The organism is Gordonia westfalica (assembly GCF_900105725.1).
Taxonomy (GTDB): Bacteria; Actinomycetota; Actinomycetes; order Mycobacteriales; family Mycobacteriaceae; genus Gordonia; species Gordonia westfalica.
Genome location: NZ_FNLM01000034.1, coordinates 1,783,995 through 2,014,680, shown reverse-complemented (window position 1 = coordinate 2,014,680; position 230,686 = coordinate 1,783,995). Strand labels below are relative to the sequence as shown.

The following is a 230,686-nucleotide window of genomic DNA, read 5'->3' as shown; positions in this document are numbered from 1 at the left end:
GCCCCAGCTCTCCTGCATCTTCGCGTGGAGGAAGTACTGGTTGATCGCGGTGAGCTCGCTGGTGAGCTGCTCGTTGAGGAGTTCGATGACCTCGTCGTCGCCACGCATATGACAGCCTCCCGTTAGCCGAATATGTCTCGTGACGAAGCTAACACGGCAAAACCCCCGCGCGCGCACTCGCGCGAGGTTGTGACCGGAGTTGTCGGATGTCAGATCATGCGGCGCTCGTCGCGGTGGCCAGCCTTTCGCTCAGGATGCTGTCGAGTTTGTCCAGGCAGGTTCCGCAGCCCTCGCCCGCGCCACACCGATCGCTGATGTCGTCGACGGTGTAAGCGCCGGCATCGCAGTGCTCATGAACTTCGTCGACGGTGACGGCGCGGCAAATGCAAACGAACATCTCTGGACCTAACGTAGAGCCTGGATTAGGTAATGCTTACATACTCTGCGGGGCTCGCGCAAGGGTTGCCTTACCTCTATTTCGTCTCATTCCGAGACGTCGGAAACGCTCTCTGCAGGTGCGCCGCGGGCGCGGCTCTGTCGGACCGCATCCGTAGGATGAGGCCTCGTGCCACTCTCCATTTCCACGGTCAACGTCAACGGAATCCGCGCAGCGGTCAAGCATCGTTCCGAAACCAACCGCGGGTTCCTGCCCTGGTTGGAGGACTCGTCGCTCGACGTCGTGCTGCTGCAGGAAGTGCGTGCGAGCGAGGACCTCGCCCGGGACGCCCTGGCTCCCGCGCTCGACGCCGGCTGGCATCTCACGATGAGCGAATCGGCGGTCAAAGGGCATGCCGGAGTCGGCGTGCTGACCCGCTCGGCCCCGGGCGCCGTCCGATTCGGCTTCGGCAGCGCGGAGTTCGACGATCTCGGCCGCTACCTCGAAGTCGACCTCGACACCGACCTCGGTCCGGTGACCGCGGCCAGCCTCTACCTGCCGAAGGGTGCGGCGCTCACCGACGCCGAGAAGGACATCGCCAAGTACGAGGAGAAGGCGCGGTTCCTCGACGAGTTCGGCGACCACCTCGGTCGGCTGGTGCGTCGTCGTCGGCATGTGGTCGTCGGCGGCGACTGGAACATCGCCCACGCAGAGGCGGACATCAAGAACTGGAAGGGCAATCTCAAGAGCCCGGGCTTCCTCCCGCACGAGCGTGCGTGGGTCGACGGTCTCCTCGATGCCGGCTGGCACGACGTCACCCGTGACCTGTACCCGGGCGAGAGCGGTCCGTACTCGTGGTGGTCGTGGCGCGGCAAGGCCTTCGACAACGACTCCGGGTGGCGGATCGACTACCAGCTGACGAATCGCTCGCTCGCCGAGCGCGCGGTCAAGTCCACGGTCGACCGCGCCGCGGCGTATGACCTGCGCTGGTCGGATCATGCCCCGGTCACCGTCACCTACGAGTGAGGCGGGTACCGCCCGCGTAAAAGGGCTTTCCGTGTCTGCGAAAATGGACCGATGAGCTCTGACGTCTCCGCAAACGGCGCCGCCCGCCCCCGCGTGCTGTCGGGAATCCAGCCCACCAGCGATTCCTTCCACCTCGGCAACTACCTGGGTGCGGTCCGGCAGTGGGTGGCCCTCCAGGACGACTTCGAGGCGTTCTATTTCATCCCGGACATGCACGCGATCACGGCATCGTTCGATCCGAAGACCCTCGCCGATCGCACGCGTCTGTCGGTCGCTCAACTGCTGGCCGTCGGCGTGGATCCCGAGCGCTCCACGATCTACGTCCAGTCACACATCCCGGAGATCGCCGAGCTGACGTGGGTGCTGTCGTGCATCACCGGTTTCGGTGAGGCGAGCCGGATGACGCAGTTCAAGGACAAGTCGGCCAAGCAGGGCGTCGACGCCGCGGGCGTGGGCCTGTTCACGTATCCGATCCTGATGGCCGCGGACATCCTCGCCTTCCAGGTGGATCAGGTGCCGGTGGGCGAGGACCAGCGTCAGCACCTCGAGCTCACCCGCGATCTCGCGCAGCGTTTCAACTCACGGTTCGGCAAGGTCCTCAAGGTCCCGCAGGCGTACATCGTCAAGGAGTTCGCGAAGATCTACGACCTCCAGAACCCGACCGCGAAGATGAGCAAGTCGGCGGAGACCGACAAGGGCCTCATCAACCTGCTCGACGAGCCGAAGAAGTCCGCGAAGAAGATCCGTTCGGCGGTGACCGACACGGAGACAGTGATCCGGTTCGATCCCGAGAACAAGCCGGGTGTGAGCAACCTGCTCACCATCCAGTCGGCCCTGAGCGGTACGCCGGTGGATGTCCTCGTCGACAAATACGAGGGCAAGGGGTACGGCGACCTCAAGGTCGAGACCGCTGACGTCCTGACCGAATTCGTCACGCCGCTGCGCGGTCGCGTCACGGAGTACATGGACGATCCGGCCCAGCTCGACGCGATTCTCGCCCGTGGCGCGGAACGCGCCCGGTCGGTGGCCTCGGCGACACTCGAGTCCGTCTATGACAAGGTGGGGTTCCTGTCACCGAGGCGCTGACACAGTACTGAGTGCGGTGGCCTCGGCGATCCGACGAGGAGGCGTGCGGTGAGTTCGGTGGTCGATTCGGGGAAGTCACTCGTCACCCGGGCGAAATCGATCTACGAGGACCGGCGCGAGCGCTGGACGTGGCTCGACCATCTCCTGCGGACCTTCGATCGCTACAACGATCGACGAGGAAATCTCTACGCCGCGAGCATCAGTTTCAACGGCATCCTCGCGCTCGTCCCGATCATCATGGTCGCCTTCGCGGTCGCCGGTTTCGTGCTGGCCCGGCAGCCGGAACTGTTGCAGGACATCCAGGACGCGGTCGTGGAGAAGATGCCGGGGCAGCTCGGCGATCAGGTGTCCGACATCATCACCTCGGCGATCGACTCCCGCACCACGGTCGGTGTGGTCGGTCTGCTCGGCGCGGCGTTCACCGGCATCGGGTGGATCTCGGGTGTCCGTGCCGGGATGACCGAGATGTGGGGCGGCCGCGTACAGCGCAACGCCGTGATGTCGAAGGTGTGGGACCTCGTGGCGTTCGCCGGTCTCGGCGTCGCCTTCGCGGTGACGATGGCCGTTACGGCCCTGGGTAATTCGGGTCTGACGCGGACCGTGCTCGGGTGGGTCGGTCTCGACGACGCATCGTGGGCGCCGATCCTCGTCCGGTTGGTGTCGATCGCGGTCTCGATCCTCGCCACCTGGGCGCTGTTCACGTTCATCATGGCGCGACTCCCGTTGGTGCAGTTGCCCTTCCGCAACACGATCAAGGCCGGCCTGATCACCGCGGTCGCCTTCGAGATCGTCAAGACGATCGGCGGTATCTATCTCTCGTCGGTGCTGAGCAGTCCGGCGGGGGTGGCGTTCGGCCCGATCCTCGGTGTCATGGTGTTCGCCTACCTGGCGTCGCGCATCGTCCTCTACGCCGCCGCCTGGTGCGCCACCGACCCGGCGAATGCGGAGTTCCAGGTCGTGGAGGACACCGACGCGGAACTGCATCGGCCGGTTGTCATCTCGCCGACGGTCGAGGTGAGTCCGGCACCGCGCGCCGGGGCGCTGGCGGCGGCGGCCGCGGTCGGAGCGCTGGCGATGGCGGTCATCGGCCGGCGAGGACACCGCTGACGCCGCACGAGGATGATCACCCCACCGAGGAGGGGCGGGCTCGATCTTCGGAGTGCTCCAGAATCCGGGCCAGGCTCCCACCGGTGGTGAGTCCGCCGAGGGCCATCGCGAACAAGTCGTCGGCGAGGCGGTTGTCTGCTTCGTCGCCGGCCGGAGTGAACCAGTGCTGCATCCAGTTCAGGATGCCGACGAGCGACAGGGCCGCGATCTTGGGGCTCACCGGTGGGTTGAACTCGCCGCGGGCGACCCCGTCGGCGATGAGGTCCTCGAGGATGCTCATGTACCTGGCGTCCATCTCCCCGAACTTGCCGAACTTGTCGGACAGATCGGTGCGCCCGATGTTGCGTAGGTACACGAATGCCGCGGGGTAGTACTCGCTGAAGACCCGAACCTGGATGCGGAACAGCGTGCGCAAGCGGATGGTCGCCGACTGCCTGCCGTCGTCTCGCAGTTGTTCCAGATCGGCGAGCAGGACATGCGCCGGACGCTCCACGACGGCGAGTAGCAGCTCTTCCTTGTTCTGGACGTAGTTGTAGATGCTGCCTTTGAGGATGCCCACACGCGCGGCGATGTCCTCGAGTGTCGCACTGTCGTAACCGCGGATCCGGAACTCCTCACCGGCCGCTTCGACGACATCTGTCCACCGGCTGGGGCGGGCCATCACACCTCCTGTGTCGAATCGGGCGGTCTCGGGCAGTCATGGATCGTCCTAGTGGCTACCGATCAGGACCCGATGGTAGTTCGTAGGTGGCCGGGAACCGCGACATCCCACGCGTGAGAAGCGTGGGCGCCCACGAGATCGCCGAGTGGGGATCGAGTGTCAGGCCGGGGAGTCGTCCGAGCGCGGCCGGTACCGCGATCGACGTCTCCAGCCGGGCGAGCGGTGCACCGAGGCAGTAGTGCAGGCCCGCACTGAAACCGAGCTGTCGGCCGGGGCGTCGCCCGACGTCGAAGGTGTCGGGATTCTCGAACGCGTCGGGATCGCGGTTCGCGCTGGACAGGAAGAGGAAGACGCGTTCTCCGGCCTTCATCTGCTTCCCACGCCAGATCATGTCCTCGGTCACGAGACGCACCACACTCTTCGCCGGCCCGTCGTAGCGCAGGAGTTCCTCGACCAGTCCGTTCACCCGCGCCGGGTCGGTGGCATCGAGGTCGGTCTGCTGCCCCGGATGTTCGAGCAGCGCCAGGATTCCGTTGCCGATGAGGTTGGTCGTGGTCTCGTGTCCGGCGAAGAGCAGCAGGACGCCGGTCGCGATGACCTCGTCGTGACTGAGCGAGTCATCGTCGTCACGCGCCGCGATCAGCATCGAGATGAGGTCGTCGGCTTCCGACCTCTGGTGGGCGGCGACCAGATCATCGAGGTAACCGGTGAGTTCGGTCATCCCCTCTGCACCCCGGCGATGCCGGTCCTCATCGCCGAGACTCCCGAAGACGAGTCCGCTGATCTGGTCGGACCAGTCCTTGAACCGATCACGGTCTTGCTTCGGGACGCCGAGCATCTCGGCGATGACCGACGCCGTCAGCGGATAGGCGTAGTCGGCGATGAGGTCGACGTGGTTGTCGCCCCTGGCGATCACCCGGTCGAGCAGTTCCTCGGCGATCGCCTCGATCGCCGGGCGCATTCGCGACACGGAACGCGGGGTGAACGCTCGGCTCAGCAGTCGCCGAAGTCGCGTGTGGTCCGGCGGATCCTTGAAGACCATCCAGTCGTCGAGCACGCCGAAGGCCTCACGGAGCAGCGGGTCGGTGCCGGGACGGCTGAGGATCTTCTCGCGGTACGGAGTGATGCGGTTGGAGGTGAATCGTGGCTCTCTGAGCGCCTCGGTGACATCCTCGAACGAGGTGATGAACCAGGAGCGGTACTTGGCGTCCCAGTGGACCGGATCCTGTTCGCGCAGTGACGCGAACACCGGGTACGGATCGGCGAGAGCCGCGGGGCCGAGGAGATCGGCGCTGTCCACGTCGAGGTCGGACGTGCTCATGATGCCTCCAGAATCGTCATGACACAGGAGTTCCCATCGAGGACGGAGACACCTCCGCCCATCGTCTCGATTAGTCCGAGCCGTGCCGACCCGACCTGTCGGTCGCCCGCGCGTCCGCACAGCTGCCAGGTGATCTCGGCGATCTGGGCGAGTCCGGTGGCTCCCAGCGGATGGCCCCGCGACAACAGTCCGCCCGACGGGTTGACCGGCATGTCGCCGCGCAGTGATGTCCTCCCCGCCGCCACCGCGGCGCCGCCCTCACCCGGCGCGACGATGCCCAGTGCCTCGGTTGTCACGATCTCACCGATCGTGAAGGCGTCGTGTACCTCGAAGACGTCGATGTCGTGAACGGAATCGACTGCGGCGGCGGCGAGTACATCGACCGTGGTGTCGCGGACGATGTCGAAGCCCCACACATGGGGCGACGACTGGTCCCAGACGCGTCCGCTGCGCATGGCGGTCGCGCGCACGGTCACCTCGCCGTCGGCGCCGGTAGCGGGCGCCAGGATCGCGGCGGCGGCACCGTCACTGGTCGGGCAGCATTGGAGGAGTGTGAGGGGATCGGCGATCAGCCGCGAGCTCAGCACCTCGTCGATGGTCAGGCGGTTGCGGAACGGGGCCCGGGGATTCCCTGCCGCGTGCTCGCGATTCTTCACCGACACCGCGGCCAGCTGCTCCGGGGTGACCGCTCCCTCGTGGAGGTAACGGGCGGCGCTCATCGCGTACAGGGCGGGCAGCGCGAGGCCGGTACGACCTTCCGGGTCCGTCGACTCGGGCACGATCGGGCCGGTGAACGCGGTGCTCATCTGTTCCACGCCGAGCGCCAGGACCCGTCCGAACCTGCCGGTGCGGACCGCCTCGTAGGCCTCGACGAATGCAGTTGTGCCGCTGGCACAGGCATTCTCCACGGTGATGATGGGGACACCGGTGACGCCCATACTCCGCAGCACGCGTTGCGCAACCCCCGGTGCGCCGAAGACCGTGCCCACCCAGACCGCGTCGACGGCCTCGATGCCGGCGTCGGCACAGGCTTCGTCGACGGCTTCGGCGACCAGCGAGATGATGTCCCGATCGGGTTGGCGGCCGAGGCGGGACATGCCGACCCCGCGCACCGCGACGCGGCTCATGCACCCACCGCCTCGACCTGGAGATCGCCCTCGGCCGACGGGGCGAGCAGACGCACAGCCCGGCCGATCGCCACCGGAGCGCCGGTGACGTGTGCCAGCACGCGAGGACCGTGATCGAGGTCGACGTAGGCGATCTCGTACGGCGGGACGTGTGTTCCGACGGCGATGTTGACGACGGTGCGGCTCCAGACGGTGCCGGTGTCGCCGAAGCGTTCCGGGTTCACGTTTCCGGCGCAGCCGGGGCAGTGCGGCCAGGCGTAGGCGATGGCACGGCGGCACTGTCCGCACCGCGAGCCGGACACGGTCCAGACGCCGTCGGCTTGTTCCATCACGGGGCGAGGGTCGGTGCCGGGGGTGCCGGTAGGGGAGACGCTTGTGTTCACAGTCACACGATAAACATAGGTAAGTCTGGTTATCAAGGAGGAGGAGGCCCGGGGTGCGAGCGAAACATGCTGCCGAGACGGCGATATGCGCGTAGTGCTTGACACCGACTAGTGACTCGCATCACTATGAGTGCGTCAATAAACCAACCAACGTTTGGTCAAGCCGAAGGTTGGTTTCTATAGGGAGGTCGCACATGAGGTTTGGTCTGTTCGCGATGCCGGAACATCCTCCGATCGAGAACTGGTCGCTGTCGTATGACCGCGACATCGACGAGATCGTCCTCGCGGAGAAGCTTGGTTTCAGCGAGTTCTGGATCGGCGAGCACCACACCGGCGGTTACGAGAACGTTCCGATGCCGGAATTGCTGCTGGCGAAGGCCTCCGCGCTCACCAGCAGGATTCGACTGGGTACCGGCGTGATCAACCTTCCGTACCAGGACCCGTTCCAGGTGGCCGAACGGATGGCCTTCCTGGACCACCTCACCCACGGCCGCCTGGAGTACGGATTCGGCGGTGGTGGCCTGCCCACCGATCAGGCGCTCTTCCAGCTCGAACGATCCGAGGCCGCGCCGCGCACCGCCGAGGCGCTCGAGATCATCTGGCAGCTGCTGACGTCCGACGAACCGGTGAGTTACGAAGGCGTGTATTGGAAATACGAGAACCGCCAGCTGCAGGTCGGGCCCTATCAAGAGGTCCCCCCGTTCGCCATCGCCGGCCTGACCGGAACCCACAACTACGCCCGCTGTGGCGCCAAGGGCTGGAAGGCGCTCAGCGTCTATTTCGCGCCGGGCGACAACAACGGCTACCCCAACGCCCCCGATCTCGCGGCCCATGCCGCCGCGCTCACCTCCGCAGCGGCGGAGAACGGCCTGGACCCCGATGTCGCGCGTCAGAATTGGCGGATCACTCGCGAGGTCTACGTGTCCGACAGCAAGGACCAGGCCATGAGGGAGATCAGGGAAGGCGTGCACCGGTCGTACGAGTATCTCCTCGGCCTCGGTCTCGGCGCGCTGATGAAGAAGGACGAGAACATGCCCGACGCCGAACTCACCTTCGAGTGGATGGTCGAGGAGATCCCGTGGATCATCGGAAGTCCCGAGGACTGTATCCGGCAGATCCGCGAACTCGAAGAGGTCACCGGCGGTTTCGGGACCTTCCTGATCAACAGTCGTGACTGGGTGACCACGGACAAGTGGAACCGGTCCCTCGAGCTCTTCGCACGCTACGTCACACCGCAGTTCACCCCGCGCGAGAACATGGCTCGTCGCAACAAGCTCGCGCGCGTCGCCCTGGGGGTCTGACCTGTTGACGTCCCGCGAGCCCGTATCTGCCAGCTAAGGACAGACTTTCGATGACCTCATCACACACGATCGCCTCCGGGCCGGTCGCCGGCACCACGGACCAGAGGCCGGCGACTCGCCGGTACTGGGACGAGGCCCGTGAGACCTGCGATCCCGCCGACCGCGAACGTCGCATCCTCGAACGGATGCAGCACCAGCTCCGCTACGTCTACGAAGAGCTGCCCTTCTACCGTCGTCACTACGATCGGCACGGGTTCCGGCCCGACGCGGTGCAGTCCCTCGCGGACTTCACCGCCAAGGTACCGGTCATCACCAAGAAGATGCTCGTGGAGGACCAGCGGGAGCACCCGCCGTTCGGTTCGTACACAAAGGATTTCGGTGCCGGCGGCATCGCCCGCATCCACGGCTCGTCGGGGACCTCGGGGACCCCGACAATGTACGCGGTGTCCCGGGGTGACTGGGACCGGGCGGCCGACGTGCACGCCATGGCCCAGTGGTGTGCCGGGGTGCGGCCCGACGACCTCGTACAGATCGGCTTCCCGTTCGGTCTGTTCTTCGGTGGTTGGGGCGTCCTGCAGGGTGTGGAACGTATCGGGGCGTCCGTCTTTCCTCTGGGGGTCACCGACTCCGAGAAGCACATCGAGATGATCCGCACTCTCGGCTCCACGGTGTTCAGCGCGACCCCGTCGTACTGCATACACCTGCTGTCCGTCGCGGAGCGGATGGGTGTCGATCTGCGCAACAGTTCGGTACGGCACGTGCTGGTCGGTGGAGAACCCGGTGGCAGCCTGCCCGGAACCCGACGCATCATCGAAGAGGGCTGGGGCGCAACGGTTGCCGATGCGGGGTCGACGTCGGAGATGTATCCGTTCCAGACCAGCGTCGGATGCGAGGCCGGTACCGGTACCCATCTGATCACCGACGAGGTCTACACCGAGGTCGTCGATCGGAACGATCACAACGTGGCGATCTCGGTCGGCGAGCGGGGTGCGGTGATCTACACGCATCTCTGGCGTGAGTCCCAGCCGATGATCCGCTTCGCGCCCGGAGACGAGACGTATCTCGACGACACTCCCTGCGTCTGCGGACGAACGTACCCGCGCATGCCCGAAGGCGTGCTCGGACGACTCGACGACATGCTCGTCATCCGGGGTGCCAACATCTATCCGAGCGCCATCGAGACAGCGTTGCGCGACATCCCTGAACTCGGACCCGAATTCCGGATTCATGTCCACACCGAAGGTGCACTGGACGAGATCGAAGTCCACGCCGAGGTCTCGGCCGGCACCCATGAGGCCTGGCAGGCGGTGGACGACGACCGACGTGCCGAAGCCCAGGCTGCGCTCGTAGGCCGTGCCGAGGCTGTGCTGAGGCAGCGGCTGGGAATCCGTATTGTGTTTGAGCCCCTCACGCCCGGAACTCTGGAGCCGACCACCTTCAAGGCACGCCGCGTCATCGACGCTCGTGGCGTGCGCTGGTGACCGTGGAAGGTCTCCGAACCCGCCACGTCCCAGAGGACCTCCGACGCCTTCGGGGCCGGCCAGGTGATGGCGTATGACACAGACTTCCGTGGTCAAAGGCCCGGTCGCCATCGCGTCGGACGATGCGCAGTGGGTCGGAGTGGTTGTGAGCGACGTGCGCTCCGTGGGCATCGGGGTGGTGAGTCTGTCGTTGGAAGCGGATGACGGGACCGCGCTGCCGGACTTCTCGCCGGGCGCCCACATCGACCTCGACCTCGGCGACGACCTCGTTCGGCAGTACTCGCTGTGCGGCTTGCGCGGCGAGCCGACATGGCGCATCGCAGTCCTGCGGGAACGCGAGAGCCGTGGCGGCTCCGAACGTGCGCACCGACTTTCCTGCGGCGACCGAGTCCGGGTTCGAGGACCGCGCAACCACTTCCCGCTCGACGATGCCGACGAGTACCTGTTCATCGCTGGAGGGATCGGGGTGACGCCGATTCTGCCGATGCTCCGCGACGCCGAGGAGCGGGGTGTCCCATGGTCGCTGCACTATGGCGGACGTACGCGGGATTCGATGGCTTTCGCAGAGGAACTCGCCGGGTACGGCGACAAGGTCGTCCTGTACCCACAGGACGAGGTCGGCCCATTGGACCTGACGCGGGTTCTCGGTGAACCGCGAGAGGGCGTCGGCGTGTACTGCTGCGGACCGGAGGGGCTCCTGACGGCCATCGAATCGGAAACGGCCGATTGGCCGCGCGAGACTCTGCACACTGAGCGCTTCAGCCCGGCCGAGCCGGTGGGGCCGCGCATCGGTGACGCGTCCTTCGTGGTCGAGTGTCAGATGTCCGGGGTGAAAGTGACTGTCGCGGAGGACGAAACGATCCTCGAAGCGGTCGAGCGGACCGGCGGGGTGATCGTCTCCTCCTCCTGCCGGGAGGGAACCTGCGGAACATGCGAGACCACCGTCCTCGACGGCGTACCGGATCACCGGGATTCCGTGCTCACCGACGACGAGCGCGAAGCCGGGGACGTGATCATGACCTGCGTATCCCGGGCCCGTACCGCCCGACTGGTACTCGATCTGTGAGAAGCCTGAAGCGAGAGAAGCCATGCGATGACTGAACCGACCGGTCTCGTCCCGAGCCGCCTCCGAGAAGTGTTCGGTGCCTTCCCGCCTGGCGTCGACTGGGTCGCTCTGGACGACGGGAGCATGTCATGACGTCGGTGGTGCTCAACCGGGCCTCGGTGCTGCACGCGGTGGCGTCGATCCGCGAAGGTCGCGCGGTGGTCGTCATCGACGACATGTCACCGATACACCACAGTGCGCTCGTGCTTGCTGCCGAGCACGCGACCACAGAGTTGATCGCCGGTGTGACGGAGTCCGAAGGCTTCGCCCGACGACATGGTCTGAGTGCGATCCGACTGTCGGCCGGGTAGACGAGGAACGAGTCACCTGCGCCCGAAGAGCCTGAGGCCCAACAGGAGCAGGATCACTGCGGCCAGCGCGGACACCAGACCGATCAGGACGCGCACCGACATCGGGGAAGCGGTGTCGGAACCAGAACTCGCCAGGTGTGAGTCCGACGACGACGCAGCTCGCCGCGCAGGCGGTTCCGCGGCCTCGTCGCCGGTCGGCTCGACGAGACGTCCGACGGTGACGTCCGGGCCGGTACGGAAGCCGTATTCGAACATCTCCCGTGCCTGGTCCGAGTACATGTCGCCCTCCACCGACAAGCCGAACATCTGCACGATCAGGATGCGGCGCCCGTCGCGTTCGGCTGCGCCGACGAAGGTCTTGCGGGCGTCGTCGGTGTAGCCGGTCTTGCCGCCCAGCATCCCCGGATACCCGTCCACGAGAAGACGATTGCTGCTGTACATGTCGTAGGCCGGATGGTCTTTGTCGCCGGGCACATCAGGACGGCGCGGGTAGCCGGGGAACCGGAAGGTCGGTTTCGCGATCAGCTCCCGAAAGGTCTCCTGCGCCATGGCTGCTCGGAAGATCAGTGCGAGATCGTACGGTGAGGAGGACATTCCGGCGGCATCGAGGCCGGACGGGCTCGCCGCGCGGGTGTCGGCGGCGCCCAGTTCGCGGGCGCGCTCGTTCATCTTCTCCAGAGTGGTCTCCACGCCACCCAGTTCGCGGGCGAGTGCGTTGGCGCAGTCGTTCCCCGACACCATGACCAGTCCGGTCAGCAGGTCGCGGACGGTGTAGTGGCCGCCCGGACCCATCCCGCACGAGTCGCCCTCGGTGCTCCAGTCCTCCGCGGTCGGGACGACCGTCGCGTCGAGGTCCAGTTCGTCGAGGACGATGAGCGCGAGCAACACCTTGATCGTCGACGCGGGTCGGTACCGCCCGTGGGGATCCTTGGCCGCCAGGACGTGGCCGGAGTCGAGATCGGCGATCAGCCATCCGGCCGAGGTCAGCCGCGGCGGAACGGGACCCGCGGCGGGATCGGCGACGACGCCGCAGTAGGACAGATCGTCGCCGCCGATCGCGGGTGTGGGGACCGGCAGCGAGGGCGGGGTCGTCGAACCCGGTGCGACGACCTCGGATTCGTCGACTGCCGGCGGCGTGCCGACCTTGTGGGGACAGTGATCGGTGACCGGCGTCGTGAAGACCGGCGACGGGCCGGTCGGGACGGGAACGGCCCCGGCTCGTCCGACACCGGCCGGGCCGAGGGAGATCACGCACAGGAGGGCGCACAACAGAGCGGCGACGAGTGCCGATGCGGTCCGGCGAGTCCACCCCGAGGTCACCGATCGCACGTTACCAGCGGAACCACGCGGTCTCCGGACGTGCGAACCCGACGTGTCCGACGTCCGGCCGCGAGGACTACAACGGCCCGGACTACAGCAGCGAGTACGCCTCGCCCAGGACCGATCGGAGGATCTGCTCGATCTCGTCGAACTCGGCCTGACCCGCGATGAGCGGCGGCGCGAGCTGGACGACGGGGTCGCCGCGATCGTCGGCGCGGCAGTAGAGCCCGGCGTCGAACAGTGCGGTGGAGAGGAATCCGCGCAGGATGCGCTCGGACTCGGCCGCCGTGAAGGTCTCCTTGGTGGCCTTGTCCTTCACGAGTTCGATTCCATAGAAGAAGCCCTCGCCGCGGACGTCACCGACGATCGGCAGGTCGTACAGCTTCTCGAGTGTCGCCCGGAACGCCGGCGCCTGCGTCTTGACGTGGTCGTTGAGGCCTTCGCGCTCGAAGATGTCGAGGTTGGCCAGCGCGACCGCCGCCGACACCGGGTGACCGCCGAAGGTGTAGCCGTGGGCGAAGGTCGTCGTGCCGTCGCGGAACGGTTCGAAGAGCCGGTCGCTGGCGATCATCGCGCCGTTGGGGGAGTAGCCCGACGTCATGCCCTTGGCGCAGGTGATGATGTCGGGGACGTAGCCGAAGTCCTCGCAGGCGAACATCGACCCGATGCGACCGAACGCGCAGATCACCTCGTCGGAGACGAGTAGGACGTCGTACTCGTCGCAGATCTCGCGCACCCGCTCGAAGTAGCCGGGCGGCGGCGGGAAGCAGCCGCCCGCATTCTGGACCGGCTCGAGGAAGACGGCGGCCACGGTGTCGGGGCCTTCGAACTCGATCGCCTCGGCGATGCGGTCGGCGGCCCAGCGCCCGAACTTCTTCGGGTCCTCGGACATACCGTCGCCGGCTCGGTAGATGTTGGTGTTCGGCACCCGGAACGCGCCGGGCGTCAACGGTTCGAAGGCTTCCTTGAGCGCCGGCACGCCGGTGATGGCCAGTGCGCCCTGCGGGGTGCCGTGGTAGGCGACCGCCCGCGAGATGACCTTGTGCTTACCGGGTTTGCCGACGAGCTTGAAGTACTGCTTGGCCAGTTTCCAGGCACTCTCGACGGCCTCGCCGCCGCCGGTGGTGAAGAAGACGCGGTTGAGATCGCCGGGGGCGTAGGCGGCGAGTCGCTCCGCGAGTTCGATGGCAGGTGGCGTCGCATACGACCACAGGGGGAAGAAGGCGAGTTCCTTGGCCTGTTTTGCCGCTGCTTCGGCCAGCTCCTCGCGTCCGTGGCCCGCCTGCACGACGAAGAGGCCGGCGAGGCCGTCGAGATAGCTGCGTCCCTGATCGTCGTAGATCCGGACGCCTTCGCCGCGGGTGATCACCGGCGGGGTGATGGCGTCGCCGTGCCGGGCGAAGTGGCCCCAGAGATGAGCCGCGCTGCGCGCGCCGAGCGACTCGGCGGAGTTCGGGGGTGTCGAGGGTGCGGTCAGTGTCATGGTGACTTCCAGTCGGTCATCGTGTTCCCCAGTTGTATTGCTGTTTGACGAGTTTGAGGTAGACGAGGGTCTCGGTACCGACGACCTCCGGGTGCACGCGCACCTTCTTGTTCAGGATCTCCAGCAGATGGTCGTCGTCCTCGGACACGACCTCGATCATGACGTCGAAGGACCCCGCGGTCAGCAGGACGTAGTCGATCTCGGGATGTTCCGCGAGCCGCTCGGCCAGTGCCTGGGTGTCGCCGACGCATCGGATTCCGATCATCGCCTGCCGGGCGAACCCGAGTTTGAGGGGATCGGTGACCGCGACGATCTGCATGAGGCCGCTCTCGCTGAGCTTCTGCACGCGATTGCGGACGGCGGCCTCGGAAAGTCCCACGATCTTTCCGATGGAGGCATAACTGCTCCGACCATCGGTCTGAAGCAGTTCGATGATCTTCTTCGCGGTTGCGTCCAGCGGTGTGGATGCAGGGTCGGCCACTCCATGATCGTGACGGATTCCGTAGCCATGCGCAACTTTCACGACGGAAACCGTAGTGATACCTGTTTTCGACACGTGAATCCGCAACGCCGGCGGTAGACTCCGGGGGTATGTCCTCACCAACCAGCATTCCGTCCGGCTGGATCGACGGTAAGCCCCATCACTCGACCGGTGCCGATCACATCGTGGTCAATCCTGCCACGGATGATCCGGTCGCGACCGTGAAACTCGCAGGTCGTGGCGATGTCGACGCCGCGGTTGCGAGCGCCCGCGCCGCACAGCCGGCCTGGGGCGGCGCCACCCCGGCCGAACGCTCGGGTGTGCTGCTCGCGATGGCGAGGGCGTTGACCGCGGAGTCGGATGTCCTGATCGCCGAAGAGGTCGCCCACACCGGTAAGCCCGTCCGGCTCGCGACCGAGTTCGACGTCCCGGGTTCGATCGACAACGTGGAGTTCTTCGCCGGGGTCGCGCGCAATCTCGAGGGCAAGGCGAGCGCGGAGTACTCCGGTGACCACACCTCGTCCATCCGCCGTGAACCCGTCGGCGTCGTCGGGACCATCACGCCGTGGAACTACCCGCTGCAGATGGCGGTGTGGAAGGTCATCCCGGCTCTGGCCGCCGGTTGTGCGGTGGTGCTGAAGCCGGCCGAGATCACGCCGCTGACCACGCTCACGATGGCGCGCATCGCCACCGAGGCCGGACTCCCCGACGGGGTCCTCAACATCGTCGTCGGCACCGGTCCGGACGCCGGGGCCCATCTGGCCGGGCATCCGGGTGTCGACATGGTGACCTTCACCGGTTCGAGCGCGGTCGGCCGGCAGGTGATGGCGCAGGCCGCCACCACCGGGGCGCGCATCCAGCTGGAACTCGGCGGCAAGGCGCCGTTCGTCGTCTTCGACGACGCCGACCTGCAGGCCGCGATCCACGGTGCGGTCGCGGGCTCGATCATCAACGGCGGGCAGGACTGCACCGCGGCGACCCGGGCGATCGTCGCCCCCGCCCTCTACGACGACTTCGTCGACGGTGTCGCCGACCTCATGTCGAGCGTCGTCATCGGCGATCCGACCGATCCGGCAACCGATCTGGGTTCGTTGATCTCCCGGCGCCATCGCGAGAAGGTGGCCGGAATGGTCGACCGTGCGCGCGAAGCCGGCGCGCGGGTGGTCACCGGCGGAACGGTGCCCGACGGTCCGGGTGCCTTCTACCCGCCCACGCTCGTGGCCGATGTCGCCGAGGACTCGGAGATCTACCGCGACGAGGTGTTCGGACCGGTGCTCACGGTCAGCCGCTTCACCGACGACGACGACGCGATCCGCCGCGCGAACGACACGCCGTATGGCCTCGCGGCGTCGGCGTGGACACGCGATGTCTATCGCGCACAACGTGCTTCGCGGAAGATCCGGGCCGGATGCGTCTGGATCAACGACCACATCCCGATCATCAGCGAGATGCCGCACGGCGGCTACGGCGCCTCCGGCTTCGGCAAGGACATGTCGACCTACTCCCTCGACGAGTACCTGCAGATCAAACACGTCATGAGCGATCTGCACGGCGTCGCCGAAAAGGAATGGCACCGAACGATCTTCACTTTGGGCGATTCGAAGGGGTGACTGCTCGGATGTGGGCCTCGCAGCCGACCCCACGTGGTGTCGAGATGGTCGCGCGGGCCGCGGCCAGTCCCTACTGGCTCGACCGAGACCTGCGTCCCGAACCCCGGCCCCGGCTTGTCGGGGAGACCACCGCCGACCTGTTGGTGATCGGGGGTGGCTTCACCGGACTGTGGGCGGCGGTGCAAGCGGCACAGCGCAATCCGGGCCGATCGGTCGTGCTCGTCGAACGCGATCGGATCGCCGAACACGCCTCCGGACGCAACGGCGGCTTCTGCGCCGCCAGCCTCACGCATGGACTCGGCAACGGTCTGCAGCGTTTCCGCGACGAGATGCCGACGCTGCTGCGCATGGGCCGCGAGACGCTCGACGCCATCGAGGACACGCTCGACCGTCTGGGCATCGACGCCGACGTCGAGCGCACCGGCGAACTCGACCTCGCGACCACCGACTGGCAGTACGACGACCTCGCCGAGACGGCGGCAGCAGGTCAGGCGCTCGGTGAGGAACTCGTGCTGCTCGACGCGGCGGCGGCACGCGAGCGCGTCGACTCACCGATGGTCCGCGGCGCCCTCTACGACCCCCACGTCATGATCATCGATCCCGCCAAACTCGCGTTCGGTCTCGCCGACGCCGCGGAACGGCTCGGCGTCCGGATCTTCGAGGACAGCGAGGTGCTGGGGCTGTCGTCCGCGGGGTCCTCGGGTGGGTCGGTCCGTGCCCGGACGGGATACGGACAGGTGCGTGCCGGGCGGGTCGTGGTCGCGACGTCGGCGAGCCGGGCCCTGGTCCGCAGGTTGCGTCTCTACACGGTCCCCGTGTGGGACTACGCGCTCATGACCGAGCCGCTGTCCGACGACCGCCTCGCCTCGCTCGGCTGGTCCGGACGCGAGGGGCTCGCCGACAGCGGTCCACGGTTCCACTACTTCCGGCTCACCGCCGACAACCGGATCCTGTTCGGCGGCTGGGATGCGCCGTACCACTTCGGGTCCGACGACGACCCGCGCCGCGCCCACCAGCCCGGCGAGTGGGCACTGCTCGGCGAGCATCTGCTCCAGATGTTCCCGCAACTCGAGGGGATCACCGCGACGCACACATGGGGTGGGGTGATCGACACCTGCTCGCGGTTCTGCGCCTTCTGGGACACCTCGCACGGCGGGCGGGTGGTGACGGCGGTGGGCTTCACCGGGCTCGGCGTCGGTGCCTCGCATTTCGCCGCCGCGACCGCGCTGGACCTCGTCGACGGTCTGCGGACCGAACGCACCGCCCTGGAGATGGTGCGCCGCAAGCCGTTACCGTTCCCGCCTGAACCGGTCCGGTGGGCGGGCATCACCTTGACCCGCCGGCAGATGGCGCGCAGCGAACGCCGCAACGGGCGTCGGGGTGCGTGGCTCACCCTGCTGGACAGGGTCGGGCTGGGCTTCGACAGCTGACCCGGCCCGGGGTTCACCCCCGTGTGAGACCGCTCAGCCACCGGGTCAGCACCGTGCGCGCCAGCGGCACGGTGACCGATTCCGTGTCCGCGGCGTCGGCGGCGAACCGGTCGGTGGCCTCGGCGCCGATCGTCTCGGTGATCAGCGACCGGGACCCCGGCGAGTCGAGCCACTCACCGACGAGTTGTCCGCCGGCCTCGAGGTGGAACTGCACGCCGTACGAATTCCCGTGGCGGTACAGCTGATTGACACACATCGCCGACGACGCCAGCAGTGTCGCACCGGGCGGCAGGGTGAACGTGTCGAAATGCCATTGCACGACGTCGAATTCCGTGGGCACGGTGCCGGCGGCGGGTTCGAGGGCCGTACCGGCCGCGAAGCCCCACACGGGGTCGGTGGCCGCTGCGTCGTTCAGGGTGACGGAGTGGATGCCGACCTCGGGATCCGTGCTCGTGTACACGTCCCCGCCCAGTGCGGCAGCCAGCATCTGCGCGCCCAGGCATACGCCCCAGATCGGGATGCCGAGACCGAGTGCGCGTCGCAGCAGATCGATCTCATCGACGATCCACGGGATGCGCTGTACGTCACCGACTCCCATTGCGCCACCGAGGGTCACGATGGCGTCGAATCCGCTGAGGTCGGTGGGTACGGGTTCGCGCCAGATCCGCAGCGTCGTCACGTCGGCGAGATCGTGGAGCGGTGGGCCGTAGGAACCCGGTGGTTCCGAGTCGGCGTGTCGGATCTCGAGCACGCGCGGGCGGTCGTCGGTCACGTCGGTGTCGGTCCTCGGGATCGGGATGCTGCGGACTCCAGCGTCAGCGGTTCTTGGGGACCACGATAACCGGTGCCGTCGTCCACCGGAGGATACGAGCGGCGGTGCTGCCGAGGAAGACCCGGTTGGGCGATCCGAGGTGGCCGGAACCGATGGCGACGATGTCGTTGGCGTCCCAGGGCAGATTGGCGAGTGCCTCGTCGAGGGTTGCTCCGTCGGCGACGAGCACGTCGACGTCGAGTTCACTGTTCACCTCGGCCCGGGTCTTCTCGAGAAGCTCACGCGCGACGGTGATCTGCGCGGTTCGCGCATCGCGGGACGAGTCGTCGTCGAAGGGGGATTCGAGGGAGACCAGTGACAGCAGCCGGAGGTCGAGTTCGGCGCGTTCGGCGAGCTTCTCGGCGAACGGAAGCGGATTGTCGGTGCCGGGTTTGACCGGGACGGCGACCGTCACCATGTCCAGGACCGCGTCGACCCGGTCGGCATATCCACGCGGCGCCAGTGCGACCGGGACGGGCGAGGAGTGGACGAGTTCGTTGCTGATGGTGCCGAGGGTGTGCCTGCGTAACAGCCCGTCGCCGGTGCCGCCGACGACGATCATCTCGGACTCGGTCGCGACGGCGTGCGACGCGAGGCCGTCGGTGAAGGAGTCGTTGACGGCGACGACGGTGCGGTAGGGGAAACCCTCAGGGATGAGCGCAGCGCCCTCGGCGAGCCACCGGGCGGCCTGCGCCTCGATGCGCTGCTGGTACTGGGCGAGTCCGGGCCGACCGTCGTAGGGGACCGGGCGGACGACGCACACGAGGTCGATCGCGGCGCCGGTGACGCGTGCGAGCGCGACGGCCAGGACGACTCCGTCGGCGCCGGACGGCGTCGCGAGGTATCCGACCGTGAGCCGGGGGGTGGTCGGGTCGGTCGCCGGGGTCTCGGTGGTCTCAGTAGACATCGGGAACCTTCACCTCGGTGGTCGCGGTCAGCGTCTTGCCCCGGAAGAAGTCGCTGTTGTGGGCGAAGCAGGCCAGCATCAGCGGGATGCCGAGGACCAGCATGCCCACGCCGAGCACGAACACACCACCGATACCGCCGACCGAGGTGGCCCCGTAGTCAGGGGAGATCATGTCGATCGCCGAACGGATGAAGGCCGCGGCCATCGCGAGGCCGCCGAGGAGCGGGAAGAGGCCGCGCAGGAAGAAGTGGCGTGCGGAGGAGAACAGCGTCGAGCGGAAGTACCAGACGCAGGCGAAGGCGGTGATGCCGTAGTAGAACGCGACCGCCAGCCCGAGGGAGGCGATGGAGTCGGCGAGCGTGTCCTGACTGAGCAGGGACAGGACCAGGTTGAAGGTCAGTGCCGCGGCGCCCATCACGGCGGTACCGAAGGCGGGCGTCATGTAGCGCGGGTGGATCGAGGCGAACTTCTCGGGCAGTGCCTTGTAGACGGCCATCGACAGGCTGCCGCGTGCGGTGGGCAGGATCGTCGACTGGGTCGACGACAGCGCGGAGACGCAGACGGTCAGCAGCAGGGCTGACGACATGACCGCACCCGCCACCGGGTCTCCGAGAATCGTCAGCACGTCTTCGTTGTTCGCGTCGTTCCCGAGCCCGATCCCGGTGTCGCCGAAGCCGGCGAAGGACTGGATCGCGTAGGCGACGAGCACATAGGTGGCCACCAGGATCACGCACGTGAGCAGAGCCGCGCGGCCCGGGGTCTTGTCGGGGTCTCTGGTCTCCTCGCTGATCGCCAGGCACGCATCCCACCCCCAGTAGATGAAGATGCACAGGATGGTCGCGGCGGCGATCTGCGACTGGTCGAGGCCGCTGGGCCACAACCAGGACCACCGGGGGTCGACCGCCTGCTCGCCGGCGCGTCCCGTCCCCACCTTGATCAGCGCGATCGCGCTCGCGACGATGAGCACCGCGAACTGGATGAACATCAGGACCGCCTGCATGCGTTCGCTGATGACGATGCCGCGGATGCTGATCCAGGTCATGGCGATGATGAAGAAGCTGCCGAGCAGGAGCTTCGCGAGAAGGCTGTCGGCCAGGGCGTCGAGGCCGAGGAACCGGAACAGGTACAGCGCGGCGATCTCGGAGACGTTGGCCAGCACGATGATCGCCGAGACCGCCAGGCCCCACCCGCCGATCCAGCCGATCCACGGCCCGAAAGCCTTTGTGCCCCAGGTGAAGGTGGTGCCGCAGTCCGGGGTGTCGCGGGACAGTTCGCGATAAGCGAAGGCCACCAGCAACATCGGGAAGAACGCGAGGACGAACATCGCCGGCGCCTTGTCGCCGACGCTGTCGACCACAAATCCGAGGGTCGCGGCGAGGCTGTAAGCCGGTGCGACGGCGGACAAGCCGATGATGACGTTGCCCATCAGCCCGATCGAACCGATTCGCAGGCCCTTGTCGCCCGGGTTCTCCACGACGGATCTGCCGTCGCCGGCTCCGATCTCGATGCGCTCCGCCATGCTCGTTCTCCGCTCACATGTTCGTGACGAGTGACAGCGTACGATTCCGTCCGCAATTCCTCCCTCCAGGGACGAAACCCGGCTCAATTGCGTGGTCGGCACGCGCTGGTCGGGTGGTGTCCGCGCACCGTGTCGTCGGCCACGAGAATGGAATCAACCCAGATCTCACACCTGGAAAGGCTTCCGGTGGACTGGAATAGCGCGTCGAGTGGTTCGCTCGGCGAACGGCGCGTGTACACCAGCGATGCCGACCACAGCTTCGTCTGCGCGTTCTGATGTGCGAGCGGGACATCGGTCTGGGTCCGGAGTCGTCCGTCCGCGTCGAACCACACCGCGGCGCCGTTGTGTTGCCGGTCGGAGGTGAAGGTGATCGTGATCCGGTGGGTGCCGGGCTCGTCCGCCGGTGACGCCGTGGCGGGGGAGAAGACCGCGAGGCACAGAACGGTGCTGACCAGGAGGGTGAACAGGAAACGGAAGTACAGGATTCGGACCACGTCGGCGCTCCGTTCGGCGGGCTGGTTGGGTTCTTTCTCGAACCCGGACTCTTCTTGGACGCAGCCGGACGCGGTGTGGTTCCACGGGTCAGCGGACGAGTGTCAGCTCCCCGGACGAGGACTGCCGGAAATGCGTTGTGGCCGAGAGCAACCGGCCGATCGACAACCGGCCCTGCAGCCGCGCCAGTGCGGCACCCACGCACAGGTGGAGTCCTTTGCCGAAGGCGAGATGGGTGCCGTGTCCGGTGCGGGTGGCGGTCGTACTGTCGAGGTCGATGCGCGACGGGTCGTCGAACTGGTCGGGGTCGCGGTTGGCGGCCCTCCACATGAGATAGACGTGGGAGCCCGCCGGGAGGTGGGCGTCGCCGAGCGTGGTGTCGCCGACGACATGTCGGAAGTGTCCGCGGAACGGGGACTCCAGGCGCAGTGTCTCGTCGATGAACGCCGGGATGAGGCCGGGTTCGCCGCGGAGACGCGCGGCGACGTCGGGGTGCCGCGCCAGAATCCGGACCGCGCTCGTCAGGAGACCGACGGTGGAGTCGGAGCCCGCGGCGACGAGTTGCAGGAGCACCATGACCGCAGATGGGCGATCGAGGTCTCCGCGGTCGACGGCCGCCGCGATGTCGGCGAGCACCCCCCGTCCCGGAGTGCTTGCCAGCGCGCCGTCGAGATACGAGGTGAGTTCGCCTACCGCGGTGGTCGCGGTCGTCAGCTGGTCCGGGGTGATGACGCCGTCGATCAACACGTTGGTCCCGCCGGCCCAGCGGGCGAGGTCGTCGACGTCGTCATGGGGAAGCCCGAGCAGCTCGGTGACCACGGTTATCGGAACCCGCTGTGCCACAGCATGAATCCAGTCGATGCGGTCGTCCTGCACGCCCTCGGTCCACGCGGTGTCCACCACCTCGGTGACGTAGGGTTCCAGCGCCCGGATACGTGCCGGTGTCAGCGACGGCATCACCAGCGACCGATGCAGCCGGTGCCGTGGACCGTCCGCGGTCGCCAAGACGTGCATCGCGTCGCCGAGTCCGGCGACCGGGAACTCCGAGACCGAACCGTCGTCGTGGCAGACCATGGTGGCGGTCAGGTTCGACGAGAACTCCTGAGGTCGTCGAACCACGTCGGCGATGAGATCCCAGGTGCCGACGGCGAAGAACGGGGAATCGCCGATCCGCTGGACGGGGTGACCGGCGTGGAAGCGCGACAGGAATGCCGGGTCGTCGAGTGCGAGCATGTCCTCAGCGTCGCCGACGGGCACGGCCGGGGCAACGACTACCGGGAAGTCGATACGAGGCATCCGCGGTGAACGCGGCAGTTGTCTCACGTTGTGGCGCTGAACTGTGTGAAAGGGACTTCAGGGTGCCGCTGATTGTCTCATGATGAGAATCTGGGACAGCAGGGATCTGGACGGAGGGACACCGATGACGGACTGGCTGGTGGGCAGTGATCGTGGCGATGCGGCCCGGCGAAGGCTCGTCTCCGAGGCGGCGGCGCTCATCGCGGCTCGGGGCCTCGAAGCGTTCAGCGTCGACGAACTGGCGGTTCGGGCCCACTGCTCGCGCGCGACGATCTACCGCCACGCGGGCGGGCGCACCGCGCTGATAGAGGCGGTGCTGGCGACGACCGCCGCCCCAGTCCTCGAGTCGATCCGCGAGGAGGCCGCCGGCACGGCAGGGGAGGAGCGGGCACGTATCGCGATCATGGCGGCGGTCCGGGCACTGAGGGCGGACCGGGTGATCCGTCAGTTCCTCCGTCCGCCGACCCTCGTCGCGTCGACCCCCACCGTGCTCGCCTCACCCACCGTGCTGGCCGTGGCCGCCGAGCTCATCGGCCTCGATCCCGACGACACCGCCGCCGCACGGTTCGCGATCCGATCGGTGCTGACCATGCTGCTGTGGCCCGCGGGTCCCGGGGAGGAGGCGGCCTTGGTGGACGCGATCGTCGCGGGGGTGTTCCGCGGCGGGGCGCGGACGGTCGGACCCCCGACTGCCGAACCTCAACTCGACTGGCAGACGTCGATCGAAGTCTGCGGGCCGGGTTGACGTCGACCGGTGGTTGGGTGGGGGGGCTGCGCAATGGGTGGATCCGAGTGGGGCCGAGATGAGCAACGGCCCGCACCGAAAATCGGTGCGGACCGTTGCCGGGCTGCAGAGAAAGCTGAATTGCCTAGCGCGAGAACATGAGTGCGCGCTTGACCTCCGAGATCGCCTGCGTGACCTGGATGCCTCGGGGGCATGCGTCGGTGCAGTTGAAGGTGGTGCGGCAGCGCCACACACCGTCGACGTCGTTGAGGATGTCGAGACGTTCGACGGCGCCCTCGTCACGGCTGTCGAAGATGAAGCGGTGCGCGTTGACGATCGCGGCCGGGCCGAAGTAGGAACCCTCGGTCCAGAACACCGGGCAGCTCGTGGTGCAGCACGCACAGAGGATGCACTTGGTGGTGTCGTCGAAGCGGGCGCGGTCGCTCTGGCTCTGGATGCGCTCGCGGGTCGGCTCGTTGCCCGAGGTCATCAGGAACGGCTTGATGGCGCGATACGCGTCGAAGAACGGCTCCATGTCCACGACGAGATCCTTCTCCACCGGCAAGCCGCGGATCGGCTCGATGGTGATGGTGATCTCCTTGGACTTGTCCTTGGGGAGCATGTCCTTCATGAGGAGCTTGCAGGCGAGGCGGTTGACGCCGTTGATGCGCATGGCGTCCGAGCCGCACACGCCGTGCGCGCAGCTGCGGCGGAACGTCAGGGTGCCGTCGAGGTAGCCCTTCACGTACAGCAGCAGGTTGAGCAGGCGGTCGGTCGGGAGCGCCGGGACGCGGAAGCTCTCCCAGCCCTGGGCATCCGGGTTCTCCGGGTTGAACCGGGCGATCTTGAGCGTCACCATGGTGGCCTCTTCGGGCACCGGGGGCAGCGGCGGCTCGTCGGAGGACGGTGCGGGCTTGTCCAGAACAGATGTCATCAGTACTTACGCTCCATCGGCTCGTAACGGGTTTCGACCACTGGCTTGTAGTCCAACTCGATGTCCGCGAGAAGGTCGGTGCCCCTCTTGTACGCCATGGTGTGACGCTTGTAGTTCACGTCGTCGCGATCCGGGTAGTCCTCGCGGGCGTGTCCGCCGCGCGACTCCTTGCGGTTGAGGGCACCCACCACGGTGACCTCGGCCATCTCGAGGAGGAAGCCGAGCTCGATCGCCTCGAGGAGGTCGCTGTTGAAGCGCTTGCCCTTGTCGTGGACGCGGATGTGCGCGTAGCGCTCCTTGAAGCGGTGGATGTCGGTCAACGCCTGCTTGAGGGTCTCCTCGGTGCGGAACACCGACGCGTTGTTGTCCATCGACGCCTGCAGCTCGGTGCGGATGTCGGCAACGCGCTCGTGGCCGTGATCCGACAGGAGCAGCTCGAGCCAGCTGTCGACCATCTCGGTCGGCTGCTCGGGGAGTTCGGTGAACTCGGCGTTGTTGGCGTACTCGGCGGCGGCGATGCCGGCGCGGCGTCCGAAGACGTTGATGTCGAGCAGCGAGTTGGTGCCGAGACGGTTGGCGCCGTGCACCGACACGCAGGCACACTCACCGGCGGCGTACAGGCCGTGGACGACCTCGTCGTTGTTGCGCAGCACCTGACCGTTGATGTTGGTCGGGATGCCGCCCATCACGTAGTGACAGGTCGGGAACACCGGCACGTACTCGGTGACCGGGTCGACGCCGAGATAGGTGCGGGCGAACTCGGTGATGTCGGGGAGCTTCTCGTTGAGGACGTCCTCGCCGAGGTGTGTCACGTCGATGTAGACGTAGTCCTTGTTCGGTCCGGCACCGCGGCCTTCGAGCACCTCGAGAACCATCGAGCGGGCGACGATGTCGCGGGGCGCGAGGTCCTTGATGGTGGGGGCGTAGCGCTCCATGAAGCGCTCGCCGTCGGCGTTGCGCAGGATGCCGCCCTCACCGCGGACGGCCTCCGAGATGAGGATGCCCAGACCGGCGAGACCTGTCGGATGGAACTGGTGGAATTCCATGTCCTCCAGCGGCAGGCCCTTGCGGAAGATGATGCCCATGCCGTCGCCGGTCAGCGTGTGGGCGTTCGACGTGGTCTTGTACATACGGCCCGAGCCGCCGGTCGCGAAGACGATCGACTTGGCGTGGAAGACGTGGATCTCGCCGGTGGCCAGCTCGTAGGCGACGACGCCGGTCGCGACCTGCTCGCCGTCGGAGTTCTCGGTGAGGCAGATGTCGAGGGCGTAGAACTCGTTGAAGAACTCCACGTCGTGCTTGACGCAGTTCTGGTACAGCGTCTGCAGGATCATGTGACCGGTGCGGTCGGCGGCGTAGCAGGCACGACGCACGGGCGACTTGCCGTGGTCGCGGGTGTGCCCACCGAAACGACGCTGGTCGATCTTGCCCTCGGGGTCCGGTTGAACGGGAGGCCCATCTTCTCCAGATCGAGCACCGCGTCGATGGCCTCCTTGGCCATGATCTCGACGGCGTCCTGATCGGCGAGGTAGTCACCACCCTTGACGGTGTCGAAGGTGTGCCACTCCCAGTTGTCCTCCTCGACGTTGGCCAGCGCGGCGCACATGCCGCCCTGAGCCGCGCCGGTGTGGCTGCGGGTGGGGTAGAGCTTGGTCAGAACCGCGGTGCGGGCACGCGGGGCGGATTCGATCGCCGCACGCATCCCGGCGCCGCCGGCGCCCACGATGACGACGTCGTAGCGGTGTTCCTGCATGTTCTTGGTCTCCTTTAGCCGACGCTGTTGACGTCGAAGGTGAGGATCGCGTAGGTGCCCAGCAACAGGGTCAGGATCATCGACACGGCCAGCAGCACGTTGAGCCAGAAGCGTGTCGAGTCCTTGCGCGAGTAGTCGGCGATGACGGTGCGGACACCGTTGCCGCCGTGCAGCTGGGCGAGCCACAGCATGGTCAGGTCCCAGATCTGCCAGCCGGGCGAGCTCCAGCGAGCGGCGACGAACGAGGCGTCGATGCGGTGCACGCCGCCGTCCCACGCCAGCATGATGAACATGTGGCCGATGGTGAGGAAGACGAGGATCAGGCCGGAGAAGCGCATGAACATCCATGCGTTCTTCTCGAAGTTTCCGCCCTTGGGCTTACGCGGCGAGCGGGGGTTGTCCAGGCTGGCCGGACGGTCGTGTTCTTTGCCGAGGGTCTTGGCGACACCGGTGGCTTCCGAGGTGGTCATCTCTGGTGTCTCCTACAGGTGGCTGAACAGGATCTGCAGCAGGCGGATCGCGCCGGCACCGAACACGACGACGAACAGGGTCACCGCGACCCACAGCATCTGTCGCTGGTACTTGGGACCCTTGGACCAGAAGTCCACCAGGATCAGGCGCACACCGTTGAAGGCGTGGAACAGGACGCACGCGACCAGTGCGATCTCCATGAGACCGATGATCGGGGTCTTGTACGTTTCGATGATCTCGTCGTACTGGTTGGGGTCGACGCGGATGACCGCGGTGTCCAGCACGTGTACGAACAAGAAGAAGAAAATGGTGACGCCGGTGATGCGGTGCAGAACCCAGGACCACATGCCCGGGTCGCCGCGGTACAGAGAACGTCGTCGCACCGGGTCAGGTGCGACTTCGGTCGAGGTGCTCATAGGAAAAGTGGCCTCCAACATCGTCGATGGACGCGTCGAATCGGCATCCTCCGACTCGACCATGGACCCATGACAAGAGACTCTAAACCCATGCCCAATCCGGTGATAAATTGCCCGAACCGATTTGAGGCACAAGACATTACGACTTAGGTTTGCCTTACCCAATCTTTTGCGGCGATGAATTGCGCATGTCCGGTTGGTTACACCATTTGCCAGGAGGTGGGCGTGAGTACCGAAATCCAGTGGAATGTCCTGCGACACAGAGCAACTGAAATGTTGTCTCGTGCCTATGCCCCGTACTCGCATTACCCTGTCGGTGCGGCGGGCGTCACCTCCGAGGGGCGTGTCGTGGCTGGTTGCAATGTGGAAAATGTCTCATACGGGCTCGGGATCTGTGCCGAGGTCGCGCTGGTCGCGGACCTGATCTCACAGGGCGGCGGGGTCCTGCGTGCGGTGACGGTCACCGATGCCTCCGGCAAGGTCCTGATGCCCTGTGGCCGGTGCCGGCAGGTGCTCCTCGAGCACGGCGGCCGCGATCTCCTCGTCGATCACCCCGCCGGGCCACGGACCCTGGGCGACCTCCTGCCGGACGCCTTCGGTCCCGACGACATCGCCGGGGTGGTCTCGTGACGGGCGAGGCGGGTATCGCGGTCGACGAGGTCATTCATGCCGTCTCGGTGATCGCGACCAAACGAGGGGGCGCAGAGCTCAGCGATGCGCAGATCGCGTGGATGGTCGACGGCTACACCCGCGGCGAGGTCGCGCCCGAGCAGATGTCGTCGTTGTTGATGGCCATATATCTCCGCGGCATGAACCGGCGCGAGATCGCGACGTGGACGCGGGCGATGATCGACAGCGGACGACGGATGGATCTGACCGGCCTCCGCCGCGCCGGCCGGCCGCTGACGACCGTCGACAAACACTCCACCGGTGGCGTCGGAGACAAGATCACGCTGCCCCTGACGCCGCTCGTCGCGTCCTTCGGGGTCGCGGTGCCGCAGCTGTCGGGCCGCGGCCTCGGTCATACCGGCGGCACCCTGGACAAACTCGAATCGATCCCGGGCTGGCGGGCCGAGGTGAGCACCGAGGAGATGTTCGCCCAGCTCGAGCGTGTGGGCGCGGTGATCTGCGCCGCGGGCGCCGACCTCGCTCCCGCCGACCGCAAGCTCTACGCGCTGCGCGATGTGACCGGAACGGTGGAATCCATCCCGTTGCTGGCCACGTCGATCATGAGCAAGAAAATCGCGGAGGGTACGGCCGCGCTGGTCCTGGACGTCAAGACCGGGTCGGGAGCATTCCTGCCCGACGAATCCGAGGCGCGTGAACTGGCGTCGACGATGGTCGAGCTCGGACTCGACGCGGGGGTGGACACCCGTGCGTTGATCACCGACATGAGCGTGCCCCTCGGTCTCACCGTCGGCAACGCCGTCGAGGTCGCCGAATCGGTCGAGGTGCTCGCCGGTGGTGGACCCGCCGACGTCGTCGAACTGACCCTCGCCCTCGCCCGCGAGATGCTCGACGCCGCGGGCCTGCCCGAGGCCGATCCCGCCGAGCATCTGGCGAACGGGCGCGCCATGGACTCGTGGCGGTCGATGATCGCCGCACAGGGCGGCGACCCGGATGCGGCGCTGCCGGTCGCCCGGCACCGGGACGTGTTCGTCGCCGACCGGGACGGTGTCCTGACCGGCATGGACGCCCGTGCGGTGGGCGACGCCGCGTGGCGTCTCGGCGGCGGACGATCCAAACCGGGCGAATCGGTCTCGGCCGAGGCGGGCGTGGTGATCCACGCCAAACCCGGCGACGCCGTCCGCGCCGGTCAGCCGCTGTTCACCTTGCACACGCAGGATGAGGATCGGATCGCGGGCGCGCGCTCATGTCTCGACGGTGCGGTGCGGTTCGGCGCCGGAGACACGGATACGAGCGGCGCCGGTGACCGGCCTCTGATCATCGATTCCGTTAGGTTCAGAAAATGACGACGCTGGATCCGGCGCACTTCACCCTCGCGCCCAAGGTGCTTCTCCACGACCATCTCGACGGCGGGCTGCGGCCGGCGACCGTCCTGGAACTCGCGCACGAGGTCGGCTACGACGGGTTGCGGGTCGACGACGAGGCCGGGCTCGCCCGCTGGTTCCGCGAGGCCGCCGACAGTGGTTCCCTGGAGCGCTACCTGGAGACCTTCACCCACACCGTCGCCGTCATGCAGACCGTCGACGCCCTGGAACGGGTCGCGCGCGAGTGCGTCGAGGACCTCGCCGACGACAACGTCGTGTACGCCGAGGTGCGGTACGCGCCCGAACAGCATCTCGAAGCCGGGCTCACCCTCGACGAGGTGGTCGAGGCCGTTCTCCGCGGGTTCGCCGACGGCGAGAGGATCGCCGCCGACCGCGGGAAGAAGATCGCCGTGCGATGTCTGGTCACGGCGATGCGCCACGCGGCACGATCACGGGAGATCGCCGAACTCGCGGTGCGCTACCGCGACCGCGGGGTCGTGGGTTTCGACATCGCCGGCGCCGAGGCAGGGCACCCGCCCACCCGCCACCTCGACGCCTTCGAGTACATGCGTGCCAACTGCGCGCCGTTCACCATCCACGCCGGTGAGGCGTTCGGTCTGCCGTCGATCCACGAGGCCATCGGCTTCTGCGGCACCGACCGTCTCGGTCACGGAGTGCGGGTCTTCGACGACATCGAACTCCCCGACGGTGTCGACCTCGCCGCCCACTCCTTCGCCGGCGCGGAACTCGGTCTGATCGCGAACAGCGTGCGCGACAAGCGGATTCCGCTGGAACTGTGCCCGAGTTCGAATGTGCAGACCGGTGCGGTCGCCTCCCTCGCCGAACATCCGTTCAACGTACTGGCCCGACTCCGCTTCCGGGTCACGGTCAACACCGACAACCGGCTGATGGGCGACACCACGATGAGCAGGGAGTTCGGTCTGCTCGCCGACCAGTTCGGTTACGGCTGGGCAGATTTCGAACGCTTCACGGTCAACGCGATGAAGTCGGCGTTCATCCACTTCGACGAACGGCTGGCGTTCATCGACGACGTGATCAAGCCGGGCTACGCGGTCCTTGTGGGTTCGGGTTAACCCTTCTTGACGAGCCGGTTCTCGAAGTCGTGCTCGAGGGCGCGCCACGCCTCGGCCTCGTTGTCGAACGGTCCGCTCGGGGCCATCCGCTTCGGGTCGGGGTTGACGGTGTAGTCGACGAACCAGCCGAGGGGAGTGGAGGTTCCCAGGGCCTCGTTGACGGTGTCGTCGTCGGCGTAGTCGGCTGCGTCGGTGAACAGTTCGACGGCCAGGTCGAGCTGGTCGCGGTCCATGCGGCGCGGGCCGTCGGCGATGTCCGTTGCCAGGCCCGGCAGGACGTACACGTTGTCGTCGATGACATCGAACTCGAGTGAGCCGTTGGTGGCCTCGGTGCGGACGTCGTCGAAGGTCGACAGCTCGGAGAGGTCGTGGGTGTTGTCGTCGGCGAGGAAGCGGGAGAGCGCTCGCGGCGAGGTGAACACGAAGATCTTGCCCTTCGCACCCAGGAACACCGGGTCGTCGCCGAGGTAGCAGCGCAGCGTCAGGTATTCGTTGCTGCTCGTGACGATCCGGATCGGGTCGATGCCGACCGACGCCCAGAAATCGTCGTCGTCGTAATCCTCGTCCTCGTCGTCTTCGTCTTCGTCTTCGTCTTCGTCGTCATCTTCGGACTCGTCCGCGGTCTCGACGATCTCGATGTCCTCGTCGACCTCCGGCTCGTCCTCGTCCTCGGCGGAGGCCGCCGCCTCGAGTTCGGCCTCGGCGGTCTCGACGGCCTTCGCGTCGACCGCGGGGGTGGTGATGACTTCGTCGATCGCGTCGAGGACGTCGTCCCAGTGCTTCGCGATCAGCCGGCCGATGCGCACCCAGAGGTCGGTGCCCTCGCGGCCCTCGAAGTTGCGGGTACCGGTCGTGACGGCACCGAGGATCGGGTTGCCGTTGAAGAACTTCGTGATCGCGGTCAGCTCGCAGACCTCGCCGAGGATGCGCACGATCTCGAGCGCGTCCTCGAGTTCGGCGATGACCTCGGGGGTGGGGTCCTCGGCGGCCAGCTCGGGAACGCCCACCAGGTCGTAGGTGTGCCGCTCGTCCGGCACCAGTTCATCGGCCTGCACGCCGACGATGGTCGGCCACGCCGGATGCTCGACGAGGTCGTTGTCGTCATTGGTGCGGACGAAGGCCGCGAGCTCGGCGACACCGGGCAGGACGTAGAGATCCTCGTCGAGTCCGAGGAACGCCTCCCACTCGTCGTCACCCTCCCGCCAGCGGGGGGCCCACAGGGTGAAGCTGTTTCCGTCGGTGAGTCCGAGCTCAATCGGGACGATGTCTCCGGCCATGGGGACACAGCCTAGCGATTCATCGCCGTGGATCCAGTAGTGCCCCCACAGACGCCGATGTCTGATTCGTGTGGTGTCGTCACCGGGGCCGGAAGAATCCTTCGAAGGTCTGATCCAGATTCGTCGTCCGGACCGGTGAGACACCCACCGGATCGCCGGCCTCGATCATCTGATCGTTGCCGATGTACATCGCCACGTGCCCGGACCACACGGCGAGATCGCCCGGCTGCAATTGTGCCTGTGACACCCGGAATCCGGCGGTGTCCTGTTCCTGGGCCAGGCGCGGTAGTTCCAGGCCGGCCTGCCGATAGGCCCACCGGGTGAAACCGCTGCAGTCGAATCCGGCCGGCGTCGTCCCGCCCCAGAGATAGGGGACGCCACGCTGGCTCAGTGCCGCCCGCACCGCTTTCGCCGCCCGCTCGTTCGGGGCGTACGAGACAGACCCGTCGGGGAGGGTGATCGGAACGCCTCCGGTCACGGGGGAGGCCGACAGGTGTTCGCCGGGCAGGGCCGCGCCGGTGATCGTCGCGGGCGCGATCCGGCGGCCGAGCTCCGACACCGCGTCGGTGTCGGCGCGGAGGTCGGCACGTGTGCGGGTGACGATCTCGATTCCGCGGCCGAGGTGCTCGGCCGCCACCGGCAGCATCGTCAGCAGGCCGGCCGGCGTGAACAACTCGCCGCCGAATGCGCGGGCGCGACGTTCGAGCGAATCCACCAGGCCGCCGAGCTGACCCGACGCCGACTGCACCTTCCGGCCTGCGCTCTCGACGAGGCGGGCGAAATCATCGGCATCGTCGGCGAACGCGCCCATGTTCTGCTGCAGTCTCCCGGCCGCGTCGGTCGCGCCGACGGCACCAGAGCCCTCCCAGTGCGTGCGCACGGTTTCGGTTGCGGCCACCGAGGCACGACGCGCCGCCTCGACGGCCGTCGAGGCAGAACGGATCGTCTCGGCCGGATTGCCCGGCGCCAGGATGCCGGTGCCGAGTGCGGCGACGAGTTGGCGCAACGGTTCGACGAGGATCTCCACACCGGCCGTCACAGGGTGAACTCCCGGTCCGCTGCCGCACAGTCGCAGGCGGTGTAGGTCGCGTCGGCGTGCCGGGTGGCCGACGCGAGTTGTTCCTGCCGTGCCGCGGTCGTCTCGATGCACCGCTGGTGGATCTGCAGGAATTCGACGACCGCGGCGAGGAACTCCGCGCCGATGATCCCGAACGTGATCGCGAGATCGACCAGTGCCGCCTCGTCGGTGCGGGCGCGGTCGTCGACCAGCATGCTCCCGGCGCGGTGCGCGGATGAAAAGTCCTGCAATGCCGGGGAATCCGCCAACAGTCGCGTTCCGGCGGAGTGATCGGGCGGGATCGGGGCGGCGGATGGGGGCGTGGATCGCGGGCTCATGGGTTTCTGACGCGGCGCGGGCCCGTTCGGTTCCATCGAGCCGCCATGACACCTCGGAGCGGCCTCGCACCGGCCCCGCGCGGTACCGCACTGCGCACGCGGTCCGGGCCCAGGAAATAGTCTGGTCGCCATGGAACGCCTGATCGTCGACCACCCTCTTGCCGCCGCGCGTCTGACGACGATGCGAGACGAGACCACCGACAACGCCGGATTCCGTGCGGCGCTGTCGGATCTCACCCAGATGCTGATCTATGAGGCCCTGGCCGCTGCGCCGCGCGCCGGCGTGCAGATCAAGACGCCGCTGGTCCCGCACACCGGGTCGCGGCTGGCAACGCCACCGCTGCTCGTGCCGGTCCTGCGGGCGGGCCTCGGAATGGTCGAACAGGCGCATGCGATGGTGCCCGAGGCCCGGGTCGGCTTCGTGGGCATCGCCCGCGACGAGGAGACCGCGCAGCCGGTGCCGTACCTCGAGTCGCTGCCCGAAGACCTCTCCGGACTCCCCGTCTTCGTGCTCGACCCGATGCTCGCGACCGGCGGGTCGATGTTGCACACGATCGAACTGCTCGTCGCGCGCAACGCCACCGACATCACCGCGGTGTGCGTCGTGGCGGCACCGCAGGGCGTGACCCTGCTGGAGGAGTCGGGCCACCCGTGCCGACTGGTCGTGGCGGCGATCGACGAGGGACTCGACGACGCCAACTACATCGTTCCGGGACTCGGCGACGCCGGCGACCGTCAGTTCGGGCCGCGCTGACGCGATTCGTGCTGGCGGGGTCCGGGCGCGACCGGCTCAGCCGGGCAGCGACCAGAAGGCGAGCATCGGTTCGTTCGTCAGCACCGAGCCGCCGTCGACGATGGTGAGGCTCGTCGGCGACACCAGGTAGCGGACCGATCCGTTGCGCGCCTCGAAGGTGTTGCCGATGCGGGTCGGGAACTGCAGTTCGATGCCGCCCTCGGGTGCCTGCCCCTTGTAGTACCAGCGACCCGTCTGGTTGCCGACCTGGCAGATGACCACGCGGGACCGCGACGTCTGGCCGATCGCGACCGCCGGGTCGTCGGCCGCGTTGCAGCGCGGACCGGTCACGAACCCCTGCCAGTCGGCTCCTGCCACGGTCGGGGCCGGACGGTTCGGCGCCGGCGTCAGGGTCGTCGTGGCGGTCGTCGGAGGCGGGGTCGGGGATCGGGTGACGGTACTCGTGATCGTCGGGGGCTGCGATGTCGTGCTGCTCGCACTCTTCGCGGCGGACTCCTCGTCCGACGGGATCAGGAGGAAGGCGGCGAGCACGCCCGCCACCACCAGCAGGACGCCCGCGCCGATCGCCACGAGGACGGCGGGCGACGACCACGGTGAGCGCGGTGGTTCCGGCGGCGGACCCTGCGGATGGCCGCCCGGCCCGTATGCGCCCGGGTAGCCGGGTGGGTAGGTCATGGTGCTCCTCGAGATCTGTCGGGTTCGGTTCTACAGCTCGGCGATGGTCTGGGCGAGCAGCTCGCCCATCCGGGTCGCCGACGCGCGCCCGACCTCGAGGACCTCGGTGTGGCTGAGGTGTTCACCGGTCATCCCGGCGGCCAGGTTGGTCACGAGCGAGACCCCGAGGACCTCGAGCCCCGCGGCCCGGGCGGCGATGGTCTCGTGCACCGTCGACATGCCGACCAGATCGGCACCCAGTGTGCGGAGCATCCGGATCTCGGCCGGTGTCTCGTAGTGCGGGCCGGGGAGACCGGCATACACCCCTTCGGCAAAGGACGGGTCGACGCGACGGGCGACCTCGCGGAGTCGAGGTGAGTACGCGTCGACGAGGTCGACGAACTGCGCTCCCGTCAGCGGGGAACGCGCCGTCAGGTTGAGGTGATCGGAGATCAGGATCGGCCGGCCCACCGACATGTCCTCGCGCAGACCGCCGGCCGCGTTGGTCAGCACGACGGTGTGGACGCCGGCCGCCGCCGCGGTACGTACCGGATGCACGACGCGCGCGAGATCGTGACCCTCATAGGCGTGAATGCGGCCGAGCATCAACAGGACTCTACGATCACCGATCCGGACCGAGTGGATCACCCCGCCGTGGCCGGCGGCCCTGGGCGGTGTGAAGCCGGGGATCGAGGCCATCGGCAGGGAGCGGATCGGCGTCCCGAAGGCGTCGGCCGCCGGGGCCCACCCGGAACCGAGGATGACGGCCACATCGTGTGCGGCGGCGTCGGTCTCGGCGGCGATCGTGGCGGCCGCGACGATGGCCGCAGCGTCGGCGTCGGCAGTGGGATCCATGCGCCAACCCTAAACGGTGGTCCCGACGTCGGCGCAGCATCGCCGCGTCGCGGAACGGCCGCGCCCGGAGCGGACTCGTCGCCGAGCGATAAGGTCAGGTCATGCCATATCTCAACGAGGTCGGGGAGGTCGTCGAACTCCATCTCGGAGCCGAGGGCGTCGAACTCGACGAGTCGAACCCCGAGAACCGCTTCCGTCTGGATTGGCTCGACGAGGTCGAACGGCTGCTCGGCGAGGTGGCCGCCGACCCGAAGCGCCCGCTCGTGCTGACCGCCACCGGGAAGTTCTTCACCAACGGACTCGACACCGACCACATCTTCGCCGCGCCGGATCAGCTGCCCGCATACCTCGACCGTGTGCAGTCGCTGTACGCGACGATCCTGACGCTCCCGGTCCCGACCGTCACAGCGATCAACGGCCACGCCTTCGGCGCCGGCGCCATGCTCGCCCTCTGCACCGACCACGTGTTCATGCGCACCGAGCGCGGCTTCTGGTCGCTGCCCGAGGCGGCGCTGAACATGCCGTTCACCCGCGGCATGTCGACGCTCCTGCGCACGCGGCTCACCGATCGCACCGCGACCGAGGCGATGTACACCAGCCGTCGGTACGGCGCCGCCGAGGCCGTCGCCGCCGGGATCGTCGACGAAGCGGTCCCCGCGGACCGGCTGGCCGCCCGCGCGGCGGAGATCGCCGCGGCCCGTGCCGCGACCGCGGGTCCCAACCTCACCCTGATCAAGCGGGGTCTGCGCGGACCGCTGCTCGCCGACCTCGCCCTCCCGACCCCCGCCGGGGTCATCGCATGACCGGCGTGAAGGCGGACAGCCTGCCCGACGCGTCGAACATCATCGACAAGTGGCTGGAGGATCACGGCACCGAGCTGGTCGCGTGGCGGCGCGACATCCACGCACATCCCGAACTCTCCCGGCAGGAGGTGCGCACCACCGAACTGGTGATGGCGGAGCTGTCGGCCGTCGGTCTCCACCCGCGCCGGCTCCCCCTGGGCACCGGTGTCGTCTGCGACCTCGGTCCGGTCGGCGAACCCCGGATCGGTCTGCGAGCCGACATGGACGCCCTGCCGGTCACCGAACACACCGGCCTCCCGTTCACCTCGACGGTGGAGGGTGCCTCCCACTCCTGCGGACATGACGCGCACACGGCGATCCTGATCGGCGTGGCCAAGCTCCTGGCCTCGGTCGGGCCGCTCCCGGTGGGGGTCCGCCTGATCTTCCAGGCGGCCGAGGAGGTCATGCCCGGTGGCGCGCTCGACGCCATCGAAGCCGGCGTGACCAGCGGGCTCGGGCGCATCTTCGCGCTGCACTGCGATCCGCGTCTGCCGGTCGGAACCGTCGGCCTGCGATCGGGTCCGCTGACGTCGGCCGCAGACCACATCGACCTGCAACTCCACTCCGCCGGCGGACACACCTCCCGTCCGCACCTGACCGGTGACCTGATCTACGCGATGGGCACCGTGATCACCGGACTGCCCGGCGTGCTCTCGCGGCGCGTCGACCCCCGCTCGGGAACCGTGATGGTGTGGGGTGCGGCCAACGCCGGCAGCGCCGCCAACGCCATCCCGCAGGAGGGCCGGATGCGCGGCACCGTGCGTACCGGCGACCACGACACCTGGGCCGCACTGGAACCGCTGGTCCGCAGCGTCGTCGGCGAACTCCTCGCGCCCCTCGGCGTGCGCTACGACCTGTCCTACTTCCGGGGCGTCCCGCCGGTGGTCAACGACGAGATCGCCGTCGGCATGCTCGAACGCGCGGTCGCCGCGATCGGACCCGACGCCGTCGCCGCCACCCTCCAGTCACCCGGCGGTGAGGACTTCTCCTGGTACCTCGAACAGGTGCCGGGCGCGATGGCCCGCCTCGGTGTGTGGGACGGATTCGGCCCGCAGGTCGATCTGCACGCCCCCAACTTCGACCTCGACGAACGAGCCCTCGCCATCGGCGTCCGAACCCTCGCAGGCGTCGTCCTCAACGCACGCAGCGCGACGGGCGAACCGCCGGAACTGACGCCGCCGTTCGCGCCCTGAATACTCAGGGTTCGACGGGCCCAGGACCTCAGGGTTCGACGGGCCCAGGCCCGGGCCCGACGTTGCGCGACTCGCGCAACCGCAGGTCCTGCACGTAGTCGGCGGGCGCCCCGGCGATCTCCGCGGCCTCGGCCATGACGCCGAGGTAGCGGGCCGAGGGGAGTCCGCCCTCGAAGGCGTCGAGCACGTACAGCCAGGCCAGTACCGGACCGTCGGGGTGTCGACGCGGGCGCGGATCTTGCGATGGATGCCGAGTTCGGAGCCCTCCCACCGGTCGAGCAGGTCCTCGTCCTCGGTGGTCACGTCGTACAGCACGACGAAGACGCGGGCGTCGGGATCGTCGCGGTCCTCGGTGACGGTCGCGAGCGAGCCCTCCCAGCCGATGTCGCCGCCGCCGAAGGTCAGTCGCCAGCCGCGAAGCCATCCGGTACCCGACATCGGCGAGTGCGGCGCGCGTTCCGCCATCTGCTCGGGATGCATGTTGCTTCCGTAGGCTGCGTAAATCGGCACGGGTGGAGCCTAGTGGGTCGGCGGCGAGTCCGGAAGCCGACAGGCAGGCGTGGAGGAGTGGCGTACGACGCACACGGGGCCACCGCATGGCGTGCCGCCGAATGATCCGGACTAGGTTGGTAGGTGGCGCGACCCCATGTGACGGTCCGCCACACCAGAGCGACGCACCACCCCGCGAGGCTCGACCCAGTCGGATCAGCAGTCGGACACAGCCTGTCGGACGCCCGCCGGTCCGGCCACCAGCCAGTTCGCCCATAGACAACACCGCTCCGGGCGCACGGTGGCCCCACGAAGGCCGCCGCGTCGAAACCCGGTGAAGGACAGGAGTGCACAGTGACCAGGATCGTCATCATCGGCGGTGGACCAGCGGGTTATGAGGCGGCGCTCGCCGCGGCCGCGTACGGCGCGGACATCACGGTGATCGATTCGGACGGGATCGGTGGTGCCTGTGTGTTGTGGGACTGCGTCCCGTCGAAGACCTTCATCGCCTCCACCGGCATCCGCACCGAGGTCCGCCGCGCCGTCGACCTCGGTATCAACATCAAGACCGACGACACCCTGGTGACCCTCCCGCAGATCCATCAGCGGGTGCGCGACCTCGCCTTCGCCCAGTCCGCCGACATCAAGTCGCGACTCGTCAGTGAGGGCGTCAAACTGGTCTCCGGCACCGCGGTTCTCGACGAGACGCAGGTCGGCGTCTCGACCCACAGCGTCCTCGCGACGCTCGCCGACGGCAGCACCCAGCGCTTCGACGGCGACGTGGTGCTGATCGCGACGGGCGCGTCGCCGCGCATCCTGCCCGACGCCCAGCCCGACGGTGAACGCATCCTCACCTGGCGTCAGCTCTACGACCTCGAGGACCTGCCCGAACATCTCGTCGTCATCGGTTCCGGTGTCACCGGCGCCGAGTTCGTCCACGCCTACACCGAACTCGGTGTGAAGGTGACGCTGGTGTCGAGCCGCGACCGCGTGCTCCCGCACGAGGACGAGGACGCCGCGCTGGTCCTCGAGGACGCACTCGCCGAACGCGGCGTCGAACTCGTGAAGCACGCCCGCGCCGACAAGGTCGTGCGCGACGGTGACACCGTCACCGCCCATCTCGCCGACGGGTCCACCGTCACCGGCAGCCACGTGCTGATGACGGTCGGCTCGATCCCCAACACCGCGAACCTCGAACTCGAGCGTGCCGGCGTCGACGTCGACAAGGGCGGCTACATCCGGGTGGACCGGGTGTCGCGGACATCGGTGCCCGGGATCTACGCGGCGGGCGACTGCACCGGATTGTTGCCGCTGGCCTCGGTCGCCGCCATGCAGGGCCGCATCGCCGTGTACCACGCGCTGGGTGAGGGCGTCAGCCCGATCAAGCTGAAAACCGTTGCCTCGGCGATCTTCACGCGTCCCGAGATCGCCACCGTCGGGGTGTCGCAGAAGGCCATCGACGCCGGCGAGTATCCCGCGCGCACCGTGATGCTGCCGCTGGCGACCAACCCGCGGGCCAAGATGAGCGGTCTTCGACGCGGCTTCGTCAAGATCTTCTGCCGCCCGGCGACCGGCGTGGTGATCGGTGGCGTCGCGGTGGCCCCCAACGCCTCCGAGCTCATCCTCCCGCTCGCCCTCGCGGTGCAGAACAAACTGACCGTCGGCGATCTCGCGCAGACGTTCTCGGTGTACCCGTCGCTGTCCGGGTCGATCACCGAGGCCGCACGTCAGCTCGTTCGCCACGACGATCTGGACTGACCGCCGTCGAGTTGCCGCGACCACGGTAGGGTCTGGAGGATTCGTCCGGAACTCCGGCGTACCGCGACGTGGGGGGAAGTTGTCGTGACACCGCGCTCTGTCGACCCGTTTGCCCAGACCAACCGGGGTGTCTCGAGCGCGCCGTCGTTCGGCGGGGGACGCACCGACTGGGCCGGCATGAGCATCGACGAGATCATCGACACCCTCCACACCATGGAACCCGGTCAGGCGGCCGGTGACGTCGAGACGATCCTCAAGGCGATCGACGCGGTGCGCCGCGCGTCGGAGCGGATGGCCGGCATGTTCGGCGACGACATGCGCGGACTCGCGTCCGACGCCGCCCTCGAGGCGGGAAAGTCGTTGTCCGACGCCATGCAGAGGACTCTGGAGACGGCCACCGTGGTCGGCGAGGCGCTGGGCACCGCCGTCGGGATCGTCGGCGCTACACGGGGTCAGGAAGGGCGACTGCGGGAACTGCAGCAGCATCTCCGCGACAACCCCGAGGACGCGCCGACGGTGAGGTTCGAGGCGGACCGCACCATGTCGGGCACGTACTCGTCACCGATGCAGCGGGTCCAGCACTCGCTCCCGGAACCCACCGGGCCCGACGACCTGGTGCGCGGGACGGGCAGCATGTCATCGGCGGCCGGGGTCGGGTCGGGTTCCGAGGCGCCCCGCGGTCAGGCGGCGAACACCGTCGACGCCGGGGACATCGGCCGTTCCGGTACCCCGGCGGTGCCGGTCGCGTCCAACGGGGCCGGTCCGGCACCGTCGGGCGGTGGACCCACCCCGGTCACGCCGGTCTCGTCGTCCTCCTCCTCGTCGGGATCGCCGGGCCGGGCGAACGGTGACGATCCCGATGGCCTGCTCCGAGGCGGTCAGGGCACCCCGGGTGGTGTCGGCACACACGGTGTCTCCGGTGCTGGACGATCGGGGGCGGGAGACGGGAACCGTTCCGGGAGTGCGGGTTCCGGTGTCGGCGCGGGAGGCCCCATCACCCCGGTCGTCGGACCGCTGTCGCCGCTGTCGCCGTCGTCGCCTTCTGTCGCCGCGCCGGCGACATCGACGCCGCCGGCCGCGAGCGCCACCGGACCGCGGTCGGGGATCACACCACCGGTCGGCCCGGCCGGCGCACCGCCGGGCGGCCGCCGGCCCGGAGCCGAGGACGACGACAAGCACAAGGCCGCGCCCTATCTGCACACCCGTGAGCACGGCGCGGAGATCGTCGGCGACCTGCCTCTCGTCGGGCCGCCGGTGATCGGCGACTGGATTCCGCAGATGGTCCCGGCGACGCCGGAGCCCGCACCGCCGCGGCCGACCCCGGAGGAACCGGTGGCGCCGTCGGATCGTTCCCCCCGCACCTCCGACGCGGGCACCGACGGCCGCGACGAGCCGTCCTCGACCACGCCGGGCCGGACATGCTGAACCGCGTCGACCGGCTGCCCGGCGGCGTCGCACGACTCGCCTCCGCCGTGCCCGACGAGGACATCACCCGCTGCCTGCACCTGCTGGTCGCCACGGTGATGGACGTGACGGGAGCGTCGACACCCGAGGTCCGTGACACGATCCGCCAGTGGCGCCAGCAGGGGAGCGCCGACCCGACAGGTGTCGCGACCCTGCGGATGGTTGCCGCACAACATGATTTCGACTCGTTCGCCCATCAGCGTCGCGGCGAGATCGACCGTCAACTCGACAGCTTCCGCCGTGCACGAGCACTTGACTGCGTCCTCGCCGCGATGGCGGTGTCGACGGCCGCGGAGGCCCCGCGCACGGCTCTGCGGGAGGCGGCCTACGAGGCCGCCGCCGCGCTCGGGGCAGTGCCGGCGTCGTCGGGGTCCTTGCCGACTTCGTGGTCTGATTCCCCGGCGCCTGACTCACGCCAGGCCGAAGCTGTGCTCGACGGCCCGATTCCATTCGCCGTACAGGCGTTCCCGCTCCGGCTCCGCCATGGCGGGTTCCCAGCGCTTGTCCTCGGCCCAGTTCGCGCGGATGTCGTCCTCGCCCTCCCAGAACCCCACCGCAAGGCCGGCCGCGTAGGCCGCGCCCAGCGCGGTGGTCTCGTTGACCACGGGCCGGACCACCGGTACGTCGAGGATGTCGGCCTGGAACTGCATGAGCAGTTCGTTGACCACCATGCCGCCGTCGACCTTGAGTGTGGACAGCTCCATGTCGGCGTCGGCCTGCATCGCCTCGATGACCTCGCGGGTCTGGAAGGCGCTGGCCTCCAACGCCGCCCGGGCCAGGTGGCCCTTGTTGACGAAGCGTGTCAGGCCGACGATCACGCCGCGGGCGTCCGCTCGCCAGCGCGGTGCGAACAGCCCGGAGAAGGCAGGCACGAAGTAGGCGCCGCCGTTGTCCTCGACCTCCGCGGCCAGCTTCTCCACATCCGACGACACCGGGAAGAGGCCGAGATTGTCCCGCAGCCACTGGATCAGCGACCCGGTCACGGCGATCGACCCTTCGAGCGCATAGCGTGCCGGTTCGTCGCCGATGCGGTAGCAGACCGTCGTCAGCAGGCCGTGTTCGCTGAACACCGGCTCGGTACCGGTGTTCAGCAGCAGGAAGTTCCCGGTCCCGTAGGTGTTCTTGGCCTCGCCGGGCGACAGGCACGCCTGGCCGAACGTGGCGGCCTGCTGGTCGCCGAGGATGCCGGTCAGCGGGACGCCGGGAAGCGGCCCGTTTCCTCTCAGCGAGCCGAAATCGCCTGATGAGCTGCGGATCTCGGGGAGCATCGCCATCGGGATGCCCATCTCGTCGCAGATCTCCTCATCCCAGTTCAGCGTCCGGAGATCCATGAGCATGGTGCGCGAGGCGTTGGTGACGTCGGTGACGTGCTGCCCGCCGTCGGCGCCGCCCGTCATGTTCCACGCCATCCAGGAATCCATTGTGCCGAAGCACAATTCGCCGGCCTCGGCGCGCTCGCGCAGGCCGTCGACGTGGTCGAGGAGCCAGCGTGCCTTCGGCCCGGCGAAGTAGGTGGACAGCGGCAGGCCGGTACGCTCCCGGTACCGGTCGACGCCGACGTCGCCGGCGAGTTCCCTGCAGACCTCGCTGGTGCGGGTGTCCTGCCAGACGATCGCGTTGTGAACCGGTTTCCCGGACTCCCGGTCCCAGATCACCGTGGTCTCGCGCTGATTGGTGATACCGCAGGCGACGATGTCCTTGGCGGTCAGCTCGGCCGAGGCCAGGGCGGCGGCACCCACGCGGCGGGTGTTGCGCCAGATCTCCGCGGCGTCGTGTTCGACCCAGCCCGCACGGGGAAAGATCTGCTCGTGCTCGAGTTGTTCGACGCCGACGACGCACCCCTTGTGGTCGAAGATCATCGCCCGGGTAGAGGTGGTGCCCTGATCGATCGCCGCCACGTATTTGCCTGAACTGCCCACGCGGTCAGTGTCGCACGCTGTGGTGAGGGCCGAGATCAATTAGGCTCGGCAAACATGAACACCGAGTTCAACCCGGACCGTCCGGCGGACATGGGGCCGCTCTACCGCGCCGAGGCGTGGCGCCGGCTCGGTGAGGAGCAATTCGACGTCGTGGTGATCGGCGGCGGCGTCGTGGGTGTCGGCGCCGCACTCGACGCGGCGACCCGCGGCCTGCGGGTGGCGCTGGTCGAGGCCCGCGACATCGCCTCGGGAACGTCGAGTCGGTCGTCGAAGATGTTCCACGGCGGGCTCCGATACCTGGAACAGCTCGAATTCGGGCTCGTCCGTGAGGCTCTGAAAGAACGTGAGCTCTCCCTGCGGTTGCTGGCCCCGCACCTGGTGAAGCCGCTGCCGTTCCTCTATCCGCTCACGCAGCGGGTCTGGGAACGCCCCTACGTCGCCGCGGGTATCTTCCTCTACGACCGCATGGGCGGCGCCAAATCGGTGCCCGGCCAGCGACATGTGACCCGTTCGGGTGCGCTGCGGGTGGCCCCGGCGCTCAAGCGCAACTCGCTCATCGGCGGGATCTGCTACTACGACACGGTTGTCGACGACGCGCGGCACAGCCTCACGGTGGCCCGCACCGCGGCCAACTACGGCGCGGTCATCCGCACCTCGACCCAGGTGATCGGTTTCCTGCGCGAATCCGATCGCGTCCTCGGAGTCCGGGTGCGGGACACCGAGAACGGCGACGTCACCGAGGTGCGTGCCCACTGCGTCATCAACGCGGCGGGGGTGTGGACCGACGAGGTGCAGGCATTGTCCAAGCAGCGCGGGCACTTCAAGGTGCGTGCGTCGAAGGGTGTGCACATCGTGGTGCCGCGCGACCGGATCGTCAGCGAGACCGCGATCATCCTGCGCACCGCCAATTCGGTGCTGTTCGTGATCCCGTGGGAGACGCACTGGATCATCGGGACCACCGACACCGACTGGAACCTCGACCTCGCGCATCCGGCCGCGACACGCGCCGACATCGACTACATCCTGGAACGCGTCAACGAGGTGCTGGTCACCAAGCTGAACCACGAGGACATCGAAGGTGTGTACGCGGGGCTGCGGCCGCTGCTGGCGGGTGAGGACGACGAGACGTCGAAGCTCTCCCGTGAGCACGCCGTCGCCACGGTGGCCCCGGGTCTGGTGTCGATCGCGGGCGGCAAGTACACCACGTACCGGGTGATGGCCGCCGACGCCGTCGACGCCTGCAATGACTTCATCCCCACCCGCGTGGCGCCGTCGATCACCGAGCGGGTGCCGCTCCTGGGCGCGGACGGGTACTTCGCGCTGATCAACCAGTGCGAGCATCTCGGACAGCGGTACGGGCTGCACCCTTATCGGATTCGACGACTCCTGAACCGCTACGGCTCACTGATCGACGACGTGCTCTACCACGCATCCGAGGACAAGTCGCTGCTCGCGCCGCTGGCTGCCGCGCCGCAGTATCTCCGCGTCGAGGTGGTCTACGCGGCGGTCGACGAGGCCGCGCTGCATCTCGAGGACGTGCTGGCCCGGCGTACTCGCATCGCGATCGAGTACTCGCACCGTGGCGTCGACTGCGCCGACGAGGTCGCCGACCTGCTCGCCCCGCTCCTCGGCTGGACCACCGAACAGCGCGACTTCGAGGTGGCGACCTACATCGCGCGGGTCGAGGCCGAGGTGGCCTCGCAGCAGCAGCCCGACGACGATTCCGCCGATGCGCTGCGTGCGGCCGCACCGGAGGCGCGTTCGGAGATCCTGGAGCCGGTGCCCGTCCCCGAGTGAGGGACGTTGTCCCCTGTCGCCGATCCTTCTCGGAGAGGATGATCGAGTGGGGGAGAAGGGACTGATCATGACGGAATTGCCGGTTCAGATACTCGCTCCGGAAGAGGCCTGGGAGTTGCTCGGTTCCGGGGAACTGGGACGGATAGCGTTGAGCGTCAACAACACTCCCGACATCTTTCCCGTCAACTATCACGCTGCGAACGGGAAGGTCACCTTGCGTACGGGTGAGGGGACCAAACTCTCCGAACTGGTGGTGAACAACCGGGTGGCGTTCGAGTCCGACGCCCACACCGACACCGGTGGCTGGAGTGTGGTGGCCAAGGGCACGGCACGGATCCTGTCCTCGCTGAGCGAGATCGAGGCCGCGGACCAGTTGCCGCTGCGTCCGTGGATCGCGACGGTCAAGTACAACTACGTGGAGATCGTGGTCGACGAGATCACCGCGCGTCGCTTCGAGTTCGGGCCGGAACCCGAGCGTTACCCCGTCTGAGCTCCGTAAACCCACCCTTTTTCGGCAAATCCGGCACCCACGTGGGTGGTGGAAATGCCGAAAAAGGGTGGGTGTGCGGTCAGGTCTGGCAGCGCGGGCACCAGTAGACGGACCGGTCGCCACCCGTCGACGCGAGTTCACCGCGTTTGACGATCGTCGCGCAGCGACGGCACAACTGGCCGTTGCGGCCGTACACCCACATGCGTGCGTTGGGTGAGGTGTTGCCGGTGGTGGTCCGCGCCGAGCGCATCCGGTTGGCCCACAGCAGTCGACGGCTGAGGTCGACCACCGGCCCGAGTTCCACCTCGCCGACCGGGCGGGTCGGGAGAACGGCACGCAGATAACAGATCTCGCTGCGGAAGACGTTGCCGACGCCGGCCATCAGCCGCTGGTCGAGCAGAGCCGCGCCGATGGTCTGCTCGGGGTCCGCGCCGAGTCGGCGGATCGCCTCGTCACGATCGAAGTCGTCGGCGAGCAGGTCCGGGCCCAGGTAGGCGAGCGCGGCATCGGGATCGGCGAGGAGTTCGAGGACGCCGAGATCGAATCCGACGGCTTCGTGGTCGTCGGTGCGCAGGACCGCGCGTGCCTGGTAGGCGGGGCGCCGCCACTTCTGGCCCCGGCGATGCACATGCCACACTCCCTCCATCTTCAGATGGGAATGGATGCTGACCGCGTCGCCGGCGCCGGGTTCGCTCTCGCCGACGTCGATGAGCAGGTGCTTTCCTCTCGATCGAACGCCGACGACGGTCCGGCCGGACAGGTCGGAGGTCGCGAGTGACGGGATGCGGAACTGCGTCGAGATGAGCGTCCGTCCCTCGAGTCCCAGGCGCAACCGGGCGGCCGCGGCGTAGACGGTGTCGCCTTCAGGCATGGGTTCCGTACCGGAGGCGGATGCCGCGGGGCGTGGTGGCGAAACCGGCCTCGACGAGGACCTTCCCGAAGTCGGTGCTGCGCACCGGTTCCGAGTCGATCTGGTCGATGGTCAGCCGGGAGACGCGTCCCGCGCGGACCAGGGCCACGAGTGCGCCGGCGGCCGATTCGAGGGCTGGGATCGAGTCGGTGAACGTCAGCAGTGTCTTGCCGCCGCGCTCGACGAAACACACGAGTTCGCCGTCGACGAGAACCACCAGGGCGCCCGGTTTGCGGCCGGGCCGGTGTCCGGCGTCGGCGTCGCGGGACCTCGGCCACTCCAGCGCCGCGCCGAACGGATTCGCCGGGTCGGTGGCGGCCAGGATGGTGGCCTCGCGCGGGGGTTTGCGGTCGGGTAGGGCATGACGCCGCAACTCGTCGACGGTGGCCGGGGACGCGAACTGCGCGCCCCCGAGTCCGTCGACGTAGTAGCCGCGGCGTACCTGGCCGTTGTCCTCGAAGACGGTGAGCGCCTTGTACACCCGGGCGAACCCGCCGGTGACCTCCTCGGCCATGACACTGCCGCGGGTGATGACGCCGTACCGGGTGAGCAGCTGGTCGCACAGCGCCTGCGTGGCGATCGTCGGGTCGATGTCGGGACGGTCCAGCGCGAACCAGCGTCCACTCGCGGTCGGCGAGACCGGCGGTCCGGCGGCGTGTTCGGTCAGATAGCGTGCGGAGAGGCGGCCGGCGCGAAGCCGCGGTGCCCGGCCCCGGGCCCGGTGCGCAGGCGCCGAGCGCGGCGTCGACGGGCTGCGCCGGGGGTGGAGCAATGCGCGGACCGGGGCGAACGTGTCATTGCTGACCTGCCCTGCCCAGACGAGATCCCACAGGGCGCTCTCGACGTCCGCGGCGGGGGTCGCGGTGCCCGTGCTGATGTCGCCGGCGATCTGCGGGAACCGCAGCGCACCACCCGGTTCGAGGGCGGTGGCGATCGCGTCGTGCACAGCGGTGGTGTCGATCGCGTCGGGGGCGGACATGGTGAAAGCGGCGACGTCGGCGGGATGCAGGGCGATCCAGCCGTCGGCGTTGCCGATGCGGCCGTGCCCAGACCACACCACCTCGCCGCTGCTCAGCAACTCGTCGAGCATCGACGGTGCGTAGTCGGCGACGCGGGCGGGCAGGATCAGCGACTCCCAGGCCGACGCCGGCAGCGGATACCCGGCGAGCTGGTCGATGACCGTCGCCACCCCGTCCAGGCCGCGCAACCGCGTCCCGGGCGACCCGTGTTGCCATTCGACGAGGAAACGGGTGAGCACCTCGGTACCGACCGGCGCGACCTCGGCGCGGCTCGCGGCGAGCGACCCGCGCCGGATCTGGCCGAGCACATCGGTGTGGCACCACTGGGTGGTCGGCGTCGTCCCCTGAGCCGGATCGGCCGGTCCGGTCTCGGGGAGGAAATCGCCTTCGACGACGCGCCGCTCCGCGGCGAGGCGGGCCAGGGTGTCGCGCACGACCGCCGTCGCGATTCCCAGCGACGCCGCCGCGTCGACGACGGTGAACGGGCCGTGGGTGCGGGCGTAGCGTCCGATGAGGTCGCCGACCGGGTCGGGTACCGGCTCGAGGTAGGCGGCCGGAATACCCAGCGGCGCCGGAACTCCCAGTGCGTCGCGCAGCCGGGCGGTGTCGTCGATCGATGCCCACAGCGCGCGCCGGTTGTGGTTGACCGAGATGATCTGTCCGCTGCGGTGCAGGTCGGCCAGAACGTCGCCGACGGGCGCTTCGCCCCGATACCTCGCCTCGACCTCCTCGGTGGTCAGCGGTCCGAGCCAGCGGAGCAGGTCGACGACGTCCTCGGCGTCGCGCGCCTGACGGTCCGGGGAGAGGCGCTGCAGGCGCGCGATGACCTCGGCGATGACCCCGGGATCGAGCAGCTCACGCAGGTCGACGCGGCCCAGCAGCTGCGCCAGCAGGCTGGTGTCGAGTGACAGTGCCGCCGCGCGACGTTCGGCGAGGGGTGCGTCGTCGGCGTACATGAAGGCGCCCACGTACCCGAACAGCAGCGACGCCGCGAACGGGGACGGACTCGGCGTCTCGGTCTCCACGACGCGTATCCGACGCGATCGGATACGAGTGAGCAGATCGAGCAGTGCGGGGAGGTCGTACACGTCCTGCAGGCATTCCCGTACCGCTTCGAGGACGATCGGGAAGTCCGGGAACTTGGATGCGACGGAGAGCAATTGGGCACTGCGCTGCCGCTGCTGCCAGAGCGGTGCGCGCCGACCGGGATCACGGCGGGGCAGAAGCAGTGCGCGGGCGGCGCATTCGCGGAACCGGGAGGCGAACATCGACGAGTCGGCGAGACCGTCGGTGACGAACTGTTCGACCTCGTCCGGATCGAGGAGGAACACGTCGGCGCCCGGAGGTGCGTCGTCGGTGTCGGGGAGGCGGAGGATGATGCCGTCGTCGGATGCGGTGGTCGCGCCCTCGATGCCCAGCGTCGCGAGGAGTTTCTGCGAGATGGCGCTCGCCCACGGCGCGTGGACACGCAATCCGTACGGGGAGTGCAGGATGACACGCCAGTCGCCGAGTTCGTCGCGGAACCGTTCGACGACGAGTGTCCGGTCGGTGGGGACGTGTCCCGTCGCCTCGCGTTGTTCGGCGATGAGGGTGGCGAGGTTGGTGCGCGCGTTCTCGGTCAGACCGAGGCGTTCGGCGTGGGCGTCGAGCTTGCCGGGATCGGCGATGGCGCCGGTGAACGCACCGATCGCGGCACCGAGTTCGGCGGGCCGGCCGATCGCGTCGCCGATCCAGAACGGCAACCGGCCGGGCTGGCCGAAGGCCGGTGAGACGAGGACGCGGTCGTGGGTGATGTCCTCGATCCGCCAGCTGGTCGCGCCGAGTGCGAACACGTCTCCGACCCGGGACTCGTAGACCATCTCCTCGTCGAGTTCGCCCACCCGCGTGGACTTCTCGCCCACCATGAACACACCGAACAAGCCACGATCGGGGATCGATCCACCCGATGTCACGGCAAGCCGTTGTGCGCCGCGGCGTCCCGTGATCACCCCCGCGTCGCGGTCCCAGTTGACCCGGGGACGGAGTTCGGCGAACTCGTCGGAGGGGAACCGGCCGGCGATGAGATCGAGTGTCGCGTCGAAGACGCCGCGTCCGAGATCTCGATACGGAGCCGCGCGGCGGACCACCTCGTACCAGTGGTCGACCTCGAGATCGTCGACGGCGGCAGCGGCGATCGTCTGTTGGGCGAGGATGTCGAGGGGATTCTGGGGAACCTTGATCTCCTCGATCGCGCCGTCGAGCATGCGGCCGACGGTGACCGTGCAGTGCAGCAGGTCGGTGCGGTGTTTGGGGTAGAGGATGCCCTGGCTGATCTCGCCGACCTGGTGGCCCGCACGGCCGATGCGCTGCAGGCCGCTGGCGACCGACGGCGGCGCCTCCACCTGGATGACGAGATCGACCGCGCCCATGTCGATGCCGAGCTCCAGCGAGCTGGTCGCGACCACGCAGGCGAGCCGTCCGGCTTTGAGGTCGTCCTCGATCTGGGCGCGGTGCTCCTTGCTGACCGAACCGTGGTGCGCCCGCGCGAGAAGCGCCTCGGCGCCGGAACTCGCCCCGCTGCCCATCACGAACGCGGGTGCCCCGCCCGCGACCTTCGGATTGGCGGCCGGTTCGGCGGTCACGCCCTGCCGCTCGGCGTGGATCTCGTTGAGCCGGGCGGTGAGCTTCTCGGCGAGGCGTCGTGAGTTGGCGAACACGATCGTCGCCCGGTTGGCCTCGATCTGGTCGACGATCGACGCCTCGACGTACGGCCACAGCGATCCGGCCGTGGGGGAGAAGGCGTCGTCGAGTTCGGACGGGTCGGCGCCGTCGGGACCGGCCGCGGGCGGGATGTTGGCCATGTCCTCGACCGGCACGTCGACGCGGAGGTCGAAGGTCTTGTCGGCCTTGGGTTTGACCACCTGGCACGGCGCCGACCCGGAGAGGAATCCGGCCACCACCTCGGGTGGCCGCACGGTCGCCGACAGGCCGATTCGCTGGGCGGGTTTCTCGAGCAACTCGTCGAGGCGTTCGAGGGTCAGCGCCAGGTGGGTGCCGCGTTTGGTCGAGGCGACCGCGTGGACCTCGTCGACGATGATCGCCTCGACGTTCGTGAGGCTCTCCCGTGCCGCGGAGGTCAGCATGAGGTACAGCGACTCCGGGGTGGTGATCAGGATGTCGGGCGGGGTCTTGACCAGTGCGCGACGATCGGCGGCCGAGGTGTCGCCGGACCGGACGCCGACCGTGATGTTCGGTTCGGGCAGGTCGAGTTCCTGCGCGGCGCGGGTGATGCCGGTCAGCGGCGCCCGCAGGTTGCGCTCCACGTCGACGGCCAGCGCCTTGAGCGGGGAGATGTAGACGACCTTCGTGCCCGGTCGGCGGGTGGCGGCGTCGGCGGCGAGCCGGTCGAGGGCCCACAGGAAGGCCGCGAGCGTCTTGCCGGAACCCGTCGGGGCGATGACCAGTGTGTTCGCCCCGTCGGCGATGGAGGTCCAGGCGCCCTTCTGCGCTGCGGTCGGCTTGGTGAACGCCCCGGTGAACCATCGCCGGGTGGGGGCGGTGAAGCGATCGAGTACCGAGGGGCGGGGCATCTCTCCACTATGTCGCACATGTGTGACAGGCCGGGGTATACAGTCGACACACGCCTGTACGGGGAATCCGGTGAGAATCCGGAACGGTCGCGCCACTGTGAACGACGACGCCGGACGCGGTCGAGGATTTCGACGGTGCCTGGGGAAGACGTGAGTCAGGATGCCGTGCCGGCGAGCAACTGATCCACATACTCACCGACGCGAGATCGGCGAAAGGACAAATCCCATGACGTCTCCCCGTACGACCGAAGCGGTCAAGTCACCCACCCGTGCGATCGCGGTACCGGACCTCTCGGTCGCGAGCGCGGCGCTCTGGCTGAGCCTCACCGTGCTGCTGGCCGGGCTCGCCTACTACTTCCTCGGCTACGACCAGGGCGTCGTCTCCGTCTTCGGCGCGGACACGCACGTGCACGAGTTCGTGCACGACGCCCGCCACTTCCTCGGCTTCCCCTGCCACTGAGTCGGCTGAGCAACCACCAGACACTCACCGATCCAGGGGACAAGTTCACATGGAGAAGAAATTCATCGGCGCAGGTCTGCTCTCGGGCCTGATCGCCGGCATCGTCTCGTTCGTCTTCGCGCGCTTCTACCTCGAACCCGTGGTGGCGAAGGCCGTCGACTACGAGGGCGAACGGTCGGAAGCCGAGGAGACGCTGGCGCACGCCGCCGGCGGCCATTCCCACGGTGACGGCGGCGAGGTCTTCACCCGCGCCATGCAGGAGAACCTCGGCGCCGGCGTCGGCAACGTGGTGTTCGCGCTGTGCATGGGCGCGTTCTTCGCGGTCGCCTTCACCGTGCTGTGGAGCTATCTCGGCAATCGGTATCCGGCCACCGACGCCCGTGCGGTCGCCGCGGTGCTCGGGGCCATCGGATTCGTCGCGGTCTTCGGCGTGCCGTTCTTCGCCTACCCGGCCAATCCGCCGGCGGTGGGGGACGACGACACGATCGGGGATCGGACCGGCGCATTCCTGACCATCACGATCGCCTCGGTTGTCCTGGCGATCGCAGCGGTCGTGCTCGCGCTGTGGCTTCGCCCGCGGATCGGCGGGCTGGTGTCGGCGGTCGTCGGCGGCGCGGCCTACCTCGTCGGGGTCGGGATCACCATCGCGCTGCTGCCGTCCTTCCACGAGGTGCCCGAGCCGGTGCGCAACGACGCCGGCCAGATCGTGTTCCCGGGATTCCCGGCCGATGTGGTCGGCGACTTCCGCGTGTACACGATCGTCAACCAGGTGATTCTCTGGACGGTCCTGACCGTCGTTTTCGCCCTGATCCTCGGCGCGATGGCCCGCTCGAAGAACTCCACGGCTCGCGCGGCCGGCGCCACCCAGGGCTGACCCGACGTCGGACAATGCAGGTCATCACCGCCGGGCGCACCGGTCCCAACCGATCGGTGCGCTTCGGCGGTGATGCGCCTCTGGACGATCGAGGCCGGCGCGACATCGAAGCGCTCGCCGGGTCGGTCGCCGGACCGGTCGCGGTCTGCGGGCCGGAGGCCGCGACAGTCGAGAGCGCCCGGCTCCTGGTCGAGGAGCCCGTCGTCGACGACGCCCTCAGGACATTGGACGTCGGCTCCTGGGCGGGACTGACTCCCGAGGAGATCGACCCCCGCGATCTGGCGGCGTTCTTCACCGATCCGGCGTCCCGGCCCCATGGTGGCGAGAGCGTCGAGGAGTTCGTGCGCCGTGCCCACGACTGGCGCGACTCCACGAACACCGCGGGTGCGTCGATCGTCGTCGCGATGCCCGTCGCGCAGGCGCTTCTGTGTGACCACCCGGCAGGCTACTTCCGGGTCGAGGTCCGGCCGGCCACCTCTTACTCCTGGTCCCGGCACTGAAGAAACAAAAACGAGTGGACGTACCTAGACATCGCCAGTGACTCCTGACACAGTTGAGTCGGCAAAACTGAAACGTGTTCGCCCCCGGGCGGGCACTGGTCTGGGAGAGTGACGATGTTCGAGTGGTCCGAAGAAGATCTGATGGTGCGGGACGCGCTGCGCGCGTTCATCGACAAGGAGATCCGGCCACATCTCGACGAGCTCGAGTCCGGCGTGCTGCCCCCGTACGACATCACCCGCAAGCTGCTGTCGACCTTCGGGGTCGACGCGATGGCCAAGGATGCGCTGGAGAAGGAACTCGCCGCAGAAGCCAACGGGGAGAAGAAGAAATCCTCCGGCGAGGGCGGCGGCATGGGCGGCTCGATGTTCATGATGGTCAACATCGAGCTGGCGGGTGTGTGCCTGGGGCTCGTCGCCTCGCTGGGTGTGAGCATGGGCCTGACCGCCTCGACGATCCGCGGCAAGGGCACCCTCGCCCAGAAGAAGCGCTGGCTGCCGGAGCTCGTCACGATGGAGAAGGTCGGCGCCTGGGCGATCACCGAACCCGATTCGGGCTCCGACGCCCTCGGTGGCATGAAGACGACGGTCCGCCGGGACGGTGACGACTACATCCTCAACGGACAGAAGACGTTCATCACCAACGGTCCGTACGCCGACACCATCGTCGTGTTCGCGAAACTCGACGACGGAAGCGGGACGCCCATGCGTGACCGCAAGGTGCTGTCCTTCGTCCTCGACAAGGGGATGCCGGGACTCGTCCAGGGCAAACCGTTCAAGAAGATGGGCATGATGAGCTCGCCGACCGGTGAGCTGTTCTTCGACAACGTCCGGGTCGGCAAGGACCGCCTGCTCGGCGAGACCGAGGACACCGGTGAGGATTCCCGCGGTTCCGAGGGGGCCAAGGCCGGGTTCACCGCGGAACGCGTGGGCATCGCAGCGCTGTCGCTGGGCATCATCAACGAGGCGCAGCGCCTGTCGATCGATTACGCCAAGACACGCAAGCTGTGGGGCCAGGAGATCGCCCAGTTCCAGCTCATCCAGCTCAAGCTCGCCGAGATGGAGATCGCCCGGATCAACGTGCAGAACATGCTCTTCAGCGCGATCGAACGCAGCAAGGCGGGTAAGCCGCTGAGCCTGTCGGAGGCATCGGCGATGAAGCTCTACTCGTCGAAGGCCGCGACCGACGTCGCGATGGAGGCCGTGCAGTTGTTCGGCGGCAACGGCTACATGGCCGAGTACCGGGTCGAGCAGCTCGCGCGAGACGCCAAGTCGCTCATGATCTACGCGGGCAGCAACGAGATCCAGGTGACCCACGTCGCCAAGGGGCTGCTGCGCGGCTGACCCCACGCGGACTCCGACGACGGCCCGGGCAGAACTCTGCCCGGGCCGTTTCCGTCTGTGAATGGCGGAATCGACACGATCTGAGCCCGGTTCGAGCATTCGGATGTGAGCGTGTTCCCGGCGGTCGACAATACGACAGGACTGGCCCCGGCCCTCGCCGAAAGGGGTGGCGTCGACCGATGATCGCGAGGTGAACGATGGGTGGCAAAAAGCATCGGGGAAAGAAGTCCGGCGGCCACGAGCGTGAGGCCGTCGCCCCCATGTCGGACAAGGCGTACCGGAAGGCACTCAAGCCGCTTCATGCCGAACTGGTGGCGATGCAGCAATGGGTCACGTCGTCGGGGGCCAAGGTCTGTGTGGTCTTCGAGGGGCGGGACACCGCAGGCAAGGGCGGGGTCATCAAGGCGATCACGGCGCGTGTGAGCCCGCGGGTGTTCCGGGTGGTCGCGCTGCCCGCCCCGTCCGACCGGGAGAGATCGCAGATGTATCTCCAGCGGTACGTACCCCATCTGCCGGCGGCCGGGGAGATCGTCATCTTCGACCGGAGCTGGTACAACCGTGCCGGAATAGAACGTGTCCTCGGGTTCTGTACCGAGGAGCAGACCCGCCAGTTCCTGCAGCAGACGCCGACCGTGGAACGGGCGATGGTCGATTCGGGGATCATCCTCCTGAAGTACTGGCTCGAGGTCAGTCAGGAGCAGCAGGCGCTGCGTCTCCAGAGTCGCATCGACGATCCGCGCAAGACCTGGAAACTCTCGAAGACCGATCTCGAATCCTACAGTCGCTGGTACGACTTCTCGCGAGCCCGCGACGAGATGTTCCGATACACCGACACCGGTTGGGCACCTTGGTATGTCGTCTCCAACAACGACAAGAAGCGCGGTCGGCTCAACGTGATCAGCCACCTGCTGAGCCAGGTGCCCTACGAACCGCTCGAACGTCCCGCCGTCACGTTGCCGAAACGACAGAAGCCGCACGGATATCGACAGCCGGACCAGGCGTTGCACTGGATTCCCACGCCCTTCCAGGAGTTGTGAGATGGCCGCCGTCGGCCCCGTGCCTCCGCCTGCGCAGGGCGGCAACGATGCCGACGAGACGGCGTGGCACTGCCTGGACGCCGACGCCGTCATCGCGGCACTGTGTTCCGACCGCCGGCAGGGGCTGGCTCCCGCGGAGGTCGACTCGCGGCGGAAACACCATGGCGACAACGAGATCGCCGCCGAGCCCGCACCGTCGCCGTGGGCGATCGCGCTGGTGCAGCTGAAAGACCCGATGAACCTCATGCTGGTTGCCGTGGTGATCATCAGCCTGGTGATCGCGGAGATCTCCACCGCACTCGTGGTGGCGGTCCTGGTGGTCGTCAACGTCGTGCTCGGGACGCGGCAGGAGCTGAAGGCGCGGGCGAGCGTGGATGCGCTTGCGCGGATACAGGTTCCGAAGGCCCGCGTGGTGCGCGGTGGCGTCCTGCAGGAGGTGCCTGCGGCGCAACTGGTCCCGGGCGACATCGTCGAACTCGAGGCCGGTGACCTGGTCCCGGCGGACGGACGGCTGCTGCAGTCGGCCACCCTCGAGACCCAGGAGGCTGCGCTGACGGGGGAGAGTGCGCCGGTACCCAAGAGTCCCGACGTACTCGCCGACGCGTCCGTCGCGCTCGGCGACCGCACCGACATGGCGTTCCAGAACACCTCGGTCACCCGTGGAACCGCGACGATCGTGGTGACCGAGACCGGTATGCGGACGCAGATGGGCCGGATCGCGTCGTTGCTCTCCGCGATTCCGCCGCGCAGATCCCCGCTCCAGCGCGAACTCGACTCGCTGACCCGCCTGCTCGGTGTGATCGCGTGGGTCGCCGTGGCGATCATCGTCGTCATCGGGCTCCTGCGTGGCCAGGATGCGGCGACCGTGATGCTGCTGGGCATCTCGATGGGCGTCTCGGCGATTCCCACGGGCATGCCCACCTTCGTGCAGGCGATGCTGGCCTTCGGGGCGCGGCAACTCGCCGAGGCCAGGGCGGTCGTCAAGAACCTCACCGACGTCGAGACGCTCGGTGCGACGAGCCTGATCAACTCGGACAAGACCGGCACCCTGACGATGAACCAGATGACGGTGCGGTCGTTGTACTTTCACGGCCGGTGGTTCGCGGTCGAGGGGGAGGGATACCGCAAGACCGGGGCCATCACGCAGGCCGCCGGCGAGGAGGTCCCCGACTTCACGCTGCTGGCGTACGGTATGTGTCTCGACAGCGACGCCGTCGTCTCCGACGACGGTGCGGTGGTCGGGGACCCCACGGAGGCGGCGCTGATCGTGCTCGCCGCCAAGATGGGCGTCGACGCACCACTGACGAGACGGACCTATCCGCGGGTGGCCGAGGTCCCGTTCGACTCGTCGTACAAGTTCATGGCGACCTATCACCACCTCCCGGTGGACGGCGCCACGCATTTCGTCGAGATGGTCAAGGGCGGACCGGATGTGCTTCTCGCACGGTGTCGCTCGGCCTATCGGCCGGGGCGACGGGAGGTCCCGCTCGACGAGGCCCGGGCGCGATCAGCGGTGCGGACCTCGCCGGTATGACCGACGACGAACTCGTCCGGAGACTCCCGCGGCTGCACGTCTTCGGTCGCGTCACCCCGGCCGACAAACTGCGCCTCGCCGACGTCATGCAGCGCGGCGGCGCGATCGTCGCGATGACCGGCGACGCGGTCAACGACGCCGCCGCCCTCAAGAAGGCCGACATCGGCGTCGCGATGGGGTCGGGGAGCGAGGTGACCAAACAGGCGGGAAAGCTCATCCTGACCGACGACAACTTCGGCACGCTGATCACCGCGATCCGCCTGGGCCGCAGCGTGTATGACAGGATCCTCGCCTACATCCGCTATCAGATGTCCAAGCTGTTCTCGCTGGTCCTGCTGTTCCTGGTCGCGAGCATCTTCGACATCAACGACGGTGTCGCGCTGTCGCCGCTGATGGTGGTGTTCCAACACTTCTTCATCACGTTGTTCCCGGTCATCGTGATCATGCAGGACCCGTCGCCTCCGGGGCTCATGGACAAGCCACCGCGTGATCCGACGCAGCCCATCGCCAACCGGAAGGCGTTCGTCCAGTGGTTCGCCTACGGGGTTCTCCAGTTCGCGGTGACGCTGGCGGCGATGCTCCTCGCCCCGGGGTCGATGAGTCCCACCGAACCGAACGTGCCGATGACGACCGCCTTCGTCGTCCTCTCGCTCGGTTCGATCCTGGCCGGTCTGACGATGCGCCGTGATCCGGAATCCGGCTTGTCACCGCCGATCCTGGGTGCGTTGAAGATCTTGTCGATCCCCCTCGTGGTCACCGTTCTGTCCGTCGAACTCGGCTTCATGCAGGAGCTCCTGCAGACCACATCGCTGACCGGTGGGCAGTGGCTGGCGTGCCTCGGGTGGTCGCTGATCATCCCGGTGGTCGTGGAGGGCGAGGAGGCGATCCGCCGACGGAGGCGCGACGCGCGGGCGCCCGGGGTGGCAGCGAGGATCGCCGTCGCACCGCGGCGCGCACGCACATGAGCGGCGGCAGGTCGGGGCTCTGGCGCCTTCCTGGTCTGGCCACGGCACGCGGGTACGAGCGCGACTGGCTCCGCGCCGACATCACCGCGGGCCTGGTGCTCACCGCGCTGCTCATCCCCGCGGGTATGGGTTACGCCGAGGCGGCCGGGCTACCCGCGTATGCGGGTCTGTGGGCGACGATCGTGCCGCTGCTCGCGTACGCCGTCGTCGGCCCCTCGAAGATCCTGGTGCTCGGCCCCGATTCGTCGCTCGCGCCACTGATCGCGGCCGCGGTGCTGCCGCTGGCCGCGGTCGGTGATCCCGAGGATGCTCTCGCGCTCGCCGGGATCCTCGCCGTTCTGGTCGGCGCGATCCTCGTCCTGGGCGGGTACCTCCGGCTCGGGTTCGTCACCGAACTCCTGTCCAAGCCACTGAGGCTCGGTTACCTCAACGCGATCGCGGTGATCGTCGTCATCGGGCAGTTGCCGAAGCTGCTCGGCTTCTCCGTCGACGCCTCGGGACTGTTCGAGGAGATCGGTGAGATCGTCACCTCGATCGCGCACGGTGACGTCGACGGGGTCGCCGCCGCGATGGGGATCGTGTGCCTCCTGGTGATCGTCGCGTTCCGGCGATGGCTCCCGAGGATTCCGGGGGTCCTCGTCGCCGTGGTCGGTTCGATCGTGGTGACGGCGGTGCTCGGGCTCGACGACGACATCGGCATGGTCGGCGCCCTGCCGGAGGGGCTGCCCCTTCCGCAGTACGGCGGGATCGAGTGGGGCGAGGTGCTGTCGCTTCTCGGACCGGCCGCGGGCATCGCGCTCATCGCCTTCGCCGACTCCGGCGTGCTGTCGCGGACCTTCGCCGCCCGGCACGGCGAGGATGTCGACGGCAGCACGGAGATGAAAGCGATCGGCACGGCCAACATCGCCGGCGGACTGTTCGGCGGATTCCCCATCTCCGCAAGCGGTTCACGTACGCCGGTCGCCGAACAGGCCGGCGCCCGCACACAGCTCGCCGGCGTGGTCGGGGCGGTCGCGGTGCTGGTGTTCGTCCTGGTGGCTCCCGGCGTCACCGCCTATCTACCCGACGCCACGCTGGCGGCGGTCGTGATCGTGGCGGCGACGGCGCTGCTCGACATTCCCGGGATGATCCGGATGTGGCGACTGAGCACGCTCGAATTCGGTCTGGCGGTAGCGGCTTTCTTCGGTGTCGCGCTCGTCGGTGTGCTCGAGGGCATCCTGGTCGCGATCGGACTGTCCTTCGTCGCGGTGGTCGCACGCGCCTGGCAGCCGTATCGAACGGAGCTCGTGGAGCTGGCGGGCACCGGCTTTCACGATGTCGCCCGGCATCCGGAGGGTCACCGGATTCCCGGGCTCGTGCTCATCCGCTTCGACGCGCCGCTGTTCTTCGCCAACGGCAAGATCTTCGCCGAACACGTCCGGAAGGTGCTGGCGCGCAGCGAGACCCCGGTCGACTGGGTCGTCGTCGCCGCGGAGCCCATCACCGGTCTCGACACCACCGCCGTCGACGAACTCGTCGACCTCGACCGGTCACTCGAATCATCCTCGGTGCGTTTGGTGTTCGCGGAACTCAAGGGGCCGATCAAGGACAAGATCATCAGGTTCGGTGTCGGCGACCGGTTCGACGAATCCCGGTTCTTCCCCACGGTCGAGTCGGCCGTCGCGGCGTATCGGAGTCTCGGCTCAGCCCCCGACTCGGCGCCCGACCGGTCCGGGCCGGAGTAGATTCCACAGGCGGATCCAGTCCAGCTGTGGTGGTGCGACGCGGATCTCCGGGCGTTCGCGGGGAACGCGCACGCGCAGTGCCGCCGGGGTGATGGTGCAGCGCACCGGCGTCGGGAGTCGCACCGACTCGCCGTCGACGCCGACCGGGATCTCCGCGACATCGGCGTCGACGACGACCTCGGTCGTGGTGCGCTGAACGAGTCCTTGTCCGTGGCCGCTTCGAAGCAGCCCCACCGCCTGCGCGGTGTCGGCGACGGACACGGTGACGACCCCGAGCAGCCCGGAGTCGATACGGGTGCGACGTCCCAGACCGGCCACGTCGTTGGTGGCATAGGGTCCGTTGCTCACGAGGATCGCCTGCGGTCCGGTCACGGTGTCGTCGCCGACGCGGGCGCTCAGACGGGTTCCGGCTCCGCTGCCGAGGAGGTCGGGCAGCATCCGCAGCACGGTCCGGGTCTTGTCGTCCCGATACTGAGGACTCTGCACGACTTCGGCGTAGACACCGAACGAGGCGTTGTTGACGAACGGGCGCCCGTTGATCCAGCCGAGGTCGACGTACACCTCGACCCCGTCGTACAGGGCGTCCAGGCAGCGTGCGGGATCCTTCCGGTCCAGCCCGAGGTCGAGTGCGAAGTGGTTACGTGTGCCGGCGCTGATCACGAGGAACGGCACGTGGTACTCGGCGGCGACCGCCGCGACCAGCGCCTGTGTGCCGTCGCCGCCCGCCACGCCCAACAGGTCGGCTCCCCGGCGGACCGCATCCCTCGCCAACTCGGTGACGTCGAGATGTTCGGGCCCGCTCAGCAGTGCGACCTCGGCGCCGAGTGCCTCGGCCCGGCGTTGCAGGTCGAAGCGGACGACCTTGCCGCCGCCCGAGCGCGGATTCATCACCAGGAAGGGATGGAGCACCGGCGGGGCCGGATGCTCCGGCATGAGCGACTGGGCCGGAGTCGGTCGCAACGCTCGTCGCGCGCAGGCGATCGCGACGACGACCAGCGCGGCGGACACGATCACGACCCAGAGCTGGCCTTCGCGGATCAGGTAGATCGCCACGAACGGGATCGGCAGGACGACGACGACAGCGGCCAGTGCGCGGACCGCGCCGCGGCTGATCAGGAACCAGTAGGCCGCCACGACGATGACGACCGCGCAGATCACGCAGACCAGCAGGAGCGTGAGGAGTGCCCGCAGTCCCGATACCGCGATCGGCAGGATGATCGCGACGATCACGGCCGCGAGCGCGGCGCGGGCCCACCATCGTCGGGACACGGGACGCTCGTCGACGGGCGTCGCCGTTTCCACGTTCATGTCGCCGCCGCCTCGGTCATGTCGTCGCCTCGGTCATGTTGCCGCGTCGTCGGGGCCCGCCCGAGCCGGGCGGATCACGATCTCCACGACGAGCAGGGCGATCAGCCCGCACATGACGATGAGCAGCACCACCAGTCCGGTGGGATAGTCCCAGAACATCAGCAGTAGTACACCGACGCCGATGATCGCGGCCCGTAACGCGATTCGAGCACGATAGGCGGTCGTCTCGAAGGCATTCGGAGGTCGTGATCTCCGTAGGTTCTGGAGTTTGTCGAGTCCGCCGGAGAATCCGTGCCGGACCGCGACCGCCGCTGCGGAGCCACCGATCAGGAAGGCGCCGATCGCCACCACGAGGCCCAGCACGGCCACGGCGCGCAGCGCGAGGCGGAGTGGTCCGGTGACCGTGTCGGCGATGGCGGCGGCGGCGTCGGGGGACAGGATGTCGGGCGGGATGTTGTCGAGATAGAGTGCGCGCGCGACGATGAGCGCGATGGCCAGGGTCAGCATGGCGAGAACCAGCGAGAGGCCGACCACGGACAGCGAGCGCAGGCGCCGACCTCGCGGAGCCACCGCGACGGCCCCGAGTGCGCAGGCGATCGTCAGCCACGGCAGAACGTCGGCGGCGGTGTCGAGCGCGGAGACCGCGCGTTGCGCCCGAACCAGTTCGGGTGACCGGAATAGGACGAATTCCTTGTCGACCGCTGGGATCTTCTCGGCGAAGGTGAATCCGCGGTCCAGGAGACGCTGCTTGACGTTGTCGATCACGGTGCCCAGAGAGATGCTCACCGTTCCCGACTCGTCGACGGAGACCGAGGACGGCCCCACCTCACCGGTCACCACGGACACCAGGGCGGCGTGGCCCCTGCGGTTGGCCTCGACCCACAGGGTCTCGAACTGGTCGCTCGCGACCAGCGACGACACCGTCTGCTGGACGAAGCCGCGCGCCTGGTTCGCGAGAACCGGTGCCAGTCCGTCGATGGCACGATCCACGCGGGGGGCGTTCTCGGTGGCGGGAACCGCATCGGTCAGGGCGTTGAGGGCGGTCGCGGTCAGTGCCTCGACGTCGATCCGGGTGAAGATCTCATCGGTGACCGTGTTGGTGATCTCCTGCTGCAGCGCCGGATCCGAGGCCAGCGGTGCGACTGTCGTCACGTACCGGTCGGTGTCGAGGATCTCGCCGCGGACGAATCGGGACGTCACCGAGAGGATGGCCAGCAGGGCGACCAGGACACACAGGATTCCCACCGCGACCCAGCGCCAGGTTCCGCGACGCTTGGTGGTCTCCGGCGGTGCGGTCCCGCCGGTGTCGGCACTCGCGCGCAGTGTCGCGACCTCGGCGCGCAACTGCTCGAGTTCGGCACGTTCGGATGCGGTGATCGAGCCGGTACTCCCGGGGGGATCTTGATCGGGCCCAGGGTTTTCTGTGTTCATGGGCCGGCGGCGGTCGGCGTCAGTACTCGGCCCGTGGATTCCAGGTCGACACGGCCCAGATGACGACCACGTCTAGCGCGATGATCAGGATCGACCACCACGGGTAGTACGGCAGCCACAGGAAGTTGGCGATGATGGACAGACCGGCGATCACGATTGCCGTGAACCTGGCCCAGCCGGCACCGCTGACGAGTCCGGCGCCGACGATGATCGCGATGGCTCCGAGGACGATGTGAATCCAGCCCCAGGTGGTGAAATCGAATTTGTAGACGTATTCGACGCCTCGGATGAACACCTCGTCCTCGGCGACCGCCGCGATTCCCTGGGCGAGTTGGACGGCTCCGACGACGATCAGGATGATCGCCGCACCGATCGATGTTCCTGCGGCGATGCCCTGCTTGGCGGATACGCCTCCGCCTTCCTCCACGGGTGCAGTATGTGTCATGACGCCCTCCTCTGGACTGTGGATATTGAGGAGTGTGCAACTCGCAGCGGCGAATTCGCAAGATTTAGCCGAAAATGTTCGATCTTTGGACCCAATTTTGTGCTCAAGCGAAATCTGTTGGGCGCCAGACTTGTTAGGAATTCAAAGAACAGTTTACTGTGTATTTGTAATTCGTTTGTCGACTCTTTGAGTCATTGCTTTCTCGGCGGATTCGGGGTGTGTGAGACGCCAGATCCGGTCTCGCGACATCGGCGTCTCGTACGGCCGGGAGCCGATGGCTCGCCGAATGGCGTTCGCCAGCGCGGGGGCGACCGGATTGAAAGGGGACTCCGACATCGATTTCGCGCCGAAAGGCCCTAATTCATCGGTGGTCTCGGCGAAGAAGACCTCGGTGAACGGGATGTCCGCCATCTGGGGGACACGATAGGTGCGGAACACCTTCGTGACCGGTGCTCCGCGGTCGTCGAGCATGATCTCCTCGTACAACGCGGCGCCGATACCCTGCGCCACCCCGCCTTCGACCTGTCCCCGGCACTGCTCGGGATTCATCACGGTACCCGCGTCGGCCGCGTGGACGGACTGCAGGATCGCGACGGCGCCGGTCTCGGTGTCCACCGCGACCCGGAAGGCCTGCACATCGAATGCGATGGAACGCATCTCGCCCCGCTCCTCACCGGTGGCCACGGCCCGCGGACCGTCCGGATAGAGCACGCGGTGACCGTCGTCGACCGCGTCGATCAAGTGCCGGAAACCGACCAGCCGATCGCCGGCGACGGCGCCGTCCGGGCGCAGTTCGATCTGATCGGGATTCACGCCGGTGAGTCGGCTCGCCGCCCCGACGAGGGTCTCGCGGAGCGCGAGACTCGCGCTGTACACAGCCTTTCCGGCGACGGTGGTGCCCGCCGAGGCGAAGGCGCCGGTGTCGTGTGGCACGGCGTCGGTGTCGCCGTGCCACAACGCGACCCGGCCCGGTTCGGTCGACAGTGCGGTGGCGACGATCTGCGTGTGGACCGTCGTGGTGCCGTTGCCGAACTCGCTGGTTCCGACGCCGACGTGATAGGTGCCTGCGGAGTCGACCGCCACCGTGACGTCGGCGAAGTGGCCGCGCGGGGCCATGGTGGCGATCGCGGAGATCGCCATTCCCTCGCCGACGCGCCAGCGCGGCCCGGGTGGGACGACCGCGCCGTTGCCGCGGCGCAGGGCGGACTCGGCGAGGTCGAGGCACTGGTCCAGACCGTAGCTGCCGTAGACGAGATCCACCTCGGGGTCGGGACGTGCGATGAGGAGCGGATCGCCGTCGGCCACGGCGTTGCGGCGCCGGAGTTCGAAGGGGTCGATGCCGAGGCGGACCGCGAGTTCGTCCATCGCGGATTCGACGGCGAAGATCACCTGCCCGAGACCGTAACCGCGGAACGCGCCCGACGGTGGGTTGTTGGTGTACACGGCTTCCGCGTCGATCCTCTTGACCGGGCAGTTGTACACCGAGACCGACTCGGCGCAGGCGTGGAACATCACGCCGATCGCGTGGTTGCCGTACGCGCCGGTGTCGGAGAGCACGTCGATGCGGAGGGCGGTGAGACGGCCGTCGTCGTCGGCCCCGAGGTCCACGGACACCCGCATCGGGTGCCGGTAGGTCGTCCGCGTCATCTCGTCGGTGCGCGTCATCTCGTAGACGCAGGGTCGTCCGGTGCGGAGGGTGGCGACCGCGGCGAGATCTTCGGTCAGCATCTCCTGTTTGCCGCCGAAACCGCCGCCCACCCGGCCGCTGAACACCCGGACCTTCTCGGGCGGCAGATCCAGGATGCGGGCGAGCTCGTCGCGAACCAGGAACGGCACCTGCGTGCTCGTGCGGACGACCAGGCGGCCGGTCGCGTCGGTCCAGGCGATCGAACCGTGAGTCTCGAGCTGTGCGTGCGAGACCCGGCCGGTGCGCCATGTCCCGTGGACGGTCGTCGACGACGCCGCGAGGGCCTCGTCCGCGTCGCCGCCGAAGCCCTCGTGGAAGGCGGCGACGAGGTTGCGTCCGGCCTCCATCACCCGGTCTTCGGCGGTGCGGTCGGGGTGGACGACGGGAGCCCCGGGGGTGCGTGCCTCCTCGGGGTCGAAGACCGCGGGCAGCTCCTCGTAGGTGACCCGGATCAGTGCGGCGGCCTGCTCGGCGATCCCCGGGGTCGCGGCGACGACGGCGGCGACGCGCTGCCCGACGAAACGCACGACCGGATCGAAGACGAGGGTGTCGTCGGGGTCTTCGAGCCGATTCTGGTGGCGCCCCGTGGAAAACCTCGGCGTCGAGACGTTCTCGTGGGTGAGGATCACCTCGACACCGGGGAGGGCCGCGGCGTCACCCGTGTCGATCGAGAGGATGCGGGCGTGGGGGTGCGGCGAGCCGAGCACATGGACGTGCAGTGCGCCGTCGACCGGGACGTCGAAGGTGTATGCCTCGGTACCCGTCACGACGCGCCGCGCCGCGGGCGGATTGACCGAGGAGCCCACGCCGGTGCCCTCCCCGGCGCCTCCCGCCGGACGGGGGCGGGTGGGCGCCACGGCGTTGCCGATCGCCTCTCGGATCGACCGGTATCCGGTGCAGCGGCAGAGGTTTCCCTTCATCCGTCGCGGCAGGTCACCGAGGTCTTCCGGCGTCAGGGTCGAGGCCGTGACGATCATGCCCGCCGTGCAGAATCCGCACTGGAAGCCGAAGCTGTCGACGAAGGACTGCTGCACCGGATGCAGATCGTTGGGCGTCCCGAGACCGGCGACCGTCGTCACCGACTTCCCGGCGACGCGCTGTGCGGGAAAGATGCAGGAGTGCACCGGTTGTCCGTCGACGAGGACCGAACACGCGCCGCAATCGCCTGCGTCGCAACCCTTCTTCACCTCGAAGTGGGCGTGCTGGCGGAGCAGCATCCGGAGGCATTGCCCCGCAGCGGGTTCGGCATCGATCTTCTCGCCGTTGACGTCGAATTCCATCGTCCTACCCCGTCCCGGTGAGCTCGAGGCGGATCTCCTCGGCGAGGACCGCCGACACCCCGCGACGCCAGTCGGCCGACCCGAGTGGATCGGTGTAGTAGCCGGGGGCGGTGGTGATGTCGTGATGCAGCCGATCCGCGGCCGGCGGGCGGGGATACCGCAGCACGGTGGGCCACTCGGTCGCGGCGGTGATCCCGAAGACCGTGGTGCCGTCGGGATCGATGCGTCCCGTCACGACGGCACCGGAGCGGCCGAGATCGACGAGGGCGATCTTGCGGAAGCCGGTGACGGCGGCGAGTGCGTGTGCGGGGAAGTCGATGGCGCGGAGGACCTCGCCGGGTCCCAGGATGTTGATGCCGTTGCCGATGACCAGGTCGGCGACGGGTAGATCCCGGTCGGCGCCGTCGGGATTCCAGATGTGTGCCGTGGCGTCGAGCGCGACGGCCAGCGACACCATCGATGCCGCCGCGAACGACCGGCAGATGTTGCCGCCGACCGTGGCCATGTTCCAGATCTTGAACGACGCGAGAAGGGCGTTCGCGCACTGCGCGAAGAGGGGATGGGCGCGGAAGCCGGGGCGCGGGCGCAGTGCGACAAGCTCCGCGATGGTGCACGTGGCGCCGATGCGGAGGCCGCCGTCGGGCAGGTCTTCGACCGATTGCCAACCCATTTCGCTGAGGTCGACGAGACCGGTGGTGGCCGGTTGTGGCTCGGAGAAGACCCAGGTCCCACCGGCGACGAGCTGCTCGCCGGGTGCCGGGAACACCTCCTCGCGCGAACGCGCGAATCGGTACTGGGTGACGGCGGTGAGATCCATCAGCGTGCCTTGTCGAGAAGGCGGCGGTGCTGCGTCGCGACGGCGGTGGTCATCTGTTCGGTGTCGATGGTGAGGAGGTCACCGTCGGCGACCACCTGGATTCCCTGTACCCACGACGCCTTGATCGGCGGGATCGCTCCCAGGACCAGTGCGGCGACCGGGTCGTCGATGTCGCGGTGGGCTACGGTGGACAGATCCCACAGTACGAGGTCGGCGAGCTTCCCGGGTTCGATCGACCCGATCTCGTCCTCGCGGCCCAGCACCCGTGCGCCACCGCGGGTCGCGAGTTCGAGTGCGGTGCGTGTGGTCAGCGCGGTGGGGCCGCCGCGGGCCCGGGCCATGAGCACGGCCTGATGCGCCTCCTCGAGCATGCGGGCGGATTCGTTGGACGCCGCGCCGTCGACACCGAGCCCGACGGGGACGCCGGCGTCGACGAGATCGCGGGTGCGGCAGATCCCGTTGCCCAGGCGGGCATTCGACGTGGGGCAGTGGGCCACGCCGGTCGAGGTGGCGGCCAGCCGGGCGATCGCGGCGTCGTCGAACTCGACGCCGTGCGCGAACCACACGTCGGGACCGACCCAGCCGACCGACTCCATGTACTCCAGCGGCGTCGAGCCGAAATGCTCCGCACAGTAGGTGTTCTCGTCGACCGACTCGGCGAGGTGGGTGTGCATTCGGACACCCAGCTCGCGCGCGAGCGCCGCGGACTCGCGCAGCAGGTCGGTGGTGACGGAGAACGGCGAACAGGGGGCGAGCGCGATCCGCAGCATCGAATCGCGGGACGGATCGTGCCAGCGCGCAACGGCATCGGCGCTGGCGGCGAGGATCTCGTCGATCGTCTGGACGACCGTGTCCGGCGGCAGTCCGCCGTCCTTCTCCGACAGGTCCATCGATCCGCGCGTCGGGTGGAAACGCAGGCCTATCTCGGCGGCGGCGGCGATCTCGGCGCCGAGCAGATCGCCGCCCTCACGCGGGAACACGTAGTGGTGGTCGGTGGTCGTGGTGCACCCCGACTGGGCGAGTTGGGTCAGCCCACCCAGAGCTGCGGCATGCAGGGCCTCTTCGTCGATGCCGGCCCAGATCGGGTAGAGCGTCGTGAGCCACTGGAACAGCGTGTGATCGGCGGCGAGACCCCGCGTGATCCATTGGTAGAGGTGGTGATGCGTGTTGACCAGGCCCGGTGTCAGGACGCATCCGCGGCCGTCGACGCGAACGGCGTCGCCGGCCTCGATCGGGTCGGTCGACACCGCGACGATCGTCGACCCCTCGATGAGTACGGAGGCGCGGGGCAGCTCCCGACGCTGTGCGTCGACGGTGAGGACGAAGGCGTTCTCGATGAGCGTCGCTGGAGCCACGGCGTCACGCTACGTGGATCGGCCCGCCCGCGCATCTCGATGCGGCGGGCGTCACCGGCGCGTGTCCTCGACCTCGAGGTCCGGTGTCACACCGGGGTTTCGGTGAGTCCGCGCCGGGCCGGGATGGCCAACGCGACCACCGAGGCGATCACGCAGGTGGCCAGTGCGATACCCGCGGCCCACAGATAGCCGTCGCTCGCCGGAACCGCGATCGGTACGCCGTCGGGACCCGAGATGGTGACCACCGACCACGTCAGGAGCATGCCGACGACCGCCGATGCGGTCGAGGTGCCGATGATCCGCATCAGCGCGTTGACGCCGTTCGATTCGCCGGTCTGCTCGACGCTCACCGACTGCATGATGAGTGCGGGCATCGCGGAGTAGGCGATGCCCAGGCCGGCACCGATGCAGCAGGCGATGACCAGCATGTGAATCCAGGTCAGTTCCCAGGGGCCGGTCAGTCCGACGATGAAGACGACGTATCCGAGGCCGATCACCACACCGCCGAGGGCCAGTGAGACCCGCGCGCCGAGCGCGGCGTTGATGCGGCCACTGACGTTGGAGAACACGAACATCACCAGGCCGCTCGGGGCGAGGATCAGGCTCGCGTGGACCATGTCGTAACCGAAGCCGTTGGGGCTGTCGGTCGGCGCCATGAGCAACTGGATCGGGATGAGCTGCATCGCGTAGAAGGCGAAGCCGGTGGCGATCGACGCCAGGTTGGTCAGGAGAAGCGGCCGCTCGGCGAGGATTCGGAGATCGATCAGCGGATTGGCACGGCGGAGTTCGACGAGGGTCCAGATCCCGAGGAGCACGACGAAACCACCGAAGAACCCGAGCGTCAGGGGATCGCCCCAGCCCCACGTGGCGCCTTTGGACAACGGCAGGAGGAGGCAGACCAGGACACCCGCGAGGCCGATGGCGCCCAGCAGATCGAACCGTCCGCCGGCGGTGACGGTGTGGGAGGGGACGGTGAGGACGACGCCGACGGCCGCCAGGGCTGCGGCAACGGCGCACGTCCAGAACAGTGCGTGCCAGCTGACGTGCTGGGCGATGGCGGCGGCGAACGGCAGTCCGAGCGCACCGCCGATCCCGAGCGAGGCACTCATCGTGCCGACCGCGGAACCGAGGTAGCGGGACGGGACGATGTCGCGCATGACGCTGATGCCCAGGGCGATGATGCCGAACCCGAGGCCCTGGAGTCCGCGCCCCACGATGAAGACCGGTAGCGAGGTGGCGAGGGCGCAGGCGACGGAGCCGAGCGCGACGAAGGCGAGGCTGCCGAGGATCGCGAGGCGTTTCCCGTACATGTCGCCGATGCGCCCGCCGATCGGCGTGGCCACGGCGCCGACGAGAAGGGTGATGGTGATCGCCCAGGTGGTGTTGGACGCGTCGGCGTTCAGCAGGGTGGGGAGCTGCGGGATCAGCGGGACGATGATCGTCTGCATGAGGGCGACGACGATGCCGGCCAGGCAGAGCACGGCGACCGCGGCACGGGGATGCGCGTTCTCGTCGGTGAGATGCGGGGAGGTTTCGGGGTTCTCGCCGGTCGGTGATCCGTCGGTATGGGTCCTGCTGGTCACTCGGCCGCCCAGCTTGTCGTACTCATGTGTCGTTCACACCTCCGAACGGCCAGCGTATCCCGGCGCCCTCTGCGGAGAACGTTTGCGTCCCCGCCTGAGACGGCGGAACCGCCCGGTCTCAGCGCCCGAGCAGATCCGCACCCGACACGGGGTCGGGCCAGCGCGGCGTCACGCCGTCGCCGGAGGAGATGCCACGCACCCGCCGCATCACCCAGGGTCCGAGGAAGGTGCGCGCCCATTCGGCGTTCTGTCGACGCTGTTCGCGGCGGGTCAGCTCGGCCGCGGCCTCGAGCTCGACGGGGGTGATGCCGTGCTCCACACCGAGCAGGTCCAGGACCTCCGCGGCCATGCGCGTGTGGCCCAGGGGTGACATGTGCAGGCGGTCGGTGTCCCACATGCGGTAGTCGTCGTAGCCCTCGAGTCGCCAGTAGTCGAAGAGAACGACGTCGTGCCGGTCGGCGATCTCGCGGAGCAGTTCGTTGTAGATGGCGATGCGGCCGCGCAGCTTGCGGAAGACCGGGGCCCAGCCCGTGTCGTAGGCGGTGAAGACGACGACCGTCGCACCGGTGGCGACCAGTTTGCCGATCGCGGCGTCGTAGCGGGCCAGCAGCGCGTCGAGGTCCACCGACGGGCGCATGAGGTCGTTGCCGCCCGCATAGAGGGTGACCAGGTCGGGCTTCATCGCGACGGCCGCGTCGAGCTGTTCGGCGATGACCGCGTCGACCAGGCGGCCGCGGACGGCGAGGTTCGCGTAGCTGAAGTCGTCCTCGTGTGCGGCGAGCTGTTCGGCGACGCGATCGGCCCAGCCGCGCAGACCGTTGGGGCGGGTCGGGTCCGTGTCGCCGACACCCTCGGTGAACGAATCCCCGAGTGCGACGAAGCGTGTGAAGCCCACGATGCTGACCCTCCTGGCCGGTGTGACGAATCGTGGAGACGACGCTAGTTGTGGGCGGCCCGCCGGACCAAAGCCTGCGGCGTAGGTCACTGCCGTCGGCGCGGTCGGGTTGCGCGATTCGGACCGAATTCTTCGTAATCCGGATGTCGCCGGGCAACAATTCTCGACAGAGCGATCGGTCGGTATTCGGTCATATCTCGCTCTGGTGATCTCTCACCTTGCCCACCTGTGCTGAGAGTGTTTGACAACGCCCGCGCAATCTGACCCGATTATCTTGTCCGGCAGTCTTTTTCGGAACGGTTGGGGGAGGTCTCGCGGGATGATCGGGGTGGGTTGCGGCGTGAGTAGTATCACGTGATGTACTGCACTGGTCCGTCGATCGAACGGACCAGAGACAATTCGAGAAAAATGCCGCAGCGGGAGAAAAGGGAACACCCGATGTTCGACAAGGTTCTGGTTGCCAACCGGGGTGAGATCGCCATCCGTGCGTTCCGCGCCGCCTACGAGTTGGGTGCGCGCACGGTCGCCGTGTTCCCGTATGAGGACCGCAACTCGGTCCATCGTCTGAAGGCCGACGAGTCGTATCAGATCGGCCTGCCGGGCCATCCTGTGCGGGCGTATCTGTCGGTCGAGGAAGTGGTGTCCGCGGCGGTGCGGTGTGGCGCCGATGCGATCTATCCCGGCTACGGCTTCCTGTCGGAGAACCAGGGCCTGGCGGCCGCGTGTGCCGAGGCCGGCATCACCTTCGTCGGACCCAGCGCCGACATCCTGGAGATGACCGGCAACAAGGCCACCGCGGTGGCCGCCGCGAAGGCGGCGGGGATCCCCGTGCTGGCGTCGTCGGCGCCGTCGTCGGATCTCGACGAGCTGCTCGCCGCCGCCGAGGACATGCAGTTCCCGGTGTTCGTCAAGGCCGTCGCCGGTGGTGGTGGTCGCGGTATGCGTCGGGTCGACGACCGCGCCGACCTGGCGGAGTCGATCGCCGCGGCGTCGCGTGAGGCGGAGGCCGCGTTCGGCGATGCGACGGTGTTCCTCGAGCAGGCGGTGGTCAACCCGCGCCACATCGAGGTGCAGATCCTCGCCGACACCCACGGCAACGTCATCCACCTCTACGAGCGTGACTGCAGCCTTCAGCGCCGCCACCAGAAGGTCATCGAGCTCGCGCCGGCACCCAACCTGTCGGACGAGCTGCGGGAGAAGATCTGCGCCGACGCCGTGGCGTTCGCGCGCCATATCGGTTACACCTGCGCGGGCACCGTCGAGTTCCTCCTCGACGAGCAGGGACGCCACGTGTTCATCGAGATGAACCCGCGTATCCAGGTCGAGCACACCGTGACCGAGGAGATCACCGACGTCGACCTGGTGAGCTCGCAGCTGCGGATCGCGGCGGGGGAGTCGCTCGACGATCTCGGGTTGTCGCAGGAGGCGATCCGCATCCGTGGTGCCGCGCTGCAGTGCCGCATCACCACCGAGGATCCGTCCAACGGGTTCCGGCCGGACGTGGGTCGGATCACCGCGTACCGCAGCCCGGGTGGCGCGGGTGTGCGCCTGGACGGCGGCGCCAACCTCGGTGCCGAGGTCAGCGGGCACTTCGACTCGATGCTGGTCAAGTTGACTTGTCGCGGAAGGGATTTCCCGACCGCGGTGCGTCGTGCCCGGCGCGCGGTCGCCGAGTTCCGCATTCGCGGTGTCGCGACCAACATCCCGTTCCTGCAGGCGGTGCTCGACGATCCGGACTTCCGCGCCGGCCGCGTCACGACGTCGTTCATCGACGAGCGCCCGGAATTGCTGACCTCGCGGTCGTCGGCCGACCGTGGCACCAAGATCCTGTCGTACCTCGCCGATGTGACGGTCAACAAGCCGCACGGTGAGCGGCCGACCACGGTGTACCCGCGGGACAAGCTGCCCACCGTCGAGCGAGCGGTGCTGGCGTCGCCGAAAGACGGTTCGCGACAGCGTCTTCTGCAGCTCGGGCCGGAGGGATTCGCCCGCGACCTGCGCGAGAACCCGCGCCTGGGCATCACCGATACCACGTTCCGCGACGCGCATCAGTCGCTGCTGGCGACCCGGGTGCGCACCACCGGCCTGGTCAACGTCGCGCCGTATGTCGCGGCGCTGACGCCCGAATTGCTGTCGGTGGAGTGCTGGGGCGGCGCGACCTACGATGTGGCGCTGCGCTTCCTGAAGGAAGATCCGTGGGATCGGCTGGCGCAGTTGCGCGAAGCGATCCCGAACATCTGTCTCCAGATGCTCCTGCGCGGCGCCAACACCGTCGGATACACGCCGTACCCGACCAAGGTCACCACGGCGTTCGTCGAAGAGGCGACCGACGTGGGCATCGACATCTTCCGGATCTTCGACGCACTCAACAACATCGATGCGATGCGCCCGGCGATCGACGCGGTCCGTGAGACGGGGACCGCGGTGGCCGAGGTGGCGATGAGCTACACCGGTGACCTGTTGTCGCCGTCGGAGGATCTGTACACCCTCGACTACTACCTGCGCCTGGCCGAGCAGATCGTCGAAGCCGGTGCGCATGTGCTGGCCATCAAGGACATGGCGGGCCTGTTGCGCGCGCCGGCGGCGACCAAGCTGATCACGGCGTTGCGCGAGAACTTCGATCTGCCGATCCACGTGCACACCCACGACACGCCGGGTGGTCAGCTGGCCACCTACATGGCGGCCTGGCAGGCCGGCGCGGACGCGGTGGACGGTGCCAGTGCGGCGCTGGCCGGTACGACGAGTCAACCGCCGTTGTCGGCCATCGTCGCGGCGACCGCGCACACCGACCGCGACAGCGGCATCGACCTGGCCCGGGTCTGCGACCTCGAGCCGTACTGGGAGGCGCTGCGAAAGGTGTACGCGCCGTTCGAGTCCGGGCTGCCGGCCCCGACCGGTCGGGTGTACTCGCACGAGATCCCCGGCGGGCAGCTGTCGAACCTGCGCCAGCAGGCCATCTCGCTGGGTCTGGGCAACCGCTTCGAGGCCGTCGAGCAGGCCTATGCCGCCGCCGACTCGATGCTGGGCCGACTGGTCAAGGTGACGCCGTCGTCGAAGGTTGTCGGGGACCTGGCGCTGGCGCTGGTGGGTCGCGGGATCACCGCGTCGGACTTCGCCGCCGACCCGAGCTCGTACGACATCCCGGATTCGGTGATCGGGTTCCTGCGTGGCGAACTCGGCGATCCGCCCGGTGGATGGCCGGAGCCGCTGCGCACCCTGGCACTGCAGGGTCGCGCGCCCGCACCGGAGGTGGCCACTCTGACCGCCGACGACGAGGCCATCCTGGACAAGCCCGGCCGCGATCGTCAGGTGCGTCTCAACCACCTGCTGTTCCCCGGTCCCACCAAGGAGTTCGAGGAGCACTACGAGGCCTACGGCGACACCTCGAGGTTGTCGGCGAATCAGTTCTTCTACGGCCTGCGCTACGGCGAGGAGCATCGCGTCTCGCTCGAGACGGGCGTGGAACTGATGATCGGTCTCGAGGCGGTCAGCGAGCCGGACGAGAAAGGCATGCGCACGGTGATGTGCGTGCTCAACGGCCAGCTGCGCCCGATCGCGGTCCGCGACCACAGCATCGACTCCGCCGTCGCCACCGCGGAGAAAGCCGACCGCTCCAACCCGAAGCACATCGGGGCGCCGTTCGCCGGGGTCGTGTCCCTGTCGGTCGACGTGGGTGACGAGGTCGCCGTCGGCGCGACGATCGGCACCATCGAGGCGATGAAGATGGAGGCGGCCATCACCGCCCCGGTCGGCGGCAAGGTCGCCCGCGTCGCGATCGGTTCGGTCACCCAGGTCTCGCCGGGCGATCTGCTCATCGAGATCAGCTGACGCAGCCCCTACCGGGTTTCGCTCACGGGTTCCGTTCCCGCTCACCCAAATCGGGTGAGCGGAAACGGAACCAGTGAGCGGCAGCTCTTCAGAGCCCGTCGACGACCACGTCGGCCAGTGACCGCGTACCCGCGATGAGTCCCGCATTGGGTTCGTCGACGGTCTCGATCCAGGCGCGCGCCTCGGCTGCGGTCTTCCCGGCGGCGATGTGCCGTTTCAGCAGCCGCTCGCGTCGGACCTCCGCGTCGGCGTCGACGTAGACGAGGCGGTGGAGGAGGGGCCGCACGCCGTCCCACCGGGGTACGTCGAGCCCGAGGTAGTTGCCCTCGACGATCACGAGTCGTGCGGTGGTGGGCACGAGGAGCGACGCCGCGATCGGCTCGCCGACGGTGTGGTCGAAGTCGGGTACGTACACGGTCTCGCCGCCGTCGGCGATGCGCGCAAGCACGGCAACGAATCCCGCGGCGTCGAAGGTGTCGGGTGCGCCTTTGCGGTCGCGGTGGCCGAGTCGATCGAGAACGGCGTTCGACAGGTGGAAGCCGTCCATCGGTACGTACCCGACGGCGTCGGCGCCCTGCGTCGACGAGCAGTCGTCGACGAGCGTCCGTGCGAGCGTCGTCTTCCCGGCGCCGGGAGGCCCGGTGATGCCGACGAGCACTCGATCGGTCGTGTCGAGCAGAGCCGAGATGTCCTCTCGAACGGGCATCAGCTACCGCGGTACGTCGAATACGCGAAGGGGCTCAACAGCACCGGGACGTGGTAGTGGCGGTCGGCGTCGTCGACCTCGAAGCAGATGTCGATCTCGGGATAGAACCCCTTGATGTCGTTGTCGGCGAACCAGTTCCCGGTGTCGAAGACCAGGTGGTAGATACCGGGGACGAGGGCCTCGGTGTTCACCTTCCCGATGCGTCCGTCCGAATCGGTGGTCGCCGAGGACAATTCGGTTCCGGAGGCATCCTGCAGCGACACCTCGACGCCGACGGCCGGGGAGCCCGACGTCGCGTCGAGTACATGGGTGGACAGGCCGGTCATGCGGAGGCTCCCTCGTCGGTGTCGTGTGTCGCCAGCATACGGATGAGTCGGCTGCGGTTGATCTTCGCCAGTTCGCCGCGCAGCAGACGTCGTTCGGTCGCGGGGTCGTTGGCGATACGGTCCTCGAGGATTCCGAGCAGTTGCTCCGCCGGACGACCGTTGGCGAAGACCAGGTAGACGTGCCCGAACCGGTCCTCGTAGGCCGCGTTGTACTTCTTCAGCTCGTCGATCACCGCGGCGTCCGCGCCGGAAACCCCGGACTGCTCCCGGGCGGATGACGCGTTGTCGGGCCGATCACCGATCCGGGGGTGCCCGGCGAGGGCTTCGTCGACGTCGGCCTCGGTCAGCTCGGCCAGGATCTGATCCGCCCGGTCCAGCAGCGCGTGCGCGTCGGCGAACGGACGATGGTCTGCGACTCGCCGCGCCCAGGTGGGAGAGCTGCAGCAGGCGAGAAGCCGTTCGACGCACTCCTCGGTACTCAGCTCGTTGAACGGACCGATCTCTCCGTGCTCGTCGGCAACGCGGTTCTCGTCTGGGCGCACCTGTACAGCCTAGGAGGTCGATCGGGGGACCGCCGGTCGCGCACCGTCGGCGCCGGCGCATGGAAGATGGAGCGGTGAACGCATTGCCGCAGGACGGCGCGACCGGGCGGGTTCTCGGCGTGGTGCTCGCCGCCGGCGCCGGTACCCGATACGGGATGCCCAAGATCCTCGCCGACGGCGGAGCGTGGCTGCGGACGGCGACCGACGCGCTGCGGGCCGGCGGGTGCGACGACATCGCGGTCACCATGGGTGCGGCGGTCGTCGAGCCGCCGGCCGGAGCGTGCGCGCTCATCGTCGACGACTGGACGGAGGGGGTCGGCGCGTCGGTGTCGGCGGCCCTGGCCTGGGCGTCAGGTCGGCGAGGGGTCGGCGGTGCGGCGCTCACCGTGGTCGACACCCCCGATGTCGGTCCCGACGTGGTGCGACGCATCCTCGAGGCCGCGGAAGGGCGGCGCGAGCGTCTGGTGCGTGCGGTCTTCGACGGCCGGCCGGGCCATCCGGTCTACATCGGTGCGGATCACTTCGATCCCGCACTCGAGGTCATCCGCGGGGACGTGGGAGCACAGCGGTATCTGCGAGACCGGCCGGTGATATCGGTCGAGTGTGGGGACCTCGCCTCGGGACGGGATGTGGACACCAAGGGGTGAGCCCCGCGGGCGTGCCCAATTCGAGACCTTCTCGTCGCCGTTCCGGTGCACGCGGGTCCCACCTGGGACAGGCGTCCATGTCTAGGGTGCAGACAGAGCCCGCATCGGTACAGCCAGAGCAGGCGCACCGGGCCCCTGGAAGACCATCACCGAGGACCATCACCGGCGAAGTAGGTGATCACGTGGCGCGAGGACACCGGCGTCGAATCGTCGCGATGATCGCGGCCCTGGCCGCGGGTCTGGGGTCGGCCGCGTGTTCGGGCGCACCGGAACCGGCCGGACCCGCACCGGTCGCCGCTCAGGACGCGCATCTGCCGCCGGGCTTCGACACGACCTTCCGCTGGTCGTCGACACCGGTACTCGACCCGCAGTCCGCCGAGGGGACCTTCGTGCGCGCCTACGTGGAGTCCTTCGAGCTCGCCAACGCCGGTTCGTCGGTGGAGTGGGGGTATCCGGGATTCGCCGACGCCTCACCGTCGAACATCGACCAGATGGTGACCGCCTACCCGTCGGAGGTCACGGAAGCGGGGGTCTCTGAGGCACGACGGCAGGTGGGCACCGCGTTCTACACCGGACTGCGGCGCGTCGACGACGTCGACTGGACGCGAATCGTGCTGTGCCGTCAGGGATATCGCTCCGTCGAACGCGACGGCAGCTGGGCGATCGGATACGACACGTCCCGCCCCGTCGAGATCGACATCCGGCGTACGGGGGACCGGCCGCCGGCCGCGCCGCGAGGTGGTCAACGCACTCCGGAGGCCGACGTCTTCGGCGGCTGGTACACCTCACGGTATGACTTCGCGGCGCTGTACCCGACACCGACCGCCGATCAGAAGGCTTGTGCGGCAACGCGACAGGTCGGAATGCCGCACTGGCTGCCGACGCAGGGCGACAAGCCGTGGGCCGTGTCGCCTTCGGTTCCGGGCTGGTCGACGTACCCGGGGATCGGCTGAGGAGCCTCAGCGGTCCGGCAGTCCCTCGAGCAGGTCGTCGAGGTGCGCGGGTAGATCCCTGACACGTACCCCAGTCGCGTTGTAGACGGCGTTGACCACCGCCGCGGCGCTTCCGACGATGCCGATCTCACCGGCACCTCGGGAACCCATCGGCGTCGCGTGTTCGTCGGGATCGTCGAGCCAGACGGCGTCGACGTCGGCGATGTCGGCGTGCACGGGGACGTGGTATTCGGCGAGGTCCTGGGTGACGACGTGACCGAATCGCGGGTCCCGGATGCTCTCCTCGTGCAGCGCCATCGAGATCCCGAAGGTCATCCCGCCGATCAGTTGTGACCGGACGGTGCGCGGGTTGATGGCCCGTCCGATCGAGAAGACGCCGAGCATGCGGGGGATGCGGATCTCACCGGTGTCGGCGTCGACGCGGACCTCGACGAAGTGGGCGCCGAACGAGGCGATCCTGAACTTCTTCAGATCGGGGTTCTCGTCGGTCTTCGCGCTGACCTCCGCACCGTTCGCGGGATCGTCGCCGAAACGTGCACGGAATCGTTGTGCGGCGGAGACGATCGCCGAACCCCACGACGAGGTGCCCGACGACCCGCCCGCGACGGTGGCGTTCGGCAGGGCGCTGTCGCCGATCTGGAGGTCGATCCGAGCGGCGTCGACTCCCAGGGCGTCGGCGGCGATGAGCGTCAGTGCCGTCCAGGCGCCGGTCCCGATGTCGGTGGCCGCGATGCTCACCGAATACCGGGTGTCCCGGTACGAGATCGAGGCTTCGTTGCCCGGGTTGACCATGTGCGGGTACGTCGAAGAGGCAACTCCGAAGCCGACGAGCTGTCGTCCGTCCCGGTTGGCTCCGGGTTCGGCCTTCCGGCGGTCCCAGCCGAAGCGTTGGGCGCCCTCGCGGAGGCACTCGACGAGTTGCCGTGACGACCAGGGCTTCCCGGTCTCGGGGTCGTCGGCGGGTTCGTTGCGGATGCGCAGCTCGATCGGGTCGAGTCCCACGGCGTGGGCGAGTTCGTCCATCGCGACCTCGCCGGCGAACATCCCCGGGGCCTCGCCGGGTGCGCGCATCCAGAACGGCGGAGGGACGTCGAGGGGCACGACGTGATGATCGGTGCGCCTGTTCTCCGCGGTGTACATCATCCGCGACGAGACGGCAGCCTGCTCGGCGAACTCCTTGGCATGCGCACTGTGCGTGTGTGCCTCGTGGATCAGTGCCGTGATGTGGCCGTCGGCGCCGGCGGCGATGCGCAGTCGGGATCGCGTCGGCGCGCGATGGCCGACGTAGGCGAACATGTGCTGGCGCGACACCGCGAACTTGACCGCCCGGCCGGGCACCCGCATGGCGGCCATCACGGCCAGCACGTCGTGCGAATGAGGTGAACCCTTGGACCCGAACCCGCCCCCGACATGTGGGGCGATGACCCGCATCTGAGCGGGTTCGAGTCCGAGGACGGGAGCCAGTGAGGAGACCACGCCCTGTGTCGACTGCGTCGAGTCGTACAGGGTGAGGGTCTCCTCGTCGGGTTCCCAGGTCGCGACCACGGTGTGTGGTTCCATCGGATTGTTGTGCTCTTCCGGCGTCGAGTACCACTCGTCGACGACGACGGTGCCCGCCGGTGGATCGTCGAGGATCCGGTCGGGTTCACCGGTCTCGGAGGTGGTTTCGAAGCCGCCGTTGACCTTCTCGGGGCGGTAGCGGTTCGGGTGATCGACGCGGAACTCGGTGTCGTGGGGAGCTTCGTCGTAGGAGACCGACACCGATGCCGCTGCCTCGCGGGCGATTTCGGGGGACTCGGCGATCACCGCGCCGATGAGTTGGCCGCGATACGCGATCTCCGGTGACTGCAGGATCGTGAGATCGCCGTCGGAGGTGTCGGCCAGACGTGGCGCGTTGTCGATGGTGAGGACTGCGACGACGCCGTCGGTCGATTCGGCTGCGGCGGTGTCCATCGAGGTCACCCGGCCGCGCGCGACGGTTGCGGTGATGGGCCACAGGTACACCGCGTCGGTGAGGTGTTCGTAGGCGTACGGGGCTGTGCCACGGACTTTTTCGACGCCGTCGATCCGGGCGTGACCGATCGGGGCGGGGGAGGACTCGACGACGCTCATCGGGTGGTCAGCTCCTCGAGAACGGCGGTCAGGGTGCGTCGTACGAGGGGGATCTTGAACTCGTTTCCGGCCAGGGGGCGGGCGTCGGCGAGTTCGGCATCGGCGGCCGCGGTGAACAGCTCACGCGACGGTTGCCGGCCGCGGAGGACGGTCTCGGCGGCTTCGGCGCGCCACGGTTTGTGCGCGACACCGCCGAATGCGATCCGCGCATCGCCGATCACGCCGTCGCGCATGGTGATCTCGGCGCCGACGGAGACCAGTGCGAAGGCGTACGACGCGCGGTCGCGGACCTTGCGGTAGGTCGACACCGACCCGTCGGGTGGGGCGGGGAGGTCGATCGCGACGATCACGTCCTGGTGGTCGAGGATCGTGTCGCGGTCGGGATGTTCGCCGGGGAGGCGGTACAGCTCGCGGATGTCGATGTCGCGTTCGCCGGCGAGGCCGTGCACGACGACGCGAGCATCGAGAGCCGTGAGCGCCACGGCCATGTCCGACGGGTGGGTGGCGACGCACTGCTCCGACGCGCCGAGGATGGCGTGATAGCGCGTGTAACCGCCGATCGCGGAGCAGCCGCTGCCCGGGACGCGTTTGTTGCACGGCGTCGTGACGTCCTGGAAGTAGACGCATCTCGTCCGCTGCAGCAGGTTTCCGCCGTTGGTCGCGAGGTTACGCAGCTGGGGCGATGCGCCCGAGAGCAGGGCGCGCGCGAGTACGGGGTAGCGGCGTCGAACCAGGGGATGGGCGGCGGTGTCGGCGTTGCGGGCGGTTGCGCCGAGACGAAGCGAGCCGTCGGGGTTCTCGCTGATCTGGTCCAGGGGGAGCCGGGAGATGTCCACCAGAGCAGGTGGATTGGCAACCCCGAGCTTCATGTGGTCGACGAGGTTCGTTCCGCCGGCGAGCAGTTTCGAGTCGGGGTGGTCGCGCAGGAAGCCGACTGCGCCGGCCACGTCGTCGGCGCGTTCGTAGGTGAACGGGATCATCGACCCGCCGCCTGCCGGATGGCGGCGACGATGTTGGGATAGGCGGCACAGCGACACAGGTTGCCGCTCATCCGTTCCCGGATCTCGTCGTCGGTCAGTTCGTTGTCGCCGGGATTCGCGGCATCGGGGTCGAGATCGTCGGTGGCGTGACTGGGGTGCCCGTTCTTCGCCTCGTCGAGCATTCCGACCGCCGAGCACACCTGCCCCGGTGTGCAATACCCGCACTGGAAGGCGTCCTGGTCGATGAAAGCCTGCTGGAGGGGGTGGAGGTCGCCGGTGTCGGCGAGTCCTTCGGCCGTCACGATCTCGGCGCCCTCGTAACTCACGGCGAAGGACAGGCAGCTGATGACGCGCCGGCCGTCGACGAGGACGGTGCACGAACCGCATTGGCCGTGATCGCAGCCCTTCTTGGGCGAGAAGATGTCCAAACGGTCGCGCAGACCGTCGAGGAGGGTGGTGCGCGTATCCACGACGACGTCGTGGGTGACACCGTTGACGGACAGCGAGACCCTGGCTTCCACACGGCGCGGATACCCGGCGACGCGAAGCCCAAACCATTCCCATGGGCGCGTTTTCATCTGGAAGAATCGGCGGAATGGCCCCCACGAGACCCAGAGTTGTCGTCATCGGAGCAGGATTCGCGGGCATGCACTGCGTCCGGCGGCTGCGGAATGCCGCGGTCGACGTGACCCTGGTCGACCGCGGGACCAGCCACGTCTTCCAGCCGCTGCTCTACCAATGCGCCACCGGATTGTTGTCGGAAGGCGCGATCTCCAGCCCGATCCGGCACCTGACCCGGCGTCAGCGCAATCTCGATGTCGTCCTGGGTGAGGCCGCCGGCATCGACGTCGAGACGCGCGAGATCATCGTGGACCGTCTCGACCGGTCGTCGTTCCGTCTGCCCTACGACTACCTCGTCGTCGGAGCCGGTATGCGTACCGCGTATCGGGGCAACGACCAGTTCGCGAAGTATGCACCGGGCATGAAGTCGCTCGACGACGCGCTGACGATCCGCCGCAAGATCATGGCCGCCTTCGAGATGGCGGAGACGATCAGCGACCCCGCGGAACAGCGATCCTGGCTGACCTTCGCGGTCGCGGGCGGAGGACCGACGGGGGTCGAGCTGGCCGGGCAGATCCGTGAGCTCGCCACCCGCGCCCTCGAGCGTGAATACGACGCCATCGAGCCCGCCCAGGCACGAGTGCTGTTGCTGCACGGCGGGGATCGGGTGCTGCCGTCATTCGACGCACGACTGTCGGCGAGTGCACAGCGAACCCTCGATGCCCTGGGCGTCGAGACGCACCTCGGGGTGCACGTGACCGGTGTGGGCGACGACTACGTGGAGACGACCCGCAAGGCCGACAAGCACAAAGAGGTGTATCCGGCGCGGACCACGCTGTGGACCACCGGCGTCGAGGCCGTGCCGTTCGCCACGACGCTGGCCGACGCGCTCGGCGTCGAACAGGATCGGTCAGGGCGGATCCCGGTGGAATCAGACCTCTCGGTGCCCGGCCATCCCGACGTGTTCGTGGCCGGCGACATGATGGCGTACAAGGACCTCGCCGGCGTCGCCGAGGTGGCCATGCAGGGCGGGCACCATGTCGGCCGGGTGATCGCGGAAAGTGTTGACGGACAGCAGGAACGGACGCCGTTCAAGTACCGCGACCTCGGCACCGCCGCCTACATCGCGCGGCGTCGCGCCATCGTGCAGTCGGGCCGGTTCCAGATGTCGGGGTTCCCGGGATGGGTCGCGTGGGGCGTCATCCACATCGCCTTCCTCGCCGGCGTCCGCAATCGTCTGGGCACCGTGATGACCTGGGGCGCAACGCTGATCACGGATTCTCGACGCGAGCGGGCGATCATCTACGGCGACACCGAGACCGCGCGGACACCGTACGCGCGCCGGGATACGAAGTAGGTCAGGAGTTTTCGGGCGTCGGTCCTCCTCCGATGCCCACCTCGTTGCCGTCCGGATCGCGGAAGATCGTCTTGCGGACGCCGTTGTCGTAGGTCTCCGAGGACTCCGGTTCGACGCCGCGCCCGGCCGCCGCTTCGAGGAACTCGTCCAGGTTGTCGACGAACAGCGTCGCACGCCCATGCCCCGCGTCGTCCGGCGCGACGACCGCGTAGACGTACGCGTGGTCGGTGAGCGTCCAGACGCGTTCGGTGTCGTTGGGGTCGAAGGTCGCGACCTCACCGAGCAGTTTGTCGAACCAGGCTGCGGACCGGGACAGATCGGTGACGGGGATTCCGGCGAAGAGGTCCATGGGAAGTCCTTTTGCCCCGGCTCGATACGTCCGGGATATTCGGCTATGCGCGCTTGAGCATGTAGGCGACGACTTCGTCCCACGTCTCGAATCCGGGCTGGCCGAAGTGGATGTGGGTGCCCTTGAACTTCTTGACGCCGCGTTTCGTCCGGTCGTCGATGATGAAGTCTCCGCGATTGAGGTTCTTGTGGTGCGACAAGATGACTCGTTTGAAAGCCGGCGACTTCTCGTCCCGGCCGAAATGCATCTTCACCCAGAGCAGCTTCTCGGTCCACGCCATCGGGTTGTCCCAAGGGGCAGTCGACAGGATGTAGGTGTCGAAATGTTTCGCCAGCGTGCGATAGGCCTCGATCGCGCCGGGCATCGGGTCCATCAGCGAGAAGATTCCCGGAACATTGTCGAGGCTGCCCTCGAAGTTGCTGCGCTCGGCGTCGCTCAGCTTGCGAATTCCGGATTTGAAGTCGACAAGCGTGTTGTCCATGTCGACGTAGAGGATCTTCTTCTTACCGGCCTTCTTGTGCTTCTTGCCTTTTGCTGCAGTGCCCTTGGTCATTTCGCGCCTTCCGTGGGTGGGTGGGACGTTACCGGTCTGTCGTCGAACGGGGAGCGAAGTCGCAGTGACGGCGCCCGATTGACGAGCTTCGGTCCGCGAGGCCGCGGCGTCGGCGGTGCGGGTTCACGAACCGGCGGTAGTGCTGCGGGCAGGTCGCGGTCGAGGAAATCGAACCACTCGTAGACGGCGTGGAACAGGTCTCTCCGGTCGAAAGTCCGCGCATCGATCGATCGGACGGCGTAGAGGTCGGTGCCGTGGCGAATGCGTTCGATGTTCGGGATCTTCTCGGCGAGGTCGGTAAGCGCGGCTTGTCGGACATGTCAACCCCTTTCTCGAGCAGCGTCGTCCGCCGCGGTTGTCCGCGGGGTGTCGTGCTCGGTGAGTGCGCCCCGAGTCGGGGCGGAAGGTGCCTCACCGGAACCGGGAGGATCACCTGACAACTGCCACGATAGGGCAGGGGTCCGACAGTTCTCGCCGACTCGTGTCGTCTGATCGACCTCATCTCGACCGACAGACCTCGATCGAGGTCTGGGAGTCGAGTCGAGGTTCGCCGGTCGGTGGCCCTGCGTCCTGGGACCAGCGTTCCGCGGAACGCTTGTCCGGCGTCGCAGAGCCTGGTATCCAGATTAGAACACGTTCTAATTCTGACCTGGCGAGGAGTCACCTATGCACACCCCGATCTGCGACGAGCTCGGTATCGAGTTCCCGATCTTCGCGTTCACCCACTGCCGTGACGTCGTGGTCGCGGTCAGCAAGGCGGGTGGCTACGGAGTGCTCGGCGCGGTGGGCTTCACGCCGGAGCAGCTCGAGATCGAGTTGAACTGGATCGACGAGCACATCGGCGACCACCCGTACGGCGTCGACATCGTCATCCCCAACAAGTACGAGGGCATGGACGCGCACATGTCGGCCGAGGAGCTCACCAAGATGCTCCAGTCGATGGTGCCCGACGAGACGCTGGACTTCGGCCGCAAGCTGCTCCTCGACCACGGCGTCCCGCTGGGCGACGGGGATGACAACTCGTTGCAGCTGCTCGGCTGGACCGAGGCCACCGCGACGCCGCAGGTCGAGATCGCGCTGCAGCATCCCAAGGTCACGCTGATCGCCAACGCGCTCGGCACGCCTCCGAAGGACATGATCGAGAAGATCCAGGCGGCGGGACGCAAGGTCGCGGCGCTGTGCGGATCGCCGAAGCAGGCGCGCAAGCATGCCGACGCCGGTGTTGACATCATCATCGCCCAGGGCGGCGAGGGTGGTGGCCACTGCGGTGAGGTCGGTTCGATCGTGCTGTGGCCGCAGGTGGTCAAAGAGGTTGCGCCCGTGCCGGTCCTGGCCGCAGGTGGTATCGGCAGCGGCGAGCAGATCGCGGCTGCCCTGGCGCTCGGTGCGCAGGGCGCGTGGAGCGGATCGCAGTGGCTGATGGTCGAGGAGGCCGAGAACACCCCCGTCCAGCAGCAGACCTACATCGACGCGTCGAGCCGCGACACCGTTCGCAGTCGCTCGTTCACCGGCAAACCGTGCCGCATGCTGCGCAATGACTGGACCGAGGCGTGGGAAGACCCGAAGAATCCCGATCCGCTGGGAATGCCGTTGCAGTACATGGTCTCCGGTATGGCGGTCGCCGCCACGCACAAGCATCCCGACGAGAGCATCGACGTCGCCTTCAATCCCGTCGGCCAGGTCGTCGGCCAGTTCCGCAAGGTCGAGAAGACCTCGGCGGTCATCGAACGCTGGGTGACCGAATACATCGAGGCGACCGGCAATCTCGACACGTTCGCCAACGCGACGACCTAGCCTCGATGACGGGTGGCGGGCTCACTCGCTGAGTGCGCCACCCGCGGCTCGCCAGCCGATCAGTCCGCCGCTCATGTTGACGGCGTCGAAACCGTTCTCCACGAGGAGGTTCGCTGCACCGGCGGATCTGATTCCGCCGGTGCAGAATGCGATTCGACGCGCTGCCCGCGTGCGCGGTGCCGTCGTCGACGAGTCCGTCGTCGACGAATCCCGAGACAGCGGTGTGCACGACATCCCGGGTCGACGTGGTCGGTTGGCGGAGCGCACCGATGATCAGGCCCGGGAGAGCTGTCAGCGGCAGCATCGACGACGGCGTCTGGACGCGGTTGTAGATGTCGCTGAGGGTCTGGGCGTATTCCGGATGTCCTGCGCTCGGTGATAGATCTCGTACTCGAGTGGGGAGGGCGGGCGTCCGGCGGCCAGGACGTTCGTCCACTGGTAGATCTCGACGCAGTCCCGTTCACGTTGTGCGGCCCATTCCGCGGTGGCGGCGTCGATTGCGTGGGGGTCGGGTCCGCCTCGGTCTACGAGGATCGGGGCCAACATCTCGCCGAGCAGGCGGCCGTAGCGGTACGCATCGCGGATGCCCTGCGCGGTGACGGGGTCCTTGAAGTGGCCGGCATCTCCGGGCAGTGCCCATCCGGGCCCGCTCGACCGACGAAAATACGACGCGATGCCGGTACACGAGCGCACTCGCGACACCATCTCGGCGCCGTCGAGGCGTCGCGCAAGTCCGGGCAGTGCCGCGACCCCGGCCCGGTATGCGTCGGTGACCTTGCGTCCGTGGAACTCGGCGTCGAGTTCCACCGGCGGCTGCAGCAGGCACAGCGTCTGGCCGTCGTCACAGGGGAACGCGGTGCCGAGCAGGCCGTCGACCCGCCATTGTGACGCGATGTGGCGCAGATCTTCTCGTGGGTCGGTCCAATAGGCGAAGTAGCAGGACCGGCCGCTCCGGGACGAGATCAGTGTCTCCGCACCGACCTCGCGCGCGACGATGCTCTTGCGGCCGTCGGCTCCGATCACGATGGGAGCGGTCGCGGTGTGTTCGCGGTCGTCGGAGTCGGTGTACGTCAGGCCGACGACACGGTTTTCGGTCCAGATCAATCCTGTTGCCCGGCACTGTTGTCGGATGTTCGCTCCGAGTGAGGCTGCGGTCCGCACGAGTGCGGCGTCGAGATGTGTTCGCCGCAGGCACATTCCGTAGTCGATTCCGGCCACCGGTGAATAGCCGGTGCGCCAGCTGATCTCGTCGAGGATGGCCTCGGCGATCGGCAGTCGCGGTGCGCCGGCCTCCTCGACGGCGGGTAGGGCGCCGAGTGCGTGGATCTCCGCGAGGGTCGACGGCCACAGCAGGTGGGTGGAGAGTGTGTCGGAGGGGAAACGGGCCGAATCGATGACCAGGACGTGAAATCCGCGGCCGGCGAGCGCGATCGCGGTGGCCGATCCGGCGCAGCGCGCACCGACGATGATGGCGTCGAACTCCTCGGTTGTATTCACTTCGGCTGGACTGCTCACCGCGACCTCCATCCCGACCAGAGACGGCTTCTTTGGTGCAACGAACAGTAGCCGCCGAACGCTCAGGTGCGTGGCGGCTTCTGTCTGATTGCCTGTCAGAAGGGTGGTGGGTTTTCTTCGTTCCAACGCTGTTCGGCGCGTAGGGCCCGGCGGGACTTGGTGTCTCGCAGGGTGCCGTGCCGCACCCGCGCCGGATGATCGGGTGGGCGTATCGGTGCGAGGTGGGCGAACAGATCGCGGCCGTTGTAGGCGTTGCCGACGAACATGTGTCCGGTGGGTGTGGTGAACCAGGCGGTCAGGAACTCGTCCTGGTAGTCCTGCCAGCTGGTGAAGGTCTTGATGCGGTGGTGAAACCGGCACAGTGGTTTCAGGTTGCGTTCGAGGGTGCGTCCACCACGTTCGGGATGCTGATGGTCGAACGGCTTGGTGTGATCGAGGTCGATCTGCCACACCGGCGCATTGCATCCCGGGAAGGTGCAGCACAGTTCGCCGGCACGTACCAGGGCCTGCAACTTCTTCGACGGGGTGTACCTCAAGGCCGATAGTGCCTCGGTGGTCGACGAGTCGGTCGGTGCCGCTGGGTGCAGGTAGGTGCGTCGAGCTTCGGCGATCAGCGTGCGTGCGGTTTCGGCGTCGATGATGCCCTGGCCGTCGAGGAAGGCCGGATCGTCGTCGAGGCCGATGAGGGTGGAGAGATTGGCGATGACGAAGTAGTTCGCCCGCGGAGCTGTCTTGTCGGCGCAGGAGCACGGCATGGGTCCTGTGTCGACCTGGGCAGAATCGACAGTCGGGGAGTCCTCCGGTTCAGTGGTCTCGCGGGATTCTGTTGTGCACGAGGAGCAATCGTCGCACGTGCAGTCTAGTGAAGTCGCGCCGCGAGCCAGTGCGACCAGCGCATCGGCGCGACGCTGTGCAACTGTGCGAGGGTCGGCGGCATGTACTTCGGCCGCCATCGCGGACAAGCGAGCGTCGAACGCGGCGGCGTCGGCGATCGGTAACGACCCGGACACGCGGGATTGTCCGGGGTTGAACCGATCGGGTCCGACGGTGACCTTGCGGTCGTTGGTGGCCCGCTCGCGACGCCTGCGGACCGCGTCGGGTGCCCACTTGGCGACGATCTCGTCGACCATGGCGGTGAACCGAGTGGTCGACATAGGTGCGCGAGCGAAGATCGCCTCGGCAAGATGGGCATCGACGGTCTGCATCTCGTCGGGGTCGGTGACCAGTTCGGTGCGCTTCAGCGCGATGAGGAATCTTCTCTTGTCGATGCGTCCACAGGCCAGGGCGTGACCGGTGAAAGACAGCCGGTAGCGCAATGCGTCACCGGCGGTGATGAGTTCTCTGGCCTCGGCGGGGGTGACGGTGAGCGTGGCGCCGACCTCGGCGATGGCCTGTTCGAGTCCGTCCGGGCCGAACTCGGAGTACGGGTCTTCGCCCGCAGCCGCCCGGGCGGCGAGCTCGTCGAAGGCCTCGAGGGAATCGAGTTGTCCGCTGTGTACCTCGGCGCGGCGCTCGGCGTAGTCCATCTCGCGTTGATCGTGAATGAGGCTGGCAACAGTCATCATTCGGTGAGCAGTCGACGCGGCGAGACCGGCGCAATGATTCAAGACCTCGGCCAGTTCGGTGGCCGAGAGTTCGGTATCGGGACGCAGGGTGGGCTCGACAGAGTGTTCTGCGATACCTGCCGAATCCGTGGATTCGGTTTCTGTCCTCCGCGCCATGACACCATGATACTCGAACATGTGTTCGAGTCAAGGGGGTTGGGTCTTCATGACGCGGGTGTGATGCATCGGGACATCGGTGACACTTCGTGTATCAGGACTTCGGTGACGGTCTGGGCTTGCTGAGACGTGGGCCGCGGGGTTGTCGGTTGCCGACGTGGCTGATTCCAGCAGTGGGTCGGGGGTGTTCGACGAGCACTTCTCCGTCGGTGGTGGCGATGACGATCGTTTTGTCGTCGGCGGTGACGAGGACGCGGTCGAAGGCGTGGTCCACATATCGACCATGTAGGTGACTGCGTCCAGGCTGATGGTGCAGGGCTTGCCCGTGATCGTTTCCACGCCGAGCGCTTGCGCGTGTTCGACGAGTTGACCGATGCGGCCGCGGCGCGAGGGGTTGAACGCGGGTCCGTTGTCGGTGAGCAGTCTTTGGTACTCCATGAGCAGCAACCGCCTTGTCAAACACGGCGATCGCGGCGTCGGCGGTCTCGCCAGACGCTACGCGGGAATCCACGGCGTAGGAGAGTGATCATCGATCAGTTGCAGGATGACGCACCTACGTCCACCGGTGAGGACGTACTCGGTGCCGTCGAGTTGCCAGCACGCATTCGGCGCGGGGTGGACGAACCTCCGCCACGCCGAGTGGGGCTTCTTTCTCGGCACCAGGCTCGCGACACCGGCCTCGCGGAAGATCCGGGCCGGCGACGCCGTCGACGGAACGCATGCGAGGCCCATCGACTGCATCTTGTCGTGCACGCTGATCGGTCCGTGATCTAGGCGGGAGGCCTCTAGGGCGGCGCGCACTGCTACCGCCTGCGCTTTGCCCTCGTCGCTCAGTGCTGACGGGCTCGATTTCGGGCGGCGGCTGCGGGGCTCGAGAACCGCCGACGGACCCTCACCCTTGCGCGTGCATTAACAGCCACGCCTGAGTGTCAGTGTCATACGCGTTGCGCCGCCTCGTGGTGTTGGTGCCGAGGATCGAGGGGGCACTCCGGCATGACAGGCCCATACTCAACCATGGATGGCAATGCCCAGACGGGTCAGGCGAGCGCAGCCGAAGGATGATCCGCCCGTGTCGTCGAGTACACGGCCGCGGCGACCGCGAACCCGCCGGCCAGCACCACCACCAGCGGCAGGCCCAGTCCCGACACCGGCATCAGCGCACAAAGGACCACCAGCGCGGCGATCGCGTTGGTGGTGGCGCGCAGACGGGCTTGCTTTAGGGCCACCAGGACTGCGAGAGAGGCGACAGCAATAGCGAGGACGACCGTGATCAGCCACCGGCCGTAGGCCCCGCTCACGTCGAACACACCGCACAGGGCGATCACTGCCCCAACGAGCAGAGCGAGCGCACCAGCGGCCAGCGAGACGATCATAGCCAGGGTGAAACGGTCCTCCGGCGGCCCCAGCGAATCACGCCGCCACAGGACACCGATGACGACGCCGATGACGGTCAGCACCACGACCAAAGCGATCCCCGGGAACACGTATCCGATCCCGTCGGGACACACCCACACCTGCTGTCCGTCGATAGTGCTCGACTCACAGCCCAAGTGCAGCACCGATTCCGACACGTAGATCAGCGGCCAGGCAAGGACGACTGCCAACGGTATCGCGATCGCGAAACTGACCAGGAGAATCCCGATCAGTGTCGCGGTCGCGCGCCCCAGCCCTGAATCCTTCACGGCATCAATCCTCCGAGGTGACAATCGAGTTGGTCGCCGAGAGCCATCTGATCCACCCTCCCTGGGAGTTCACCTGACGTCCACCGTTCACTGCGAACTCCTCGGAGGTGGGACGTCCGAAGCGGCCGTTTTCATAACCGTTGCGGCCGTAGGCGGCGAAGACCGCTCCGTACACCGCGCGGGCGCCGGTGGCCGCGGACCAGTAGATGTTTCCGGTCTGAGAACCGGTTGAACCAGCAGGCCTTGGTCGGGCATTTGATCACGAAGGCCGATCGGAGTACGGAGCCTGGGCGATCTGCTGACCGATCTCAGTTGAGCTCTCGCGAAAGGGATTCGGCCACAGTGAGTTCCAACGCGCTCTCGGCGAACCGGGTCACCGGCCCGATCGCCGCGTCGAGCGCCTCGTCGTAGCCGTCGCGAGCCTGACCCCACAGTTGGCCGGAGGAGCCGTCCGGGGTCACCCCGATCAGCGCGATGAGCTCACCGGTGGTGGGGATGCAGATCGCCCACACGAACCGGGTCTCGGCCTCCCAGTCGGCGCTGGCCGATGCGACGTAGGTGTCGGGGTCGGCGACCCCGAGAAGCGACAACGCCGGGACGTCGGTGATCCGGTCGTCCGCACGAAGCGAACGCAGATACCACGTCCCGGCGTTGATCTCGACTGGTTGCACGATGTCCCTTCGATACGCTCGCAAGCTCGCTACTCAGGGAGCAGGGGGCTGTGCAAGCTCGCTACTCAGGGAGCAGGGGGCTGTGCAAGCTCGCTACTCAGGGAGCGGGGGGCGAACCTTTGCTCCCTGAGGTGCGAGCGAAGCGAGCCACGAAGGGCCGGCGAGGTTGTCTCACCAGGCCTTCGTGGCTCGTCGCTATCGCTCCTCGCACCTCAGGCAGCGAGTGTGGTTCCTCGCCGCTCAGGCAGCGGGGGTGGTTCCTCGCCGCTCAGGCAGCGAGCGGGTTACTTCAGCTCGAGCAGCACGGTGCCCTGGGTGACCGCGGCGCCGGCCTCGATGGTCAGGCCGGTGACCACGCCGTCCTTGTGGGCGGTGACCGGGTTCTCCATCTTCATGGCCTCGAGGACGACGACCAGATCGCCGGCGGCAACCTCCTGGCCCTCTTCCACGGCGACCTTGACGACGGTGCCCTGCATCGGAGCGGCCACGGCGTCACCGGAGACGGCAGCGCCACCGCCCTTCTTGCGCGAGCGGGCCTTCGGCTTCTTGCGGACGACACCGTTGGCCGAGCCGCCGCCACCGAGGGCGAGATCGCCCGGCAGGGACACCTCGACGCGGCGTCCGCCGACCTCGACCACGACCTTCTGGCGCGGTGCGGCGTCGTCTTCCTCGATCGGCTCTCCACCGGTGTACGGCTCGATCGGGTTCTCCCAATCGGTCTCGATCCACTTGGTGTAGACGTCGAACTTCTCGCCGTCGCCGATGAACGCCGGGTTGGAGACGATGTGGCGGTGGAACGGGATGACCGTCGCGAGGCCCTCGACCTGGAACTCGGCGAGCGCACGACGCGAACGCTCGAGCGCCTGCTCGCGGGTCTCACCGGTGACGATCAGCTTGGCCAGCATCGAGTCGAACTGGCCGCCGATGACGTCGCCCTCGACGACACCGGAGTCGACGCGCACGCCCGGGCCGGTCGGCTCCTTGTAGACCGAGATGGGGCCGGGAGCCGGCAGGAAGTTGCGGCCCGCGTCCTCACCGTTGATGCGGAACTCGAACGCGTGGCCGCGCGGGGCCGGGTCCTCGGTGAACTCGAGCTTTTCGCCGTTGGCGATGCGGAACTGCTGACGCACGAGGTCGATGCCGGCGGTCTCCTCGGTGACCGGGTGCTCGACCTGCAGGCGGGTGTTGACCTCGAGGAAGGAGACCAGGCCGTCGTTGCCGACGAGGAACTCGACGGTGCCCGCGCCGTAGTAGCCGGCCTCGCGGCAGATGGCCTTGGCGGACTCGTGGATCTTGGTGCGCTGCTCCTCGGTCAGGAACGGCGCGGGGGCCTCCTCGACGAGCTTCTGGAAACGACGCTGCAGCGAGCAGTCGCGGGTGCCGGCGACGATGACGTTGCCGTGCTGGTCGGCGATGACCTGCGCCTCGACATGGCGCGCCTTGTCCAGGTAGCGCTCGACGAAGCACTCACCGCGACCGAACGCGGCGATGGCCTCACGGGTCGCCGACTCGAACAGGTGCGGGATCTCCTCGATGGTGTAGGCGACCTTCATGCCGCGACCACCACCGCCGAAGGCGGCCTTGATCGCCACCGGGACGCCGTGCTCCTCGGCGAAGGCGACGACCTCGTCGGCGTCCTTGACCGGATCCTTGGTGCCGGGGGCCATCGGGGCGTCGGCCTTGAGCGCGATGTGGCGGGCGGTGACCTTGTCGCCGAGGTCGCGGATCGACTGGGGCGACGGTCCGATCCAGATCAGCCCGGCGTCGATGACGGCCTGGGCGAAGTCGGCGTTCTCGGACAGGAAGCCGTAGCCGGGGTGGATCGCGTCGGCGCCGGACTTGGCGGCGGCGTCGAGGATCTTGTCGAAGACCAGGTAGGACTCGGCCGAGGTCTGGCCGCCCAGCGCGAAGGCCTCGTCGGCGAGCTTGACGAACAGTGCGTCCGCGTCGGGCTCGGCGTACACGGCGACGCTCGCGAGACCCGCATCCCGGGCTGCGCGGATCACGCGGACAGCGATCTCGCCACGGTTGGCGATGAGGACCTTGCTGATTGCGGAAGAGGTACTGGGCACTTGTTCTCCTGGGCCTTACTCGTACTCAGGTGTTCGCAGCGCGGGGTGAGCGCGCGACACAGATGTCGGACAACGGTCAAAAGACGGGGCACACCCTCGACGTCCGGGATGCGGACGGCTCGGGCAATCGACGACGCCGGGAGTCCAGCATCGCGACCTTCCGGCCAATACCCTAGCCCACCGAGCAATCGTTCGGTGGAGCCGTGGGTCACAACGCCGCGGAGAACGTGCTCGCATCACCGAGCCGACGGACGAGTTCGGCGAAACCGTGCAGGTAGGCGTGCACGGGACCGAGGGTCGGGTCGATGTCACATGCCTGTGCGTCAGGTGGAAAAGGTGACGCATCAGGCATCAGGGCCGCGGCGGCCGGAATGTCGGTCGACGACTCGTCGACGCCGAGTTCGCGGAGCGGTGACTCGCGCGGGAAACGGGCCGAATAACGCAAACCGGACGGGGTCCGGTTGATCCAGATGTACACCTCGTGGGGTGAGTAGCTGTGACTCCGGATCACCTTCGCGCGGCCCGCGTCGGCGACCCCGGCGCCCGGCGCGTAGCGGGTGCCGATGAACGAGATCACGAACCGCGGTTCGCCCCGTTGGCCGATCAGCTCGGCCACGCGGAGGAACGGCAGCGCGGCGCCCTGACGTCCGCGCTTGAGGGCGGCGGTGGAGCGGGTGACCGCCTGATCGAAGGTCGGCGAGTCGGACATGTCCACCCAGAACGGGGCGACGCCCACGAACCAGCCCAGGGCGGTCAGCCACTGGGTGTCGTTGCGGGTGTGGCGGGGTAGCACACAGCGGAAATCCGGATCGCCGGTCATCTCGTGGTGAACCATGGCGAACGCGGCCAGGATGCCCGCCGTCAGCGTGCCGCCGGCCTCCGAACAGATCGCGGTGAACCGGTTGGCCGTCTCGTCGTCGGCGATGACGCCCCACAGCGACTGCTGCGGGATCGTCGTCTCGTCGAGGTACTCCTGATCGGTGTTCTCGGCGCCGGCGTGCGGGGACCGCAGCAGGGCCGGCATGTCGCCGGCGCCGGTGCTCAGGAACTCCGACCACAGGGCCACCGCCGGATGGTCGCCGCCGGTCTGGTCGGCCTGGCGTCGTTCCTCGGCGCTGAAGTCGACGTAGCTGCCGACCGCGGGCAGGTTGGCACTCCGGTGCTCACGCGCCGCGCGGTACAGCGAGACGAGCTCCTGCTGGGCCATGATCAGCGAATAACCGTCGACCAGGGAGTGGTCGGCGGCGAAGAGCAGTGTGAACGAATCCGCCCGGCCCACTGTCGCGAACAGGTAGGCGGGCCAGTGCAGCGGCGCGGTGGCCCGGTCGAAGGCACCGCCGAGCTGCTCGACGAGCGGTCCGGATTCGCGGAACCAGCCGATCCGGCCCATCTTGAGTTTCACGGTGCCGGGGTCCGTCGTCAGCCGCTGCAGGCCGGTGCCCTTGATCACGACGTGGCTGCGCAGGACCTCGTGACGGTCGATCCACTGGGTCAGCACCGAGCGGATCGCCGGGATCGACAACGGCTCGTCGAACTCGATGGACAGCCCCAGCCACGCCTCACGCCCGCCCTCCCGTTGCGTCCGCACGCGGTACTCGAACGCGGCGCGCAGATGCTGTTCGTGGTTGTGGGACGTCAGGCGGGAGTCGTGGTGCCACGCGCCCAGGCCGCCGGGGACATACGGGGTCCACTCGACGAGCCCGCCCGGTGCGATCGGCTCGTCGCGGATCTGGATGAACTTCATGCCCCGGGTGTGTCGGACCCGGAACCGGCCGTCTGAGCGCGTACCTGGGCCTTGATCCGGCCGAGCATGCCCGCCATGCCCCGGAGGCGGAGCATGCTCACCGCGTTGCCCAGACCGAGGTCGTAGTAGAAGTCCGACGGGACGTCGAGGATCTCCCGCGCCGACGAGGTGTCGAGACCCTGGTGCAGGATCGCCGCGAAGCCGCGCGTGGTCGGCGCCTCGCGCGGCGCGGTGAAGTACAGGCGTACCGATTCCGGATCGGAGGCGTCCACGGACAGGAACACCGGCGACTGGCACTCGGGTACCGGTTCCATCGCCTCCTGCTGCAGATGCTCAGGGAGGTCGGGGAGTTCGCCGGCGAACTCCAGCAGCAAGGTGATCTTGTCGGAATCACCCAGTGCCGCAAAGTCTTCGACGATTTCTGCCAGGGCTGGGGGCAAACTCATCGTCGATCAGGGCTCACTTGGAGCCGGGTGCGACACCCGGGGTGTCGCCGACCGCGATGGGCACGCGAACCGCGTTGCCCCACTCGGTCCACGACCCGTCGTAGTTGCGGACACTCGTGTGCCCCAGCAGATGGGTCAGCACGAACCAGGTGTGGCTCGAACGCTCGCCGATGCGGCAGTAGGCGATGATCGGGGTGTCCTTCGCGAAGTCGGCGTAGATCTCGTCGAGCTCGGCGCGGGAGCGGAACCGGCCGTCCGGAGCAGCGGCCTTGGCCCACGGGATCGACACCGCGGTGGGGATGTGACCGCCGCGCAGCGCGCCCTCTTCGGGGTAGTCGGGCATGTGGGTGCGCTCGCCGGTGTACTCCTGCGGGGAACGGACGTCGACGAGCGGCTCGGTGCCGAGCGCCTCGAGGACCTGCGGGGCGAAGGCGCGGATCTTCGTGTCGTCGCGCTCCACGACCGGGTAGTCCGAGCGCGGGTACTCGGGGACGTCGAAGGAGGTGTCGCGGTCCTCGGCCATCCAGGCGTCGCGGCCGCCGTCGAGCAGGCGCACGTCCTCGTGGCCGAACAGCGTGAACACCCAGAGTGCGTAGGCGGCCCACCAGTTGCTCTTGTCGCCGTAGATGACGATGGTGTCGTCGCGCTCGATTCCCTTGCTGCGCATCAGTTCTGCGAACTGCTCGCCGTTGATGTAATCGCGGGTGACCGGATCGTTGAGATGCAGGTGCCAGTCGATCTTCTGCGCCGTCGGGATGTGGCCGATGTCGTAGAGCAACACGTCCTCGTCGGATTCGATGATCTTGAGGCCCTTGGCGCCCAGGTGAGCCGACAGCCACTGAGTGGTCACCAACCGCTCGGGATGGGCGTACTCGGCGAAGGCCGGATTCGGGTCGGTTTCAACACTCACGGTCTGTTCTCCAGCTTGGTGCGTTCGGGCGTCTCGACGTTCATCGCGGACCGTGACCGGTCCCGGAGATAAAGGGTAGGGCATGGCCGCGCGGGACCGCCCGGTGGCAGATCTGCTCGGGTCTGTCGCGGCCGGCCGAGGCGTGCTTCGGTCGGATGACAAACCGCAGGTCAATGGGGTGGTTGCCTGCTAAGTTCGCCCAATGACCGATCGACGTGGGGCTCGCGTGGAGCGCCGGAGTGTCTCCCGGGTGGTGCGGTGGGGTGTCCCCCTGGCGGTGATGGTCCTCGCTGTGACGAGCGGATGTTCACTCATCTCCTCCGACGACTCGTCGCGCCCGGCGCCGTCGTCATCGGCGCCGGCCTCCTCGTCGCCGGGGTCGCCGACCCCGAGCTCGCCGTCGCGGTCGAGCGTCCCGTCGTCGACGCCGGGCGATGCCGATCCCACGCGATGCCGTCCCGACGACTGCCCAGAGCTGGAGACGCCCAGCGCGGAACTCATGACCAGCGGCGTGAACTCGTCCAACGTCGACACCGCGGTTCCGAAATACCTCACCACGCTGCTCGACGACCTCGACAAGGCCTGGGGCGGCTGGTTCGGCGAACTCGGATGGGGAGACCCCGCCCCGGGGCGGGTCCTGATCGAGTCGGGTACCACGTTCGCCACCGACTGCATCGACGAGGACGGGGTGTCGAACCGGATTCCCTCCGACGAGGCCAACGCCTTCTTCTGCGGGGTCGACGAGGAACCCAACGGGGAGGGCCAGGAGACCGAGGGCAGCATCGTGCTGCCGGTCGACACCTTCGCCGCCATCTGGGACGGGAACGTCTTCGGGGTTCCGTCGCCGATCGTCGGGGACTTCACCGCCGCGATCGTCGTCGCCCACGAGTACGGACACAACGTGGTGTTCCGGATGGCCGAGGCGTTCGGCATCCCGGACCGGCGACTGCCTAAGGGCAAGAACAGCGAGTTGGTCGCCGACTGCCTCGCCGCCAACTGGGCGGCCACCGCCTACCAGCGTGATGGCTTGGGGCCCAAGGAGATCCTCCAGGTCGCCACGCTGCTCCCGATCATCGGCGACACCGGCGGCGCCACGGGACACGGTTCGGCGGTCGAACGTGCGCGGGCCCTGACCATCGGCCTCACCGGCCCCCAGCTCAATCGACAGGGGCAACCGGTGGACTGCCTGCAGCGGTACTGGCCGGAGTTCTTCGAGGTGTAGCCCTTCGAAGCAGTGAGAATGGGTGGGGTGGTCGGGTGTCGCGCACTGAGTCGAGGACCCGTCAACTCGGATCTCCGAGGAGCGTCCGGATGCCGACTGCCGAAGCTCAACTCGACCTGCAGACGTCGATCGACGACTGTGGGTCTGGTTGAGGTCGACCGGTGGTTAAGTGGGTGACGGTGTGTCACCAGGCCTTCGAGGCTCGTCGCTTGCGCTCCTCGCACCTCAGGCAGCGGAGCTGGGTGCGTTGCGTTTTTTCGGATCAGGCAGCGGAGCTGGGTGCGTTGCGGTCTTCGGATCAGGCAGCGAAGGCTCGTTCCGCGTTCGTTCGGATCAGGGAGCGGGGGTCCTCGCACCTCAGGGAGCGGGGTGGGTCCAGAAGTCGGTGACCGACAACCCGACCTCGGTCAGGAGTCGCTGGACGAGCGGTAGGCCGATCCCGATGACCGATGACGGGTCGCCATCGATGCGTTCGACCAGCCAGCCGCCCAGGCCGTCGAGGGTGAACGCGCCCGCGACCTGAAGCGGTTCGCCGCTGTCCACGTAGCGCGTGATCACGTCGTCGTGGGCGTCGGTGAAATGGATCGTCGTCGAACTCGTCCCGGTTGCGCTCGCGGAAGCACCGTCGGGGTCCAGCCGGATCAGGTGGTGACCGGTGAGCAGATCGGCACTGCGCCCACGCATCTCGGCCCACTGCGCGAGTGCGCGTTCGGGCGTGTGCGGCTTACCCAGCAGGCGGTCACCGAGGCGCAGCATCGAGTCGCAGCCGATGACGACGACCGTCTCGCCGTTCTCGGCCGCACCGGCGATCTCCGGAAGCGACGCGACCGCTTCGGCTTTCGCGCGCGCCAGCGCGGCGACGACGGCGTCGGCGGGAGTGGCCGGCGGCAGTTGATCCAGCAGCGCGTCCTCGTCCACGTCGGAGACACGGACCACCGGCTCGACGCCGGAGGCGCGCAGCACCCGGAGGCGGGCGGGGGAGGCGGACCCGAGCACGAAGACCGGGCCGGCGGTGGCCGGCCCGGTCTCGTGCGTGTCCTGCCCGATCGGGGAGTCAGGCACGTGTCAGTAGCGCAGGTTGGTGAAGCTCGACGGTGCGCCCCACTGCGGACGCAGGCGATCGACCGGATGACCCCAGTCGTTGCGGACCTCCGGCCCCTGCTCGCCACCGCCGGCACCCGCGCCGGCCAGGACGGTCACCAGCACGGCGACGTCCTCGTCGGTCGGGTTGCCGCTGACGACGGTCAGGAACGGCTTCTCGGTGCTCTCGTTCACAGATGCCTCACTCACAGCGGGATGTTCCCGTGCTTCTTAGGCGGCAGGTTGACCATCTTGCGCTCGAGCAGCTTGAGCGCGGTCGCGATCTGGCCGCGGGTGTGGCTCGGCGGGATGACCGCGTCGACGTAGCCGCGGGCGGCCGCGACGTACGGATTGACGAGGGTGTCCTCGTACTCCTGCTGCAACTCGAGACGCAGCGCATCGACGTCCTCGCCCTTCGCGGCAGCTTCCTTGAGCTGGTTGCGGTAGACGAAGCCGACGGCGCCGGAGGCACCCATCACGGCGATCTGCGCGGTCGGCCAGGCGAGGTTCACGTCGGCGCCCATGTGCTTGGAGCCCATGACGTCGTAGGCGCCGCCGTAGGCCTTACGGGTGATGACGGTGATCTTGCCGACCGTCGCCTCGCCGTAGGCGTAGAGGAGCTTGGCGCCGCGGCGGATGATGCCGCGGTACTCCTGGTCGGTGCCGGGCAGGAAGCCGGGCACATCCACCAGGGTGACGATCGGGATGTTGAAGGCGTCGCAGGTACGCACGAAGCGAGCGGCCTTCTCCGAGGCGTCGATGTCGAGGCAGCCGGCGAACTGGGTCGGCTGGTTGGCGACGATGCCGACGCTGCGACCGTCGACCCGGCCGTAGCCCACGATGATGTTCTTCGCGTAATCGGCCTGGACCTCGAGGAATTCGTCGTCGTCGAGGATGCGGCGGATGACCTCGTGCATGTCGTACGGCTGGTTCGGCGAGTCCGGGATGAGCGTGTCGAGTTCGAGGTCCTCGTCGTTCAGGGTGTCCTCGATGGACCCGGCGGCCGGCTGCGCGACCGGCAGGCGCGGGGCGTCGGCGCGGTTGTTGCTCGGCAGGTAGCTCAGGAGCTCCTTGACGTACTCGAGCGCGTCCTCCTCGTCGGAGGCGACGTAGTGCGCGGTGCCCGACTTCGCCATGTGGGTGGTCGCGCCGCCGAGTTCTTCCTGAGTGACCTCTTCACCGGTGACGGTCTTGATGACGTCGGGGCCGGTGATGAACATCTGGCTGGTCTTGTCGACCATGACCACGAAGTCGGTCAGTGCGGGCGAGTACACGTGGCCGCCGGCGGCGGCACCCATGATCAGCGAGATCTGGGGGATGACACCCGAGGCGCGGACGTTGCGGTGGAAGATCTCGCCGTACAGGCCGAGGGAGACCACGCCCTCCTGGATACGGGCGCCGGCGCCGTCGTTGATGCCGATCAGCGGGCGACCGGTCTTGATGGCAAGATCCATGACCTTGACGATCTTCTCGCCGTAGACCTCACCGAGGCTGCCGCCGAAGACGGTGGCGTCCTGCGAGAAGATGCAGACCTCGCGGCCGTCGATCGTGCCGTAGCCGGTGACCACACCGTCTCCGACCGGACGACGCTCGGCGAGACCGAAATTGGTGCTGCGGTGCTTGGCGAGTGCGTCGAGTTCGACGAACGAACCCTCGTCGAGCAGATGGGTGATCCGCTCGCGGGCGGTCAGCTTGCCCTTCGCATGGGTCTTCTCGACGGCGGCCTCGCCCACGGGGTGCTTCGCCTCGTCGAGACGATTGCGCAGATCGGCGAGCTTCCCCGCTGTCGTGTGGATGTCGGGAGCGGCGGAATCGTCGCGTGAAGCTGTGGTCATGACTGTCGATGCTAACTACCCGAGTGTGAGCCACGTCAACCGGATCAACGTGAGATATCCCTCAGGTTCCCGAGCGATCGGTCGGTGGCGATCTGTTTGTCCGGTTTCACGCGATCCTCGACCCATGTGGCCAGCGGTTACGCGGGGAGCGACGGTCTCCATGAACTCGGTGACCCCGCGCCGAGTTCGCTGACGAGCGCGTAGGGACTCTTTGCCGCGCCGACGTTTCGGCGGGTTTGCGCCGGTCGACGTCACATCGGCGGTCATCACCTCGGGGAGCACCCAGTAGGTTCTTCAGACATGACCCTCGACGCCGATCTGCTCCGGACCCGACTCGCCGACACCCGATGGCAGCGGATCGAGGTGGTCGATGCCACGGGATCGACCAACGCCGATCTCGTGACCCGCGCGGCGACCGAACCCATCGGCGGGACGGTGCGTCTGACGACCGACCAGACCGCGGGACGCGGACGGCATGCGAGGGCCTGGACCGCGCCGCGGGGGACGCAGCTGGCGATGTCGGCGGCGGTCGACGTCGGCGAGCACACCGAGCACCTGGGCTGGCTGTCGCTGCTGGCCGGGTTGGCCGCCGTACAGGGCATCAGTGACGCGATCGGGGTGCGGCCCACGCTCAAGTGGCCCAACGACGTCCTGATCGACGGACGCAAGATCGCCGGAATCCTCTCCGAGTACACGCGTTCGCCCCACACCGGACAGGGCGAAGGCGGCGTCGCGGTCATCGGTACCGGGCTCAACACCACGATGGCCGAGGACCAACTACCGGTCCCCACCGCCACCTCGCTGCAGCTGGCGACCGGTCAGGAGATTCCGCTCACCGAGCTCGCCGCGTCGTACCTGCGGGCGTTGTCGGATCTGCTCGACTTGTGGCCGCATGACGTCGACGGCCTCGCGGCACGTTACCGCGACGACAGCGACACCATCGGACGCCGCGTGCGTCTGGTGCTCCCCGGCGACGAGGAGGTGATCGGCACCGCGACCGGCGTCGACGCGTCGGGGCGGATCGTCGTCGACGCCGACGGGCGCCAGGTGATCGCGGCCGCAGGCGACGTCACGCACCTGCGGCCGGTGTAGGTCAGCCGGCGGGACGCTGCAGGCTCTTCACGCCCATCGCGGGGATGATCGTCAGCGGCGGTAGACCGATGACGAGATGCAGGATCGCGGTCTCGATGCCGACCGAGGTCTGCTGGTAGGTCAGGATCGGGATCAGCACCGCCGCCACGAGGAGCAGCGCGACGATCCACCGATAGAACTGGTTGGGCGCGGGCGTGATGAGCTGCAGCACGTACCACAGCGCGCCCGCGGCGAGTGCGCACAGGAATCCGACGACGCCGAACCAGATCTCGCTGGCCGCCACCGGGTTCCAGACCCCGAGCTTGCCCGACTCGTTCACCTTCTCGACGAAAGCCGAGATGATCCAGGCGACCAGCCAGGCCGCGAGGCCGGTGACCACACCGGTCATCACCACGCCGCCGGCGAAGGTGACCGGGTTGACCTCGGGCCCGCGTCGCGGCGCCCGGGCCGGCCGCGGCTGCTCGGCGTATCCGCCCTGATCGGCGTACCCGCCCTGCGCTGCATATGGGTCGGCCGGATACGAATCGCGGTACGGCTCGGCGTACGGATCCTGCTGGCTGTAGGCACGGGAGTCCGGGTTGTAACCGGACTCGTAGCGAGCGGTCCGGGGATCGGGGTCGCGGGGTTGGCGACCACGCGGGTCCTGATAGGTCATCACATTCTCCTCGCCGACCGCCCACGTGCCCGGCGGTCGATCGGTGCTGGTGTTCGCAGTCTACTCAGCGAGGCCCGGTGCAGGCCCGTCCCGATTATGCTGAGCCGCATGGCTTACCCGCGGGAGAACCTGGCGCACGGTGAACGTGTGGTCCTCCACCGTCACCCTCACTGGAAGTGTCTGCTCGGCCCGTTCCTGCTGTTCGGGATCATCACCGCGGCCGCGGGCGTCCTCGCCGGTGCGATCGCCGGATCGTCGCTCGGCTCGACGCCGCGGACGGTGCTGCTGATCGTCGTCGGCGTCGTGTGGGCGCTCGGCCTCGTCTGGTACTTCGTCCGGCCGCTGCTGTCCTGGAAGACAACGCACTTCGTCCTCACCGATCGTCGGGTGATGTTCCGCAACGGAATCATCACCCGGTCCGGGATCGACATCCCCATCCGGCGGATCAACACCGTCGAGTTCCGCCACGGCCTGATCGACCGGATGTTGCGGACGGGAACCCTGGTCATCGAGTCGGCGTCCGACGAACCCCTGTCCTTCGACGACATCCCGCAGGTGGAGAAGGTCCACTCGCTGCTCTATCACGAGGTGCTCGAGATGTACGGCGACGACGACCAGCCCGACGACGACTACGGTGATCCGGGCGGAGCCGCCGACCGACCCGAGAGCAGAGGAGCGCGGGAACGTTGACCAACGTGCTGCTCGCCGAGGACGACGCCGCGATCGCCGAACCGCTCGCGCGGGCGCTGTCCCGAGAGGGATACGGCTGCGAGGTCGTGAGCACCGGTGCCGACGCGCTCGAGAAGGCCCTCGACGCCCGCTATGAGCTGCTCATCCTCGACCTCGGGCTCCCGGTCCTCGACGGACTCGAGGTCTGCCGTCGGGTGCGCGCCCAGCGACCCGCCCTCGCGGTGCTCATGCTCACCGCGCGCACCGACGAGGTGGACTTCGTGGTCGGCCTCGACGCCGGTGCGGACGACTACGTGGGCAAACCCTTCCGCCTGGCGGAGCTCCTCGCACGCGTGCGCGCGCTGCTCCGCCGCCGTCAGCCCGGGGACGGCGACCCCGTGCTCGAGGGCGGTGACATCCGGCTCGACGCCCGGGCGCGGCGCGTGCTGGTCAACGGGCAGGACCTCACCCTGGCGAACCGCGAATTCGACCTTCTCCGGTTCCTCATGGAGCGGGCGGGTGAGGTCGTGTCGCGCGAGGAGATCCTCACCGAGGTCTGGGGTTCGGCCGATCTGCGGTCGTCGAAGACCCTCGACATGCACATCTCCTGGCTGCGCCGGAAGATCGGCGACGATCGCCACAACCGCCCGCGCCACATAGTGACGGTGCGCGGCGTCGGTTTCCGGTTCGACCCCTAAGACGATGCCCCTGCGACCGGCATCGATGCGACCTGCTTCCATGCGCCGACGCCTGCTCACCACGATGATCGCGGTCCTGATCGCGGTCGGTTGCCTGCTGGGCATCCCGCTCAGCGTCGTGGCCTGGTGGTGGGTGGCCGACAACGCCCACCAGGATCTCGACAACCGTCTCAAGGTCATCGCCGATCAGCTCATCCGGCAGGAGGGCGCCGACGGACGGATCCCGACGGACGCGGTCAACCGGCAGTCCTTCGAACTGCTCATGCCGCCCAACGGCCGCCTGACCATCACCTACCCGGACCTCGAGGGCACGAACCAGCAGATGGTCCTCGGCGCCGACATCGCCGGTGCCCGGCTGTCGGAATCGATCGGCCTGGGCGATGCCGGCACCCTGACCCTGTCCATCCCGCGGGACGAGGTCCGCGACGATCAGCTGACCGCCGCCGGCGTCGTCCTGCTCGTGGTGGTGGCCTCGGTGATCGGCGGATCCGTGGTGGCGGCGGTGACGGCGGGCCGGATCGTCGATCCGCTCACCGATCTCGCCGACCGCGCGGCGACGCTGGGTCGGGCCGACTTCCGCACGAAATGGAAGATGTACGGCATCGCCGAACTCGATCGGGTCTCGCGAGCGCTCGCCGACGCCAACACCGCCCAGGCCCTGAGGCTCGAACGGGAGCGCGAGATCGCCGGGGACGCGTCGCACCAGCTGCGCAGTCGTCTGACCGCGATCCAGCTGCGACTCGAGGAGTTGACGCTGCACGACGACCCTGCGGTGGTCAGCGAAGCGGAGGCGGCACTCGATCAGGTCGAACGACTGGCCACCGAACTCGACGAACTGGTCGAGGCCTCGCGCGCCGACGAACCCGAACCGCACTTCGTCGACATCGGCGACATGCTGACCACCCTGGTGGACGACTTCCGCCACGCCTTCGCGGCGCAGGGCCGGGACCTGACCTTCACGATCGACGGCGCGCCGCAGGCGCTCACCTCGCAGTCCGGCCGGTTGCGCGAGGCGGTGAGCGTGCTGGTCGACAACGCCCTACAACACGGCCGCGGGACGTGCCGGATAGAGGTGAGCACGCTGCAGGCCGGCGACCTGGCCCGCATCACGGTCGCCGACGAGGGGGCGGGCGTGGCCGATGAGATCTCCGCGCACATCTTCCGACGCGGGTTCTCGGCCGGAGCGCGACCCGGTGCGGGTCGTAGCGGCGTCGGCCTGTCGCTGGCGCGAGCGCTCATCGAGGCCGACGGCGGGCGACTGGAACTCACGGTCCGACGGCCACCCACGTTCGCCATCGTCGTTCCGGCGCGGTACGCCAGCGGTTACGGCGAGGACCCGGAGGAGCACGAGGACCCCGGGCCCGGTGACGACTCGGACAGCGACGTCAGGCGTGACCGAGTTCCTCATCGTTGAGTTCGGCGAGCGAGGGGTGCAGGTCGGTGGACCCGGCGTCGCCGCCGCGGAGGAGTTCTTCGGGAAACGCGAACTTGCGCAGTGCCCAGAACCGGAAGGCCATCTGCATCAGGTTGCCGATGACGTAGCCGAGGATGAAGTCGACGATCACGACCTCGGACACGCTCAGATTGGACCGCATGTCGAAGACGTTGTTGCCGACGAACAGTGGTGCGGCCTGGAGGATGACGCCGATCCCGCTGATGACGAAGAACAGCAGCGCCTCATGGTGACGTTCGCGGCCGCCGCGGTTCTTGAACGCCCACTCGCGATTGAGGATGTAACTGAGGATCGTCGCGAGCACGCCGGCGATGACCTTGGCGATCACCGGCTTGGTCTCGAGGATCGTGAGGCTGAGGCTGTAGAAGATGGCCAGGTCGAAGATGAAGGTGGTGCCGCCGACCATGGCGAACTTGATGAGTTCGTGGTGCCGCATCACGAGCCGTCGAATCGGCGATGGGAGGCGAGCGATCAGCTCGTCGATGAATGGCACAAGATCCGAGTGTACGAAACGAAACCGCGAGGACCGTTCTCCGGGCGGTTGTGCGGATGACAGAGCGGACGTGCCACGATGGTTCGCGTGAATCCACGCGAGCCGGATGGAGCGCCTGTGAACGGGCCTGTGACCTCGAAGTCCGCGGTGCCGCCCACCCCGGAAGCGGCGCGGAGCGCCGGCGCGGCGTCGGGTATGCCGAAGGTCACGATGATCGGTGGCGGTCAGCTCGCCCGGATGACGCATCAGGCCGCGATCGCGCTCGGACAGTGTCTGCGCGTGCTGGCCGCGTCGGAGTCGGACCCGGCAGCGCAGGTGAGTGCCGACATCGTCCTCGGCTCGCATGACGACCTCGACGACCTGCGGCGTGCCGCCGAGGGTTCCGCCGCGCTGACCTTCGACCACGAGGGCGTGCCGCTGCATCACCTCCGGGCGCTCGAAGCCGAAGGGGTGGCGGTCCTCCCGCCGTCGAAGGCACTGCACTTCGCGCAGGACAAGCTGGCGATGCGGGTCCGTCTGGCCGCGTTGGGTCTGCCGGTCCCCGAATTCGCCGACCTCGCCGGTGATCGTGAGGCCGCCCGCGCACGTCTCGTCGAGTTCGGCGAGTCCCACGGCTGGGAGATCGTGATCAAGGCCGTGCGTGGCGGCTACGACGGCCGCGGTGTGTGGCTCGTCGACGGCGCCGACGAGGCTCTCGCGGTCTTCGACCAGTACCCGTCCGACGCACCGGCGCTGCTCGCCGAACAGAAGGTGCCGATGCGCCGCGAGCTGTCGGCGATGATCGCCCGGTCGCCGTTCGGGCAGGGCGCCGCGTGGCCGGTGGTGGAGACGATCCAGCGCCACGGTCAGTGCGCCGTCGTGCTCGCGCCGGCACCGGATCTCGACGACGACGTCGCCGAACAGGCGCAGCAGATGGCGTTGCGACTGGCCGACGAACTCGGCGTGGTCGGCGTCATGGCGATGGAGCTCTTCGAGACCGTCGACGGCGCGCTCGTCGTCAACGAGCTGGCGATGCGCCCGCACAACAGCGGCCACTGGTCGATGGACGGCGCGGTCACCTCGCAGTTCGAGCAGCATCTGCGCGCCGTCCTCGACTACCCGCTGGGCAACACCGCGCCGATCTCGCCGCTGACCGTGATGGCCAACATCCTGGGTGCGCCGGAAGCGCCGGAGATGTCCATGGACGAGCGCCTGCACCATCTGATGGCGCGGATGCCCGAGGCGAAGGTGCATCTCTACGGCAAGGGTGAGCGGCGCGACCGCAAGATCGGCCACGTGAACATCGTCGGCCGCGAAGGTGAATCGATGGAATCGGTGCGTGAGCGCGCCGAGCGTGCCGCGCAGTGGATGTCCCGCGCGACGTGGACCGACGGATGGGATGTGCATTCATGAGTGAGAACGCAGGTACGAGGGGCGGCCCGCGGGTCGGCCTGATCATGGGCAGCGACTCCGACTGGCCGACGATGAAGGCAGCCGCGGAGGCACTCGCCGAATTCGACGTGCCGTTCCAGGTGGGTGTCGTCTCGGCACACCGCACGCCGCAGCGCATGCTCGACTACGCCGCGGGCGCCGCCGCCAACGGCATCGAGGTCATCATCGCGGGAGCCGGTGGGGCAGCACACCTTCCGGGCATGGTCGCCTCGGCGACCCCGCTACCGGTCATCGGTGTGCCGGTGCCGCTCCGGCACCTCGACGGGCTCGACTCGCTGCTGTCGATCGTGCAGATGCCCGCCGGTGTACCCGTCGCGACCGTCTCGGTCGGCGGTGCGCGCAATGCCGGTCTGCTCGCCGTGCGCATCCTCGCCTCGTCCGAGCCCGCTCTGCAGGAGCGGATGGTGACGTTCCAGAGGAACCTCGAGCAGATGGTCCTCGATAAGGACGCCGCGCTCCAGCAGGAGCTGCTCGGCGACTAGCCTTGTGCGGCAGGAGATTCCGGCGTGGTGGGCTGCAGATCGAGTTTCTCGGTGAAGAAGTCCATCACCCGGTCGAAGGCTTCTCTGGTGGGTTGTCCGGGTTCGTCGTAGAGGTCTTCGGTCAGCACCGAATGCGGCCGGGGGAACATCGAATCCGGGTTCGCCGCGTCGTCGGGGAGTTCGATCCCGATGAACGAGTCGCCGAGAAGCTGCTGGAGATAGGCGAATCGCGAACGCGGAGAGAGCTGATCGCCCGCGAATCGCAGCCCCATCACCTCGAGCCCGCGGGCGCACCGCGCCTGCACTTTCGCGAGATCGGCATCGTCGACGTCGATGGCGCGTGCACGCCCGGGGAGGACCGCGAACGGCAACGACGGCTGCGAGAGCACCGGCGCCAGCATCCGTTCGTCGGTCGCCATCGCCAGCGCGAAGCCGCCGGTGAAACACATCCCGACCGCACCCACTCCCGGACCGCCGCAGCGGTCGTGCTCACGGGCGGCCAGCTCGCGCAGCCACGCCGCGACCGGTGAGGTCTTTCCCGTTGCCAGAACGGTGAATTCGCGGGTGATGCAGGCCTTGGTGATCGTGCCCAGCATCGTGCGTACCGCGCCCACCCGGCCGAGATTGTCCGGCCTCGGATCCTGGCCGTCGACGCCGAACAACGACGGCATCACCGCGGTGGCACCGAGATCGGCGATGCGTCGGGCCACGTCGGCGACCTTCGGGCTGATGCCGGGCATCTCGGCGATCACGATGACCGCCGGCCCGGTGCCCTTGTGGTAGACGCGACGCGTGTCGCCACGCAGGGTCACGTCCTCGGCGGTGAAATCGTCGAGCGGATCGTCGGCCACCGGGTCAGTCCTTGTGCAGGGTGCCGATGAGCGCCGACTCGAACAGCCGTGCCGGGATCTTCGCGCCGGAGGCGAGGTCGGGGGAGTCCGACGGCACCACTCGCGGGCCGGTGACCCGGTAGCGCTTGTCCTTGCGGATCAGGCCGAACGAGCCGGCCGCCTGGACGTTGCGCACCCAGTCGGTGTGCCTGCCGTAGGTGAGGATGATCGTGAGCTTGTCACGGTCGACCCAGGCCAGCACCGGAATCGAATAGGTCTTCCCGGACTTGCGGCCGACATGCTCGACCATGGCGAACGGCGCCAGGTGGGGCGCCCACTGTCGCTGGATCGGATTGGTGACGATCTTGTTGAATCGGGCCAGTGCGTTGGGCAGTCGCATGTCCCCACTGTGCCTCAAAACCCGCGATCCCGCGGGGCCTTGGTATCTGATCCCGCGGGGTCGCGCGGCATTTGCGGCTATTCGGCGAGAACGACTCCGGCCTTCTCGACGTCGGCGATCGCGGCCACGCGCTCGGCGGTCGCGTTGGCGACGTGTACGAGACTGCCGCCGGCGACCAGCGGAGCGAGCAGATGTGCCAGGACCCCGGGCGCGGTGTGCCACCGACGCGTGGACACCACGCGGGTACTAGCGACGATGCCGTCGCGTTCGGCGGCACCCCGGGCGTCGGTGATCACCTCGGCAGTGGTCGCGCCGTCGAGGGCTGAGGTGGCGGGCGACCGGGAGAAGAACTGGTCGCCGTGCACCCGTACGACGCTCCCGTAATCGCCGACCCCGGGCGGGAGATCGCGCAGCGGCAGGGCGAACGGATCGAGAGACGCCACCACCACCTCGTCGGCATCGGGATGGTCGTCGAGGCGGTCGCGCGACGTGAACACCAGCACTGCGTCGTCGAACCCCTCGGTGTGCACATCGGCGCCGGCCCAGAGTGCGCCGAGGACGATACCTGCGGTCTGCCAGTGCTCCGGCAGGTCCACCACGACGACATCGCCGGCGTTCACGCCGATCTCGTCGACGAGGTAGTTGGCGGTCTTCGCCGCCCAGTTGCCGAGGGTGGCCGCGGACAGCTCGGTGCGCTCGCCCGTCGCCTCGTCGTAGTAGGTCAGCAGCGGACGCGAATGGTCGGCCACCGCACCGAAGATCGCGTCGGCGACGGTGTTCGGAGTGTTCAGTTCACGCACATCGGCCCCTTGTTCCCGGCGGTGATCGGCGGCCGCTTGTTGCCGACACGCTCACTGGCCGGGGTGTTGTCGGACTGGTCGCCGGTGTCGCCGAGCCCGCCCGGTCCGGCATAGGTGTTGGTGAGCACCACCTTCAGATGATCGTCGGCGAGCTTCGGGTCCTCGACGATCTTGACCCCGCCGAGATCCTTCGCGAGAAGCCGTGCGGCGTCGTCATTCTTCTTGGCGTAGACCACCGAGTCCTTGGTGTCGGCCTTTCCGCTCGACGTCTCGCCGGACTGATAACCCTTGTTGGTCAGGATGTTCGCCACATTCGAGCCCAGGCCGTCGACGGTGCCGGCGTTGACGACGTCGACCGTGAAGTCGCCGCGCTGGGTGTCACCGGCCGCCTGCTTCGCGGTGAGCAGGTCACTCGTGTACGTCTGTACCGCTTGCGGATCCACCTCGACGACACTCTGCTGGCCGTCTTCGCTCCAGCCCTGCTCGGTGACGATGGGGATGGTCGCGAACTTCACGCGGCCGCCGCTGAGATCCTTGAACTGCTCGGCGAAACTGATGATGTTCCAGCCGTCGTCGATGACGATCGACCGCGCCACGGCATCCTGCATCTCGGACAGCTTGCCCGGATCGGTGAGAGTGCCCGCGGACAGCACCTTCTGGGTCAGCGAGGCCATGAAGGCCTGCTGGCGGGTGATGCGGTCGAGGTCGCCGCGGGGGAGTCCGTGGCGCTGGCGCACGAAGCTCAACGCCTTGGGCCCGTCGAGGGTCTGGACGCCCTTGCGGAAGCGTGCACCGCTGAGCGGTTCCCGGACCGGCGCATTGAGGCAGACGTCGATTCCGCCGACCGCATTGGTCAGCAGGACGAAGCCGAGCAGACCGACCTCCGCATAGTGGTCGACCTGGACTCCGGTGAGGTTGGCGACGGTGTCCACCAACGCTTTTCGGCCGGCCAGCGTGCCTTCCTTCTCGGCGGTCTCGGGAGACTTCCCGGCCTCCACGGCGCGGGCGCGCACGCCCTCGCGTGTGGTGCCGTAGGCGGCGTTGATCTTGCTCATCCCGATGCCCGGCACGTCGACGTACGAGTCGCGCGGGATCGAGATCGCGGTGGCCGACGAACCGTCCTCGGGGATGCGCACCAGCAGGATGGTGTCGGTGTTGGTGGCGACCTCCTCGCCCGACCGCAGGAGCTTGATCTCCTCCGGCGAGAGCGGATTGCCCTTCGCGTCGGTGCGGGAGTCGGTGCCCACCAGCAGGATGTCGACGGCGCCGTCCTTCGCGCCGCCGAGACCGAGTCCGCCGAGTTGCGTGATGCGGGTCTCGAGGTCGGACATGGTGTTCCAGGCGTATCCGGTGCACAGCAGCACGGCGACCGAGGCGATCGCGATCAGCGAACGACCCCATCCGGCACCCGACGCCCATCTCGCCCGCGCGGGCGTGTCGGTGCCGGGCGGTGCGGTCGGCGGGGCGGCGGATGCGGTGGAGACCTCGGTGGCCGAGAGCTTCTCGGTCATCTCGGCTGCGGCGGCGACGGCCGCAGAGGCGCGCTTCCTGGGCCCGGGCTTCTGCGGCCCTGCTTTCCTGGTTGCAGCGTTCTTTGCCGTGGCCTTCTGCGCGGCCGCGTTCTGCGCGGCCGCCTTCTTGGCGGCGACCTTCTTCGGTACGGCGTTGCCGACCGGCCCCTTGTCCGACCTCGGCTTCTCCGTCGCGGCCTTCGGCGGAGTCGACTTCCTGGCGGGGGTCTTGCCTTCCTCGGGCCGCGGCCGGCGCTTGCGGGGCGGTTCCTGAGGTGCGGGGCGCCCACGATCGGTGGGTGCCGACCGCGTGTGGATCTCACCGGACGAGCGTCGGCCGAGAGGTTCGTCACCGCGTCGCGGGCGGCGGGGAGAAGCGGGATCCTGCGGCGGCACACGCCTGCGCGGGTCGCGCGCCTCCGGGGGCCGGCGTCGGGGCATGCCCTCGGCGTCCCGGGCGGGGGTACGGTCCGGCGGCGGCTGACGCCGGGCACGCTGCGGGGAATCGCCGCGCGGAGGCATCTCGGGAGCACGACGCACCACCCGGCGCCGCGGCGCGGGAGCCTCGGCGTCTGCAGGACGCGGTCGGGCGCCCTGGGGTGGGCGACCCGGCTCCGGCGGTACCGCACGCCGGGGACGCGGCCGCCCACGTGCGCCGTCGGATGGTGAATCCACTGGTCAGCGATCCCTTTCGAGGTTGTCATGCTGCTCGACGGTGGCGCACGGTCGGTCCGCGCCATGGGATTGTCGGTGCAGGAGTGAAAGTTGGTGTTGTGCTGTCGCCAGGCTACTGAAGTGATTCGGGAATTCGAGAACGCAACGCCGAGAAGTCGAGTAGCGGTCGTCACGTGGACGACGCCGGGCAGGTGAGGTGCCCGGGTCTGCGGCACGATGGTGCCCATGCGTGTCACGCCCAGCACCCCCACCGTGTTCATCATCGGCGCCGGCGGCCAGCTCGGCACCGCACTCCAGGAGCGGTCGGCGCAGGCGCCCGACTCCGTGGTGTGGCGCCCACTGACCTCGGCCGAAATCGACATCGCCGACGAGACCTCGGTGGCGACCGCACTCGGCGATCTCGGTCCCGGGGACGTCGTCGTCAACTGTGCCGCCTACACCGACGTCGACGGTGCCGAGTCGGATCCCGAGGGTGCGCGCCGGGTGAACGTCACCGGCCCGGCCGTACTCGCCGCGCACACCGCCGCCGCGGGGGCGTGGCTGATCCACGTCTCCACCGACTACGTGTTCCCGGGTGGGGCCCCCGACGCCGACCGCCCCGACGGATATGAACCCGGAGACGTGAGCGGCGAACCCGCCACGGTCTACGGCGCCACCAAACTCGACGGTGAACGCGCCGCGCTAGAAGCGGACCCGCGCGCCACCGTCGTCCGCACCGCCTGGGTCTACACCGGCGGACCCGAGAGCCGCGACTTCGTGGGGACGATGCGCCGCCTGGAGCAGGCGCGCGACACCGTGTCGGTCGTCGACGACCAGCTCGGTTCACCCACGTACTGCATCGACCTCGCCGACGGCCTGTGGGAGCTGGTGGCCGCCGGGCCGCGTCCCGAGGTCACCGGCGCCGTCCTGCACGCCACCAACGCGGGCCGCGCAACCTGGTTCGACGTCGCGGCGGCCGTCTTCGAAGAGGTCGGCGCCGAGCGCTCGCGGGTGCTGCCCACCACCACGGCCGAATTCCCGCGTCCGGCACCTCGCCCCGCGTACTCGGTACTCTCCGGACGGTCCTGGGCCGCGGCCGGACTGACGCCGCTGCGGGACTGGCGCGCCGCGCTACACGCGTCGATGGCCGCGTCCGAGGGTTCGTTACCCTGAGCCGGTGCCCGCTCAGTTAGCCGTCGTGACGGTGACCTACTCCTCCGGTGAACACCTCACGACGTTCCTCCGCAGTCTCGATGCCGTGACCGACGAGATGCCGCAGGTCATCATCGCCGACAACGGCTCCGACGACGGCGCACCCGAACGGGCCGAGCAGGACTACGAGTCGGTGACTCTGGTCCACACCGGCGGGAACCTCGGCTACGGACGCGGGATGAACCGCGGGGTCGCCGAGATCGAACCCGACATCGAATTCGTACTGATCGCCAACCCCGACGTCGAGTGGAAGCCGGGCTCGATCGACGCACTGCTCGACGCCGCGCGACGCTGGCCGCGTGCCGGGTCGCTCGGACCGCTCATCCGCGAACCCGACGGCTCGGTCTACCCGTCGGCCCGACGCGTACCCGACCTCGTCTCCGGCACCGGGCACGCCATCCTCGGCACGGTCTGGAAGTCCAACCCGTGGACCGCGGCCTATCGCGCCGACGACGTGGCTCCGTCGGAACGCGCCGTCGGCTGGCTGTCCGGGTCGTGCCTCCTGGTCCGCCGGGAGGCCTTCGACGCGATCGGCGGCTTCGATCCGCGCTACTTCATGTACATGGAGGACGTCGACCTCGGCGACCGCCTCGGCAAGGCCGGCTGGCAGAACGTCTACGTCCCCTCCGCCGAGATCGTGCACACCAAGGGACACAGCGCCGGCCGGAATCCGGAGAAGATGCTGCCCGCACATCACGAGAGTGCCTATCGGTTCCAGGCGGACCGCAACCCCGGCGTCTTGCGTGCGCCACTCCGACTGGCGCTGCGAGTCGGCCTGGCCGCGCGATCCCGCCTCGCGGTGCGTGCCGCCCGCCGGGCCTCGTCGACGCAGAGCGCGTCGACGAGCGAAACCAGCTGATAAGTGCTGAAGTGAACAACAATCACCACGAAGAAGGGACCGATCAAGTGGATCAGTACACCGCGCGAGAGTCGGTGGGCGACGAATCCGTCGGGGGATCCGGTTCCATCGACAAGGACGTCCAGGCCGTCGTCCTCGTCGGCGGCAAGGGCACGCGCCTGCGTCCGCTCACCCTCTCGGCCCCCAAGCCGATGCTGCCCACCGCCGGCCTGCCCTTCCTCACCCACCTGCTGTCGCGCATCCACGCGGCCGGGATCCGGGACGTCGTCCTCAGCACCTCGTTCAAGGCCGAGGTGTTCAGCGAGTACTACGGCGACGGCTCCAAGCTGGGCCTGCGACTCCGCTATGTCACCGAGGACGAACCGCTCGGCACGGGCGGCGGCATCCGCAACGTCCTCGACGAGCTGACCGCCGACACCGTCGTCGTGTTCAACGGCGACGTACTCGGCGGCACCGACGTGCGCGATGTCATCGACAGCCACCGCGCCGCCGACGCCGACGTGACCATCCACCTCGTGCGGGTCAGCGATCCTCGTGCGTTCGGCTGTGTGCCGACCGACGGCGACGGCCGCGTCACCGCCTTCCTGGAGAAGACCCAGGACCCGCCGACCGATCAGATCAACGCCGGCACCTACGTCTTCAAACGCGAGATCATCGAGTCGATCCCGTACGGTGTTCCCGTCTCGGTGGAGCGTGAGGTCTTCCCGCGCCTGCTCACCGAGGGCAAGCACGTCCACGCCCACGTCGACCACGCCTACTGGCGCGACATGGGTACCCCGAGGACTTCGTCCGCGGCTCGGCCGACCTGGTGCGCGGCATCGCGCCGTCACCGGCGCTCGGCGACCGCCGCGGTGAGTCGCTGGTCCACGAGGGTGCCGGCATCGGCCCGGGTGCACTGCTCATCGGCGGCACCGTCGTCGGTCGCGGCGCCGAGGTCGGACCCCGCGCCCGGCTCGACGGCGCGGTGGTCTTCGACGGCGCGGTCATCGAGGCCGGTGCGGTCGTCGAACGCTCGATCATCGGGCGCGGCGCACGGATCGGCCCGCGGGCACTGATCCGCGACACCGTCATCGGCGACGGCGCGGACATCGGTGCGCGTTGCGAACTCCTGCGCGGTGCACGCGTGTGGCCGGGAATCGAGATCCCGGACAACGGAATCCGGTTCTCGACGGACGTCTAGAGGCGCCTCGCGAGCTCGGCGCGCGTTTAGAACCTCGCAAACCCACCCTTTTTCGGCAAACCCAGCACCCCGTCCGGGGTGGATCTGCCGAAAAAGGGTGGGTTTGTTGTGTGGTCAGCGCGTCTTGACGGCTGCCAGCACGCCGGGCCCCAGCGGGATGACGACCGGCAGGAGCCGCTCGTCGTCGGCGATCAGCAGCGCGGCCTCGCGTGCGGCCGCGGTCGGCGGCTCGGTGCGGGACGGGTCGCCCACGGTTCCGTGGGCGGTGGCGTTGTGCACCACGACGACGCCGCCGTTGCGCAGCATGCGGACGGCCTCGGTCACGAACCGCGGCAGGTCCAGCAGCGGGCCGTCGATGAAGACGAGGTCGTAGGACGAGTCCGAGAGGCGCGGCAGCACGTCGGTGGGCGTGCCGTTGATCAGGCGCGTCCGGCCGGGGAGATGTCGGCCCCGGCGAACGACGCCCGCGCGGCGCGGTGGTGTTCCGGTTCGGGATCGATGGTGGTCAGGACGCCGTCGGCGGCCATGCCGTTGAGCAACCACAGACCGCTCACGCCGGTGCCCGTCCCGATCTCGGCGACGGCCTTCGCGTCGGCGGTACGGGCCAGCAGGGCGAGCAGCGCGCCGACCGCGGGACTCACGGGCGTGGCGCCCAGTTCCTCGGCGCGGGCGCGGGCGGCGAGCACGGCGTCGTCCTCGACGATCGCCGATTCGGCGTAGGCGATCAGATCGGGGCCGGCGGACGGGGTTGACTCGGTCACGCGTCGAGGTTAGTCCGCGGGTCCGGCCGATGCGGACACGGCGCGCCGACCTGCGCGAATCCGCCGACCCTCCACATCCTCAGGGAACACTCAGCCGACTCATACGGCGACCACACTCCGATAGGAGAGGGTAAGTGCGTCCGGTTGACGGAATTACCCGGTGGGCCGGTGTGAAGCCCCGGCGAATCGGGAATACCCGATCGGTCACACGTTGTTCTGACGGTGAGTGCTCTGGGTCACCGGGCTGTGTTCACGAGAGAGGAACCGACCACCCACCATGACCGATTCCCACGATTCCATCGACGAAGTGCCTGCCGTCCCGGCGGGCACCGCCGGTTTCGACGCCACCGGCGACGAACTGCTGATGCCGTCCTGGGACGAACTGGTGCGCGAGCACGCCGACCGCGTCTACCGCCTGGCCTATCGCCTCTCGGGAAATCAGCACGACGCGGAGGATCTCACCCAGGAGACCTTCATCCGCGTGTTCCGGTCGCTGTCGAACTACCGCCCCGGCACGTTCGAGGGCTGGCTGCACCGCATCACCACCAACCTGTTCCTCGACATGGTCCGCCGCCGCAGCAAGATCCGCATGGAGGCGCTGCCCGAGGAGTACGACCGCGTGCCGGCCGACACCCCCGACCCCCAGCAGATCTTCGACGCCACCAACCTCGATCCCGATCTGCAGCGCGCCCTCGACTCGCTGGCGCCCGACTTCCGCGCCGCCGTCGTCCTCTGTGACATCGAAGGTCTGTCCTACGAGGAGATCGCCGCGACGCTCGGCGTCAAGCTCGGCACCGTTCGCAGCCGCATCCACCGCGGCCGGCAGAGCATCCGCGACGCGCTGGCCGCCCAGGGGCACACCAGCAGCCGCTCCGTCGCCATCGGCGCGCACAGCTGACGGCCCGCGGCCGACGTCGGCTGTTCATCGGACACGTCACATCCGCGGACTCGCCCGCTCGGTTCGGGAACCACGAGTCGACGAGCGTCGTTGTGGAACTCGGATAAGCTGAGATGTTGCGTGCAGGCCCGGTCAGGCCGCGCGCGGCGGCACAGGACGCCGACGGTGAGTACCGTGGCGAACAGACTCGGCAGAAGCGATGACATCGGAGTGCGACGGACACGTCGTGGAGAGGGGTGACCGACGATGATGGACGGCGATCGCGGGCGTCCGACGCGGGGAGGCGGTATCGAGCCCCCACCCCCAACCTTCGTCGCCGGCGTTCCTCCTGGAGTCCCGACTCCTGGACCCCGGCCCCGTCGTCGTTCCTGCCCAACCGCGGCTATCGCGCGCCGGGTACGGCCGGCGGACGCCGTTTCGCACCCACCGAGCACCTCGCCCCCGAGGCGGTTGCCGCCTTCGTCGACGGTGAACTCGGCATGTCCGCGCATGCTCGCGCCACCCATCACCTCGCGCTCTGCCCGGAGTGCGTCTCGGCCGTCGACGCCCAATCCCTGGCCCGCACCCGCCTGCGCGAGTCCGGTCAGGTGTCGGTGCCCGCGTCACTGCTCGGAGCGCTCTCCCAGATCCCGACCCAGGAGATCGACCTCGGCTCCGACACCCCGACCGACGGCATCCCCGGCGCTCGCGACGCGATGCGCCCGCCCGCGAACCCGCTCACACGAGACGCGGGCCGCGGCCGCAACTTCCGCCGTCGGGGTCGGTGAACGTGGCCGACGGAACCGGACCGCAGGGCGAGGACAACTCGACTCCCGGTGGTGACGCGCAGTTCGCGCGCCGCGAAGAACCCCCACACTCACAACGTCTGACGCCCGGACGGTCGCGGCACTCGCCCGTCTCGCCCGCCACCGCGCAGGTCTTCGGTCGGCCCAGCGGCGTCCGCGGATCGTTCGCCACGACACCCGGCGGTCACGACGCACCGCAACCGCATGTCGCCGACCCGGACCCCGTGCTCGCCGAGGCCTTCGGCCGTCCGCCGGGTTCCGACGAGACCCTCCAGCGCGATCCGCTGGCCACCTATGGCCAGACCGAGGACGAGCCGCGGCCCGACGACCCCTGGCGCGATCCGGAGAGCCCCGCGCGGCTCGTCGACCCCGCACTGCCGACCGGGTCGTCGGCGCCGGCGACCGATCCCGGACCCAAGCTCGGGGTCCGGGACGTGCTGCTGGGCAATCGCATCAGTTGGAGCGCACTCGCGACGCTCGCGATCATCGCCCTGCTCATCGCCCTCGTCGGCGGTCTGATGGGGCGGTGGACCGCCGAGGTCGCGGCGCCGCTGACGACCGATTCGGTGCAGCTGTCCACCGAGGGCTCCGGAAACGGTTCGGAGCCGCGTTCGTCGGTCGCCGAGGTGGCGCGGGCCGTCGAGAAGTCCGTGGTGGCCATCGACGTGCGGGCGTCCGGGGCCTACTCGACCGGCTCCGGCTTCGTCATCGACAAGGCGGGGTACATCCTCACCAACAACCACGTGATCTCGATGGCCGCGAACGACAAGAGCGCGAAGCTCGAGGTCATCTTCTTCGACCGGCAGCGCGTTCCCGCACGCATCGTCGGGCGCGATCCCAAGACCGACCTCGCGGTCCTCAAGGTCGAGAACGTGAAGAACCCGACCGTGTCGGTCCTCGGCAGTTCCGGGGATCTGCAGATCGGCGAAGAGGTCGTCGCGTTCGGATCGCCACTCGGGCTCAACCGTACGGTGACCAGCGGCATCGTCAGCGCGACCAACCGTGCCGTGGCGCTCACGCCCGACGCGGAGTCCGACACCGACGCGGTCATCGACGCGATCCAGACCGACGCGTCGATCAACCCCGGCAACTCGGGCGGTCCGCTGGTGAACGCCGAGGGCAAGGTCGTCGGCATCAACACCGCCGGCCGACTCGGCGCCGGCGGCGGGTCCATCGGTCTCGGCTTCGCCATCCCGATCGACGAGGCCAAGCCCATCGCCGAGGCCCTCATCCGCGACGGCAAGGTGAACCACCCACAGATCGGCATCAACGCCAGCTCGGTCCGCAACGAGCGGGTCCTGGGTGCTCAGGTGCGCAACGTGGTGTCCGGTGGATCGGCCGAACGCGCGGGCGTCCGCGAGAACGACGTCATCACCTCGTTCAACAACCGGCCCATCGAGAGCGCCGACGAGTTGAATGTCGCGGTCCGGACGGCGAAGATCGGTGAAGAGGTCCCGTTCCAGTACTGGCGGGACGGGCGCACGTTCAACGGCACCATCACGCCGGCGAGCGACTGACACCGGGACGAGGCAGATGTTCAGCAGTATCGGATGGGGCGAGATCGCGATCCTGATCGTGGCCGCCCTGGTCATCCTCGGACCCGAACGACTCCCCGGCGCGGTGTCCTGGTCGATGCAGTCGCTCCGCAAGGTCCGCGACTACGCGACCGGCGCGACCAACCAGCTCAAGGACGAACTCGGCCCGAATTCGAGGACCTGCGCAAACCTCTCGCCGACCTCAACGAGCTGCGCGGCATGACACCGCGCTCGATTGTCACCAAACACCTTCTCGACGGCGACGACTCGCTGTTCCGACTGGGTGAGGACGCCACGACCGTCGATCGCAGCACCACCCCGGTACCGCCGATCAAACCGGTGTCGGCGCCGATGTCGCTGGACAAGAACACCGACACGCCCCCGGCCCAGCCGGCCCCGGGCAGTGCACCGACCGAGCGTCGTACGGGCGGCCGTCCCGCCGTCACCGACTGGGACGCGACCTGACCCGACCTCCTCAGGAGTGGCGGACGGTGTCGAGCCCGAGGCTCATCCCGGCCAGCCCGCGCTTGCGGACGGCGAGTTTGCCGGCGATCGCCCGCAGTGCCGAGCCGGCGGGGGAGTCGGGAGCCGACAGCACCACGGGCACACCCGCGTCGCCGCCCTCGCGCAGCGCGGTCTCCAACGGAACCTGACCCAGGAGTTCGACCGGCGCGCCCACCGCACGGGTGAGGCGTTCGGCCACCTTCGCGCCACCGCCCGAGCCGAAGGGCTCCATCCGGGTGCCGTCCGGGAGCTCGAGCCACGACATGTTCTCGACGACGCCCAGGATCTTCTGCCGGGTCTGCAGCGCGATCGCGCCGGCGCGCTCGGCGACCTCGGCGGCCGCCTGCTGCGGGGTGGTGACCACGAGGATCTCCGCACCCGGGATCAGCTGTGCGATGGAGATCGCGACGTCACCGGTACCCGGCGGCAGATCGAGGAGCAGGACGTCGAGATCGCCCCAGTAGACGTCTGCGAGGAACTGCTGCAGCGCGCGGTGCAGCATCGGTCCGCGCCAGGTGACCGGGGTGTTCCCGTCGGTGAACTGTCCGATGGAGATGAACCGCACGCCGTGGTTCATCGGCGGCATGATCATCCGCTCCACCTGGGTGGGCTTGGCGTCGCTGCCGAGCATGCGCGGTACGGAGTGGCCGTAGATGTCGGCGTCGAGAACGCCGACGGTGAGTCCGCGTTCGGCCAGGGCGGTCGCGAGATTGACCGTGACACTGGACTTTCCGACGCCGCCCTTGCCGGAGGCGACCGCGTAGACGCGGGTCAGGGACCCGGGCTGGGCGAAGGGGATGACCGGTTCGGCCTTGTCCCCGCGCAGCTTCTTGCGCAACTCGGTGCGCTGTTCGTCGTCCATGACGTCGAGTTCGACGCGCACCGCGCCGACACCGGCGACGTCGGCGACGGCGGTCTCCACGCGCTGGGCGATCTCGGTGCGCATGGGGCATCCCGACGTCGTCAGGTACACCCCGACGTCGACGCTCGCATCGTCGTTGATGGTGACCGACTTGACCATCCCGATGTCGGTGATGGGTTTGCCGATCTCCGGGTCCTTGACCTTGCCCAGGGCGGCGCGAACTGCCGATTCCGTGGGCGCGACTCCTGTTGTCATCTGATCCAGCCTACCGGCGCCTCCGGCGGACCTCGGTGGTGGTCCCGGGGTCGGCGGTGAGGAGCCGGATCAGCGGATGGGCACCGGTGTCGTCGCCGGTCCCGGCGGGGCTTTCTCGGTGACCGGAGCCTGCTTCTTGGGCGGCGGCGCCTGGCCGGGCAGGGTGATCGTCGGCAGGCAGACGATGAAGCAGTTCTGCGGCGGCGGTGCGGGCTTGCGGACCGATGGCGACGAGGACGACGGACCCGACGGCGGTGTGGACGAGGAGGAGGAACTCGACTTGCTCTTGCTCGACGAACTCGACGCCTTGCGCTTCATTTCCGGGATCGGGTTGGTCGGCATCACGCCGGTGGCGTAGGCGCCCGCCCAGCCGAGGACGTTCGCCACGTACTCCATCGAGCGGTTGTACCGGAGCACCGCCGCGACGCGGGTGCCCTCGGCCATGATGTCGCTGACCCCGGCGCACAGGTAGCGGCCGGCCGAATAGGTGGCGTCGAAAATGTTGTTGGGGTCGGACTTGCCGTCACCGTTGGCGTCGGAGCCCCAGGACGCCCAGGTGCTGGGGATGAACTGCATCGGTCCCATGGCCCGGTCGTGTGCGGAATCGCCGTCGATGCGGCCACCGTCGGTGTCCTTGATCACCGCGTTGCCGGCCAGCGAGCCGTCGAGCACGGGCCCCGCGATCGGGTTGATCGTGGTGCCGTACTGGTCGACCGAGCCGTTGCTCGCGTGATTGGACTCGATGCGGCCGATGCCGGCGAGCAGGAACCACGGCAACTTGCACTGGGGGCTCTCGGCGCCGACCCGGTTGGCCGCGAGCTTGTAGGCCTGCAGGACCACGCCGGGGATGCCGAGTGGGCCGGAGGGGAGGTCGTTCGCGAGCCGGAACTGCGGCGCGGGCAGTACGGCGGCCGGCTTCTCCGGCGGGGGTGCGAAGCCGAGGAGCGTGACGGGCGAACCCGGCACGACGTCGGCGACGACGACCGGGGCCTCCGGCTCGGGGGTCGATGCGGCGAGCACGCCGTGCGCGCTCGAGGAGGCGGTGCCCAGCACCATGGTGCCGACGAGTGCGCCACCGACGACGATCGTCGCGGCCCGGCGCGGGAAGTGCAGGGGACGCTGCGGCCCGCGACGGCGCCGCATCAGGTTCAGCGGACTCATCGGCCACCACTCCGGCGATCCGTCCGCACCGATTTCTCGATCACATGTACTCCGTTGTCAAAACACCACACGTCTGCCCCCGAGGACGCAGTGATTGCCCGCTCCGGCCGCACGGCTTGGAGCCGAGAGCGGATGCACCCGACCGCTTCTGGCGTCGTGACCGACACCGGGTTCCGGCCGAACTGTGACCCACCATACATATTGGGTCTGATGACCCAATGGCGAACTCCGCATTTGCTCGTCGTCACTGACTTCGTCGCGTCGACGCGAAAAGTTACGGCGGCAAACTCATGGGAAGGAAGTTACTGGAGTGACATAACGGACTGATGTCGAGCGGTCGCAGGAGTGCGTCAGCGGGACCTGGCGTCGCCTGCCGCGTCGTCCGAAGGGTCCTCGCCGCGTACGCGGAGGCGCTCCACCAGCTCGTCGAGCAGGTCGTCGAGTTCCTTGCGCAGGTAGTCGCGCGTGACCGTGTCGCCGACGGCGAGGCGGACGGCAGCCAACTCACGGGCGAGGAACTCGGTGTCGGCCTTGGTCTGGGCCGACCGCATCCGATCCTCCTCGAGCGCGACGCGGTCCCGGTTCTCCTGGCGGTTCTGGGCGAGCAGGATCAGCGGCGCGGCATAGGCCGCCTGCGTGGAGAACGCGAGGTTGAGCAGGATGAACGGATAGGGGTCCCACCTGATCGTCACCGCCACCAGGTTCAGCGCGATCCACACGATCACGATGACGGTCTGGATCAGCAGGTACCGCCCGGTGCCCAGGAACCTGGCGACACGTTCGCTGTACATCCCGACCACGTCGGAATCGAGATTGAACGAGATGGTGCGCCGGGTGCTGGGGGTGTCGAGTTTGCGTCCGCCCTGTTCGCTCATCGGAGCCGCACCTGAGCGTTGCCGCCGGCCGGGTTGTCGACGTCCTCGGGTTCGGTCTCGCGCCAGTCGCGCGGCAGGATCTCGTCGAGGAGATCGTCGACGCTGACCGCGCCGAGCAGGTGGCCGGCCTCGTCGACCACCGGGCCGCAGACGAGGTTGTAGGTCGCGAAGTAGCGGGTCATCGTCTCCAGGGAGTCCTCGGGTGCAGCTGCACGAGGTCGGTGTCCAGGATGCCGCCGACGAGGTGGGCCGGGGGTTCGCGGAGCAACGCCTGCAGATGCACGCAGCCGAGGTACTTGCCGGTCGGTGTCGCGGTCGGTGGGCGCACCACGAAGATGATGCTCGCGGCGGCGGGGGTGAGGTCGGGGTTGCGGACACGCGCGAGTGCCTCGGCGATCGTCGTCGACGCGGTGACGATGATCGGCTCGGAGGTCATCACACCACCGGCGGTGTCCGGGGAGTGCAGCAGCAGACGGCGGACCGGTTCGGATTCCTCCGGGTCCATCTCCTCGAGCAGTGCCTCGGCCTCGGTGTCGGGGAGCTCGCCGAGGAGGTCGGCGGCGTCGTCGGGGTCCATCTCCTCGAGGATCGTGACGGCCCGGTCGCGACCCAGAGCGGTGAGCATCGCCTTCTGATCGTCGGACGGCAGCTCCTGGAGCACGTCGGCGAGCCGCTCGTCCTCGAGCGCGGAGGCGATCTCGCCGCGTCGCTTCGGCGGCAACTCGCGTAGCGCGTTGGCCACGTCGGCCGCGCGCATCCCCTCGAACTGCATCAGCGCCTGCGCGACGCCCTGCCCCGGGAGGTTGAGGGCGGATTGCGTGATGCCCTGGACGCTGGACCATTCCACGACATGGGTCTCATGGCGCCGGCGCAGGCCGCGACGACCCGCGCGGACGGCGACCCGCGACACGACCCAGTCCCGGGTGCGGGTGCGTTCGATACCGAGATCGACGACGGTCACGTCGGCGTCGGCGAGCTCCGGGAGGTCGGGGTCGGTGACCCGGACCCGGGTGTCGAGGATCTGGCCGATCGCCAGGGCCTCACCCGGACGGAGAACGAGCTTGCGCAGGCTCACTGTGCCGGTGTTGAGGGTCACCGCCTGCGGTTCGATCCCGGTCACACGCAGCATGGGAACGAAAATCCTTCGGCGGGTGGTCAATTCGACGGCGAGGCCGAGCGCTCGCGGTTGCTGGCCCGACAATCGGATCGAGATCACCACGTCGCGGACCCGCCCGATGGATTCTCCATCGGGACCAAGGACGGCCAACCCGACTAATCTGGCCACGAACACCTTGCTCACCGACGACATGGGAGTAAGGGTAGTGCCAACGGTTCGGCGAACGCCGCCGGCGAGTCTCGATCAGCCGCGGTGTCCGACGATTTTCTTCCACGAGGGAGGTTCCGAAATGACGAATCCCATGCGCCCGAGCCGGGAGACCCCGGGCTTGCCGACGCCGCCCAAGGGCTGGCCGATCGGCTCGTACAGCACCTACGCCGAGGCGCAGCGTGCAGTGGACTATCTGTCCGACGAGAACTTCACGGTTCAGGACGTCACGATCGTGGGCGTCGACCTCATGCAGGTCGAGCGCGTCATCGGACGCCTCACGTGGGGCAAGGTCATCGGCGGCGGTCTCGTGTCGGGCGCCTGGCTCGGCTTCTTCTTCGGCTGTCTGGTCGCACTCGTCTTCTCCGGTTCCCCGCTCGGGCCGATCCTCGTAGGTCTCGTGGGCGGCATGGTCTTCGGTGTGATCTCCGCGACGATCCCGTACGCCGCGACCCGCGGTCAGCGCGACTTCGCGTCGACGATGCAGTTGGTCGCCGGCCGCTACGACGTCCTCTGCGATCCCAAAAGCGCAGAGAAAGCGCGTGACATGCTCGCCCGCCTGACGATGTGAGGCCGTGCGGTCGCCGGACACGGGGCGATCACAATCGACGGGGGAATGGCACGCCCATGCCGAATGTGTTGCATGTCACGAATCGTGACGTATAGCGTTGCTCCTCGGACGCTCACGGCGGAGCACCTGGGGTGCTGCGCCGCGTACGACATCGAGGAGGCTGCGTGCGGAGCAGGGTCAGCAGTGATCGAACCACAAGTCGCGTAAGGCGAAAGGTCCTCGCGGCGGCGGTCGCCGCGGCTGCGGCACTCCCCGTGCTGTCGGCGTGCGGCTCGGGATATGAAGCGGGCGTACTGAATTTCTACCCGCCCGCCGACGGTGCGGACACCTTCGCGGCGATCGGTGACAAGTGTTCGGCCGACTCCGACGGTGCCTACAAGGTCGTCACGACGCCGCTGCCCAAGGGTGCTGACGATCAGCGCCTGCAGCTGGCCCGTCGCCTCGCAGGCAACGACTCCGGACTCGACCTCATGGGCATGGACGTGGTGTGGACCGCGGAGTTCGCCGACGCGGGCTGGATGGTCCCGGTGCCCGACGCGATGGCCGCGGAGATCTCCGCGCGCTCCCTCGGCGGCCCGCTCGACACCGCGGTGTGGAAGACGGACGAGGACGAGAACGAACGCCTGTACGCGATTCCGTTCTCCACCAACACCCAGTTGCTCTGGTACCGCAAGGATGCCCTGCGGGACAAGGTCGACCGCCGTCGCCCCGCATCGACCTGGGACGGAATGCTCGAGGATGCGCTGGTCAGCGGCCGCAACGGCGGACCGACCTACATCATGGTGCAGGGCAGGCAATATGAGGGCCTGATGGTCTGGTTCAACTCGGTGCTCGTCAGCGCCGGCGGCCAGGTCGTCGACCCCGAGAACCCGGACAAGGTCACGCTCAACGACACCCCGGAGCATCGCGCGGCCACGGTCCGCGCCCTCCGGACGCTCAAGGCGGTCGCCACCGCCCCGGGCGCCGATCCGTCGCTGACCAACTCCGACGAGGGCGCCGCGCGTCTGGGCATGGAGAGCGGCAAGGCCCTCTATGAGGTCAACTGGCCCTTCGTGTTCCCCGGTATGCGTGAGAACGCGGTGGCGGGAGCCGTGCCGTTCCTGGACCTCACCCAGTACGCGAACCTGTATGCCGACAGCGCGAATCCGCCGTCCGACCGGGACGTGATCCCGCTCAACCGGGAGATGCAGAAGGTCTTCGACTTCGCCCCGTACCCGGGTTTCGAGGGGTTGCCCACCAAGACGACCCTCGGCGGTATCAACATCGCGGTCGCCAGCACGTCCCAGCAGCAGGACCTGGCCTACCGGGCGGCCCAGTGCATCACCAGTGAGGCCTCGCAGAAGGAATTCTCGCTCAACGCGGGTCCGCCCCCGGTCATCGAATCCATCTACGACGACCCCGATTTCCGCCTCGCCTACCCGATGGCGGAGGAGATCAAGCGCCAACTCCAGCCCGAGCATGCCGCGGTCCGCCCGAAATCGCCTGACTACCAGGCGATCTCGACACTGCTGCAGGCAAAGCTGAGCCCGGTCGGGGCGTGGGATCCGGAGACACTGGTGGACGAGCTCGCCGAGGCCGTCCAGAAGGCAATCGACGGGGAAGGGTTGGTTCCGTGACCGACGAACAGACACCCGGGGACGACTCCGCCGACGAGTCCGTGTTCCGTCCGGGCCGTCACGCGCTGCCCGACGACGCGCCGGCGCAGACCGGCCCGATCCCGATCGTGGGCGACAGCCCGCCGGTGCACTCCGACAAGCTGTGGAAGGCGCCGCCCGGAGGGCGGCACGAGGCCTCGACCTCGTCCGGTTCCGGCGCGCCCGGATCGAATCCCGGATTCGCCGCACCGGCACCGTCTTCGGCGGCCGCCACCGCCGTCGCCGAACGACCGCGCGACGATGTGGCGCCGACGAAGCGCAAGCGCAGCGAGGGCAAGACGGCCGAGCGGCGTCTCGCGTTCTGGCTCGTCGCGCCGGCCGCGCTGATGATGCTGCTGGTGACCGGGTATCCGATCATCTACGCGGTCTGGCTCTCGCTGAACAAGATGAGCCTGTCGGCTCCAGGCGAGCGTGAGTTCGTGTGGTTCGCCAACTACGCGACGGTGCTGACCGACAACTACTGGTGGACGGCGTTCGGTGTCACGGTGGGCATCACCGTGGTGTCGGTGCTCATCGAGCTCGTCCTCGGCATGGCCATCGCACTCGTCATGCACCGCACCATCTTCGGACGCGGCACGATCCGCACCGTGGTCCTGATCCCGTACGGCATCGTGACCGTGGCCGCGGCGTTCTCCTGGTACTACGCCTGGACCCCGGGCACCGGCTACCTGGCGAACCTGCTGCCCGACGGCAGCGCGCCGCTCACCGAGCAGTGGCCGTCGCTGGCGATCATCGTCCTGGCCGAGGTCTGGAAGACCACGCCGTTCATGGCGCTGCTGTTGCTGGCGGGTCTCGCGCTGGTGCCCGACGATCTGCTGAAGGCCGCCCAGGTCGACGGCGCGGGAGCGTGGACTCGCCTGTGGCGCATCATCCTTCCGCTGATGAAGCCCGCGATCCTCGTCGCCCTGCTGTTCCGTACGCTCGACGCGTTCCGCGTGTTCGACAACATCTACGTGCTCACCAGCGGGTCCAACAACACCTATTCGGTGTCGATGCTGGGCTATGACAACCTTTTCGGCGCATTCAATCTGGGTGTCGGATCGGCGATCTCGATCCTGATCTTCGTCTGCGTGGCGATCATCGCGTTCGTGTTCATCAAGGGGTTCGGCACCGCCGCACCGGGTTCCGACGACGAGGGGAGGTAATCCGGTGAATTCGAGCGGCAAATCCAAGGCGTGGTGGTCGATCGCCAACATCCTGGTGATCCTGTATGCACTCATTCCGCTGCTGTGGATCATCAGCCTGTCCTTCAAGCCGGCATCGAGCGTGACCGACGGCAAGTTCTGGCCGAGTGAGTTCACCCTCGAGAACTACAAGTCGATCTTCGACACCAGCGCCTTCACCTCGGCGTTGATCAACTCGATCGGCATCGGCCTGATCACGACGCTCATCGCGGTGGCCCTGGGCACGATGGCCGCCTACGCCGTTGCACGCCTGGAGTTCCCCGGCAAGAAGCTCCTCATCGGCGCGGCCCTGCTGATCGCGATGTTCCCGCAGATCTCGCTGGTGACACCGCTGTTCAACATCGAGCGACGGTTGGGACTCTTCGACACCTGGCCCGGCCTGATCCTGCCGTACATCACCTTCGCGCTGCCGCTGGCGATCTACACGCTGTCGGCGTTCTTCCGCGAGATCCCCTGGGAGCTCGAGAAGGCGGCCAAGATGGACGGCGCCACCCCGTGGCAGGCGTTCCGGAAGGTCATCGCACCGCTGGCGGCGCCGGGCGTGGTGACCGCGGCGATCCTGGTGTTCATCTTCGCCTGGAACGACCTGCTCCTCGCGCTGTCGCTGACCTCCACCGAACGAGCGATCACCGCACCGGTGGCCATCGCGAACTTCACCGGCAGCTCGCAGTTCGAGGAACCGACCGGTTCGATCTCGGCGGCCGCCGTCGTCATCACCATCCCCATCATCATCTTCGTGCTGTTCTTCCAACGTCGAATCGTGGCCGGTCTGACTTCCGGCGCCGTGAAGGGATAACCCATGGCAGACATCGTTCTGGACAAGGTCACCAAGCAGTACCCGGACGGCTCCACGGCGGTCCACGGAGTGGACATCGAGATCGCCGACGGCGAGTTCGTGATCCTCGTCGGCCCGTCCGGTTGCGGGAAGTCGACGACGCTCAACATGATCGCGGGCCTCGAGGACATCTCCTCGGGTGAACTGCGGATCGGCGGGGAACGCGTCAACGAGCGCGCACCCAAGGACCGCGACATCGCGATGGTGTTCCAGAGCTATGCGCTCTATCCGCACATGTCGGTGCGCGAGAACATCGCCTTCCCCCTGACGCTGCAGAAGCTGTCGAAGGACGAGATCGCCGCCAAGGTCGACGAGGCCGCGCGCATCCTCGATCTCGGCCAGTACCTCGACCGCAAGCCGGCCAACCTGTCCGGCGGTCAGCGCCAGCGTGTGGCGATGGGCCGCGCGATCGTGCGCTCGCCCAAAGCATTCCTCATGGACGAGCCGCTGTCGAACCTCGACGCCAAGCTGCGCGTGCAGATGCGGACCGAGATCGCGCAGCTGCAGCAGCGTCTGGGCACCACCACCGTGTACGTGACGCACGACCAGACCGAGGCGATGACCCTCGGCGACCGGGTCGTCGTCCTGCGTGGCGGTCACGTCCAGCAGATCGGTACGCCCCAGGAGCTCTACAACAACCCGACCAACGTCTTCGTCGCCGGATTCATCGGTTCGCCGGCGATGAACTTCCTGTCGGGTCGCCTCGGTACGGATGGCATCGAGACCGCGATCGGCACGATCGCCCTCGACGACCATCGCGCCGTGGTGTCACGGGCCGGTGACGTCGGGAGCAGCGGTGAGGTTCTCATCGGCATCCGCCCCGAACATCTCGAGGACGCATCCCTGGTCGACGACACCACACGCCGGCACGGCGCGACGTTCACCGCGAACATCGACGTCCTGGAATCGATGGGCTCGGACATCTACGCCTACTTCGGCATCGGCAACGGATCGAACCGGGCGTCGAGCGATGCGCTCGCCGAACTGTCCGCCGATTCCGGCGCCGACCTCGGCGGCAATCAGCTGATCGCCCGCCTGTCGCCGGACTCGAAGGTGACCCGCGGTTCGACCGACGAGTTGTTCTACGACGCGTCGAAGGTGGCGGTCTTCGATCAGAGTTCGGGAGAATCGCTGCGCCGCCGCTGATTCCGGTCCTCGACTCGCTGCGCGACCACTACCGCCGTCTACGGAGGGAGTGGTTGCGCAGTTCGTCGAAGACCTTCTCGTCCCAGATGTGCCTGCGCACCAGGCGATATCGTTCGCAGGCCACCCACATGTACAGTTCCGCGTCGCTGGTCAGGTCGTCGCGGATACCTGCGCGCCGGGCCATGCGGACGACGGGCAGGAACTCCTCACCGAACCAGCGCCGGGCGACCTCGGTGCGGCTCAGGAACTCACCGACCTCCTGGGAGAGCCGAAAACCCCACGCCTCCACGTTCTCTGCGAGCTCGGCGTAGTCGAACGGGTCGGTCAGGGTGATGGCCTCGGCCTGTGAGCCCTCGAGCGGCACCCGCGACAGGAACAGCCGGCGGTGATCCTTGAGGATCAGGTCCGACGGTGCGTTGATGCCCTCCGGCGAGATACGCGTGTGGATCTCGGTCACATAGGCGTCGATGGTGGTCAGGCCGCGCGCGATGGCGATCGACACGCGGTGGTGGCCGTCGATCACGAAGTGCATCGAGCCGACCCGGTAGAGCTGGACCGGCGGCACCGACTCACCGCGACGTTGCGCGGCCGCGATTCGCTGCCACCGCTCCCGCAGCCGCGACGAGGTGGGGCGGAAGTAGCGGTCGAAATCCTTGGTGCGGTCGACACTTCCGACGATCGAGGACACCTCGACGACCTGGAGTCCGAGGACGGTCTTGCCCGTGGCGCCGAGCGCCGCGACCACCTCGTCGAAGGGCAGGATGGTGTTGACATCCGCCGGCTGGCGCGTGAACCACTGTGCGAGACGGGCACGTTCGGCCTGGCGGCGTAGCCTCGCGAAGTCGTATCCGGCGTCGGCGTCGGGGAATCCGGTGTCACGCGCCATGTCTGCGCCTCACGATCTCGACCTTCCTGGTCGCGGGATCGATGTCGAACTGGCAGAAGCCCACGACGTTCATCGACGTCGTCGCCTCGCCGATCGGGAGATCACGCGGCCGGCTGCCGTAGGGATGGACGTGGCCGTGCACCAGCAGCGTCGGGCGCAACGAGCGCACGAGCGGGTGGAAGCAGTCGAAGCCCCGGTGCGGGGTGTCGTCGCCGTCGCCGACGCCGCGTGCGGGGCTGTGGGTGAGGAGGATGTCGGTGCTGACGGACCTCGACAGCACGCTCGCGCAGCGCAGACGCATCGACCGCAGACGTTGCTGGGTGTCGGTGTACTGGTTGGTCCCGCCGTTGTAGCAGCGGCTGCCGCCGAGACCGCTGATCCGCAGGCCGGCGACCGTCACCGTGCGCCCGTCGGCGTTGATCCCGCCGCGCGGACCCGGGTCCTCGGTGGGGAGACCCGCACGCGTCCAGCCGGTGCGTCCGCGGTGGTAGCCGCGGAGCTCACGGTCGTGGTTGCCGGGCACGTAGACACACGGTGCGTCGCACAGCGAGGAGAGGATCTCGAGATAGTCGAAGGGGAGGTCGCCCGCCCCGAGGATGAGGTCGGGGCGCCCCTCGATGCCGACGCCGAAGGTGAGAGAGTCCACCACCTCGTCGGCGACCGCCAGAACCCGGACCATTGCTCCAGGCTAGACGAGGGCTCAAATCGGTCGCAGTCTTCTCGGTAGCCTGTCGGACGTGACTGAAGCGGTGACCGACCTCGTCGGGAGACATCTCAGGGAGCGGCTCGGCGCCGAACCGCAGCGGGCGTCGGTGACGTTCCTCGGCGTGGAGCCGATCGATGTGCTGCGGTTCGTGCTCGACGATTCCGGCCCCGGTGAGCTGGTGTACGTCACCTCCGGGTGCGCGCGCCATCCGATGACCGACCCGACCGACCTCCACGCCGACCCGGTGCGCGGGCCCCGGGCCGAGCTGGTGGTGCGTATGCGGGCGGGGTCGCCGCTCCCGGGCCTGCACAAGCGACTGGCGACGCTGGCCGCCGCACCCGCGGTGGAAGGACTGATCCTCGACGCCGATGCCCTCGTCGATCTGGGTGAACCGCTCTGGGACGGTGCCACCTGTACGGCGGTGCTGCTCACCTCTGACGACCTGGGCGAGGTCGAGCTGCCCGACCCGATGGACCCCGTCCGTCTGCTCCGCGCGGTGCCGATCACCGCGAACGAGGCGGCCTGGGTGCGTCTCAAGGGGGCGGACGCCCTGCGTGACGCCTGGCGCGAGGCCGGAATCGACGTCACCGAACCGAATCGGGCGTCGGCCACCCCCGGCTGAGGTTTCGCGAGCACCGCCCGAGGGAACGATCCTCTGGTGACGCTGACATCCGCATCGCTCGCCTCGGCGCGAGTCCCTGACGCCCTTTCCGGGGTCGCCACCAGCACGGTCGGCGAGGTCTATCTGCCGCAGCAGGACACCGAACTCCTCATCGGCCTGGTACGTGCACAAGGCGTGGACGGCAAACGCGTCCTCGACCTGTGCACCGGCAGTGGGGCGATCGCTGTCGCCGCTGCTCGCCGAGGTGCGGCGGAGGTGACCGCGGTCGACGCATCCGCCGATGCCGTCGCGTATGCGCGTCGGGCCGCGAGATCGGCGGGGGTGTCCGTCCGGGTCGAACACGGCGATCTGACCCGCCACGTGGGGAAGTACGACGTCGTGACCTGCAACCCGCCCTACGTGCCGACGCCGCCGGTCTCCGACCCCCGATACCACCCGGCCGGGCCGTCGCATGCCTGGGACGCGGGCCTCGACGGTCGTGCGGTGCTGGACCTGCTGTGCGCGCACGTCCCGACGCTCCTGCGTCCCGGCGGGGCGTTCCTGCTGGTGCACTCCGAATTCGCCGACGAAGAGGCATCTCTCCGCAGCCTCCGGGCCGGCGGATTGACCGCCGAGATCGTCGCCGAGCGGTACATTTCGTTCGGTCCGGTCATGACCGCCCGCGCCGAATGGCTCGAGGAACGCGGACTGCTCGAATGCGGATGCCGCGTCGAGCGTCTGGTCGGGATCGCCGCCGTCGCGCCTGCTGACGAGCTCGACGGGGAGTCGTCCGAGCGTCACACCGCTGACACGGAGAAGTCGGCGTGACCCTGGAGGACGTTTCGGTGACCGGCACACAGGACAGCAAACGCACGGCGGTGCGGGTGGTTCGTGGGGGACCGGTGCTCGTCGAGGGCCCGGTCGACATCGAACTCCCCGACGGTTCCCATGTGCAGTCCGACCGGTTCATGGTCGCGGTCTGTGCGTGCGGCCGCAGCAAGAACTACCCGCTGTGCGACACCAGCCACCGCAAGCGCCGCAAGCGTACGGCCGACTGACCCCACCGGCGACCGACCCGCCCGGGAACTCTCAGATCCCGGGGAAGGCGCTCTCGCCGCGCTCCCACGCGCCCATCACGTGCGCGTCGAGCGCGTCCTCGACGAACAGGAAGGCGCGGATACCGAAGATCACGTCGGCCTCGGTGTCCGGCGCGGAGCGGACGAGGTCGCCGACGACGTCGGTGCGCAGGATCTGCTCGTGGACCGCGTCGGCCTCGACGTGTTCGCGGTAGAAGTGCCGGCACGCCTCGGGGGCGTCGAGTCGTGAGAGTCCGGCCAGGAGCCGCTGGGATCCGGGTGGTGAGGTGATCTCGGTGGCCGCGAGATGGCCGACCGCGGCGCCGCGGTACCGGCGGTGCAATCCGAAGAGCGACATGAGGTTCACCGGGGTCAGCGCGACGCCGGGGACGGTGTCGAGGTAGCCGAGGTAGTCGGCCGAGAGATCGGACGCACGCAGCAGGTCGGCGAAGAGTTCCTGATGGACCGCGTCACCGCGACCGCCGCCGAACTCGTCGAATTCGACTGCCACATAAGCGGCTTTGGCGTGGCCGCGCAGCCGCGGGATGGCCCACGCGTGCGGATCGGCCTCCTTGAGGTGGTACAGCGACCGCAGCGCGAACAGCTGCCGGAACTGCTCCCACGTGCCGTTGTCGCGCAGGTGGTACGACGCGCCGTCGCCGTCGGGGTTCTCGATGCAGAGTTCGTCCATCTCGGACTCGGCGGTGTCGTCGGCGGTCGCCGCGGGCACGTCTCGGTGCAGCGCGTCCAGGAAGCGTCGTTCGAGACCGGCGCGCAGGGACAGCAGCTCCGGCTGCCACTCCCAGGCGGCGTCGGCATCGGCGAATCCGACGTAGTGCATCTCGTAGCAGAGATACAGCGCCAACTGCAGGTCGTCGCCGTACGGGTCGGTGGAGAACAGGTCTGTGGTGAACAGGTCTGTGGTGAACAGGTCTGGGGTGACCAGGTCTGGGTCCTGCAGCGCCGCGCCGACCCTGCCGGGCCGCGCTGCGTCGGGATCGCCGCGGAGCAGGTCGATCACCGTCCGGGAGAGCGGACCGCGGGCACTGGGCAGCGTCGGCCCGCGAAAGACCCCGTCCGTCGTCGGATCGGTTGCAATCGCCTCAGCTGACACCAGTACTCCTCCCGTTCGTGGTCCGCAGTGGACGCGCGGCCGTCCTCGATTGCCCGACGACGGCGCGCCTCAAACCTGGACGTCCGTCGCCGCCCTCCCAGGATAGGCCCGCGCTACCCGGCCCTGAGCTCGTCGAGCAGGTCCTTGTCGAGTGAGACCCGCACCAGGGCCGCGGCGAGGGCCTCGGGCCTGCCGTCGGCGAGATCGGCGAGACGCGCCGGGTCGTCGGGGAGGCCGAGTTCCTTCGCCGCCGACAGCGCTCGCTTGTCGAAATGCGGTGTGACCCAACCCCACACGGACTGCACCTCGCGCAGGAAGATGTCCGCGCCGACCGGGCCGATGCCGGTGAACTCCTGCAACAGCGTCGAGGCCTCGTCCGGGTCGGAGCCGGCCTTCTCGGCGAGTCCGCGGAGATCCCCGTGATAGTCGTCGACCACCTTCTGCCCGGCCTCGCCGAGGCGCGTCGCCGTGCTCTCGTCGTAGCGCTTGTAGTGCCCGCGGCCCAGCGCGTCGACGAGGCTCTGCCACGACGCCCCGGCCATCTTCTCCGGGGTGCGAAAGCCGGAGGCGAACAGTTCGCGGGCCGCGGCGACCGCGATGTCGGCGGAGATCCGAGTGCTCAGCAGGAGCGACAGGACCAGGAGCTCGAACAGTGGGGCCGGCGTGTCCTTCAGCGTGATCCCGGCCTCGTCGGCGTAGGTGCGTCCGGCCCGTTCGAACAGGGCCTTCACGGTGTCGTCTGTCTCGGTGGTGCTCATGCCCACCGACTACCCGACGCGGCGATCGGGCAATCGCCTCACAGCCAGTGGCTGCGCCGGAACACCACGAACAGCGCGCAGCACACCGCGACCAGGACGCCGAGGACGACGGGATAACCCCAGGTCTGGTGCAGCTCGGGCATGTGGTCGAAGTTCATGCCGTAGATCCCGGCGATCATCGTGGGCACCGCGGCGATCGCGACCCACGCGGAGATCTTCCGCATGTCGGTGGACTGCTGGATTCCCACCTTCGCGGCACCGGCCTGCAGCAGCGAGTTCAGCAGTTCGTCGTATTCCAGCACGCGTTCGATCACGGTGGTGAGATGGTCGGCGACGTCGCGGAGGTGCCGACGGATCTCTTTGGGGACCAACGGGTTACCGCCGGCGGTGAGGCTCTGCAGCGGCGCCGACAGCGGGGTGACGGCGCGTCGGAGCTCGAGGACCTCCCGCCGCAGCAGATACACCGGGTCGATGTCGAGCCACCGCTTCTGCCGGCTGAACACCGACTCCTCGATGGCCACGATGTCGACGTCCATGCGTTCGGTGACCGCGAGGTAGCTGTCGACGACCTTGTCGGCCACCGCGTGCAGCACGGCCGTCGGACCGAGCGCGAGCCGCTCGGGCCGGCTCTCGAGACTCCGCCGCAGCCCCGACAACTCGGTGTGCTCGCCGTGGCGCACCGTCAGGACGAAGTCGGGTCCGGCGAACACCATGATCTCGCCGGTCTCGACGACCTCACTGGCCTTCGCCATCGACTCGTGTTCGACGTACTGCACGGTCCGCAGCACCAGGAACTGGGTGTCGTCGTACACCTCGAGCTTCGGACGCTGATGTGCGTGAACCGCGTCCTCGACGACCAGTTCGTGCAGACCGAACGTCGTGCCCACATCGGTCATCTGAGAGTCGTCGGGCGAGTGCAACCCGACCCACACGAAACCCTCACCCGACGCGCGGACCTGGGCCAGCGCGTCGCGATAGCTGATGCGCCCCGGCTGGCGGTGACCGTTGACGTAGACGGCACAGTCGACGACGGCCCGTGCCGCGGGGACCGGGACCTTCTTCGGCGACGGCTGCGCCTCCCGGCGCGGCGGCAGGCCGCGCGGGCCGGACCTGGGGATCGTCGCCACGTTCGCCGATGGTACCCGCGGGGGCACGGCCGTCTTTCCCAGTAGGATCTCGGCGTGCCTTTCGACGTCACCGTGTACACGACCACGTTGATCACGCTCATCGTCATCATGGACCCGCCCGGACAGATCCCGTTGTTCCTGAGTCTCGTCGGGCAGCGCTCACCCGAGTACCGGCGCCGCGCCGCCTTGCAGGCGCCGCTGGTCAGCCTGCTGGTGATCAGCGTGTTCGCGATCGGCGGCAAGGCCATCCTGAACTATCTGCACATCGGCATCCCGGCCCTGCAGGGTGCGGGCGGGCTGCTCTTGCTGCTGGTGGCGCTGCAGTTGCTCACCGGCCTGGGCAACGCCGCCAATCCGAAGGCATCCGACGACGTCAACGTGGCACTCGTGCCGCTGGGAACCCCGCTGCTGGCGGGGCCGGGCGCCATCGCCGCGGTCATCGTGCAGGTCAGCAGTGTCGAGGGGGAAGCCGCGGGGTATCTGGCCATCGCCGCGGCCATCATCAGCGTGCACATCGTGGTGATGCTGGTGCTGCGCTACTCGACCGTCCTGATCCGCGTGCTGGGCGTCGGCGGGATCACCCTGCTGGCCAAGATCGCGGGTCTGTTGCTCGCCGCGATCGCTGTGCAGCTCATCGCGAACTCGATCATGGGATTCGTCGCCGAGGGTGTCTGACCGCGGAGGCACACAGCAGATACGGGGCACACAGCAGATACGGTGGCAGCGTGCGTAAACGTCTCGTCCGTAAGCGTCTCCTGGTGGTCACCGGGCTGATCGTGGCACTGGCCGTCGTCCTCGCCGGGTGCGGCGACGAAGCCGGGTCGCCGCCGCGCGGCATCGTGATCGGCTCGTCGGACGACGCGGCGATGCGGGTGATGGCCGAGGTGTACGCGGGTGCCCTGCGCAATGCGGGTTCCGTCGTGTCCGCCGATCAGCTCCGCGGCGACGACGCGGTGCTGCTCGGCGAGATGGATCGCGCGGCACTGGACCTCTTCCCGGCCTTCACCGGGGATCTGCTGACGATGCTGGCCCCGTCGTCGACCGCGGTCGGCGCCGAGGACGTCTACGTCGAACTGAACCGATCGCTGCCGCAGGGTGTTTCGGTGGGGGACGAGACCCCGGTCTCCGGCGCGCCGCAGATCTTCGTGTCGACGACCCTCGCCGGCAGCGTCGGGGCCACCGGTCTCGACGACTGCGGGCTCCTCCCGCCGGGACTCCCGGTGGTCGCCACCGCCGACCCCGATCCGGCGACACTCGACGCGTTCACGTCGGCGGGGTGCCGTCTGGGGGCGGTGGAAACGGTCGACACCACCGACCAGGCGCTCCATCGCGCGGCGGAGGGGACCGCGGTCGGCCTCCTCACACCGCTCGACATCGCGGGGGAGGACGCCGAGGGGGCGTCGTCCGACGTTCAGGCACTACGCAATTCGTCCGGTGGCGGCGACACCGCCGACAACCCCTCGGACGGCCCACCCGCCGAACAGTCCGGACCGCGCGCCGAGGTGCTGGTGCCCGTCTTCCGGTCGGCCGCGCTGAACCGTGACCAGGTGAAGACCGTGAACAAGGTCGCCGGCGAGATCACCACGGCCGACCTCGCCACGATGGCGGGCGAGGTCGAGACCGGCAGTGATCCGCGTGATGTCGCGCTGGAGTGGCTGGCCGAGCACGGCCTGTAGCAGCTACTTGGCCTTCGACAGCGCCCAGCCGGTGGCCTTCGCCGAGACCCACTGGTACTTCGACGCGACGATGCGCACCGCGAGGTCGAGGATCTTGGCGTCGGCGCCGACGAGGATGCGCGCCTTGTTCTTTCGTACGCCCGCGATGATCACGTCGGCGGCGTCCTCACTGGTCATCCTGGCGAGATAGCGGTCGAAGAAGTCCGCGGTGGACTTCTGGTCGTGATCGCCGGACACGGTCGCGTTGCGGGCGATCGCGGTCTTGATACCGCCCGGGTGCACACAGGTCACCTCGACCGGGTGCTTGGCGATGATCATCTCCTGGCGCAGCGCCTCGGTGAACCCGCGGACGGCGAACTTCGCCGAGTTGTACGCGGCCTGACCGGGTTCGGCGAGCAGGCCGAACAGCGACGAGGTGTTGACGATGTGGCCGTCGCCGGAGGCGATGACGTGGGGGAGGAACGCCTTGGTGCCGTTGACGACTCCCCAGTAGTCGACGTCCATGACGCGCTCGATGTCCTTGAACTCGGTGCGTTCGATCTCGCCGTGATGCGCGATGCCGGCGTTGTTGAAGACCACGTTGACCACGCCGAAGTGATCCTTGACGGTGTCGGCGTAGGTCAGCACGGCCTCCCGCTCGGCGACGTTGAGCAGTTGCGAATGCACCTCTGCGCCGGCCGCTTTCACGAGACGCTCGGTCTCCGCCAGGCCGTCGGGCGTGACGTCGGAGATGGCGAGGCGGGCGCCCTGCCGGGCGAGTTTGACGGCGATGTCGCGGCCCATGCCCGAACCGGCACCGGTGATCACCACGACCTTGTCGCGAAAGTCCTTCATGAGTTCTCCTCGAATCTTCCTCGGTGGGCCGGGTCTCAGGCGTTGACGGCTGCGGGCTGGTCGGCTGCCGACGCGTCCTGTCCGGGAGCTGCGACCGCCGGGCGTCGTGCGCCGCGGCTGACATCGTATGCGGCGATGTCGAATCGTCGGGTGGTGTTGCGGAAGGCGAACGTGAACCCGGGCCACAGCGTGGTGATGTTGCCGTTGGCGTCCTTGTACCAGGAGGCGCAGCCGCCGTTGACCCACACGCTGTTGCGCAGCTTGTGCTGGATGCCCGCGTTGAACTCCTGCTGCGCCGAGAGCTTCACCTCGGTGCGGTTGATTCCCTGCGCCCGAACGGTTTTGAGGTAGTCGACGAGGTAGTTGAGCTGCGACTCGATCATGTACACCATCGACGTGTGGCCGAGTCCGGTCGACGGTCCGACCATCAGCATCATGTTCGGGAAGCCGTGCACGAACGAGCCCTTGTAGCCCTGCATGCCGATCTCGGCCCAGACGTCGGCCAGGCTGCGTCGGTCCTTGCCGACGATCTTGCCGAAGACCGGGGAGTCGGTGACGTGGAAGCCGGTGGCGACGACGATGACGTCGACCTCGCGGGTCGTGCCGTCCTTGGCGACGACGCCGTTCGCGGTGATGCGCTCGATCCCGTCGGTGACGAGGTCGACGTTGGGTCGGGCCAGGGCGGGATACCAGTCGTTGGACCGCAGGATGCGCTTGCAGCCCACCTGGAAGGTCGGGGTGGCCTTGCGACGCAACTCGGCGTCGCGGCCGATGCCGCGCAGGATGTTGGCGCGGCAGAGCAGTTCGACGGGCTTGAGGGCCGTGGGGGAGTAGGTCAGGCCGAAGGCGATGACCTCGTTGGCGGCGTAGATCCCGCCGCGGACCGCCGACTGGTAACCCGGCACGTTCTTGTAGGCCCAGTGCTCGACCTTGCTGTAGGCGCGCTCGGTCCGGGGCACGATCCACGGCGCGGTGCGCTGGTAGACGTCGAGACGTGAGGTGACCTTGGCGAGCTCCGGGACCAGCTGGATGGCCGAGGCGCCGGTGCCGATGACCGCGACGCGCTGTCCGCTGAAGTCGTGGTCGTTGTCCCAGCGGGCCGAGTGGACGATCTTGCCCTCGAAGGAATCGATGCCCTCGATGTCGGGGAGGTTCGGCTCGCAGAGCGGGCCGACGCCGCCGATCAGGACCCGGGCGCGGACCTGTTCGGTGGTGCCGTCGCGTTCGGTGTCGATGATCCAGCGAGCCTCGTCCTCGTCCCAGGCGGCGTTGGTGACCTCGGTGCCGAAGCGCGACCGTGCGGCGATGTCGTGGCGGGCCGCGACGTCGTTGATGTACGCGTGGATCTCCGGCTGGTGCGAGTACGAGCGCGACCAGGTGGGGTTCTTCGCGAACGAGTACGAGTACAGCTGCGACGGCACGTCACAGGCGGCGCCGGGATAGGTGTTGTCGCGCCACGTGCCGCCGAAGTCGCGACCACGATCGAGGAGGACGAAGTCGTCGAAGCCGTTCTGCCTCATCCGGATGGCGGCACCAAGCCCCGAGAAGCCGGCCCCGATGATGGCGATCTCTACATCGTTCGTTGTCATGGTGTCACCATAGGGGTGATACTGAACACGTGTCAATAGTTATTGAACAAGACTCAATAGGAGTAGTCTGGCCGGGTGACCAGTAGAGGGACGGCAGCCGCGCCGGTGATCGAGGACAAGCGAACCGCATCCAAGCGCACCCGGATGAGTCCGGAGGCCCGTCGCGACCAGCTCCTCGAGTTCGGTCTGGAGATGGTGCGGGACCGACCCCTCGAGGAGATCACCATCGACGCCATCGCCGACGCGGCCGGGGTGTCGAGGGCTCTGCTGTTCCATTACTTCGCCTCGAAGCAGGACTATCACGTCGCGATCGCCCAGGCCCAGGCCGATCGGATGCTGGCCTGCACCGAACCGGACGAGTCCCTCGGCGACCCGATCTCCATCCTGACCGCGTCGATGGCGGCGTTCGTCGACTTCGTCAGCGAGAACCGTTCCGCGTACACGGCACTGATCCGTGGGGCGTCGAGCTCGGACCCGGCGATGCGTGACGTCTTCGATCGCACCCGGGAGGTGATGGTCGCCCGCGTTCTCGATCACGCGCCCGCTTTCGGTGTCGAGGTCACGCCGACGGTCGTGCTGAGCGTGCACGGGTGGATCGCGTTCGTCGAGGAGACGACGATCCGCTGGCTCACGACACCGACGGTGACCCGCGAGGAACTCCTGGGTCTGATCACCGCAGCCCTTCCCGCGGTCGCCGCCTCCGCGTCCTAGACTCTCCACGGGGACAGTCGGGGCGATGGCGTCGACCGCGAGGTCGATCGCAGTGAGGTGGACGAATGGTGCTCTTGTCACGGCCGGGCACGGATGACGACCGGAACGGGAGACTGGCCACCGACGACGCGCCGTTCTGGTTCGCCACCCCGGCCCTCGGCTGGTCGGTGGTCCTGCAGGTGGTCTGGATCTTCGACGACGAGGTCTCCCTCGAGGCGCTGACCGCGATGAACGCGGCGCTCGCCCGCGGACGCATGCACCGGATGCTGGTGCCGTCCACCGTGTACGGCTCGCGTCCCCGCTGGGTCCCGGCACCCGACGCCCCCGGCCTGACCGTGGACTCCCGTCCCGTTCCCGATGCCGGCATCGACGCCTGGGCGACCGCGGAGATGTCGACGGTCCCCCTCGACGCCGAAGGTGGCCGCTGCTGGCGTCTGCGCTCCACACCCACCGAATCCGGCGGCACGGTGTTGTCGCTGTGTGCCCTGCACGTCGTCACCGACGGACGGGGCATGGTCGCCGCGGCCGCCGAGGCCGCCGGTGCGGCCGGCGTACCCACCGCGGTCGCGGCCGAGCGGATCTCGACGCCGAAGGCCGGTGCGCCGGCATCCGGCCGTCGTCAGCGGCTCGCCGACACCGTTGATGCATTCGCGCAGGCCGGCGCCGTCGTCGCCGGGGTCTTCCGGGCAGCGGCCGAGAGCCGCAAGGCCTCGGGGCTGGAACCGGACCCGCGTCCCGAGCGTCCCCCGCTCGCCGAGCGGTCCCCGGCGGCGAAGTTCACCTGGGCGACCGCGTCGATTCCCGCCGGCGAGTGGGACCGCGTCGCGGCCGAGCACGGCGGCACCTCCAACACCCTCTTCATCGCGGTCGTGAGCGGACTCCTGCGGTCCAGCGGGCGCTCACCGCTGGGAACCCCGATCAAGGTCGGCGTCCCGGTGGATCGGCGCGAGGGAGAAGAGGACACCAGGACCAACGCGATCGCGGGCGTCTCGGTGTTCCTCGCCGACGAGCCGGTCCCCGGCGGTGACCTCACCGGGGTCCGGGCCGCCTGCAAGGCGGCATTCGTGCGACTGTCCGAAGGGCGTCGCGCGCCCCACATCTACCTGCGCCCGCTGGCCTGGTTCCTCCCGCCGTCCGTGCTGATCAAGCTCGTGGGCGGCGGCGCAGGCAAGGGTATGCCCGACGCGGTGATCTCCAACATCGGCGACGTGACGCCGGAGTCCACCGTCGTCGGCGGCCGAACGGCGCGCCGGATGGTGCTGCGCGGCATGACGCAGGGCGTCGACCCCGCGGCCGGTCACCGATTCGGCGACGGCGTGCAGTCGTGGCTGCTCCGAACCGCCGAGCAGGTGTCGTTCACCGTCCTCGGCCTCGATGACGAGGCCTTCTCCTCCGACGCCGTGCTCCGGGACCTCCTCGGCCGCGAACTCACGGCATGGGAACTCCCGCACGACATCTGGTGATGTCCGAACAGCAGGAGGCCCCTGCCGGATGATTCCGGCAGGGGCCTCCTGCTGTTGGCGATGGGGCCGGTGCGGTCCTACTCGCCGAATGCCTCGTCGAGGATCTCCTGCTGCTCGACCGCGTGCACCTTGCTCGAACCCGAGGACGGGGCCGACATCGGGCGACGCGAGACGCGGCGCAGGCCACCGAGGACGTCCGGCAGCACCTCCGGCAGCCACAGGCCGAGGAACGGCCATGGTCCCTGGTTGGCCGGCTCTTCCTGGACCCAGCGGAACTCACTGGCGTTGCCGTACTGCTCCAGCGTGTTGCGCAGGCGACGGTGCGGCACCGGGTAGAGCTGCTCGATGCGGACGATCGCGATGTCGTCGCGATCCTCCTTGTCGCGGCGGGCGGCGAGCTCGTAGTACAGCTTGCCGCTCACCAGCAGGACGCGCTTGACCTTGCTGCGGTCGGCGTCGCCCTTGGCGAACTTCGGGTCGTCGATGACCGACCGGAACTTGTCGTCGGTGAAGTCCGAGACCGGGCTGACCGCGGCCTTGTTGCGCAGCATCGACTTCGGGGTGAAGACGATGAGCGGACGGCTGATGCCGTCGAGGACGTGGCGACGCAGCAGGTGGAAGTAGCTGGCCGGGGTCGACGGCAGTGCCACCGTCATCGAACCCTCGGCGCACAGCTGCAGGAAGCGCTCGATACGACCGGAGGTGTGGTCGGGACCCTGACCCTCGTGGCCGTGCGGCAGCAGCAGCACGACGTCGGAGAGCTGACCCCACTTGGCCTCACCGGACGAGATGAACTCGTCGATGATCGACTGCGCACCGTTGACGAAGTCGCCGAACTGCGCCTCCCACAGCACGAGTGCGTCCGGGTTGCCGACGGAGTAGCCGTACTCGAAACCGACGACGCCGAACTCCGAGAGCGGGGAGTCGTAGACCATGAAGCGGCCGCCGTTGTTCTCTTCGTCGGCCGGCTGCAGGTGGTTCAGTGGCGTGTACTCCGAACCGTTCTCACGGTCGATGAGCACCGAGTGGCGCTGCGTGAACGTGCCGCGACGCGAATCCTGACCGGACAGACGGACGGTGCGTCCCTCCATCACCAGCGAACCGAAGGCGAGTAGCTCGGCGAACGCCCAGTCGATGTTGCCGTTGCGGGCGGCCTCGGCGCGACGCTCCAGCACCGGCTTCACGCGGGGGTGCGGGTTGAAGCCCTCGGGGACGTTGACGAACGCGTCACCGATGGTCTGCAGGATCTCCTTGTCGACCGCGGTGACCAGCTTGGTCGGCAGGGTCTGGTCGGACTCCACCGACGGAGACGGCTCGGCGTGGTACTTCTCGAGTTCCTTGACCTCGTTGAAAACCCGTTCGAGCTGTCCCTGGTAATCGCGCAGGGCGTCCTCGGCCTCCTTGGTCGAGATGTCACCACGACCGATCAGGGCCTCGGTGTAGCTCTTGCGGACGCCGCGCTTGGTGTCGATGACCTCGTACATCGCCGGCTGCGTCATCGACGGGTCGTCACCCTCGTTGTGGCCGCGGCGGCGGAAGCAGACGAGATCGATGACGACGTCCTTGTTGTACGTCTGGCGGTAGTCGACGGCGAGCTTGGCGACCCAGACGCAGGCCTCGGGATCGTCACCGTTGACGTGGAAGATCGGCGCGCCGATCATCTTCGCGACGTCGGTGCAGTACTCGGTCGAACGCGAGTGCTCCGGGGCGGTGGTGAAACCGACCTGGTTGTTCACCACGATGTGCACGGTGCCGCCGGTGCGGTAACCGGGCAGCATGGCCATGTTGAGCGTCTCGGCGACCACACCCTGACCGGCGAACGCGGCGTCACCGTGCAGCATGAGCGGCAGGATCGGGAAGCGATCGTCCTCGTCGAGGAGGTCCTGCTTGGCGCGCACCAGGCCTTCGAGGACCGGGTCGACGGCCTCGAGGTGGCTCGGGTTGGCGGTCAGCGACACGTTGATCTCGTTGTCGCCGAACATCTGGTAGTACTTGCCCTCGGCGCCGAGGTGGTACTTCACGTCGCCCGAACCGTGCGCCTGCGACGGGTTCAGGTTGCCCTCGAACTCGCTGAAGATCTTCGAGTACGGCTTGCCGACGATGTTGGCGAGCACGTTCAGACGGCCGCGGTGCGGCATGCCGATGACGACCTCGGTGAGGCTGTGCTCGGCGCTCTGATCGATGACCGCGTCCATCATCGGGATGACCGACTCGGCACCCTCGAGCGAGAAGCGCTTCTGGCCGACGTACTTGGTCTGCAGGAAGGTCTCGAAGGCCTCCGCCGCGTTCAGCTTGCTCAGGATGTACTTCTGCTCGCCGACCGGCGGCTTGACGTGCTTGACCTCGACACGTTCCTGAAGCCACTTCTGCTGTTCCGGCTCGAGGATGTGGGTGTACTCCACACCGACGTGACGGCAGTAGGCGTCGCGGAGGATCGCCAGCACGTCGCGCAGCTTCATCTTCTCCTGGCCGTGGAACCCACCGACCTTGAAGGTGCGGTCGAGATCCCAGAGGGTCAGGCCGTAGGTCGCGATGTCCAGATCCGGATGGCTGCTGCGCGCATCGCTGTTCATCATCAGCGGATCGATGTCGGCCATCAGGTGGCCGCGGCTGCGGTACGCCGCGATCAGCTCGAGAACGCGGGTGCTCTTGTCGACGAGCCCGGCCGGGATGTCCCGACGCCAGCGGACCGGCTCGTAGGGCACGTGGAACGCGGTGAAGATCTCGTCGTAGAACGAGTCGTCGATCAGCAGCTGGTGGACCGTGCGCAGGAAGTCGCCCGACTCCGCACCCTGGATGATGCGGTGGTCGTAGGTCGACGTGAGGGTCATCAGCTTGCCGACGCCGAGCTCGGCGATCTGCTCGTCGCTGGCGCCCTGGAACTCGGCCGGGTACTCCATCGCTCCGGCGCCGATGATCGCGCCCTGCCCCGTCATCAGGCGCGGCACGGAGTGCACGGTGCCGATGGTGCCGGGGTTGGTCAGCGAGATGGTGACGCCGGAGAAGTCGTCGGCGCCGAGCTTGCCGTCACGCGCCCGCCGGACGATGTCCTGGTAGGCGTTGTAGAACTCGGCGAAACCCATCGTCTCGCACTCTTTGATCGCGGCGACGACGAGCGTGCGGTTGCCGTCCTTGCCGACCAGGTCGATGGCCAGACCGAGGTTGGTGTGCGCGGGGGTGACGACGTTGGGTTTGCCGTCGATCTCGGCGTAGTGCCGATTCATGTTCGGGAAGGCCTTGATGGCCTGGACGATCGCGTAACCCAGGATGTGGGTGAAGCTGATCTTGCCGCCGCGGGTACGGGCGAGGTGGTTGTTGACGACGATGCGGTTGTCGATCATCGCCTTGGCGGGAACCGCGCGAACACTGGTGGCCGTCGGGATCTGCAGCGACAGGGCCATGTTCTTCGCGATGGCGGCAGCGGGGCCGCGCAGGACCTTGTTGGCGTCCGCGGTGTCCTTGGCGTCCGAGGACGCGGGCTTCGCGGTGCCGGCCTTGGCGGCGGGCTTCGGCTGGGAACGGGCCGAACCGTCGCGGCTCGCGACGCTGTGGCCGGAGGCGGCCTTGGTCGCGGTGGCCTCCTTGGCGGGAGAGGGCTTGCGGGGCGAGGCGTTCCGCGTGGGTTCCTGGTCGAGGGTGACCTGCTTGCGCGGGGCCGTCTCGGCGGTGGATGCCGCCGGGGCGCTGCCGCGGCCGGTACCGGAGGCGCTGCCGTTGGCGGACTGAGAGGCGGTGGACGGGGAGGTGGTGGACGAGGCCGCACCGTTCTCGCCGGGCTGGTAATTCTTCAGTAGCTCATGCCAACTCGGGTCCACCGAGCTCGGGTCCTCTTTGAATTGCTGGTACATTTCCTCGACCAGCCAGGTGTTCTGTCCGAAGTCAGAAGTCGAACTGCTGCTCACAGCGGTATCTCGCCTCAATTCCCTTAAGGTGCCGGGTTCTCTCTGCCACGCTGGTAGTCCCTTGTGGAGACTATCGGTGAACCATCTGCCGATGCTACGCGGCGTCTGCTTCGTCACACCCACCGACCTGCTACCACAGAGTCAGGTCGTCGTCTCGGGCGATCGGGTTCGGATGGTCTGTTTCGTGGATGTCGACGCGCCCCGTTGCGCGCCCTGCCTCGAGCCCGCATGCGGGCCGGTGTCCGCCACGTTGTTCCTCGCGGCGGTCACCGTCACATCGGGCTCCGATACCGCGGCCTCGTCGGGGTCGACACCGGCTTCCCAGAAGCCGCGATACAGAGTGTCCAACGCCAGGAGTTCGTCGTGTGTTCCGAGTTCGACGATCCGGCCGCCGTCGACGACGGCGATGGTGTCGGCGCGGGCCGCGGTGGCCAGCCGGTGGGCGACGATGACCGAGGTCCGGCGCCGCGTCATCGCACGTCCGGCCGCGAGGACCTGCGCCTCGGTCGCCTGGTCGAGCGTGGCGGTCGCCTCGTCGAGCAGGAGGAGATCGGGATCGACCAGTTCGGCGCGGGCGAGTGCGATCAGCTGGCGCTGGCCGGAGCTGAGACCCTGACCGCGTTCGCCGATGGGGTGATTCATGCGCCCCGGCAGGGCCGCGATCATCGGTAGTGCACCCACCGCGGCCGCGGCGTCGACGATCGAGGCGCGGTCGGCGTCCGGCCGCCCGTAGGCGATGTTGTCCGCGACGGTCCCGGTGAACAGGTGCGGCTCCTGCGGGACCAGGCCCAGCCGACGGCGGTATCCGGAGAGGACGAAGTCGCCGATGTCGGTGCCGTCGACGAGGACGCGTCCGGAAGTCGGGTCGTAGAAGCGGGCGAGCAGTTTGACGATCGTCGACTTGCCCGCGCCGGTCCGGCCGACGAGCGCGAGTGAGGTCCCGGCCGGGATGTGGAGGTCGACATCGCGCAGCGCGTCGGATTCCGCGCCCTGATAGCGGAAACCGACCCGGTCGAACTCGACCTCGCCGTCGAAGCCGGTGACCGGCGGTGCCGCGGCGTCCGGGTTGACCCGCAGCGAACTCGGGGTCCGTAGCAGATCACCGATCCGGCGCAGGCCGACCGCCGCCTGCTGGTACCCGTCGAAGACCTGCGAGAGCTGCTGGACGGGACCGAACAGCATCGTGAGATAGAGGACGAAGGCCACCAGCGTGCCCGCCGACAGCGACCCGTCCGCGACCTGGCCGGCGCCCACGCCGAGGGCGATCGCGGTCGCGATGTCCGACATCAGCATGATCAGCGGGAAGTACGAGGCGATAGCGCGCTGGGAGACCATCCGCGCCGCCACCCAGGCCGCCGAACGCTGCGCGAAGCGCTCCTGGGCGTCGGCGGTGCGGAGGTAGGTCTGGGTGGTCTTGATCCCGGCGATGTTCTCCTGGAAGTCGGCGTTCACCGAGCTGATCAGCTCGCGGGACCGCGTGTAGGCGGCGCTCGCGACCCGGCGGAAGACGATCGTGGCGACGACGAGGAGCGGGAACACCGGGAGAACGAGGAGCGCGAGAAGGGGTCCGGTCACCAATAGTGCGATCGAGACGCCGACCAGGGTCAGGAGCGCGACGATCGCCGAGGTGAGCCCCGTCTGCAGGAACGTCGACAACGCGTCGATGTCGGTGGTCATCCGCGTCATGATGCGACCGGACAGCTCTCGTTCGTAGTAGTCCAGACCCAGGCGCTGGATGTGGGCGTAGCTGCGGATACGCAGTCCGAACAGCACGCGCTCACCGGCGCGCGTGGAGGTCATCGTCAGGAACGACGCGGCGAGCCACCCGACCCCGACGAGCACCGCACCGCCGACCGCCGCCCACCACAGGGTGCTCTGGTCGTGGTCGCCGGCCGCGTCGATCACCGCGCGGGCGATGCTGGGGAAGGCCAGGCCCACGAGGGTGTCGACGGCGATCGCCGCCAGTGCGGCGGCCAGCAGCCATCGAACCGGTCGCAGTAGTCCGCGGAGGGTGAAATCCGGGTTCTCGCGGCGGGCGACGGCGACGTCGACCTCCGGGTCCTCGACGGCCGGCGGCAGCGCGTCGACCCTCGCCTGGAGTTCGGGTGTGGCCGGCATCGACCCCAGCGCGCTGGCCACGCCCGGGCCCCGCGGTCCGCCCCGCGGCCCGGCGCCGGCCGTCACGCCGGTCCGGGTATACGTGTGTTCGTCGCGGAGATCCGTTGTGGGCCAGAGGCGCTCGATCTCCTCGTCGGCGACGGCCCGTCGGGCCGGCGTCGATGTGTCGCCGTCCGGGTCCGCACCGGCGTTCGTCATCAGTTCGCGGAACCTCGTGGAGCCGGTCTCGAGTTCGGCCGGTGTCCCGATGGCGGTGATCCGGCCGTCGTCGAGCACGGCCACCTGATCGGCGAGCACGAGCGTCGACCGACGATGGGCCAGAACCAGCATGGTGCGGTTCTGATCGCGCAACCGACCGAGGATGCGGGCCTCGGTGGACGCGTCGACCGCCGACGTCGCGTCGTCCAGCACCAGGATGCGCGGATCGGCGAAGAGCGCACGCGCGAGGGCGATCCGTTGGCGCTGACCGCCCGAGAGGGTCAGTCCGCGTTCGCCGACGACGGTGTCGTAGCCGTCGGGAAGTGCCTCGATGAACTCCGCGGCATCGGCCGCGGCGGCGGCGGCCCTCACGCGGGCGGTGGCGTCCGCGTCCGCGGCGGCCGGCCCCATCGCGATGTTCGCGGTGATCGTGTCGGAGAACAGGAAGGGCTCGTCGAACACGACGGCCACGGCGCCGTGCAGGACTCCCGGCGCCAGCGAGTCCAGCGGGTGCGGGCCGTCGGCGCCGATGAGGGAGATGGTGCCCGCATCCGGCCGCTCGAAGCGGCTCACGAGGTCGGCGATGGTGGACTTCCCGGAGCCCGGTGGGCCGACGATCGCCACGCACTCACCCGGTTCGATCCGCAGGTCGATGCCGCTGAGCACGGCGGGAGGGTCGTCCGCGTCATGGGTGTGATGGGCGAAGGAGACATCGTCGAGTTCGACGCCGAGCGGCCCGTCGGGCAGCGTGCCGGTGGCGGTCTCGCCGGGGTCGCGGGGGTGATCGATGACGTCGTAGACGCGTTCCACCGCGGCGCGCGCGAGCTGGGCGTTGACGATGAGGTTGGTGAGTAGGCGGGCGATACCCGTCATCGCGGTGACATAGGTGGTGAACGCGAGGAAGGTGCCTGCGGTGATCTCGTCGGTCATCGTCAGATAGCCGCCGACGACGATCACCCCGACCATGCCCAGCTGGGGGATGGCGCCCAGCGTGGGGCCGAACCGGGCGTTGATCCGCGCCGCGCGCAGACGCCGCGCGAACACCGTGCGGCACCTCGCCACCAGTCCGTCGACGGCGCGGTCCTCCTGGCCGAAGCCCTTGACGACGCGAACGCCGGTGACGGTCTCCTCCACGTGCTGGGCGACGTCGGCCGCGGCCTGCTGGGCAGACCACGTGGCGGCGAACAACCTCCGCCGGGTGCGGAAGACCTCGAGGGCGATCAGGGGCGCGATCACCAGCGCGACGACGGTGAGCAGCGGCGACAGATAGGCCATCACCCCGAGCGCCACGACCATCTGCACCGCGGCGCCCATCGAGAGCGGCGTCATCGCGAGCAGTCCCTGGACCACCTGGATGTCGGAGATGGACCGGGACACGATCTGCCCCGTCCGGATCTGGTGCTGACGCCGGCCGTCGAGATGGAGGAGGGTGTCGAGCAGACGCCGGCGCAGGTTGTTCTGCACATTGATCGCGAGTCTGCCCGCGAAAACCCGCCGTCCGAAGTGGCAGGCGTAGCGCACGAAGGCCAGGACGACCAGCCCCGTGATGATGGTCGACAACGCGAGATCGTCGTCGATCACCCCGGTGGCCCGGTCGATCGCGCCCTTGGCCAGCAGGGGCATCACGATGTCGACGGCCACCGCGAGCATCGTGACGATCATCGTCACGACGACGATGCGACGGTAACGCCACGCCTCGCCGAGCAGCTTCCGGATCCAGCCCGGTGACGGGGTCGGGGTGCTCCCGATGGCGGGAGCGGCGATGTTCTCCGAACTCACCGGGAGCCGGGCGGCAGCGGACTCGACTCGTCCACCACCTCGGCGTCGAGCACCCAGAAGGCCGGGGCGGGACCGAAGGCCTCGCGCGCGTTGTGCACGACCTTGCGGCCGAGTGCGCGGCTGCCCGCGCCGCCGATCACCGCGCCGATGCCGGCCGGCATCAGCTTGCCGAAGATCAGCGGTGCGCGCCGGATCGCGTACTTGCGCACGAGCTTGTTGATCAGGGTCTTGTTCAGTTTGGCGAGTGCGCCCGACGGCAGGGCGGCACCACCGAGCCGGCGGAGGGGACCGCCGCGCGTACCGACCACGCGGCCGAGCGCGAGCACGCCCTCCTCGCCGAGTGCGACGGCCAGAACCAGCGCCTTGCGCCGATCCGTCTCGTGCACGCCGATGCCGTGGACCTCCGCGACCGACAGGGCGAGCAGCGCCGACGCCTCGAGGAAGAAGGCGGTGTCGCCGGTCATCGCGCCGAACGCCGTCATCGTCCCGACGCCCGGCACGGCCGCGGCCGCACCCACGGCGCCACCCGAACCGGTGACCGCGTTCAGGTACCGCTTCTCGAGACGTTCGACGATCTGCGCGGGGGAGTCGTCGGGGTACTTGCGGCGCAGCGCGTCGACGTACTTCTTCACCGCGGGGGCCTGGAGCCGCTGCGCGCGGTCGAGGAGTCCGCCGGTGACCTCCACGGCCTTGCCGGGCGGCTTGCGAGTGGTGTCGGTCATGACTTCGGTACCCAATTCTCCTCGGGCACGACCTCTGCGGGCCGTGGCGGGCCGGGCGGCGTGCCGTCGCCGAAGGGACGCCCGCCGAGTTCCTCGCGGTGGTGCGGGGTGAGCCATCCACGCAGGTCGGGACCCTTCGGCACGATCTGTGTGGGGTTCACGTCGGTGTGCACGATGTAGTAGTGCTGCTTGATCTGGGTGAAATCGGTGGTGTCGCCGAAGCCCGGGGTCTGGAACAGGTCGCGGGCGTAGGCCCACAGCACCGGCATCTCGCTGAGCTTGCTGCGATTGCACTTGAAATGCCCGTGGTAGACGGGGTCGAAGCGGGCGAGGGTCGTGAAGAGGCGGACGTCGGCCTCGGTGATGGTGTCGCCGACGAGGTAGCGCTGCGTCGAGAGGCGCTCGGAGAGCTCGTCGAGTTTGGTGAACAGGCGGTCGTAGGCGGCCTCGTACGATTCCTGACTGCCGGCGAACCCGCATCGATAGACGCCGTTGTTGACCTCGGTGTAGACGCCGCGGTTCACCTCGTCGATCTCGTCGCGGAGTCGTTCGGGGTAGAGCTCGGGTGCGCCGTCGCGGTGGAACGCGGTCCACTCCAGCGAGAAGTCGATGGTGATCTGCGGGAAGTCGTTGGTCACGACCTCGCCGGTGGGGACGTCGACGACCGCGGGCACGGTGATGCCCTTGGGATAGCCGGGGAACCGCTTCTCGTAGGCGTCTTTGAGGCGCGGGATCTGCAGGACGGGGTCGAGGCCGCCGGGGTCGAGGTCGAAGGTCCACGAGTTCTTGTCGTGGGTCGGGCCGCAGAGGCCCAGGGAGATCGCGTCCTCGAGTCCGAGGAGCCGGCGGACGATCAGTGTCCGGTTGGCCCACGGGCAGGCCCGGGCGGCGACGAGACGGTAGCGGCCCGCCTCGACGGGGTAACCGTCCCGGCCGTCGGCGGTGATCCGGGTTTCGATGTACTTGGTGTCCCGCACGAATTCCTGGCCGGACATCACGTAGCTGCCCTGCTCTCCGGAATCGCTTGTCCCGGTGCGGTCCTTGTCGGCGGAATCCTCCGGCGCACGAGTCATGCTCACCACAGTAGTGATGGCCGGTGACACTTGGCAGCAACCGGCCAGGTGCGTATATTCCGTCTGGAATATTCGGCGCCGATCAAACGGGCTCGGGGTCGTCGGACCAGGAGGTCGGGAATGGCGTGTTCCACCCCGCTCGGACCGGTGGCGATCCTGGTGCTCGGGCTCCTCCTCGAACGGCCGATGCACCCCTACGAGATGGTGCAGACGACCGTCGCGCGCCGCGAGGACCGGCTGGCGAAGTTCCGGGCCGGCACGCTGTATCACGCGGTGGACCGGCTCGCGACGAACGAACTGATCGAGGTCCACGAGATCCGCCGCGAGGGCAACCGTCCCGAGCGGACCGTGTACGCGATCACCGAACAGGGCCGGAGAGCACTCACCGAGAACCTCGAACGCATCCTCGAGACGAGACCAGAGGAGTACCCCGAGCTGTACCTCGCGCTGTCCGAGGCGCACGGTCTGCCGCGGAACCGGGTCGCCGAACTCCTGGAACGGAGGGTCGCGACGATGCGGGCGGATCTCGCCGACGTCGAGGCCGCCGTCACCGAGATCCGGTCCCGCGGCAAGCCGGAGATGTTCTTCCTCGACGCCGGCTGCCGGATCGCGACGCTCAACGCCCAGATCGCCTGGCTCGACGACCTCGTCGACCGGCTCCGCACGCACCGCATCGAGTGGCTCGACGACCCGGATTCGCCGTATCGCGTTCCGACCCAGCCGAATTCCTCCGCAGAACCGAACTCCTCCCCAGACACCGAACGCCTGACACAGAAGGTCGAGCAGAGATGACGCGTTCCACCACCGACAGCGGGGTCACCGGCTCCGAGGTGACCACGAGGCCGTGGGCCGCGCTGATGGCGCTGTGCGTGGGCTTCTTCATGATCCTGGTCGACATGACGATCGTGGCGGTCGCGCAGCCGCGTATCCAGGCCGATCTCGACACCGACGTCAACGGCGTCGTCTGGGTCACCAGCGCCTACCTGCTGACGTATGCGGTGCCGCTGCTCATCACCGGGCGCCTCGGCGACAAGTACGGGCCGAAGACGATGTACCAGATCGGCCTGATCGTCTTCACGATCGCCAGCGTGTGGTGCGGCCTGTCGGGTTCGATCGGTGAGCTGATCGCCGCCCGCGCCCTGCAGGGCATCGGCGCCGCGCTGATCACCCCGCAGACGATGTCGCTGATCACGCGCATCTTCCCGCCGGAGAAGCGCGGTGCGGCGATGGGACTCTGGGGGACCGTGGCCGGTGTCGCGACGCTCGTCGGCCCGCTGCTCGGCGGCGTCCTCACCGACAATCTCGGCTGGGAGTGGATCTTCTTCATCAACCTGCCCGTCGGCATCGTCGGGCTCGTGCTGGCCGCCGTCCTCGTGCCGCAGGTCGAGACCAACGACCACCAGTTCGACTGGATCGGCGTCGTGCTGTCGGCCGTCGGCCTGTCCGCGCTCGTCTTCGGTATCCAGGAGGGCGAGAGCTTCGACTGGGCCGCCTGGGTGTGGGCCATGATCACCGGCGGTGTGATCCTGCTCGGTGTCTTCGTCTGGTGGCAGTCGCGCATACGCACCGAGCCGCTGCTCCCGCTCTCGTTGTTCCGCGACCGCAATTTCTCGCTGGCCACCATCGGCATCTCCTCGATGGGTTTCGCGGTGTCGGCCATGATGATCCCGCTGACGTTCTACCTGCAGCTCGTCGGCGGGATGACCCCGACCCAGTCGGCGGTCGTGCTGGTGCCGATGGCGATCCTGACGGGCATCCTCGCGCCGATCGTCGGGCGCATCGTCGACCGCGTCCACCCGCGGGCCATCGTCTCCACCGCACTGCTGCTCAACGCGGTCGCCAGCGGCTGGCTGGGCGTCGTCGCCCGGCCGGACACCCCGGTCTGGATGATCATCCTGCCGCTGTGCCTGATGGGCATCGCGTCGGCCGGGATCTGGGCTCCGCTCGCCGCCACCGCGACCCGCAACCTGCCGTGGCATCAGGCCGGTGCGGGTGCGGGTGTCTACAACACGCTGCGGGTGATCGGATCGGTGCTGGGTTCGGCGATGATCGGTGCCCTCCTGCAGTCACGCCTCGCGGCCGAGTTGCCGGGGATCGACGCCGCCGCAGCCCAGGACAGCAGCGGTGCGAATCAGTTGCCGGAGTTCCTCCGCGAGGGCTTCGCCACCGCGATGGGCCAGTCGCTCTACCTCCCGGCCGCCGCGCTGCTGGTCGGTGTCGTGGCGACGTTCTTCTTCGTGCGGCCGGCGCATCAGGTGCCGCCGAGGGCCGCAGCGCAGGCAGGATCCGTTCCGGGTAGCGCGGCTCACACGGCCCCGGCGACCGGGGCCTGAGCGCGCGTCCCACGATCTGTCGGGGCCCGACCGTAAGGTTTGTCAGCATGCGGATCGTGCACACCTCCGACTGGCACCTGGGCCGGACGTTCCATGGTGTCGACCTGCTCGCCGACCAGCGTCGCGCGCTGGGTCACCTGGCCGAACTCGTGGCCGCCGAGTCGGCCGACGCCGTGATCGTCGCCGGCGACGTCTACGACCGCTCGGTGCCTTCGGCGGACGCGGTACGTGTCTACGACGACGGCCTGGCCGAGATCGCGGCCGCGGGGGCGCAGATCGTCGTGACGTCGGGCAACCACGACTCACCCACGCGCCTCGGTGCGGGCTCGTCGTTCGCCGCCGCCGGCGGCCTGCACCTGCGGACCTCGATCGATGCGATCGCCGAACCGGTCGTCCTCTCCGACGAGTACGGCGAGGTCGCGGTGTACGGCATCCCATACCTCGAACCCGACACCGCCAGACGCCATCTCGGCGTCGAGGAGGTGTGCGGCCACACGGCGGTCCTCGACGCCGCGATGGACCGCATCCGGGCCGATCTCGAAACCCGGCAGTCGCGATCTGTCGTCGTCGCCCATGCCTTCGTCAGCGGCGCCGCGGCCTCCGGCTCGGAGCGTTCGATCAGTGTGGGGGGAGTGGAAACCGTTCCCGCCGAGACCTTCTCCGGTGTCGACTACGTCGCCCTCGGGCACCTGCACTCCCCGCAGCGCGTCACCGACACGGTGCGCTACAGCGGCTCGTTGCTGCCGTACTCCTTCGGTGAGCGCACCCACCGCAAGGCGGTGTGGATCATCGACCTCGACGCCGACGGCGTCACCGAGATCCGCCGCCACGAACTGCCCGTCGTCCGCGAACTCAGTTCACTGCGCGGAACTCTCGACGACCTGCTGACCGCGGGACAGTTCGTCGCCGCTGAGGACCACTACGTCGAGGTCACCCTGACCGACACGGTGCGCCCGCTCGACGCGATGCGTCGCCTGCGTGAGCGATTCCCGCACGCCGTCCACGTGCAGTGGGACCGTCCGCACACCGGCGCGGGCGTCGACTACCGGTCGCGGGTCCGCGACCGAAGCGATGTCGAGATCATCAACTCGTTCATCGAGGACGTCCGCGACACCCCGACCAAGGGGGAGCGGGTCCTGATCGAACGCGCCCTGCGCGCCGTCGTCGGCGAACCCGAGTCCGACGCCGGCGCCGACGGGGAACTGGCGCTCTTCGCCCTCGACGCGTTCGCCGCCGAAACCGCGTGAGCACGGAAACGGCATGAGACTGCATCGGATTCGAATCCGCGCGTTCGGCCCGTTCGCCGACGAGGTCACCGTCGACTTCGACGAGCTCGGTGCCGACGGACTGTTCCTGTTGCACGGCCAGACGGGCGCGGGCAAGACCACGGTCCTCGACGCGGTGGCGTTCGCATTGTTCGGGCGGGTCCCCGGCGCGCGCGACACCAATCGTCGCCTGCACTCCGATCATGCTGCGCCCGAGACGGTTCCGGAGGTGGAGCTCGAGGCCACCATCGGTTCGCGGCGCCTGCGGATCACACGTTCGCCCGAACACGAACGCCCCAAGAAGCGCGGCGACGGGATGCGGAAGATCAACGCCGCGGCGTCGCTGGTCTGGGTCGATGGTTCGGGTCCGGACCTGACGCGCATCCCCGAGATCGGGGAAGCGGTCGTCCGGTTGCTCGGCATGAGCGCCGAGCAGTTCTTCCAGGTGGTCCTGTTGCCCCAGGGCGACTTCGCGCGATTCCTGCGCGCGCACTCCGACGAGCGAGAAGAGTTGCTGGAGCGGCTCTTCGACACCGAGCGCTTCGGCGACCTCGAGGAGTGGCTCCGCGATCGGGGACGGGAGAGTGCGGCCAAGCTGGCCGAGCACTCGGGAACCCTCGACCGCATCGCCGGGCAGATCGTGGCGATCAGCGGCACCCGGGCACCTGCCGACCCCGACTACGACTGGGCCCAGCAGTGTCTCGACGAGGCTCGGCAGGCGGCCGAACGCGCCCTGGCGGAATCGTCTGCCGCCCAGGCTGCGGTCGAACAGGCCGAGGCCGCCCACGAGCACGGGCGGCGCGTCGACGAACTGCGTCGTCGAGGGCTACAGGCGCGCGACCGGCTCGACCGACTCGCCGAGGGGGCGGCGACGCTGACGGCCGCCGAGCAGTCGCGTCGGCTCGCCCTGCGGGCCGCTCCCATCGCGCCGCTCGCCGATGACCACGAGCGGGTGAACGCCGAGGTGGTCGCCGCATCCGACGCGGCCGATCGCGCGCGTGCCTCGCTCGGCGAACTCGCCGAGGGCGCGGCTCTGTGCGAATCCGACTGTGACGATGCGGCGCTCGTCGCGGCCGTGGACCGGTGGACCGAGGAGTCGGGACGCTGGGAGCCACTCGCGAAGCGTGTCGCCGAACGTCCCCGGCTCGTCGCCGACATCGACGGCCTCGAGAAGACGATCGCCGCGGCAGAACGGCAGGCGGCGGAGACGCGCACCCGCCTCGAGGCGGCGCCCGGGCGCCGCGAGGAGGCCGTCGTCGCTCTCCGCGCGGCCGACGAGTTACGCGTTCAAGCACCGAAACTGCGCGCCGAACGCGATCACGCCCGACGCGTACTCCAGGCCTTCACCGATCGCGACGAAGTGCTCGCGCAGCTGGCCGACGCCGAACGACATCTACTGGAGGCGCGGGAGAAGCACTCTGCCGCAAGGGAACACCAGCTCGACATCCGCGAACGACGCCTCACCGGCATGGCCGTCGAGCTGGCCGGTGCTCTCGTCGACGGGGAACCGTGCGTGGTCTGCGGCTCGGTCGGACATCCGGCTCCGGCGACCGGCGACGCGGACGATCCGGTGGGTGAGGCGCAGGAGAAGGAGGCCGCGGCGGCCGAGGAACGTGCGGGCGCGATCAGGGCGATCGCGCAGTCCGCCGTCGCCGCCCTGCAGGAACGGCAGGCCAACCTCGACGCCGTCATCGCCGGTGCCGACCGCACCGAGATCGAGGCCGACCACGTCCGGTTGGTCGCCGGCGTCGCAGCCGCCGAGCGGGCGGCTGTGCGCACACCGTCGCTGCAGGACGCCGTCGAGGGGATCGACGCCGAGATCGCCGACCGGCGCCGGACCCTGGCCGACCACGAGACGGCCCAGGCGGGTCGTCGTGAGCGTCTGACGACCCTGCGCGAGAACCTGAGTGCCCTCGACGCCGAGGTCCGGGAGGCGACCGGCGGCCGGATGGGCATCGCCGAGCGTCGTCGTGAACTCGCCGAACTCTGTCGCCGCACCCGGATTCTGCGGGAGGCCCGGCGCGAGCTCGACCGGGCCCGCCGGCGACGCGACGAGATCGCCGAGCGGCTCGCCGCCGCCTGCGCGGACGCAGGTTTCTCCGACTCGAACGAGATCCGTGCTGCCGTTGCGTCGCAGGCGCAGATCCGTCAGTGGGAGAAACTTCTCGAGGAGGCGGCGGCGATGCGGGCCGGCGCGGAGGAGACCCTGGCCGATCCCGACGTGTGCTCGGCGCTGGAAGCACCCGAGGTCGACGTGGCCCTGCTGACCGCGGAACTGGTGTCCGCCCGTGCGCGTCGTGACGACGCGGGGAGCGTGAATGCGGTGGCCGCACAACGCCGTACCGATCTCGAGTCCTTCGTCGCGGACTTCTGGGCGGCCCTGGATTCCCTGGCTCCCCTGAAGGCGCGGCATGCGGAGCTGCAGGGTCTCGCCGAACTCGTGAGCGGACGGGGCCAGAACTCGCGGCGGATGTCGCTGCGGTCCTACGTGCTCGCCGCACGGCTCGACGAGGTGCTGGTCGCCGCGTCCGGACGTCTGCGCGAGATGTCCTCGGGGCGTTACGAATTCGTTCACTCGGACGCCGCCGGAGTCCGTGGCCGGCGCGGCGGTCTGGGGATCGAGGTGCGTGACGAGTACACCGGCGTACTACGCGCGACCACCACCCTGTCCGGTGGTGAGACCTTCTTCGCCTCGCTCGCCCTCGCGCTGGGCCTGGCCGACGTCGTCTCCGCCGAATCGGGCGGTCGGGTGCTCGACACGATCTTCATCGACGAGGGCTTCGGCACGCTCGACCCCGAAGCCCTCGACCTCGTCATGGGCGTCCTCGACGACCTCCGCTCCGGCGGTCGCGTCGTCGGCGTCGTCAGTCACGTCGACGAGTTGCGGGCCCGGATCCCGGCCCAACTGCACGTCCTACGCGGTGAACACGGCTCGACGCTGCGGGTGCAGAGTCCGCTCGGCGTGTCGTGAGCAGCCCGATTGTGATGTGCCGGTGAGCATGCGCTAGTCTGGGTTCCGCCCGATGAGCCCCCGTAGCTCAGGGGATAGAGCGTCTGCCTCCGGAGCAGAAGGCCGCAGGTTCGAATCCTGCCGGGGGCACCACAACTGCAAACCCACCCTTTTTGCGTAAACCCACCACCCGTCAGGGCGGTGGGTTTACGCATTTCTGGTGGGTTTGCAGATCAGGCGGGTCAGTTCATCGGCAGCGGCTGCGCGTTGCGCTCGGCCAGCATGGCCTCGATGATCCCGATCTCCTTGTCCTGGGTGCGTTCCATCGCCGACGCGAGGTCGCGGACGTAGGGCTGCGAGACGTTGGCCGGGTTCGCGGCGTACTCCATCATGTGGAGCCCACCCTCGTGGTGGCGAAGCATCAGCTGCAGGAAGGTCGTGTCGACCTCCGGACCGCGCATGGCGCGGAACCGCTCCATCTCGGCCGACGTCGCCATTCCCGGCATGGCCGGCTGCTCGACATCCGCGGCGGGAGTCGACCCGTGGTCCCCATGGCCCATGTCTCCGTGGTCGGAGTCCCCGTGATCGTCACCGGAGGTTTCCGCCGACGAGCCGTGGCCCATCCAGCCCATCGCCTCGCCGGGATTGTTGACGGGCTGGCCCCAGCGGGTCAGCCACGACTGCATCTGGCCGATCTCGTTGCTCTGCGCGGTGAGGATGTCGAAGGCCATGCTGCGCACCTGGGGATCGGTGCCGTGTTCGAGCTCGATAGCGGCCAGCTCGACGCCCTGCTCGTGGTGGCGCGTCATGTCCTGCGCGAATCCGACCGCCGCCGAGTTCGCGGTGGGGGAGTCTTCGCCGGCGGAGTCGTCGGCCAGGCTCGCCTGGATCAGCAGGCCGAGGCCGACACCCACCAGGAGCAGCGCCACCGCGGCGAGTGCGAGAAGGGCCGGGCGCCGGCGCGACGCGGCGGCGGTGGTCGGATCGGTGCTCTCAGGTGTCTCGCTCATGCTCGTTCCTCGCCTGGTCAGCCCGCGGGCATCGGGTTGTTGCCGCCGCCGTCCATGGGCACGGCGTCGGGGCCCGGTGCGCCCTCGTCGGCCGGCGGGGGATTCGACGGATCGAAGCCCGGGATGGCGGTACAGGTGGCCTGGGTCTCCGGGTAGGCCGCGGTCTGCGGGTTCTCCGGGTAGACGCCGGGCATCATGTTGCGACGCAACGAGGTGATGAACTGGTCGACCCGCGGGTCGGTCGCCGAGTCGAGCTTCAGCTGGTGCCCCCAGCTCTGCAGGGAGACCGGCTTGTCGAGGCCGGGGTACGGCGACAGGAACAGGTACTGCTCGCCGCGCACGAGGCGCTTGAGGTAGTCGACGTCCTCGGGCGAAGCCGTGTCGGGGTTGTAGGTGATCCAGACGGCGCCGTGCTCGAGGGCGTGGACAGCGTTCTCCGAGCGCAGCGGGTTCGGGTAGACGACACCGGTACAGGTCGCCCAGATCTCGTCATGCGGGCCACCGAAGGGCGGCGACTGGTCGTAGGCGACGCGCTGGGACGCGTTCACGTGCTTGCCGGCCTGGTAGTAGATCTTCGTGACGCCTTCGATGCCGTTCGACGGGTCCGGGGTCTGCGGCGACGGGACGAACTCGGCGGCCGACTGGACCGCGACGTCGTCCTTCTCGTTGGCACGCTTCTCGTTGAATTTGGGCACGAGGTAGATCGCGAGCCCGGCGAGGAGCCCGATGACCACGACGACCGCGCCGATCAGCATCCAGTCGACCTGACGGCCGGTTGCCGTGGGTACCGACCCGGACTTCTTACGAGCCTTGGGGACGTTGGCCCCTGGTTTGCGCGCCATTGACTTCTTTCCTCATACGACGGGGGTCGCCGTGCGCGCGGGCGGTCGTACCCCCCGACGCGCGCTCGGCGCACACGAGTCTACTGGTGTACTGCACCCGCTCTGGGAGGGTGCGATTATCGATGAGGCGCCCCGGCCAATAGGATGGTGTCCCGTGACTCCCGCCGACCTGGCCGCGCTGCTGCGCGCCGTGACCCTGACCGTGGTCCGCGACCGCGGACTGGACGAGAACCTGGTGCCCGACTCGATCGTCGTCGAGCGCCCCCGTCACGCTGACCACGGCGATTACTCCACCAATGTCGCCCTGCAGCTCGGCAAGCGACTCGGTGTGGCGCCCCGTGAGCTGGCCGGATGGCTCGCCGAGGCCTTCGCCGGTGCCGATGGCATCGCGAAGTCCGAGATCGCGGGTCCCGGCTTCGTGAACATCTGGCTCGGCGCGGCCGCGCAGAACACCGTCGTCGCGAACGTGCTGGAGAAGGGCGAGAGCTACGGCCGGGGCGCAGAGCTGGCCGGCGCGATCATCAACCTCGAGTTCGTCTCGGCCAACCCGACCGGGCCGATCCACCTCGGCGGCACCCGCTGGGCCGCCGTCGGCGACGCTCTCGGCCGCGTGCTGGCCGCCCGCGGCGCGGACGTGACGCGCGAGTACTACTTCAACGACCACGGTGCCCAGATCGACCGCTTCGCGCGTTCGCTGGAGGCCGCGGCGCTGGGCAACCCGACCCCGGAGGACGGCTACGCCGGCGACTACATCGCCGACATCGCCGCCCAGGTCACCGCGAAGGTGCCCGATGTGCTGTCGCAGCCCGAGGCCGACCGGGTCGAGACCTTCCGCTCGATCGGCGTGGACCTGATGTTCGACCACATCAAGCAGAGCCTGCACGACTTCGGCACGGACTTCGACGTCTACACCCACGAGGACAAGATGTTCGCGACGGGCCTCGTCGACCAGTGCATCGAGCAGCTCAAGGGCAACGGCAACCTGTACGAGAACGACGGCGCCTGGTGGCTCAAGTCCACCGACTTCGGTGACGACAAGGACCGCGTCGTCATCAAGAGCGACGGCAACGCCGCCTACATCGCCGGCGACATCGCGTACTACCGCGACAAGCGCAACCGCGGCTTCAACCTGTGCATCTACATGCTCGGCGCCGACCACCACGGCTACATCAGCCGCCTCAAAGCAGCTGCGGCCGCGCTCGGCGACGACCCGGCCACCGTGGAGGTGCTCATCGGCCAGATGGTCAATCTCGTCAAGGACGGCAAGCCGGTGCGCATGTCCAAGCGCGCGGGCACGGTCATCACGCTCGACGACCTCGTCGACGCCGTCGGGGTCGACGGTGCGCGGTATTCGCTGATCCGCTCGTCGGTTGACGTCAACATCGACATCGACCTCGACCTGCTGACCAAGCAGTCCAACGACAACCCGGTGTACTACGTGCAGTACGCGCACGCCCGGATGTCGGCGCTGGCGCGCAACGCCGCCGACCTCGGCGTGGTGTCCGCGCTCGATCACCTCGACCTGCTCGACGACCCGGCCGAGGGTGAATTGATCCGCACCATCGGCGATTTCGACGAAGTCGTCGCCACCGCGGCCACCCTGCGCGAGCCGCACCGCGTGTGCCGCTACCTCGAGGTCCTCGCCGGCACCTACCACCGCTTCTACGCGAAGTGCCGCGTCTTGCCCCAGGGCGACGAGGAGGTGGCCGACATCCATCGCGCCCGCCTCGCCCTGTGTGAGGCCACGCGTCAGGTCCTGGCCAACGGCCTCGGCCTGGTCGGCGTCAGCGCTCCGGAGCAGATGTGAGCGCGCACCCGGCCGGTCCTCGGCACGCCGAACTGCTCGCCGCGCCGCATCTCGCGCAGCGACCCAACGATCCGGCCGTCCTCGCCGCGATCCCGCCCCAGGTGTGGCCCCGCAACGCCGCTCGCGACGACTCGGGCGAGCTGCGCATCGCCGGGGTCCCCGTCGGCGAGCTCGCCGACGAGTTCGGCACGCCGGCGTTCATCGTCGACGAGGCGGACTTCCGGTCACGCTGCCGCGACATGATGGCCGCGTTCGGCCCCTACGGGCGGGTGCACTACGCGTCGAAGGCGTTCCTGTGCAGCGAGGTGGCCCGCTGGGTCGACCAGGAGGGACTCTCCCTCGACGTGTGCAGCGGCGGCGAACTCGCCATCGCACTGCGCGCGGGCTTCCCCGCCGAACGAATCGCGTTGCACGGCAACAACAAGAGTGTCGAAGAGCTGACTGCCGCGGTCGATGCCGGGATCGGTCATGTGGTGCTCGACTCGATGATCGAGATCGACCGCCTCGACGAGATCTCCGGTGAGCGGGGCGTCGTCACCGACGTGCTCGTCCGCGTCACCGTCGGCGTCGAGGCGCACACCCACGAGTTCATCTCGACCGCCCACGAGGACCAGAAGTTCGGCTTCGCCCTCGCCGGTGGCGTCGCGATGCAGGCGATCCGCCGGGTCTTCGCGACCGAGAACCTTCGCCTCGTCGGTCTGCACAGCCACATCGGCTCGCAGATCTTCGACATGGACGGCTTCGAACTCGCCGCCCACCGCGTGCTCGGGCTGCTCCGCGACGTCGTCGGCGAGTTCGGCGTCGAGAAGACCTCGCAGATGTCGATCGTGGATCTCGGTGGGGGACTGGGTATCTCGTACCTCGAAGAAGAGCGTCCGCTGCCGGTGGAGAAGGTCGCGGAGACCCTCGCCGACATCGTCCGCCGCGAGTCCGCCGCCGTGGGCCTGCCGATGCCGATCATCGCCGTCGAGCCCGGCCGGGCGATCGCCGGACCCGGCACGATCACCCTCTACCGCGTGGGCACCGTCAAGGACGTGGCGCTCGGCGGTGGGGCCACCCGCCGCTACATCTCCGTCGACGGCGGGATGAGCGACAACATCCGTACGGTCCTGTACCAGGCCGAGTACGACGTCCGATTGGTCTCGCGGGTGTCCGATGCACGTGCGGTCGTCTGCCGAGTGGTCGGAAAGCATTGCGAGAGCGGCGACATCGTGATCAAGGACTGCTGGCTGCCCGAGGACCTGGGTCCCGGTGACCTCATCGCGGTGGCCGCCACCGGCGCATACTGCTACTCGATGTCGAGCCGGTACAACATGACCATGCGGCCGCCGGTCGTGGCCGTGTCCGACGGGCGGGCCCGGCTGATGCTGCGGCGCGAGACCATCGACGACTTCCTCGGCCTGGAGGTGAGCTCGTGACCGGATCTGTTCAGAACACAAGCGATTCAAGCGAGGTGAATGCCGTGCGACCCATCGGGGTGGCGGTACTCGGGATGGGAAATGTCGGCGCCGAGGTGGTGCGAATCATCACCGAGAACGCCGGCGATCTGCGATCGCGCGTGGGTGCGCCCGTGGAGATCCGCGGCGTCGCCGTGCGAGATCTCAACCGCCCGCGCAAGATCGGCCAGGATCTGCTGACCGACGATCCCGCGGCGCTCGTCGCCCGCGACGACGTCGACATCGTCGTCGAACTCATGGGCGGCATCGACCCGGCCCGTGCGCTGATCCGTTCCGCGCTCGAGAGCGGCAAGTCGGTCGTCACCGCCAACAAGGCGCTGCTCGCCGAGTACACCGGCGAGCTCGCGACCGCGGCCGCCGACGCGAAGGTCGACCTCTACTTCGAGGCCGCCGTCGCGGGTGCCATCCCGGTCGTGCGTCCGCTGATGCAGTCGCTCGCCGGTGACACCGTCGAGCGTGTGGCCGGAATCGTCAACGGCACAACCAATTTCATCCTCTCGGCGATGGACGAGACCGGTGCCGACTATGCCGACACGCTCGCCGAGGCGGGGCGTCTCGGATACGCCGAGGCCGATCCGACGGCCGACGTCGAGGGTTACGACGCCGCGGCCAAGGCCGCGATCCTCGCGTCCATCGCGTTCCACACCCGTGTCACCGCCGCCGACGTGCACCGCGAGGGCATCTCGTCGGTCACCTCGGCCGACCTGGTCGCCGCCAAGAAGTTCGACTGCACGATCAAGCTGCTGTCGATCTGTGAGCGTGTGCGCGACGAGCACGGCGGACAGCGCATCTCGGCCCGCGTCTACCCGGCGCTGATCCCGCTGACCCATCCGCTCGCCACCGTCAACGGTGCGTTCAACGCGGTGGTCGTGGAGGCGGAGAACGCCGGCCGGCTGATGTTCTACGGCCAGGGTGCAGGCGGTTCCCCGACCGCGTCGGCCGTGCTCGGCGACATGGTCATGGCTGCGCGCAACCGGGTGCACGGTGGCCGCGGGCCGCTGGAGTCGACCTACGCGTCGCTGCCGATCGCGCCGATCGACGACGTGCCGACCCGCTACTACATCTCGATGCGCGTCTCCGACCGGCCGGGTGTGCTCGCTCAGGTCGCCGGTGAGTTCACCAAGCGTTCGGTGAGCATCGCCGCGGTGCGCCAGGAGGGGGCGGGCGACGACGCCCGCCTGATCGTGGTGACCCATCGGGCCCCCGACCGTGCGCAGTCGGATTGTGTTGCGGCGCTAGAAGACATGGACGCCGTCATCAAGGTGTCGAGTGTGTTGCGATTGGAAGGTACCGATGACTGAGACGACTTCTGGGCCCGTGCACCGCGCGTGGCCCGGCCTGATCGAGGCATACCGTTCGCGGCTGCCCGTCGCCGACGACTGGAAGGTCGTCACCCTGCTCGAGGGTGGCACCCCGCTGATCAGCGCCCCGTACCTGTCGTCGCTGACCGGTTGTGAGGTCTACCTCAAGGTCGAGGGTCTCAACCCGACCGGTTCGTTTAAGGACCGCGGCATGACCATGGCCGTGAGCAACGCGGTCAACAACGGCAAGAAGGCCGTGCTGTGCGCCTCGACGGGCAACACCTCCGCCTCGGCGGCGGCCTATGCCACCCGTGCCGGCATCACCTGCGCAGTGCTCATCCCGCAGGGCAAGATCGCGATGGGCAAGCTCGCCCAGGCGGTCATGCACGGCGCCAAGATCATCCAGGTGCAGGGCAACTTCGACGACTGCCTCGAACTCGCCCGCAAGGTCACGGCGGAGTTCGGCGAGATCGAGCTCGTGAACTCGGTCAACCCGGCCCGCATCGAGGGCCAGAAGACGGCGGCGTTCGAGATTGTCGACGTCCTCGGACGGGCACCCGACGTGCACGCGCTGCCCGTCGGCAACGCCGGCAACATCACGGCCTACTGGAAGGGCTACACCGAGTACCACGCCGACGGCGTGTCGTCGTCGGTGCCGCGCATGCTCGGCGTGCAGGCCGCCGGTGCCGCCCCGCTGGTGAACGGCGCTCCCGTCAAGGAGCCGGAGACCATCGCGACCGCGATCCGTATCGGCTCGCCCGCGAGCTGGAACCAGGCCGTCGCCGCCAAGGAGGAGTCGAACGGCCAGTTCCGCGCGGCCACCGACGAGAAGCTGCTCGAGGCCTACCGGCTGGTCGCGGGCAAGGAAGGCGTCTTCGTGGAGCCGGCATCCGCGGCGAGCGTGGCCGGTCTCCTCGCGGCACGTGCCGACGGCTGGATCGAGGCCGGCTCGACCGTGGTGTGCACCGTGACCGGTAACGGCCTGAAGGACCCGGACACGGCTCTGGCCGGTATCCCCGAGGTCGAGGCGATCCCGGTCGATCCGGTGGCGGTGGCCAATGCCCTCGGTGTCGGCTGAGTCCGCCGGGGTCGAGGAGATGACGCAGAACGGCGAGATGACACAGCCCGGGGTGGCGACGCGACAGCTACCGGTGGGCGTCTCGGCGCGCGTCCGGGTGCCGGCGTCGAGCGCCAACCTCGGGCCGGGATTTGACTGTCTGGGCATCGCTTTGGGCATCTACGACGAGGTGATCGTCGAAACCGTCGAGGCCGGGGTCGTTCTCGACGTCGAGGGGGAGGGCTCGGCCGACGTGCCCCGCGACGAGTCCCATCTCGTCGTGCGTGCCCTCAATCGCGGTCTCGCGCACGCCGGTGTGTCCGCACCCGGCCTGAAGTTGCGCTGCGTCAACCAGATTCCACATTCGCGGGGCCTCGGGTCGTCGGCCGCGGCGGCGGTCTCCGGCCTCGCCGCCGCCTCCGGCCTGATCTCGGCCGCGGGATTCGGCGTGGGCCTGTCCGCCGACGAACTGGTTCAGCTCTCCAGCGAGTTCGAGGGGCACCCGGACAACGCCGCCGCGAGCGTCCTGGGTTCGGTCGTCGTCACGTGGACGGAGACCTCGGACGAGGTGAGCTCCTATCACGCTCACCGACTGTCGGTGCACCCCGACGTGTGCGCGACCGTGTTCGTCCCCGACACCGAGTCGTCGACGTCGTTCACGCGCGGCCTGCTGCCGGATGAGGTGCCGCGCGCCGATGCGATCTTCAATCTGAGCCGCGCCGCGCTCGCCGTCGTGGCGCTGACCTCGGATCCGCGCAAGCTCATGGCCGCTTCCGCGGACCGGTTGCACCAGCCCTATCGTGCGTCGGCGATGGTGCCGACCAGCGAACTCGTCGCCGAGCTGCGCGCTCGCGGGCACGCCGCGACGGTCTCCGGCGCCGGCCCGACGGTGCTGGTGCTGGGTACCGCGCCGATTCCGGCCGACATCCGGGTGGTCGCGCAGGGTCTCGGTTTCACCACCCACTCGGTGGCCATCGCCGGCGGGGTCGACATCAGCGCAGGCTGAGGTCGTCGCGCTCGCACACTGAGCGTTTCGTTCCCGGGCCCGGTGGGAATACCTTATGGGCAACGGACGTTGGGGAAACAGTGTGACGTTGGGGAAACAGTGTTCGGCGGTCTCTCGCGCCGACGATCACGAATGCCGATCGGTGTCCTCATTTGGCACTTTCGGCGTGTTGCCCCTATCATGCGAACGGGGTTAACATATTCTGGTCTAGCCGCGCGGGCTTGTCCTGCCGTGCTTCTCATCCATCACCGATCGGGGAGACCGATCGTATCCGGCCGGGGTCGTGGGTCTCTGTCGACGGTGCCGAAGCACGGGGTGGCTCCCGAGCACGCTCGCAGCGGGACCGAACATCTCTCTGACCGTTCACCCCTACCGTCCAACGCGGACGGACTCCCTCGCGTACACAGCAGGGAAACGTAGACCTCACGCAGCTTCCGTCTGCGGGAGGAACGAAAGGACTTCCGTGACAGATACGGACCTGATCACCGCACCTGCCGAGCAGGAATCCGCGGGTTCGGCCGGCCCTGACTCGGGGCAACCGGCCAAGACACGCGCTCGCGCAGCCCGTACCGGCCTGTCCGGCATGGTGCTCAGCGAACTGCGGACCGTTGCCGGTGAGCTCGGCATCAAGGGCACGTCCGGCATGCGCAAGGGCGACCTGATCGCCGCCATCAAGGAGCGCCAGGCGGGCGGTTCCGCCGCCAAGAGTGCAGAGCCCAAGAACTCCGAGGCCACGGCTGCAGAAGCCAAGGCCCCTGCAGCCAAGAGTGCCGAGGCCGAGGCCCCAGAAGCCGAGAGCCCAGAAACCAAGAGCCCAGAAGCCAAGAGCCCAGAAGCCAAGAGTCCGGAGGCCAAGAGTCCGGAGGCCAAGACCGAGACCAGGCGCCGGAGCGCCAAGGCCTCGTCCGAGGACGGGCAGCTGTCGATCGTCGAGTCCGCCGATGAAGGTGACTCCGGTCGGGCGCCCCGCTCGGCGGGCAAGAAGAAGGAGGCCCCCGAGGCCGGCGAGCAGAAGGCCGACGCCAAGGGCGAAACTCCCAAGGGTGGTGACTCCGAGGGCGGCGAGCAGCGCAATCGCCGCAACCGGAACCAGAACCGGGACAACCAGAGCCGGGACAACCAGAACCGCGAGGGCGGCCAGAACCGCGGGGGCGGCCAGAACCGCGACAACCGCGACAATCGCGATGACGACGAGGACGGCGGCGGTCGTCGCCGCGGACGCCGGTTCCGCGAGCGTCGTCGTGGGCGCGACCGCGACGGCGGCCAGAACGAGCCGCAGGTCTCCGAAGACGACGTGTTGCAGCCCGTCGCCGGCATCCTCGACGTGCTCGACAACTACGCCTTCGTCCGTACCTCGGGTTACCTGGCCGGTTCCAACGACGTCTATGTGTCGATGAACCTGGTGCGCAAGAACGGACTTCGACGCGGCGACGCGATCACCGGTGCGGTCAAGGTGCCGCGCGAGGGTGACCAGCAGAACCAGCGCCAGAAGTTCAACCCGCTGGTTCGCCTCGACACCGTCAACGGCGGTGACGTGGAGGCGGCGAAGAAGCGTCCGGAGTTCAACAAGCTCACCCCGCTATACCCCAACCAGCGTCTGCGCCTGGAGACCACGCCGGAGCGCCTGTCGACCCGCGTGATCGACCTGATCATGCCGATCGGCAAGGGACAGCGTGCGCTGATCGTGTCGCCGCCCAAGGCCGGTAAGACGACGATCCTGCAGGACATCGCCAACGCGATCACCATCAACAACCCGGAATGCCACCTCATGGTGGTCCTCGTCGACGAGCGTCCCGAAGAGGTCACCGACATGCAGCGTTCGGTGAAGGGCGAGGTCATCGCCTCGACCTTCGATCGTCCGCCGTCAGACCACACCTCGGTCGCCGAGCTCGCCATCGAGCGCGCCAAGCGTCTCGTCGAGAGCGGCAAAGACGTTGTGGTGCTTCTGGACTCGATCACCCGTCTGGGTCGCGCGTACAACAACGCGTCGCCGGCGTCGGGCCGAATCCTCTCCGGTGGTGTCGATTCGACCGCCCTGTACCCGCCGAAGCGGTTCCTCGGTGCGGCACGCAACATCGAGAACGGCGGATCGCTGACCATCATCGCCACCGCGATGGTCGAGACCGGTTCGACCGGTGACACGGTCATCTTCGAGGAGTTCAAGGGCACCGGCAACGCCGAGCTCAAGCTCGATCGCAAGATCTCCGAGCGTCGGGTGTTCCCCGCGGTCGACGTCAACCCGTCGGGCACCCGTAAGGACGAACTCCTGCTCTCGCCGGATGAGTTCGCGATCGTGCACAAGCTGCGCCGTCTGTTGTCCGGGCTCGATTCGCAGGCGGCGATCGACCTGCTGATCAGCCAGCTCAAGAAGACCAAGACGAACATCGAGTTCCTGATGTCGGTCCAGAAGACCGCTCCGGGAGCCGGTGGCAACGACGACTGACGTCGAGCAGTCGGCGAACAGCAACCAACCGACGGCCCCTTCCCGCATGGTGCGGGACGGGGCCGTCGGCGTTCAGGACGTCAGGTCGCCGGTCAGGTGATCCCATGCCTCGTATGCTGCGCGGGTGACGGCCCCGGTGAGGGTGACGACCAGGCAACAGCGTGAGCGGCGGTCGTAGATCTCCACGGCCGCGGTGGGTCCCCAGGCGCCCTGCGACCAGGTGACCCGGCATTGCTCGACGTGGTTGAAGTTGACCATCACCCGGGTGCTGCCGGACGCGAGCACCATCTGCCCCCGATGCTCGCGGGCGCCGTCGAGCCGGTCCTGGCACATCTGCATGCATCCCGGGGCCGCCGCCGCGACGGTCACCGTCATCCCGAGCAGGGCGGCATGTTCCAGTGAGGCGATCACGCGGCGGGTGTCGACCCGCACGCCGCTGGGACCGGTGGCCTGTGACAGCGACCGGAGCCGAGAGGTACCGCCGTCGCGGAGGATCGAGTCGAACAGGCCGATCTGGTCGGTGTCGTGGCGGCCGGGGAGTGCGGCCGGGATGAACTCCGGCCCGAGAAACGCGGCCCCCGGGGAAGCAGACTCGGACGCGGTGCCCGGACCGTGTCCGGCCGGTACCGACGTGGACAGTGACACTGGGTCGAAGGCCAGGAGGGACTCGAAGGCCAGGCGATCGGAGTTCTCGGTCAGATACGTCGCGTGCGCGGTGTTGCCGAGTGAGTCGAACAGCCGAAGCGTGGGCGGCACCTGGGCGACGGGGTCGGTCTGCAGCATCGACGACAACCGGGAGGGATTGAGCCGCAACGAGATCTGCTCGGCACCGACGCAGAGCGGTCCGCCGAGCGGACTCGGGGCGCCGTGTACGCCGACCGCGTTCATGATCACCGGTCCGGCGACCGTGACACCGACGACCTCGCCGAGCGAGGGGAGCCGCCCGGCGATGCCGTCGATGTCCGAACTGATCGATGAGTCGCCGAAACCCGGTGTGCCGAGCAGGGTCTCGAGGTCGCTCGGCGGGGTCGGGTCGTCGGTGAAGTCGGGCACGGCGAGCTCGGGTGTCAGCTCAGTAGACGTCGCGGACGTAGCGTCCCGCCGCGCGGAGTGCGTCGACATAGTCGCGAGCGCCGTCGGCGTCGAGACCGCCGTGCTCGGCGACGATCTCGTGCAGCGCGGCGTCGACATCGCCTGCCATCGTGGCGGCGTCGCCGCACACGTAGACGTGGGCGCCCTTGTCGAGCCAGGCGAACAGATCTGCTCCGTTCTCGCGCATCCGGTCCTGCACGTAGACCTTGTGGTCCTGGTCGCGGGAGAAGGCGAGGTCCAGGCGGTCGAGCAGGCCGTCGGTGACGAAACGATCGATCTCGTCGGCGTACAGGTAGTCGGTGTCGCGATGCTGGTCACCGAAGAACAGCCAGTTCTGGCCACTCGAACCGTCGGTCGCCCGGTGGTGGAGGAAGCCGCGGAACGGTGCGATGCCGGTTCCGGGGCCGATCATGATGGCCGGCGCGTCGCCCTCGGGGAGGCGGAACGTCTTGTTGGGGGAGATGAAGACGTTGACGGTGTCACCGGGCGCGCAGCGGTCGGCGAGGTGCGTCGAGCAGACGCCGCCGCGTTCGCGCTCCTCGGCGACGTAACGGACGGTCGCCATCGTGATGTGCACGGTGCCCGCGTGGACGGTGGGGCTCGACGAGATCGAGTACTCGCGGTGGGCCAGCGGGCTGAGCTCCTCGAGGAGTTCCTCGGGGGCGAAGTGGAGGGTCGGATCGATGTTCAGCAGGTCGAGGACGTCACGACCGCGCAGCCACGCGTCGAGTGCCTGTGCGTCGCCGGCCCCGATCAGGCGGGTCAGCTCGGCATGGCCGGTCCGCTCCGCCACGGCCTTGGCGAGATACTTTGACGGGCAACCGATCTCGTAGCGTGTGGAGAGTGCCTCGCGCAGGCTGTAGGTGGCCTTGCGGTCGGCGATGATCTCGTCTCCGGCGGCACCGAGGCGATCGAGCAGGAGGTCCACCAGGGCCGGGTCGTTGACCGGCGTGATGCCGATGCCGTCGCCGGGCTCGTAGGTGATGCCGCTGTCACCGAGGGAGATCTCGAGGTGCCGGACCTCCTTGGCCGATCCCGGTCCCGACAGGATGGTGTTGGTCACGATCGTCGCGGGGTACGGGTTCCGGCGATTCCACGGTGACCGGGCCGGCTTGCGCCGTGCGGGTGCGGTCTGCGGCGTCGACGACTCATCCGGGGTGGTGCGCAGTGGAGTGCTGGTACCGGCCGAAGCGGCGTCGTACATCGAGGATCCTTCGTGGTCGCGGGGGTTTCATACGGAGGGTTTGCCGTCGGCCACCGTACTATCTTTAGGGCACCCTTACGACCCTTCCGGAGTGTGATGTTCTCCGGGGAATCGAACCCGGGAATCAACCAGGAGTCGTCGATGTTGAGACACCTGCGACCGCCGCGTCCGCGATTTCCGTCGCGAATGGCGCACATGGCATACTGAGCGGTCGAGTCCGGTTCCGGTTCACACCGTCGACAGGCGACGGTGACCCGGCGACCACAGAAAGGGACAGCCAGCATGAAGCAGGGAATCCACCCCGAGTACGCGGCGACCACCGTCGTCTGCGGCTGCGGCAACACGTTCGAGACCCGCAGCACCGCTGCCAACGGTCGCGTGAACGTCGAAGTCTGCTCGCAGTGCCACCCGTTCTACACGGGCAAGCAGAAGATCCTCGACACCGGCGGCCGTGTCGCCCGGTTCGAGAAGCGCTACGGCAAGCGCGCCAAGTAGACCACGCTGCGACGCCCGCCCGACGCCGAGTCGGGACGGGCGTCGTTTGTGTTTGGTCGGCATGTCCCGATTCGAGGTAGCCCGATCCCGGGTGGTTCGCCGGAGATGACCCCGGCAGTGAGTTCCGTCTCTACAAGTGAGGTTCGCAGTGAGTACGCAGAGTCCGTCGGCCATCGATGACATCCTGGCCGAACACTCCGGTCTCGAGCGGCAGCTGTCCGATCCGGCGCTCCACGACGACCCGGCCGCAGCCCGCCGGGTGGGAAAGCGGTTCGCCGAACTCGCCCCGGTGATGTCGACCTACAACAAGCTCAAGGCGGCCCGCGAGGACCTCGAGGCGGCGCGTGAACTCGCGGCCGACGATTCGTCGTTCGCCGCCGAGATCCCAGCCCTGGAGGCGACCGTCGAGGAACTCGACGCGACGCTCACCGACCTGCTCGCCCCGCGCGACCCCCACGACAGCGATGACGTGGTGCTCGAGATCAAGTCCGGCGCCGGTGGCGAGGAGTCCGCGCTGTTCGCGTCGGATCTGGCGCGCATGTACCTCAAGTACTGCGAACGGCACGGATGGAAGGTGCAGACCCTCGGCGTCACCGAATCCGACCTAGGGGGCTACAAAGAGGCGACCTTCTCGATCAAGTCCAAGGAGACGGTCCGGGACGGCGTGTGGTCGCGACTCAAGTTCGAGGGCGGCGTCCACCGTGTGCAGCGTGTGCCGGTGACCGAGTCCCAGGGGCGTATCCACACCTCGGCGGCCGGAGTGCTGATCTATCCCGAGCCCGAAGAGGTCGCCGAGGTCGCGATCGACGAATCCGACCTGCGCATCGACGTCTACCGGTCGTCGGGCAAAGGCGGTCAGGGCGTGAACACCACCGACTCGGCCGTGCGCATCACACACCTGCCCACCGGAATCGTGGTGACCTGCCAGAACGAGCGGTCGCAGCTCCAGAACAAGGCCCGCGCCATGCAGGTCCTCGCCGCCCGCCTCCAGTCCGCGGCGGAGGAGGAGGCCGAGGCGGCCGCTGCCGAGGGCCGGGCCGCGCAGATCCGTACCGTCGACCGGTCCGAGCGCATCCGCACCTACAACTTCCCGGAGAACCGCATCACCGATCACCGCATCGGATACAAGGCGAACAACCTCGACGCGGTGCTCGCCGGCGACATGGACAACCTCCTCGACGCGCTGGTCGCCGCCGAGCGCCAGGCCCGCATGGAAGCCGAATAACCCCTATGTCGGACGCGCCGGCCCGGGTGGCCGACGAAATCCGCAGTGCCACGGCGCAACTGGCCGCCGCCGGGATCGACTCGGCGCGACGCGACGCCGACTGGCTCATGGCGCACGTCCTCGGCTGCGATCCGGGCCGCCTGATCGTCATCGACACGATCGACGACGATGATCTGCGGGAGTTCCGTGCGGCCGTCGACCAGCGGTCGCGGCGAATCCCGTTGCAGCACATCGTCGGCACCGCGGCCTTCGGTCCGCTCGAGCTGGCCGTCGGGCCGGGTGTCTTCATCCCCCGCCCGGAAACCGAGTACCTGCTCGAATGGGCGTCGTCGGCCGCGGGAAGCATGTCCGCTCCGGTCCGGATCGTCGATCTGTGCAGCGGTAGCGGTGCGCTCGCCATCGCCCTGGCGACGATGGTCGAATCCGCGCGCGTGACGGCCGTAGAGATGGACGACGCCGCATTGAAATGGTTGCGGCGCAACGTCGCCGATGCTCCGTCGGAGGTGGGGGAGCGGCTCGAGGTGGTGGCCGCCGACGTCACCGATGCCGCGCGGATCGCCGGGACGATCCCGGCCGGCAGCATCTCGATCGTCGTCACCAATCCGCCCTACGTCCCCCTCCGCTCGGAGGTCGGACCCGAGGTGGCCCACGATCCGGCCCGCGCCGTCTTCGGCGGCGACGACGGGATGAGCGTGATCGTGCCGATGGTGCCGGTCATCGCGAGCATGCTCTCCGTCGGTGGGCTCGTCGGCATCGAGCACGACGACACGACCTCGGACGCCGTCGTCGACTGCCTGCGCGCCCACGGTGCGTTCGACGAGGTGACCGCCCACACCGATCTGGCGGGCCGACCCCGCTTCGTGACCGCGCGCCGCATCGGCGCAGGCGCGTCTCGCGGAATGCCCGACCGTCGTCCATGACAGGATGGACGGGTGAGCATTGTTTTCGACTGCAACGACCCGCAGAGCCGTTCGGCGGGCATTCGCGCGGCCGTCGGGGCGGCGAAGGCGGGACGCCTGGTGGTGGTCCCCACCGACACGCTCTACGGAGTCGGTTGCGACGCCTTCGATTCCGACGCCGTCGGTTCGCTGCTCGCGGCGAAACATCGCGGCCGGGACATGCCGGTGCCGGTTCTCGTCGGCTCCTGGCAGTCCATCGACGGACTCGTGCTGTCCGTGCCGCAGGCCGCCCGTGACCTGATCGAGGCGTTCTGGCCCGGTGGACTGAGTCTCGTTGTCCGCCAAGCACCTTCACTCGCCTGGGATCTCGGTGACACCGACGGCACGGTGATGCTGCGCATGCCGCTGCACCCGGTCGCGATCGAGCTGCTGCGCGAGGTCGGGCCGATGGCGGTCTCGAGCGCGAACGTGTCGGGCCGCCCGCCGGCCACCACCGCCGACGAGGCCCGCGAACAGCTCGGCGACGAGATCTCGGTCTACCTGGACGGCGGACCCGCGCCGGCCGCGCAGGCGTCGACGATCGTCGACGTCTCGGGCGCGGAGCCGCGCATCCTGCGCGAGGGTGCCATCACCGCCGAGGCCGTGGCCGAGGTCCTCGACGTCGATCTCGCCGCTCTGCGTGGGTGAGATCCCGTCGGGCATCGGATCGACGGGTGACCCGCAGATCGACGCACTGATCGAACGCGAGTCGACGCGCCGCCGGACGTGGCTGCAGTTGCTCGCGAGCGAGACCGAACCCACGCCCGGAGTGCGGGCCGCGATGGCCTCGGCCTTCGACGCGAAGTACGCCGAGGGGCGGCCGGGTGCGCGCTATCACGGTGGTTGCGAGGTCGCCGACGAACTCGAGGACGTCGCGACCGCCCGGGCGCGGGATCTCTTCGGCGCCGGCTACGCCGACGTCCAGCCGCTGTCGGGGAGCGCGGCGAATCTCGCGGTCCACGCCGCTTTCGCCCAACCGGGCGACCCGGTACTCGCCCTCCGGCTCGAGCACGGCGGCCATCAGACCCACGGGTCACGCGCCAACTTCTCCGGCCGCTGGTTCTCGCCGCTGCACTACGAGGTCCGACGTGACGACGAACTCATCGACTACGACCAGGTCCGGGAGCTGGCCCTGGTACACCGGCCACGTCTCCTCGTCGCGGGCGCGACGGCGTACTCGCGCTCCTTCGACTATCCGCTCCTCCGGGAGATCGCCGACGACGCGGAGTGCATCCTGCTGGTCGACGCGGCGCACCTCGCCGGTCACGTCGCCGCCGGTCTCCTGCCGTCGCCGGTGCCGCACGCCGACGTCGTGACCTTCTCGACCAACAAGGTGTTCCGCGGACCGCGCGGCGGCGTCGTCTTGGCGCGGGCCGAACACGCCGACGCGCTGTGCAAGGCCGTCCATCCGTTCGTCCAGGGCGGTCCGTCCATGCACACGATCGCCGCGAAGGCGGTCACCTTCCACGACGCGGGCACCGAGGACTTCGCCTCCTACGTCCGGGAGAGTGCCCACAACGCGCGCACGCTCGCCGACGCGCTGACCGAACGCGGATTGCGCGTCGTCTCCGGCGGCACCGACACCCATCTGGCGGTGGTCGACGTGTCCGCGCTCGGCATCTCCGGGGCCCGGGCGCAGGATCGTCTCAACAGAGCCGGGATCGTCGTCGACAAGGCGGTACTGCCCTTCGACGAACGTCCGGTCTCGGAGGGGTCCGGCATCCGCGTCGGGACCACCGCGGCCACCTCACGGGGGCTGACGCCGGCCGTGATCCCGGCGCTCGCCGACGCGATGCTGGCCGCGATGTCGACCGAGGATCTCTCGGCACACGAACGGATCCACCGTGAGATCAGCGACCTCGCATGCGGGTAGCGTTGTCCGGGTGTCCGATACGCCCCCAGCGACCACCGCGGCGGAAGTGGTGAGCCGATGATCGACGCCGCGGTGCTCGCGGCCGCGACCGACGGGGGAGGGACCGGTGTCCCGCTGCGCGAGTTGCTGCTCGTCGGGCTCACCGCCGCCGCGATGACGTACCTGCTGACCTCGGCGGTGCGGGTGTTCGCGATCAAGGCGGGCGCGGTGGCCGTGCCCCGCGTCCGCGACGTCCATGTCATCCCGACCCCGCGTCTGGGCGGCCTCGGCATGTTCGGCGGGGTGGTGGCCGGCATCGCGCTCGCCGCCAACCTGCCCGCGCTCAACCGGGGTTTCGCGTACACCACCGACATGACCGCGGTGATCACCGCGGGCACGGTGATCGTCCTGGTCGGGGTCGTCGACGACCGGTGGGGACTCGACGCCCTGACGAAGTTCGTCGGACAGCTCACCGCCGCCGGTGTGCTGGTGCTCCTCGGGATCTCGTGGATCCAGCTACCCGTGCCGTTCGCCGACATCGGGACCATCGTCCTGGACCCGCTGCAGGCGGGCCTGCTCACGGTGGCCATCACGGTGGCGACCATCAACGCGATCAACTTCGTCGACGGCCTGGACGGTCTGGCCGCCGGGCTGGGACTGATCGCGGCATCGGCGATCTGCATGTTCTCGCTCGGTCTGCTCCGCGACCAGGGCGGCGACGTCAGCTACTACCCGCCGGCACTCATCGCCGTCGCGCTGGCCGGGGCGTGCCTGGGATTCCTGCCGCACAACTTCTCGCCCGCCCGCATCTTCATGGGCGACTCGGGGGCGATGCTGATCGGGCTGATGCTCGCCGCGGCGTCGACGAGCGCGTCCGGCCGCATCGCGGTGAACGCCTATGGCCCGGCGGACATCTTCACCCTGCTGTCACCGTTGTTCCTGGTGGCGGCAGTGGTCTTCATCCCCATGCTCGACATGCTGCTCGCGGTGATCCGCCGCACCCGTGCGGGCGTCGGTTTCTACACCCCAGACAAGATGCACCTGCACCACCGATTGCTCGAACTCGGACATTCCCAGCGTCGCGTCGCGCTGATCATCTACCTCTGGGTCGGCGTCCTGGCGTTCTCCGCCGCGGCGAGCACCCTCTTCCCGCTGTCGGTGGTCGCGCCCATGTTCGGCGCGGGACTGGTGGTGGCGATGCTGGTCACCATGGCGCCGCGGCTGCATCGCCGATTCGCCGAGCTGCGCACCGCGACCAAGGCATTTCGCTGATCTTTGCGTATGCTCCGTACCCGAGACGTGTGCGGAGCGAGCGCACCCTCGGTAAGGGGACGGTAAATATCGTGTACTATCGCCTGTAGTAGTTGTGGGGAGGGTGACGGCGGCGCACATGTGCCGCGTCGTGACAACCACGACACATACCCCCGGTGAGACCGCCGGGGCGGTGTTGGTAGGGTCACACCAAACGCGAGCTGATGCCCGGCGGCCAATGGCTGCTGCGCGCCCGCGGGTGCCCCGTGCCGTCGGTATGGATTCAACGAGCTGAGGAGAGGGACATGGAGACTTCTGCCCCTGATTCGGCCCCCGTCTATCCCCAGGCGCCCACCGGTCTGCGTCGGCCGGCACTCATCGCCGGCGGTCTGACCCTCGTGGTCGCGGTGGTCTCGATTCTCGTCGGGCACCCGCTCTTCGCAGTGTTCTTCCTGCTCGGAATCGCGGCGATCCTCGTCAACGCACTGCTGGTGAAGCGTGCGGTCGATGCGGTCACCGCCGAGCTGAACCCCCGCAAAACTGCTCTTGCTCTCAACTCCGCCATGCGACTGGGTGCCATCACGGCGCTCGCGCTGCTGGCGGCGTTTCTGGTCCAACCCGACGGGTTGGGCGCGATGTTCGGACTCGCCATCGGCCAGGTGGTCTTGGTGCTGAACACGGTCATTCCGGTGATGAAAGGACTTCGTAGCCAACCATGACGACCGCCTTCTACCTAGCCGCAGAGGATGGAGAATCATCCATCCAGGTGGGTCATTACACCAAGTTCGAGCTCTTCGGGCTGACCTTCAACCTGGAGACCATCATCGCCACGGCGCTTGCGGCGGCGATCATGCTCGCGCTGGCGTTCTACCTGAAGTCCAAGGTCACCTCGACCGGCGTGCCGTCGGGTGTGCAGCTCTTCTGGGAGACGGTCACCGTCCAGATGCGCGGCCAGGTCGAGAGCGCCATCGGCATGAAGGTCGCCCCGTACGTCCTGCCGCTGGCCGTCTCGCTGTTCACCTTCATCCTGATCTCCAACTGGTTGTCGATCCTGCCGGTGCAGGTCGGTCACCACGAGATCCTCAAGCCGCCGGCCGCGGACGTGAACTTCGCCTACGCGCTCGCGCTGTTCGTCTTCGTCTGGTACCAGGCGGCCGGCTTCAAGCAGCGCGGCCTGCTGGGTCACCCGAAGCGCATCCTGAAGGGCCACGTCACCTTCCTCGCGCCGATCAACGTGATCGAGGAGTTCACCAAGCCGATCTCGCTCTCGCTGCGACTCTTCGGCAACGTGTTCGCCGGCAGCATGATGGTCGCCCTGATCGCCCTGTTCCCGCCGTACATCATGTGGGCGCCGAACGCGATCTGGAAGTCCTTCGAGCTCTTCGTCGGTCTGATCCAGGCCTTCATCTTCGCGCTGCTGACGATCCTGTACTTCTCGCAGTCGATGGAGACCGAGGATCACTGACCGCCCACCAGTAGGGCACCTCGCGGTGCGACACGCGACCGCGACCACAACCGCACATGACCGACCTGCGTCGGCGCCTGTCGTCGCAGCCACAGACCTGGCACACCAGTTGCCAGCAACCGAAAGGGAAATATCACAATGGATCCTTACATTGGCCTCGGCGCACTCATCGGTGGCGGCCTGATCATGGCCGGTGGCGCCGTTGGTGCCGGTATCGGTAACGGCCTGGCCGGTAGCCAGCTCATCGCCGGTATCGCTCGCCAGCCCGAGGCTCAGGGTCGTCTGTTCACCCCGTTCTTCATCACCGTTGGTCTGGTTGAGGCCGCTTACTTCATCAACCTGGCCTTCATGGCGCTCTTCGTGTTCGCCACCCCGATCAGCGCCGGCTGATCTCCGCTCTCCCTTTTGTCGCCGAGTAGAAACGACACCTCACCACAATGACGCTTGCTGCAGAGAACTTCCTGCTCCCGAATGGAACGTTCTTCGTTGTCCTGCTCATCTTCGTGATTTTGCTGCTGGTCATCCGCAAGTTCGTGGTTCCGCCGATTCAGCAGGTCCTCGAGGAGCGGGACGAGATGATCCACCGCACCGCGGAGGACAATCGGACTGCCGCCGCCGAATTCGAGGATGCGGACGTGCAGTTCCGTTCACTCCTCAAGGAAGCGCGCGGTGAGGCCACCGCCATGCGCGACGAAGCTCGCGCCCAGGGCCGTGAACAGCTGAACGAGATGAAGCAGCGAGCGACCGCCGAGGCCGACGCTGCCCTGCAGTCGACCAGCTCCGAGCTGGCGGCTCAGGGTGAGCAGGCGGCATCGACGGCTGCAGCTGATGTGGACACACTCGCCAAGACCCTCGCGGCGCGTGTGCTCGGTGTCGACTCGGCCACTCTTTCCGACACCCGATCGACGAGCGGAGCGGTGAACTGATGGCTGCCAACACTGAGACCGAATCCGACCAGGGGCCCATCGGTACCTGGCTCCACGACATCGGTGCTGCGTTCGACCCGGCGATCTTCATCGCTCAGCTCTTCGGCTTCGCGGTCATCATCTTCCTGCTGTGGAAGTACGTCCGCCCGCCGGTGCAGAAGATGATGCGTGATCGTCAGGAGACGGTGCGCACCCAACTGGCCGAGGCCGAAGCCGCCAAGAAGCGGGTCGCCGAAGGGCAGAAGGCCCGTGAGAAGGCCGTCGCCGAGGCCAAGGCCGAGGCAGAGCAGATTAAGAAGGACGCCGCGGCCGACGCCGAGGCGATCACCTCCGACATCCGCGCCCAGGCCGATCACGAGGTCAAACGCATCTCCGAGCACGGCCGCAACCAGGTCGCGCTGGTGCGGGCGAACCTGGTCCGTCAGCTCCGAACCGACCTCGGTCTCGCCGTGGTCGACAAGGCCGGCGAGCTAGTGCGCAACCATCTCGCCGACGACTCGGCCCAGGCCGCCAGCGTCGACCGGGTGATCGACGAGCTCGAGGAGATGTCCTCACGATCGTCGTCGGCCATTCCGTCGAGCGCCAAGCTCGTCGGTCTGCACGCGATGCGTGCCGCCAGCCGTGAGGCCGCTCTGGCCGTGTCGGACAAGTTCGACTCGACCGCGGGCGACCTCGACGGTGCGGCGCTCGCCGCGGCGTCGGGTGACCTGACCGCGGTCATCAACTTCCTCGGCGACAACCCGGTGCTGCGCAAGCGCCTGGTCGAGGACGACGAGAACGCCGCGGGCAAGAAGACTTTGGTGCACAGCCTGCTCGACGGCAAGGTGGCACCGGTGGTCGTCGAGGTCGTCGCCACCGCAGCGACGCAGCGCTGGTCGTCGTCGAGCGACTTCGTCATCGGCCTGCGTCGTCAGAACTCGCTCATCGTGCTGACCGCCGCCGAGCGTGACGGGGTCATCGAGCAGGTCGAGGACGAGCTGTTCCGCGTCAGCCGGATCCTGGAGGCCAACCCGCAGCTCGCGTCGCTGCTCTCCGATCACAGCAAGGACGCCGACAAGCGAGTCGACCTCCTGCGCAAGCTGGTGGGGGAGAAGGTCAGCGGCCACACCTGGACGCTGCTGTCCTCTACCGTCCGCCTGCTGAACGGTCAGGCCGCCGATGTCGCCGTCGATCAGCTCGCCGAGCTGGCCGCCGCCCAACGCGGCGAATCGGTCGCCCACGTCGTGTCGGCCTCCAAGCTGGCCGACGCGCAGGTCGAGCGCCTCGCGACCGTCCTCGGCGGGATCTACGGCCGCACCGTCTCGGTGCAGACCGAGGTCCAGCCCGAACTGCTGGGCGGCCTGCGGATCGGCGTCGGCGACGAGGTCATCGACGCCGATGTCGCCACGCGCCTCGCGAAGGCAGCCGAGACCCTGCCGCGCTGACGCAGCTCGACCCCTGACCACCTGAACACCCAAAGCCCGAGCCCTAAAGCCTCAGAGCTAATCAAGGAAAGACGAGAACCCATGGCGGAGTTGACGATCTCACCAGACGAGATTAAGGAAGCGATCGAGCAGTACGTCTCGTCGTTCGAAGCCGAAGCGTCGCGTGACGAGGTCGGCACCATCACCGATACGTCGGACGGTATCGCTCACGTCAGCGGACTGCCCAGCGCAATGGCCAACGAGCTCCTCGAGTTCCCCGGCGGCGTCCTCGGCGTCGCGCTGAACCTCGACGAGGACGAGATCGGCGCCGTCATCCTGGGTGACTACGAGTCCCTGGAAGAAGGCCAGCAGGTCAGCCGTACCGGCAACGTGCTCTCCGTGCCCGTGGGCGACGCTTTCCTCGGTCGTGTGGTCGACCCCCTCGGCGCTCCGATCGACGGACAGGGCGACATCGAGGCCGATGAGCAGCGCGTCCTGGAGCTGCAGGCCGCCTCGGTGCTCGAGCGCCAGCCCGTCGAGGAGTCCCTCGCCACCGGCATCAAGGCCATCGACGCCATGACCGCCATCGGCCGCGGACAGCGTCAGCTCGTCATCGGCGACCGCAAGACCGGCAAGACCGCGGTCTGCATCGACGCCATCCTGAACCAGAAGGCGAACTGGGAGACCGGCGACCCCACCAAGCAGGTCCGCTGCATCTACGTCGCGATCGGTCAGAAGGGTTCGACCATCGCCGGCGTCAAGTCCGCTCTCGAAGAGGCCGGCGCGATGGAGTACACCACCATCGTCGCCGCCCCGGCCTCGGACTCCGCCGGCTTCAAGTGGCTCGCCCCCTACACCGGTTCGGCCATCGGCCAGCACTGGATGTACCAGGGTAAACACGTCCTCATCGTGTTCGACGACCTGACCAAGCAGGCCGAGGCCTACCGCGCGATCTCGCTGCTGCTGCGCCGCCCGCCGGGCCGCGAGGCCTACCCGGGTGACGTCTTCTACTTGCACTCGCGTCTGCTGGAGCGTTGTGCGAAGCTCTCCGACGAGCTCGGCGGCGGCTCGATGACCGGTCTGCCGATCATCGAGACCAAGGCCAACGACGTCTCGGCGTTCATCCCGACCAACGTCATCTCGATCACCGACGGCCAGGTCTTCCTCGAGTCGGACCTCTTCAACAAGGGTGTCCGTCCCGCCATCAACGTCGGTACCTCGGTGTCGCGCGTCGGTGGTGCCGCTCAGACCAAGGGCCTCAAGAAGGTCTCGGGTTCGCTGCGTCTGGAGCTGGCACAGTTCCGCGAGCTGGAGGCCTTCTCGGCCTTCGCCTCCGATCTCGACGATGCGTCGAAGGCGCAGCTCGAGCGCGGTGCCCGCTGGGTGGAGATGCTGAAGCAGGACCAGTACAGCCCCTTCTCGGTCGAGGACCAGATCGTCTCGATCTACCTCTGCGGTGAGGGTCACTACGACTCGGTTCCCGTCGACGACGTCCGCAACTTCGAGACGCAGCTGCTGAGCCACCTGCACCACAACGCCAAGGGCGTCTACGACTCGATCGCCGGTGGCAAGGCTCTCGCCGACGATCAGGCCGAGGCCCTCGTCGCCGAGACCAACAAGTTCAAGAACGGCTACCTCACCCACGACGGCCGTCGCGTGGTCAACGAGGCCGAGGCGCAGGCAATGGATGCCGAGAACGTCGAGAACGAAGAGATCAAGATCCGCAAGTGATCTCAGACGTCAACGGACATTGCGATAAGGAAGGGGTGAGGGCTCATGGCCAGCATTCGTGAGCTGCGCTCACGCATCCGGTCGGTCCAGTCGACCAAAAAGATCACCAAGGCTCAGGAGCTGATCGCGACCTCGCGTATCACCAAGGCCCAGGGTCGCGTCGCGGCGGCGAAGCCGTACTCGGAAGAGATGACGACGGTGCTCTCCGAGCTCGCGAGCAACTCGGGTTACCTGGACAACCCGTTGCTGAACGAGCGCGAGAATCCCAAGCGTGCGGCGATCCTGGTGGTCACGAGCGACCGCGGCATGTGCGGTGGCTACAACGCCAACGTGCTCAAGGCGACCCGTGAACTCATCGCGCTGCTGCGCGAGGAGGGCAAGGAAGCCGTGCTGTTCGTGATGGGTCGAAAGGGTGTGGGGTTCTTCAACTTCCGCGGCCTGACCGTCTCGGACTCGTGGACGGGCTTCTCGGAGGCGCCGAAGTACATGGACGCCGCCGAGCCGACACAGTTCCTGGTGGATCTGTTCGCGGCCGGCTCGGGCACCGAGGTGGAGCGGCCGGGTGGCGACGGCGTCCTCGAGGGCGTCGACGAACTGCACCTGGTGTACACCCGGTTCCAGTCGATGCTGTCGCAGGTACCGGAGGTCCGCCGGGTGGCGCCGCTGGTCGTGTCCGAGGAGGACGAGTCGTCCGACGAAACCCCGTCTCGGAACTACACGTTCGAGCCGGGCGCAGATGCCCTGCTCGACGCGCTGCTGCCGAAGTACGTGGCAACGCGGGTGTACGCGGCACTGCTGGATTCGGCCGCATCGGAGTCGGCTGCTCGCCGTACCGCCATGAAGGCGGCGACCGACAACGCCGAGGAACTGGCCAAGACGTATTCGCGTGAGGCCAACCAGCTCCGTCAGGCCCAGATCACCCAGGAAATCAGCGAGATCGTCGGTGGTTCGAGCGCACTGGCCAACTAGCCGCAGCGCCCCCGAGTCCTGACGACGAGAACCAATACTTCGATCAAGAGGAAGTGACCCAAGCACCATGACCGCAGCAGTAGAAACCCCCTCCGCGCAGTCGGCGGGTTCCGCCGACGGGCGGGTCGTCCGCATCATCGGCCCCGTGGTCGACGTCGAGTTCCCCCGGGGCTCGATCCCTGAGCTGTTCAACGCCCTGCACGCCGAGGTCACCCTCTCCTCGGTCGCCAAGACCCTGACCCTCGAGGTGGCGCAGCACCTCGGTGACAACCTGGTGCGCACGATCTCGATGCAGCCCACCGACGGCCTCGTCCGCGGTGCGGCCGTCTCCGACACCGGCAAGTCGATCGTCGTGCCGGTCGGCGACGTCGTGAAGGGTCACGTCTTCAACGCCCTCGGCGACTGCCTCGACAGTCCCGGCCTGGGTCGCGACGGCGAGCAGTGGAGCATCCACCGCAAGCCCCCGGCCTTCGACGAACTCGAGGGCAAGACCGAGATCCTCGAGACCGGCATCAAGGTCATCGACCTGCTGACCCCGTACGTCAAGGGCGGCAAGATCGGTCTGTTCGGTGGTGCGGGCGTCGGCAAGACCGTCCTCATCCAGGAGATGATCACGCGTATCGCGCGTGAGTTCTCCGGCACCTCGGTGTTCGCCGGCGTCGGCGAGCGCACCCGTGAGGGCACCGACCTCCACCTCGAGATGGAGGAGATGGGCGTCCTCCAGGACACCGCCTTGGTGTTCGGCCAGATGGACGAGCCGCCGGGCACGCGTATGCGCGTGGCTCTGTCGGCGCTGACCATGGCGGAGTACTTCCGCGATGTGAAGCACCAGGATGTGCTGCTGTTCATCGACAACATCTTCCGCTTCACGCAGGCCGGTTCGGAGGTCTCGACCCTCCTCGGCCGTATGCCGTCCGCGGTGGGTTACCAGCCGACCCTGGCCGACGAGATGGGCGAACTCCAGGAGCGCATCACCTCGACCAAGGGCCGCTCGATCACCTCGCTGCAGGCGATCTACGTCCCCGCCGACGACTACACCGACCCGGCGCCGGCGACCACCTTCGCGCACCTCGATGCGACCACCGAGCTCTCGCGTCCGATCTCGCAGCTGGGTATCTACCCCGCCGTGGACCCGCTGACCTCGACCTCGCGAATCCTCGAGGCGTCCATCGTGGGCGACGAGCACTTCCGCGTCGCCAACGAGGTCAAGCGCATCCTTCAGAAGTACAAGGAGCTGCAGGACATCATCGCCATCCTCGGTATGGACGAGCTGTCCGAAGAGGACAAGGTCACGGTGCAGCGTGCCCGCCGTATCCAGAAGTTCCTCGGCCAGAACTTCCTCGTCGCCGAGAAGTTCACCGGTCAGAAGGGCTCGGTCGTCCCGCTCGCGGACACCATCGAGGCATTCGACCGTGTCGCCAAGGGCGAGTTCGACCACCTGCCCGAGCAGGCGTTCAACAGCTGCGGTGGACTCGACGACGTGGAGGCCGCCGCCGCCAAGATCGCCGGAAAGTAGCGGTAATCCATGGCTGAGAAGTCCTTCCACGTGGAGGTTGTCTCCGCGGATTCGAGCCTGTACTCGGGCGAGGCCACTTTCCTGATCGCGCAGACCACGGTCGGCGAGCTGGGCATCCTGGCCAACCACGAGCCGCTCCTGGGCCAGCTGGTCCCGGGTGGCTTCGTGGTGATCGTCGAGGAGAACGGCAATCGCCGCGCGGCTGCGGTCGAGGGCGGATTCCTGTCCGTCACCGGCGCGGCCGTCACGGTGCTCGCGGAATCGGCCGACTGGGCCGACGACGTCGACATCAACGCGGAGAAGACCGCACTCGAACAGGCTGAGCCGGACTCCCCGGAGTACCACCGTGCTCACGCGCGTTTGACTGCGGCACAGCACCTTTCGAAGTAACACCCTCGCTCGCGCGGCGGTCACCTCTGCCGGTCATCGGATTTAGATCCGGTGGCCGGCCGAGGTCGTTTCGCGTCCGATGTGCGTGATCTGGCATGCTGGTTTCACAGCCCCTGTCACGCACGCCGCAGTTCCCCGTCGATCGATTGTTCCCGACGATCAGACGGTGGTCGCGGCGTACGCGGAGACCGCACAAAGGAGTAGGTGATGTCGCTGCCCGTCGTGTTGCTCAGTGTGCTGCTGGTGCTCGCGATCATCCTCTGCGTGCTGCTGGCGGTCCGCCTCGCGCAGCTCCGGCGCGTCGGGACGCCGATCCTGTTGCGCACCATCCCCGCCGAGGTCGATCAGGGCTGGCGGCACGGGACCGTGCACTACAGCGACAACTCACTCCGGTATTACCGGCTGGCCTCCCTGCGGCCCGGGCCCAACGTCACCTTCGCGCGACAGGGCGTCGAGATCTCGGGTCGTCGACGCCCGGAGGGTACGGAGACCGAGATCCTCGAGGGGATGACCATCCTGCAGGTGCACACCACCGGGAAACTCTCGACCACCGGCAAGGGCAAGGACGGCTACGAGCTCGCCATGGGGTCGGGCGCGGTGACCGCCTTCCAGTCCTGGCTGGAGTCCCGTCAGTCCGCGCGTTCGCAACGGCGCAAGAGCGCCTGACCCCACGGGGCCCCGCCGATGCGGTGGGACCCGATTTCGTGGATCTGTCAGTCCTCGGAGGCCTCCGGGCGTGCGCGGTTGCCGCCCGGTACCCATTTCACGTCGCCCAGAGTCCCGTCGGGAGCCCGGTTGGCCACCCGCGACAGGATGAACAGCAGGTCCGAGAGTCGGTTGAGGTACTTCGCCGGCAGCACACTCGTGTCGTCCGGGTAGGCCGCCACCGCGGCCCACGCCGAACGCTCCGCGCGGCGCGTGACCGTCCGTGCCTGGTGGAGGAGAGCGGCCAGGGGAGTACCGCCGGGGAGGATGAAGGAGTCGAGCGGCGGCAGATCCGCGCCGAAGTCGTCACACCAGCCCTCGAGGGCGTCGATGTACTCCTGGGCGATCCGCAGGGGCGGGTACTCGGGGTCGTCGACGATGGGTGTGGAGAGGTCGGCTCCGGCGTCGAACAGATCGTTCTGCACCGTGCCCAGCACCGCGGCGATCTTCTCGGGTACGACGCCGCCGAGGGCCAGGGCCATGCCGATCGCGGCGTTCGCCTCGTCGGTGTCGGCGTAGGCGACCACGCGCGGATCGGTTTTCCGAACGCGCGAGAAGTCACTCAGGCCGGTCGTACCGTCGTCGCCGGTGCGGGTGTAGATCCTCGTCAGGTGAACTGCCATGCGTTGAATGTACTGCGTGCGATGAGGGCCGGACGGCGGCGGATAAGGTGGCATGCGTGAGCGATCGGTTTCTGGTGTCGGGCGGGGCACGTCTGTCTGGTGAGGTGTCTGTCGGGGGCGCCAAGAACAGCGTGTTGAAGCTGATGGCGGCAGCTTTGCTGGCGGAGGGGACGACGGTACTGACCAATTCGCCGGAGATCGCCGACGTCCCGCTGATGGCCGACGTGTTGCGCGGTCTGGGGGCCGTCGTGGAGATGGACGGCGACACCGTGTCGATCACGGCGCCGGCCGAGCCGAAGTTCCACGCGGATTTCGCCGCGGTCCGGCAGTTCCGCGCCTCGGTGTGCGTTCTCGGGCCGCTGATGGCCAGGTGCCATCGGGCGGTGGTGGCGCTGCCTGGTGGTGACGCGATCGGGTCGCGGCCCCTGGACATGCATCAGGCGGGTCTGCGCGCACTCGGGGCGACCAGCTCGATCGAGCACGGATGCGTGGTCGCCGAGGCCGATGCGCTCGTCGGTGCCCCGATCGCGCTCGAGTTCCCCTCGGTGGGCGCCACCGAGAACATCCTGATGGCCGCCGTCCTCGCCGAGGGACAGACGACGATCGACAACGCCGCACGCGAGCCGGAGATCGTCGACCTCTGCGTCATGCTGCAGCAGATGGGTGCGCAGATCGAGGGCGCCGGCACGTCCACGCTGACGGTGAACGGGGTGGACCGGCTCCACCCGACGACCCACCGCGTCGTGGGGGACCGCATCGTCGGTGCGACCTGGGGCATCGCCGCCGCGATGACGCGCGGTGACGTCACGGTGCGCGGTGTACAGCCCGAACACCTGCAGCTGGTTCTCAACAAGCTCGTCGACGCCGGAGCCCGGGTCGACACATTCGACGACGGCTTCCGGGTGCGCCACGACGGCCGGCCGGTCGCGGTCAACGTCTCGACGCTGCCGTTCCCGGGATTCCCGACCGACCTGCAGCCGATGGCCATCGGACTCGCTGCCATCTCCGACGGCATGTCCGTCATCACCGAGAACGTCTTCGAGGCCCGGTTCCGCTTCGTCGAGGAGATGGTGCGCCTCGGTGCCGACGCCCGCACCGACGGCCACCACGCGGTGATCCGCGGTATCGAGCGGCTGTCCAGCGCACCGGTCTGGTGCTCTGACATCCGCGCCGGGGCCGGCCTGGTTCTGGCGGGTCTGGTGGCCGACGGTGTCACCGAGGTCCACGACGTCGAGCACATCGACCGCGGATACCCGCATTTCGTCGAGATCCTCCGCAGCCTCGGCGGCGAGATCGAACGCGTGACCGACTAGTTCGAGTGCCCCACCTGTCCGATCGGACAGGTGGTACCCCCGTCCCATCGGACCGACCCTGTCCGCCTAGGGTCAGGACCCCTTGTGGCTGTTGTGATCTGAGCGACATTCTCGTTGTGGCAGACCCAAACGTCACAAGGAGTTCACCCCCATGGCCATTGAGCTGAACCAGATCTGGGACTTCCCGATCAAGGAGTTCCACCCGTTCCCGAAGGCGAAGCTGGGCGTCGGCGCGCACGACATGCTCGGTGTCGAGGCCAAGGAGCTCGGCATCACCCGTGCCCTGCTGATGACGACGGGCCTCCGCGGTTCGGGCATCATCGAGGAACTGATCGGCAAGATCGAGTACCAGGGCGTCGACGTGGTGCTCTTCGACCAGGTGGAGTCCAATCCCAAGGACTACAACGTCATGGACGCCGCGGCGCTGTACCAGTCGGAGAAGTGCGACGGCATCATCTCGGTCGGTGGTGGCTCGAGCCATGACGCCGCCAAGGGCGCCCGCATGGTGATCGCGCACGACGGCCGCAACATCAACGAGTTCGAGGGCTTCTCCAAGGCCACGAACAAGGAGAACCCGAAGCACATCGCGGTCTCGACGACCGCCGGCACCGGCTCGGAGACCTCCTGGGCCTATGTCATCACCGACACCTCGGACATGAACAACCCGCACAAGTGGGTGGCCTTCGACGACACCTGTCTCGTCGACCTCGCGATGGACGACCCGCTGCTCTACTACTCGTGCCCCGAGCACTTCACCGCCTTCTGCGGCTTCGACGTGCTGGCCCACGCGAGCGAGCCGTACGTCTCGCGCCTGGACTTCGCCCCGTCGCTCGGCAACGCCAAGTACTCGATCGAGCTCATCCGCGATCATCTCCGCACCGCGGTCTACGACCCGCGCAACCTCGCCGCCCGTACCGGCATGATGTACGCCCAGTACATCTCGGCCCAGGCGTTCAACTCCGGTGGCCTCGGACTGGTGCACAGTCTGTCCCACGCGGTCAGCGCGTTCTACGACAGCCACCACGGACTCAACAACGCCATCGCGCTGCCGCGCGTGTGGGAGTACAACCTGCCGTCCCGCTTCGAGCGGTACGCCGAGATCGCCGCGCTGCTGGGTGTCGACACCTCGAAGATGACCACCGTGCAGGCCGCCGACGCCGCGGTCGAGGAGGCCATCCGCCTGTCGAAGGACCTCGGCATCCCGGACAACTTCGGACAGTTGTCGACCAACAGCTACGACAAGAACCGGATGAACACCGGCAAGTACGAGGGTCGCGGCGAGGGCATCGACACCTCGGAGAAGCAGATCAAGGCCATCGCCGAGCACATGATGGGCGACTGGTGCACTCCGGGCAACCCCCGCGAGAGCACCGTCGAATCGCTGATCCCGATGGTGACGCACGCCTTCACCGGCAGCTACTGATCGCCCGCGAACCCGTGCCCGGAAGGGGAAAACCCTGCCGGGCACGGGTTCGCACACCCATGACACCGCACTGTCGAAGGAAGGTCCCGATCCGATGACGCACACCTCCGCCGGTCTCACCCGCGTGGCGGACGCCGACGAAACAGCCCGCTTCGCATCCGCAGAAGAGCTCACCGCCGCCCTGGGCGAGCAGGGATATCTCATCGGACCGGAGCTCGCGGTCGTCGTTCACCTGGCCACGCTGCTCGACCGGCCGCTGCTCCTCGAGGGACCGGCCGGAGTCGGCAAGACCGAACTGGCCAAGGCGCTGGCCGCGGCGTCGGGGCGTGAGCTCATCCGTCTGCAGTGTTACGAGGGACTCGACGACTCGCGTGCGCTCTACGAGTGGGACTACGCGCGCCAGTTGCTCCACGTGCAGATGCTGCGGGATCGCATCAGTGCCGAGTTGTCCGCGGAGACAAGTCTTTCCGCGGCGTCGTCGGCCCTGGCGCGCGCCGAGGTCGGCGTCTACACCGAGGACTTCCTGGTGGCGCGCCCGCTGCTCGCCGCGATCACCTCGACGACCCCCACCGTGCTGCTCGTCGACGAGATCGACCGCACCGACGAGGCGATGGAGGCCGTCATGCTCGAGGTGCTCGCCGAGCGACAGGTGTCGGTACCCGAACTCGGCACGTTCACCGCGCGATCGTCGCCGTGGGTGATCCTGACGTCCAACGACACCCGTGAACTCTCCCCGGCCCTCAAACGCCGGTGCCTGCACTTCCAGGTCGACTATCCGGATCCGGAGACCGAGCGCGCCATCGTCGCGGTGCGCGCGCCCGACATCGAGGACGAGGTCATCGGCGAGGTCGTGGACCTCGCCCGGCGGCTTCGCGACCTCCCGCTGCGCAAGAGTCCGTCGATCGCCGAGGTCATCGACGCCGCTCGAGCGGCGTCGTACCTCAAGACCACCGGACCGCGTCCGGACGCCGGTGCAGAAGCCGGCCCCGCCGACGCCGCGTTGCTCTCGCTGCTGGTCAAGTTCGGCACCGACCTCGATCTCGCCCGTCGTGCGCTGTCGCCGGCAGCTCCCGAAGTGGCTCTCGCGGAGGTCGGAGTCGACGGCACGACGCCGTCAGGGTCGGTCACGGCACGGGCGTTCGGTGCCGGGCGCGCCCGGAGCGCCGGGGCGCGCGCAGGCCGATGACCGTGCTCACGCGTCCGAAGGGAACGGCGCGCAGGCACGAGATCCTCGACCTGCTCGCGGTTCTGTTCGGACATGCACTGCGCGGTGCCGGGGTGGCGGCGTCGCCCGCGGAGGTGATCGAGATCCGGCGGACCCTGAGCATCGTCGGAGCCGGTGACCTGACCGTGCTGCGGGCCGCCCTGCGCAGCGTTTCCGTCAAATACGGTTACGAGACAGAAGGTTTCGAGCATGCCTTCGATGTCTTCTTCCTGGACGCCGACTCCGGGCCCGACCGGGAGCCGGACCTGCCCCGCCCGCGGGGTACCGCCGCGGACCTGCCCGACGACGTCGTCTGGGACGAGGACTTCGAGGGGGCGGCCAGGCGTATCGGCGCCGACGAACACACCGAGGAGATCGGCGATCTGATGGCTCCCGATCCCGACGCCGGCGAGCGGCACGGGGAGAGCGCACATCGCGAGGAGAACGACTTCACCGTCTCGGCCGGCGCCGAGCAGCTGGGTGTCGACCCGGACAGCGGCTCGGTGAGCGGGGAGTGACCTACACCGTCGAGATCGACTCCGCCGACTCGGCATCGGTCGGCGAACTGACCGGTGCCGCCGCCCGGGTGGAGAGCAAACCCCTGGGCTTGTCCGGCGCGGCCGCGATCCTGGCCGCCCTCGACGCCTACGACCCGCGCAGTGCGTACGGCACGGACGGGAACGCCGACCTCGACGATGCGCGTCGCACCGAACTCGAACGCGCGCTGGCGGCGTTCGTCGACGCGTTCACCGCACGCCTCGAGGCGGCCGGGCTCACCGGCGACGCACCGGGCGGCTCCGCGCCGATGCGGACCGAACAGGCCGACATCGACCGTGCCTGCCACCGGCTCGTCCAGCGCATGCGCGGCGCGCCGCGACGGGTGATCGGTACGGGAGACCGCGGGACCCTCGACATCCGGGCGACGATGCGCGCCGCGGTGGCCACGGACGGCGTGCCGGCGGAACTGTGGCGGCGTCGTCCCCGCCCGGGCCCGGTGCGGCTTCTCGTGCTCGTCGACGTGTCACTGTCCGTGCGGCCCGTCACCGGGTTCATCCTGAGGCTGGCGCAGACCCTGCACCGGTTCGGCGACCGGTGCGAGGTCGTCGCCTTCGTCGACCGGCCCGTGCGCGTCACCACGGCTCTTCGTGCGGCGTCCGCCGACGCCGCGCTGGCGGCCGTGCTCGCCGCCGACGGCCTCGACCTGGCCGCGACCAGCGACTACGGACAGATGTGGGCCGGACTGCTCGGCGAGTTCGGCGACCTCATCACGCCGCGTACCTCGGTGCTCGTCGTCGGCGACGCGCGCAGCAACGGATTCGACGCCCGTACCGACCTCGTCGCCGAGATCGGCCGGCGTGCGCATCGTCTCGCCTGGGTGACCCCCGAACCGTCGCGCTACTGGACGCAGTCGGGCTGCGCGATGGCCGACTACGCCGAACACTGCAGCGGCGTCGTCAGCGTTCGGGACGGTGCCGAGATGCTGGCGCGCTGTGATGAACTCGGTGCAGCGCTCAGATGAGGTGAGTAGCGTCGAAACTGCCGGTGGCGCACGACGAGATCATCGGCCCGCGGTGATCGGAGGACAACGGATGCAGGGTGGCACGGGCCGACGACGCCCCGGCCATGTCGCCAAGTTCCACGCCCCCGAGATAGTGCTCGGACCGGGTGCGTTCGGCGAGGTCCCGCAGGCCACGTCGGGCCTCGGGATGCGCCGCCCGCTGGTGGTGAGCGATCGCGGTCTGGAGCGCACACGCTGGTATGCGCAGCTGATGTCCGGGCTCGCCGACGCCGGGCTGGACGCGGCCTCGTTCCTCGACGTGTCGCCCAACCCGCGGGCCGGCGAGGTCACCGCCGCTTTCCTCGCCTACAAGGCGCACGATGCGGACGGACTCGTCGCACTCGGCGGTGGATCGGTCATCGACGCGGCCAAGGGGGTCGCCGTCCTCGCCTCCAACGGCGGCCACATCCTCGAGTACGAGGGGATCGATCGCGCCCGCCGCCCGTTGCCGCCGCTCGTCGCCGTGCCCACGACCGCGGGGAGCGGCGCCGACGTCTCCCAGTTCTGCATCATCAACGACGGCCAGCGCCGTACCAAGGTCACCATCATCGGCCGGTCGCTGGTGCCGGATCTGTCGGTGAGCGATCCGGAACTGCTCACCACGGTGCCGGCCGAGGTCACCGCCCAGGTCGGCATGGACGTCCTCACGCACTGCGTCGAGGCCTATGTCTCGATCGCGCACGGGCGGATGACCGATTCGCTGGCGCTGGAATCGATCCGCGGAGTCTGGACGCACCTGGAGCGGCTCGTCGACGACCCGCTCGACAAGGTTGCAGCCGAGGAGATGTCGCTGGCGTCGCTGCGGGCCGGAATGGCGTTCACCAATGCGATCCTCGGTGCGACCCATGCGATGAGCCACCCGGTCGGCGGGCACTGCGACGCCCCGCACGGTGCGATCAACGCGGTGCTGCTGCCACACGTCATCCGCTACAACGCGGAGGTGTGCGCCGACGGATTCGTCGACCTCGCCGACGCGATCGGCCTGCCCACCGACGGAAATCCGCGCATGGTCGCCGACCGTCTGGCCGACGCGGTGGCCGGTCTGGGTGCACGAGTCGGGATGCCGGAGTCGTTGGAGCCGTTGGGTGTTCGCGTCGGGGATCTCGACCGCCTCACCACGCACGCCCTCGCCGACTCGTGCATGACCACCAATCCGCGACGTCCCCAGGCGGCCGGGATCCGTGAGCTGTACGCGGCGGCCCTGTGATGGCCGTCCCCAGACCCGGCCCGGACCCCGAGCCCGAAAACGTACCCGCCCAGTCCGACCTCGACAGCCTCGTCGGACTTCGCAGCGTCAAGGGCAGCCACTACGCGCAGTATCGCGGGGTCGAGGCCCGGCTCAGCCGGGTGGTCGGCGCCCTCGAACGGATCTCGCGAGCGTTGGTACGCACCGCGGAAGGAACCGAGGCACTGGTCATCGCGGTGGTCGAGGCCGCGCGTGACCACCTGGGCGCGGAGTGGGTGGTCTTCGGGCTCGCCGACGGACGTCTGGAGCGATCCGCCCCGCGACACCTGATCAGCTCCGGGAGCGGGCGGCTCTACGCGTTCGAGGGATCGGCGACGGCGTCACCACCCGACGGACTGCCCGACGAGGTTCTGAACCGGCTCAACGACATCCTGCGCGGCCACGAGCCCCTGTTGCATCGCCCGATCCTGTCCACCGACCACGTCCACGTCCCGGTCGAACTCGACGGCAGTGTCGTCGGCGGCTTGTCGGCATGGGCTCCGGCCGATCGCGTCGTCGACCCGACCGACGTCGTGGTACTCCGAATCCTGGCCAGCCAGGCGATCGTCGCCCTGCTCAACGCCGAACTCTTCTCCGAAACACACCGTCACGCAGCCGAATTGGCCGAACGAAATGACGAGCTCGAACGCACGCAACGTGAGCTGTCCGCCGCGATGCGTGCCACGGTCCTCAACGAGGAGAGGTCGCGGATCGCCCGAGAGCTGCACGATTCGGTGACCCAGTCGGTGCTGTCCGCAGGAGTGCAGATCGAGCTGTGTCGCGACCTCGTCGACGGGGCGGCACTCGAACGGTTGCAGATGGCCGGCCGGCTGACGAAGGAGGCGGTCGAGCAACTGCGGACGTTCATCTACACGCTCAACAACGCCGCGAGCGTGCCGTCGCCGAGCGTGCGCGAGGTCCTCACCGAACTGTGCTCCCTGCACATGCCGCCGGACCTCACCACCGCGGTCCGCATCCGCGGCCGTACCCGCGAGCTGACCGACGACGTCCAGCACGCGCTGCTCCGGATCGCGGGCGAGGCACTGTTCAACGCCGCGATCCATGCGCGGGCCGCCGAGGTCACGGTCACGCTCACCTACGCACCCGAGCAAGTGTCCCTGTCCGTCGACGACGACGGCGTCGGCGACCCCGAACACCTGCGGCGCGTCCTGCGAACCGCGTCGCTCGGCGACCTCGCCGCCGGACGTCACCGCGGCCTGGCGAACATGGCCTCGCGTGCCGCCGAGCTCGACGGTGAGATCCGAATCCGCCGGTCACGGGCGGGTGGCATCCGCGTGACCGCGATCCTGCCGACCGGTGCGGGACCCGCGCCCGCCGCCGATCCAGTGACCACGACCAGGGAGTTCCTGTGAGCACCGAGAAGACAAGCAGCGGCAAGCAGGTCAGGCCCATCCGGACCCTGCTGGTCGACGATCACGCCCTGCTCCGTGAGGGGATGCGCTCGCTCCTCGAACGCGAGGACGTCGTCGAGGTGGTGGGTGAGGCCGGCTCACACGATGCCGCGCTCGCCGAGGTGAACGCGTGCCGCCCGGACGTCGTGGTGGTGGATCTCAAGCTCTCCGCGGGCACCGAGTACGAGGGATTGCGTCTCATCAAGGAGGTCGCGCATCGTCATCCCGAGGTCGCGGCGCTCGTGCTCACCACATTCCTCGACGACGACCTGGTGGTGCGGGCGGTGCGGGCCGGCGCCCGGGGGTACGTCGTCAAGGATGTCGACACCACCGAACTGGTGCGGGCGATCCAGGCCGTCTCCACCGGTGGCAGCGCCTTCGATCCGCGCAGCGCCGCGGTCGTGTTGCGGACGGTCTCGGGGGAGGCGGAGACCACCGAGACGCTCAGCGATCGCGAACGCGAGGTCCTTCGACTGTTGGCCGACGGCATGTCCAACAAGCGGATCGGGGAGACGCTCTACATCTCCGAATCAACCGTGAAGTTCCACATCCGCAACATCATTCGCAAGCTCGGCGTCACCAAGCGGACCGATGCGGTCTACATCGCGAGCAAACGGGGCCTCATCTGACGGCAGCCCCTACGGCGTGAGGACCAGCCAGCCGCCGTGGTCGACGAACATCTCTGCCCCGGAATGGTCGGCACTGTTCGCCCAGGTGCGCAGGTCCTTCTCGGTCAGCCGGAGACGGTGACCGAAGTGGGGACTCGGTTCCTCCTCGAACGGAACCGCGACGATCACCCGATGCCTCGCCACCCGCAGAGCCTCGGCGAGCGCCATCTCCACACCGACGGCGTCGAGATGTTCGAGCAGATGGATGAGGGAGACCGTGTCCACGGAGTCGTCGTCGAAGGGGAGCGCGGTCGCGTCACCGACCACGGCGTCGACCGGTAGACCGAGCCGATGTGATGCGGCGGAGAGCAGCGACACCGCGCCCGGCGAGATGTCGCAGGCCGAGACGTCGTACCCGTCCATCGCGCAGCCCAGCGCGAAGAAGCCGAAGCAGGAACCGACCTCGAGGACCGACGCCCCGGTGACGAGCGAATGCGCGCGCCGGTGCACAGGTGCGAATGACGATGCCCCGCAGCGGAGTTCGCGGATCGAGTTCTCGTAGAACGCCGACCATGCATCCGCCGAGGTGCCCGCCGAGGTCCGGATGATGCCCACCGCCGCGGATTCGAACTGTTCCTGACCGGACAGCGCCCCGGCCTCCACCAGTGAGACCAGACCGTCGACGACCACCGAGTCGGAGATCGTCTTCTCGTCGAAGGGGTGGGCGATCTGCAGCACGCCGGCCACCCGTCGCCAGGACAAGAATCCGCACCGGGCGAAACCCCTGGGAACAAGCCCGGATCGAAGGACCAGTGGCTCGCGCTCGCGCACCGGGGAGGAGTCGAGAAGGGTGCTCGGTGAGGTCGTCGACTGATCGATGGCGGTCATGAATCGACCGTAGAAACATCCTGACCTGCGCATAACTGGCCGAGAAGGGCTGACCACCTGTCCGAAAGGATGGTTCTGCGGCGCACGTCACATCGGACGATTCGACGAAGATCTGCATGCGGCAGAGTGTTTCGCCGTGTGTCGGCAGGCCGTGACCTGCGGCGATGTCCGACTCATGAACAGGTGACCAGGCGATTTGACCCTGGCAATACGGTTGCGTAACTTTCTTCGAGTCAGCGCGCCACGGCGCCGCCCCGGAGGGCCCGAGAGGGTTCGGAACGGGGAGTGGAGACCGGGCCTCGCGCAGACCGCCCCCGAACTTCTCGTCCAAGACTTCGTGTCTTGGACGTGTTGTGCGGGGTTGCTGGATCTCTTCCGACCGACGAACTTCGGGTTTGCGGGTCGCGGAGGTGGTCTGGTAGGCTGGAAGAGTTGCCCCGGAGACGGGGTGGCGGTGGATGGTCAGAACCAAGTCTGCTGGTGAAAGCCCTTGTGGGGGTGAGTGGCTGGTGGGTGTGTGTTCTTTGAGAACTCGATAGTGTGATGATGAATTGTCTGATGCCATATTGTGGCATCGAGCATCTTTTGTGGATGTAGATGTTTATTTTGTGTGTGGCGCTCGGCCCCGTCTGGGTGTCACACGAAAAGCTAGTTTTGGATTGGTCAGGTTTTGCTTTCCTGATTGTGTTGAAACGCCGGCGCCTTTTGGGGTGTTGGTTTTGTTTCGCTATTTTTTCATGGAGAGTTTGATCCTGGCTCAGGACGAACGCTGGCGGCGTGCTTAACACATGCAAGTCGAACGGAAAGGCCCAGCTTGCTGGGTACTCGAGTGGCGAACGGGTGAGTAACACGTGGGTGATCTGCCCTGAACTCTGGGATAAGCCTGGGAAACTGGGTCTAATACCGGATATGACCTTGGAGTGCATGCTCTGGGGTGGAAAGCTTTTGCGGTTCAGGATGGGCCCGCGGCCTATCAGCTTGTTGGTGGGGTAATGGCCTACCAAGGCGACGACGGGTAGCCGACCTGAGAGGGTGATCGGCCACACTGGGACTGAGACACGGCCCAGACTCCTACGGGAGGCAGCAGTGGGGAATATTGCACAATGGGCGCAAGCCTGATGCAGCGACGCCGCGTGAGGGATGACGGCCTTCGGGTTGTAAACCTCTTTCACCAGGGACGAAGCGTGAGTGACGGTACCTGGAGAAGAAGCACCGGCCAACTACGTGCCAGCAGCCGCGGTAATACGTAGGGTGCGAGCGTTGTCCGGAATTACTGGGCGTAAAGAGCTCGTAGGCGGTTTGTCGCGTCGTCTGTGAAATTCTGCAACTCAATTGTAGGCGTGCAGGCGATACGGGCAGACTTGAGTACTACAGGGGAGACTGGAATTCCTGGTGTAGCGGTGAAATGCGCAGATATCAGGAGGAACACCGGTGGCGAAGGCGGGTCTCTGGGTAGTAACTGACGCTGAGGAGCGAAAGCGTGGGTAGCGAACAGGATTAGATACCCTGGTAGTCCACGCCGTAAACGGTGGGTACTAGGTGTGGGGCTCATTTCACGAGTTCCGTGCCGTAGCTAACGCATTAAGTACCCCGCCTGGGGAGTACGGCCGCAAGGCTAAAACTCAAAGGAATTGACGGGGGCCCGCACAAGCGGCGGAGCATGTGGATTAATTCGATGCAACGCGAAGAACCTTACCTGGGTTTGACATACACCAGACGCATGTAGAGATACATGTTCCCTTGTGGTTGGTGTACAGGTGGTGCATGGCTGTCGTCAGCTCGTGTCGTGAGATGTTGGGTTAAGTCCCGCAACGAGCGCAACCCTTGTCCTGTATTGCCAGCGGGTTATGCCGGGGACTTGCAGGAGACTGCCGGGGTCAACTCGGAGGAAGGTGGGGATGACGTCAAGTCATCATGCCCCTTATGTCCAGGGCTTCACACATGCTACAATGGCTGGTACAGAGGGCTGCGATACCGTGAGGTGGAGCGAATCCCTTAAAGCCAGTCTCAGTTCGGATTGGGGTCTGCAACTCGACCCCATGAAGTCGGAGTCGCTAGTAATCGCAGATCAGCAACGCTGCGGTGAATACGTTCCCGGGCCTTGTACACACCGCCCGTCACGTCATGAAAGTCGGTAACACCCGAAGCCGGTGGCCTAACCCCTTGTGGGAGGGAGCTGTCGAAGGTGGGATCGGCGATTGGGACGAAGTCGTAACAAGGTAGCCGTACCGGAAGGTGCGGCTGGATCACCTCCTTTCTAAGGAGCACAACGCACGGGGCTTGGTCCCCGTGGACCCCCGCTTCTGTGGCCGAATGTGTCACGGCGGGTGTGTTCGAGGGTGAAACATCAGACGAACCGATGACTGTTGCCGCTACATGGTGGTGGCAGTTGGGTTGCTGCCTGGTCGTGAGGCCGGTGGGTTCATTGTCACGCTATCGGGGTTCTGAGGGAACACGCGTTTTCTCGGTGCTGCATGTGAGATCTGGGTTGTTGAGGTGTTCTGTGATGGGACGCGGAGATGCAGGTTTGTGTGCGGTGTGTGTTGTTTGAGAAGTGCATAGTGGATGCGAGCATCTTTATTTCAAATCAACATTTTTTTGTTGGTCTGTGATTTAGCAGAAATGTTTTTGTGATGTCTACACTGGTGGGGGATTGTGTCTCTTGGTGGGCCCTGGTTTTTGGGGGTTCGCGGGGGCGGAGCCCCTGTGGGTGTAGGTGTTGTTGTAAGTGTGTAAGGGCGTTCGGTGGATGCCTTGGTACCAGGAGCCGATGAAGGACGTGGTAGGCCGCGATAGTCCTCGGGGAGTTGTCAAACGAGCTGTGATCCGAGGGTGTCCGAATGGGAAACCCAGCACGAGTGATGTCGTGTTACCCACCTCTGAATGTATAGGGGTGTGGAGGGAACGTGGGGAAGTGAAACATCTCAGTACCCATAGGAAGAGAAAACAATATGTGATTCCGTGAGTAGTGGCGAGCGAAAGCGGATGAGGCTAAACCATGCGCATGTGATACCGGGTAGGGGTTGTGTGTGTGGTGTTGTGGGGTTCGTCTTCTTCCATCTGCCTGTGGAAGCGTGAGTCAGAAAATCGTGTGTTAGGTGAAGTGGCCTGGAATGGTCTGCCGTAGACGGTGAGAGTCCGGTAGCTGAAAACACATGGTCTTGCGTGATGGATGCCCAAGTAGCAGCGGGCTCGTGGAATCTGCTGTGAATCTGCCGGGACCACCCGGTAAGCCTGAATACTTCCTGGTGACCGATAGCGGACAAGTACCGTGAGGGAAAGGTGAAAAGTACCCCGGGAGGGGAGTGAAATAGTACCTGAAACCGGACGCTTACAATCCGTCAGAGCCTGTGAGTCCTTGTGGCTGTGGGTGATGGCGTGCCTTTTGAAGAATGAGCCTGCGAGTTAGTGCTCGGTGGCGAGGTTAACCCGTGTGGGGTAGCCGTAGCGAAAGCGAGTCTGAATAGGGCGAAAGAGTCGCCGGGTCTAGACCCGAAGCGGAGTGATCTACCCATGGCCAGGGTGAAGCGACGGTAAGACGTCGTGGAGGCCCGAACCCACTTCAGTTGAAAATGGAGGGGATGAGCTGTGGGTAGGGGTGAAAGGCCAATCAAACTCCGTGATAGCTGGTTCTCCCCGAAATGCATTTAGGTGCAGCGTCACATGTTTCTTACCGGAGGTAGAGCTACTGGATGGCCGATGGGCCCCACAGGGTTACTGACGTCAGCCAAACTCCGAATGCCGGTAAGTGAGAGTGTGGCAGTGAGACTGCGGGCGATAAGGTTCGTAGTCGAGAGGGAAACAGCCCAGATCGCCGGCTAAGGCCCCTAAGCGTGTACTAAGTGGAAAAGGATGTGGGGTCGCGAAGACAACCAGGAGGTTGGCTTAGAAGCAGCCACCCTTGAAAGAGTGCGTAATAGCTCACTGGTCAAGTGATCCTGCGCCGACAATGTAGCGGGGCTCAAGTACACCGCCGAAGCCGCGGCACTCACACAACAGCCCGTTGGTTTTCTACGGAGATCCAACCAGGTGTGTGGGTGGGTAGGGGAGCGTCCTGCATCCGTGGAAGCCGCAGAGTGATCTAGTGGTGGAGGGTGTGGGAGTGAGAATGCAGGCATGAGTAGCGAAAGAAGAGTGAGAAACTCTTCCGCCGAATGACCAAGGGTTCCTGGGCCAGGCTAATCCGCCCAGGGTGAGTCGGGACCTAAGGCGAGGCCGACAGGCGTAGTCGATGGACAACGGGTTGATATTCCCGTACCCGTGTATCCGCGCCCATGCTGAATCAGTTGTACTAACCATCCAGATCCCCCAGGAGCACCTTCGGGTGCCGGGTGGGGTGATGCATGGGACCTTGGCTGGTAGTAGGCAAGCGATGGGGTGACGCAGGAAGGTAGTGGGGCCAGTCAGTGGTTGTACTGGTGTAAGCCTGTAGGGCGTGTTCTAGGCAAATCCGGAACACATGCAGCCTGAGAGGTGATGCGTAGCCGAAGTGGTGAATTCCATGATCCTATGCTGCCGAGAAAAGCCTCTAGTGAGTTGGTACACGGCCCGTACCCCAAACCAACACAGGTGGTCAGGTAGAGAATACTAAGGCGATCGAGAGAACTGTGGTTAAGGAACTCGGCAAAATGCCCCCGTAACTTCGGGAGAAGGGGGACCCAGACTGGTGACGATCTTTACGGTTTGAGCTGGTGTGGGTCGCAGAGACCAGAGAGAAGCGACTGTTTACTAAAAACACAGGTCCGTGCGAAGTCGTAAGACGATGTATACGGACTGACGCCTGCCCGGTGCTGGAAGGTTAAGAGGACCGGTTAATCACTTCGGTGGTGAAGCTGAGAATTTAAGCCCCAGTAAACGGCGGTGGTAACTATAACCATCCTAAGGTAGCGAAATTCCTTGTCGGGTAAGTTCCGACCTGCACGAATGGCGTAACGACTTCTCTGCTGTCTCAACCACAGACTCGGCGAAATTGCAGTACGAGTAAAGATGCTCGTTACGCGCGGCAGGACGAAAAGACCCCGGGACCTTCACTATAGCTTGGTATTGGTGTTCGGTTCGGTTTGTGTAGGATAGGTGGGAGACTGTGAAGTGGGCACGCCAGTGTTCATGGAGTCGTTGTTGAAATACCACTCTGATCGTATTGGACTTCTAACCTCGGACCCTGATCGGGTTCAGGGACAGTGCCTGGTGGGTAGTTTAACTGGGGCGGTTGCCTCCCAAAATGTAACGGAGGCGCCCAAAGGTTCCCTCAGCCTGGTTGGCAATCAGGTGTTGAGTGTAAGTGCACAAGGGAGCTTGACTGTGAGACGTACATGTCGAGCAGGGACGAAAGTCGGGACTAGTGATCCGGCACCGGCAAGTGGAAGCGGTGTCGCTCAACGGATAAAAGGTACCCCGGGGATAACAGGCTGATCTTCCCCAAGAGTCCATATCGACGGGATGGTTTGGCACCTCGATGTCGGCTCGTCGCATCCTGGGGCTGGAGTAGGTCCCAAGGGTTGGGCTGTTCGCCCATTAAAGCGGCACGCGAGCTGGGTTTAGAACGTCGTGAGACAGTTCGGTCTCTATCCGCCGCGCGCGTAAGAAACTTGAGGAAACCTGTCCCTAGTACGAGAGGACCGGGACGGACGAACCTCTGGTGTGCCAGTTGTCCTACCAAGGGCACCGCTGGTTAGCTACGTTCGGAAGGGATAACCGCTGAAAGCATCTAAGCGGGAAGCCTGTTCCAAGATGAGGTTTCTCACCCTCTTAGCAGGGTTAAGGCCCCCTACAGACCATGGGGTTGATAGGCCAGAACTGTAAGCACAGTAATGTGTTCAGGTGACTGGTACTAATCGGCCGAGGACTTACCAACAACACTGTTGTTCACACAACAAGACCCCTACATGTTTTTTGGGGTTCACGGGGGCGTAGCCCCCGTGTGATCGCATCCACTATGACACTTCTGAAACAACACACAACAAACAAATAGCCTGTTGTGGGTTGTTTTATAGAGTTACGGCGGCCATAGCGGAGGGGAAACGCCCGGCCCCATTCCGAACCCGGAAGCTAAGCCCTCCAGCGCCGATGGTACTGCACCTTAATCAGTGTGGGAGAGTAGGACACCGCCGAACACAATTTCCATTGTGGCCCTACACGAGTAATCGTGTAGGGCCACAATGCATTTCCCGTCTCCACGTCCGGCAGTCGGTAGAAGCAATGTGCGCTATGGGCGCATCAGTTCTACGAAATCCGGGACAGCAGATCAGTCGGTCCCCTTGGGCACGACGATCATCGGTACCGACACCGCGCGCAGGATCTTGGCGGCCGTCGTGCCGAGGAACAATGTGTTGGGGGCGGCCAGCCGGCTCGAGCCGACCATCACCAGGTCGCCGTCGTGCCACTCGAGCGAGCCGACAGCCTCCTCGATCGTGTCGCCCTGGACAATCGTGGAAGTGACCGGGAAATGTTCCGGCAGTTGGGCTCTCGCCTCGTCGAGCGTTCGCTGTGCATGTGCCCGGGCGGTATCGATTGCGGAGTCCTCGGCCGCGGTGCGCCATGGCTGCATGTCACCGATCGCGAGAAGCGAGACGAGCCTGATGGGCCGGTGCGCCCGGATGCCACTGCGGATGGCGGTCTCGAACAGCAACGGTGCTCCCGGACGGTCACCGATCGTCACGGTGATCTCACGCACCTCCTCGGCTCCGAGGTGCGCGTAGCCGGGCGGTGCGACCGCGACCGGGATCGGCGACGAATGCAGGATGTCGTTGACGACCGTCCCCAAGGTGTGGCGGCCGCGGATCCCGCCGCCCGCTCCGCCGATGACGAGGATGTCGGCGCCGGTGCGTCGGGCCTCGATGATCAGTCCCTCGCCGGGATTGGCGTGTTCGGCGATCGTCGTCGTGGTCTCGATGTCGTCGGGCAGGCGGGCGGCCGCCTCGTCGAGCCAGCGTCGTGCCGCGCTGTCGAGGGCATCGGAGAGTCTCTCCACCGTGTCGTCGGCGCCGGCCGGTTCGGGCGGGATGACGATGCAGATCTCCAGCTCGGCGTCGAAGGTGCGTGCCAGGCACGCACCCAGGGCCACCGCGTCCTCGCCCCCGGAGGTGGCGATGTATGCGACGAGCAGCTTCATCGGTGCTCCCATCTGTGTCCTCTGCGGCGGTCTCACTGGGCCCCAGCCTAGTCACGTCCGTGCCTGAACCACGGTTGTTGTGTGCCCCGTCGCGTTCCCCGTCGAGTCGGCTACCCGATCACTGCCGGACACGCTTAGATTGCTGCATGGAATCCCTCGTTGACGGCTATCTCCGCCACATCATGGACAAGGTCCGAGAGGACCGATCCGGCGATGTCGCCGACTACATCCCCGAACTGGCGGTCGTCGATCCCGAGCGTTGTGGACTGTCGGTCTGCGTCCACGACGGGTACACGTACTCACACGGAGATTCCGCCACCACGTTCACCATCCAGTCGGTGTCGAAGCCGCTGACGTACGCGATGGCGCTCCGCAAACACGGCCCGGACGTGGTGGACGGCAAGATCGGCGTCGAACCGTCGGGGGAGGCGTTCAACGAGATCAGCGTCGACGATCGCCGGCGCCCGAAGAACCCGATGATCAATGCCGGAGCCATCTTCGCGGCGTCGATGCTGCTGCCGGCCTCCCGTGAGGTGAGTGCCGCCGACGTCGACGCGGCCTTCGGCGAGATCCTCGACTTCTATTCGGGTTGTGCGGGCCGGCGGCTGTCGATGGACGAGGAGGTGTACGCCTCCGAGTCCGCGACGGGTTCGCGCAACCGTGCGATCGCGTACATGCTCGACAGCTTCGGCGCGCTGGAGACCGATCCCGACGCCGCGATCGACCTCTACTACCGCCAGTGCTCGATCAGGGTGACGACGGACGATCTCGCCGGGATCGGCGCGACCATCGCCAACGGCGGTATGAATCCCCGAACCGGCCGGATTGTGTTCTCCTCCGAGATAGCGCAGCGACTGCTGAGCGTGATGACCACGTGCGGCATGTACGACGGGGCGGGGGACTGGGTCACCTCGGTCGGCCTGCCGGCCAAGAGCGGCGTCGGCGGCGGAATCCTCGCCGTCCTCCCGGGGCAGCTGGGCATCGGCGTGTACTCGCCGCGCCTCGACGAGCACGGGAACAGCGTCCGCGGCGTCAAGACGTGCCAGCACCTGTCGAAAGACCTCGGGCTACACATGTTCAACGTGACCCGCGAGAGCCGGGTGACGATCCGCTCGGTCTACGACCTGGCCGACAGCCCGGTGGCTGGTGAATGGAGCGAACGCGAGCGCAGCTACCTCCGCACCTGCCGCGACATGATCCGCGTCTACGAATTGCAAGGCGACCTGACGTTCGCCGGGGCCGAAAGCGTTCATCGGCGCCTCGTGGCCGACATGGACGACTTCACCGTGGTGATCGTGGAGATCTCGCGACTCGGTGTCATCGACGCGGTCGCGCGAACCATGCTGCTCAGCATCAAACGACTGCTCGCCGACAGTGGTCGTCGTGCCGCGCTCGTCGACCCCGACGGCGTCGTGCGCGCCAGCATCGAACGGCAGCTCGACGAGTGGACCACCCCGAATCCGGATGCGCTGGTCGACCTCAAGGGGTTCGATCCCGCACTGCCGCATGTGCACATGACGATGGAGGATGCCGTCATCGACGCCGAGACCTTCATGCTCAAGCACTACTACGACCAGTGACCCTTCGAGACGCGTCCTCCTCAGGGGTCGGTAGGGGCGTCCTCCGCAGGCTCCGGCCGCTCCTCAGGGATCGGTAGGGGCCGCGGCGCGGGCGCGTGAGATCGGTGCAGTCGATGCCCTAGGGTGGGTTCGTGCGTCTCGTCATCGCGGAGTGTCAGGTCGACTATGTCGGGCGATTGACCGCCCATCTGCCCATGGCCAAGCGCCTGTTGCTGGTCAAGTCGGACGGTTCGGTGAGCGTGCACGCCGACGACCGCGCGTACAAGCCGCTCAACTGGATGAGCCCGCCGTGCTGGCTCACCGAGGCCGCCGTGCCCGAGGGCACCGAGGCAGAGGCCTACTGGGTGGTCACCAACAAGGCGGGTGAGGAACTGCGGATCACGATCACGTCGATCGAACACGATTCGCAGCACGAACTCGGGATCGATCCCGGTCTGGTCAAGGACGGCGTCGAGGCGCATCTCCAGGAGTTGCTCGCCGAGCACGTGGAGACCCTGGGGCCCGGCCACACCCTGATCCGGCGCGAGTACATGACGGCCATCGGACCTGTCGATCTGCTGTGCCGCGACGCCGCGGGTGCCACGGTGGCCGTGGAGATCAAACGACGCGGTGAGATCGACGGCGTCGAGCAGCTGACGCGCTACTTGGAACTGCTCAACCGCGACACCACGCTGGCTCCCGTCGCCGGCGTCTTTGCCGCGCAGCAGATCAAGCCGCAGGCGCGAACGCTCGCCGAGGATCGTGGAATCCGTTGCGTCGTGCTGGATTACGAAGCCCTGCGCGGTGCGGAGAGTACGGAGTTCCGGCTCTTCTGAGCGCGGGGCGCCGCCGATTCCGGGCCCCGCTCAGGCGTTGGCGCGGGCCTCCGGTGACAGCTTGCGATTGAGCAGTTCGAGATCGTCGGTGTCGGACAGCACCGCGTACTCGGAATCCTCCGGCTGCGCCAGCAACTCGGGCAGCTCGGCGAGCTTGTCGCGGAGCTGCCCCAGGTTGGCGGCGATCTCCTGACGCGCACGGTCGGCCGCATGCGCCATCTCGCGGGATCGGTTCAGGCGTTCGCCGGCGATGTCGAGGGCGGTCTGACGGATGTGGTTGGCCTCGTCGAGGGCACGTTCACGCTGGTCGGCGAGTTCCGCGTCGTGGCGTTCCCGCTCGGCGGCACGTTCGCGTGAGCTGACGGCCTCCAGTTCGGCGACCTCCGACTTAGCCTTGTCGACGATGCGGCGGGCCTCGTCGTTGGCGGCCTTCATCGTCTTGGTGTGCTCGGCCTCCATCGCGGCCGTGCGTTCGGCGATGAGACGCGCCGACTCGGACTCGTTGGCTGCGGCGGTCTCCTTGACCTGCCGTGCACGCGCGGATGCCTCATCGACGAGCTTCTTGGCCGCCGCCTGTGCCTCGCCGCGGATCCGCTCGGCCTCGGCGGCCGCCTCGGACCGCATGTCGGCCGCCTCCTGGCGGGCGATCGACAGCGTCTCGTCGGCCTCGGCCGACGCCTCGGCCCGCATCTCCGAGGCCTCGTCGGAGGCGAGCTGGAGCATGCGGGAGAGGCGTTCGCTCATGCCCTGCGCGGTGGTGGGCGGTACCGAGAGTTTGTCGATCTCGCGCCGGAGTTCGGCGATCTCGTCGCGCGCGTCCTCGAGATGGGCCGCGAGCTCGTGGGCGTTGGCGGTGGCGGCGTCGCGATCGGCGGCGAGAACCCGCAACTCGGCGTCGAGTCTCTGGAGATGGTCGGCGACCTGCTCACGGTCATAACCGCGCATCACGATCGCAAAGGGCAATTGCCGTGCGGGACCTGGCATGCGGGCCAGTGTATCGGAGACGGCCGGACCTCGAAGCGCGGTCGGAGTCAGGTTCGGCGCGGGTGTCGGCGTTGTCGGGGACACGGTCCTCGGCGCCGGCGCGTGGACCTCTGCTCAGGTGTCCACGCGCCGGCGCCGGTGTCCGCCCGGGTGCCGTGGCGCAGGGCGGGCGGGGAGGGAGTTGTCAAGCGCCCGAACGCTTTTGAGGTTCGGGCCGAGGGATCGGGCTCAGTGCGCGGCGTCGGCGGCCGGCTCGACGAGCTCGAGCAGAACGCCGCCCGCGTCCTTGGGGTGGACGAAGTTGATGCGGGACTTCGCAGTGCCCCGCTTGGCGGCGGGGTAGAGGACACGGACGCCGGCCTCGGTGAGGCGGGCGGTCACGGCGTCGACGTCGGTCACCCGCACCGCGAGCTGCTGCAGGCCCGGGCCGTTGCGATCGATGAACTTCGCGATGGTCGACGACTCGTCGAGCGGGGCCAGCAACTGGATGACCGCGCCACCGCCGCCCGGGCCCACCATGGCCTCCTCGACACCCTGCTCGGTGTTGGTCTCCTGGTGGAGCGTCTCGAAGCCGAGGTGTGTCGCATACCACTCTTTCGCGGCGTCCAGGTCGGGGACGGCGATGCCCACGTGGTCGATCGCGACGACCAGGTCGGAGATCAGAGCGGTCGCGCCCTGGGGAGTGCCGGCGGGGGTGCTGGGGTCAGTTGCAGAGGTGCTCATGTCACAACGGTAGCGTTGGGGGGTAGAGCGCACAGAGCGGGCGCTCGGTAGCCCCCTCGCACGACACCCCCGGAGGTTCTTTTCCATGTCCTCGACTGCTGACAACACGACGGTCATCGTCGCCGGCGCACGCACCCCCTTCGGCCGCCTCCTGGGCTCCCTGAAGGACTTCAGCGGCGTCGACCTGGGTGCGGTGGCGATCCAGGGTGCACTCGAGAAGTCCGGGGTCCCGGCTTCTGAGGTCCAGTACGTGATCATGGGCCAGGTGCTGACCGCGGGGGCGGGTCAGATGCCGGCTCGCCAGGCCGCGATCAAGGCCGGTATCGGCTGGGACGTCCCGACGCTGACGATCAACAAGATGTGCCTGTCGGGCATCGACGCCATCGCGCTCGCCGACCAGCTCATCCGCGCCGGTGAGTTCGACGTCGTTGTCGCCGGTGGCCAGGAGTCGATGACCCAGGCCCCGCACCTGCTGCAGGGCAGCCGCAGCGGCTTCAAGTACGGCAACACCGAGCTCACCGACCACATGGCCTTCGACGGCCTGCACGACGCCTTCACCGATCAGCCGATGGGTGCGTTGACCGAGCAGGGCAACGACAAGGACGGCTTCACGCGCGAGCAGCAGGACGAGTTCGCCGCCCGCAGCCACCAGCTCGCCGCTGCCGCCTGGAAGAACGGCGTCTTCGACGACGAGGTCGTGCCGGTCTCCATCCCGCAGCGCAAGGGCGACCCGATCCAGTTCACCGAGGACGAGGGCATCCGCGCCAACACCACCGCCGAGTCGCTCGGGGGCCTGCGCCCGGCCTTCCGCAAGGACGGCACCATCACCGCGGGCAACTCCTCGCAGATCTCCGACGGCGCTGCCGCGGTCGTCGTGATGAGCAAGGCCAAGGCGGAGGAACTGGGCGTGACCTGGCTCGCCGAGATCGGTGCCCACGGCGTCGTCGCGGGTCCGGACTCGAGCCTGCAGGCGCAGCCGGCCAACGCGATCATCAAGGCATGTGACCGCGAGGGCATCGCCCCGCGGACCTCGACCTCATCGAGATCAACGAGGCGTTCGCCGCCGTCGGCCTGGCCTCGACCCAGCAGCTCGGCGTCGACGCGGACAAGATCAACGTCAACGGTGGCGCCATCGCCGTCGGTCACCCGATCGGCACCTCCGGTGCCCGCATCACCCTCCACCTCGCGCTCGAACTGCAGCGCCGCGGCGGCGGTGTCGGCGCGGCCGCACTGTGCGGTGCCGGTGGACAGGGCGACGCGCTGATCGTCCGCGTCCCGAAGGCCTGATCGATCCGCTGAAGGAGACTTCTACGACACTTTGTCGTAGAAGTCTCCGCCGGCAGGCACAATGGTGAACATGCTGTCTTTCTTCGACCTGACCACACCCGCCAAGCGCTTCCGCCTCGTCGCCGTGGCCGAGGCCATCACCTGGGCGTGGCTGATCGTCGGGATGATCCTCAAGCGCGTCAACGACGACCCGGAGGCCATCGCGCTGCCCGGCGCCACCCACGGTGCCGTCTTCGTGATCTTCGTGATCGTCGCCCTGATCACCTCGTTCCAGCTCAAGTGGAACGCCGTGAAGTGGGAGCTGCCCCTGGGCGGACGCCGCATCGGGATCCCGATCGTGACGCTGCTGGCGCTCGCATCGAGCGTGCCGCCCTTCGGCACGATCGTCTTCGAGTGGTGGGCCAAGCGCAACGGCCATCTCGCCGAGCTGTCGGCCGGGCAGTCGCCGCAGCAGGCCCCCGCCTGATCCGACCCGCCTGATCCGGAGGTAGTCCACTGATCGTCGCGTTCAGCCTCACGCCCTCGGGCGGGACCGCCGTCGACGCCGACGGCGGGATGAGTGCGGCGGTCGCGGCCGCCGTCGAGGTGGTGCGGGCCTCCGGGATCCCACATCAGACAACCTCGATGTTCACCTATCTCGAGGGCGACTGGGACGAAGTGATGGCAGTGGTCAAAGCCGCCACCGAGGCCGTCGCCGCCCGCGCGCCGCGCGTGGGCCTGGTGCTCAAGGCCGACATCCGACCGGGCCACACCGACGAACTGACCGGCAAGGTCGAACGGGTGGAACGCCACCTGGGTTCGGGCGACTGAGTGCAGGTGCACCTCGCGACCGGACCCCGTCGATCCCGGCGGGCGGTCGCCACGATCTTCGCCCTGAACGGTTTCCTCGCCGCCATGTGGGTGGCTCACATCCCGGTCATCAGCGAGCGCACCGACGTAGGGCACGACGAGCTCGGCGGCCTGCTGCTCCTCCTGGGTGGATCCGCCTTCGTCGGCATGCAGGTGTGTGGCCCGCTGATCGATCGCTGGGGTTCCCGGCCGCTCACGATCGTCGCTGCATCGCTCCTCTCGGCGGTCATCATCACGCCCGTCCTCGCCGTCGACACGCTCACCCTCGGTGCGGCGCTGGCAGCGTTCGGATTCGCCAACGGGTGCCTCGACGTGTCGATGAACGCGCAGGCGGTCGCCGTCGAGCGCGCGTATCGCCGGCCGATCATGTCGTCGTTCCACGGCTGGTTCTCGGCGGGCAGCCTGGTCGGGTCCGGAGTGGTCGCGGCGACCCTGTGGGCCGACGCCGGCGTCGTCCCGACCGTCGCCTGTGCGGCCGTTGCCGGATTCGTGGTCGTCGCCGCGGTCGCGCGTGGCCTCGCCGGGCACGACGAGTCGCCGGCGACGTCGACGAACGCGTCGTCGGAAGCGTCGTGGTGGCACGGCATCGACCGGCGTCGGCTCGTCCTCCTCGCGGTCGTCGCCTTCGGGCTGATGCTCGCCGAGGGCACCGCCTACGACTGGAGCGCCCTGCACATCGTCGAGAGCTACGGGACCAGCGAGGCGATCGGCGCGCTCACGTTCGGCGCCTTCAGCCTCGCCATGACGGTGTCGAGATTCGTCATCGATCCGGTCGTCGCGTCCGTGGGGGCGGTCCGCGTGCTGCGCGTCGGCGCACTCATCGGGATCGCCGGCATGACGATCGCGATCGTCTCGCCGGTTCCGGCGCTCGCCGTCGTCGGCTGGGCGGTCTTCGGCGTCGGACTCGCCGGACTCATCCCGCAGATCTTCACCGCCGCGGGCAACCTCACCGATTCGGCGGGCGGGCGGACGATCTCGATCGTCGTCGGTTGCGGATACCTGGGGATGCTCGCCGGACCGGCCGTCGTCGGGTTCATCAGCAGCCAAACGAGTCTGAACACCGGGCTGCTCGCGGCCCTGGCCGCGCTCCTGCTCGCGGTGTACTTCGCCGGAGTGGTGCGCCCACGCGGACCGTCGGTGTCCGCGCTCGGCGAACCTCGGTCGTCGCGGTCGGGTGGTCGTGCCACACTAGAGGAGTGACGCGACCAACCAATCGTCAGCAGGCCGCCGCGGCGGCCCGTCAACAGGCTGCGGCCGCCATGGCCATGACCGGTGCCGTCGATCTCGGCGGAATCAAGGAACGGGCCGAAGCCCAACGCGCCCAGGCTCAGCGAGCCCAGGCCCAGCGAGCGCAGGCTCAGCCCGACGGCGCACAGCCGGTCCCCGGCACCCCGCCGCCGGCTGCACCGCCCGCCGCGCCGGGCGCGAGCGTCATCGACGTGACCGAGGAGACCTTCGAGTCCGAGGTCCTCGACCGGTCGATGCAGCAGCTCGTCGTCGTCGACCTCTGGGCGGAATGGTGCGGACCGTGCAAGCAGTTGTCGCCGGTTCTCGAGCGTCTCGCCGCGGAGTCCGGCGGTCGCTGGGTGCTCGCCAAGGTCGATGTCGACGCCAGTCCCCGTATCGCGCAGGCATTCCGGGTGCAGTCGATCCCGATGGTCGTCGCCATCGTGCAGGGACAGCCGGTCACCGCGTTCAACGGCGTCCGGTCCGAGGCCGAGATCACCAGCTGGATCGACGAGATCTTCGCCCAGGTCGGCAACGCGTTGCCGGACGCACCCGCGGGTGCGGCTCCCGAGCCGGAGCAGTCCGATCCGCGCATGATCGCCGCCGAGGAGAAGCTCAACGACGGTGACTTCGACGGGGCACTGGCCGCATATCGCGCCGTTGCCGAAGCCGAACCCGAGAACGTCGAGGCGGCGTCGGCGGCGCGGAACCTCGAATTCATCCTGCGCGCGCAGGCCCACGACCCGGCCATCGTCGAGACGGCGTCACCGCGCGACGTCGACGCCCAGCTCGCGGCCGCGGACGTCCTGCTGCTGTCGCAGCAGCCCGAGGCGGCCTTCGACCGGATCATCGACGTGGTCCGCGTGACCAACGGCGACGAGCGCACACGGGCACGGACGCGACTCCTCGAGCTGTTCGAGCTGTTCGATCCGGCCGAGGACTTCGTCGTCGCCGCACGCCGGAAGCTGGCCAGCGCGCTCTACTGATCCGCAAACCCACCATTTTTCGGCAAACCCAGCACCCTCCGGGGTGCTGGGTTTGCCGATAAAGGGTGGGTTTGTGCGGCTAGCGCGGGGCGAGCCAGATGGCGGAGTTGGCCGGCAGCATGACCCGCGCCGAGGTGGGGCGTCCGTGGTACGACGGCCCGTCGGCGGTCACCGACCCCAGATTGCCCCGGCCGGCGCCGCTGTAGGCGTCGGCGTCGGTGTTGAGGATCTCCTCCCACACCCCGCCCTGCGGCAGACCGACCTGATAGTCGACGCGGTCCGAGCCGGAGAAGTTGAAGATGCAGGCGACGACCGATCCGTCCTCCCCGAAACGCAGGAAGCTGATCACGTTGTTCGCGGTGTCGTTGGCGTCGATCCACTCGTAGCCGAGGGGAGTGATGTCCTGAGTGTAAAGCGCCGGGGACGACCGGTAGATGCGGTTCAGATCGGTGACGAGCGCCGAGATACCGGAATGGAGCTCGCCCTCCCATCCCTCCAGCTGGTGCCAGTCGAGGCTGCGGTTGTCGGCCCATTCACCGGTCTGGCCGAACTCCTGGCCCATGAACAGCAACTGCTTGCCGGGATGCGACCACATATAGGCGAGGTACACGCGTGCGCCGGCGGCCTTGGTGAAGGAATCGCCCGGCATCCGCGTCCAGAGCGTGCCCTTGCCGTGCACCACCTCGTCGTGCGACAGGGGCAGCACGAAGTTCTCGCTCCACGCGTACATCAGCGAGAAGGTGATCTCGTGATGGTGGAAGCTGCGGTGCACCTGATCGCGTGACAGATAGTCGAGGCTGTCGTGCATCCAGCCCATGTTCCATTTGAAGCTGAAGCCGAGACCGCCGAGATCGGTCATCCGGGTGACGCCCGGCCACGCGGTGGACTCCTCGGCGACGGTGATGACGCCGGGGAAGTGCTTGTGGACCGTCGCGTTGGTCTCCTGCAGGAACTGCACCGCCTCGAGGTTCTCGCGGCCGCCGTGAACATTGGGCCGCCACTGCCCGTCGGGGCGTGAGTAATCCAGGTACAGCATCGACGCGACGGCGTCGACGCGTAGTCCGTCGATGTGGAACTCGCTGAACCAGAACAGCGCGTTGGCGACCAGGAAGTTGCGCACCTCGTGACGTCCGAAGTCGAAAACGTAGGTGCCCCAGTCGAGTTGCTCGCCACGCATCGGGTCGGCGTGCTCGTAGAGCGGCGTGCCGTCGAAGCGGGCGAGGGCCCACTCGTCCTTCGGGAAGTGCGCGGGCACCCAGTCGACGAGCACGGCGATGCCGCGCGAATGCAGGTGGTCGACGAGATAGCGGAAGTCGTCGGGGGTGCCGAAGCGCGCAGTCGGCGCGTAGTACGACGTCACCTGGTAGCCCCACGAGCCGCCGAAGGGGTGTTCGGCCACCGGCAGGAACTCGACGTGGGTGAAGCCCTTCTCGACGACGTAATCGGCGAGCTGATGGGCGAGTTCGCGATAGCCCAGGCCCTGACGCCACGACGCCAGGTGCACCTCGTAGACGCTCATCGGTTCGCGCTCGGGTGCGGAGGCCTCCCGGCGGGCGATCCAGGCGTCGTCGGACCAGACATGGTGCGACTCGGCGACGACCGACGCGGTCGACGGCGGGAGTGTGGTCCGGTAGGCCATCGGGTCGGCCTTGTCGCGGATCACGCCGTCGGCGCCGTGTACCCGGAACTTGTAGTGCGCACCGTCGCCGACGTCGGGGATGAACACCTCCCAGACGCCGCTGACCCCGACCTTGCGCATGGGGGCCACACGGCCGGTCCAGTGGTCGAAGTCGCCGATGACGGCCACGCCGTGCGCGTTGGGCGCCCACACAGAGAACGCGGTGCCGCGGACGTCGCCGTCGGCCGTCGTGTACGAGACGATGCGCGCGCCGAGGGCCTCCCACAGCTTCTCGTGACGTCCCTCGCTGAACAGGTGGATGTCGATGTCGCCGAGGCTCGGCAGGAACCGGTATCCGTCGGCGACCACGAATTCCGACGTCCCGCCCGAACCGTCGGGATAGACGATCCGGTAGCGGTAGTCCATCAGGTCGGCGATCGGCACCGTGACGACCCACAGGTCGTCGGTCTGGCGGGACATCGGATGGTCGACGCCGCCGATGACCGCCGACACCGACAGTGCGTCGGGCCGTAGGGTGCGCAGGATCGTGCTGCCGCCCGGTGCGTCGTGCGCCCCGAGGAACGCATGCGGGTCGGGGTGGGTCAGTGCGTGAAGCCGACGCAGGTCGTGGTCGGTGGCTGCGGGGTCGGGGAGGGACTCGAGATCGGTCACGGGCACCTCACTGGATTCGGTAGGCGAGTCGCGCGGCGGCGGCGGGGTCGAGCGGCGGCAGGGCCAGGATGTGGGCGACCGCGCGCCACGGCTCGAGACGGACGTAGTTGTCCTGTCCCCACCAGTACTCCTCCCCGGACACCTCGTCGCGGACGGAGAAGTGCTCGTACCACTCGAATCCGAGTTTGGGCAGGTCGAGCCAGACGGTCGATTCCTCGGCGGCGAACGGGTTGAGGTTGATCACCACCACGACGCGGTCGCCCGACACGGGATCGATTTTCGAGTAGGCGATCAGCGAGGGGTTGTCGACGTGATGGAAGTGGATGTTCCGCAACTGCTGCAGCGCGGGATGGCGGCGGCGGATCTCGTTGAGCGAGGTGATCCACGGTTCCAGCGACTCGCCGCGGCTCGCGGCCGCCTTGTAGTCGCGGGGACGCAGTTCGTACTTCTCGGAGTCCAGGTACTCCTCGCTGCCCTCGGCGACCGCCACGTGTTCGTAGAGTTCGTAGCCGCTGTAGACGCCCCAGGTCGGGGCGAGGGTCGCGGCCAGTGCGGCGCGCAGCGCGAACATTCCCGGGCCGCCGTGCTGCAGGCTGGCGTGCAGGATGTCGGGCGTGTTGACGAAGAGGTTGGGCCGCGCCTCGTCGGCGTGCTCGGCCAGTTCACGTCCGAACTGCTCGAGTTCCCACTTGACCGTCTTCCAGGTGAAGTACGTGTAGGACTGCGTGAACCCGAGGCGGGCGAGACCGTACAGACGCGCGGGCCGGGTGAACGACTCGGACAGGAACAGCACGTCCGGGTTCCGCTTCTTGACCTCGCTGATCAGCCATTCCCAGAAGTTCGGCGGTTTGGTGTGCGGGTTGTCGACGCGGAAGATGTCCACGCCGAGGCCGACCCAGTGCAGGACGACCTTCAGCACGGCCCGATAGATGCCGTTGCGGTCGTCGTCGAAGTTGAGCGGGTAGATGTCCTGGTACTTCTTCGGCGGGTTCTCCGCGTAGGCGATCGTGCCGTCGGGCTGGATGATGAACCACTCGGGGTGTTCGGTGGCCCAGGGGTGGTCGGGTGCGCACTGCAGGGCGAGGTCGAGGGCGACCTCGAGGCCCAGCTCACGCGCCCGCCCGACGAAGTACTCGAAGTCCTCCTCGCTGCCGAGCTGAGGGTGGATGGCGTCGTGGCCGCCGTCCTTCGACCCGATGGCCCACGGCGAGCCGACATCGTCGGGGCCGGCGACGAGCGTGTTGTTGCGTCCCTTGCGGTTGATCTCGCCGATGGGGTGGATCGGCGGGAGGTAGACGACGTCGAAACCCATCCCGGCGATGCGGGGCAGGTCCTGGGCGGCGGTGAGGAAGGTGCCGTGCACCGGGTTGCCCTCGCCGTCCCAGCCGCCGGTCGAGCGCGGGAAGAACTCGTACCAGGACCCGAACAGCGCGCGGGTGCGGTCCACCCACACGCGATGGGTGCGGCTCTTGGTGACGAGTTCGCGGACCGGATTGTCGTGGAGGAGTTCGGCGACCTCCTCCGAGATCGCCAGGCTCACGCGGTTCTCCACCCGGCGGCGGCGAGCGCGGAGCAGACGCGCGGCGTCGAGCACGAGTTCGCGGTTCTCGTCGGCGATGGCCTCGGCGGCGCGCGTGAGGATGCGGGCGCCGGTCTCGAGGTCGTTGGCCAGATCGGCGGCGCCCTGACCGGCATCGAGCTTCTTGGTGACCGCGGACCGCCAGGTGGTGTAGGGGTCGCTCCAGGCCTCGATGCGGTATGACCAGAAGCCGACGGCGTCGGGGACGAACGCCGCGTTGAACGTGTCCGGTTCGGGGGTCGGGGTCATCCGGATGTCGAGAACGCCGTGGCGGGGAGCCTCGACGTGCAGCGTGACCCCGATCGCGTCGTGACCTTCGCGCCACGCCGTGGTGCTGACCGGGAAGAACTCTCCCACAACGGCTTTCGCGGGCTGCTGCCCGGCGGAGACCAGGGGTGCGATGTCGTCGATCCCCATGCGCCCGATCACTCGAAGCCTCCTCTCGTCAGCTCCCGCGACTGGCCAGGGTGCGTTGTCGGTCTCGCCTGCGTTGGTATCACCGCTACCCAACCTAGTGCCCCGCGTACGCGATTGTCTTGTCGTACGCGGTCCCCGTGTCGGGTGTCTCGCTCCCGGCGTGATCAGCCCACCGGACGCGGTGCGGCGGCGAGTCGGCTGAGGGCGGACCTGACCACTGCGGGGTCGGTGGTCCGCCACATCGGCGGCAGCGAGGCGAGCAGGTAGCCCCCGTATCCGGCCGTCGCCAGTCGGGAGTCGAGCACCGCGACGACGCCGCGGTCGTCGACCGATCGCAGCAAGCGACCGGCGCCCTGGGCGAGCAGCAGCGCGGCGTGGTTGGCCGCCACGGACAGGAAACCGTTGCCGCCCCGGGCGTCGACCGCACGCTGCCGCGCGGTCAGCAGCGGGTCGTCGGGCCGGGGGAACGGGATCCGGTCGATGATGACCAGGCTCAGCGACGGCCCGGGCACGTCGACGCCCTGCCACAGGGACAGGGTGCCGAACAGGCATGTCTCGGGATCCTCGGCGAAGCGTCTGACCAGGGTCGAGGTGGTGTCGTCGCCCTGACACAACACGGGGTACTCGCAGCGTTCCCGGATCGCCTCGGCGGCTTCGCGCGCGGCCCGCATCGACGAGAAGAGCCCCAGGGTGCGTCCACCGGCGGCATCGACGAGCTGGGCGATCTCGTCCATCGTCTTCGGTGCGATACCCGAGCGGTCGGGCCGCGGCAGGTGCCGCGCGAGGTAGAGGATGGACGACTTCGGGTAGTCGAACGGAGAGCCGGCGTCGAGGCCCGTCCAGCGCGCCGAACCCGAATCCGACGGCACCGCCTTGCCGCTGGCCGTGATGTTGCGCGAGGCCGCCGGGTCGGGACCCGGTTCATCGGCTCCGGGCTCGTCGGCGGCGGGCCGGTCGGTGCCGCGACCCGAGGCGGGCAGGCCCCAGGTGGCGGCGAGGGCGTCGAAGGAGCCGCCGATCGTCAGCGTCGCGGAGGTCAGGATGACCGTCGAATTGGCGAACAGCGATGCCCGGAGCAGTCCGCCGACCGACAGCGGTGCGATGTGCAGCACCGGGCGGGGCTCGGCGCCGCGTCGTGAGGTGTCGAGACCGACCCACACCACGTCACGGCGCTTGGACTCGTCGGGTTCGTCGAAGGCCCCGAGGACGCGGACGACGGTGTCGTGCATGTCGTCGAGCGAGGTGAGGGCGGCCGACCGGGCGGCGGCCGCACCGTCGTCGCCGGCGCCGGGCGCGCGCACCGGGCCGATCGCGGTCCGGGTCTGCCACAGCCGGTCGCGCAACATCACCAGAACGCTCGTGGCGTCGGCGGGCAGCTGCGTCCACTGGGTCTTGGGGGCGGTCTCGAGGAGTTCGCCGAGTTGCTCACCGGCGCCGAGGAGGGCGTCGGCGGTCTCCTCGTCGACGAGTTTGCCGACGCGCCGGGAGACGAGCGCGATCGAGGACGCCGACAGTTCGTCGGTCGCCACCGAGGTCATCCGGTCGACGAGCTCGTGAGCCTCGTCGATGATCACCACATCGTGTTCGGGGAGCACGTTGGCGGGACTCGTCGCGTCGATCGCCAGCAGCGCGTGGTTGGTGACCACCACGTCGACCTTGCCGGACCGGCGACGGGACTGTTCGGCGAAACAGTCCTCGCCGTAGGAACAGTTGGCGGCGCCGAGGCATTCGCGCGCGGACACGCTGACCTGTCGCCAGGCGCGGTCGGCGACACCGGGGACGAGATCGTCGCGGTCGCCCGTCTCGGTGTCGCTGCTCCACTCGCGCAGCCGAGTGACATCGCGGCCGGTGCGGGACAGCTCGAACGGATCGAACAGCTCGGTGTCCGGCTCGTCGGCGGTCCCCGAGTGGATCTTGTTCAGGCACAGATAGTTTCCGCGACCCTTGAGGATCGCGAAAGTGGGTTTGCGACCGATCGGCTTCGCCAGTGCGCCGGCGAGGCGGGGGAGATCTCGCTCGATCAGCTGACGCTGCAGCGCGATCGTCGCGGTCGACACCACGACGGTGCGCCCGGTCTCGACGGCGTGGCGGATGGCCGGCACGAGATAGGCCAGCGACTTTCCGGTGCCGGTCCCGGCCTGCACGGCGAGATGTTCGCCGGTGTCGATGGCGTGGGCGACGGCCGAGGCCATGGCGACCTGACCGTCACGGCGACGACCGCCGAGCGCGGAGACCGCGGTGTCGAGCAGATCGGTCACCGGGGGAGTGTTGGGCATGTGGGGGTCCGGGGTCCTCGTTCGAGATGGGGTGTGTGGGATTCAGACGGATCAGCGCGCTCGGCGGTTCCCTCGGGGCTAACCCGTGCCGTGCGAACCGTCGTAGAGCAGGTCTCCCACGAGTTCGACCCCGGCCTTCCGCATGCCGGCCAGCGCGGCGGTGGTGGTCTCCGCGCCCACGCCCGCGGTGAAGTTGAGCAGCACCCGCGTGGTGAAACCGGCCGCCACCGCGTCGAGTGCGGTGGCGAGGACGCAGTGGTCGGTGGTCAGGCCCGCGATGTCGACGGACGAGATCTTGTGGTCGCGCAGCCACTGCTCGAGGGTCACACCGTCGTCGGTGGTGCCCTCGAAGCCGGAGTAGGCGGCGCTGTACTCTCCCTTCGAGAAGATCTCTTGCGCTGCGGCGGAATCGAATTCGGGATGGAAGCCGACCCCGTCGGTACCGACCACGCAATGCGGTGGCCAGGTGTCGACATAGTCGGGCGAATCGGAGAAATGCTCGCCCGGATCGATGTGGTGATCGCGCGTCGTGACGACCGTGCGGTACTCGCCGAGGATCTTGGTGATCGCCCGGGCCACGGCCGCACCGCCGTTGACGGCGAGTGAACCGCCCTCACAGAAATCGTTCTGGACGTCGACGACGACCAACGCGTCGGCCTGCTTGGTGCCGTCGCTGCGTTCGCTGCTCATCGGGTACTCCCTGGCGGATCGAAAGGTGTTGCTCGTCAGCCGAGCTGGTATCGGGTCGGCACCGCCGGGTCGCCGTGTGAGAGGCCGAGACCCTCCCACGGCAGACTGACGAGCCCCGCCGCGAGGTGGGCGCGCGCGTCGGTCAGCGATGGCAGTGACGCCACCGGCTCCCCGCCGCGAACCAGCGGGATCTGCAGATCCAGCAGATGGAGACCGCCGTCGGCTTCGGGTCGTGGGCCGCCGGCGCGGTAGACGATCTCCTCCACGATGGTCCCACTGCCGCGTGCGGCACGCACAGCCGCCTTGGCCCCGCCGCGCGACTCCTTGTGGCTGGAACGTTTGGCGACCGGCAGTCCGTCGACCTCGACGAGCTTGTAGACCATCCCCGCGGTCGGTGCGCCACTGCCGGTCACCAGCGAGGTCCCCACTCCGTAGGTGTCGACCGGTTCGGCGCGCAGCGACGCGATCGCATACTCGTCGAGGTCGCCGGACACGACGATCTTGGTGTTCGTCGCGCCGAGGTCGTCGAGCTGCGTGCGCACCTGTCGCGCGAGCACGCCGAGATCTCCGGAGTCGATCCGCACCGCGCCGAGTTCGGGGCCGGCCACCTCGATCGCGTTGCGCACGCCCCGGGTGATGTCGTAGGTGTCGACCAGCAGCGTGGTGCCGACGCCGAGCGCCTCGACCTGCGCGGCGAAGGCGGCCTTCTCGTCGGGACCGTCCGGCCCCGTGAAGCCGAGAGTGAATGCGTGGGCGGCGGTTCCCGCGCTGGGGACGCCGAAACGACGGTTGGCCTCCAGGTTAGACGTCGCGGCGACGCCGGCCAGATAGGCGGCGCGGGCGCCGGCGACCGCGGCCCGCTCGTGGGTGCGTCGGGAGCCCATCTCGATGATCGGCCGGGACCCGGCCGCGCTGACCATCCGCGCGGCGGCCGAGGCGATGGCGCTGTCGTGGTTGAGGATCGACAGGATCAAGGTCTCGAGCAGCACGGCCTCGGCGAAGGGGGCGCGGACGGTGAGGATCGGCGATCCGGGGAAGTAGAGCTCACCCTCCCGGTAGCCGTCGATGTCACCGGAGAACCGGTAATCACGCAGCCAGGAGACGGTCTCGGCGTCGAGGAACTTGTCCACGACGGCGATCTCCTCGTCGCCGAAACGGAACTCCGCGAGCTCGGCGAGGACGCGTCCGGTACCGGCGACGACGCCGTATCGACGACCGTCGGGGAGACGTCGGGCGAACACCTCGAACACACACGACCGGTGCGCAACCGGGTGGCGGAGTGCCGCTGCGACCATGGTCAGCTCGTACTGGTCGGTCAGCAGCGCGGTGTTGTCGATGCTCACTATCGCGTTACCCTTGTCCTCATGGCGCCTGACGAAACTCGTGCGCACGAGGCTACCCCCGGCGGTACCGCGGTTGCCGAACCCGCGGTGGCCGACGGCGCGGCGGATCTCGACAAACCCTGGATGACCGTCGTGTGGGACGACCCCGTCAACCTGATGCGGTATGTGACCTTCGTCTTCCAGAAGATCTTCGGCTACTCGGAGTCCCGTGCCAACGAACTGATGATGCAGGTGCACACCGAGGGCAGGGCAGTGGTCTCCAGCGGCGACCGCGAGAAGGTCGAAGGTGACGTGCGTAAGCTGCACGCGGCCGGGCTGTGGGCCACCATGCAGCGGGATTCATGAGCTGGTCGCTTCAGCCGCCCGGCACGGGACCCTCGTCGCCCGGGGCGAACCCGACGGTGGGGAGGCACTGAGACGTGCGCACCTGGAAACGCAAGGGCCGCGGCGAGTCCGTCCGGATCACCTCTCAGCTCGACTCGCACGAGGCCGAGCTTCTCGCGTCGTTGGTCTCGTCGATGTGTGAGCTGCTCACCGAACGTGCCGACACCGCGCCGCGCGATGCGCTGTCGGAGGTCACCGGTATCCGGATCGGCCATTCCGACGCGCCGGACGACGCCACGCTCGGTCGGCTGCTGCCGGACTTCCATCGGCCGGACCAGGACGAGGAACTCTCCGCCGAGGTGGTCAACGGCCGGCTCAACTCCGCGCTGCGGAGCGTCAACGAGCCGAAGATCATCGACGCCAAACTCGGTGCGGCGCAGGTTCTCCTGGACACCCTGCCCGACGGCGGCGGTGACCTCTCGCTCACCGTCGAACAGGCGACCGCATGGCTCACCGCGCTCAACGACGTCCGCCTGGCCCTCGGGGCGATGCTGGGCATCTCCGAGGACACCCCCGACCGGTTGCCGCCCGACCATCCGCACGCTGCGCACCTCGACGTCTATCACTGGCTCACCGTGATGCAGGATCTGCTCGTCGAAGCGGTGATGTGACCTACAGTTCTCGGTGACAACGGCTCCCTTCGGGAGCTTTGTCCGAGTTTCGGTTGAGTTTCCGGTCGGGGATCGACGAGAGCAGAGGTGCACGTGACCACCATCGGACGACCCGCCCGCCCGGGCGACCGCATCACCGACGTCGTCGGGATCACCGTCGGACACAGTCACCGCGTCGACGCCGACGCGAAGGTCGCCGGCACCGCCGACGCGCCCGACGGTCACGGCTGGGCGACCGGGACGACGGTCGTGCGGATCTCGGGACCGGGCGCGATCGCCGCGGTGGATGTGCGCGGCGGTGGACCCGGCACCCGGGAGACCGACCTCCTCGATCCGTCGAACACCGTGCAGACGGCTCACGCGATCGTCCTCAGCGGCGGCAGTGCCTACGGTCTCGCGGCCGCGGACGGCGCGATGCGGGCTCTCGAGGCGGACGGCGTCGGCCTGCCGCTCGACACCCGGGGACACGTGGTTCCCATCGTCCCCGCGGCGGTCATCTTCGACCTGCCGGTCGGGGCATGGGATCACCGGCCCGACGCCGACTTCGGTGCCGACGCGGTCCGCGCGGCCGACACCGACTTCGCGGTCGGCAGCGTGGGGGCCGGCGCCGGAGCCCGTGCCGGCGCGCTGAAAGGTGGTGTGGGCAGCGCGTCGGTGAGGATCGAGACGGGACCCGCGGCCGGCGTGACCGTCGGCGCGCTGATGGTCGCCAACCCGGTGGGCGCGGTCATCGACCCGAGGACCGGCCTCCCGTGGGATCTGGGCGAGGACGAACTCCGACGACTCGGCCTGACTCGCCCCGAGGCCGCGGATATCGCGCGTCTGGCCGACCTCGCGGACAAACACACCGTGCTCAACACGACGATCGGCGTCGTCGCGACCGATGCCGCACTCGACGCGGCGATGACCCGGCGGATCGCCATGGCCGGCCACGACGGTCTCGGCCGGGCCATCCGGCCGGCCCATTCGCCGCTCGACGGCGACACCATCTTCGCCGTCTCCACGGGCGCGGTCCGGCCGGAGTCGACCGACCCGGCGACCGCCTCCCCGGCCGGCATGCACGCCGACGCGGCGGTCATCGCCGAGGTGTGCCGATGCGCGGCCGACGTCGTCCAGCGGGCCATCGTCGACGCCGTGCTCGCCGCCGAGTCGGTGGCCTCGATCCCCACCTACGCGCAGGCCGCGCCGTCGGCGTTCGTGCGCTAACCGTGATTGCTCGTGCAGGCCCAGTAGTAGATGGACCCGCCGCCCGCGTAGTACAGCGCAGTCGACTGAGCGGTGTAGAGCCGCGGCGCGGTGCCGTAACCCCAGTAGCTGGGTGACGTCGCGATCGCGCCGCAGCCGTTGACGAACTGGGCGACGACCTTGCAGTCGGACGCGGGGCAGTACTGCCGGGCCGCCGCGGAGGCCGCGCTGTACGACGGGTAGTCGAGAGCCCGGCCCACGGCGCCGGTCGACGTCGAGAGTGCGAGCGCTCCGTAGTAGTTGTAGGCGGCATCGGCCGGGGCCTGTTCCGTCACGGCCGGTGCCACGAGTGCGGAGGCCGCGGCGGTCAGCGACAGGGCGGCCACGGCGAATCGTCTGCGCAGGGTCATGGGTGCTCCTGAATGACGGCGGAGGTGAGTGGGCAAGTGGCGCATGGTGTCTAACCTCCCGACGGTTCGCGGGTCGGCTGACCGGGCGCGGGCGTCCCGGACGGGGCGACCGACGGGGTGTTGATCACCGCGGGCTTCTCGATGTCGACCGTCTCGTTCCAGTTGCCGAGGTCGACCGTGATCGTGGCGTTCTCGTCCGCGGGGTTCGGGGCGAAGACGAGCCGGGCGAGCTGGTTGGTGCCGGTGGTCAGCCAGACGGTGGTCGGCACCGGCGCGTCCTGCGGTCCGACGACCTGGCGAGCGCCTGTGAGTGCGGCGAGCGCACCGGCAGGGACGGTGCCGCTGATCTTCGTGGTCTCGACACCGTCGATTCGCTCGCTGCCGATCGCGGTGGGATCGGTCAGTTCGGTCAGGACATGCGCGAGGCCCTTGTCCGGATCGAGGAACACCGAGACGTCGTAGATCGACGTGCCGTCGCCGTAGCTGAGGTAGCCGTCGCCGGCGATGTCGGCGTAGAGCACCCCGTCCACGTAGACGAAGGGCGCCTCGACCTCGTCGGGGTCCTCGGCGCCGAAGACCACGGTGGCCTCGCCCTTCGCGGCGTCGGCGGGCGTGGTCACGAGATGTGCGGTGACCTTCTTGGCGTTCAGGTTGGGCACCGAACCCTTGACGGACAGGTCGAGGTGCGCACCATCGAGGTCCGCGGTGTTGGCCGCCGCGGCCTCGACCTGTGCCGCCGGGTCGTCGATGACCGTGGTGGACCCGGTCTCGGTGGAAGCGGCCGAGGTGCCGGTCGCGGTCTGCGACCCGGACTCCGTCGAACATCCGGTGAGTGCGATCGAGGCGGCGGCCGCGCACGACAGCGCGATCGTGGCCACACGTGGGATGTGATGCTTCAAAACGGGCCGCCCGGGCGTCGCGAGCTCGACGCACCCCCGGCGCCGATGCGACTCAACGTAACGGCGTTTCGGCCCGAATCGGTTTACTGTATGACGCCCGAATGACGACTCGGGGCCAGGTCGGAGGACAGTGGGAACGGTGGGTGACACCGGTCATACGCGGGCGCGGAATAGGCGTTCTCAGCCCGGCGTTCCCTCTCGGGACATGTGCGACGACCTGTCGCCGACCATCCGTGCCCGCCTGGGCCCGCGCCTGCGAAGGAGAACGGGACACCGATGCTCAAGATCGATCAGGAACTCCTCGACGCGATGGTCGCGCACGCGCGAGAGGACCATCCCGACGAGGCGTGCGGGGTGATCGCCGGGCCGGAGGGTTCCGACGACCCGCAACGGTTCATCCGGATGATCAACGCCGAGCGGTCGCCCACGTTCTACCGATTCGACTCCGCCGAACAGCTGTCCGTGTGGCGCGAGATGGACCGCCGTGACGAGGAGCCGGTGGTGATCTACCACTCGCACACCGCGACCGAGGCCTACCCGAGCCGCACCGACATCTCCTACGCCGGCGAGCCCGGCGCGCATTATGTGCTGGTGTCCACGCGCGACCCGGAGACCACCGAGATCCGTAGCTATCGCATCGTCGACGGCACGGTCACCGAAGAAGAGATCGAGATCAGGAGCTGAATATGCCCGTCACCGTGTCCATCCCGACGATCCTGCGAACCCACACCGACGGCGCCAAGCGCGTCGAGGGTTCCGGGGCGACGCTCGCCGCACTGATCGACGACCTGGAGTCGGGCAACCCCGGACTCAAGGAGCGCCTCGTTGCAGACGGGAAGCTTCACCGTTTCGTGAACATCTACGTCAACGACGAGGACGTCCGGTTCTCGGGCGGCCTCGACACCTCCATCGACGACGGTGACGAGGTGACCATCCTGCCCGCGGTCGCCGGCGGCTGCTGAGCGTGGCGCGCTACGACTCACTCATCGACTCGGTCGGCAACACCCCGCTGATCGGGCTCCAGCGGCTGTCCCCGCGGTGGGACGACTCGGCCGACGGACCGCACGTCCGGCTGTGGGCCAAGCTCGAGGACCGCAACCCGACCGGCTCCATCAAGGACCGTCCGGCGCTGCGCATGATCGAGCAGGCCGAACGCGACGGATTGCTGCACGCGGGTTCGACGATCCTCGAACCCACCAGTGGCAACACCGGGATCTCGCTGGCGATGGCCGCGAAACTCAAGGGCTACCAACTTATCTGCGTGATGCCGGAGAACACCTCCGAGGAACGTCGGTCGCTGTTGCGCATGTTCGGCGCGAAGGTCATCTCGTCGCCGGCCGCGGGTGGGTCGAACACCGCGGTCGCGGTGGCCAAGAAGCTGGCGTCGGAGAACCCGGACTGGGTGATGCTCTACCAGTACGGCAACGTCGCCAACGTCGCCGCCCACTACGAGGGGACCGGCCCGGAACTCTATGCCGACCTGCCGGAGATCACCCACTTCGTCGCCGGACTCGGTACCACCGGAACCCTGATGGGCGTCGGACGCTTTCTGCGCGAACGCAATCCGGAGATCGAGATCGTCGCGGCCGAACCCCGCTACGGCGACGAGGTGTACGGCCTGCGCAACATCGACGAGGGTTTCATCCCGGAGCTCTACGACGACTCGGTGCTCACCCGCCGGTTCTCGGTGACGGGTGTCGACGCGGTTGCCCGTGTGCGCGAGCTGATCGATCTCGAGGGCATCTTCGCCGGCATCTCGACCGGCGCGATCCTGCAGGCCGCGCGCGGCATCGGGCGCCGGGCGATGAAGGAGGGCGTCCGCGCCGACATCGGCTTCGTGGTGCCCGACGCGGGATGGAAGTATCTGTCGACCGGGGTCTACGAAGGTAGCCTGGACGACGCGGAGCAGGCACTAGAAGGTCAGCTCTGGGCGTGACCGGCACCCCCGGAACGTCACCCGAAGAGTCGAGACCCGAAGAGAAGCTGGCCATGACGTCGTACACCCCACCGGTAGGGCAGGAGCAGCCGCGGCGCTCCCGTCCGCTCTGGTTGCGCTCGCTGATCACCACCGCGTGCATCGTCGCGGCGCTGTTCGTCATCGAGCTGATCGACGCGGCCACCCGATACGACCTCGACCAGAACGGCATCGAGCCGCGACAGGTCGACGGACTCGACGGCATCCTCTGGGCGCCGATGCTGCACGCCGACTGGGAGCACCTGCTCGCCAACCTGATGCCCGGGGCGGTGCTCTGCTTCCTGGTCCTGATGACCCGGCGTTTCCTCGTCGTCACCGGGATCATCTGGGTGATCTCCGGGGTGGGAGTTTGGCTCTTCGCCGCGCCCTATTCGGTCACGGTGGGCGCGTCGGGCATCATCTTCGGCTGGCTCACCTTCCTCATCGTCCGCGGTCTGTTCAACCGTGACCTGTGGCAGATCCTCGGTGGCGTAGTGCTTTTCCTGATCTATGGGTCGATCCTCTGGGGTGTGCTGCCGACGAATCCGATCGTCTCCTGGCAGGCGCATCTGTTCGGCGCGATCGCCGGCGTGCTGGCCGCCTGGTTCCTCGCCTCGCGTGACCGCAAGCAGAAGCAGCCCACCGCGACCCCGGGGGTGGCGTCATAGCCGCACAACCCAAGGCGCCCGTCTGGACCTCGGATCCCGAGGCGCCCATCGGGATCTTCGACTCCGGCGTCGGCGGACTCACCGTCGCGCGCGCCATCATGGACCTGCTGCCCGACGAGGACATCGTCTACATCGGTGACACCGCGAACGGGCCGTACGGTCCGCTGACCATCCCGGAGATCCGCAAGCACGCCCTCGCGATCGGCGACGATCTGGCCGAGCGCGGCGTCAAGGCCATCGTCATCGCCTGCAACACCGCGTCGGCCGCCTGTCTGCGTGACGCCCGGGAACGTTACGCACCGATCCCGGTGGTGGAGGTCGTGCTCCCCGCGGTGCGTCGTGCCGTGGTCGCCACCAAGAACGGCCGGATCGGCGTGCTCGGCACCGAGGCGACGATCTCCTCACGCGCATACCAGGATTCGTTCGCCGCGGCCCGCGACGCGGTGGTCACTGCGGTCCCGTGTCCGCGCTTCGTCGACTTCGTCGAACGCGGGATCACCAGCGGTCGCCAGATCCTCGGCCTGGCGCAGGGATACCTCGAACCCCTCCAGCAGGCCGGCGTCGACACGGTCGTTCTCGGCTGCACCCACTACCCGTTGCTGACCGGCGTTCTCCAGCTCGCGATGGGCGACGAGGTGACGCTGGTGTCGAGCGCCGAGGAGACGGCCAAGGACCTCTTCCGCGTCCTCACGGAGATGGATCTCCTGCACCCGCACACCGGCCGGGAGGCGTCGCGCGTCTTCCAGTCGACCGGCGACCCGGAGATGTTCGCCAAACTCTCGCGGCGGTTCCTCGGGCCCGTCGTCGGGGCTGTGCAGCACCTTTAGCCGACTCGGGCAATCTTCGCCGCCCACTTGTGACCCGGTAATCCGGCAGCATCCCGCACGGGCATGGCACAGTAGGGCGTATGCGTCTCACGGTCCTCGGATGTTCGGGCAGTGTGGGCGGACCGGGGGCGGCGTGCTCCGGCTACCTGCTCTCTGTCCCCGGCGAACAGCCGGTCCTGGTGGATTGCGGGCCGGGTGTCTTCGGCGAGCTTCAACGGGTCACGGATCCTTGCGGGGTCTCGGTGGTGCTCAGCCACCTCCATGCCGATCACTGCATGGATCTGCCCGCGATGCTGGTGTGGCGGCGATACGCGCCCTCGGCGGCGACGGAACGTGCACCGCTCTACGGACCGCCCGGGACCGCGCTGCGGATCGGTCACGGCTCGTCGGAGTATCCCGGACAGGTCGACGACATCTCCGACACCTTCGACGTCCGGGAATGGTGCGACGGTCTCGAGGTGACTCTCGGGGGCATGCGGATCAAGGCGGTCAACGTCAACCACCCGCCGTCGACCTTCGGGCTGCGCATCACCGGTCCCGAGGGGCAGGTCATCGCCTACAGCGGTGACACCGCTCCCTGCGACGAACTCATCGACCTCGCCGCCGACGCGGATCTCTTCCTGTGCGAGGCGTCGTGGACCCACGCGCCGTCGGAACGTCCGCCGGACCTGCACATGTCGGGGATCGAGGCGGGCGAGGCCGCGACCAAGGCGAACGCGCGTGCTCTCGCGATCACCCACGTCGCGCCGTGGACGGACTCGGCGGAGATCCTCGCCGAGGCGCGCAGTACATTCTCCGGGCCGGTCGATCTCGTGAGACAGGGACAGATCATCGAGCTGGCCTAGCGGGCTCTGCCCGAGCGGGTCACGTCGAGTGGGTCACCGGGCGCCCGACCACGATCGTTACAGTTGGAGCCGTGACCACACGAGCTGACGGCCGAGCCGACGACGAACTGCGTCCCATCTCCTTCACCCGCGGCTTCACCAGCCATCCGGCGGGATCGGTGCTGGTGGAGTTCGGACAGACCCGGGTGATGTGCACCGCGAGCGTGACCGAGGGCGTGCCGCCGTGGCGCCGCGGATCGGGCCTGGGCTGGCTGACCGCCGAGTACTCGATGCTCCCGGCGGCGACGCACGAGCGGAACAGGCGCGAATCGGTCAAGGGTTCGATCGGTGGCCGGACCCATGAGATCAGCCGACTCGTCGGCCGGTCCCTGCGGGCGTGCATCGACCTCGCCGCGCTGGGGGAGAACACCATCGCCCTCGACTGCGACGTCCTGCAGGCCGACGGCGGCACCCGCACCGCCGCGATCACCGGCGCCTACGTGGCCCTCGCCGATGCCGTGACCTACCTCCGGGCGGCCGGCAAACTGTCCGACCCCCAACCGCTTTCGTGCGCGATCGCCGCGGTGAGCGTCGGCGTCGTCGACGGCCGGGTGCGCCTGGACCTTCCCTATGAGGAGGACTCGCGCGCCGAGGTCGACATGAACGTCGTCGCCACCGACGCCGGAACCCTCGTCGAGGTGCAGGGCACCGGTGAGGGTGCGACCTTCGCACGGTCGACGCTCAACGCCCTCCTCGACGTCGCCGCGGTCGGTACCGAGAAGCTCTTCGAGGCGCAGCGTGCCGTGCTCGCCGAGCCGTACCCGGGTCAGCTGCCGGGCAACGCCTGATGTCGAAGGTCCTGCTCGCGAGCCGTAACCGCAAGAAGCTCGCCGAACTGCAGCGCGTCGTCGACGCCGCGGGGATCACCGGACTGGAGATCGTCGGCCTCGACGCCGTACCCGAGTTCCCGGAGGAGCCCGAGGATGGTGCGACCTTCGAGGACAACGCGCTGATCAAGGCGCGCTCAGGGACGCGTGCCACTGGATTGCCCTGTCTCGCTGATGATTCCGGGATCTCCGTGGACGCACTGAACGGGATGCCCGGTGTGCTGTCGGCGCGGTGGTCGGGTGCACACGGCAACGACCCGGCGAACAACGCGCTCCTGCTGGCCCAGCTGTCGGACACCCCCGACGAGCGGCGCGGCGCGGCATTCGTGTCGGCGTGCGCGCTGGTTCTGCCGGACGGAACCGAGACGGTCGTGCGCGGGGAGTGGCGCGGGACGGTGCTGCGTGCCGAGCGAGGCCCGAACGGCTTCGGCTACGACCCGCTGTTCGCGCCCGACGACGAACTCGCGGCCGGCCGCTCGTCGGCCGAACTCACCCCGGAGGAGAAGGACTCACTGAGCCACCGCGGCAAGGCCCTGGCGCAGCTGGTGCCCGCGCTCCGGGAGCTCGCGGGCTCCTGACGCCTCGCTGCCTGATCCGAAAGAAGCGACACCACTCTCGCTGGCTGATCCGAGAGAAGCGGCACGATTCTCGCTCCCTGATCCGAAGGTTTAGGTGAGGGGCGTTGCTAGGCTGCCTCGTTCGGGGTGAGGGTGACGGTAAAGCCGAGTTGCTGGAGTTGCCGGATGGCTTGGTTGCGGGTGCGTTCGGGGTGGCTGCGTTGGTGGTAGTCGGGTCCGGGTTCTCGGTAGCTGGTGTTGTCGGTGAGCATGTTCCAGATGATCGTGAGCAGGCTGTGTTCGATGGCGACGATGGCTTTGGGCTTACCGCGATGGCGCATGAGATGGCCGTACTTGGCGTTGAGGAAGGTTCCTCGGTGGTTGGCGATCGATAGGGCCGCAGCCCCGAGGGCGCCTTTGAGATGACGGTTACCGGGCCGGGTTTTGGCGTTTTTGGTGCGTCCGGCTGATTGGTGATGGCCCGGGCACACCCCGGCCCAGGAGGCCAGGTGTCCGGGTGTGGGGAACTGGGTCATGTCCGCCCCGGTTTCGGCGATGATCACATCGGCGGTCGTGGTGGAGATCCCGGGAATGGAGACGAGCAGGTCGCGGGCGGCCTGAAAGGGCGCCATCACTTCCTCGATGCGTGCGGTGAGGGTATCGATCTGGATGGTGTGCTGATCGATGAAATCCAGATGCAGGGTCACCAGGAATGCGTGGTGCTCGGTGAAGCGGCCTTGTAGTGCCTGGGTGAGGGCGGGGATTTTGCGGCGCAGCAGTTTCACCGACATTTCGGCCAGCACATCTGGGTCGCGTTGCCCCGTGGCCAGTGCCCGTAGCATTCGGCGGGCCGAGACTCCGGTGATGTCGGAAACGACGACCGATAGTTTGATGCCGGCGTCTTCGAGGACTTTCTCCAACCGTTGGATCTCACGGCTGCGTTCGCGGGTGATCGCGGTACGGGTACGGGTGAGGTCGCGCAGTCGGCGGATCGGTTCGGGGGGAACGAACGACGCCCGCAGCAAACCGTGGGCAGCCAACTGGGCCAGCCAGGCGGCATCGGAAACATCGGTTTTGCGGCCGGGCAGGTTCTTGGCGTCGTGGGCATTGACCAGCATCACCTCGAACGGGGCGTCTTCGAGGACGTAGTAGAACGGTTTCCAGTAGTCGCCGGTGGCTTCCATGACCACACAGGTGACTTGTTCCTCGGTCAGATAGTCGCGCAAGCGCAGGATGTCGCGACTCATCGATGACCAGGTGGTGATCTCCTGGACCGGTTTGCGATCCGGACTGCTCAGTCGCACACACACTTTGGCATCGGTTTTGGAGACGTCGAGACCCGCGCAGCGGGGGGTGTCAGATGGTCTGTGTAAGTCCAGTGCTCATCAGTGAGAGGAAGATCTATGAGCATGGCGTTAGACGACAAGCAGCAGGGCCACGACGACGAGCAGTTGCCTGAACTGGCCGAGCCGCGCTCGACCGCGGAAGTCGCCGAGGCATTACAGGCCTCGGGCATGGTCGATGAGCTGCTCGCTCAGATCGATACCGGCCAGGTCCAGATCACCGGTGAGGGCGGGTTGATCCCAGGTCTGATCAAACTGGCCCTCGAACGCGGTCTGAAGGCCGAGCTGACCGATCACCTCGGCTATGCCAAGGGCGATCCGGCCGGGCGGGAGTTGCCCAACGCCCGTAACGGGTCGAGCCCGAAAACGGTGGCCTCGGAGGCCGGGCCGGTCGAGCTGAACATTCCTCGTGACCGTGATGGGACGTTCACCCCGCGGCTGGTGCCGAAGGGCTCGCGCCGCCTCGGCGGCCTCGATGACATCATCATCTCGCTGTATGCCGGCCGCATGACGTTGCGCGACATCCAACACCATTTGGCCTCCACGATCGGTACCGATCTGTCTCACGAGACGATCTCGAAGATCTGCGACGAGGTCCTCGACGCGGTCGATGAATGGCAGAACCGGCCGTTGGAGCCGTTGTATCCCGTCATCTACCTCGACGCTTTGGTGGTGAAGGTCAAGGACGGTTCCCATGTCCGAAATAAGCACGCCCACATTGCTATTGGCGTCGACATGGGCGGGGT

The 230,686-nt window shown here is 68.0% G+C and carries 194 protein-coding genes, 1 tRNA gene, 3 rRNA genes, 13 pseudogenes and 1 riboswitch (2 of these 212 only partly in view); of the genes and pseudogenes, 115 read left to right on the top strand and 96 right to left on the bottom strand.

Annotation, left to right across the window (positions count from 1 at the left end; genetic code table 11):
- Together bfr and BLU62_RS14580 are read right to left on the bottom strand one after the other, a co-directional pair.
- Positions 1–108, bottom strand: partial view of a bacterioferritin gene (gene bfr, locus BLU62_RS14585; protein WP_074850210.1) — the 5' portion only. Its footprint begins 378 nt before the window's first position; 108 of the gene's 486 nt are visible here — the first part of the coding sequence; its start codon is at positions 106–108; its stop codon lies beyond the left edge, outside the window.
- A gap of 106 nt (positions 109–214) precedes the next feature.
- Positions 215–397 carry a (2Fe-2S)-binding protein gene (locus tag BLU62_RS14580; RefSeq protein ID WP_074850209.1) on the bottom strand — a complete coding sequence of 61 codons (183 nt, stop codon included), beginning with the start codon at positions 395–397 and terminating at the stop codon, positions 215–217.
- Between the two features lie 168 nt (positions 398–565).
- Here BLU62_RS14580 and BLU62_RS14575 point away from each other — a divergent pair, with 168 nt between their 5' ends.
- The 3 genes from BLU62_RS14575 to BLU62_RS14565 are packed head-to-tail and all read left to right on the top strand — an operon-like array spanning position 566 to position 3,595.
- Positions 566–1,402: an exodeoxyribonuclease III gene (locus tag BLU62_RS14575; protein WP_074850208.1), complete on the top strand. Its 837-nt coding sequence runs from the start codon at positions 566–568 to the stop codon at positions 1,400–1,402.
- Positions 1,403–1,453: 51 nt separating this feature from the next.
- Positions 1,454–2,488 carry a tryptophan--tRNA ligase gene (gene trpS / locus BLU62_RS14570; RefSeq protein WP_074850207.1) on the top strand — a complete coding sequence of 345 codons (1,035 nt, stop codon included), beginning with the start codon at positions 1,454–1,456 and terminating at the stop codon, positions 2,486–2,488.
- Between the two features lie 48 nt (positions 2,489–2,536).
- Complete coding sequence (locus tag BLU62_RS14565; protein ID WP_074850206.1) at positions 2,537–3,595, top strand: YhjD/YihY/BrkB family envelope integrity protein; 1,059 nt, start codon at positions 2,537–2,539, stop codon at positions 3,593–3,595.
- Between the two features lie 16 nt (positions 3,596–3,611).
- On the opposite strand, the gene BLU62_RS14560 is transcribed toward BLU62_RS14565, so the two are convergent.
- From BLU62_RS14560 to BLU62_RS14545, 4 genes are read right to left on the bottom strand one after another with little or no spacing between them, the layout of a single operon-like run.
- Positions 3,612–4,256 carry a TetR/AcrR family transcriptional regulator gene (locus BLU62_RS14560; protein WP_074850205.1) on the bottom strand — a complete coding sequence of 215 codons (645 nt, stop codon included), beginning with the start codon at positions 4,254–4,256 and terminating at the stop codon, positions 3,612–3,614.
- Positions 4,257–4,311: 55 nt separating this feature from the next.
- On the bottom strand, positions 4,312–5,577 hold the full coding sequence (locus BLU62_RS14555; protein ID WP_074850204.1) for a cytochrome P450: 1,266 nt from the start codon (positions 5,575–5,577) through the stop codon (positions 4,312–4,314).
- Positions 5,574–6,704, bottom strand: a complete 1,131-nt coding sequence (locus tag BLU62_RS14550) for a thiolase family protein (protein WP_074850203.1) — start codon at positions 6,702–6,704, stop codon at positions 5,574–5,576. Before BLU62_RS14550 ends, BLU62_RS14555 begins: the two co-directional genes overlap by 4 nt.
- Positions 6,701–7,093, bottom strand: coding sequence for a Zn-ribbon domain-containing OB-fold protein (locus tag BLU62_RS14545; RefSeq protein ID WP_074850202.1), 393 nt, complete (start codon positions 7,091–7,093; stop codon positions 6,701–6,703). The genes BLU62_RS14550 and BLU62_RS14545 overlap by 4 nt, the downstream gene beginning before the upstream one ends.
- Before the next feature lie 188 nt (positions 7,094–7,281).
- Between BLU62_RS14545 and BLU62_RS14540 the strand changes: the two genes are divergently transcribed.
- The 4 genes from BLU62_RS14540 to BLU62_RS14525 all read left to right on the top strand — a co-directional run bounded on the left by BLU62_RS14540 (position 7,282) and on the right by BLU62_RS14525 (position 11,285).
- Positions 7,282–8,388 (top strand): LLM class flavin-dependent oxidoreductase, encoded by a 1,107-nt coding sequence (locus BLU62_RS14540; RefSeq protein ID WP_074850201.1) that lies wholly within the window; start codon positions 7,282–7,284, stop codon positions 8,386–8,388.
- A gap of 50 nt (positions 8,389–8,438) precedes the next feature.
- Positions 8,439–9,869, top strand: a complete 1,431-nt coding sequence (locus BLU62_RS14535; RefSeq protein ID WP_074850200.1) for a phenylacetate--CoA ligase family protein — start codon at positions 8,439–8,441, stop codon at positions 9,867–9,869.
- Positions 9,870–9,942: 73 nt separating this feature from the next.
- Positions 9,943–10,935 carry a PDR/VanB family oxidoreductase gene (locus tag BLU62_RS14530; RefSeq protein WP_074850199.1) on the top strand — a complete coding sequence of 331 codons (993 nt, stop codon included), beginning with the start codon at positions 9,943–9,945 and terminating at the stop codon, positions 10,933–10,935.
- A 128-nt stretch (positions 10,936–11,063) separates the two neighbouring features.
- A complete protein-coding gene (locus BLU62_RS14525) occupies positions 11,064–11,285 on the top strand; it encodes a 3,4-dihydroxy-2-butanone-4-phosphate synthase (protein ID WP_074850198.1) in 222 nt (73 codons plus the stop codon).
- Positions 11,286–11,297: 12 nt separating this feature from the next.
- On the opposite strand, the gene BLU62_RS14520 is transcribed toward BLU62_RS14525, so the two are convergent.
- The 3 genes from BLU62_RS14520 to BLU62_RS14510 all read right to left on the bottom strand — a co-directional run bounded on the left by BLU62_RS14520 (position 11,298) and on the right by BLU62_RS14510 (position 14,569).
- On the bottom strand, positions 11,298–12,605 hold the full coding sequence (locus tag BLU62_RS14520) for a D-alanyl-D-alanine carboxypeptidase family protein (protein ID WP_074852913.1): 1,308 nt from the start codon (positions 12,603–12,605) through the stop codon (positions 11,298–11,300).
- 91 nt (positions 12,606–12,696) lie between these two features.
- Positions 12,697–14,088 (bottom strand): aspartate aminotransferase family protein, encoded by a 1,392-nt coding sequence (locus BLU62_RS14515; protein WP_074850197.1) that lies wholly within the window; start codon positions 14,086–14,088, stop codon positions 12,697–12,699.
- Positions 14,089–14,104: 16 nt separating this feature from the next.
- The gene (locus BLU62_RS14510; RefSeq protein WP_074850196.1) at positions 14,105–14,569 is read right to left on the bottom strand and encodes an Lrp/AsnC family transcriptional regulator; all 465 of its coding nucleotides are present in this window, start codon (positions 14,567–14,569) and stop codon (positions 14,105–14,107) included.
- Between the two features lie 110 nt (positions 14,570–14,679).
- On the opposite strand from BLU62_RS14510, the gene BLU62_RS14505 reads away from it, so the two are divergent.
- Positions 14,680–16,179, top strand: a complete 1,500-nt coding sequence (locus BLU62_RS14505; RefSeq protein WP_074850195.1) for a gamma-aminobutyraldehyde dehydrogenase — start codon at positions 14,680–14,682, stop codon at positions 16,177–16,179.
- 8 nt (positions 16,180–16,187) lie between these two features.
- Positions 16,188–17,609: an NAD(P)/FAD-dependent oxidoreductase gene (locus BLU62_RS14500; RefSeq protein ID WP_074850194.1), complete on the top strand. Its 1,422-nt coding sequence runs from the start codon at positions 16,188–16,190 to the stop codon at positions 17,607–17,609.
- 13 nt (positions 17,610–17,622) lie between these two features.
- Here the strand turns inward: BLU62_RS14500 and BLU62_RS14495 are convergent, their stop codons facing one another.
- From BLU62_RS14495 to BLU62_RS14475, 5 genes are all read right to left on the bottom strand, one after another.
- Positions 17,623–18,381 carry a type 1 glutamine amidotransferase gene (locus BLU62_RS14495; protein WP_074850193.1) on the bottom strand — a complete coding sequence of 253 codons (759 nt, stop codon included), beginning with the start codon at positions 18,379–18,381 and terminating at the stop codon, positions 17,623–17,625.
- Positions 18,382–18,424: 43 nt separating this feature from the next.
- The gene (locus tag BLU62_RS14490; RefSeq protein ID WP_074850192.1) at positions 18,425–19,327 is read right to left on the bottom strand and encodes a universal stress protein; all 903 of its coding nucleotides are present in this window, start codon (positions 19,325–19,327) and stop codon (positions 18,425–18,427) included.
- Complete coding sequence (locus tag BLU62_RS14485; protein ID WP_074850191.1) at positions 19,317–20,846, bottom strand: APC family permease; 1,530 nt, start codon at positions 20,844–20,846, stop codon at positions 19,317–19,319. Before BLU62_RS14485 ends, BLU62_RS14490 begins: the two co-directional genes overlap by 11 nt.
- Before the next feature lie 83 nt (positions 20,847–20,929).
- Positions 20,930–21,340 carry a hypothetical protein gene (locus tag BLU62_RS14480; protein WP_074850190.1) on the bottom strand — a complete coding sequence of 137 codons (411 nt, stop codon included), beginning with the start codon at positions 21,338–21,340 and terminating at the stop codon, positions 20,930–20,932.
- 88 nt (positions 21,341–21,428) lie between these two features.
- Complete coding sequence (locus tag BLU62_RS14475; protein WP_074852912.1) at positions 21,429–22,571, bottom strand: cytochrome P450; 1,143 nt, start codon at positions 22,569–22,571, stop codon at positions 21,429–21,431.
- A gap of 187 nt (positions 22,572–22,758) precedes the next feature.
- Between BLU62_RS14475 and BLU62_RS14470 the strand changes: the two genes are divergently transcribed.
- Positions 22,759–23,379 carry a TetR/AcrR family transcriptional regulator gene (locus BLU62_RS14470; RefSeq protein ID WP_084811804.1) on the top strand — a complete coding sequence of 207 codons (621 nt, stop codon included), beginning with the start codon at positions 22,759–22,761 and terminating at the stop codon, positions 23,377–23,379.
- Between the two features lie 124 nt (positions 23,380–23,503).
- On the opposite strand, the gene BLU62_RS14465 is transcribed toward BLU62_RS14470, so the two are convergent.
- The 4 genes and pseudogenes from BLU62_RS14465 to sdhC all read right to left on the bottom strand — a co-directional run bounded on the left by BLU62_RS14465 (position 23,504) and on the right by sdhC (position 26,932).
- Complete coding sequence (locus BLU62_RS14465; protein ID WP_074850189.1) at positions 23,504–24,292, bottom strand: succinate dehydrogenase iron-sulfur subunit; 789 nt, start codon at positions 24,290–24,292, stop codon at positions 23,504–23,506.
- Positions 24,292–26,045: pseudogene (sdhA, locus tag BLU62_RS14460) on the bottom strand (succinate dehydrogenase flavoprotein subunit). Before sdhA ends, BLU62_RS14465 begins: the two are co-directional and overlap by 1 nt.
- A gap of 14 nt (positions 26,046–26,059) precedes the next feature.
- Positions 26,060–26,515: a succinate dehydrogenase hydrophobic membrane anchor subunit gene (locus tag BLU62_RS14455; protein ID WP_074850188.1), complete on the bottom strand. Its 456-nt coding sequence runs from the start codon at positions 26,513–26,515 to the stop codon at positions 26,060–26,062.
- A gap of 12 nt (positions 26,516–26,527) precedes the next feature.
- Positions 26,528–26,932, bottom strand: a complete 405-nt coding sequence (gene sdhC, locus BLU62_RS14450; RefSeq protein ID WP_074850187.1) for a succinate dehydrogenase, cytochrome b556 subunit — start codon at positions 26,930–26,932, stop codon at positions 26,528–26,530.
- 225 nt (positions 26,933–27,157) lie between these two features.
- On the opposite strand from sdhC, the gene BLU62_RS14445 reads away from it, so the two are divergent.
- Genes BLU62_RS14445 through BLU62_RS14435 form a run of 3 tightly spaced genes read left to right on the top strand, consistent with a single transcriptional unit; the run spans position 27,158 to position 30,017 of the window.
- The gene (locus tag BLU62_RS14445; protein ID WP_099047902.1) at positions 27,158–27,562 is read left to right on the top strand and encodes a cytidine deaminase; all 405 of its coding nucleotides are present in this window, start codon (positions 27,158–27,160) and stop codon (positions 27,560–27,562) included.
- On the top strand, positions 27,559–28,905 hold the full coding sequence (locus BLU62_RS14440; RefSeq protein WP_425284562.1) for a thymidine phosphorylase: 1,347 nt from the start codon (positions 27,559–27,561) through the stop codon (positions 28,903–28,905). Before BLU62_RS14445 ends, BLU62_RS14440 begins: the two co-directional genes overlap by 4 nt.
- The gene (locus BLU62_RS14435; RefSeq protein ID WP_074850185.1) at positions 28,902–30,017 is read left to right on the top strand and encodes an adenosine deaminase; all 1,116 of its coding nucleotides are present in this window, start codon (positions 28,902–28,904) and stop codon (positions 30,015–30,017) included. Before BLU62_RS14440 ends, BLU62_RS14435 begins: the two co-directional genes overlap by 4 nt.
- Here the strand turns inward: BLU62_RS14435 and BLU62_RS14430 are convergent.
- From BLU62_RS14430 to BLU62_RS14420, 3 genes are all read right to left on the bottom strand, one after another.
- A complete protein-coding gene (locus BLU62_RS14430) occupies positions 30,014–31,294 on the bottom strand; it encodes a primosomal protein (protein WP_074850184.1) in 1,281 nt (426 codons plus the stop codon). The genes BLU62_RS14435 and BLU62_RS14430 overlap by 4 nt on opposite strands.
- A gap of 79 nt (positions 31,295–31,373) precedes the next feature.
- A complete protein-coding gene (locus tag BLU62_RS14425) occupies positions 31,374–32,333 on the bottom strand; it encodes a C40 family peptidase (protein ID WP_099047853.1) in 960 nt (319 codons plus the stop codon).
- Entirely contained in the window at positions 32,330–32,689 is a 360-nt protein-coding gene (locus tag BLU62_RS14420; RefSeq protein WP_074850183.1) for a type VII secretion target, read from the bottom strand. Before BLU62_RS14420 ends, BLU62_RS14425 begins: the two co-directional genes overlap by 4 nt.
- A 130-nt stretch (positions 32,690–32,819) precedes the next feature.
- Here BLU62_RS14420 and upp point away from each other — a divergent pair, with 130 nt between their 5' ends.
- The gene (upp, locus tag BLU62_RS14415) at positions 32,820–33,443 is read left to right on the top strand and encodes a uracil phosphoribosyltransferase (RefSeq protein ID WP_074850182.1); all 624 of its coding nucleotides are present in this window, start codon (positions 32,820–32,822) and stop codon (positions 33,441–33,443) included.
- Between the two features lie 36 nt (positions 33,444–33,479).
- Here the strand turns inward: upp and BLU62_RS14410 are convergent, their stop codons facing one another.
- Together BLU62_RS14410 and BLU62_RS14405 are read right to left on the bottom strand one after the other, a co-directional pair.
- Positions 33,480–34,118, bottom strand: a complete 639-nt coding sequence (locus BLU62_RS14410) for a hypothetical protein (RefSeq protein WP_074850181.1) — start codon at positions 34,116–34,118, stop codon at positions 33,480–33,482.
- Positions 34,119–34,148: 30 nt separating this feature from the next.
- Entirely contained in the window at positions 34,149–34,952 is an 804-nt protein-coding gene (locus BLU62_RS14405) for a purine-nucleoside phosphorylase (RefSeq protein WP_074850180.1), read from the bottom strand.
- A gap of 101 nt (positions 34,953–35,053) precedes the next feature.
- Here BLU62_RS14405 and BLU62_RS14400 point away from each other — a divergent pair, with 101 nt between their 5' ends.
- Positions 35,054–35,755 (top strand): enoyl-CoA hydratase/isomerase family protein, encoded by a 702-nt coding sequence (locus tag BLU62_RS14400; RefSeq protein WP_074850179.1) that lies wholly within the window; start codon positions 35,054–35,056, stop codon positions 35,753–35,755.
- Complete coding sequence (locus BLU62_RS14395) at positions 35,752–36,987, top strand: amidohydrolase (protein ID WP_074850178.1); 1,236 nt, start codon at positions 35,752–35,754, stop codon at positions 36,985–36,987. The genes BLU62_RS14400 and BLU62_RS14395 overlap by 4 nt, the downstream gene beginning before the upstream one ends.
- Before the next feature lie 28 nt (positions 36,988–37,015).
- Here the strand turns inward: BLU62_RS14395 and BLU62_RS14390 are convergent.
- Positions 37,016–37,497, bottom strand: a pseudogene (locus BLU62_RS14390) (gamma-glutamylcyclotransferase).
- A 333-nt stretch (positions 37,498–37,830) separates the two neighbouring features.
- On the opposite strand from BLU62_RS14390, the gene BLU62_RS14385 reads away from it, so the two are divergent.
- The 3 genes and pseudogenes from BLU62_RS14385 (at position 37,831) to BLU62_RS34560 (ending at position 41,092) form a co-directional block, all read left to right on the top strand.
- Entirely contained in the window at positions 37,831–39,234 is a 1,404-nt protein-coding gene (locus tag BLU62_RS14385) for an NAD(P)H-quinone dehydrogenase (protein WP_074850177.1), read from the top strand.
- An 84-nt stretch (positions 39,235–39,318) separates the two neighbouring features.
- Positions 39,319–40,659 (top strand): hypothetical protein, encoded by a 1,341-nt coding sequence (locus BLU62_RS14380; protein WP_074850176.1) that lies wholly within the window; start codon positions 39,319–39,321, stop codon positions 40,657–40,659.
- A pseudogene (locus tag BLU62_RS34560) lies at positions 40,653–41,092 on the top strand (hypothetical protein). The gene BLU62_RS14380 and the pseudogene BLU62_RS34560 overlap by 7 nt, the downstream one beginning before the upstream one ends.
- Positions 41,093–41,108: 16 nt before the next feature.
- Here BLU62_RS34560 and glpK read toward each other — a convergent pair.
- Positions 41,109–42,596: a glycerol kinase GlpK gene (gene glpK, locus BLU62_RS14370; RefSeq protein WP_074852909.1), complete on the bottom strand. Its 1,488-nt coding sequence runs from the start codon at positions 42,594–42,596 to the stop codon at positions 41,109–41,111.
- Between the two features lie 75 nt (positions 42,597–42,671).
- On the opposite strand from glpK, the gene glpD reads away from it, so the two are divergent.
- Positions 42,672–44,414: a glycerol-3-phosphate dehydrogenase gene (glpD, locus tag BLU62_RS14365; RefSeq protein WP_074850175.1), complete on the top strand. Its 1,743-nt coding sequence runs from the start codon at positions 42,672–42,674 to the stop codon at positions 44,412–44,414.
- A gap of 67 nt (positions 44,415–44,481) precedes the next feature.
- Positions 44,482–44,904, top strand: a complete 423-nt coding sequence (locus BLU62_RS14360; protein ID WP_074852908.1) for a pyridoxamine 5'-phosphate oxidase family protein — start codon at positions 44,482–44,484, stop codon at positions 44,902–44,904.
- 79 nt (positions 44,905–44,983) lie between these two features.
- Here BLU62_RS14360 and BLU62_RS14355 read toward each other — a convergent pair whose 3' ends face one another.
- Positions 44,984–45,775, bottom strand: a complete 792-nt coding sequence (locus BLU62_RS14355; protein WP_074850174.1) for a DNA-formamidopyrimidine glycosylase family protein — start codon at positions 45,773–45,775, stop codon at positions 44,984–44,986.
- The gene (locus tag BLU62_RS14350; protein WP_074850173.1) at positions 45,768–50,402 is read right to left on the bottom strand and encodes an ATP-dependent helicase; all 4,635 of its coding nucleotides are present in this window, start codon (positions 50,400–50,402) and stop codon (positions 45,768–45,770) included. Before BLU62_RS14350 ends, BLU62_RS14355 begins: the two co-directional genes overlap by 8 nt.
- Positions 50,403–50,416: 14 nt before the next feature.
- Positions 50,417–50,589: riboswitch (cobalamin riboswitch) on the top strand.
- A gap of 39 nt (positions 50,590–50,628) precedes the next feature.
- On the opposite strand from BLU62_RS14350, the gene BLU62_RS14345 reads away from it, so the two are divergent.
- From BLU62_RS14345 to BLU62_RS14315, 7 genes and pseudogenes are all read left to right on the top strand, one after another.
- Complete coding sequence (locus BLU62_RS14345) at positions 50,629–50,862, top strand: CbtB domain-containing protein (protein ID WP_074850172.1); 234 nt, start codon at positions 50,629–50,631, stop codon at positions 50,860–50,862.
- Between the two features lie 49 nt (positions 50,863–50,911).
- A complete protein-coding gene (locus tag BLU62_RS14340) occupies positions 50,912–51,736 on the top strand; it encodes a CbtA family protein (protein WP_074850171.1) in 825 nt (274 codons plus the stop codon).
- A 14-nt stretch (positions 51,737–51,750) separates the two neighbouring features.
- Positions 51,751–52,236: a histidine phosphatase family protein gene (locus BLU62_RS14335; RefSeq protein ID WP_074850170.1), complete on the top strand. Its 486-nt coding sequence runs from the start codon at positions 51,751–51,753 to the stop codon at positions 52,234–52,236.
- A gap of 114 nt (positions 52,237–52,350) precedes the next feature.
- A complete protein-coding gene (locus tag BLU62_RS14330; protein ID WP_074852907.1) occupies positions 52,351–53,577 on the top strand; it encodes an acyl-CoA dehydrogenase family protein in 1,227 nt (408 codons plus the stop codon).
- Positions 53,578–53,774: 197 nt separating this feature from the next.
- Complete coding sequence (ppk2, locus tag BLU62_RS14325) at positions 53,775–54,614, top strand: polyphosphate kinase 2 (protein ID WP_074850169.1); 840 nt, start codon at positions 53,775–53,777, stop codon at positions 54,612–54,614.
- Between the two features lies 1 nt (position 54,615).
- Positions 54,616–57,113 (top strand): annotated as a pseudogene (locus tag BLU62_RS14320) (cation-translocating P-type ATPase).
- Positions 57,110–58,837 carry a SulP family inorganic anion transporter gene (locus BLU62_RS14315; RefSeq protein ID WP_074850168.1) on the top strand — a complete coding sequence of 576 codons (1,728 nt, stop codon included), beginning with the start codon at positions 57,110–57,112 and terminating at the stop codon, positions 58,835–58,837. The pseudogene BLU62_RS14320 and the gene BLU62_RS14315 overlap by 4 nt, the downstream one beginning before the upstream one ends.
- Here the strand turns inward: BLU62_RS14315 and BLU62_RS14310 are convergent.
- The 8 genes from BLU62_RS14310 to BLU62_RS14275 all read right to left on the bottom strand — a co-directional run bounded on the left by BLU62_RS14310 (position 58,796) and on the right by BLU62_RS14275 (position 69,638).
- The gene (locus BLU62_RS14310; RefSeq protein WP_074850167.1) at positions 58,796–60,145 is read right to left on the bottom strand and encodes a diacylglycerol/lipid kinase family protein; all 1,350 of its coding nucleotides are present in this window, start codon (positions 60,143–60,145) and stop codon (positions 58,796–58,798) included. The two genes, BLU62_RS14315 and BLU62_RS14310, sit on opposite strands and share 42 nt — an antisense overlap.
- A gap of 33 nt (positions 60,146–60,178) precedes the next feature.
- Entirely contained in the window at positions 60,179–61,576 is a 1,398-nt protein-coding gene (locus BLU62_RS14305; RefSeq protein WP_208863634.1) for a hypothetical protein, read from the bottom strand.
- Positions 61,577–61,595: 19 nt separating this feature from the next.
- Positions 61,596–62,021 (bottom strand): DUF7144 family membrane protein, encoded by a 426-nt coding sequence (locus BLU62_RS14300; protein ID WP_074850166.1) that lies wholly within the window; start codon positions 62,019–62,021, stop codon positions 61,596–61,598.
- Between the two features lie 153 nt (positions 62,022–62,174).
- On the bottom strand, positions 62,175–64,988 hold the full coding sequence (locus BLU62_RS14295; RefSeq protein WP_074850165.1) for a molybdopterin-dependent oxidoreductase: 2,814 nt from the start codon (positions 64,986–64,988) through the stop codon (positions 62,175–62,177).
- 4 nt (positions 64,989–64,992) lie between these two features.
- Complete coding sequence (locus tag BLU62_RS14290) at positions 64,993–65,805, bottom strand: FAD binding domain-containing protein (protein ID WP_074850164.1); 813 nt, start codon at positions 65,803–65,805, stop codon at positions 64,993–64,995.
- On the bottom strand, positions 65,805–67,160 hold the full coding sequence (locus BLU62_RS14285; protein ID WP_074850163.1) for an 8-oxoguanine deaminase: 1,356 nt from the start codon (positions 67,158–67,160) through the stop codon (positions 65,805–65,807). Before BLU62_RS14285 ends, BLU62_RS14290 begins: the two co-directional genes overlap by 1 nt.
- Before the next feature lie 86 nt (positions 67,161–67,246).
- Positions 67,247–68,743, bottom strand: a complete 1,497-nt coding sequence (locus tag BLU62_RS14280) for an MFS transporter (RefSeq protein ID WP_074850162.1) — start codon at positions 68,741–68,743, stop codon at positions 67,247–67,249.
- A 118-nt stretch (positions 68,744–68,861) separates the two neighbouring features.
- Complete coding sequence (locus BLU62_RS14275; RefSeq protein WP_074850161.1) at positions 68,862–69,638, bottom strand: SGNH/GDSL hydrolase family protein; 777 nt, start codon at positions 69,636–69,638, stop codon at positions 68,862–68,864.
- A 438-nt stretch (positions 69,639–70,076) separates the two neighbouring features.
- On the opposite strand from BLU62_RS14275, the gene BLU62_RS14270 reads away from it, so the two are divergent.
- Positions 70,077–73,466: a pyruvate carboxylase gene (locus tag BLU62_RS14270; RefSeq protein ID WP_074850160.1), complete on the top strand. Its 3,390-nt coding sequence runs from the start codon at positions 70,077–70,079 to the stop codon at positions 73,464–73,466.
- 88 nt (positions 73,467–73,554) lie between these two features.
- Here the strand turns inward: BLU62_RS14270 and BLU62_RS14265 are convergent, their stop codons facing one another.
- From BLU62_RS14265 to uraD, 3 genes are read right to left on the bottom strand one after another with little or no spacing between them, the layout of a single operon-like run.
- On the bottom strand, positions 73,555–74,172 hold the full coding sequence (locus BLU62_RS14265; protein ID WP_074850159.1) for a nucleoside/nucleotide kinase family protein: 618 nt from the start codon (positions 74,170–74,172) through the stop codon (positions 73,555–73,557).
- Positions 74,172–74,498, bottom strand: a complete 327-nt coding sequence (gene uraH, locus BLU62_RS14260) for a hydroxyisourate hydrolase (protein WP_074850158.1) — start codon at positions 74,496–74,498, stop codon at positions 74,172–74,174. The genes BLU62_RS14265 and uraH overlap by 1 nt, the downstream gene beginning before the upstream one ends.
- On the bottom strand, positions 74,495–75,040 hold the full coding sequence (uraD, locus tag BLU62_RS14255) for a 2-oxo-4-hydroxy-4-carboxy-5-ureidoimidazoline decarboxylase (protein WP_074850157.1): 546 nt from the start codon (positions 75,038–75,040) through the stop codon (positions 74,495–74,497). The genes uraH and uraD overlap by 4 nt, the downstream gene beginning before the upstream one ends.
- A gap of 59 nt (positions 75,041–75,099) precedes the next feature.
- On the opposite strand from uraD, the gene BLU62_RS14250 reads away from it, so the two are divergent.
- On the top strand, positions 75,100–75,687 hold the full coding sequence (locus BLU62_RS14250; protein ID WP_074850156.1) for a nucleotidyltransferase family protein: 588 nt from the start codon (positions 75,100–75,102) through the stop codon (positions 75,685–75,687).
- A gap of 215 nt (positions 75,688–75,902) precedes the next feature.
- Complete coding sequence (locus tag BLU62_RS14245; protein WP_074850155.1) at positions 75,903–76,640, top strand: hypothetical protein; 738 nt, start codon at positions 75,903–75,905, stop codon at positions 76,638–76,640.
- Positions 76,641–76,646: 6 nt separating this feature from the next.
- Here the strand turns inward: BLU62_RS14245 and BLU62_RS14240 are convergent, their stop codons facing one another.
- From BLU62_RS14240 to BLU62_RS14230, 3 genes are read right to left on the bottom strand one after another with little or no spacing between them, the layout of a single operon-like run.
- Entirely contained in the window at positions 76,647–78,752 is a 2,106-nt protein-coding gene (locus tag BLU62_RS14240) for a xanthine dehydrogenase family protein molybdopterin-binding subunit (protein ID WP_074850154.1), read from the bottom strand.
- Positions 78,749–79,732 (bottom strand): FAD binding domain-containing protein, encoded by a 984-nt coding sequence (locus BLU62_RS14235; RefSeq protein ID WP_074850153.1) that lies wholly within the window; start codon positions 79,730–79,732, stop codon positions 78,749–78,751. Before BLU62_RS14235 ends, BLU62_RS14240 begins: the two co-directional genes overlap by 4 nt.
- A complete protein-coding gene (locus BLU62_RS14230; RefSeq protein WP_074850152.1) occupies positions 79,729–80,253 on the bottom strand; it encodes a 2Fe-2S iron-sulfur cluster-binding protein in 525 nt (174 codons plus the stop codon). Before BLU62_RS14230 ends, BLU62_RS14235 begins: the two co-directional genes overlap by 4 nt.
- Positions 80,254–80,327: 74 nt before the next feature.
- On the opposite strand from BLU62_RS14230, the gene BLU62_RS14225 reads away from it, so the two are divergent.
- A complete protein-coding gene (locus tag BLU62_RS14225; RefSeq protein ID WP_074850151.1) occupies positions 80,328–81,650 on the top strand; it encodes an NAD(P)/FAD-dependent oxidoreductase in 1,323 nt (440 codons plus the stop codon).
- Position 81,651: 1 nt separating this feature from the next.
- On the opposite strand, the gene BLU62_RS14220 is transcribed toward BLU62_RS14225, so the two are convergent.
- Positions 81,652–81,999, bottom strand: coding sequence for a VOC family protein (locus tag BLU62_RS14220; protein WP_074850150.1), 348 nt, complete (start codon positions 81,997–81,999; stop codon positions 81,652–81,654).
- A gap of 43 nt (positions 82,000–82,042) precedes the next feature.
- Positions 82,043–82,552: a 5' nucleotidase, NT5C type gene (locus BLU62_RS14215; RefSeq protein ID WP_244278179.1), complete on the bottom strand. Its 510-nt coding sequence runs from the start codon at positions 82,550–82,552 to the stop codon at positions 82,043–82,045.
- A gap of 666 nt (positions 82,553–83,218) precedes the next feature.
- Between BLU62_RS14215 and BLU62_RS14205 the strand changes: the two genes are divergently transcribed.
- A complete protein-coding gene (locus BLU62_RS14205; RefSeq protein ID WP_074850148.1) occupies positions 83,219–84,346 on the top strand; it encodes a nitronate monooxygenase in 1,128 nt (375 codons plus the stop codon).
- 21 nt (positions 84,347–84,367) lie between these two features.
- On the opposite strand, the pseudogene BLU62_RS14200 reads toward BLU62_RS14205, so the two are convergent.
- From BLU62_RS14200 to BLU62_RS14140, 11 genes and pseudogenes are all read right to left on the bottom strand, one after another.
- Positions 84,368–84,499: pseudogene (locus tag BLU62_RS14200) on the bottom strand (rhodanese-like domain-containing protein); the annotation flags it as partial.
- Between the two features lie 138 nt (positions 84,500–84,637).
- Positions 84,638–85,861, bottom strand: a complete 1,224-nt coding sequence (locus BLU62_RS14190) for an NAD(P)/FAD-dependent oxidoreductase (protein WP_244278178.1) — start codon at positions 85,859–85,861, stop codon at positions 84,638–84,640.
- Between the two features lie 95 nt (positions 85,862–85,956).
- The gene (locus BLU62_RS14185; RefSeq protein ID WP_074852904.1) at positions 85,957–87,582 is read right to left on the bottom strand and encodes an HNH endonuclease signature motif containing protein; all 1,626 of its coding nucleotides are present in this window, start codon (positions 87,580–87,582) and stop codon (positions 85,957–85,959) included.
- Positions 87,583–87,676: 94 nt separating this feature from the next.
- A pseudogene (locus tag BLU62_RS31640) lies at positions 87,677–88,482 on the bottom strand (DDE-type integrase/transposase/recombinase); the annotation flags it as partial.
- Between the two features lie 137 nt (positions 88,483–88,619).
- Complete coding sequence (locus BLU62_RS14170) at positions 88,620–89,264, bottom strand: hypothetical protein (RefSeq protein WP_074850145.1); 645 nt, start codon at positions 89,262–89,264, stop codon at positions 88,620–88,622.
- Between the two features lie 4 nt (positions 89,265–89,268).
- A complete protein-coding gene (locus BLU62_RS31635) occupies positions 89,269–89,472 on the bottom strand; it encodes an LGFP repeat-containing protein (RefSeq protein WP_084811802.1) in 204 nt (67 codons plus the stop codon).
- 100 nt (positions 89,473–89,572) lie between these two features.
- Positions 89,573–89,935, bottom strand: a complete 363-nt coding sequence (locus BLU62_RS14160; protein WP_074850144.1) for a GNAT family N-acetyltransferase — start codon at positions 89,933–89,935, stop codon at positions 89,573–89,575.
- 284 nt (positions 89,936–90,219) lie between these two features.
- On the bottom strand, positions 90,220–92,007 hold the full coding sequence (locus BLU62_RS14155; protein WP_074850143.1) for an acetyl/propionyl/methylcrotonyl-CoA carboxylase subunit alpha: 1,788 nt from the start codon (positions 92,005–92,007) through the stop codon (positions 90,220–90,222).
- Positions 92,008–92,215: 208 nt separating this feature from the next.
- Positions 92,216–93,751, bottom strand: a complete 1,536-nt coding sequence (locus BLU62_RS14150) for a condensation domain-containing protein (RefSeq protein WP_074850142.1) — start codon at positions 93,749–93,751, stop codon at positions 92,216–92,218.
- Positions 93,748–94,197, bottom strand: coding sequence for a SufE family protein (locus BLU62_RS14145; protein ID WP_074850141.1), 450 nt, complete (start codon positions 94,195–94,197; stop codon positions 93,748–93,750). The genes BLU62_RS14150 and BLU62_RS14145 overlap by 4 nt, the downstream gene beginning before the upstream one ends.
- Before the next feature lie 13 nt (positions 94,198–94,210).
- On the bottom strand, positions 94,211–95,107 hold the full coding sequence (locus BLU62_RS14140) for a sulfurtransferase (RefSeq protein WP_074850140.1): 897 nt from the start codon (positions 95,105–95,107) through the stop codon (positions 94,211–94,213).
- Between the two features lie 202 nt (positions 95,108–95,309).
- Here BLU62_RS14140 and BLU62_RS14130 point away from each other — a divergent pair, with 202 nt between their 5' ends.
- Positions 95,310–96,329 (top strand): neutral zinc metallopeptidase, encoded by a 1,020-nt coding sequence (locus tag BLU62_RS14130; RefSeq protein WP_244278174.1) that lies wholly within the window; start codon positions 95,310–95,312, stop codon positions 96,327–96,329.
- Positions 96,330–96,686: 357 nt separating this feature from the next.
- On the opposite strand, the gene BLU62_RS14125 is transcribed toward BLU62_RS14130, so the two are convergent.
- Genes BLU62_RS14125 through BLU62_RS14115 form a run of 3 tightly spaced genes read right to left on the bottom strand, consistent with a single transcriptional unit; the run spans position 96,687 to position 99,244 of the window.
- Positions 96,687–97,391 (bottom strand): Maf family protein, encoded by a 705-nt coding sequence (locus BLU62_RS14125; protein WP_074850137.1) that lies wholly within the window; start codon positions 97,389–97,391, stop codon positions 96,687–96,689.
- Between the two features lie 3 nt (positions 97,392–97,394).
- The gene (locus tag BLU62_RS14120) at positions 97,395–97,619 is read right to left on the bottom strand and encodes an acyl-CoA carboxylase subunit epsilon (protein ID WP_074850136.1); all 225 of its coding nucleotides are present in this window, start codon (positions 97,617–97,619) and stop codon (positions 97,395–97,397) included.
- The gene (locus tag BLU62_RS14115; RefSeq protein WP_074850135.1) at positions 97,616–99,244 is read right to left on the bottom strand and encodes an acyl-CoA carboxylase subunit beta; all 1,629 of its coding nucleotides are present in this window, start codon (positions 99,242–99,244) and stop codon (positions 97,616–97,618) included. The genes BLU62_RS14120 and BLU62_RS14115 overlap by 4 nt, the downstream gene beginning before the upstream one ends.
- Before the next feature lie 300 nt (positions 99,245–99,544).
- On the opposite strand from BLU62_RS14115, the gene BLU62_RS14110 reads away from it, so the two are divergent.
- On the top strand, positions 99,545–100,336 hold the full coding sequence (locus BLU62_RS14110) for a biotin--[acetyl-CoA-carboxylase] ligase (RefSeq protein WP_074850134.1): 792 nt from the start codon (positions 99,545–99,547) through the stop codon (positions 100,334–100,336).
- Position 100,337: 1 nt separating this feature from the next.
- Here the strand turns inward: BLU62_RS14110 and BLU62_RS14105 are convergent, their stop codons facing one another.
- A complete protein-coding gene (locus BLU62_RS14105; protein ID WP_074852903.1) occupies positions 100,338–100,991 on the bottom strand; it encodes a hypothetical protein in 654 nt (217 codons plus the stop codon).
- Positions 100,992–101,087: 96 nt separating this feature from the next.
- Here BLU62_RS14105 and BLU62_RS14100 point away from each other — a divergent pair, with 96 nt between their 5' ends.
- The 3 genes from BLU62_RS14100 to BLU62_RS14090 are packed head-to-tail and all read left to right on the top strand — an operon-like array spanning position 101,088 to position 103,772.
- A complete protein-coding gene (locus BLU62_RS14100; RefSeq protein WP_074850133.1) occupies positions 101,088–101,681 on the top strand; it encodes a PH domain-containing protein in 594 nt (197 codons plus the stop codon).
- Positions 101,678–102,358: a response regulator transcription factor gene (locus BLU62_RS14095; RefSeq protein ID WP_074850132.1), complete on the top strand. Its 681-nt coding sequence runs from the start codon at positions 101,678–101,680 to the stop codon at positions 102,356–102,358. The genes BLU62_RS14100 and BLU62_RS14095 overlap by 4 nt, the downstream gene beginning before the upstream one ends.
- A 40-nt stretch (positions 102,359–102,398) precedes the next feature.
- The gene (locus BLU62_RS14090) at positions 102,399–103,772 is read left to right on the top strand and encodes a sensor histidine kinase (RefSeq protein ID WP_074850131.1); all 1,374 of its coding nucleotides are present in this window, start codon (positions 102,399–102,401) and stop codon (positions 103,770–103,772) included.
- Here BLU62_RS14090 and BLU62_RS14085 read toward each other — a convergent pair.
- Entirely contained in the window at positions 103,744–104,304 is a 561-nt protein-coding gene (locus BLU62_RS14085) for a GtrA family protein (RefSeq protein WP_208863633.1), read from the bottom strand. The genes BLU62_RS14090 and BLU62_RS14085 overlap by 29 nt on opposite strands.
- Before the next feature lie 78 nt (positions 104,305–104,382).
- Here BLU62_RS14085 and BLU62_RS14080 point away from each other — a divergent pair, with 78 nt between their 5' ends.
- Positions 104,383–105,696 (top strand): 5-(carboxyamino)imidazole ribonucleotide synthase, encoded by a 1,314-nt coding sequence (locus tag BLU62_RS14080; protein ID WP_074850130.1) that lies wholly within the window; start codon positions 104,383–104,385, stop codon positions 105,694–105,696.
- Complete coding sequence (gene purE, locus BLU62_RS14075; RefSeq protein WP_074850129.1) at positions 105,693–106,217, top strand: 5-(carboxyamino)imidazole ribonucleotide mutase; 525 nt, start codon at positions 105,693–105,695, stop codon at positions 106,215–106,217. The genes BLU62_RS14080 and purE overlap by 4 nt, the downstream gene beginning before the upstream one ends.
- Here the strand turns inward: purE and BLU62_RS14070 are convergent.
- The 4 genes from BLU62_RS14070 to BLU62_RS14055 form a co-directional block, all read right to left on the bottom strand.
- The gene (locus BLU62_RS14070; protein ID WP_074850128.1) at positions 106,214–107,068 is read right to left on the bottom strand and encodes a dienelactone hydrolase family protein; all 855 of its coding nucleotides are present in this window, start codon (positions 107,066–107,068) and stop codon (positions 106,214–106,216) included. The two genes, purE and BLU62_RS14070, sit on opposite strands and share 4 nt — an antisense overlap.
- A 4-nt stretch (positions 107,069–107,072) precedes the next feature.
- On the bottom strand, positions 107,073–107,447 hold the full coding sequence (locus BLU62_RS14065; RefSeq protein WP_074850127.1) for a nitroreductase family deazaflavin-dependent oxidoreductase: 375 nt from the start codon (positions 107,445–107,447) through the stop codon (positions 107,073–107,075).
- Positions 107,448–107,524: 77 nt separating this feature from the next.
- Positions 107,525–108,247 (bottom strand): TIGR03089 family protein, encoded by a 723-nt coding sequence (locus BLU62_RS14060; protein ID WP_074852901.1) that lies wholly within the window; start codon positions 108,245–108,247, stop codon positions 107,525–107,527.
- A complete protein-coding gene (locus BLU62_RS14055) occupies positions 108,235–110,199 on the bottom strand; it encodes an LCP family protein (RefSeq protein WP_074850126.1) in 1,965 nt (654 codons plus the stop codon). Before BLU62_RS14055 ends, BLU62_RS14060 begins: the two co-directional genes overlap by 13 nt.
- Before the next feature lie 450 nt (positions 110,200–110,649).
- On the opposite strand from BLU62_RS14055, the gene rfbD reads away from it, so the two are divergent.
- The 3 genes and pseudogenes from rfbD to manB all read left to right on the top strand — a co-directional run bounded on the left by rfbD (position 110,650) and on the right by manB (position 113,663).
- On the top strand, positions 110,650–111,585 hold the full coding sequence (gene rfbD / locus BLU62_RS14050; protein ID WP_074850125.1) for a dTDP-4-dehydrorhamnose reductase: 936 nt from the start codon (positions 110,650–110,652) through the stop codon (positions 111,583–111,585).
- Between the two features lie 4 nt (positions 111,586–111,589).
- A complete protein-coding gene (locus BLU62_RS14045) occupies positions 111,590–112,483 on the top strand; it encodes a glycosyltransferase family 2 protein (protein WP_074850124.1) in 894 nt (297 codons plus the stop codon).
- Between the two features lie 47 nt (positions 112,484–112,530).
- A pseudogene (manB, locus tag BLU62_RS14040) lies at positions 112,531–113,663 on the top strand (mannose-1-phosphate guanylyltransferase).
- 114 nt (positions 113,664–113,777) lie between these two features.
- Here manB and BLU62_RS14035 read toward each other — a convergent pair.
- Positions 113,778–114,424: pseudogene (locus BLU62_RS14035) on the bottom strand (O-methyltransferase).
- Positions 114,425–114,701: 277 nt separating this feature from the next.
- Between BLU62_RS14035 and sigE the strand changes: the two are divergent.
- The 4 genes and pseudogenes from sigE to tatB all read left to right on the top strand — a co-directional run bounded on the left by sigE (position 114,702) and on the right by tatB (position 118,107).
- Positions 114,702–115,322, top strand: coding sequence for an RNA polymerase sigma factor SigE (gene sigE / locus BLU62_RS14030; RefSeq protein ID WP_074850123.1), 621 nt, complete (start codon positions 114,702–114,704; stop codon positions 115,320–115,322).
- A 246-nt stretch (positions 115,323–115,568) separates the two neighbouring features.
- A pseudogene (locus BLU62_RS14025) lies at positions 115,569–116,089 on the top strand (hypothetical protein).
- Positions 116,086–117,624, top strand: coding sequence for a S1C family serine protease (locus BLU62_RS14020; RefSeq protein ID WP_074850122.1), 1,539 nt, complete (start codon positions 116,086–116,088; stop codon positions 117,622–117,624). The pseudogene BLU62_RS14025 and the gene BLU62_RS14020 overlap by 4 nt, the downstream one beginning before the upstream one ends.
- A 16-nt stretch (positions 117,625–117,640) precedes the next feature.
- Positions 117,641–118,107, top strand: a pseudogene (tatB, locus tag BLU62_RS14015) (Sec-independent protein translocase protein TatB).
- 10 nt (positions 118,108–118,117) lie between these two features.
- Here the strand turns inward: tatB and BLU62_RS14010 are convergent.
- The 4 genes and pseudogenes from BLU62_RS14010 to BLU62_RS13995 form a co-directional block, all read right to left on the bottom strand.
- Positions 118,118–119,263, bottom strand: a complete 1,146-nt coding sequence (locus BLU62_RS14010) for an Mrp/NBP35 family ATP-binding protein (RefSeq protein WP_074850121.1) — start codon at positions 119,261–119,263, stop codon at positions 118,118–118,120.
- A 69-nt stretch (positions 119,264–119,332) separates the two neighbouring features.
- A complete protein-coding gene (locus BLU62_RS14005; protein ID WP_074850120.1) occupies positions 119,333–120,424 on the bottom strand; it encodes a lytic transglycosylase domain-containing protein in 1,092 nt (363 codons plus the stop codon).
- A gap of 350 nt (positions 120,425–120,774) precedes the next feature.
- Positions 120,775–121,299, bottom strand: a complete 525-nt coding sequence (locus BLU62_RS14000) for a DUF1003 domain-containing protein (RefSeq protein ID WP_074850119.1) — start codon at positions 121,297–121,299, stop codon at positions 120,775–120,777.
- Positions 121,296–122,608: pseudogene (locus BLU62_RS13995) on the bottom strand (magnesium transporter MgtE N-terminal domain-containing protein). Before BLU62_RS13995 ends, BLU62_RS14000 begins: the two are co-directional and overlap by 4 nt.
- A gap of 97 nt (positions 122,609–122,705) precedes the next feature.
- Between BLU62_RS13995 and BLU62_RS13990 the strand changes: the two are divergent.
- The 5 genes from BLU62_RS13990 to BLU62_RS13970 all read left to right on the top strand — a co-directional run bounded on the left by BLU62_RS13990 (position 122,706) and on the right by BLU62_RS13970 (position 128,014).
- A complete protein-coding gene (locus BLU62_RS13990; RefSeq protein ID WP_074850118.1) occupies positions 122,706–123,194 on the top strand; it encodes a YflT domain-containing protein in 489 nt (162 codons plus the stop codon).
- Positions 123,195–123,358: 164 nt separating this feature from the next.
- Complete coding sequence (locus tag BLU62_RS13985) at positions 123,359–124,810, top strand: extracellular solute-binding protein (protein ID WP_208863632.1); 1,452 nt, start codon at positions 123,359–123,361, stop codon at positions 124,808–124,810.
- Positions 124,807–125,994 carry a carbohydrate ABC transporter permease gene (locus BLU62_RS13980; protein ID WP_074850116.1) on the top strand — a complete coding sequence of 396 codons (1,188 nt, stop codon included), beginning with the start codon at positions 124,807–124,809 and terminating at the stop codon, positions 125,992–125,994. The genes BLU62_RS13985 and BLU62_RS13980 overlap by 4 nt, the downstream gene beginning before the upstream one ends.
- 4 nt (positions 125,995–125,998) lie before the next feature.
- Positions 125,999–126,829 carry a carbohydrate ABC transporter permease gene (locus BLU62_RS13975; RefSeq protein WP_074850115.1) on the top strand — a complete coding sequence of 277 codons (831 nt, stop codon included), beginning with the start codon at positions 125,999–126,001 and terminating at the stop codon, positions 126,827–126,829.
- Positions 126,830–126,832: 3 nt separating this feature from the next.
- The gene (locus tag BLU62_RS13970; RefSeq protein WP_074850114.1) at positions 126,833–128,014 is read left to right on the top strand and encodes an ABC transporter ATP-binding protein; all 1,182 of its coding nucleotides are present in this window, start codon (positions 126,833–126,835) and stop codon (positions 128,012–128,014) included.
- Positions 128,015–128,042: 28 nt separating this feature from the next.
- On the opposite strand, the gene BLU62_RS13965 is transcribed toward BLU62_RS13970, so the two are convergent.
- Both BLU62_RS13965 and BLU62_RS13960 read right to left on the bottom strand, forming a co-directional pair.
- The gene (locus tag BLU62_RS13965) at positions 128,043–128,900 is read right to left on the bottom strand and encodes a ParB N-terminal domain-containing protein (protein WP_074850113.1); all 858 of its coding nucleotides are present in this window, start codon (positions 128,898–128,900) and stop codon (positions 128,043–128,045) included.
- Positions 128,890–129,579, bottom strand: a complete 690-nt coding sequence (locus BLU62_RS13960; protein ID WP_074850112.1) for a metallophosphoesterase family protein — start codon at positions 129,577–129,579, stop codon at positions 128,890–128,892. The genes BLU62_RS13965 and BLU62_RS13960 overlap by 11 nt, the downstream gene beginning before the upstream one ends.
- A gap of 58 nt (positions 129,580–129,637) precedes the next feature.
- Here BLU62_RS13960 and BLU62_RS13955 point away from each other — a divergent pair, with 58 nt between their 5' ends.
- From BLU62_RS13955 to BLU62_RS13945, 3 genes are read left to right on the top strand one after another with little or no spacing between them, the layout of a single operon-like run.
- Positions 129,638–130,228 (top strand): suppressor of fused domain protein, encoded by a 591-nt coding sequence (locus BLU62_RS13955; RefSeq protein ID WP_074850111.1) that lies wholly within the window; start codon positions 129,638–129,640, stop codon positions 130,226–130,228.
- A gap of 36 nt (positions 130,229–130,264) precedes the next feature.
- A complete protein-coding gene (locus BLU62_RS13950; RefSeq protein WP_074850110.1) occupies positions 130,265–131,035 on the top strand; it encodes a HemK2/MTQ2 family protein methyltransferase in 771 nt (256 codons plus the stop codon).
- 17 nt (positions 131,036–131,052) lie between these two features.
- Positions 131,053–131,265, top strand: coding sequence for a CDGSH iron-sulfur domain-containing protein (locus BLU62_RS13945; RefSeq protein ID WP_074852900.1), 213 nt, complete (start codon positions 131,053–131,055; stop codon positions 131,263–131,265).
- A gap of 31 nt (positions 131,266–131,296) precedes the next feature.
- Here BLU62_RS13945 and BLU62_RS13940 read toward each other — a convergent pair whose 3' ends face one another.
- The 3 genes from BLU62_RS13940 to BLU62_RS13930 form a co-directional block, all read right to left on the bottom strand.
- On the bottom strand, positions 131,297–132,397 hold the full coding sequence (locus tag BLU62_RS13940) for an iron-containing redox enzyme family protein (protein ID WP_074850109.1): 1,101 nt from the start codon (positions 132,395–132,397) through the stop codon (positions 131,297–131,299).
- Positions 132,398–132,510: 113 nt separating this feature from the next.
- Complete coding sequence (locus BLU62_RS13935; protein ID WP_074850108.1) at positions 132,511–133,155, bottom strand: HhH-GDP family DNA glycosylase; 645 nt, start codon at positions 133,153–133,155, stop codon at positions 132,511–132,513.
- A 38-nt stretch (positions 133,156–133,193) separates the two neighbouring features.
- The gene (locus BLU62_RS13930; protein ID WP_074852899.1) at positions 133,194–134,282 is read right to left on the bottom strand and encodes a magnesium and cobalt transport protein CorA; all 1,089 of its coding nucleotides are present in this window, start codon (positions 134,280–134,282) and stop codon (positions 133,194–133,196) included.
- Positions 134,283–134,336: 54 nt separating this feature from the next.
- Between BLU62_RS13930 and BLU62_RS13925 the strand changes: the two genes are divergently transcribed.
- The gene (locus BLU62_RS13925) at positions 134,337–134,957 is read left to right on the top strand and encodes a MarC family protein (RefSeq protein ID WP_074850107.1); all 621 of its coding nucleotides are present in this window, start codon (positions 134,337–134,339) and stop codon (positions 134,955–134,957) included.
- Between the two features lie 50 nt (positions 134,958–135,007).
- Positions 135,008–135,958, top strand: a complete 951-nt coding sequence (locus BLU62_RS13920; RefSeq protein ID WP_074850106.1) for a type 2 periplasmic-binding domain-containing protein — start codon at positions 135,008–135,010, stop codon at positions 135,956–135,958.
- Between the two features lie 3 nt (positions 135,959–135,961).
- Here the strand turns inward: BLU62_RS13920 and BLU62_RS13915 are convergent, their stop codons facing one another.
- Entirely contained in the window at positions 135,962–136,792 is an 831-nt protein-coding gene (locus BLU62_RS13915) for an SDR family NAD(P)-dependent oxidoreductase (RefSeq protein ID WP_074850105.1), read from the bottom strand.
- A 35-nt stretch (positions 136,793–136,827) separates the two neighbouring features.
- Positions 136,828–138,381 (bottom strand): flavin-containing monooxygenase, encoded by a 1,554-nt coding sequence (locus BLU62_RS13910; RefSeq protein WP_074850104.1) that lies wholly within the window; start codon positions 138,379–138,381, stop codon positions 136,828–136,830.
- Positions 138,382–138,456: 75 nt separating this feature from the next.
- Between BLU62_RS13910 and BLU62_RS13905 the strand changes: the two genes are divergently transcribed.
- A complete protein-coding gene (locus BLU62_RS13905; protein ID WP_074850103.1) occupies positions 138,457–139,092 on the top strand; it encodes a TetR/AcrR family transcriptional regulator in 636 nt (211 codons plus the stop codon).
- A 65-nt stretch (positions 139,093–139,157) separates the two neighbouring features.
- A complete protein-coding gene (locus BLU62_RS13900) occupies positions 139,158–140,555 on the top strand; it encodes a hypothetical protein (RefSeq protein ID WP_074850102.1) in 1,398 nt (465 codons plus the stop codon).
- A 77-nt stretch (positions 140,556–140,632) separates the two neighbouring features.
- Here BLU62_RS13900 and BLU62_RS13895 read toward each other — a convergent pair whose 3' ends face one another.
- The 4 genes from BLU62_RS13895 to BLU62_RS13880 form a co-directional block, all read right to left on the bottom strand.
- Complete coding sequence (locus BLU62_RS13895) at positions 140,633–144,403, bottom strand: multifunctional oxoglutarate decarboxylase/oxoglutarate dehydrogenase thiamine pyrophosphate-binding subunit/dihydrolipoyllysine-residue succinyltransferase subunit (protein ID WP_244278364.1); 3,771 nt, start codon at positions 144,401–144,403, stop codon at positions 140,633–140,635.
- Positions 144,404–144,598: 195 nt separating this feature from the next.
- On the bottom strand, positions 144,599–148,552 hold the full coding sequence (locus BLU62_RS13890) for an ABC transporter ATP-binding protein (protein ID WP_074850100.1): 3,954 nt from the start codon (positions 148,550–148,552) through the stop codon (positions 144,599–144,601).
- Positions 148,549–149,274, bottom strand: coding sequence for a hypothetical protein (locus BLU62_RS13885; RefSeq protein WP_074850099.1), 726 nt, complete (start codon positions 149,272–149,274; stop codon positions 148,549–148,551). Before BLU62_RS13885 ends, BLU62_RS13890 begins: the two co-directional genes overlap by 4 nt.
- A complete protein-coding gene (locus BLU62_RS13880) occupies positions 149,271–150,347 on the bottom strand; it encodes a glutathione S-transferase family protein (RefSeq protein WP_074850098.1) in 1,077 nt (358 codons plus the stop codon). Before BLU62_RS13880 ends, BLU62_RS13885 begins: the two co-directional genes overlap by 4 nt.
- Positions 150,348–150,467: 120 nt before the next feature.
- Here BLU62_RS13880 and BLU62_RS13875 point away from each other — a divergent pair, with 120 nt between their 5' ends.
- The 5 genes from BLU62_RS13875 (at position 150,468) to BLU62_RS13855 (ending at position 157,048) form a co-directional block, all read left to right on the top strand.
- The gene (locus tag BLU62_RS13875) at positions 150,468–151,139 is read left to right on the top strand and encodes a PadR family transcriptional regulator (RefSeq protein ID WP_074850097.1); all 672 of its coding nucleotides are present in this window, start codon (positions 150,468–150,470) and stop codon (positions 151,137–151,139) included.
- The gene (locus tag BLU62_RS13870) at positions 151,136–152,680 is read left to right on the top strand and encodes a DHA2 family efflux MFS transporter permease subunit (protein WP_074850096.1); all 1,545 of its coding nucleotides are present in this window, start codon (positions 151,136–151,138) and stop codon (positions 152,678–152,680) included. Before BLU62_RS13875 ends, BLU62_RS13870 begins: the two co-directional genes overlap by 4 nt.
- Before the next feature lie 47 nt (positions 152,681–152,727).
- A complete protein-coding gene (locus tag BLU62_RS13865) occupies positions 152,728–153,927 on the top strand; it encodes an exonuclease SbcCD subunit D (protein WP_074850095.1) in 1,200 nt (399 codons plus the stop codon).
- Between the two features lie 13 nt (positions 153,928–153,940).
- Positions 153,941–156,916 (top strand): AAA family ATPase, encoded by a 2,976-nt coding sequence (locus tag BLU62_RS13860; RefSeq protein ID WP_074850094.1) that lies wholly within the window; start codon positions 153,941–153,943, stop codon positions 156,914–156,916.
- Between the two features lie 56 nt (positions 156,917–156,972).
- Positions 156,973–157,048 (top strand) — tRNA-Arg (locus BLU62_RS13855).
- Between the two features lie 89 nt (positions 157,049–157,137).
- On the opposite strand, the gene BLU62_RS13850 is transcribed toward BLU62_RS13855, so the two are convergent.
- On the bottom strand, positions 157,138–157,905 hold the full coding sequence (locus BLU62_RS13850; RefSeq protein WP_074850093.1) for a DUF305 domain-containing protein: 768 nt from the start codon (positions 157,903–157,905) through the stop codon (positions 157,138–157,140).
- 17 nt (positions 157,906–157,922) lie between these two features.
- Positions 157,923–158,747, bottom strand: a complete 825-nt coding sequence (locus BLU62_RS13845; protein ID WP_074850092.1) for a thioredoxin-like domain-containing protein — start codon at positions 158,745–158,747, stop codon at positions 157,923–157,925.
- Between the two features lie 154 nt (positions 158,748–158,901).
- Between BLU62_RS13845 and argS the strand changes: the two genes are divergently transcribed.
- The 6 genes from argS (at position 158,902) to rho (ending at position 167,818) form a co-directional block, all read left to right on the top strand.
- A complete protein-coding gene (gene argS / locus BLU62_RS13840) occupies positions 158,902–160,554 on the top strand; it encodes an arginine--tRNA ligase (protein WP_074850091.1) in 1,653 nt (550 codons plus the stop codon).
- Positions 160,551–161,972: a diaminopimelate decarboxylase gene (gene lysA / locus BLU62_RS13835; protein WP_074850090.1), complete on the top strand. Its 1,422-nt coding sequence runs from the start codon at positions 160,551–160,553 to the stop codon at positions 161,970–161,972. Before argS ends, lysA begins: the two co-directional genes overlap by 4 nt.
- Positions 161,969–163,312: a homoserine dehydrogenase gene (locus tag BLU62_RS13830; protein ID WP_074850089.1), complete on the top strand. Its 1,344-nt coding sequence runs from the start codon at positions 161,969–161,971 to the stop codon at positions 163,310–163,312. Before lysA ends, BLU62_RS13830 begins: the two co-directional genes overlap by 4 nt.
- Positions 163,305–164,390, top strand: coding sequence for a threonine synthase (gene thrC, locus BLU62_RS13825; RefSeq protein WP_074850088.1), 1,086 nt, complete (start codon positions 163,305–163,307; stop codon positions 164,388–164,390). Before BLU62_RS13830 ends, thrC begins: the two co-directional genes overlap by 8 nt.
- Entirely contained in the window at positions 164,371–165,375 is a 1,005-nt protein-coding gene (thrB, locus tag BLU62_RS13820; RefSeq protein ID WP_074850087.1) for a homoserine kinase, read from the top strand. Before thrC ends, thrB begins: the two co-directional genes overlap by 20 nt.
- 463 nt (positions 165,376–165,838) lie before the next feature.
- Positions 165,839–167,818 (top strand): transcription termination factor Rho, encoded by a 1,980-nt coding sequence (gene rho, locus BLU62_RS13815; protein ID WP_074850086.1) that lies wholly within the window; start codon positions 165,839–165,841, stop codon positions 167,816–167,818.
- A gap of 72 nt (positions 167,819–167,890) precedes the next feature.
- Here rho and BLU62_RS13810 read toward each other — a convergent pair whose 3' ends face one another.
- Both BLU62_RS13810 and BLU62_RS13805 read right to left on the bottom strand, forming a co-directional pair.
- Positions 167,891–168,871, bottom strand: coding sequence for a ChuX/HutX family heme-like substrate-binding protein (locus tag BLU62_RS13810; RefSeq protein ID WP_074850085.1), 981 nt, complete (start codon positions 168,869–168,871; stop codon positions 167,891–167,893).
- A 19-nt stretch (positions 168,872–168,890) separates the two neighbouring features.
- Positions 168,891–170,114: a sulfite reductase subunit alpha gene (locus BLU62_RS13805; protein WP_074850084.1), complete on the bottom strand. Its 1,224-nt coding sequence runs from the start codon at positions 170,112–170,114 to the stop codon at positions 168,891–168,893.
- Positions 170,115–170,396: 282 nt separating this feature from the next.
- Between BLU62_RS13805 and rpmE the strand changes: the two genes are divergently transcribed.
- The 16 genes from rpmE to BLU62_RS13725 all read left to right on the top strand — a co-directional run bounded on the left by rpmE (position 170,397) and on the right by BLU62_RS13725 (position 184,941).
- Entirely contained in the window at positions 170,397–170,609 is a 213-nt protein-coding gene (gene rpmE, locus BLU62_RS13800) for a 50S ribosomal protein L31 (protein ID WP_074850083.1), read from the top strand.
- A 148-nt stretch (positions 170,610–170,757) separates the two neighbouring features.
- Positions 170,758–171,834: a peptide chain release factor 1 gene (prfA, locus tag BLU62_RS13795; protein ID WP_074852898.1), complete on the top strand. Its 1,077-nt coding sequence runs from the start codon at positions 170,758–170,760 to the stop codon at positions 171,832–171,834.
- Between the two features lie 5 nt (positions 171,835–171,839).
- Complete coding sequence (prmC, locus tag BLU62_RS13790) at positions 171,840–172,754, top strand: peptide chain release factor N(5)-glutamine methyltransferase (RefSeq protein ID WP_074850082.1); 915 nt, start codon at positions 171,840–171,842, stop codon at positions 172,752–172,754.
- A 12-nt stretch (positions 172,755–172,766) separates the two neighbouring features.
- Complete coding sequence (locus tag BLU62_RS13785) at positions 172,767–173,420, top strand: L-threonylcarbamoyladenylate synthase (protein ID WP_074850081.1); 654 nt, start codon at positions 172,767–172,769, stop codon at positions 173,418–173,420.
- Between the two features lies 1 nt (position 173,421).
- Positions 173,422–174,645: a serine hydroxymethyltransferase gene (locus tag BLU62_RS13780; RefSeq protein ID WP_074852897.1), complete on the top strand. Its 1,224-nt coding sequence runs from the start codon at positions 173,422–173,424 to the stop codon at positions 174,643–174,645.
- Positions 174,646–174,702: 57 nt separating this feature from the next.
- The gene (locus tag BLU62_RS13775) at positions 174,703–175,896 is read left to right on the top strand and encodes an MraY family glycosyltransferase (RefSeq protein WP_074850080.1); all 1,194 of its coding nucleotides are present in this window, start codon (positions 174,703–174,705) and stop codon (positions 175,894–175,896) included.
- 284 nt (positions 175,897–176,180) lie between these two features.
- Positions 176,181–176,594: an ATP synthase subunit I gene (locus BLU62_RS13770; protein WP_074850079.1), complete on the top strand. Its 414-nt coding sequence runs from the start codon at positions 176,181–176,183 to the stop codon at positions 176,592–176,594.
- Entirely contained in the window at positions 176,591–177,340 is a 750-nt protein-coding gene (gene atpB, locus BLU62_RS13765) for a F0F1 ATP synthase subunit A (protein WP_074850078.1), read from the top strand. The genes BLU62_RS13770 and atpB overlap by 4 nt, the downstream gene beginning before the upstream one ends.
- Positions 177,341–177,478: 138 nt before the next feature.
- Positions 177,479–177,730: a F0F1 ATP synthase subunit C gene (locus BLU62_RS13760; protein WP_006360523.1), complete on the top strand. Its 252-nt coding sequence runs from the start codon at positions 177,479–177,481 to the stop codon at positions 177,728–177,730.
- 47 nt (positions 177,731–177,777) lie between these two features.
- Positions 177,778–178,266, top strand: a complete 489-nt coding sequence (locus tag BLU62_RS13755) for a F0F1 ATP synthase subunit B (RefSeq protein ID WP_074850077.1) — start codon at positions 177,778–177,780, stop codon at positions 178,264–178,266.
- Positions 178,266–179,690 (top strand): F0F1 ATP synthase subunit B/delta, encoded by a 1,425-nt coding sequence (locus BLU62_RS13750; RefSeq protein WP_074850076.1) that lies wholly within the window; start codon positions 178,266–178,268, stop codon positions 179,688–179,690. Before BLU62_RS13755 ends, BLU62_RS13750 begins: the two co-directional genes overlap by 1 nt.
- Positions 179,691–179,771: 81 nt before the next feature.
- Positions 179,772–181,400, top strand: a complete 1,629-nt coding sequence (atpA, locus tag BLU62_RS13745) for a F0F1 ATP synthase subunit alpha (protein WP_074850075.1) — start codon at positions 179,772–179,774, stop codon at positions 181,398–181,400.
- Between the two features lie 45 nt (positions 181,401–181,445).
- Entirely contained in the window at positions 181,446–182,369 is a 924-nt protein-coding gene (locus BLU62_RS13740) for a F0F1 ATP synthase subunit gamma (protein WP_074850074.1), read from the top strand.
- A 67-nt stretch (positions 182,370–182,436) separates the two neighbouring features.
- A complete protein-coding gene (gene atpD / locus BLU62_RS13735; RefSeq protein ID WP_074850073.1) occupies positions 182,437–183,885 on the top strand; it encodes a F0F1 ATP synthase subunit beta in 1,449 nt (482 codons plus the stop codon).
- 9 nt (positions 183,886–183,894) lie between these two features.
- On the top strand, positions 183,895–184,275 hold the full coding sequence (locus tag BLU62_RS13730; RefSeq protein WP_074850072.1) for a F0F1 ATP synthase subunit epsilon: 381 nt from the start codon (positions 183,895–183,897) through the stop codon (positions 184,273–184,275).
- Positions 184,276–184,482: 207 nt separating this feature from the next.
- Entirely contained in the window at positions 184,483–184,941 is a 459-nt protein-coding gene (locus tag BLU62_RS13725) for a DUF2550 domain-containing protein (protein ID WP_074850071.1), read from the top strand.
- Positions 184,942–184,988: 47 nt separating this feature from the next.
- On the opposite strand, the gene BLU62_RS13720 is transcribed toward BLU62_RS13725, so the two are convergent.
- On the bottom strand, positions 184,989–185,603 hold the full coding sequence (locus BLU62_RS13720; RefSeq protein ID WP_074850070.1) for a cob(I)yrinic acid a,c-diamide adenosyltransferase: 615 nt from the start codon (positions 185,601–185,603) through the stop codon (positions 184,989–184,991).
- A 56-nt stretch (positions 185,604–185,659) separates the two neighbouring features.
- On the opposite strand from BLU62_RS13720, the gene murA reads away from it, so the two are divergent.
- The 7 genes and pseudogenes from murA (at position 185,660) to BLU62_RS13685 (ending at position 194,367) form a co-directional block, all read left to right on the top strand.
- The gene (gene murA / locus BLU62_RS13715) at positions 185,660–186,916 is read left to right on the top strand and encodes a UDP-N-acetylglucosamine 1-carboxyvinyltransferase (protein ID WP_074850069.1); all 1,257 of its coding nucleotides are present in this window, start codon (positions 185,660–185,662) and stop codon (positions 186,914–186,916) included.
- A gap of 151 nt (positions 186,917–187,067) precedes the next feature.
- A complete protein-coding gene (gene mdo, locus BLU62_RS13710; RefSeq protein ID WP_074850068.1) occupies positions 187,068–188,339 on the top strand; it encodes an NDMA-dependent methanol dehydrogenase in 1,272 nt (423 codons plus the stop codon).
- Between the two features lie 94 nt (positions 188,340–188,433).
- Complete coding sequence (locus BLU62_RS13705) at positions 188,434–189,525, top strand: MadB family AAA-type ATPase (protein ID WP_074850067.1); 1,092 nt, start codon at positions 188,434–188,436, stop codon at positions 189,523–189,525.
- Positions 189,522–191,062 (top strand): annotated as a pseudogene (gene madC / locus BLU62_RS13700) (MadC family VWA domain-containing protein). The gene BLU62_RS13705 and the pseudogene madC overlap by 4 nt, the downstream one beginning before the upstream one ends.
- A 70-nt stretch (positions 191,063–191,132) precedes the next feature.
- Positions 191,133–192,308: an iron-containing alcohol dehydrogenase gene (locus BLU62_RS13695; protein WP_074850066.1), complete on the top strand. Its 1,176-nt coding sequence runs from the start codon at positions 191,133–191,135 to the stop codon at positions 192,306–192,308.
- Positions 192,308–193,699: a MadS family sensor histidine kinase gene (locus BLU62_RS13690; protein WP_074850065.1), complete on the top strand. Its 1,392-nt coding sequence runs from the start codon at positions 192,308–192,310 to the stop codon at positions 193,697–193,699. Before BLU62_RS13695 ends, BLU62_RS13690 begins: the two co-directional genes overlap by 1 nt.
- Positions 193,696–194,367, top strand: coding sequence for a MadR family response regulator transcription factor (locus tag BLU62_RS13685; protein WP_074850064.1), 672 nt, complete (start codon positions 193,696–193,698; stop codon positions 194,365–194,367). Before BLU62_RS13690 ends, BLU62_RS13685 begins: the two co-directional genes overlap by 4 nt.
- A gap of 9 nt (positions 194,368–194,376) precedes the next feature.
- Here the strand turns inward: BLU62_RS13685 and mftM are convergent, their stop codons facing one another.
- Entirely contained in the window at positions 194,377–195,234 is an 858-nt protein-coding gene (gene mftM, locus BLU62_RS13680; protein ID WP_074850063.1) for a mycofactocin oligosaccharide methyltransferase MftM, read from the bottom strand.
- Between the two features lie 734 nt (positions 195,235–195,968).
- On the opposite strand from mftM, the gene BLU62_RS13675 reads away from it, so the two are divergent.
- The 3 genes from BLU62_RS13675 to rrf all read left to right on the top strand — a co-directional run bounded on the left by BLU62_RS13675 (position 195,969) and on the right by rrf (position 201,347).
- Positions 195,969–197,491 (top strand): 16S ribosomal RNA (locus tag BLU62_RS13675).
- A 465-nt stretch (positions 197,492–197,956) separates the two neighbouring features.
- A 23S ribosomal RNA gene (locus BLU62_RS13670) occupies positions 197,957–201,088 on the top strand.
- A gap of 142 nt (positions 201,089–201,230) precedes the next feature.
- Positions 201,231–201,347: ribosomal RNA gene (gene rrf, locus BLU62_RS13665) — 5S ribosomal RNA — on the top strand.
- Together the 16S, 23S and 5S rRNA genes form the textbook arrangement of a ribosomal RNA operon.
- A gap of 131 nt (positions 201,348–201,478) precedes the next feature.
- Here the strand turns inward: rrf and BLU62_RS13660 are convergent.
- Positions 201,479–202,345, bottom strand: coding sequence for a universal stress protein (locus tag BLU62_RS13660; RefSeq protein WP_074852896.1), 867 nt, complete (start codon positions 202,343–202,345; stop codon positions 201,479–201,481).
- Between the two features lie 146 nt (positions 202,346–202,491).
- Here BLU62_RS13660 and glsA point away from each other — a divergent pair, with 146 nt between their 5' ends.
- Both glsA and nucS read left to right on the top strand, forming a co-directional pair.
- Positions 202,492–203,925, top strand: a complete 1,434-nt coding sequence (gene glsA / locus BLU62_RS13655) for a glutaminase A (protein WP_074850062.1) — start codon at positions 202,492–202,494, stop codon at positions 203,923–203,925.
- Between the two features lie 131 nt (positions 203,926–204,056).
- Positions 204,057–204,740: an endonuclease NucS gene (nucS, locus tag BLU62_RS13650; protein WP_074850061.1), complete on the top strand. Its 684-nt coding sequence runs from the start codon at positions 204,057–204,059 to the stop codon at positions 204,738–204,740.
- A 30-nt stretch (positions 204,741–204,770) separates the two neighbouring features.
- Here the strand turns inward: nucS and BLU62_RS13645 are convergent, their stop codons facing one another.
- Together BLU62_RS13645 and mce are read right to left on the bottom strand one after the other, a co-directional pair.
- Entirely contained in the window at positions 204,771–205,724 is a 954-nt protein-coding gene (locus BLU62_RS13645) for a coiled-coil domain-containing protein (RefSeq protein WP_074850060.1), read from the bottom strand.
- Positions 205,725–205,952: 228 nt separating this feature from the next.
- Positions 205,953–206,447: a methylmalonyl-CoA epimerase gene (gene mce / locus BLU62_RS13640; protein WP_074850059.1), complete on the bottom strand. Its 495-nt coding sequence runs from the start codon at positions 206,445–206,447 to the stop codon at positions 205,953–205,955.
- An 85-nt stretch (positions 206,448–206,532) separates the two neighbouring features.
- On the opposite strand from mce, the pseudogene BLU62_RS13635 reads away from it, so the two are divergent.
- The 5 genes and pseudogenes from BLU62_RS13635 to BLU62_RS13615 all read left to right on the top strand — a co-directional run bounded on the left by BLU62_RS13635 (position 206,533) and on the right by BLU62_RS13615 (position 210,796).
- Positions 206,533–207,734 (top strand): annotated as a pseudogene (locus tag BLU62_RS13635) (acetyl-CoA C-acetyltransferase).
- Positions 207,735–207,804: 70 nt separating this feature from the next.
- Positions 207,805–208,200, top strand: a complete 396-nt coding sequence (locus BLU62_RS13630) for a DUF3817 domain-containing protein (RefSeq protein ID WP_074852895.1) — start codon at positions 207,805–207,807, stop codon at positions 208,198–208,200.
- A 29-nt stretch (positions 208,201–208,229) separates the two neighbouring features.
- A complete protein-coding gene (locus BLU62_RS13625) occupies positions 208,230–208,544 on the top strand; it encodes a thiamine-binding protein (RefSeq protein WP_074850058.1) in 315 nt (104 codons plus the stop codon).
- Positions 208,545–209,783 carry an MFS transporter gene (locus BLU62_RS13620; RefSeq protein WP_074850057.1) on the top strand — a complete coding sequence of 413 codons (1,239 nt, stop codon included), beginning with the start codon at positions 208,545–208,547 and terminating at the stop codon, positions 209,781–209,783.
- A gap of 59 nt (positions 209,784–209,842) precedes the next feature.
- Entirely contained in the window at positions 209,843–210,796 is a 954-nt protein-coding gene (locus BLU62_RS13615) for a tetratricopeptide repeat protein (RefSeq protein ID WP_084811912.1), read from the top strand.
- 79 nt (positions 210,797–210,875) lie between these two features.
- On the opposite strand, the gene glgB is transcribed toward BLU62_RS13615, so the two are convergent.
- The 5 genes from glgB to BLU62_RS13590 all read right to left on the bottom strand — a co-directional run bounded on the left by glgB (position 210,876) and on the right by BLU62_RS13590 (position 219,391).
- Positions 210,876–213,092 (bottom strand): 1,4-alpha-glucan branching protein GlgB, encoded by a 2,217-nt coding sequence (glgB, locus tag BLU62_RS13610; protein WP_074850056.1) that lies wholly within the window; start codon positions 213,090–213,092, stop codon positions 210,876–210,878.
- Between the two features lies 1 nt (position 213,093).
- Positions 213,094–215,094 carry a maltotransferase domain-containing protein gene (locus BLU62_RS13605; protein WP_074850055.1) on the bottom strand — a complete coding sequence of 667 codons (2,001 nt, stop codon included), beginning with the start codon at positions 215,092–215,094 and terminating at the stop codon, positions 213,094–213,096.
- A 152-nt stretch (positions 215,095–215,246) separates the two neighbouring features.
- Complete coding sequence (locus BLU62_RS13600) at positions 215,247–217,358, bottom strand: ATP-dependent DNA helicase (protein WP_074850054.1); 2,112 nt, start codon at positions 217,356–217,358, stop codon at positions 215,247–215,249.
- A 78-nt stretch (positions 217,359–217,436) separates the two neighbouring features.
- On the bottom strand, positions 217,437–218,048 hold the full coding sequence (locus BLU62_RS13595) for an isochorismatase family protein (RefSeq protein ID WP_074850053.1): 612 nt from the start codon (positions 218,046–218,048) through the stop codon (positions 217,437–217,439).
- 35 nt (positions 218,049–218,083) lie between these two features.
- Positions 218,084–219,391, bottom strand: a complete 1,308-nt coding sequence (locus tag BLU62_RS13590) for a nicotinate phosphoribosyltransferase (RefSeq protein ID WP_074850052.1) — start codon at positions 219,389–219,391, stop codon at positions 218,084–218,086.
- 21 nt (positions 219,392–219,412) lie between these two features.
- Between BLU62_RS13590 and clpS the strand changes: the two genes are divergently transcribed.
- From clpS to BLU62_RS13575, 3 genes are all read left to right on the top strand, one after another.
- Entirely contained in the window at positions 219,413–219,736 is a 324-nt protein-coding gene (gene clpS, locus BLU62_RS13585; protein ID WP_074850051.1) for an ATP-dependent Clp protease adapter ClpS, read from the top strand.
- Between the two features lie 74 nt (positions 219,737–219,810).
- Positions 219,811–220,386: an oxidative stress transcriptional regulator AosR gene (gene aosR / locus BLU62_RS13580; RefSeq protein WP_074850050.1), complete on the top strand. Its 576-nt coding sequence runs from the start codon at positions 219,811–219,813 to the stop codon at positions 220,384–220,386.
- 93 nt (positions 220,387–220,479) lie between these two features.
- Positions 220,480–221,592, top strand: coding sequence for a P1 family peptidase (locus tag BLU62_RS13575; RefSeq protein WP_074852893.1), 1,113 nt, complete (start codon positions 220,480–220,482; stop codon positions 221,590–221,592).
- Here the strand turns inward: BLU62_RS13575 and BLU62_RS13570 are convergent.
- Positions 221,589–221,981 carry a DUF4189 domain-containing protein gene (locus tag BLU62_RS13570; protein WP_074850049.1) on the bottom strand — a complete coding sequence of 131 codons (393 nt, stop codon included), beginning with the start codon at positions 221,979–221,981 and terminating at the stop codon, positions 221,589–221,591. The two genes, BLU62_RS13575 and BLU62_RS13570, sit on opposite strands and share 4 nt — an antisense overlap.
- A gap of 50 nt (positions 221,982–222,031) precedes the next feature.
- Positions 222,032–222,859, bottom strand: coding sequence for an LppX_LprAFG lipoprotein (locus BLU62_RS13565; RefSeq protein ID WP_244278172.1), 828 nt, complete (start codon positions 222,857–222,859; stop codon positions 222,032–222,034).
- 297 nt (positions 222,860–223,156) lie between these two features.
- Here BLU62_RS13565 and BLU62_RS13560 point away from each other — a divergent pair, with 297 nt between their 5' ends.
- The 8 genes from BLU62_RS13560 to BLU62_RS13525 all read left to right on the top strand — a co-directional run bounded on the left by BLU62_RS13560 (position 223,157) and on the right by BLU62_RS13525 (position 228,618).
- The gene (locus BLU62_RS13560; protein ID WP_074850048.1) at positions 223,157–223,564 is read left to right on the top strand and encodes a M67 family metallopeptidase; all 408 of its coding nucleotides are present in this window, start codon (positions 223,157–223,159) and stop codon (positions 223,562–223,564) included.
- 2 nt (positions 223,565–223,566) lie between these two features.
- Complete coding sequence (locus BLU62_RS13555) at positions 223,567–223,842, top strand: MoaD/ThiS family protein (RefSeq protein WP_074850047.1); 276 nt, start codon at positions 223,567–223,569, stop codon at positions 223,840–223,842.
- A gap of 2 nt (positions 223,843–223,844) precedes the next feature.
- Positions 223,845–224,816 (top strand): PLP-dependent cysteine synthase family protein, encoded by a 972-nt coding sequence (locus tag BLU62_RS13550; RefSeq protein WP_074850046.1) that lies wholly within the window; start codon positions 223,845–223,847, stop codon positions 224,814–224,816.
- 53 nt (positions 224,817–224,869) lie between these two features.
- On the top strand, positions 224,870–225,502 hold the full coding sequence (locus BLU62_RS13545; protein WP_074852891.1) for a rhomboid family intramembrane serine protease: 633 nt from the start codon (positions 224,870–224,872) through the stop codon (positions 225,500–225,502).
- A complete protein-coding gene (gene murI, locus BLU62_RS13540) occupies positions 225,499–226,329 on the top strand; it encodes a glutamate racemase (protein WP_208863686.1) in 831 nt (276 codons plus the stop codon). The genes BLU62_RS13545 and murI overlap by 4 nt, the downstream gene beginning before the upstream one ends.
- 80 nt (positions 226,330–226,409) lie before the next feature.
- The gene (locus BLU62_RS13535) at positions 226,410–227,174 is read left to right on the top strand and encodes a cyclic nucleotide-degrading phosphodiesterase (RefSeq protein ID WP_074850044.1); all 765 of its coding nucleotides are present in this window, start codon (positions 226,410–226,412) and stop codon (positions 227,172–227,174) included.
- A 71-nt stretch (positions 227,175–227,245) separates the two neighbouring features.
- A complete protein-coding gene (rph, locus tag BLU62_RS13530; protein WP_074850043.1) occupies positions 227,246–228,001 on the top strand; it encodes a ribonuclease PH in 756 nt (251 codons plus the stop codon).
- Positions 228,001–228,618 (top strand): non-canonical purine NTP pyrophosphatase, encoded by a 618-nt coding sequence (locus tag BLU62_RS13525; protein WP_074850042.1) that lies wholly within the window; start codon positions 228,001–228,003, stop codon positions 228,616–228,618. Before rph ends, BLU62_RS13525 begins: the two co-directional genes overlap by 1 nt.
- Positions 228,619–228,725: 107 nt before the next feature.
- Here the strand turns inward: BLU62_RS13525 and BLU62_RS13520 are convergent, their stop codons facing one another.
- On the bottom strand, positions 228,726–229,976 hold the full coding sequence (locus BLU62_RS13520) for an IS110 family RNA-guided transposase (RefSeq protein WP_074850041.1): 1,251 nt from the start codon (positions 229,974–229,976) through the stop codon (positions 228,726–228,728).
- 24 nt (positions 229,977–230,000) lie between these two features.
- Between BLU62_RS13520 and BLU62_RS13515 the strand changes: the two genes are divergently transcribed.
- Positions 230,001–230,686 carry the 5' end (the start) of an IS256 family transposase gene (locus tag BLU62_RS13515; protein WP_074850040.1) on the top strand. 703 nt of this gene lie beyond the right edge of the window, so the window shows 686 of its 1,389 coding nt (coding positions 1–686); it begins with the start codon at positions 230,001–230,003; its stop codon lies beyond the right edge, outside the window.

Coding starts and splice junctions, on each gene's coding strand:
- BLU62_RS14580 (WP_074850209.1), bottom strand. CDS start 397: ATGTTCGTTTGCATTTGCCGCGCCGTCACCGTCGACGAAGTTCATGAG.
- trpS (WP_074850207.1), top strand. CDS start 1,454: ATGAGCTCTGACGTCTCCGCAAACGGCGCCGCCCGCCCCCGCGTGCTG.
- BLU62_RS14560 (WP_074850205.1), bottom strand. CDS start 4,256: ATGGCCCGCCCCAGCCGGTGGACAGATGTCGTCGAAGCGGCCGGTGAG.
- BLU62_RS14555 (WP_074850204.1), bottom strand. CDS start 5,577: ATGAGCACGTCCGACCTCGACGTGGACAGCGCCGATCTCCTCGGCCCC.
- BLU62_RS14550 (WP_074850203.1), bottom strand. CDS start 6,704: ATGAGCCGCGTCGCGGTGCGCGGGGTCGGCATGTCCCGCCTCGGCCGC.
- BLU62_RS14540 (WP_074850201.1), top strand. CDS start 7,282: ATGAGGTTTGGTCTGTTCGCGATGCCGGAACATCCTCCGATCGAGAAC.
- BLU62_RS14535 (WP_074850200.1), top strand. CDS start 8,439: ATGACCTCATCACACACGATCGCCTCCGGGCCGGTCGCCGGCACCACG.
- BLU62_RS14530 (WP_074850199.1), top strand. CDS start 9,943: ATGACACAGACTTCCGTGGTCAAAGGCCCGGTCGCCATCGCGTCGGAC.
- BLU62_RS14525 (WP_074850198.1), top strand. CDS start 11,064: ATGACGTCGGTGGTGCTCAACCGGGCCTCGGTGCTGCACGCGGTGGCG.
- BLU62_RS14515 (WP_074850197.1), bottom strand. CDS start 14,088: ATGACACTGACCGCACCCTCGACACCCCCGAACTCCGCCGAGTCGCTC.
- BLU62_RS14505 (WP_074850195.1), top strand. CDS start 14,680: ATGTCCTCACCAACCAGCATTCCGTCCGGCTGGATCGACGGTAAGCCC.
- BLU62_RS14500 (WP_074850194.1), top strand. CDS start 16,188: ATGTGGGCCTCGCAGCCGACCCCACGTGGTGTCGAGATGGTCGCGCGG.
- BLU62_RS14490 (WP_074850192.1), bottom strand. CDS start 19,327: ATGTCTACTGAGACCACCGAGACCCCGGCGACCGACCCGACCACCCCC.
- BLU62_RS14485 (WP_074850191.1), bottom strand. CDS start 20,846: ATGGCGGAGCGCATCGAGATCGGAGCCGGCGACGGCAGATCCGTCGTG.
- BLU62_RS14475 (WP_074852912.1), bottom strand. CDS start 22,571: ATGCTCGCACTCGACGACCCGGCATTCCTGTCGCGCTTCCACGCCGGT.
- BLU62_RS14470 (WP_084811804.1), top strand. CDS start 22,759: ATGACGGACTGGCTGGTGGGCAGTGATCGTGGCGATGCGGCCCGGCGA.
- BLU62_RS14465 (WP_074850189.1), bottom strand. CDS start 24,292: ATGACATCTGTTCTGGACAAGCCCGCACCGTCCTCCGACGAGCCGCCG.
- BLU62_RS14455 (WP_074850188.1), bottom strand. CDS start 26,515: ATGACCACCTCGGAAGCCACCGGTGTCGCCAAGACCCTCGGCAAAGAA.
- sdhC (WP_074850187.1), bottom strand. CDS start 26,932: ATGAGCACCTCGACCGAAGTCGCACCTGACCCGGTGCGACGACGTTCT.
- BLU62_RS14435 (WP_074850185.1), top strand. CDS start 28,902: ATGACGACGCTGGATCCGGCGCACTTCACCCTCGCGCCCAAGGTGCTT.
- BLU62_RS14430 (WP_074850184.1), bottom strand. CDS start 31,294: ATGGCCGGAGACATCGTCCCGATTGAGCTCGGACTCACCGACGGAAAC.
- BLU62_RS14420 (WP_074850183.1), bottom strand. CDS start 32,689: ATGAGCCCGCGATCCACGCCCCCATCCGCCGCCCCGATCCCGCCCGAT.
- upp (WP_074850182.1), top strand. CDS start 32,820: ATGGAACGCCTGATCGTCGACCACCCTCTTGCCGCCGCGCGTCTGACG.
- BLU62_RS14410 (WP_074850181.1), bottom strand. CDS start 34,118: ATGACCTACCCACCCGGCTACCCGGGCGCATACGGGCCGGGCGGCCAT.
- BLU62_RS14405 (WP_074850180.1), bottom strand. CDS start 34,952: ATGGATCCCACTGCCGACGCCGACGCTGCGGCCATCGTCGCGGCCGCC.
- BLU62_RS14400 (WP_074850179.1), top strand. CDS start 35,054: ATGCCATATCTCAACGAGGTCGGGGAGGTCGTCGAACTCCATCTCGGA.
- BLU62_RS14395 (WP_074850178.1), top strand. CDS start 35,752: ATGACCGGCGTGAAGGCGGACAGCCTGCCCGACGCGTCGAACATCATC.
- glpD (WP_074850175.1), top strand. CDS start 42,672: ATGAACACCGAGTTCAACCCGGACCGTCCGGCGGACATGGGGCCGCTC.
- BLU62_RS14360 (WP_074852908.1), top strand. CDS start 44,482: ATGACGGAATTGCCGGTTCAGATACTCGCTCCGGAAGAGGCCTGGGAG.
- BLU62_RS14355 (WP_074850174.1), bottom strand. CDS start 45,775: ATGCCTGAAGGCGACACCGTCTACGCCGCGGCCGCCCGGTTGCGCCTG.
- BLU62_RS14350 (WP_074850173.1), bottom strand. CDS start 50,402: ATGCCCCGCCCCTCGGTACTCGATCGCTTCACCGCCCCCACCCGGCGA.
- BLU62_RS14345 (WP_074850172.1), top strand. CDS start 50,629: ATGACGTCTCCCCGTACGACCGAAGCGGTCAAGTCACCCACCCGTGCG.
- BLU62_RS14340 (WP_074850171.1), top strand. CDS start 50,912: ATGGAGAAGAAATTCATCGGCGCAGGTCTGCTCTCGGGCCTGATCGCC.
- BLU62_RS14335 (WP_074850170.1), top strand. CDS start 51,751: ATGCAGGTCATCACCGCCGGGCGCACCGGTCCCAACCGATCGGTGCGC.
- BLU62_RS14330 (WP_074852907.1), top strand. CDS start 52,351: ATGTTCGAGTGGTCCGAAGAAGATCTGATGGTGCGGGACGCGCTGCGC.
- ppk2 (WP_074850169.1), top strand. CDS start 53,775: ATGGGTGGCAAAAAGCATCGGGGAAAGAAGTCCGGCGGCCACGAGCGT.
- BLU62_RS14315 (WP_074850168.1), top strand. CDS start 57,110: ATGAGCGGCGGCAGGTCGGGGCTCTGGCGCCTTCCTGGTCTGGCCACG.
- BLU62_RS14310 (WP_074850167.1), bottom strand. CDS start 60,145: ATGAACGTGGAAACGGCGACGCCCGTCGACGAGCGTCCCGTGTCCCGA.
- BLU62_RS14305 (WP_208863634.1), bottom strand. CDS start 61,576: ATGAACACAGAAAACCCTGGGCCCGATCAAGATCCCCCCGGGAGTACC.
- BLU62_RS14300 (WP_074850166.1), bottom strand. CDS start 62,021: ATGACACATACTGCACCCGTGGAGGAAGGCGGAGGCGTATCCGCCAAG.
- BLU62_RS14295 (WP_074850165.1), bottom strand. CDS start 64,988: ATGGAATTCGACGTCAACGGCGAGAAGATCGATGCCGAACCCGCTGCG.
- BLU62_RS14290 (WP_074850164.1), bottom strand. CDS start 65,805: ATGGATCTCACCGCCGTCACCCAGTACCGATTCGCGCGTTCGCGCGAG.
- BLU62_RS14270 (WP_074850160.1), top strand. CDS start 70,077: ATGTTCGACAAGGTTCTGGTTGCCAACCGGGGTGAGATCGCCATCCGT.
- BLU62_RS14265 (WP_074850159.1), bottom strand. CDS start 74,172: ATGCCCGTTCGAGAGGACATCTCGGCTCTGCTCGACACGACCGATCGA.
- uraH (WP_074850158.1), bottom strand. CDS start 74,498: ATGACCGGCCTGTCCACCCATGTACTCGACGCGACGTCGGGCTCCCCG.
- BLU62_RS14250 (WP_074850156.1), top strand. CDS start 75,100: ATGGAAGATGGAGCGGTGAACGCATTGCCGCAGGACGGCGCGACCGGG.
- BLU62_RS14245 (WP_074850155.1), top strand. CDS start 75,903: ATGATCGCGGCCCTGGCCGCGGGTCTGGGGTCGGCCGCGTGTTCGGGC.
- BLU62_RS14240 (WP_074850154.1), bottom strand. CDS start 78,752: ATGAGCGTCGTCGAGTCCTCCCCCGCCCCGATCGGTCACGCCCGGATC.
- BLU62_RS14235 (WP_074850153.1), bottom strand. CDS start 79,732: ATGATCCCGTTCACCTACGAACGCGCCGACGACGTGGCCGGCGCAGTC.
- BLU62_RS14225 (WP_074850151.1), top strand. CDS start 80,328: ATGGCCCCCACGAGACCCAGAGTTGTCGTCATCGGAGCAGGATTCGCG.
- BLU62_RS14220 (WP_074850150.1), bottom strand. CDS start 81,999: ATGGACCTCTTCGCCGGAATCCCCGTCACCGATCTGTCCCGGTCCGCA.
- BLU62_RS14215 (WP_244278179.1), bottom strand. CDS start 82,552: ATGACCAAGGGCACTGCAGCAAAAGGCAAGAAGCACAAGAAGGCCGGT.
- BLU62_RS14205 (WP_074850148.1), top strand. CDS start 83,219: ATGCACACCCCGATCTGCGACGAGCTCGGTATCGAGTTCCCGATCTTC.
- BLU62_RS14185 (WP_074852904.1), bottom strand. CDS start 87,582: ATGGCGCGGAGGACAGAAACCGAATCCACGGATTCGGCAGGTATCGCA.
- BLU62_RS14150 (WP_074850142.1), bottom strand. CDS start 93,751: ATGAAGTTCATCCAGATCCGCGACGAGCCGATCGCACCGGGCGGGCTC.
- BLU62_RS14145 (WP_074850141.1), bottom strand. CDS start 94,197: ATGAGTTTGCCCCCAGCCCTGGCAGAAATCGTCGAAGACTTTGCGGCA.
- BLU62_RS14130 (WP_244278174.1), top strand. CDS start 95,310: ATGACCGATCGACGTGGGGCTCGCGTGGAGCGCCGGAGTGTCTCCCGG.
- BLU62_RS14115 (WP_074850135.1), bottom strand. CDS start 99,244: ATGACCACAGCTTCACGCGACGATTCCGCCGCTCCCGACATCCACACG.
- BLU62_RS14110 (WP_074850134.1), top strand. CDS start 99,545: ATGACCCTCGACGCCGATCTGCTCCGGACCCGACTCGCCGACACCCGA.
- BLU62_RS14105 (WP_074852903.1), bottom strand. CDS start 100,991: ATGACCTATCAGGACCCGCGTGGTCGCCAACCCCGCGACCCCGATCCC.
- BLU62_RS14100 (WP_074850133.1), top strand. CDS start 101,088: ATGCTGAGCCGCATGGCTTACCCGCGGGAGAACCTGGCGCACGGTGAA.
- BLU62_RS14090 (WP_074850131.1), top strand. CDS start 102,399: ATGCGCCGACGCCTGCTCACCACGATGATCGCGGTCCTGATCGCGGTC.
- BLU62_RS14080 (WP_074850130.1), top strand. CDS start 104,383: ATGGTTCGCGTGAATCCACGCGAGCCGGATGGAGCGCCTGTGAACGGG.
- purE (WP_074850129.1), top strand. CDS start 105,693: ATGAGTGAGAACGCAGGTACGAGGGGCGGCCCGCGGGTCGGCCTGATC.
- BLU62_RS14065 (WP_074850127.1), bottom strand. CDS start 107,447: ATGCGACTGCCCAACGCACTGGCCCGATTCAACAAGATCGTCACCAAT.
- BLU62_RS14055 (WP_074850126.1), bottom strand. CDS start 110,199: ATGCCCCGACGCCGGCCCCCGGAGGCGCGCGACCCGCGCAGGCGTGTG.
- rfbD (WP_074850125.1), top strand. CDS start 110,650: ATGGTGCCCATGCGTGTCACGCCCAGCACCCCCACCGTGTTCATCATC.
- sigE (WP_074850123.1), top strand. CDS start 114,702: ATGACCGATTCCCACGATTCCATCGACGAAGTGCCTGCCGTCCCGGCG.
- BLU62_RS14010 (WP_074850121.1), bottom strand. CDS start 119,263: ATGACAACAGGAGTCGCGCCCACGGAATCGGCAGTTCGCGCCGCCCTG.
- BLU62_RS14005 (WP_074850120.1), bottom strand. CDS start 120,424: ATGAGTCCGCTGAACCTGATGCGGCGCCGTCGCGGGCCGCAGCGTCCC.
- BLU62_RS14000 (WP_074850119.1), bottom strand. CDS start 121,299: ATGAGCGAACAGGGCGGACGCAAACTCGACACCCCCAGCACCCGGCGC.
- BLU62_RS13990 (WP_074850118.1), top strand. CDS start 122,706: ATGACGAATCCCATGCGCCCGAGCCGGGAGACCCCGGGCTTGCCGACG.
- BLU62_RS13970 (WP_074850114.1), top strand. CDS start 126,833: ATGGCAGACATCGTTCTGGACAAGGTCACCAAGCAGTACCCGGACGGC.
- BLU62_RS13965 (WP_074850113.1), bottom strand. CDS start 128,900: ATGGCGCGTGACACCGGATTCCCCGACGCCGACGCCGGATACGACTTC.
- BLU62_RS13960 (WP_074850112.1), bottom strand. CDS start 129,579: ATGGTCCGGGTTCTGGCGGTCGCCGACGAGGTGGTGGACTCTCTCACC.
- BLU62_RS13935 (WP_074850108.1), bottom strand. CDS start 133,155: ATGAGCACCACCGAGACAGACGACACCGTGAAGGCCCTGTTCGAACGG.
- BLU62_RS13915 (WP_074850105.1), bottom strand. CDS start 136,792: ATGAAGGACTTTCGCGACAAGGTCGTGGTGATCACCGGTGCCGGTTCG.
- BLU62_RS13910 (WP_074850104.1), bottom strand. CDS start 138,381: ATGACAACGAACGATGTAGAGATCGCCATCATCGGGGCCGGCTTCTCG.
- BLU62_RS13900 (WP_074850102.1), top strand. CDS start 139,158: ATGGTGCTCTTGTCACGGCCGGGCACGGATGACGACCGGAACGGGAGA.
- BLU62_RS13895 (WP_244278364.1), bottom strand. CDS start 144,403: ATGTACCAGCAATTCAAAGAGGACCCGAGCTCGGTGGACCCGAGTTGG.
- BLU62_RS13885 (WP_074850099.1), bottom strand. CDS start 149,274: ATGACCGACACCACTCGCAAGCCGCCCGGCAAGGCCGTGGAGGTCACC.
- BLU62_RS13880 (WP_074850098.1), bottom strand. CDS start 150,347: ATGACTCGTGCGCCGGAGGATTCCGCCGACAAGGACCGCACCGGGACA.
- BLU62_RS13875 (WP_074850097.1), top strand. CDS start 150,468: ATGGCGTGTTCCACCCCGCTCGGACCGGTGGCGATCCTGGTGCTCGGG.
- BLU62_RS13870 (WP_074850096.1), top strand. CDS start 151,136: ATGACGCGTTCCACCACCGACAGCGGGGTCACCGGCTCCGAGGTGACC.
- BLU62_RS13865 (WP_074850095.1), top strand. CDS start 152,728: ATGCGGATCGTGCACACCTCCGACTGGCACCTGGGCCGGACGTTCCAT.
- BLU62_RS13860 (WP_074850094.1), top strand. CDS start 153,941: ATGAGACTGCATCGGATTCGAATCCGCGCGTTCGGCCCGTTCGCCGAC.
- BLU62_RS13850 (WP_074850093.1), bottom strand. CDS start 157,905: ATGAGCGAGACACCTGAGAGCACCGATCCGACCACCGCCGCCGCGTCG.
- BLU62_RS13845 (WP_074850092.1), bottom strand. CDS start 158,747: ATGGCGCGCAAACCAGGGGCCAACGTCCCCAAGGCTCGTAAGAAGTCC.
- thrC (WP_074850088.1), top strand. CDS start 163,305: ATGACTGAGACGACTTCTGGGCCCGTGCACCGCGCGTGGCCCGGCCTG.
- thrB (WP_074850087.1), top strand. CDS start 164,371: ATGCCCTCGGTGTCGGCTGAGTCCGCCGGGGTCGAGGAGATGACGCAG.
- BLU62_RS13805 (WP_074850084.1), bottom strand. CDS start 170,114: ATGTACGACGCCGCTTCGGCCGGTACCAGCACTCCACTGCGCACCACC.
- rpmE (WP_074850083.1), top strand. CDS start 170,397: ATGAAGCAGGGAATCCACCCCGAGTACGCGGCGACCACCGTCGTCTGC.
- prmC (WP_074850082.1), top strand. CDS start 171,840: ATGTCGGACGCGCCGGCCCGGGTGGCCGACGAAATCCGCAGTGCCACG.
- BLU62_RS13775 (WP_074850080.1), top strand. CDS start 174,703: ATGATCGACGCCGCGGTGCTCGCGGCCGCGACCGACGGGGGAGGGACC.
- BLU62_RS13770 (WP_074850079.1), top strand. CDS start 176,181: ATGGAGACTTCTGCCCCTGATTCGGCCCCCGTCTATCCCCAGGCGCCC.
- atpB (WP_074850078.1), top strand. CDS start 176,591: ATGACGACCGCCTTCTACCTAGCCGCAGAGGATGGAGAATCATCCATC.
- BLU62_RS13760 (WP_006360523.1), top strand. CDS start 177,479: ATGGATCCTTACATTGGCCTCGGCGCACTCATCGGTGGCGGCCTGATC.
- BLU62_RS13755 (WP_074850077.1), top strand. CDS start 177,778: ATGACGCTTGCTGCAGAGAACTTCCTGCTCCCGAATGGAACGTTCTTC.
- BLU62_RS13750 (WP_074850076.1), top strand. CDS start 178,266: ATGGCTGCCAACACTGAGACCGAATCCGACCAGGGGCCCATCGGTACC.
- atpA (WP_074850075.1), top strand. CDS start 179,772: ATGGCGGAGTTGACGATCTCACCAGACGAGATTAAGGAAGCGATCGAG.
- BLU62_RS13740 (WP_074850074.1), top strand. CDS start 181,446: ATGGCCAGCATTCGTGAGCTGCGCTCACGCATCCGGTCGGTCCAGTCG.
- atpD (WP_074850073.1), top strand. CDS start 182,437: ATGACCGCAGCAGTAGAAACCCCCTCCGCGCAGTCGGCGGGTTCCGCC.
- BLU62_RS13730 (WP_074850072.1), top strand. CDS start 183,895: ATGGCTGAGAAGTCCTTCCACGTGGAGGTTGTCTCCGCGGATTCGAGC.
- BLU62_RS13725 (WP_074850071.1), top strand. CDS start 184,483: ATGTCGCTGCCCGTCGTGTTGCTCAGTGTGCTGCTGGTGCTCGCGATC.
- BLU62_RS13720 (WP_074850070.1), bottom strand. CDS start 185,603: ATGGCAGTTCACCTGACGAGGATCTACACCCGCACCGGCGACGACGGT.
- mdo (WP_074850068.1), top strand. CDS start 187,068: ATGGCCATTGAGCTGAACCAGATCTGGGACTTCCCGATCAAGGAGTTC.
- BLU62_RS13705 (WP_074850067.1), top strand. CDS start 188,434: ATGACGCACACCTCCGCCGGTCTCACCCGCGTGGCGGACGCCGACGAA.
- BLU62_RS13695 (WP_074850066.1), top strand. CDS start 191,133: ATGCAGGGTGGCACGGGCCGACGACGCCCCGGCCATGTCGCCAAGTTC.
- BLU62_RS13690 (WP_074850065.1), top strand. CDS start 192,308: ATGGCCGTCCCCAGACCCGGCCCGGACCCCGAGCCCGAAAACGTACCC.
- mftM (WP_074850063.1), bottom strand. CDS start 195,234: ATGACCGCCATCGATCAGTCGACGACCTCACCGAGCACCCTTCTCGAC.
- BLU62_RS13660 (WP_074852896.1), bottom strand. CDS start 202,345: ATGAAGCTGCTCGTCGCATACATCGCCACCTCCGGGGGCGAGGACGCG.
- glsA (WP_074850062.1), top strand. CDS start 202,492: ATGGAATCCCTCGTTGACGGCTATCTCCGCCACATCATGGACAAGGTC.
- BLU62_RS13645 (WP_074850060.1), bottom strand. CDS start 205,724: ATGCCAGGTCCCGCACGGCAATTGCCCTTTGCGATCGTGATGCGCGGT.
- mce (WP_074850059.1), bottom strand. CDS start 206,447: ATGAGCACCTCTGCAACTGACCCCAGCACCCCCGCCGGCACTCCCCAG.
- BLU62_RS13630 (WP_074852895.1), top strand. CDS start 207,805: ATGCTGTCTTTCTTCGACCTGACCACACCCGCCAAGCGCTTCCGCCTC.
- BLU62_RS13615 (WP_084811912.1), top strand. CDS start 209,843: ATGGCCATGACCGGTGCCGTCGATCTCGGCGGAATCAAGGAACGGGCC.
- BLU62_RS13600 (WP_074850054.1), bottom strand. CDS start 217,358: ATGCCCAACACTCCCCCGGTGACCGATCTGCTCGACACCGCGGTCTCC.
- BLU62_RS13595 (WP_074850053.1), bottom strand. CDS start 218,048: ATGAGCAGCGAACGCAGCGACGGCACCAAGCAGGCCGACGCGTTGGTC.
- clpS (WP_074850051.1), top strand. CDS start 219,413: ATGGCGCCTGACGAAACTCGTGCGCACGAGGCTACCCCCGGCGGTACC.
- BLU62_RS13570 (WP_074850049.1), bottom strand. CDS start 221,981: ATGACCCTGCGCAGACGATTCGCCGTGGCCGCCCTGTCGCTGACCGCC.
- BLU62_RS13560 (WP_074850048.1), top strand. CDS start 223,157: ATGCTCAAGATCGATCAGGAACTCCTCGACGCGATGGTCGCGCACGCG.
- BLU62_RS13555 (WP_074850047.1), top strand. CDS start 223,567: ATGCCCGTCACCGTGTCCATCCCGACGATCCTGCGAACCCACACCGAC.
- BLU62_RS13545 (WP_074852891.1), top strand. CDS start 224,870: ATGACGTCGTACACCCCACCGGTAGGGCAGGAGCAGCCGCGGCGCTCC.
- BLU62_RS13535 (WP_074850044.1), top strand. CDS start 226,410: ATGCGTCTCACGGTCCTCGGATGTTCGGGCAGTGTGGGCGGACCGGGG.
- BLU62_RS13525 (WP_074850042.1), top strand. CDS start 228,001: ATGTCGAAGGTCCTGCTCGCGAGCCGTAACCGCAAGAAGCTCGCCGAA.